The sequence below is a fragment of the Planococcus versutus genome (assembly GCF_001186155.3).
Taxonomy (GTDB): domain Bacteria; phylum Bacillota; class Bacilli; order Bacillales_A; family Planococcaceae; genus Planococcus; species Planococcus versutus.
Genome location: NZ_CP016540.2, coordinates 748,105 through 965,000 on the forward strand (window position 1 = coordinate 748,105; position 216,896 = coordinate 965,000).

General features: G+C 39.6%; 196 protein-coding genes, 1 tRNA gene, 3 rRNA genes, 3 pseudogenes and 5 riboswitches (1 of these 208 running past the window's edge). Of the genes and pseudogenes, 143 read left to right on the top strand and 60 right to left on the bottom strand.

The annotated features are described in order from the left end of the window. The 3 genes in view from efeO to I858_RS03820 are tightly spaced (at most 5 nt apart) and all read left to right on the top strand, a layout consistent with a single transcriptional unit that may run on beyond the window. On the top strand, positions 1-323 hold the 3' end of the coding sequence (gene efeO, locus I858_RS03810; RefSeq protein WP_083553652.1) for an iron uptake system protein EfeO. Its footprint begins 526 nt before the window's first position; 323 of the gene's 849 nt are visible here — the last part of the coding sequence; the start codon falls outside the window, past its left edge; the stop codon is at positions 321-323. A 5-nt stretch (positions 324-328) separates the two neighbouring features. Further along, complete coding sequence (gene efeB / locus I858_RS03815) at positions 329-1,603, top strand: iron uptake transporter deferrochelatase/peroxidase subunit (RefSeq protein ID WP_049694836.1); 1,275 nt, start codon at positions 329-331, stop codon at positions 1,601-1,603. Further along, entirely contained in the window at positions 1,578-3,332 is a 1,755-nt protein-coding gene (locus tag I858_RS03820; RefSeq protein WP_049694835.1) for an FTR1 family protein, read from the top strand. The genes efeB and I858_RS03820 overlap by 26 nt, the downstream gene beginning before the upstream one ends. Positions 3,333-3,439: 107 nt before the next feature. Here the strand turns inward: I858_RS03820 and I858_RS03825 are convergent. The 5 genes and pseudogenes from I858_RS03825 to I858_RS03845 form a co-directional block, all read right to left on the bottom strand. Next, positions 3,440-3,828 (bottom strand): annotated as a pseudogene (locus I858_RS03825) (hypothetical protein). Positions 3,829-3,887: 59 nt separating this feature from the next. Continuing rightward, positions 3,888-4,598, bottom strand: a complete 711-nt coding sequence (locus I858_RS03830) for a hypothetical protein (protein WP_049694833.1) — start codon at positions 4,596-4,598, stop codon at positions 3,888-3,890. Between the two features lies 1 nt (position 4,599). Further along, positions 4,600-5,472, bottom strand: coding sequence for an ATP-binding cassette domain-containing protein (locus I858_RS03835; protein WP_049694832.1), 873 nt, complete (start codon positions 5,470-5,472; stop codon positions 4,600-4,602). After that, positions 5,472-5,846, bottom strand: coding sequence for a GntR family transcriptional regulator (locus I858_RS03840; RefSeq protein ID WP_049694831.1), 375 nt, complete (start codon positions 5,844-5,846; stop codon positions 5,472-5,474). The genes I858_RS03835 and I858_RS03840 overlap by 1 nt, the downstream gene beginning before the upstream one ends. A gap of 178 nt (positions 5,847-6,024) precedes the next feature. Next, positions 6,025-7,518 carry an MDR family MFS transporter gene (locus tag I858_RS03845; RefSeq protein WP_049694830.1) on the bottom strand — a complete coding sequence of 498 codons (1,494 nt, stop codon included), beginning with the start codon at positions 7,516-7,518 and terminating at the stop codon, positions 6,025-6,027. A 181-nt stretch (positions 7,519-7,699) separates the two neighbouring features. Between I858_RS03845 and I858_RS03850 the strand changes: the two genes are divergently transcribed. From I858_RS03850 to I858_RS03915, 14 genes are all read left to right on the top strand, one after another. Next, positions 7,700-8,023, top strand: coding sequence for a DUF3870 domain-containing protein (locus I858_RS03850; RefSeq protein ID WP_049694829.1), 324 nt, complete (start codon positions 7,700-7,702; stop codon positions 8,021-8,023). Positions 8,024-8,135: 112 nt separating this feature from the next. Continuing rightward, on the top strand, positions 8,136-8,330 hold the full coding sequence (locus tag I858_RS03855) for a hypothetical protein (protein ID WP_049694828.1): 195 nt from the start codon (positions 8,136-8,138) through the stop codon (positions 8,328-8,330). Positions 8,331-8,616: 286 nt separating this feature from the next. Continuing rightward, complete coding sequence (locus tag I858_RS03860; RefSeq protein WP_049694827.1) at positions 8,617-9,783, top strand: CaiB/BaiF CoA transferase family protein; 1,167 nt, start codon at positions 8,617-8,619, stop codon at positions 9,781-9,783. Beyond that, positions 9,783-10,994, top strand: a complete 1,212-nt coding sequence (locus I858_RS03865; RefSeq protein ID WP_049694826.1) for an acyl-CoA dehydrogenase family protein — start codon at positions 9,783-9,785, stop codon at positions 10,992-10,994. The genes I858_RS03860 and I858_RS03865 overlap by 1 nt, the downstream gene beginning before the upstream one ends. A gap of 251 nt (positions 10,995-11,245) precedes the next feature. After that, entirely contained in the window at positions 11,246-11,962 is a 717-nt protein-coding gene (locus I858_RS03870) for a PspA/IM30 family protein (protein ID WP_049694825.1), read from the top strand. Positions 11,963-12,010: 48 nt separating this feature from the next. Continuing rightward, positions 12,011-13,039 (top strand): TFIIB-type zinc ribbon-containing protein, encoded by a 1,029-nt coding sequence (locus I858_RS03875; RefSeq protein ID WP_049694824.1) that lies wholly within the window; start codon positions 12,011-12,013, stop codon positions 13,037-13,039. Beyond that, positions 13,036-13,818 (top strand): TPM domain-containing protein, encoded by a 783-nt coding sequence (locus tag I858_RS03880; RefSeq protein WP_083553737.1) that lies wholly within the window; start codon positions 13,036-13,038, stop codon positions 13,816-13,818. Before I858_RS03875 ends, I858_RS03880 begins: the two co-directional genes overlap by 4 nt. A gap of 29 nt (positions 13,819-13,847) precedes the next feature. Then, positions 13,848-14,837: an SPFH domain-containing protein gene (locus tag I858_RS03885; RefSeq protein WP_049694823.1), complete on the top strand. Its 990-nt coding sequence runs from the start codon at positions 13,848-13,850 to the stop codon at positions 14,835-14,837. Between the two features lie 176 nt (positions 14,838-15,013). Beyond that, on the top strand, positions 15,014-16,618 hold the full coding sequence (gene dcuS, locus I858_RS03890) for a DcuS/MalK family sensor histidine kinase (protein ID WP_049694822.1): 1,605 nt from the start codon (positions 15,014-15,016) through the stop codon (positions 16,616-16,618). Next, entirely contained in the window at positions 16,615-17,322 is a 708-nt protein-coding gene (locus I858_RS03895) for a response regulator (RefSeq protein WP_049694821.1), read from the top strand. The genes dcuS and I858_RS03895 overlap by 4 nt, the downstream gene beginning before the upstream one ends. A 201-nt stretch (positions 17,323-17,523) precedes the next feature. Continuing rightward, positions 17,524-18,834 carry a 2-hydroxycarboxylate transporter family protein gene (locus I858_RS03900; RefSeq protein ID WP_049694820.1) on the top strand — a complete coding sequence of 437 codons (1,311 nt, stop codon included), beginning with the start codon at positions 17,524-17,526 and terminating at the stop codon, positions 18,832-18,834. A gap of 563 nt (positions 18,835-19,397) precedes the next feature. Further along, the gene (locus I858_RS03905) at positions 19,398-20,531 is read left to right on the top strand and encodes a betaine/proline/choline family ABC transporter ATP-binding protein (RefSeq protein ID WP_049694819.1); all 1,134 of its coding nucleotides are present in this window, start codon (positions 19,398-19,400) and stop codon (positions 20,529-20,531) included. Further along, on the top strand, positions 20,524-21,177 hold the full coding sequence (locus I858_RS03910) for an ABC transporter permease (protein WP_049694818.1): 654 nt from the start codon (positions 20,524-20,526) through the stop codon (positions 21,175-21,177). The genes I858_RS03905 and I858_RS03910 overlap by 8 nt, the downstream gene beginning before the upstream one ends. A gap of 8 nt (positions 21,178-21,185) precedes the next feature. Then, positions 21,186-22,073 (top strand): glycine betaine ABC transporter substrate-binding protein, encoded by an 888-nt coding sequence (locus I858_RS03915; RefSeq protein ID WP_049694817.1) that lies wholly within the window; start codon positions 21,186-21,188, stop codon positions 22,071-22,073. A gap of 305 nt (positions 22,074-22,378) precedes the next feature. Here the strand turns inward: I858_RS03915 and I858_RS03920 are convergent, their stop codons facing one another. Beyond that, positions 22,379-23,737, bottom strand: a complete 1,359-nt coding sequence (locus I858_RS03920) for a YjiH family protein (protein WP_049694816.1) — start codon at positions 23,735-23,737, stop codon at positions 22,379-22,381. 310 nt (positions 23,738-24,047) lie between these two features. Here I858_RS03920 and I858_RS03925 point away from each other — a divergent pair, with 310 nt between their 5' ends. Next, a complete protein-coding gene (locus I858_RS03925; protein WP_049694815.1) occupies positions 24,048-24,536 on the top strand; it encodes a pyridoxamine 5'-phosphate oxidase family protein in 489 nt (162 codons plus the stop codon). A 113-nt stretch (positions 24,537-24,649) separates the two neighbouring features. Here I858_RS03925 and I858_RS03930 read toward each other — a convergent pair whose 3' ends face one another. After that, positions 24,650-25,729 (bottom strand): S-layer homology domain-containing protein, encoded by a 1,080-nt coding sequence (locus tag I858_RS03930; protein WP_049694814.1) that lies wholly within the window; start codon positions 25,727-25,729, stop codon positions 24,650-24,652. 384 nt (positions 25,730-26,113) lie between these two features. On the opposite strand from I858_RS03930, the gene gdhA reads away from it, so the two are divergent. The 3 genes from gdhA (at position 26,114) to I858_RS16905 (ending at position 28,797) form a co-directional block, all read left to right on the top strand. After that, entirely contained in the window at positions 26,114-27,496 is a 1,383-nt protein-coding gene (gene gdhA, locus I858_RS03935; RefSeq protein WP_204249440.1) for an NADP-specific glutamate dehydrogenase, read from the top strand. A gap of 128 nt (positions 27,497-27,624) precedes the next feature. Then, positions 27,625-28,590, top strand: coding sequence for an Abi family protein (locus tag I858_RS03940; RefSeq protein ID WP_083553653.1), 966 nt, complete (start codon positions 27,625-27,627; stop codon positions 28,588-28,590). Positions 28,591-28,623: 33 nt separating this feature from the next. Then, positions 28,624-28,797, top strand: coding sequence for a hypothetical protein (locus I858_RS16905; protein WP_239457215.1), 174 nt, complete (start codon positions 28,624-28,626; stop codon positions 28,795-28,797). Positions 28,798-28,837: 40 nt separating this feature from the next. Here the strand turns inward: I858_RS16905 and mug are convergent, their stop codons facing one another. The 3 genes from mug to I858_RS03955 all read right to left on the bottom strand — a co-directional run bounded on the left by mug (position 28,838) and on the right by I858_RS03955 (position 30,701). Then, complete coding sequence (mug, locus tag I858_RS03945) at positions 28,838-29,344, bottom strand: G/U mismatch-specific DNA glycosylase (protein WP_083553654.1); 507 nt, start codon at positions 29,342-29,344, stop codon at positions 28,838-28,840. 15 nt (positions 29,345-29,359) lie between these two features. Further along, positions 29,360-29,566: a TM2 domain-containing protein gene (locus tag I858_RS03950; RefSeq protein ID WP_049694812.1), complete on the bottom strand. Its 207-nt coding sequence runs from the start codon at positions 29,564-29,566 to the stop codon at positions 29,360-29,362. Between the two features lie 67 nt (positions 29,567-29,633). Further along, on the bottom strand, positions 29,634-30,701 hold the full coding sequence (locus tag I858_RS03955; RefSeq protein WP_049694811.1) for a tellurite resistance/C4-dicarboxylate transporter family protein: 1,068 nt from the start codon (positions 30,699-30,701) through the stop codon (positions 29,634-29,636). A 219-nt stretch (positions 30,702-30,920) separates the two neighbouring features. Here I858_RS03955 and I858_RS03960 point away from each other — a divergent pair, with 219 nt between their 5' ends. Then, the gene (locus tag I858_RS03960) at positions 30,921-32,534 is read left to right on the top strand and encodes a glycoside hydrolase family 13 protein (RefSeq protein ID WP_049694810.1); all 1,614 of its coding nucleotides are present in this window, start codon (positions 30,921-30,923) and stop codon (positions 32,532-32,534) included. A gap of 2 nt (positions 32,535-32,536) precedes the next feature. Here the strand turns inward: I858_RS03960 and I858_RS17475 are convergent, their stop codons facing one another. Continuing rightward, a complete protein-coding gene (locus tag I858_RS17475) occupies positions 32,537-32,671 on the bottom strand; it encodes a hypothetical protein (RefSeq protein ID WP_275425617.1) in 135 nt (44 codons plus the stop codon). 403 nt (positions 32,672-33,074) lie between these two features. Between I858_RS17475 and I858_RS17480 the strand changes: the two genes are divergently transcribed. Both I858_RS17480 and I858_RS03965 read left to right on the top strand, forming a co-directional pair. Continuing rightward, entirely contained in the window at positions 33,075-33,197 is a 123-nt protein-coding gene (locus I858_RS17480; RefSeq protein ID WP_275425618.1) for a hypothetical protein, read from the top strand. Positions 33,198-33,569: 372 nt separating this feature from the next. Beyond that, positions 33,570-33,672: riboswitch (purine riboswitch) on the top strand. A gap of 169 nt (positions 33,673-33,841) precedes the next feature. Continuing rightward, entirely contained in the window at positions 33,842-34,735 is an 894-nt protein-coding gene (locus I858_RS03965) for a 5'-methylthioadenosine/S-adenosylhomocysteine nucleosidase (protein WP_083553655.1), read from the top strand. A gap of 66 nt (positions 34,736-34,801) precedes the next feature. On the opposite strand, the gene I858_RS03970 is transcribed toward I858_RS03965, so the two are convergent. Continuing rightward, a complete protein-coding gene (locus tag I858_RS03970) occupies positions 34,802-35,296 on the bottom strand; it encodes a BsuPI-related putative proteinase inhibitor (protein WP_049694809.1) in 495 nt (164 codons plus the stop codon). Between the two features lie 190 nt (positions 35,297-35,486). Here I858_RS03970 and I858_RS03975 point away from each other — a divergent pair, with 190 nt between their 5' ends. Continuing rightward, positions 35,487-36,698 (top strand): aminotransferase-like domain-containing protein, encoded by a 1,212-nt coding sequence (locus I858_RS03975; RefSeq protein WP_049694808.1) that lies wholly within the window; start codon positions 35,487-35,489, stop codon positions 36,696-36,698. 251 nt (positions 36,699-36,949) lie between these two features. After that, the gene (locus I858_RS03980) at positions 36,950-38,506 is read left to right on the top strand and encodes a class I adenylate-forming enzyme family protein (RefSeq protein ID WP_049694807.1); all 1,557 of its coding nucleotides are present in this window, start codon (positions 36,950-36,952) and stop codon (positions 38,504-38,506) included. 56 nt (positions 38,507-38,562) lie between these two features. Here I858_RS03980 and I858_RS03985 read toward each other — a convergent pair whose 3' ends face one another. Both I858_RS03985 and I858_RS03990 read right to left on the bottom strand, forming a co-directional pair. After that, positions 38,563-39,450 carry a fructose bisphosphate aldolase gene (locus I858_RS03985; RefSeq protein WP_049694806.1) on the bottom strand — a complete coding sequence of 296 codons (888 nt, stop codon included), beginning with the start codon at positions 39,448-39,450 and terminating at the stop codon, positions 38,563-38,565. 182 nt (positions 39,451-39,632) lie between these two features. Beyond that, the gene (locus tag I858_RS03990; protein ID WP_049694805.1) at positions 39,633-41,105 is read right to left on the bottom strand and encodes a protein adenylyltransferase SelO; all 1,473 of its coding nucleotides are present in this window, start codon (positions 41,103-41,105) and stop codon (positions 39,633-39,635) included. 677 nt (positions 41,106-41,782) lie between these two features. Here I858_RS03990 and I858_RS03995 point away from each other — a divergent pair. Next, positions 41,783-42,904 carry an NADH-dependent flavin oxidoreductase gene (locus I858_RS03995; RefSeq protein ID WP_049694804.1) on the top strand — a complete coding sequence of 374 codons (1,122 nt, stop codon included), beginning with the start codon at positions 41,783-41,785 and terminating at the stop codon, positions 42,902-42,904. Between the two features lie 96 nt (positions 42,905-43,000). On the opposite strand, the gene I858_RS04000 is transcribed toward I858_RS03995, so the two are convergent. Together I858_RS04000 and I858_RS04005 are read right to left on the bottom strand one after the other, a co-directional pair. Next, positions 43,001-44,014 carry an STAS domain-containing protein gene (locus I858_RS04000; protein WP_049694803.1) on the bottom strand — a complete coding sequence of 338 codons (1,014 nt, stop codon included), beginning with the start codon at positions 44,012-44,014 and terminating at the stop codon, positions 43,001-43,003. Positions 44,015-44,158: 144 nt separating this feature from the next. Further along, the gene (locus I858_RS04005; RefSeq protein WP_049694802.1) at positions 44,159-45,052 is read right to left on the bottom strand and encodes an oxidoreductase; all 894 of its coding nucleotides are present in this window, start codon (positions 45,050-45,052) and stop codon (positions 44,159-44,161) included. Between the two features lie 188 nt (positions 45,053-45,240). On the opposite strand from I858_RS04005, the gene I858_RS04010 reads away from it, so the two are divergent. Then, positions 45,241-45,723, top strand: a complete 483-nt coding sequence (locus tag I858_RS04010; RefSeq protein WP_049694801.1) for an NUDIX hydrolase — start codon at positions 45,241-45,243, stop codon at positions 45,721-45,723. 71 nt (positions 45,724-45,794) lie between these two features. Here I858_RS04010 and I858_RS04015 read toward each other — a convergent pair whose 3' ends face one another. After that, complete coding sequence (locus I858_RS04015; protein ID WP_049694800.1) at positions 45,795-46,691, bottom strand: oxidoreductase; 897 nt, start codon at positions 46,689-46,691, stop codon at positions 45,795-45,797. Between the two features lie 152 nt (positions 46,692-46,843). Here I858_RS04015 and I858_RS04020 point away from each other — a divergent pair, with 152 nt between their 5' ends. After that, positions 46,844-47,593 carry a phosphatase PAP2 family protein gene (locus I858_RS04020; protein WP_049694799.1) on the top strand — a complete coding sequence of 250 codons (750 nt, stop codon included), beginning with the start codon at positions 46,844-46,846 and terminating at the stop codon, positions 47,591-47,593. A gap of 128 nt (positions 47,594-47,721) precedes the next feature. Next, entirely contained in the window at positions 47,722-48,777 is a 1,056-nt protein-coding gene (cax, locus tag I858_RS04025) for a calcium/proton exchanger (RefSeq protein ID WP_049694798.1), read from the top strand. A gap of 97 nt (positions 48,778-48,874) precedes the next feature. Here the strand turns inward: cax and I858_RS04030 are convergent, their stop codons facing one another. Next, a complete protein-coding gene (locus tag I858_RS04030; protein ID WP_049694797.1) occupies positions 48,875-49,390 on the bottom strand; it encodes a redoxin family protein in 516 nt (171 codons plus the stop codon). 125 nt (positions 49,391-49,515) lie between these two features. Beyond that, positions 49,516-51,345, bottom strand: a complete 1,830-nt coding sequence (locus I858_RS04035; RefSeq protein WP_049694796.1) for an LTA synthase family protein — start codon at positions 51,343-51,345, stop codon at positions 49,516-49,518. Positions 51,346-51,597: 252 nt separating this feature from the next. On the opposite strand from I858_RS04035, the gene I858_RS04040 reads away from it, so the two are divergent. Both I858_RS04040 and nhaC read left to right on the top strand, forming a co-directional pair. After that, a complete protein-coding gene (locus tag I858_RS04040) occupies positions 51,598-51,867 on the top strand; it encodes a hypothetical protein (protein WP_049694795.1) in 270 nt (89 codons plus the stop codon). A gap of 148 nt (positions 51,868-52,015) precedes the next feature. Beyond that, positions 52,016-53,473, top strand: a complete 1,458-nt coding sequence (gene nhaC / locus I858_RS04045) for a Na+/H+ antiporter NhaC (RefSeq protein WP_049694794.1) — start codon at positions 52,016-52,018, stop codon at positions 53,471-53,473. A gap of 126 nt (positions 53,474-53,599) precedes the next feature. On the opposite strand, the gene I858_RS04050 is transcribed toward nhaC, so the two are convergent. Beyond that, positions 53,600-54,463 carry a GNAT family N-acetyltransferase gene (locus I858_RS04050; protein ID WP_049694793.1) on the bottom strand — a complete coding sequence of 288 codons (864 nt, stop codon included), beginning with the start codon at positions 54,461-54,463 and terminating at the stop codon, positions 53,600-53,602. Positions 54,464-54,669: 206 nt separating this feature from the next. Here I858_RS04050 and I858_RS04055 point away from each other — a divergent pair, with 206 nt between their 5' ends. From I858_RS04055 to I858_RS04070, 4 genes are all read left to right on the top strand, one after another. Next, positions 54,670-55,227: an MEDS domain-containing protein gene (locus I858_RS04055; protein WP_049694792.1), complete on the top strand. Its 558-nt coding sequence runs from the start codon at positions 54,670-54,672 to the stop codon at positions 55,225-55,227. A 276-nt stretch (positions 55,228-55,503) separates the two neighbouring features. Next, positions 55,504-56,628 (top strand): zinc-dependent alcohol dehydrogenase family protein, encoded by a 1,125-nt coding sequence (locus I858_RS04060; RefSeq protein ID WP_049694791.1) that lies wholly within the window; start codon positions 55,504-55,506, stop codon positions 56,626-56,628. 131 nt (positions 56,629-56,759) lie between these two features. Next, a complete protein-coding gene (locus tag I858_RS04065; RefSeq protein WP_049694790.1) occupies positions 56,760-57,620 on the top strand; it encodes a PPK2 family polyphosphate kinase in 861 nt (286 codons plus the stop codon). Positions 57,621-57,884: 264 nt separating this feature from the next. Further along, complete coding sequence (locus I858_RS04070; RefSeq protein WP_049694789.1) at positions 57,885-58,748, top strand: YitT family protein; 864 nt, start codon at positions 57,885-57,887, stop codon at positions 58,746-58,748. A 34-nt stretch (positions 58,749-58,782) separates the two neighbouring features. Here the strand turns inward: I858_RS04070 and I858_RS04075 are convergent, their stop codons facing one another. After that, positions 58,783-60,000, bottom strand: a complete 1,218-nt coding sequence (locus I858_RS04075) for an EAL domain-containing protein (protein WP_049694788.1) — start codon at positions 59,998-60,000, stop codon at positions 58,783-58,785. Between the two features lie 393 nt (positions 60,001-60,393). Between I858_RS04075 and I858_RS04080 the strand changes: the two genes are divergently transcribed. Next, positions 60,394-61,260, top strand: coding sequence for a glycerophosphodiester phosphodiesterase (locus I858_RS04080; protein WP_049694787.1), 867 nt, complete (start codon positions 60,394-60,396; stop codon positions 61,258-61,260). A gap of 37 nt (positions 61,261-61,297) precedes the next feature. On the opposite strand, the gene I858_RS04085 is transcribed toward I858_RS04080, so the two are convergent. Together I858_RS04085 and I858_RS04090 are read right to left on the bottom strand one after the other, a co-directional pair. Then, positions 61,298-62,437 (bottom strand): CapA family protein, encoded by a 1,140-nt coding sequence (locus I858_RS04085; protein ID WP_049694786.1) that lies wholly within the window; start codon positions 62,435-62,437, stop codon positions 61,298-61,300. Between the two features lie 90 nt (positions 62,438-62,527). Then, entirely contained in the window at positions 62,528-63,265 is a 738-nt protein-coding gene (locus I858_RS04090) for a hypothetical protein (protein WP_049694785.1), read from the bottom strand. Positions 63,266-63,441: 176 nt separating this feature from the next. Between I858_RS04090 and I858_RS04095 the strand changes: the two genes are divergently transcribed. Continuing rightward, positions 63,442-65,475, top strand: coding sequence for a Na+/H+ antiporter (locus I858_RS04095; protein WP_049694784.1), 2,034 nt, complete (start codon positions 63,442-63,444; stop codon positions 65,473-65,475). Positions 65,476-65,860: 385 nt separating this feature from the next. On the opposite strand, the gene I858_RS04100 is transcribed toward I858_RS04095, so the two are convergent. The 7 genes from I858_RS04100 to I858_RS16910 all read right to left on the bottom strand — a co-directional run bounded on the left by I858_RS04100 (position 65,861) and on the right by I858_RS16910 (position 71,931). Then, positions 65,861-66,463 (bottom strand): polysaccharide deacetylase family protein, encoded by a 603-nt coding sequence (locus I858_RS04100; RefSeq protein WP_239457216.1) that lies wholly within the window; start codon positions 66,461-66,463, stop codon positions 65,861-65,863. Between the two features lie 59 nt (positions 66,464-66,522). Further along, positions 66,523-67,293, bottom strand: coding sequence for a phosphonate ABC transporter ATP-binding protein (gene phnC, locus I858_RS04105; RefSeq protein ID WP_049694783.1), 771 nt, complete (start codon positions 67,291-67,293; stop codon positions 66,523-66,525). 12 nt (positions 67,294-67,305) lie between these two features. Continuing rightward, positions 67,306-68,061 (bottom strand): phosphonate ABC transporter, permease protein PhnE, encoded by a 756-nt coding sequence (gene phnE / locus I858_RS04110; protein WP_049694782.1) that lies wholly within the window; start codon positions 68,059-68,061, stop codon positions 67,306-67,308. 11 nt (positions 68,062-68,072) lie between these two features. After that, the gene (gene phnD / locus I858_RS04115; RefSeq protein WP_049694781.1) at positions 68,073-68,972 is read right to left on the bottom strand and encodes a phosphate/phosphite/phosphonate ABC transporter substrate-binding protein; all 900 of its coding nucleotides are present in this window, start codon (positions 68,970-68,972) and stop codon (positions 68,073-68,075) included. 90 nt (positions 68,973-69,062) lie between these two features. Next, the gene (selD, locus tag I858_RS04120) at positions 69,063-70,112 is read right to left on the bottom strand and encodes a selenide, water dikinase SelD (protein ID WP_204249441.1); all 1,050 of its coding nucleotides are present in this window, start codon (positions 70,110-70,112) and stop codon (positions 69,063-69,065) included. A gap of 51 nt (positions 70,113-70,163) precedes the next feature. Then, entirely contained in the window at positions 70,164-71,156 is a 993-nt protein-coding gene (locus tag I858_RS04125; protein ID WP_049694779.1) for a glycosyltransferase, read from the bottom strand. Between the two features lie 678 nt (positions 71,157-71,834). After that, positions 71,835-71,931 (bottom strand) — tRNA-Sec (locus I858_RS16910). 158 nt (positions 71,932-72,089) lie between these two features. Here I858_RS16910 and selB point away from each other — a divergent pair. Together selB and selA are read left to right on the top strand one after the other, a co-directional pair. Next, a complete protein-coding gene (gene selB / locus I858_RS04130; RefSeq protein WP_049694216.1) occupies positions 72,090-73,994 on the top strand; it encodes a selenocysteine-specific translation elongation factor in 1,905 nt (634 codons plus the stop codon). Next, a complete protein-coding gene (gene selA / locus I858_RS04135) occupies positions 73,991-75,394 on the top strand; it encodes an L-seryl-tRNA(Sec) selenium transferase (protein WP_049694215.1) in 1,404 nt (467 codons plus the stop codon). Before selB ends, selA begins: the two co-directional genes overlap by 4 nt. 30 nt (positions 75,395-75,424) lie before the next feature. Here selA and I858_RS17120 read toward each other — a convergent pair whose 3' ends face one another. Further along, positions 75,425-75,778 (bottom strand): hypothetical protein, encoded by a 354-nt coding sequence (locus I858_RS17120; protein WP_162273618.1) that lies wholly within the window; start codon positions 75,776-75,778, stop codon positions 75,425-75,427. 173 nt (positions 75,779-75,951) lie between these two features. On the opposite strand from I858_RS17120, the gene I858_RS04140 reads away from it, so the two are divergent. Further along, entirely contained in the window at positions 75,952-77,226 is a 1,275-nt protein-coding gene (locus I858_RS04140; RefSeq protein WP_049694214.1) for an MFS transporter, read from the top strand. Between the two features lie 76 nt (positions 77,227-77,302). Here the strand turns inward: I858_RS04140 and I858_RS04145 are convergent, their stop codons facing one another. Both I858_RS04145 and cysK read right to left on the bottom strand, forming a co-directional pair. Next, positions 77,303-78,019, bottom strand: coding sequence for a 3-ketoacyl-ACP reductase (locus tag I858_RS04145; protein ID WP_049694213.1), 717 nt, complete (start codon positions 78,017-78,019; stop codon positions 77,303-77,305). A gap of 138 nt (positions 78,020-78,157) precedes the next feature. Next, on the bottom strand, positions 78,158-79,078 hold the full coding sequence (gene cysK / locus I858_RS04150) for a cysteine synthase A (RefSeq protein WP_049694212.1): 921 nt from the start codon (positions 79,076-79,078) through the stop codon (positions 78,158-78,160). 182 nt (positions 79,079-79,260) lie between these two features. Between cysK and I858_RS04155 the strand changes: the two genes are divergently transcribed. The 10 genes from I858_RS04155 (at position 79,261) to I858_RS04190 (ending at position 86,655) form a co-directional block, all read left to right on the top strand. Continuing rightward, positions 79,261-80,154, top strand: a complete 894-nt coding sequence (locus I858_RS04155; RefSeq protein WP_049694211.1) for a sulfurtransferase — start codon at positions 79,261-79,263, stop codon at positions 80,152-80,154. An 80-nt stretch (positions 80,155-80,234) separates the two neighbouring features. After that, complete coding sequence (locus I858_RS04160) at positions 80,235-81,317, top strand: AbrB family transcriptional regulator (RefSeq protein ID WP_338046073.1); 1,083 nt, start codon at positions 80,235-80,237, stop codon at positions 81,315-81,317. A gap of 113 nt (positions 81,318-81,430) precedes the next feature. After that, positions 81,431-82,087, top strand: coding sequence for a potassium channel family protein (locus I858_RS04165; RefSeq protein ID WP_049694210.1), 657 nt, complete (start codon positions 81,431-81,433; stop codon positions 82,085-82,087). Between the two features lie 94 nt (positions 82,088-82,181). Then, complete coding sequence (locus I858_RS04170; RefSeq protein ID WP_049694209.1) at positions 82,182-82,841, top strand: reverse transcriptase-like protein; 660 nt, start codon at positions 82,182-82,184, stop codon at positions 82,839-82,841. 187 nt (positions 82,842-83,028) lie between these two features. Next, the gene (locus tag I858_RS04175; RefSeq protein WP_049694208.1) at positions 83,029-83,829 is read left to right on the top strand and encodes a DUF4397 domain-containing protein; all 801 of its coding nucleotides are present in this window, start codon (positions 83,029-83,031) and stop codon (positions 83,827-83,829) included. After that, the gene (locus tag I858_RS04180; RefSeq protein WP_239457217.1) at positions 83,786-84,439 is read left to right on the top strand and encodes a class F sortase; all 654 of its coding nucleotides are present in this window, start codon (positions 83,786-83,788) and stop codon (positions 84,437-84,439) included. Before I858_RS04175 ends, I858_RS04180 begins: the two co-directional genes overlap by 44 nt. A 184-nt stretch (positions 84,440-84,623) precedes the next feature. Continuing rightward, positions 84,624-85,451 carry an undecaprenyl-diphosphate phosphatase gene (locus I858_RS04185; protein WP_049694207.1) on the top strand — a complete coding sequence of 276 codons (828 nt, stop codon included), beginning with the start codon at positions 84,624-84,626 and terminating at the stop codon, positions 85,449-85,451. Positions 85,452-85,471: 20 nt separating this feature from the next. Continuing rightward, on the top strand, positions 85,472-85,633 hold the full coding sequence (locus tag I858_RS17175) for a hypothetical protein (RefSeq protein ID WP_204249442.1): 162 nt from the start codon (positions 85,472-85,474) through the stop codon (positions 85,631-85,633). A gap of 64 nt (positions 85,634-85,697) precedes the next feature. Beyond that, positions 85,698-85,859 (top strand): hypothetical protein, encoded by a 162-nt coding sequence (locus I858_RS17180; RefSeq protein WP_204249443.1) that lies wholly within the window; start codon positions 85,698-85,700, stop codon positions 85,857-85,859. A 19-nt stretch (positions 85,860-85,878) separates the two neighbouring features. After that, a complete protein-coding gene (locus I858_RS04190; protein ID WP_049694206.1) occupies positions 85,879-86,655 on the top strand; it encodes a 3-hydroxybutyrate dehydrogenase in 777 nt (258 codons plus the stop codon). Positions 86,656-86,726: 71 nt separating this feature from the next. On the opposite strand, the gene I858_RS04195 is transcribed toward I858_RS04190, so the two are convergent. Further along, complete coding sequence (locus I858_RS04195) at positions 86,727-87,500, bottom strand: alpha/beta fold hydrolase (RefSeq protein ID WP_049694205.1); 774 nt, start codon at positions 87,498-87,500, stop codon at positions 86,727-86,729. A gap of 145 nt (positions 87,501-87,645) precedes the next feature. Continuing rightward, positions 87,646-88,197 carry a TVP38/TMEM64 family protein gene (locus I858_RS04200; protein ID WP_049694204.1) on the bottom strand — a complete coding sequence of 184 codons (552 nt, stop codon included), beginning with the start codon at positions 88,195-88,197 and terminating at the stop codon, positions 87,646-87,648. Between the two features lie 206 nt (positions 88,198-88,403). Here I858_RS04200 and I858_RS04205 point away from each other — a divergent pair. The 4 genes and pseudogenes from I858_RS04205 (at position 88,404) to I858_RS04220 (ending at position 92,924) form a co-directional block, all read left to right on the top strand. Next, positions 88,404-89,463: pseudogene (locus I858_RS04205) on the top strand (YkvI family membrane protein). A gap of 99 nt (positions 89,464-89,562) precedes the next feature. After that, positions 89,563-90,444 carry a ketopantoate reductase family protein gene (locus I858_RS04210; RefSeq protein WP_239457218.1) on the top strand — a complete coding sequence of 294 codons (882 nt, stop codon included), beginning with the start codon at positions 89,563-89,565 and terminating at the stop codon, positions 90,442-90,444. A gap of 122 nt (positions 90,445-90,566) precedes the next feature. After that, a complete protein-coding gene (locus tag I858_RS04215) occupies positions 90,567-91,535 on the top strand; it encodes a TRM11 family SAM-dependent methyltransferase (RefSeq protein ID WP_049694202.1) in 969 nt (322 codons plus the stop codon). A 156-nt stretch (positions 91,536-91,691) separates the two neighbouring features. Then, positions 91,692-92,924 (top strand): cysteine desulfurase-like protein, encoded by a 1,233-nt coding sequence (locus I858_RS04220; RefSeq protein WP_049694201.1) that lies wholly within the window; start codon positions 91,692-91,694, stop codon positions 92,922-92,924. A 49-nt stretch (positions 92,925-92,973) separates the two neighbouring features. Here the strand turns inward: I858_RS04220 and I858_RS04225 are convergent, their stop codons facing one another. Both I858_RS04225 and I858_RS04230 read right to left on the bottom strand, forming a co-directional pair. Beyond that, entirely contained in the window at positions 92,974-93,648 is a 675-nt protein-coding gene (locus tag I858_RS04225) for a class D sortase (protein ID WP_083553656.1), read from the bottom strand. 51 nt (positions 93,649-93,699) lie between these two features. Next, on the bottom strand, positions 93,700-94,125 hold the full coding sequence (locus I858_RS04230; protein WP_049694199.1) for an excalibur calcium-binding domain-containing protein: 426 nt from the start codon (positions 94,123-94,125) through the stop codon (positions 93,700-93,702). A 311-nt stretch (positions 94,126-94,436) separates the two neighbouring features. Between I858_RS04230 and I858_RS04235 the strand changes: the two genes are divergently transcribed. After that, the gene (locus I858_RS04235; protein ID WP_049694198.1) at positions 94,437-94,910 is read left to right on the top strand and encodes a HEAT repeat domain-containing protein; all 474 of its coding nucleotides are present in this window, start codon (positions 94,437-94,439) and stop codon (positions 94,908-94,910) included. A gap of 40 nt (positions 94,911-94,950) precedes the next feature. On the opposite strand, the gene I858_RS04240 is transcribed toward I858_RS04235, so the two are convergent. Together I858_RS04240 and I858_RS04245 are read right to left on the bottom strand one after the other, a co-directional pair. After that, positions 94,951-95,535: a biotin transporter BioY gene (locus I858_RS04240; RefSeq protein ID WP_049694197.1), complete on the bottom strand. Its 585-nt coding sequence runs from the start codon at positions 95,533-95,535 to the stop codon at positions 94,951-94,953. A gap of 150 nt (positions 95,536-95,685) precedes the next feature. Then, a complete protein-coding gene (locus I858_RS04245; RefSeq protein WP_049694196.1) occupies positions 95,686-96,963 on the bottom strand; it encodes a glucose-6-phosphate isomerase in 1,278 nt (425 codons plus the stop codon). A 193-nt stretch (positions 96,964-97,156) separates the two neighbouring features. Here I858_RS04245 and I858_RS04250 point away from each other — a divergent pair, with 193 nt between their 5' ends. From I858_RS04250 to I858_RS04265, 4 genes are all read left to right on the top strand, one after another. Beyond that, complete coding sequence (locus I858_RS04250; RefSeq protein WP_049694195.1) at positions 97,157-99,178, top strand: penicillin-binding transpeptidase domain-containing protein; 2,022 nt, start codon at positions 97,157-97,159, stop codon at positions 99,176-99,178. A gap of 181 nt (positions 99,179-99,359) precedes the next feature. Continuing rightward, entirely contained in the window at positions 99,360-100,988 is a 1,629-nt protein-coding gene (locus tag I858_RS04255) for an alpha-glucosidase (RefSeq protein WP_049694194.1), read from the top strand. A gap of 256 nt (positions 100,989-101,244) precedes the next feature. Next, the gene (locus I858_RS04260; protein WP_049694193.1) at positions 101,245-102,504 is read left to right on the top strand and encodes a S8 family peptidase; all 1,260 of its coding nucleotides are present in this window, start codon (positions 101,245-101,247) and stop codon (positions 102,502-102,504) included. A 92-nt stretch (positions 102,505-102,596) separates the two neighbouring features. Further along, positions 102,597-103,835 carry a helix-turn-helix domain-containing protein gene (locus I858_RS04265; protein WP_083553657.1) on the top strand — a complete coding sequence of 413 codons (1,239 nt, stop codon included), beginning with the start codon at positions 102,597-102,599 and terminating at the stop codon, positions 103,833-103,835. 276 nt (positions 103,836-104,111) lie between these two features. On the opposite strand, the gene I858_RS16915 is transcribed toward I858_RS04265, so the two are convergent. Beyond that, complete coding sequence (locus I858_RS16915) at positions 104,112-104,324, bottom strand: GNAT family N-acetyltransferase (RefSeq protein WP_157886477.1); 213 nt, start codon at positions 104,322-104,324, stop codon at positions 104,112-104,114. Positions 104,325-104,802: 478 nt separating this feature from the next. Here I858_RS16915 and ilvD point away from each other — a divergent pair, with 478 nt between their 5' ends. From ilvD to I858_RS04500, 44 genes and pseudogenes are all read left to right on the top strand, one after another. After that, complete coding sequence (ilvD, locus tag I858_RS04280) at positions 104,803-106,485, top strand: dihydroxy-acid dehydratase (RefSeq protein WP_049694218.1); 1,683 nt, start codon at positions 104,803-104,805, stop codon at positions 106,483-106,485. Between the two features lie 122 nt (positions 106,486-106,607). Further along, on the top strand, positions 106,608-107,621 hold the full coding sequence (locus tag I858_RS04285) for a TRAP transporter substrate-binding protein (protein WP_049694191.1): 1,014 nt from the start codon (positions 106,608-106,610) through the stop codon (positions 107,619-107,621). 66 nt (positions 107,622-107,687) lie between these two features. After that, the gene (locus I858_RS04290; protein WP_049694190.1) at positions 107,688-108,158 is read left to right on the top strand and encodes a TRAP transporter small permease; all 471 of its coding nucleotides are present in this window, start codon (positions 107,688-107,690) and stop codon (positions 108,156-108,158) included. 2 nt (positions 108,159-108,160) lie between these two features. Continuing rightward, a complete protein-coding gene (locus I858_RS04295; RefSeq protein WP_049694189.1) occupies positions 108,161-109,429 on the top strand; it encodes a TRAP transporter large permease in 1,269 nt (422 codons plus the stop codon). Between the two features lie 17 nt (positions 109,430-109,446). After that, positions 109,447-110,514, top strand: coding sequence for a tartrate dehydrogenase (locus tag I858_RS04300; protein WP_049694188.1), 1,068 nt, complete (start codon positions 109,447-109,449; stop codon positions 110,512-110,514). Positions 110,515-110,532: 18 nt separating this feature from the next. Beyond that, the gene (locus I858_RS04305; protein WP_049694187.1) at positions 110,533-111,288 is read left to right on the top strand and encodes an SDR family NAD(P)-dependent oxidoreductase; all 756 of its coding nucleotides are present in this window, start codon (positions 110,533-110,535) and stop codon (positions 111,286-111,288) included. Positions 111,289-111,307: 19 nt separating this feature from the next. Further along, on the top strand, positions 111,308-112,750 hold the full coding sequence (locus tag I858_RS04310; RefSeq protein ID WP_049694186.1) for an aldehyde dehydrogenase family protein: 1,443 nt from the start codon (positions 111,308-111,310) through the stop codon (positions 112,748-112,750). A gap of 491 nt (positions 112,751-113,241) precedes the next feature. Next, positions 113,242-114,711, top strand: coding sequence for a nicotinate phosphoribosyltransferase (locus I858_RS04315; protein ID WP_049694185.1), 1,470 nt, complete (start codon positions 113,242-113,244; stop codon positions 114,709-114,711). Between the two features lie 10 nt (positions 114,712-114,721). Beyond that, positions 114,722-115,549, top strand: a complete 828-nt coding sequence (nadE, locus tag I858_RS04320; protein WP_049694184.1) for an ammonia-dependent NAD(+) synthetase — start codon at positions 114,722-114,724, stop codon at positions 115,547-115,549. Positions 115,550-115,697: 148 nt separating this feature from the next. After that, positions 115,698-116,648: an AAA family ATPase gene (locus tag I858_RS04325; RefSeq protein WP_049694183.1), complete on the top strand. Its 951-nt coding sequence runs from the start codon at positions 115,698-115,700 to the stop codon at positions 116,646-116,648. Next, positions 116,645-117,856, top strand: a complete 1,212-nt coding sequence (locus tag I858_RS04330; protein ID WP_049694182.1) for a DUF58 domain-containing protein — start codon at positions 116,645-116,647, stop codon at positions 117,854-117,856. The genes I858_RS04325 and I858_RS04330 overlap by 4 nt, the downstream gene beginning before the upstream one ends. Beyond that, positions 117,856-120,039 (top strand): DUF4129 domain-containing transglutaminase family protein, encoded by a 2,184-nt coding sequence (locus I858_RS04335; protein WP_049694181.1) that lies wholly within the window; start codon positions 117,856-117,858, stop codon positions 120,037-120,039. The genes I858_RS04330 and I858_RS04335 overlap by 1 nt, the downstream gene beginning before the upstream one ends. A 32-nt stretch (positions 120,040-120,071) precedes the next feature. Further along, positions 120,072-120,173: riboswitch (purine riboswitch) on the top strand. Between the two features lie 125 nt (positions 120,174-120,298). Continuing rightward, entirely contained in the window at positions 120,299-121,837 is a 1,539-nt protein-coding gene (guaA, locus tag I858_RS04340; RefSeq protein WP_049694217.1) for a glutamine-hydrolyzing GMP synthase, read from the top strand. A 117-nt stretch (positions 121,838-121,954) separates the two neighbouring features. After that, positions 121,955-122,056: riboswitch (purine riboswitch) on the top strand. Positions 122,057-122,171: 115 nt separating this feature from the next. Then, on the top strand, positions 122,172-123,509 hold the full coding sequence (locus I858_RS04345; RefSeq protein WP_049694180.1) for an NCS2 family permease: 1,338 nt from the start codon (positions 122,172-122,174) through the stop codon (positions 123,507-123,509). Positions 123,510-124,060: 551 nt separating this feature from the next. After that, positions 124,061-125,610: ribosomal RNA gene (locus tag I858_RS04350) — 16S ribosomal RNA — on the top strand. Positions 125,611-125,819: 209 nt separating this feature from the next. Further along, positions 125,820-128,750 (top strand): 23S ribosomal RNA (locus tag I858_RS04355). A gap of 81 nt (positions 128,751-128,831) precedes the next feature. Further along, positions 128,832-128,946, top strand: a 5S ribosomal RNA gene (rrf, locus tag I858_RS04360). Together the 16S, 23S and 5S rRNA genes form the textbook arrangement of a ribosomal RNA operon. 397 nt (positions 128,947-129,343) lie before the next feature. Continuing rightward, entirely contained in the window at positions 129,344-129,865 is a 522-nt protein-coding gene (locus I858_RS04370) for a DUF2179 domain-containing protein (RefSeq protein ID WP_049695167.1), read from the top strand. After that, positions 129,862-130,050, top strand: coding sequence for an NETI motif-containing protein (locus I858_RS04375; RefSeq protein WP_049695141.1), 189 nt, complete (start codon positions 129,862-129,864; stop codon positions 130,048-130,050). The genes I858_RS04370 and I858_RS04375 overlap by 4 nt, the downstream gene beginning before the upstream one ends. Before the next feature lie 85 nt (positions 130,051-130,135). Continuing rightward, positions 130,136-130,236: riboswitch (purine riboswitch) on the top strand. Positions 130,237-130,373: 137 nt separating this feature from the next. Next, positions 130,374-130,862, top strand: a complete 489-nt coding sequence (purE, locus tag I858_RS04380; protein ID WP_049695142.1) for a 5-(carboxyamino)imidazole ribonucleotide mutase — start codon at positions 130,374-130,376, stop codon at positions 130,860-130,862. Then, positions 130,859-131,983, top strand: coding sequence for a 5-(carboxyamino)imidazole ribonucleotide synthase (gene purK / locus I858_RS04385; RefSeq protein ID WP_049695143.1), 1,125 nt, complete (start codon positions 130,859-130,861; stop codon positions 131,981-131,983). Before purE ends, purK begins: the two co-directional genes overlap by 4 nt. A 16-nt stretch (positions 131,984-131,999) precedes the next feature. Continuing rightward, entirely contained in the window at positions 132,000-133,295 is a 1,296-nt protein-coding gene (gene purB / locus I858_RS04390) for an adenylosuccinate lyase (protein WP_049695144.1), read from the top strand. A gap of 16 nt (positions 133,296-133,311) precedes the next feature. Next, positions 133,312-134,028: a phosphoribosylaminoimidazolesuccinocarboxamide synthase gene (gene purC / locus I858_RS04395; protein WP_049695145.1), complete on the top strand. Its 717-nt coding sequence runs from the start codon at positions 133,312-133,314 to the stop codon at positions 134,026-134,028. Then, positions 134,025-134,279 carry a phosphoribosylformylglycinamidine synthase subunit PurS gene (gene purS / locus I858_RS04400; protein WP_049695146.1) on the top strand — a complete coding sequence of 85 codons (255 nt, stop codon included), beginning with the start codon at positions 134,025-134,027 and terminating at the stop codon, positions 134,277-134,279. Before purC ends, purS begins: the two co-directional genes overlap by 4 nt. Continuing rightward, positions 134,276-134,959, top strand: a complete 684-nt coding sequence (gene purQ / locus I858_RS04405; RefSeq protein ID WP_049695147.1) for a phosphoribosylformylglycinamidine synthase subunit PurQ — start codon at positions 134,276-134,278, stop codon at positions 134,957-134,959. The genes purS and purQ overlap by 4 nt, the downstream gene beginning before the upstream one ends. After that, on the top strand, positions 134,943-137,168 hold the full coding sequence (gene purL / locus I858_RS04410) for a phosphoribosylformylglycinamidine synthase subunit PurL (RefSeq protein ID WP_049695148.1): 2,226 nt from the start codon (positions 134,943-134,945) through the stop codon (positions 137,166-137,168). The genes purQ and purL overlap by 17 nt, the downstream gene beginning before the upstream one ends. Further along, complete coding sequence (purF, locus tag I858_RS04415) at positions 137,144-138,565, top strand: amidophosphoribosyltransferase (RefSeq protein WP_049695168.1); 1,422 nt, start codon at positions 137,144-137,146, stop codon at positions 138,563-138,565. The genes purL and purF overlap by 25 nt, the downstream gene beginning before the upstream one ends. A 12-nt stretch (positions 138,566-138,577) precedes the next feature. Beyond that, a complete protein-coding gene (gene purM, locus I858_RS04420; RefSeq protein WP_049695149.1) occupies positions 138,578-139,639 on the top strand; it encodes a phosphoribosylformylglycinamidine cyclo-ligase in 1,062 nt (353 codons plus the stop codon). Then, on the top strand, positions 139,629-140,201 hold the full coding sequence (gene purN / locus I858_RS04425; protein WP_049695150.1) for a phosphoribosylglycinamide formyltransferase: 573 nt from the start codon (positions 139,629-139,631) through the stop codon (positions 140,199-140,201). Before purM ends, purN begins: the two co-directional genes overlap by 11 nt. A 32-nt stretch (positions 140,202-140,233) precedes the next feature. Next, on the top strand, positions 140,234-141,769 hold the full coding sequence (purH, locus tag I858_RS04430; protein ID WP_049695151.1) for a bifunctional phosphoribosylaminoimidazolecarboxamide formyltransferase/IMP cyclohydrolase: 1,536 nt from the start codon (positions 140,234-140,236) through the stop codon (positions 141,767-141,769). Between the two features lie 14 nt (positions 141,770-141,783). Then, the gene (gene purD / locus I858_RS04435) at positions 141,784-143,034 is read left to right on the top strand and encodes a phosphoribosylamine--glycine ligase (protein WP_049695152.1); all 1,251 of its coding nucleotides are present in this window, start codon (positions 141,784-141,786) and stop codon (positions 143,032-143,034) included. A gap of 320 nt (positions 143,035-143,354) precedes the next feature. Then, complete coding sequence (locus tag I858_RS04440) at positions 143,355-143,948, top strand: N-acetyltransferase (RefSeq protein WP_049695153.1); 594 nt, start codon at positions 143,355-143,357, stop codon at positions 143,946-143,948. A 143-nt stretch (positions 143,949-144,091) separates the two neighbouring features. Then, a complete protein-coding gene (locus I858_RS04445; protein WP_049695154.1) occupies positions 144,092-145,822 on the top strand; it encodes an adenine deaminase C-terminal domain-containing protein in 1,731 nt (576 codons plus the stop codon). 4 nt (positions 145,823-145,826) lie between these two features. Beyond that, complete coding sequence (locus I858_RS04450; RefSeq protein WP_049695155.1) at positions 145,827-146,843, top strand: DUF3048 domain-containing protein; 1,017 nt, start codon at positions 145,827-145,829, stop codon at positions 146,841-146,843. Positions 146,844-146,875: 32 nt separating this feature from the next. Continuing rightward, positions 146,876-147,196: a YerC/YecD family TrpR-related protein gene (locus I858_RS04455; protein WP_049695156.1), complete on the top strand. Its 321-nt coding sequence runs from the start codon at positions 146,876-146,878 to the stop codon at positions 147,194-147,196. Positions 147,197-147,271: 75 nt separating this feature from the next. Next, positions 147,272-147,964: a heptaprenylglyceryl phosphate synthase gene (pcrB, locus tag I858_RS04460; RefSeq protein ID WP_049695157.1), complete on the top strand. Its 693-nt coding sequence runs from the start codon at positions 147,272-147,274 to the stop codon at positions 147,962-147,964. A gap of 40 nt (positions 147,965-148,004) precedes the next feature. Further along, a pseudogene (gene pcrA, locus I858_RS04465) lies at positions 148,005-150,217 on the top strand (DNA helicase PcrA). 15 nt (positions 150,218-150,232) lie between these two features. Beyond that, positions 150,233-152,239, top strand: coding sequence for an NAD-dependent DNA ligase LigA (gene ligA, locus I858_RS04470; protein ID WP_049695159.1), 2,007 nt, complete (start codon positions 150,233-150,235; stop codon positions 152,237-152,239). Between the two features lie 12 nt (positions 152,240-152,251). Next, positions 152,252-153,382: a CamS family sex pheromone protein gene (locus tag I858_RS04475; protein ID WP_049695160.1), complete on the top strand. Its 1,131-nt coding sequence runs from the start codon at positions 152,252-152,254 to the stop codon at positions 153,380-153,382. A gap of 102 nt (positions 153,383-153,484) precedes the next feature. Then, the gene (gene gatC / locus I858_RS04480) at positions 153,485-153,775 is read left to right on the top strand and encodes an Asp-tRNA(Asn)/Glu-tRNA(Gln) amidotransferase subunit GatC (protein ID WP_049695161.1); all 291 of its coding nucleotides are present in this window, start codon (positions 153,485-153,487) and stop codon (positions 153,773-153,775) included. Positions 153,776-153,794: 19 nt separating this feature from the next. Then, complete coding sequence (gatA, locus tag I858_RS04485) at positions 153,795-155,264, top strand: Asp-tRNA(Asn)/Glu-tRNA(Gln) amidotransferase subunit GatA (protein ID WP_049695162.1); 1,470 nt, start codon at positions 153,795-153,797, stop codon at positions 155,262-155,264. Further along, positions 155,261-156,691, top strand: coding sequence for an Asp-tRNA(Asn)/Glu-tRNA(Gln) amidotransferase subunit GatB (gatB, locus tag I858_RS04490; protein ID WP_049695163.1), 1,431 nt, complete (start codon positions 155,261-155,263; stop codon positions 156,689-156,691). The genes gatA and gatB overlap by 4 nt, the downstream gene beginning before the upstream one ends. A 427-nt stretch (positions 156,692-157,118) precedes the next feature. Further along, on the top strand, positions 157,119-157,679 hold the full coding sequence (locus I858_RS04495; RefSeq protein WP_049695164.1) for a thioredoxin family protein: 561 nt from the start codon (positions 157,119-157,121) through the stop codon (positions 157,677-157,679). Between the two features lie 86 nt (positions 157,680-157,765). Next, the gene (locus I858_RS04500; protein WP_049695165.1) at positions 157,766-158,680 is read left to right on the top strand and encodes a diacylglycerol kinase; all 915 of its coding nucleotides are present in this window, start codon (positions 157,766-157,768) and stop codon (positions 158,678-158,680) included. Positions 158,681-158,739: 59 nt separating this feature from the next. Here the strand turns inward: I858_RS04500 and I858_RS04505 are convergent, their stop codons facing one another. Then, positions 158,740-159,168, bottom strand: coding sequence for an NUDIX hydrolase (locus I858_RS04505; protein WP_049695166.1), 429 nt, complete (start codon positions 159,166-159,168; stop codon positions 158,740-158,742). A 248-nt stretch (positions 159,169-159,416) separates the two neighbouring features. Here I858_RS04505 and I858_RS04510 point away from each other — a divergent pair, with 248 nt between their 5' ends. The 7 genes from I858_RS04510 (at position 159,417) to fbpA (ending at position 166,802) form a co-directional block, all read left to right on the top strand. Beyond that, the gene (locus I858_RS04510) at positions 159,417-160,718 is read left to right on the top strand and encodes a cytochrome ubiquinol oxidase subunit I (protein WP_239457219.1); all 1,302 of its coding nucleotides are present in this window, start codon (positions 159,417-159,419) and stop codon (positions 160,716-160,718) included. Then, positions 160,715-161,743 carry a cytochrome d ubiquinol oxidase subunit II gene (locus I858_RS04515; protein ID WP_049695084.1) on the top strand — a complete coding sequence of 343 codons (1,029 nt, stop codon included), beginning with the start codon at positions 160,715-160,717 and terminating at the stop codon, positions 161,741-161,743. The genes I858_RS04510 and I858_RS04515 overlap by 4 nt, the downstream gene beginning before the upstream one ends. Before the next feature lie 14 nt (positions 161,744-161,757). Continuing rightward, on the top strand, positions 161,758-161,868 hold the full coding sequence (cydS, locus tag I858_RS17670) for a cytochrome bd oxidase small subunit CydS family protein (RefSeq protein WP_420812633.1): 111 nt from the start codon (positions 161,758-161,760) through the stop codon (positions 161,866-161,868). Between the two features lie 71 nt (positions 161,869-161,939). Further along, on the top strand, positions 161,940-163,301 hold the full coding sequence (gene rlmD / locus I858_RS04520) for a 23S rRNA (uracil(1939)-C(5))-methyltransferase RlmD (RefSeq protein WP_049695083.1): 1,362 nt from the start codon (positions 161,940-161,942) through the stop codon (positions 163,299-163,301). A 332-nt stretch (positions 163,302-163,633) separates the two neighbouring features. Next, positions 163,634-164,806, top strand: a complete 1,173-nt coding sequence (locus tag I858_RS04530) for an amino acid deaminase/aldolase (protein ID WP_049695081.1) — start codon at positions 163,634-163,636, stop codon at positions 164,804-164,806. After that, the gene (locus I858_RS04535) at positions 164,806-166,134 is read left to right on the top strand and encodes a D-arabinono-1,4-lactone oxidase (RefSeq protein WP_420812637.1); all 1,329 of its coding nucleotides are present in this window, start codon (positions 164,806-164,808) and stop codon (positions 166,132-166,134) included. The genes I858_RS04530 and I858_RS04535 overlap by 1 nt, the downstream gene beginning before the upstream one ends. Positions 166,135-166,643: 509 nt before the next feature. Next, positions 166,644-166,802, top strand: a complete 159-nt coding sequence (fbpA, locus tag I858_RS16920) for a Fur-regulated basic protein FbpA (protein WP_157886479.1) — start codon at positions 166,644-166,646, stop codon at positions 166,800-166,802. A 153-nt stretch (positions 166,803-166,955) separates the two neighbouring features. On the opposite strand, the gene I858_RS04545 is transcribed toward fbpA, so the two are convergent. Then, positions 166,956-167,816 (bottom strand): TetR/AcrR family transcriptional regulator, encoded by an 861-nt coding sequence (locus I858_RS04545; protein WP_049695080.1) that lies wholly within the window; start codon positions 167,814-167,816, stop codon positions 166,956-166,958. Positions 167,817-167,984: 168 nt separating this feature from the next. On the opposite strand from I858_RS04545, the gene I858_RS04550 reads away from it, so the two are divergent. From I858_RS04550 to I858_RS04565, 4 genes are all read left to right on the top strand, one after another. After that, entirely contained in the window at positions 167,985-169,454 is a 1,470-nt protein-coding gene (locus I858_RS04550; protein ID WP_049695079.1) for an MDR family MFS transporter, read from the top strand. A gap of 175 nt (positions 169,455-169,629) precedes the next feature. Beyond that, positions 169,630-170,790: a DEAD/DEAH box helicase gene (locus I858_RS04555; protein WP_049695078.1), complete on the top strand. Its 1,161-nt coding sequence runs from the start codon at positions 169,630-169,632 to the stop codon at positions 170,788-170,790. Further along, positions 170,787-172,016 carry an aminopeptidase gene (locus tag I858_RS04560; protein ID WP_049695077.1) on the top strand — a complete coding sequence of 410 codons (1,230 nt, stop codon included), beginning with the start codon at positions 170,787-170,789 and terminating at the stop codon, positions 172,014-172,016. Before I858_RS04555 ends, I858_RS04560 begins: the two co-directional genes overlap by 4 nt. 12 nt (positions 172,017-172,028) lie before the next feature. Further along, positions 172,029-172,943, top strand: a complete 915-nt coding sequence (locus I858_RS04565; RefSeq protein ID WP_049695076.1) for an SGNH/GDSL hydrolase family protein — start codon at positions 172,029-172,031, stop codon at positions 172,941-172,943. A gap of 58 nt (positions 172,944-173,001) precedes the next feature. On the opposite strand, the gene I858_RS17185 is transcribed toward I858_RS04565, so the two are convergent. Both I858_RS17185 and I858_RS04570 read right to left on the bottom strand, forming a co-directional pair. After that, entirely contained in the window at positions 173,002-173,148 is a 147-nt protein-coding gene (locus I858_RS17185) for a hypothetical protein (protein WP_204249444.1), read from the bottom strand. Between the two features lie 62 nt (positions 173,149-173,210). Continuing rightward, positions 173,211-174,287: a M20 family metallopeptidase gene (locus I858_RS04570; protein WP_049695075.1), complete on the bottom strand. Its 1,077-nt coding sequence runs from the start codon at positions 174,285-174,287 to the stop codon at positions 173,211-173,213. Positions 174,288-174,434: 147 nt separating this feature from the next. Continuing rightward, a riboswitch (TPP riboswitch) is annotated at positions 174,435-174,532 on the top strand. Between the two features lie 96 nt (positions 174,533-174,628). Here I858_RS04570 and thiT point away from each other — a divergent pair. Together thiT and map are read left to right on the top strand one after the other, a co-directional pair. Further along, the gene (thiT, locus tag I858_RS04575; protein WP_049695074.1) at positions 174,629-175,204 is read left to right on the top strand and encodes an energy-coupled thiamine transporter ThiT; all 576 of its coding nucleotides are present in this window, start codon (positions 174,629-174,631) and stop codon (positions 175,202-175,204) included. A gap of 144 nt (positions 175,205-175,348) precedes the next feature. After that, the gene (gene map / locus I858_RS04580; RefSeq protein ID WP_049695073.1) at positions 175,349-176,098 is read left to right on the top strand and encodes a type I methionyl aminopeptidase; all 750 of its coding nucleotides are present in this window, start codon (positions 175,349-175,351) and stop codon (positions 176,096-176,098) included. 111 nt (positions 176,099-176,209) lie between these two features. Here the strand turns inward: map and I858_RS04585 are convergent, their stop codons facing one another. Further along, complete coding sequence (locus tag I858_RS04585) at positions 176,210-176,938, bottom strand: hypothetical protein (protein ID WP_049695072.1); 729 nt, start codon at positions 176,936-176,938, stop codon at positions 176,210-176,212. A 193-nt stretch (positions 176,939-177,131) separates the two neighbouring features. Here I858_RS04585 and I858_RS04590 point away from each other — a divergent pair, with 193 nt between their 5' ends. The 3 genes from I858_RS04590 (at position 177,132) to I858_RS04600 (ending at position 180,050) form a co-directional block, all read left to right on the top strand. After that, entirely contained in the window at positions 177,132-178,931 is a 1,800-nt protein-coding gene (locus I858_RS04590) for a M3 family oligoendopeptidase (protein ID WP_083553658.1), read from the top strand. A 1-nt stretch (position 178,932) separates the two neighbouring features. Then, positions 178,933-179,481, top strand: a complete 549-nt coding sequence (locus I858_RS04595; protein ID WP_049695070.1) for a GNAT family N-acetyltransferase — start codon at positions 178,933-178,935, stop codon at positions 179,479-179,481. An 86-nt stretch (positions 179,482-179,567) separates the two neighbouring features. Continuing rightward, positions 179,568-180,050 carry a DinB family protein gene (locus I858_RS04600; protein ID WP_049695069.1) on the top strand — a complete coding sequence of 161 codons (483 nt, stop codon included), beginning with the start codon at positions 179,568-179,570 and terminating at the stop codon, positions 180,048-180,050. 7 nt (positions 180,051-180,057) lie between these two features. Here I858_RS04600 and I858_RS04605 read toward each other — a convergent pair whose 3' ends face one another. The 4 genes from I858_RS04605 to I858_RS04615 form a co-directional block, all read right to left on the bottom strand. Then, positions 180,058-180,624: a beta-class carbonic anhydrase gene (locus I858_RS04605; protein WP_049695068.1), complete on the bottom strand. Its 567-nt coding sequence runs from the start codon at positions 180,622-180,624 to the stop codon at positions 180,058-180,060. 206 nt (positions 180,625-180,830) lie between these two features. Then, the gene (mreBH, locus tag I858_RS04610; RefSeq protein WP_049695067.1) at positions 180,831-181,838 is read right to left on the bottom strand and encodes a rod-share determining protein MreBH; all 1,008 of its coding nucleotides are present in this window, start codon (positions 181,836-181,838) and stop codon (positions 180,831-180,833) included. Between the two features lie 175 nt (positions 181,839-182,013). Beyond that, positions 182,014-182,154 carry a hypothetical protein gene (locus I858_RS17190; protein ID WP_204249445.1) on the bottom strand — a complete coding sequence of 47 codons (141 nt, stop codon included), beginning with the start codon at positions 182,152-182,154 and terminating at the stop codon, positions 182,014-182,016. Positions 182,155-182,238: 84 nt separating this feature from the next. Beyond that, positions 182,239-183,471: an aminopeptidase gene (locus tag I858_RS04615; RefSeq protein WP_049695066.1), complete on the bottom strand. Its 1,233-nt coding sequence runs from the start codon at positions 183,469-183,471 to the stop codon at positions 182,239-182,241. A 149-nt stretch (positions 183,472-183,620) separates the two neighbouring features. Between I858_RS04615 and I858_RS04620 the strand changes: the two genes are divergently transcribed. From I858_RS04620 to I858_RS04635, 4 genes are all read left to right on the top strand, one after another. Continuing rightward, on the top strand, positions 183,621-184,715 hold the full coding sequence (locus tag I858_RS04620; RefSeq protein ID WP_049695065.1) for a carbohydrate kinase: 1,095 nt from the start codon (positions 183,621-183,623) through the stop codon (positions 184,713-184,715). Further along, a complete protein-coding gene (locus tag I858_RS04625) occupies positions 184,712-185,623 on the top strand; it encodes a pseudouridine-5'-phosphate glycosidase (RefSeq protein WP_049695064.1) in 912 nt (303 codons plus the stop codon). The genes I858_RS04620 and I858_RS04625 overlap by 4 nt, the downstream gene beginning before the upstream one ends. A gap of 111 nt (positions 185,624-185,734) precedes the next feature. Continuing rightward, positions 185,735-187,042, top strand: coding sequence for an FAD-dependent oxidoreductase (locus I858_RS04630; RefSeq protein ID WP_049695063.1), 1,308 nt, complete (start codon positions 185,735-185,737; stop codon positions 187,040-187,042). Then, positions 187,039-188,025 (top strand): class I SAM-dependent methyltransferase, encoded by a 987-nt coding sequence (locus I858_RS04635; RefSeq protein ID WP_049695062.1) that lies wholly within the window; start codon positions 187,039-187,041, stop codon positions 188,023-188,025. Before I858_RS04630 ends, I858_RS04635 begins: the two co-directional genes overlap by 4 nt. 569 nt (positions 188,026-188,594) lie before the next feature. Here I858_RS04635 and I858_RS04640 read toward each other — a convergent pair. Both I858_RS04640 and I858_RS04645 read right to left on the bottom strand, forming a co-directional pair. Beyond that, entirely contained in the window at positions 188,595-188,816 is a 222-nt protein-coding gene (locus I858_RS04640) for a DUF1128 domain-containing protein (RefSeq protein ID WP_049694508.1), read from the bottom strand. A gap of 58 nt (positions 188,817-188,874) precedes the next feature. Further along, positions 188,875-190,236 carry an alanine/glycine:cation symporter family protein gene (locus I858_RS04645; protein ID WP_049694507.1) on the bottom strand — a complete coding sequence of 454 codons (1,362 nt, stop codon included), beginning with the start codon at positions 190,234-190,236 and terminating at the stop codon, positions 188,875-188,877. A gap of 184 nt (positions 190,237-190,420) precedes the next feature. Here I858_RS04645 and I858_RS04650 point away from each other — a divergent pair, with 184 nt between their 5' ends. Together I858_RS04650 and I858_RS04655 are read left to right on the top strand one after the other, a co-directional pair. Beyond that, positions 190,421-190,927, top strand: coding sequence for a YtxH domain-containing protein (locus tag I858_RS04650; protein ID WP_049694506.1), 507 nt, complete (start codon positions 190,421-190,423; stop codon positions 190,925-190,927). Continuing rightward, positions 190,821-191,834, top strand: coding sequence for a YihY/virulence factor BrkB family protein (locus I858_RS04655; protein WP_338046074.1), 1,014 nt, complete (start codon positions 190,821-190,823; stop codon positions 191,832-191,834). The genes I858_RS04650 and I858_RS04655 overlap by 107 nt, the downstream gene beginning before the upstream one ends. Positions 191,835-191,853: 19 nt before the next feature. On the opposite strand, the gene I858_RS04660 is transcribed toward I858_RS04655, so the two are convergent. The 3 genes from I858_RS04660 to I858_RS04670 all read right to left on the bottom strand — a co-directional run bounded on the left by I858_RS04660 (position 191,854) and on the right by I858_RS04670 (position 194,807). Next, complete coding sequence (locus tag I858_RS04660; protein WP_049694505.1) at positions 191,854-193,722, bottom strand: heavy metal translocating P-type ATPase; 1,869 nt, start codon at positions 193,720-193,722, stop codon at positions 191,854-191,856. A gap of 175 nt (positions 193,723-193,897) precedes the next feature. Continuing rightward, on the bottom strand, positions 193,898-194,092 hold the full coding sequence (locus I858_RS04665) for an SE1561 family protein (RefSeq protein WP_049694504.1): 195 nt from the start codon (positions 194,090-194,092) through the stop codon (positions 193,898-193,900). Positions 194,093-194,426: 334 nt separating this feature from the next. Next, the gene (locus I858_RS04670) at positions 194,427-194,807 is read right to left on the bottom strand and encodes an OsmC family protein (RefSeq protein ID WP_049694503.1); all 381 of its coding nucleotides are present in this window, start codon (positions 194,805-194,807) and stop codon (positions 194,427-194,429) included. A gap of 77 nt (positions 194,808-194,884) precedes the next feature. Here I858_RS04670 and I858_RS04675 point away from each other — a divergent pair, with 77 nt between their 5' ends. Next, positions 194,885-196,060 carry an MFS transporter gene (locus I858_RS04675; RefSeq protein WP_049694502.1) on the top strand — a complete coding sequence of 392 codons (1,176 nt, stop codon included), beginning with the start codon at positions 194,885-194,887 and terminating at the stop codon, positions 196,058-196,060. A gap of 45 nt (positions 196,061-196,105) precedes the next feature. On the opposite strand, the gene rlmD (I858_RS04680) is transcribed toward I858_RS04675, so the two are convergent. Further along, complete coding sequence (gene rlmD / locus I858_RS04680; protein WP_049694501.1) at positions 196,106-197,470, bottom strand: 23S rRNA (uracil(1939)-C(5))-methyltransferase RlmD; 1,365 nt, start codon at positions 197,468-197,470, stop codon at positions 196,106-196,108. Between the two features lie 41 nt (positions 197,471-197,511). After that, complete coding sequence (locus I858_RS04685) at positions 197,512-198,411, bottom strand: TIGR01777 family oxidoreductase (RefSeq protein ID WP_049694500.1); 900 nt, start codon at positions 198,409-198,411, stop codon at positions 197,512-197,514. Between the two features lie 103 nt (positions 198,412-198,514). Between I858_RS04685 and recX the strand changes: the two genes are divergently transcribed. The 3 genes from recX to I858_RS04700 are packed head-to-tail and all read left to right on the top strand — an operon-like array spanning position 198,515 to position 199,902. Next, positions 198,515-199,321 (top strand): recombination regulator RecX, encoded by an 807-nt coding sequence (gene recX, locus I858_RS04690; protein WP_049694499.1) that lies wholly within the window; start codon positions 198,515-198,517, stop codon positions 199,319-199,321. Then, positions 199,314-199,646, top strand: a complete 333-nt coding sequence (locus I858_RS04695; RefSeq protein ID WP_049694498.1) for a YfhH family protein — start codon at positions 199,314-199,316, stop codon at positions 199,644-199,646. The genes recX and I858_RS04695 overlap by 8 nt, the downstream gene beginning before the upstream one ends. Positions 199,647-199,650: 4 nt before the next feature. Further along, the gene (locus I858_RS04700) at positions 199,651-199,902 is read left to right on the top strand and encodes a YfhJ family protein (protein WP_049694497.1); all 252 of its coding nucleotides are present in this window, start codon (positions 199,651-199,653) and stop codon (positions 199,900-199,902) included. A 110-nt stretch (positions 199,903-200,012) separates the two neighbouring features. Here the strand turns inward: I858_RS04700 and I858_RS04705 are convergent, their stop codons facing one another. After that, positions 200,013-200,993 carry a metal-dependent hydrolase gene (locus I858_RS04705; protein WP_049694496.1) on the bottom strand — a complete coding sequence of 327 codons (981 nt, stop codon included), beginning with the start codon at positions 200,991-200,993 and terminating at the stop codon, positions 200,013-200,015. A 169-nt stretch (positions 200,994-201,162) separates the two neighbouring features. On the opposite strand from I858_RS04705, the gene mutY reads away from it, so the two are divergent. The 9 genes from mutY (at position 201,163) to nikC (ending at position 211,159) form a co-directional block, all read left to right on the top strand. Further along, on the top strand, positions 201,163-202,191 hold the full coding sequence (gene mutY / locus I858_RS04710; RefSeq protein ID WP_071645348.1) for an A/G-specific adenine glycosylase: 1,029 nt from the start codon (positions 201,163-201,165) through the stop codon (positions 202,189-202,191). Positions 202,192-202,193: 2 nt separating this feature from the next. Continuing rightward, positions 202,194-202,940, top strand: a complete 747-nt coding sequence (fabL, locus tag I858_RS04715; protein ID WP_049694509.1) for an enoyl-[acyl-carrier-protein] reductase FabL — start codon at positions 202,194-202,196, stop codon at positions 202,938-202,940. Positions 202,941-203,042: 102 nt separating this feature from the next. Further along, the gene (gene ntdP / locus I858_RS04720; protein WP_049694494.1) at positions 203,043-203,588 is read left to right on the top strand and encodes a nucleoside tri-diphosphate phosphatase; all 546 of its coding nucleotides are present in this window, start codon (positions 203,043-203,045) and stop codon (positions 203,586-203,588) included. Between the two features lie 59 nt (positions 203,589-203,647). Beyond that, positions 203,648-205,393, top strand: a complete 1,746-nt coding sequence (locus I858_RS04725; RefSeq protein WP_049694493.1) for an ABC transporter ATP-binding protein — start codon at positions 203,648-203,650, stop codon at positions 205,391-205,393. Positions 205,394-205,545: 152 nt separating this feature from the next. Further along, positions 205,546-206,565, top strand: coding sequence for an ABC transporter ATP-binding protein (locus I858_RS04730; protein WP_049694492.1), 1,020 nt, complete (start codon positions 205,546-205,548; stop codon positions 206,563-206,565). After that, entirely contained in the window at positions 206,540-207,523 is a 984-nt protein-coding gene (locus I858_RS04735) for an ABC transporter ATP-binding protein (protein ID WP_049694491.1), read from the top strand. The genes I858_RS04730 and I858_RS04735 overlap by 26 nt, the downstream gene beginning before the upstream one ends. Positions 207,524-207,552: 29 nt before the next feature. Beyond that, a complete protein-coding gene (locus I858_RS04740; protein WP_065524406.1) occupies positions 207,553-209,166 on the top strand; it encodes an ABC transporter substrate-binding protein in 1,614 nt (537 codons plus the stop codon). A gap of 83 nt (positions 209,167-209,249) precedes the next feature. Further along, the gene (locus I858_RS04745; protein WP_049694223.1) at positions 209,250-210,254 is read left to right on the top strand and encodes an ABC transporter permease; all 1,005 of its coding nucleotides are present in this window, start codon (positions 209,250-209,252) and stop codon (positions 210,252-210,254) included. 17 nt (positions 210,255-210,271) lie between these two features. Further along, positions 210,272-211,159 carry a nickel transporter permease gene (nikC, locus tag I858_RS04750; protein ID WP_049694224.1) on the top strand — a complete coding sequence of 296 codons (888 nt, stop codon included), beginning with the start codon at positions 210,272-210,274 and terminating at the stop codon, positions 211,157-211,159. A 34-nt stretch (positions 211,160-211,193) separates the two neighbouring features. Here nikC and I858_RS04755 read toward each other — a convergent pair whose 3' ends face one another. Both I858_RS04755 and I858_RS04760 read right to left on the bottom strand, forming a co-directional pair. Next, positions 211,194-212,279: an FUSC family protein gene (locus I858_RS04755; protein ID WP_049694225.1), complete on the bottom strand. Its 1,086-nt coding sequence runs from the start codon at positions 212,277-212,279 to the stop codon at positions 211,194-211,196. Positions 212,280-212,320: 41 nt separating this feature from the next. Continuing rightward, positions 212,321-213,607 carry a glutamate-1-semialdehyde 2,1-aminomutase gene (locus tag I858_RS04760; RefSeq protein ID WP_049694226.1) on the bottom strand — a complete coding sequence of 429 codons (1,287 nt, stop codon included), beginning with the start codon at positions 213,605-213,607 and terminating at the stop codon, positions 212,321-212,323. Positions 213,608-213,731: 124 nt separating this feature from the next. Between I858_RS04760 and bcp the strand changes: the two genes are divergently transcribed. The 4 genes from bcp to perR all read left to right on the top strand — a co-directional run bounded on the left by bcp (position 213,732) and on the right by perR (position 216,283). Continuing rightward, entirely contained in the window at positions 213,732-214,208 is a 477-nt protein-coding gene (bcp, locus tag I858_RS04765) for a thioredoxin-dependent thiol peroxidase (protein WP_049694227.1), read from the top strand. Between the two features lie 14 nt (positions 214,209-214,222). Beyond that, positions 214,223-215,164 (top strand): D-2-hydroxyacid dehydrogenase, encoded by a 942-nt coding sequence (locus I858_RS04770; RefSeq protein WP_049694228.1) that lies wholly within the window; start codon positions 214,223-214,225, stop codon positions 215,162-215,164. Positions 215,165-215,166: 2 nt separating this feature from the next. Next, positions 215,167-215,718: a cob(I)yrinic acid a,c-diamide adenosyltransferase gene (locus I858_RS04775; protein ID WP_049694229.1), complete on the top strand. Its 552-nt coding sequence runs from the start codon at positions 215,167-215,169 to the stop codon at positions 215,716-215,718. A 121-nt stretch (positions 215,719-215,839) separates the two neighbouring features. Further along, positions 215,840-216,283, top strand: a complete 444-nt coding sequence (gene perR, locus I858_RS04780) for a peroxide-responsive transcriptional repressor PerR (RefSeq protein ID WP_049694230.1) — start codon at positions 215,840-215,842, stop codon at positions 216,281-216,283. Between the two features lie 30 nt (positions 216,284-216,313). On the opposite strand, the gene I858_RS04785 is transcribed toward perR, so the two are convergent. Then, entirely contained in the window at positions 216,314-216,667 is a 354-nt protein-coding gene (locus I858_RS04785) for a YgzB family protein (protein WP_049694231.1), read from the bottom strand. Positions 216,668-216,896: the final 229 nt, after the last annotated feature.

Sequence of the window (216,896 nt, forward strand, 5' to 3'; positions counted from 1 at the left end):
TGAACGAAGTATCAACTTCTAAAATTACGGGTGAAGAAGAAATTTATTCTCATACTGATTTGTATGACTTTCAAGCAAACATCGAAGGTGCTGAAAAAATTTTCCGGATTTTAGAACCAGAAATTACAGCAAAAGACCAAACGTTAACAGAAAATCTTGAAGCCAAATTTGAAGCTTTATATGCATTATTAGATGAACATCGAATAGGGGAAAATGGTTTTGTCTCTTACGAAGAATTGACTGCAGAAGATACGAAACAGTTATCCGAAGCTGTAAATCAATTAGGTGAGCCACTTAGTCAAATGGGCATCATAATGGAGTGAGCAAAATGACATCGACAGATGAAAAATGGTTGGAAAAGAAAATTTCCAGACGGTCTATGCTAAAAATTACAGGAGCTAGTGCAGCAGGGGCTGCTGTATTGGCTTCAGGTATGGGCGGTGTCGCGAAAGCTTTTGGTTTTGATATTTTAGAAGATGATGCAACTGCTCAAAACAAAGTGAAGTTTTACGGCAAACACCAATCCGGGATCACCACAGACACTACGACGCATGTTTACTTTGCATCGTTAAATGTTCTCGTTGGATCACAAAGTGAGTTGCAAGAGTTGTTTAAGACATGGACGCCATTAGCTGTTCGGCTAATGAATGGTGAACAGCTTGAAGAAGCTTCACCAGGCGTCTTTACGCCACCAGACGATACAGGTGAAGCTGCGGGTCTTGATGCTTCCAACTTAACCCTCACTTTTGGGGTGGGTCCTTCGTTATTTGCTAATAAAAAATTCGGTTTAAGTGCAAAAAGACCATCCGAGCTAAACGAGTTGCCTCATTTTCCAAAAGATCAAATTGCCGACCAGTTTTCTGGTGGAGATATTTGTATTCAAGCATGTGCAGATGATCCGCAAGTCGCTTTTCATGCTGTGCGCAATTTAGTGCGTGCGGCTTCTGGAAAAGTCACATTAAAATGGACGCAAACTGGATTTACCTCAACACCGAAAGAAAAAGATAAAAAAGCAACGCCGCGAAACTTATTTGCTTTTAAAGACGGTACAGTAAACCCAAGTCCTAAAAGTGATATCGATATGAATGAAGTTGTATGGGTACAACCCAATGAGTCGCAAAGCTGGATGGCAAGTGGCACTTATTTAGTGGTTCGTAAAATTCAAATGCATTTGGAGACGTGGGATCGAACTTCTTTGAAGGCTCAAGAAGATACGTTTGGCAGACACCGTGATAGCGGTGCACCGATTGGCAAGAAAAACGAGTTTGATGAAGTCGATTTGGATTCCAAAGATGCGACTGGCAATCCACATATATCAGCCGATTCACATATGGCATTAGCAAGAAAAGTAAAAGATCGGATTTTACGAAGAGGATTTTCTTATGCGAGTGGATTGATTGATGAAACGGGCGCATATGATGCAGGATTGTTGTTTATTTCATTCCAAAAAAACCCGCAGCAATTTATTAACATACAAAATGCACTAGGACGTGCCGATAAGTTGAATGAATATATTACCCACCGAGGTAGTGGTGTTTTCGCTTGCTTCCCTGGGGTACAAAAGGGGAGTTATATTGGTGAGAAACTTTTTAGTGCATTTTAAAACGCTTGTACTTGTTATTGGATTGTTAGTTGTTCCAGCTCACGCACTTGCTGCAGATGAACAGTCATTTGGTTCTTTCTATGTGTCGATTACAGAAGCCATTATGAGTACAGAAAATGGAAACGATGAAAAAGCTGGAAACGCGATTGAAGAGTTCGAAACCAATTGGCAACAAGTAACAGTAACCACAGGAAAAGAATCGGAAGAAATCACAAAAGCACTTGAAAAAGCTACTGACGCAACGACGAGTAAAGAACGCTTAGCTGCATTAACAGCCTTGTCAAAAGCGCTGACAGCTTATGAAAAAGCTGAAAACCCAGTGGATGAAAGAGCACAAAGACAAGAATTTTTGAAAGCGATGGAACCGTTTGTTGTAGAGTTGAAAGCAGCAGTCGCAACTGGAGATAAAGAAGAAATTCAAGAATCTTACGATGTATTTTTGAAAAGTTGGGGGAAAAACGAACGTGTCGTTCAAGCGCAAAATATTGCAGCTTACGGTCAAATCGAAACACAAATGTCCTTTATGCGCATTTCGTTAGCTGAAGAAGAGTTTGAAGTTTCTGCTTTTAGCGAACAAGTCGTAGCGTTAGAACAAACTATTCAAAACTTTGGTGCAGGAAATATAAAAGAAACAAAAGCGACAGATGAGTATTCTCTTGCTACATTGATCGGTTTACTAGACGACAGTCAAGAGTCAATCAAAAAAGAAGAGTACACAAAAGCTGCCGATACTTTAAAAGAATTCATTGTGATTTGGCCAACTGTTGAAGGGGAAGTCCGTACAAAAAATGCCAGTTTGTATAGTGAGATTGAATCAGAACTGCCTCTTCTTGTTGGTGAATTAACGCGTGATGATGTACAAGCATCTGCAGTCAGTGAAAAACTAGATTCGTTAAAACAACAAATTAGTTTTATTCAACAAGATACTGAATATAGCTTTTGGGACTCTGCGTTAATTTTGCTTCGTGAAGGATTGGAAGCGTTACTCATTATTTCCGCGCTTATTGCGTTTTTGAAAAAAGCGGGTCAACAGCATTTGCAGCATTATATTTACATGGGAGCAGCAGCTGGAATTGGACTAAGTATTATAGCGGCAATTTTAATGTCTACGCTGTTTCAATCGGGAACGATCGACGCAAGTCGCGAAGTGTTAGAAGGCTATATTGGTCTTTTGGCTGCAGCGATGATGCTGGGTGTAGGCGTATGGCTACATAGCAAATCCACCGTCACTGCATGGAATCAGTATATTTCTAAACAAATGAATCAAGCTTTATCTAGTCAAAGTGTCTGGTCAATGGCACTTCTCAGCTTTTTAACGGTATTCAGGGAAGGTGCAGAAACTGTCGTTTTTTATATGGGAATTGCACCCAAAATGTCTACATTTGATTTTATTTTAGGAATTGCTTTAGCTTTAGTCATCTTAGTTGCCGCTGCATTTTTCTTTGCAAAAGCGAGTAAAAAAATACCACTTCACTTATTTTTTGGTGTAGCAACTGTGTTTATTTACCTGCTGGCGTTTAAAATCATTGGCGTCAGTATCCACACTTTGCAGTTGACCAATGTATTGCCAACACATATTATTGCGGACTTGCCTGTGATCAACATTATCGGATTTTATCCATCTATTGAAACTTTGAGCGCACAACTCGTGTTATTGGTGCTAATTGTGGCAACGATCCTTTATAAAAAAAAGCAATCTAATTCAACTCATGTGGTGGTAGAAAACTAAACTAGAAGAAAAAGTTCAGAAAAAACTAGCCCGCGAATTTTTGAACTCGAAGCGAATACAAAACGAAAACCACTAAAGAAAAGCTTTTCTTTAGTGGTTTTTTTGTTTTATTCTTTTTCAGTTAAGAACGTAATGACTAAGAACATGAGAAACGCTAGTAACAACAAGCTGCCACCCACGATAAACAAAATCATCACCAATGTGTCGTTCCAATTGAAGGGGTTAATGTTGTATAGCCACATACCTCCAGTCAATGTAAAAGCTCCAACCATCGCGAGTACACTGTGAATCGCAACTAACTTTTTGAAACGGATGGTATAGACGCGGTAAAAGATCCCCAAGCAAAGACGGAAAGCCAGCCAACGAGCAGGATGTGTGCGTGAATTGGACGTAGGGCATAATCCATTTCGCCTGCCATTTGCGAACCAAGAAACGTACCAAACAATCCAAAAACTGCTGAAAAGCGTATTAAACGAAGACTCCATGTTTTTTCCAAGATATAACCTCCATAAGGTAGTTGAGTAAATCGAGATGCAGAAAAGTAAAACGTTTTTTTCACATTTTTATCGGAATGCGTTTTGTCAGCAATCTGATAGCTACTAGCAGTAGTGTGATTAGCATCAATGATCCCACTGCTGCTAGTGTAATACTAACTTCTATAGAAATAAAGGGAATCCATGGAATCATCGAACTGCCGGTCCAAAAAAAACTATTTAGACTGAGAGCTCCTATCGCAATTGCAATAAAGCCAAAACCAATAAGCCATCCGAAACGGTAATAACCAATGCCGATCAGCCAACCAATCAGGTAAAACGTAAAGATATCTAAGAAGAACATACCTGATGCTGAAAACCAACCTGTCGCTAGATCGAATATCATATAAGTGTTTGCATCAATAGGCAGTGTCACAAAAGTGGAAATTAAATGCTCAATGCCGTTAAGCGCAAGTGGAATAAGAGTAACAGCCAACGCCAAGAAAAATATGGAAATAACTGTTCCGGCATACAAGTCCTTACGAGTAATGCCTTGTTGAACATAATAGCCTAAAAAACTATATGCTGCGATAATTCCGCACACCAACATAAAAATAGCAACAGAATAGGTTGAAAAGGCGAAAAACCCTTGAATACTGGCATTATTTTTTGATGCAATAACCAATCCAATAACATGAGCAGCCGTAACAAAGAAGAAAAACCAAATACTCCATTTAACCTGTTCATAAAAAAGGTCGACTGCGACTTTTGAGTAGAGTTTGACTTGCGTCACGTCAACGCACCTCCTCTGTTAGATGAATAAATAGATCTTGCAATGACAAAGGACCAACTTCAATGCCTTGTTTTTGAGCGGTAAGTCGTTCTTGTTCTGAAATTGTTCCGTAGACCATGACAGATTTCGTAGTGCCTAGTTTTTGCTCGTTTAGTATTTTTCTGTCTGAGACAAAGGCGTCGACTTGATCGGTTGCTCCTGTAATAGAAACGCCTTGAGCAGAAATGCTTTCATAATCATCATTCAGTATTAGACGACCTTGATCGAGAATGACAATTTGATCAAAAAGATACTCCATTTCTGAAATCAAGTGAGTAGAAAGAATAAAGGTTCGAGGATGCGTCTCTTGGTCTGCTAAGATTTCCTGATAAAAAATTTCACGAGTAGGGGCGTCCATTCCGAGATATACTTCATCGAAAATGGTTAATGGCGAACGACTAGCCAAGCCGATGACCACAGTGAGAGCCGACTGCATTCCTTTTGATAATTTACTAATCGGTTTGTCTAGTGGTAGATGGAAGCGTTGCAATAAATAATTAGCATACTTTTCATCGTAATTCGGGCGATACCGTTTAGAAAACTCTAGTATAACCGGAATCTTATCATCTTCTTCGCTGTAATTTTTTTCGTAAAGAAAAGTAATTTGCTGCATCTTGTTAGGATTTTCAAAGACAGGTTCGCCATCAATTTCTACTTGACCTTGTGTTGGCTCACGGAAAGCCGCAACCAAAGAAAGAAGAGTGGTCTTTCCGGCACCATTGCGACCGATCAGTCCGTGGATTTTCCCGGGCTCAAGTGTCAATGAAATATTCTTTAACGCTTCAAACTTTCCGAATGTTACTGTGACATTACTTAGATTCACCTCAGCGGCCATCAGATTTCACTTCCTTTCGTGTTTTTGATCAATTCAATGACTTCTGTTTCTGTAATTCCTAGTTTTTGCGCTTCTTGAACAAGGCTTTTGACGTAATTATCAACAAATGCTTTTTTACGTTGTCTTATTAATGTTTGTTTTGCCCCTTCTGCTACAAACATGCCAATCCCTCTTTTCTTAAACAAGATTTTTTCATCTACTAACTGGTTAATCCCTTTCGAAATGGTCGCATGATTAATTTTGTAAAAATTAACAAGTTGATTGGTCGATGGTGCTTGATCACCTTCTTGAAGCTGATCATTGACAATCTGATCTTCAATTAATGTACGAATTTGCAAAAAAATCGGCTTGCTCGAATCAAACGCATTGTTCATTAAAAACACCTCCTATGATCGTGTTACGATATATGGTTATATACTTATGTATATAACCATATATCGTAATGAGTTAGTTGTCAATTAACAATGAAAATTTTTTCAATAAAAAACGTTTTAAGCAGCGCGTAAAGACTACTTAAAACGGGATTTGATATGCATGATGGGTGTGGAATAGTTATTCGATTTTATCTCCAAGTTTTTCTTTGCTCATTAGAAAGGCAGTTAATAGCGCTAAGAAAGCGGGAACAATCGCCCAGAAGAATGTGCTCGAAATTGAAGAAGATAATGCACTTATCAATTGATCTGTTATGTCAGTAGGGATATTTGCACGCGCTTCGGGAGATAGTAGAGCACGAGAATCTCCTGAAAAACGAGCAGCTTCAGTTCCAAACTGCTTTGTTAAGTTCCGACTGAATAAATGACTTTGAATAATTCCGAAAACAGTGATCCCGATGGTCATTCCGAATGTACGCAAAAAACTCACTGTAGATGTTGCAGCTCCTCGTTTACGAATAGAAAACGGATGAATCGCAGCTGAAGGGATGACGGAAAACGAAGCTCCAATGCCAAGTCCTACCAAAATCATAAACACGACAACCATAAATCGTGGTGTATCAACAGACAGTGTCGCTAACAAAATCATTCCAATTGTCAACAAAGCAAGAGTTGGAACTAAGAAAGAACGATATGTGAATCTCGTCATTAATGCACCGCCAATAGAGGCACTGACAACCGATCCAACCATCATCGGCAAGAGCACGAATCCGGCATTCGTCGCATCTCCACCTTGCACACCTTGAATATAAAAAGGAATATAAACAGAAGCTGTGATAAAAGCAGCACCACTAAAAATGGAAATTAGCCCACTCGTCGCAAACAATCGCTCTTTAAACATGCTAAAGTCGATAACGGGTTCTACAGCACGACGCTCAGCGATAACAAAAACAATCGTGAGTATGACAAAACTTGCAAACAAGGCAAAGCTTTGAAGGGACATCCAAGCGAATTCTTTACCACCTAGTTCAACTGCGAACATTAAAGAAACGACCGCGCCAACTAATGTAGCAGCACCTAGCCAGTCAATTTTCCCTTTAGAGCGCTCGAGTGACTCTTTATAGAAAAAGGCGACCATGATAAAGGCAATCAAGCCAAGTGGGATGTTAATATAAAATACCCACGTCCAGTTAATGTATTCTGTAATGTAAGCACCAAGAAGAGGACCAAATACACTGGAGATGCCGAAAACTGCACCGAACATGCCGCTCATTTTCCCGCGATCTTTTAACGGTACGATATCAAACATAATCGTAAACGCAATTGGCATTAACGCTCCGCCACCGATTCCTTGAATCGCACGGAAAATAATCAATTCGTTAATGGTATCGGCGGTGCCACATAACATTGAACCAATCATAAAAACAAGTAGCCCGAACATAAAAAATCGTTTGCGACCATACATATCGGATAATTTACCGAAAATAGGCATACCTGCCATTTGTGCAACTAGATATGCAGAAGTTACCCAGACAAATTTATCGACACCGCCAAGCTCCCCGACAATAGAAGGAAGGGCAGTGGTGACAATGGTATTGTCCATGGCTGCGACTAAAATCGCTAGCAATAATCCACCGATGACCACTTTAATATTACTCTGACCTATATTGTTCATGATTTCCACCCGCCATTCTTTTAAAGTATGTAAAAGATATTCATATCATAGTCCTCTGTACAAAAAAAACCAAATTCGAATGCACGATTTTAACAATAAAGAGATTTTTTTTGAGTTATTGCTCTTTTTCAATATCCTAGAGACAGTATGGTAAAGTTAAACTAAAAGGAGAAGATATCGAATGAATACTCTTTTTATCGCGGGTCATGCTAGACTTCCAGCAGGGATGGCCGCTCAAAATATATATGAAACGTTGACCATTACTGCAGAAATTGATAAGAATTACAGTGTGATTGTATCGGCAAGCTGCACATTGGCAACATCTCACGGCCAAGAGTTTGTCCAACAGTTACTGAGAGGCTATAGTTTGCAAGACGGTATTGAAAAACCATTAGCAGATATAAAGGCTCATTATCTTGGAAAAGCAGGAAATGCTTTGGCTTCTGCATTGAAAGACCTTTTTAAGCATTATGAAAGTTATAAAGGAAGCTCTCGGTCATCTTAAAAATAATAGTCAACTATCAAAAACTGAATCTTAGCAGAAGCAGCAATAAAGAGGTTAGCTTCAGTTTTGTTGGGTATACAACAAGTAAATCTTTGGAATCGGAGTGATTAGAATGGCGAGAAAAGGCACAGCAGGAAAAACACAAGATCAACAATCAGCCCCTACAGAATCAGCGATTGATAAAGTAGTTCAGAAAACAAAGCAAGCGTTAGACAGCGATAACGAAGCAACCAATTATGATGAAGCGACAGACGAAATGGAAAAAGCAAAAGATCATTCGAAAGATATACCTACCACTGAAAAATAACAGTTAACCTCTTTTGCTGATAAATGTTCAGAATAATCGTTCATTTCTGTTTACAACTGCTTCTTTCTGTATTACAGTGACAATAAGAATCGTGTCACAACGTTACGCGTTTATTCCACACGATCAATTTTGCACGACACGAAAAAATCATACTGCCTAGTCTGCTAAAACTTCTTTCCAGAAGCTTTATTCGTAGATAAAAGCCAGTTCATCCAGACAAGCAGTTTTGCTGTTGTCTTTTTGGGCTGGTTTTTTGTGTGGAAATTAAAAGAGAGGGGGCATGGCAATGCCAGGAGCCTTAACCGGTATGAAAATACTCGACTTGTCACGTGTACTCGCAGGTCCTTATTGCACTATGATTTTAGGAGATTTAGGTGCGGAAGTGATCAAAGTAGAAGCGCCTGGTGGCAGTGATGAAACACGTAATTGGGGTCCGCCTTTTCAAAACGGTGTCAGTGCTTATTTTTTAAGTGTTAATCGAAACAAAAAATCCGTCACTGTCGATTTGAAAACTCCAGAAGGAATAGCAGTTATTAAAAAGTTAGCAGCAGAAAGTGATGTTGTGGTCAGTAATTTCAAGACCGGAACAATGGAACGCCTTGGCATTGGATACGAAACTTTATCCGCTATTAACCCTCGAATTGTTTATTGCTCTATTACTGGCTTTGGCGAAACAGGACCCGATCGCGACATGCCTGGCTATGACTTTATAATTCAAGCGATGAGCGGGTTGATGAGTATTACTGGCGACAAGAAATCAGGACCACAAAAAATGGGCGTCGCTATTACAGATGTATTGACGGGATTATACGCTTGCATCGGTATTCAAGCAGCACTGCTTGAACGTGTCGGTTCTGGCAAAGGTCAAAAAATAGATCTTTCTTTGTATGACACGGCTATTAGTGCGCTCGTTAACATTGGTAGCAATTATTTAATGGATAAAAAAGTGCCAACTGCTCTAGGGAACGCTCATGCCAATATTGTTCCGTATCAACTATTTCAAACAAGTGATGGCGAAATAGTTATTGCCGTTGGGACAAATCAGCAATTTACAGCATTGTGTCAGATCTTAAAAGAGCCAGAATACGCAAAAGACAACCGGTACTTAACAAATTCCAGGCGGGTAAAAAATCGAGAAATTTTGATACCTCTACTACAACAAGCATTACTAAAAGAAAATACGGCGCACTGGCAACAACTATGCCGAGAACACGACATCCCAGCAGGGCCTATTCAGACAGTAGAAGAAATGGTTCATGACAAGCAACTACAAGCACGCAATATGTTTGTCGAACACAACCACCCAACCGCAGGAAAAATCACTCTAATTGGCAGTCCGTTAAAGCTATCGCGTACACCGGTTGAAATGAAACGTCATCCACCTGATGCCGGAGAACATAATGAAGAAGTTTTGGGTAATAGTCAACCATCAAAAATAAGGGGCGATTTCTAATGGAATTTTCATTCACAGAAGAACAAGACATGTTGCGCAACACGACACGAGGATTTGTGGACAAAGAAATTATGCCGTACATCGAAGCGTGGGATCGGGAGGGCAAATCAGATCCAGCTATTTACACAAAGTTGGCAGACCTTGGATTAATGGGTGTTTGCATACCTGAGAATTATGGCGGCAGTGGCATGGACTATAATTCGCTTGCCATTGTTTGTGAGGAACTAGAACGTGGAGACACAGCGTTTCGCACAGCTGTTTCTGTTCACATTGGATTGAACAGCTTGACCATTCTTCAATGGGGAACTGAAGAACAAAAACAAAAATATTTGATCCCACAAGCGACAGGAGAAAAAATTGGAGCATTTGGTTTAACAGAACCCGGTGCAGGATCCGATGTAGCTGCGATGAAATCGACTGCTGTTAAAGAGGGCGATTATTATATATTGAATGGACAAAAAACATGGATTTCTTTATGTGATATAGCTGATCATTTTTTAGTGTTTGCTTATACAGGTGAACAAACAGAAAAACATGGTGCAATTTCTGCCTTTATTGTAGAACGCACGTGGGAAGGGTTTTCTTCTAAAGCCATTAAAGGAAAGCATGGAATTCGTGCAGGAAATACAGGAGAATTGTTTTTCGAAGATGTTAAAGTGCCACAAGAAAATTTGCTAGGAAAAGAAGGCGAAGGATTTAAAATTGCAATGGCAGCACTTGATAATGGCCGTTTCACTGTTGCAGCAGGTGCCGTGGGTCAAATTATGGCGTGCCTAGAAGCAAGTGTGGATTATTGCCGAGAACGTCAAACATTCGGCAAGGAAATTGGTCGCCACCAGCTTGTTCAGCAAATGATTGCAAAAATGGAGGCGGGCTTTCAAATGAGTCGACTGCTTGTTTATCGGGCAGGTGAACTGAAAAATAAAGGAAAGCGCAACACACGTGAAACGTCGCTTGCAAAATGGCAAGCATGCGATTTTGCCAATCAAGCGGCTGATGACGCTTTCCAAATTCATGGAGCTTATGGCTATTCTGATGAATACCCAGTTAGTCGTTATTTACGCAACTCTAAAGCACCGGTTATTTACGAAGGAACGCGTGAAATTCACACTATTATGCAAGCAGAATATGTTCTTGGCTATAAAGAAGACAAAGCGCTATCCCACACATTGCCAGCTTGGGAACAAGCGAGTGATCCTGCTGTAAAATAAATAAGCGTCTTCCCGAACAGATTGTAGTTCGCGAAGACGCTTGTTTTTTATATACAAAAGAACGAAAAGACTAAACTAGATTTTCTCTTTCTACTTCTTACCTACAGACAGGGATGCGGTATACTAGAAGAAAGACATTTTTAATTTTATACATGCAGTTGCAAAGAGTAAGTTGTTTGAAAGCTTAATCTTTATCAGGAAAGGGTAATCTGTAAAGAAGCCAAAAAACCTACAAAAAAAGGAGAATGATGATGGAAATTTTAAAACGTTTTAAAGATATTATGACAAGCAACATTCATGCTTTACTAGACAAAGCAGAAGATCCAGAAAAAATGATTGATCAGTACTTACGTGATTTGAATAGTGATCTAGGTAAAGTGAAATCAGAAACAGCAGCAATCATGGCAGCTGAAAAACGAGAGCGCCGGGAATTAGAAGAAATTGAAAAAGAAATGGATGACATGCAACGTTATGCAGTAAAGGCATTAGAAGCGGATAACGAAGACGATGCGCGTAAATTTTTGCAACGCAAAGCTGAGTTGACTGAAAAAGTGGCAGACAAAGAAACTGCTGTAAAACTTGCTGCTGCCAACACGCAACAAATGCGTCAAATGCACGATAAGCTAGAAGCAGATATTGGTGAACTGGAGTCGCGTCGTTCAGAACTAAAAGGCAAAGCTTCTGTTGCAAAAACGCAAAAGCGCATGAATGACTTTACTTCATCTGTAGACGGAGCAGGCGAGCGAATTTCTGCTTTTGACAAAATGGAACAAAAAATCAACAAAGAGCTTGATGAGGCGAATGCGATGTCAGAGTTAAATAAAAGCTCCGGAACTAATATTAAAGACTTGACATCAAAATACGATAACGAGTCATCTGTTGATGATGAGCTAGAATCATTAAAAGCAGGTATTAATGTCGACGACGAATTAGCTGCATTGAAAAGCCAAGTTGGCAAAAATGAATGATAACCGAAATCTGGAGAGTTTCCTGTAAGTTGAAGGGAGGAGGACAGTATGGTTATTCAGTATAAATGCCCAAACTGTGGATCGGATATGTCCTTCGACAGCGAATCGGGCCATCTTTCCTGTCCAAATTGTGGCAGGCAAGATAAAATTGAGACATTTCCAGAAACCAATATTATTCGGAAGTTTGACCCAGATGAAGCAAAAGAATATCATTGTGAAAACTGCGGAGCTGTTATTTTAACAGAAGCACAAACCACCGCGACACATTGCAGTTTTTGTGGTGCACCCGTGTTACTTGCAGACAGGCTAACGGGAGATTTGGCTCCGGCCAAAGTGATTCCTTTTACGATTAGTAAAGAGGATGCTATTGCTGCATTTCGGAAATGGACAAATAATGGACGATTGACACCAAGCGGTTTTACTAGCGGTGATCGTATTAAAAAAATGACTGGTATGTATGTGCCATTTTGGCTGTACGACATCGAAGGTAAAGTAGATGTAGCAGCGCTTGCGACTAGAGTGCATAGCTATACGGCAGGCGATACAATTTACACAGAAACCAATTTTTATGATGTTCGTCGAGAAATAGATCTCAGCTACTTAAAAGTACCGGCAGACGCATCTGAAAAGATGGACGACGAACTGATGGATAAACTCGAGCCCTATCATTATGGAGAAATCAAGGATTTTAAAATGCCTTACCTCGCAGGATATCTTGCGGAGAAATACGATTACGGTGATGAGGAACTATTTTCACGAATTGAATCGAAAATCGTGCCTTATATCGATACGTATATAAGCAGTACCATTTCCGGATACTCAACCGTTAGTTATACGAATAAACAAATTCAAACAAATAAAAAGAATGTTTACTATACGCTGTTTCCAGTATGGATGGTCTACTACGATTTCGACAATAAAGAACACACTTTTGCGATGAACGGTCAAACTGGTAAAGTGGTAGGCAAGCCACCAATCAGTGCCTTTAAAGTCGCAGCTTGGTTTACTGGCATTGCAGCTTCAGCTTTTGCAGTGATGAAAGCGATCGCGTTTGCTGTAGGAGGTGTTCTTTGGTGAAGGCATTTCAAGTTAACTGGCTAAGAATTCTTTGTTTCATGCTTCTAATCATTAGTGTAAGTGGCGTCGCAGCGTTTGCTGCTGTAGATGAGCATGTTTACGACGAGGCTAACTTATTAAGCGAATCGGAAATCACTGACTTAGAAGCAGTTGCAGCCAAATACAGCCGAGAGCAAAATGTCGACTTTTTGTTTTTAACAACCGCAGATGAAACTATGCCTTCTATTATCGATTATATGGGTGATTTTTTTGATCAGTGGTCTAGTGAAAACAATCAAAAAAATGTAGTATTGCTAACAATGAATATTGCGACGCGTGATGTCTATTTAGCTGGTTTTGGAACAGCTGAAACCACACTTGATGATAAACGAGTCGATATGGTTTTAGATCGAATTGTTCCTGAAATGCAAAATGGTGACTATGCAGATGCTTTTCGTGAGACAGTGACTACGTCAAGTCGTTATATGGAGTATCGCCCCGGCGTCAACCCCGAAAACATTCTTCTTAAAAGCTGGTTCCAACTTCTTGTTGCATTATTGCTGGGGGTAGGTGTTGTTGGGTTCATGCTTTATCATTCAGGTGGGCGTGTGACAACGACTGCAAGTACTTATGTTGATGAGGACCATACAAGAGTAACCGGTACACGTGACCAGTTCCGTAACAAAACCGTTTCACGTCGTAAGGTTCCGAAGAACAATGGAGGCGGAGGCGGTGGTTTTGGCGGTGGAGGAACTACCGGAGGCGGCACTTCATTTAGCGGAGGCGGTCGCAAGTTTTAAAAAAATAAATCAAAGGAGGGAAAAATAGAATGGGATTTTTCGGCAATCAATTCTCAGACGTAGTCGAATGGGAAGAATTCAGAGAAGATATGATTTTCTGGAAATGGACAAACAATGAAGTGAAAAAAGGCAGTAAGCTCATTATTCGTCCAGGACAAGATGCTATCTTTATGAACAACGGCAAAGTCGAAGGGATTTTTGAAGACGAAGGCGAATACGATATTGAATCAGAAATCGTGCCATTCTTATCAACTTTAAAAGGTTTCCGCTTTGGCTTTAATAGTGGCATGCGTGTAGAAGTGTTGTTTGTGAACACAAAAGAATTTACGGTTCGTTGGGGCACACAAAACCCAATTAATATTCCGTCACCTCAATTACCTGGGGGCCTGCCTATTCGAGCGAATGGAACATTTCAATTTAAAGTCAGCGATTACATTGGCTTGATCGATAAAATCGCAGGAGTTCGCAATAGTTATGTAGTTGAAGACGTGAAAATTCGTATTACGGCCATTCTGGACCAACTTTTAATGAGATGGATCAGTAAAGAAGGCAGGGATATGTTCAACTTGCAAGCCAATGCGCATGAAATTGGTAAAGGTATTCAAGATGATTTGAACATGCAACTAATGGATGACGGCATGAAAGTGACCGGCTTCCAAGTCATGAGCTTTAATTATCCGAAAGAAATTCAAGACATGATCAACAAAAGTGCCTCGCACGGCATGGTGGGTGATGTGTCAAAATACCAGCAAATTTCTGTAGCGGATGCCATGGGCAAATCGTCGGGATCCAATACGGCATCTGACATGGCAGGCATGATGATGGGTATGAACATCGCTAAAGACATGATGAATGATCAAACAGAAGACAGCCATAAGCAACAAGCTGCTGTACATTCGACCGAATCAACTTCACAATCAGAGAGTGGTGGGAAAACCGTGCCGAAATTCTGTCCAAACTGTGGGCAGAAAAACGAAGGTGCAAAATTCTGTCCGAATTGCGGTCAGAAATTAAGTTGAAAACGATTGAACCACTGTAGGAGGTAGCTCCTACAGTGGTTTTTTTCTATACACACGCATTTTTTATTTTGTTTATGTAGTAGAATAGCAGAAAGACGTCACTGGAATTCATATATTCAAGAGGGGAATCAACAAAAAACAATAACTAATCTGTAATAAGAACGGAGTAACAAACAATGAATTCACCACGCTTTAAACTAAGTTCAATCATTATTTTCTTTATTTGTCTTGTGGTATTGATTTCGTTATCAGTCACCATCTTTTTGATCACGAACGTAACGAGTAGAAATATAGAAAATCAATTAGAGCAAAAAGCGATAAATACTTCGCGTACAGTTGCCGAATCGCAAATAGTTAAAAGTGGCTTAGTGTTTTCTGAAATGGAAGAAGGAATTCAAGAATATGCGCAAGCGGTTCAACAAGCGACCAATGTGCTATTTGTAGTCGTCATAGATATGGAAGGAGTACGAAAATCACATCCCGATCCCAAAAAAATCGGTAAGTCATTTATGGGTGGAGACGAAATACAAGCATTAAGAGGTAAAGACTATACGTCAAAATCAACAGGGACCTTAGGAGAATCGTTGCGTTCATTTACTCCTGTTATGGATACTGAGGGAACTCAGCTTGGGGTTGTGGTGGTGGGTATTTCACTTGAAGAAGTACAGTCGGCTATTCAGCAAAGCCAATTCAAAATTTTAACGGGTTCTGCTACTGGATTATTAGTCGGAATTATAGGTGCTTTTTGGTTGGCATGGTATATCAAGAAGAGCTTGTTTGGTTTGGAGCCCTATTCAATTGCACGCATTCACGAAGAGCGAAATCAAATGCTGCAGTCTGTTTACGAAGGAGTTATTGCAATTGATGTAGATTCAAAAGTTGTGTTAGTTAATAAATCGGCGAGACGAATTTTTCATCAAGCTGGTTTGATGACTAAAGAGCCGATTGGCATGGATATAGGTGATTTTCTGCCAGGAGCCATGTTAGAACAAATGCTAAAACAAACAGCACCTGAATTGGATGAAGAGCAAAATTTTAATGGCGTATCTGTAATTTCAAATCGCGTACCACTTATCGTTAACGGTCACGTAATTGGTGCAATTGCTACATTCCGAGACAAAACAGAAGTAAATTTACTAGCAGAACAGCTGACAGGCATTCGGTTGTATGCAGATACGTTGCGCGCACAATCTCATGAATTTATGAATCAACTTCATGTATTGCTTGGTATGATTAAGTTAGAAGAATATGAACAAGTTAAGCAATTTATCGCAAAGTTAACAGATCATCAAGTACATGAAGTAGGAGCAGTCACACAACACATAAAAGACCCTGTTCTTTCAGGTTTCATCATCGGGAAAATAAGTTATGCGAGAGAAACACAAGTCGAACTTGTGGTTCACTGTGAAACAGAAATTCCTCAACCCAAAGATGGTTCTGTAACACATGAACTCATCACGATTCTTGGAAATGTCATTGATAACGCAATAGACAGTGTGCAAGGTCAACAACAACGAAGTGTAGCTGTTCGTTTTTCTTACATAGACGAATTATTAGAACTGACTGTAACAGATTCAGGTCCTGGTATTGCTCTACATATGCAAGAAACCATCTTTTCAAAAGGAATTTCTTCTAAAGAAGGTAAAAATCATGGATTTGGACTTTACTTGTCTAAACGAAGTGTTGAAAAACTCGAAGGGTCTATCGATGTCCTCTCTGATGAAAACCAAACTATTTTTTCAATCGTTGTTCCATATGAAGCTGGAGGTGAGCTAGTGTGATTAATGTACTAATTGTAGAAGATGATCCAATGGTAGCAGAGCTAAACCGACAATATGTGGCAAAGGTAAATGGCTTTACCGTCATTGGTCACGCTAGTGATTCTAGCAAAGCAGTTGAATTACTGGCAACAGTGGAAGTAGATTTACTATTGCTAGATATTCATATGCCTGGAATGGATGGGCTCGACTTTTTAAGACAGCTTCGTGAAGAAAAAGAAGATGTAGATGTTATTCTTATCACTGCAGCATCCGATGTTGGTCAAATTCAACAAGCGCTTAGACTGGGAGCGATAGATTACTTGATCAAACCGTTTGAATTCAACCGTTTCCAGGAATCACTTTTGCAATACAAAGCTCATCATTTCAGCCTAGATAGAAAAAATAAAGTAGATCAACAAGAACTTGACCAAATGCTACAAAAAAAGAGCCATTCTGCACAACGTAGCGATGCAGTGCCAAAAGGATTGACGAAAACAACGTTGAAAAAAATTATTGAATTGACCTTGGCAATCGATAGAGATACGTTTTCAACAGAAGATATTGCGGAAATTAGCCGTATTTCACGTGTCTCAGTGAGAAAGTATTTAAAATTTTTGACGGAAATCGGTTACTTAGAAGAAAACCTAGATTACGGAATTGGTCGTCCGATTTATCGCTACTTCATAAAAAGAAAGAATCGACACGTGATTATCCCTTACTTATAAAGCAGCCATATAGGCTGCTTTTTTTAATTACAATAAGTTCAATACTTTCAAATGGTATCTGTTTTCTGACTATTTAACTAACATAAAAAAGTAGAAGGTTGAAAGCGCTTTCTGCTTGGAGCTATCCCTCAACAAAAAGTATAGGAATAGTCGTAACGGAAATACATTATCGATAAAAAATAGAAGACGGAGTTGACAGCAATGAAAGAAAAAAAACAAAACACACCGCCCGATCTGCCGGTGAGACATAATTTAGGAACGTTCTCGATTTTTAATATTCCCATCTTGTGGTTTGCTATTTTTACTGCAATTGCACTTTATGCGATGTATACAGATAACCTACCGGCAGGCATGATTGGTGCGTTGTTAATCATCATGGTTCTGGGGGAACTGCTTGGGTGGATTGGCGACCACACCCCCATTGTCCGTACGTTTTTAGGCGGTGGAGCGATTGTTGCCATATTTGGTTCAGCATATATGGTCTACAGTGGCTTAATGCCTGAATCCACAACGACGCTTATTACAGAATTCATGAAAGATGGAGACTTCTTAAACTTCTATATTGCCGCGCTAATTACCGGAAGTATTTTGGGGATGGAGTCAAAAGTGTTGGTAAAAGCGGGCGTTCGTTACGCATTGCCATTGCTGGCCGCTGTAGCCGGTGCTGTGTTGTTAGCAGCATTAGTAGGATTAGTTCTTGGGTTTAGTGTTCAAGATGCAGTACTGGTCATTGCCATGCCGATTATGGGTGGAGGCATGGGTGCAGGTGCCGTACCGATGTCACAAGTGTATTCGGAAATGCTAGGAAATGAACCTGGGTATTATTTGTCCATTTTAGTACCAGCGTTAGCACTAGGTAACGTCTTTGCTATTATTATTGCTAGTATTTTAAATATTGTTGGCAAAAAATATCCGAGTTTGACTGGAAATGGCCAATTAATCAAAGGCTTTCATTATGAGAAAAAAGAAGCACCCGAATACAGTTTAGCGAAAATGGGCATTGGCGTTTTAGCAGCCGTATCGTTTTACATGTTAGGAAATCTATTAGGTGATGTGATTCCGCTTCATCCTTACGCGATCATGATTATTTTGGTTGCTGGTTTGAAAGTAGCGAATATCATGCCAGAAGTTATTGTTGAAGGCGCAAGCCAGTGGTACGAATTTGTTGCGAGAAACTGGACCAATGCGTTATTGATCGGTATTGGTGTAGCGTATACAGATTTAGCTGCTGTGTTGGATGCATTAAGCATTGAGTATGTTCTTATCGTACTTGCTGTTGTTATTGGAGCCGTAATCGGTTCAGGCGTTGTTGGGAAGTTTATGGGCTTCTATCCAATCGAAGCTGCGATTACAGCAGGTCTTTGTATGGCGAACATGGGTGGGACAGGAGATGTAGCCGTATTATCTGCAGCACGGAGAATGGAATTGATGCCATTCGCACAAATCTCTTCTCGTTTAGGTGGCGCATTGATTTTGCTGCTAGCTAGCATATTCATCCCATTTTTCATCTAGCAAGCTCAAACATCCACTCGCAAGCAACGCGAGTGGATGTTTTTTGTTTTATGCGATTTCCTGTTTTGGAGATTTTTGAATATTTATTTGATGTGCCTTTTTCTATGTATCCACGCCTTGTATATAATATCGCGAAATGAAAGAACTCTTCTTTTTTAATGATTCGACTCGCGGTATTTTTAAAGCAAAGGTTGTTAGACTTCCGAAAGAGTGCTATGGTTAGATAGTTGAATCAATTTAATAATTGGTTTTATTTCAAAAATTCAACCATTTGAGCAGCTGGGTATAAACTAGTTTCGAATGGGTTTATCAAATGCTTCTTGCATGTGAACTTGTTGTAAACTGAAAAAATCAGAGCAAATTGCTAAAAAGTTTTTAGATGAATGAGGAGATTTTTAATAAAATCACTCTTTTTACATAAGCTGTATGTCTATACAGAGACATAGAGACGTCTTGCCTAACCAGTTAAATGGATGAGCGAGAAGTCCTTTTTTTTATGGAAGAAAAAAAGTTTTCAGCTGAAGAGATAAAGTTGAATTCAACTACTATAGAAGGAGGTACTCATGCTCAAATTTGAAAATGTAAGTAAAGTGTTTAACGGAGGATTTAAAGCAGTCGATTCGGTTAGCTTTGATATTCCAGAAGGCGAATTTCTCGTACTTATTGGTCCCAGTGGGTCAGGAAAATCAACAACGATGAAAATGATCAATCAGATGGTTCCTCATACAAGTGGAACGATTTCGATTAATGGGCAAGACATTATGAGTTTGAATGCTTCAGAGCTTCGCCGGAATATCGGTTATGTGATCCAGCAAATTGGTCTTTTTCCTCATTACACGATTGAAAAAAACATCGCGACGGTTCCTGAACTAAAAGGCTGGTCAAAAGAAGAAATCCGCGTACGTGTTAAAGAACTAATGGAATTAGTGGGTCTGGATCCTGAGGTTTTCGCTTCTCGCTACCCGAAAGAATTGTCTGGTGGACAGCAACAACGTGTAGGTGTTGCACGAGCACTGGCATCAAATCCAGAAATTATCTTAATGGATGAACCGTTTGGTGCATTAGATCCAATCACACGAGACCAACTGCAGTTTGAGTTGATTTCACTGCAACGGAAATTAAAGAAGACGATTGTTTTTGTTACGCATGATATGGACGAAGCGTTAAAACTAGGCGACCGTATTGCAATTATGAAAGATGGCAAATTACTTCAACTCGACACCCCGGAAAAATTACTACGAGAACCGTCCCACGGTTTTGTAGAAGAGTTTATCGGCAAACATCGGATTACCCAAAATCCTGAACTGATGCCTGTCTCTGCTGTTATGACAGAAAAAGTGATAACTGCACAAATCGGTATGTCTCCATCGAAAGCACTAGTAATGACACGACAGCATCAAATCACGAGTTTGATTATCGTGAACGAAGCAGGTGCCTTAGTAGGTCTTGTTTCTTCTTATAAACTCATCAAAAAAATAGACGAGATCCACTCGCTTGAAGAAATCATGGAAGCGCCAAAAACGGTGTTGCCACTGTCGGCAACAGCGAAAGAAGCTATTGTTTTGATGACCACGGCACAACTTGGCATTATTCCAATACTCGATGAAACGCTTCGCGTAAAAGGTCTCGTTACAAGTGGTACATTACTTTCTGCATTGTCCAGTCAGTGGACAGAAATGGAGGAAGTAAATGAATAATTTAAATATCATTGAACAGCTCGTAGAACAAGCGCAAATGCGCTGGCAAGATGTGATTCAAGCCACCTCTGTCCATATCCAACTTGTTTTCTTCTCGATGCTGATCGCTGTCGTGTTAGGTGTCACGCTTGGAATTTTAATCACGCGCGTTCCTTCGCTTGCGACAGTCGTATTAGGCGGAGCCGGTGTTATGCAAACGATACCAAGCTTAGCTTTACTAGGCTTTATGATTCCTATTTTTGGAATTGGTGTAAACACAGCGATTGCTGCGTTATTTTTGTATTCATTGCTTCCAATTATTCGAAATACCTATACAGGAATTAAAGACGTCAATAAAGCCACGGTCGAAGCAGCAAAAGGAATGGGGATGACCAGCTGGCAAATTCTAATTAAAGTGGAATTACCTTTGTCCATTCCCATGATTATGGCGGGTATTCGGACAGCTGCTGTGATTAACGTGGGTACCGCAACACTCGCTGCATTTATCGGAGCCGGCGGACTTGGCGATTTCATTTTCTTAGGTATTACACGTGGCATTGATGGTTTAATCCTACTTGGTGCCATTCCAGCTGCGTTATTAGCCATTCTATTGGAAATCTTCTTCGGCTCATTAGAGCGTTGGACGACTCCAAAAGGCTTGAAATGAGGGATTGTATGACAAAACGCATAGTGTTGAAATGTCTATTGCTGCTCTTCGTCACATCATCACTTGCAGGCTGTATTTTTATCGAAGAAGATTCCTTAATCGTGGGATCCCGAAACAATACAGAAAGCATTATTTTATCGAATATTATGGGACAGTTAATTGAAGCGGAAGCGGATATTGATGTCATTTATAAAGAAAATTTAGGAGGGTCCAACGTAGTGTGGACGGCCATGCTAAATAATAATATCGATGTGATACCAGATTATACCGGAACCATTGTCATCAACTATTACCAAGAAACAGCAGGAGATGCTGAAGAGACTTTGGCTTCTACCAAAAAACTTGTTTCGGCAGATGGCATTACGGCATTGGAATCATTTGGTTTTAATAATACGTATACGCTAGCGTTAGACGAAGATCAAGCAGAAAAATTGAATTTGGTCACGTTCAGTGATTTTGCAAAAGTTTCGTCTGACTATACGTTAGGCGCAGTGTTTGAATTTATCGATCGACCGGATGGATTGCCCGGCTTTAAAGAAGAATACGATTTAGAATTTAAAGATGTAAAAGGAATGGATCATGGTATGATGTATCGCTCTATTAACGCGGAAGAAGTAGACGTCATCAATTCGTATACAACAGATGGACAACTGCAAATGTATAATTTACGCGTCTTAGAAGATGATCAAAGCTATTTCCCGCCGTATCATGCGTTACCATTAGTACGAACTGAAATCATGGAACAATACCCAGAACTTGAAGAAGTCCTCCTTCAGTTAGCGGGGGAAATTGATGAACCTGCTATGCAAGCGATGAATGCAAAAGTAGACAACGAAGGCCAAATGGTTGAAGTTGTAGCTAAAGAGTTTTTGCAAGAAGCTGGTCTTATTGAGTAAAGAATAAGCGCGGTAGAAGGCTTTGCTAGTTTCCTTATATAGGAATGGCAAAGCCTTTTTAACAGACTCAATAAAAATTTGAATAATCAGTCTTTTTTATATCATTTTAATTGAAAAGGGCGTATGATAAAAACAAAGGAGGAGGAGTCTCAATGGAAGCTACCTTTGCTTTTGTGCCTATGATTGTTCTCTCCGCCATCATCGTTGTGCTCATTATGTCTTATTTCGTCTTTCATCGTTGGGCAAAATGAGTGCAAAAAAACGTCACACTTAGGGAATTCAATCCCAAGTGTGACGCTTTTTTGTTACACAAACAAATGACCGAACAACACAAGAATCGGCAGCGTGATGATGGTACGTAATACAAAAATGACGGCCAGCTCCCAAAACTTAACGGGAATGTTCGAACGTAAAATTAAAATACCAATCTCAGACATGTAAATGATTTGTGTTAAGGAAACTCCTGCAAGAACAAAGCGTGTCAGCTCACTATCAATACCGCTACCAAGTACAGCAGGTAAAAACATATCTGCAAAACCGACTAAAAATGTTGGTGCGGCTTCAGCTGCTTCCGGTAAGCCAAACAGCGTGAGTACTGGAATTAACGGATAAGAAATAATTTTGAAAAGAGGTGTGTATTCTGCTACGATCAACGCGATGGTACCAAGAGCAATAACAAGAGGAATTAACGCTAACCAAATATCTAGCACTGTTTCAATTCCAAGTTGTACAAGTTTTTTCGGGCTTGCTGCGTTTTTCGCTTTGCGACGAGCTTCGTCAAAACCCCATTGCAAAAGTGGTGCATCTTCCGGAATGGTATCATTGATTTGTTTCCCGACTGGTGCGTAATAAACATCTTTTTTAAGAGACAATGGTGGGATGCGTGGCATAATGATGGCGGCAATGAGACAAGCAACCGATACCGACAAGTAAAAAGGGAAAAATAGATCTTGAATTTCAGCAACGGTGGCGACGACTAAACTAAAAGCAACAGAAGCAATCGAAAACGTTGTTGCAATGACAGATGCTTCACGTTCTGTGTAGTTGCCTTCATCGTATTGCTTCATGGTCACCAAGACTCCAACTGGAGCTGCACCCATCCATGATGCCATCGCATCGATTGACGAACGGCCGGGTAAAGTAAAAACGGGGCGCATAAATTTATTAAGCAAAGTGCCCACAAATTCCATTAAACCAAATTCTACAAGTAGCGGTAGCAAAATTCCCGCAAACAAGAACCATGTTAATAACACAGGCGCCAAATCAAAAAGAACAACGCCTCCTGTAGCTCTTGAAGAAATCACTTCAGGTCCAATTTCATAAAAGGTCATGATGCCAAATGCAAAAGCGAGCACACGAACGATTAAACCAAATGGTCCGTTAATAAACGTGGTCCGTAAAAATGACGAATGTTGAACGAAAGTTGGTTTTGTAATAGTGGCAAGTACACTAGCAAGTGCAGAAAATCCAAGTAAAAAAACAATAAATGCAGGAATCACATCGCCGAATGCTGTTAAGAGAAAAGAGGCTAAAATACCGACACCGATCGTAATTTCATCGTTATAAGAGATAGGACATAAGAATAACAATGCGCCGAGAATAGAAGGAATTAAAAACTTCCAAGTGTCGATGGGTTCAATTTTCTTTTTTTCGTTTTCGAGCATAATTTATAATTCCTCCTTTACATAGTGAGTAGTCAAAAATAGCATTTTGTATTTAATCATGTATAGACTATACATGATTAAATAATCGAGTGACAAGAAAATAAAAAAATTTTTAGTTAAATCGAATTTTTTTACTTATTTTTATAGGCTAAGTATATTGTTGTGAACAAAATTACAATAATAGTAGTTTAAAAGTATTATGAAGAGAAATGCATATTCATAAAAATTTCCGAGTATAAAATACACGTTTAAATAACTTGATAGAGGGAAATATCGTCAGTACAGCTAGATTATTTAGGAGGAAAAAAACATGGTAGACAATCAGCAATCAATCAAAACAGTAAATGACTTAATAAAAGATATCAAAGTAGCGATGTTTACGACGATTTCTTCAGACAACAAAATTATTTCACGTCCAATGCAAACGCAAGAAGTAGAATTTGATGGAGAGCTGTGGTTTTTAACGAAAAAAGACACAGAGAAGTATCAAGAAATTGCCAGCAATCCTAACGTTAACTTAGCCTATGCAGGGAAATCCTATGTTTCTATCAGCGGAACTGCTGAATTTATTGAAGACATGAATAAGAAAAAGGAATACTGGAACCCGATTTTTGATAAAGTGTTAGATACTAGTTATGACGATCCCAATGTCGTATTGATCAAAGTAGATGCAGAATCAGCAGAGTATTGGGATTCGGGGAATACGTTAAAGTCAGTTAAAACGTTAGTAAAAAAACTGACAAACAATGAAACAAACAAAGATGAGAAAGAAATAAATGATACGGTAGATTTTAACTAAAGCTATACGCATATTAAAAAGCTCACAGACCAAAGTTGTCTGTGAGCTTTTTTCTGCTTTTGAGCGTGTATATAGCAGGCAATTTTTAGTGGAGTTTGTTTCTATTTCAGTTTTTACTCTACAGCAATCAATTCTTTTGTCACAGTACCATCTGAATCGACTGACTTTACTTCGCCAAAACCTTTAACCATATAGTAGGTATGACCGATTTCTGAAAACTCGGGATTTGCTACGACTGTCACTTCTACAGCATTCGTAAACGTTTTATACGGTGTTTTTACAGTGACGCCTGTATTGGTAATCTTACGAGGAGCTGTATCCATCATATCGGTATACCATGCTTGACCAACTTTTACAGGATACACTAGCTCAGTGTATGATTCTGAATAAGGCATACCAAATGTATACTGATCGTAAGTCTCCAATTCCAACGAATCTATCAACATGGACTCTTCTTTATTGGTGATGGTCCACACAAAACCTAAAGGCAATCCAGCGCGCTGAGGCACGTAATTATAGACATGACGTTCAATACCATATTCTGTATCGTACACATAGTCTTTTGTTTTATCTCTCAAATACGATTGTGCAATTGTTGCACTGTTTTTAAATTTCGGTTCAAGACCACGTGCTAAAAATGCGGAAAATTGACCACGAGTTACTTTGGTGTTGGGACGGAATGTTTTGTTTGGATAACCGTTGGTAATATTCGCTGCTACTATTTTCTGGACGGGTTCATAAACAGCCATGTTAGGTTTTAAATCTGTAAAGTTTGTTTCAGCACGAAACGGCACAATAAATAATCTGGATAAGAGAAACGCCATTTCTGCTCGTGTAATGGTGTTGTTTGGACGGTACGTACCATCCGGATAACCTGTAATTAATTTTGCTTTAGCTGCGGCTGCAATGGAACCGCTTGCTTTGTGAGAAGCGGGTACATCTGAAAATCCTGTTTTTTGTTGTTTGCTATCAAATCTTTTTAAACGCCCAATCATAATCACGGCTTCTGCACGAGTTACTTCTTTCTCAGGTCGCATCGTACCATCAGGATAGCCTCGTAAAATGTCTCGCTTTATCAAGTAATTGATTTCATCGTAAAAGGAATGTGATGCTGGAACATCTGAGGCTGCAGCAACAGGAAGAGCTAGAGACAAAACCAATAAGAAACTGAGTACGATTGATAATTTCTTCAAAACACTCACTCCTTCACAGTTCAATTCACAGACTGTGGCACCGGAAAACCTTTCAATTAAAATGGATGAGGTAACGTTACTTTCAATATACGCTACTTATTATAGAATTGACAGATAATTCATTTGATTTAACATAAATATAGAAAGTTAAAAAACTTTCTTTTTTAAAAATTTTTTTATGAAAAATACATAAGTACTGATTTGTTAGCAATGATAGCGTTTTCTTTTTTAAAATTACTCTATAAAAAGATTTAGAGCCTTAGGAGATAGACAATATCCATTTGCACTAGGCCAAGACAGTTTGTATAATAGAAGATAAATATTAAAAAAAGTGAATAATTATTCAAGGATAATGTGTTTTCGTAAAGAGAGGATTGAAAGCGATTGAAATCTGCACATCAAGAAAATCCAATAAAGCAACAATCATCTTATGAATATATACAAGCTGTCCATAAAAAAATTAAAGAGCGAAACTTAGGACAATCTGAGTTTTTGCAGGCAACTTGGGAAGTGTTTGATTCGTTAAAGCCAGTATTTGAACAGCATCCAGAATATGTAGAACAAGGTATTTTAGAACGCATCTCAGAACCAGAACGATTTATCGAATTCCGAGTAACGTGGGAAGACGATGAAGGAACTGTACATGTTAACCGTGGATATCGGGTTCAATTTAATAGCACGCTTGGTCCTTTTAAAGGTGGATTGCGGTTTCATCCCACGCTAACAGGCAGTGTTGTAAAGTTTCTTGGATTTGAACAGATTTTTAAAAATGCGTTGACGGGCTTGCCAATTGGTGGCGGTAAAGGGGGATCAGACTTTGATCCGAAAGGAAAGTCTGATCGTGAAATCATGCGCTTTTGCCAAAGTTTTATGACAGAGCTAAGTCGTCATATTGGTCCAGACATCGACGTTCCAGCAGGAGATATTGGAGTTGGTAAACGTGAAATTGGCTATATGTTTGGTCAGTATAAGCGATTAAAAAACGTCTCAGAAGCCGGTGTTTTTACAGGGAAAAATCCCGATAATGGCGGAAGTCTGATTCGGAAAGAAGCAACAGGCTACGGAACGGTTTACTTTGTTGAAGAAATGCTAAAAGATCAAGGACATTCATTTAAAGATAGCAGAGTTATTGTTTCAGGTTCTGGAAATGTATCGATTTATGCGATGGAAAAAGCCATTGAGTTTGGTGCAACAGTTGTTGCCTGCAGTGACTCTGAAGGGTTTGTTTACGACCCGGATGGCATCGATGTAGAAACCGTTAAGCAATTAAAAGAAGTCGAAAGAAAACGGATTTATCATTACCTAGAACATCATCCTAAAGCTCAGTACGGCAATGAAAAATCAGATATATGGAAAATTAAATGTGATATTGCCTTGCCTTGTGCCACACAAAACGAAATTGACAGAGAAAGTGCACAAGCTATGGTTGAGAACTTGGTAAAAGCGGTTGGAGAAGGCGCTAATATGCCTTGTACAGAAGAAGCAATACGTGTACTAACAAATAATGGTGTATTATTCGCGCCAGCTAAAGCAGCGAATGCGGGTGGAGTTGCTGTTTCAGCAATGGAAATGTCTCAAAACAGCATGCGTTACGCTTGGTCATCTGAAGAAGTAGATGAAAAGCTATTACAAGTTATGACAACTATTTATAAAACGTGTACAGATACAGCTGAGCAATATGGGTCACCAGGCAATTTGATTATCGGTGCCAATATCGCAGGCTTCAAAAAAATCGCAGACGCAATGGTCAGCCATGGCTTAAATTAAGCGTTTGAACAAAAGATGAGAAAAGTCGTTTCTAGTAAAGTGTTTACTAGAGCGACTTTTTTGATGTGTTAGAGGTTTATTAATCGAATCGTTTCGCTTAGAGTTAGGATAAGAAGAGTTTGCAAAGGATGAGTTCAGTGAAAGAGTTTGCCACACACGCCGAGCAGTTAGAAATGCTCGAACAACGAGGTTTGAATGTACTAAACAAAGCGGCTGCCGAGCGAATTTTATCGCAAGAAAATTATTATGCATTAATTGATAGCTATAAAGAGCCGTTTCTTGAACGGGACGAAAAGCTTAATCCCTACGGCCTTGAATGTTTTGAAAGTGGAACAGAATTTGGTCATATTTATGCACTTCATCGCTTTGACCGAAAGTTACGATTGTTGTTACTGAATGAATTGCTAAAGTTCGAAAAAAATATAAAATCGAAAGCTGCTTATCGTTTTTCTGAAAAGTTCAAGAATAGTGGGAGTTTTCTAGAGCCAGGCAATTACAGTTTAAATATTCATCATCACCACGAGCGTGATCGCATCATTTCAACGCTCGCTAATTTGATAAAAAGTCATAAAAAATGTGACAAAGTAAAATATCCTGCGATACGGGAATTTTATGATAAGCACAAGAGTGTACCACTCCAGGTACTTGTAAATTTTTTATCGCTTGGGCAGATTACACATTTCTACGCTGTGATTGATGAACCGTTACGCGATCAGATTGCCAATGATTTTGCTGAGGAATATAGTGAAGAGCATCAAAAGATATTTTTACGTGCGAGTGAAGTTGATGCTATTTTGAAGATTGTTTTTCCTTATCGCAATAAATCTGCACATGAAGAAGTTCTTTACCGTTTTCATCTTACGCATCCCGTAGAACTAGAAGATTTAGAAACTCGGTTAGCAATGGCAAAAGGAAGTCTAAGTGGGGCAACGGTTTATTCTGTTCAATGTTTATTGAAACTAGTATTGGGAAAAAGAGATTACGAAAACTTCTCGGTTGAATTAATCGAGCTAATTAAAGAACTTGAAAAAAAGATTCAAAAACGAGCATTTGTAAAAATCATACAAGATATCGGATTTAATGGATTTAACTGAACATAAATCTTGTTTTCCAAGGAGTGTGTTTCGATGAAGTATGTGACATTGCTAAGAGGAGTTAATGTAGATGCTATCTTATGGTCTGTAGATAAAAAGCAAATTACCAAAAGTGGAATGTCAAAAATTAGTAGAACGACTCTTTATAGACGTATCACCATTCGCAATGTCAACACTGTGCGAAAAGTTTGGTCGTTGTTACAATAACAAAAAGTACCGTCCTTTTATATTTAAAGAACGGTACTTTTTATGTGTATGCGTTTAAGCCACTATAAACTTCGATAATATCATCTAGCTTTATCCGAACGAGACCACTTGAAGACGGTGCGACGTACTCAACAATACCTGACACAACTGGCTCTTTTTGCACACCCCAAGAAACTGTTTTTCGTTTACTAAATTGTTGATATACTCCTTTGCCAACAAAACATACAGCTCTTGGACGAATTTGTTGGATTTTTTCTTTTAACAATTGCGCTCCTTCTGCATATTCTTCTTTAGAAAGATCCGCTGCTTTTTTCGTTGGTCGTGAAACGATATTCGTTAATCCAAATCCAAGAGCTAGCAATTCGATGTTTTCTTCAGGAAGGTATTTTCGAGGAGTTAATCCCGCTTGATAAAGAATTTTCCAAAACCGATTGGTCGGATTGGCGTAATGAAAACCAGTTTCAGAAGAGCGGATACTTGGATTAAAACCGACGAATAAAATTTTTAACTCTTTTTTCAAATGATCAGGAATCGGTTCTAAATGCAAAATAAAACAACTCCTTTAACCTCTGCCGTGTTTTTCCTGAAAGCTTTCTTCAGATTGTAGCAAGTATAAAATCCCTTCAATTACCCCAATAACTGCAGGGATTCCTGTCCAAAAGAAGAGCAAATACAAAATGCCCATTCCTGGTTTTCCTAAATAAAATTTATGTGCGCCAAAATCGCCAAGGAAAATGGCGAGTAAGCTGGCTGCTAATTTACTTTTCACTTGTCATCATCCTTTCATTGCTTTCTCTAATTTGTATTCCCTAATTTCACAAAGCTAATACGATTTTTTATAAACGACGAGTCTCGATTCGTTGCGCTCGATAAAAAGTGATAGTACGAATATACACATGATGAAGAAGTCCCCCAAAAACAGCCAGCCAAGTAAGCAAAGCAACATAAAACATAACGCGCGGAATGGCTTTGAGAAATGGAACATCTAACGCGACGGCAAGTTTCCACGTACTCGTTGTGTACATTGCTAACGGAAACACCATAGCCCACCATTGCGGCCCGTAATCGAGGGGGTAGCGATGATAGACATGACGCCAGAAAACCAAAATGAATAGCAACGGAATCCACCACGTACCAGCTGCCCAAAAAAACAACGTAAAACCTTTTAAAAATGGTCGGATTTCTACTAAAAATGACCAATAAGTAGCATTCAAAATCAATGTGGCACCGGCTAAGCTGGTAATTGCGACAGCACCCATATTAATCCAATAAGGAGGTGTCATTGCAGTAAAATCGAGTTTCAAAAATGTAAATCGATAAAAAATTAACGTAATGATGTTTAAATACAACATGCATCCAAGAAAGTACATACAGACAGTGAAAAATAATACCACGTCGCGTCCGCTAGAAAGATATGGAACGAGAAGTGTCCCTAAAATCGAAATCGACTGTGTTGCTACTGCCGCGATTAGCCAAGCTCCATTTATGCCTTCTTCTAATGTTGGCGTATTTTTTGCGACCGTCACCGCTGTAAAAAAAGTATACATAACGATAACCCAAAGGAATATACCGAGTCCCCACAAGTATAAAGCCGCTGTATACGACTGTGCGACAATGATCAACTGGCTTCCTAATACACAAGTTCCAGCGACTGTAGTAAAAAATCCGGAGCCAATTGTATGGCTAGTCAAATCAGCAAAAATCTGTTTTGAATTTCGAACTAGACGAATCAATGTCAAAATCCACAGGATAATAAAAGCTGCAATATTCAAGTAAAGAAACGCATCAGCAAGTACTCTCATGCCAAGTAAAAAGGCACTGATTGATAAAGCGCCAGTGGCCATAATAAAAGCAAAATAAGACGGAAACAAAGTTTCAGCCAGTTCTTTAATAAATTTGATCATTTTTTCACCTCTTTCGTAATTTATGAATTAGTATTCCAAGAGAATGGACGTTCTATTAATTATATCATTTATGTAAGTTCAAATAATGGACAAAAAAGTGAGTAAAATAGGTAGGTATTCTGAATTTATTCTGATACACTATCACCTTGTAATAAGTTTTTATTGAATGTTGCTGGAATTAGAGAGAAGTCTGTCTAAAGTCTTTGTGAGGGATTAGTTATGAAAAAAAAATGGTGGAAAGAAGCAGTTGCGTATCAAGTGTATCCAAGAAGTTTTCAAGATTCGAACGGAGATGGCATTGGAGATATCAATGGCGTAACAAGCAAATTGGATTATTTGAATGATCTTGGGATTGATGTCATTTGGATTTGTCCAATGTACAAATCACCTAATGACGACAATGGTTATGATATTAGCAACTATCAGGAAATTATGGCTGAGTTTGGAACGATGACGGATTTTGATCGCTTGCTTGAAGAAGTACATGCAAGAGGGATGAAACTAATCATCGATTTGGTGATCAATCATACAAGCGATGAACATCCGTGGTTTATGGAATCACGTTCTTCAAAAGATAACGGCAAACGTGATTGGTATATTTGGAGCGATGAGCCGACCAACTGGGAAAGCATTTTCGGTGGCAGTGCTTGGGAATACGATGAAAAAACAAAACAATACTTTTTGCATTTATTCTCTAAAAAGCAACCAGACTTGAACTGGGAAAATCCAGAAGTGCGACACGCTTTGTACGACATGGTCAATTGGTGGCTAGATAAAGGAATCGATGGTTTCCGTGTAGATGCAATCAGCCACATAAAAAAAGAATTGAGTGACGTCAAAGATCCAGAGCAAAATTTGTATGTACCGGCTTGGGAAAAGATGATGAACGTTAAAGGTATTCAACCGTTGCTTGCGGAATTGCGTGACGAAACGTTTGCAAAGCGTGACATTATGACAGTAGGTGAAGCAAACGGCGTCGAAGCAAGTGACATCAATGAATGGATTTCAGAAGACAACGGCAAATTCGATATGGTGTTCCAGTTTGAAAGTATGGGCCTATGGGATACCGACTCATCAACCGGCATCGATGTGCCAAAGCTAAAAGAAGTATTGACGAAATGGCAAAAAGCAGTAGATGGCCAAGGCTGGAATGCATTATTTGTTGAAAATCACGATAAACCTCGCATTGTTTCTTCGTGGGGAGATGATCAAAAGTATTGGCGAGAAAGTGCCACAGCGATCGCTTGTATGTATTTCTTCATGCAAGGCACACCGTTCATTTATCAAGGGCAAGAAATTGGCATGACCAACGCGCCGTTTGATGAACTCGATCATTATAATGATATTCAAACACATAACTTATATCATTTTAATCGTTCAGAAGGAATGGAACACAATGCTGCGATGACCATCATCAAAGCACAAAGCCGTGATCACTCACGTACGCCTATGCAATGGGATGCTAGTCCGAATGCCGGATTTTCTAATGTGGAACCGTGGTTACGGGTCAATCCGAACTATGAAAAAATCAATGTTGCCGCGCAACTACGCGATCCATATTCGATTCTTTGGTTTTACCGGAAAATGATTTGGTTGCGCAAGCAACAAGAAGTTCTCGTCTACGGGAACTACGAGTTACAAGACGTCGGACACGAATCCATTTATGCTTATACCCGTGCCAATGAAGAAAAAACCATCTTGGTTATCACCAATTTAACACAGTATGCTTGCTATTGGGACGAACCAGAAACAGCACATTGCTTGTTGCATAATTATCAGCAACGCGACCCGAAACAATTAGTACCTTTTGAAGCACGTGTTTATGAATTATAAAGTTAAAGCCATGGTCTCAAGTGATTTACTTGAGACCATGGCTTTTTAATTTGATCAAATCGATCATTTTGCAAATAAACAAGTGGATTGCGCAAACAAACTGTCGTATCTCGCAAATAAGGAGTCCACTTCCACAAATCAGCTTCATAAAAAATCGGAGTTTTGCGTAAAAAATTATTTAACTAAAATCTCTTCACGATCAAGAAGGCTTAGAAAAATCCTCCACTTAAAAAGAAAAAAACCATCTTACCCAAGGGCAAGATGGTTTTGATAGTTTGCGGCGTTCCAAACCACGTTCCACAACGTGTTCCTAAAAGGAGTGTTTGTCCGTCTTATGCAAACGAGCTCATCGCGTAGTTAACATTAGCCGAAAATTCACAAACTGTCAATGATTTAACGGGAAATAGTATATGTTTTCTTTGCATTTATACCTATTTGCAAAACAGTCGAGCAAAGTTGCTTGACGTTTCTGAGTATATAAAGATGAGCAATGATTTGAGATGAGAGCATTTGAAAAAAGCTCATGAAGAGTAGTACTCAATGATTGACCGCAGACCGATGCTGTTCTGGCTGCTGGATACGATTAGGAAATGGTATCATCACTGGAACTGCTACGCATCTTCTTTTGATGATGTATTGACGCAAATGAACTATTGGAAATAAGCGTATTTCTAAGTAGAGCGATTTATGTAAAGAATGAAAACAACTAAAATTTGCTCTTTAACAAAACATCTGGCAATCACTTTTCAAGTGTGTTGCGGAGAGTGTTTTTTGATTTCGAAGAACTTAAGCAAATTTTTTGTGGAAATGCTATCGCTAACTCAATTTATCTGTTGTAAGTTCTGTTAAGTTATCACATATTACTTTGACGGATGTTTAAAGAGATTTTAGTTGAATAAAAGAAAATCTCTCGAAACAAGAAATAGACTCATAATAAATATTGCTAATTCCCTATTTACACGAACGTTATATAGTTATTTGTAGTAAAATGTTCGTAATTTAGTTGACCCATCACGTTGTATTTGCTATGGTTGGCAAGTAAAAAAATATATGGCTCGTATATACTCGGTAATATGGTCCGAGTGTTTCTACCAAGTTCTCCGTAAAAAACTGGACTATGAGCTAAAGTATTGGGTTATTCGGTTTTCAACCGAAAACTTATTTATTGCTTGGTGTGTGCATCGGCTCTCTTCATTCAATTTATACTTTGGCTCCAAATGTCTAAATGGTAGAAACTTTATGTCGTTCTAGGATCTTTAACTTGCATCCAATTATTGAGTAGAGCATACATCAAGGAGGAAATTCAGATGAGAAAAATGAAAACAGCTATCAACAAGCAAATGGTGATTTCCATTATGGCGATGGTTTTATTAGTAATACTCACAGGATGCAGTTCAACAACTGAATCTAGTGAGACAGAAAAAGAAGAAACAAAACGACCAATCTTAATCCAAGGACCAATGCCGATTGAGGCGGAAAATTTTGCGGAGCGCTTAGAAGATGTTGAGATAGAAGAGTCAGGTACGACATTTGAGTTTTATATCGGTACTGTTGATGGCTATCCGGTGATTGTATCGAAAACGGGAAAAGGCATGGAAAACACAGCAGCTGCCACAGCGATTGCGATTGAAAAATACAATCCAGTAGCTATTATCAACCAAGGCACATCAGGAGGACATGATCCAGAACTGAATGTTTTCGATATTGTTTTGGGCAAACGCACCGTCAATATTGGCTCTATGAAAACTAGAGATCGTGCTGAAGGTGAGGGCATCGAAGCAACTGAGTGGAAGCCAATGGACGTCATGGCTTCTGAAGGGAGTGCTGGAGAAGATCCGGATGCTGAAAAGGCACGGTATTACGACGCAGATTCAGAACTTCTAACAGCCGCAAATAAAGTAAAAGAAAGCTACACAAAAGGCAAAGTAGTTGAAGGAACAATTGGCTCAGCTGATTTATGGAATAACGAAGTTGATCGCATCAGCTGGTTTCACGAAAATTATGGTACGTCCGTCGAAGAAATGGAATCGGCATCGTCTGCAATGATTTCAAAAGCATACGATGTACCTTTTCTCGCAATTCGTATCTTATCTAACAATAAAACAAACGATGGTGCTTATAATCCAGACACAGCAGCTGCCAATCAAGAATATGTTTATGAAGTTGTTCAGGAATATATTCGTTTTTTAGAAAGCAAGTAAACAAAAACAACAAAAGACATAGTTGTCATCCAAATAGGATTGGCAACTATGTCTTTTTAAGCTATGTTATTTTACTAGATGTTCCATACTTACTTCAAAATTACCGCTTTCTTTTGGTGTTAACCAAGCCGTCAATTTATAAGTGCCTGGTTCAAGGTCGAGTGAAGGAATTGCGAAATCATACGTGAGTTTATCGCCTTGGTCGACAGAGATATCACCTAACACTTGTAAGTAAGTACTCACAGATGAAAACAGAAAAACCTGTTCTCCTTTTTCGTTTGCTAAGGAAAAATCATAGCGTTGGCTACTTGTGAATTCGAAAGTATGAGGTTGTTCTGTTTGGTTTACTAATGTATAGCGGTATGTGTTGTCATCAACTTGTTCGATGGCTGGTTCCATTGCGCCTTTTGTGATTTCGTCAATCGGTTCTTTTTCAGGTTCAGATTGTTCTGTCGCTGGGTTTTCCGGAATAACACTGTCTTCTTTTTCTGTTCCACAGGCTGCTAAACTGAAAGTGGCTAGTAGAAGTAAAATAATGCTAAGCCAAAATTTGTTATTCATGAATAAACCTCCTTCTTTACTAAAGAATACGTAACTATCTTACTTATGAGAACGGGGAAGAGCCGATAAAGTTACAGTAATCACGTGATGTGTTGAAAGCTGACCTACACATTACTGACTACACACTGTAGAATAAGGAATAAGAAATTTTGTGTTATTCTATCAGCTAGATGAAAGGGGTATACCTTAAATGAAAACAACCTTTAATTTTTCAAAAGATATTGAACTAGCTTTTAAGAACGATCCACCTGGACAATGGCTTTCTTCTTTGCCACCAGGTTGCTTGCGTCTTAGCTCGGGCTATCCCGATCCTAAATTTGTGCCTTCTGAAGATATTAAATTAGCGGTAACTCGTTTATTGAATGAAGAAAAGGATTTGCCACTTCATTATATGGGCAGTCCGAGAATTCTACAGCTTAAAAAGTTTCTTCAAGACAGAATGGCTCAACGAGGAGTAACTGTCACTGATGAGGAAGTACTTGTTACTTCTGGAGCTTGTCAAGCAATCGACTTGATTGCGCGTATTCTTTTGGATGAAGAAGCAGTAGTTGCTATTGAGTCACCAACTTATATGGAAGCCTTAGAAATTTTTCAAAATTATACGGAACAGTACATAACCATTCCGATTGATGAAGAAGGCATGCAGACAGAATTATTAGCGGAGATGTTAGCAAATCGGAAAGAAAAAAGTTTGTCGATTCCGCGTTTGCTCTATACCATTCCAACTTATCAAAATCCAACAGGGACCACATTGTCCTTTTCGCGTCGCCAGCAGCTATTAAAACTTGCAGAGCAATATGACTTTCTCATTATAGAAGATGACGCTTATGGAGAACTCGGTTTTCACGACAGACCTCAATTGTTAAAGGCAATGGATACGAATAATCGCGTAGTTTACGTTGGGTCATTATCTAAAGTTGTAGCGCCAGGTATGAGAATTGGGTGGGTTGTGGCAGATCAGCAATTAGTTGATCCATTAAATTGGTTTAAAAAAGATTTGACACATCCATTCGATCAAGCAACAATGGCATCATTTCTTGAAGCTATCGATTTCGATGAGCATTTAACGTCTTTGATAGAGGTATATAAATCAAAATGCAATGTCATGTTGACCGCTTTAAAAGAATTTCTACCACCTACAGTTTCATGGTTTGTGCCTAAAGGTGGATATTTTGTGTGGGTTAACATCCCAGGAGTTGATACTTCGACTATGCTTTCACAAGCTTTTGAAGCAGGAGTTTCTTACGTACCTGGTAAATACTTTTTCTTGGATCAAGAAAAAGGACTCGAGTATCTTCGATTGTCGTTTAGTTACGCAACTGAAGAAGACATTGTCCACGGTGTAAAACTGCTTGCCGAAATAGTCGCAGTAACTATCAATGCACCTGAGTGCGAAGAGTAAAAAAATAATAAACCAAATGCTAAAACCGCGACTCTTCAATATAAATAGAGCGTGGTTTTTGTATAAATTTCAAAGGAAATAAAGAAAAGTTAATAAGTACAATTGACTATATTTTCTGAATACTGTAAAGTTAAATATACTATTTAAGGAAATACGGAAATAAGTAGCGAATATCAAATGATTCGTAATTTCTAAAAAAAGGAGAGTTGATTATAGAAAGAGCTAATGATCGATAGAAGGGAGAGCTTTAAATGAACATTACAACGACACTTACACAAAATGCAAAGCGATTTTCAGATAAAATGGCGATCACGTATGAGGAAAGAAGTTACACTTATCAACAGCTGAATGAAGAAGTAAATCAACTAGCTAATGGATTAGTCGAAGCAGGTTTGCAAAAAGGAGATAAAGTGTCACTATTTATGAAAAACTCGGATCATTATGTAGTGGCTTTTTTCGCTATTTTAAAAGCTGGTGGTGTGGCTGTCCCTGTTAATTACAGATTGAGTCCCGATGAAAGTGGTTACATTTTTGGTCAGTCTGAAAGCCGGTTTCTTTTTTGCGATGCAGAACTGGAAGCTATTGTGGCTGAAGCAAAAATGCAAGCTACTTTACTTCAGCATGTAATTGTTCATCCAGTACCTGCGAACGATGATTATTTTAGCTGGGGTGGCATACTGAGTGAAAATGCTTTGGAACCTTCTATTGAAATACAAAGCAGTGATAATGCGGAAATTCTTTATACTTCCGGAACAACTGGAAAGCCAAAAGGAGCATTGTTTGATCATCAGCGACTGACTACTGCGAGCATATCTTTTGTATTTGGCGTCGATTTGAGCGCAAATGATAACATTCTTCATGCAGCTCCATTGTTTCACCCGATCCAATTAAACTTATTTCTAGTTACAGGAATCATGATTGGAACATCCAACGTTATTTTGCGGGATTTTGAAATCGACAAAACAATTAAAGCGATTAAAGATTTTCAAATTACGGTTTTCTTCGGCTTACCCAATATGTATGACGAGTTGCTAGAGTTGCCGAATGTCCCTGAAGAAAAATTGGCTTCTGTTACTAAATGTATGTATGGTGTCGATTCAATTGACACTGATTTAGTAAAACAAGCAATGGAACTTTTTGGTCATCGACAGTTCTACAATTTATGTACACTAACAGAAGGTGGTCCAGGCGGAATCTTCTTGTTGCCAGATCAGCATGAAACGAAAGCTGGATCTGGAGGCAAACCAATGTACTTTACAGAAGTGCGTGTGGTAGACGAAGAATTCCTAGATGTAGAACCAGGCACTATTGGTGAATTTGTCATCAAAGGCGGAACGGTGATGAAAGAGTATTTCAACAAACCTAAAGAAACCGAAGAGGTTTTTAAAAATGGCTGGTTGCTGACAGGTGATTTAGCAACGATTGATGAAGATGGCTTTATCACACTTGTTGATCGGAAAGCAGATCGTATTATTTCGGCCGGAGAAAATATCTATTCAGTCGAAGTAGAACAAGTGATCAATAGCCACCCACAAGTAGCAGAAGCTGCGACTGTTGGCTTACCGGAAGAAGAATGGGGCGAGATTGTCGGTGTAATTATCGTACCGATCGAAGGCGAAACCATTGATGAAAATCAATTGATGGATTATTTTATGGAAAAACTACCTAGCTATAAAATTCCACGTAAATACTTGATCGCGGACTCGTTACCGCGAAATGCCACAGGGAAAATTATGAAATATCAATTACGCGAACTTCACATTAGTGAATTTGAATGGTTCCGCAACGTGCCAGAACGTCGTTATTGAACTTATAAAAATAGCTCCGTAGCCAAAAAGGCTGCGGAGCTATTTTAAGTTAAAGTTCAAGTAATAGAAGCTTCGTAAATGTTTTTAATTGATTTTTCTAGCATGGCGTTAAATTCTTCATCTGTTTGGCTAGCATTAACGCCTTCGGATAAAGCGCGCGAGAAGCTGGCGATTAAGCCTGTGTTCGCTGCTAGTTTTTTATTCGCGTCATCACGTTTATAGCCACCGGACAATGCGACTACACGAACTACGCGTGGGTGTTCAATCATTTCCTTGTAGTAGTTATCTTCTGTTGGAATCGTGATTTTGATCATTACGTTCTGATCTTCGTTCAATAAATCCAAATGCTTCAACATTTCTTCTTTTAGAATTTTTTCAGATTGTTCTTTGTCTTTGCTGTTAATGTCTACTTCGGGTTCAAGAATGGGCATTAAGCCAGCTGCCAAAATTTGTTTGCCGACATCAAATTGCTGTTCAACAACTTTTTTAATGCCTTCAGTATTGGCTTCTTTGATAACTGAACGCATTTTTGTGCCGAACACATTGCGTTCATTGGCACGTTGTAATACGTCATCCAAGTCAGAAATTAGCTTCATCACTTGAACGCCATTTTCTTCATCTGCCAGTCCTTTATCGACTTTTAAGAAAGGTACGACGCCTTTTTTTTGCCACAAGTAGTCAGGTGTATAGTGACCTTCTACTTTACGATTCATCGTCTGTTCAAAAAGAATAGCACCAATAATCGAATCTGAGTTAAATGACGGTGCTGTCATGACACGCGTACGCATTTCATGAATCAAGTCATACATTTCCTCTTCTGATGAGTACTGATCTTCTGATACGCCATAAAGTGCTAATGCTTTCGGCGTGCTTCCGCCACTTTGATCCAGTGCCGCAATAAAACCTTTTCCATTTTTTACGAAATCCATTTGTTCCTGATTCATCATCCCAGCCCCTTAACTAAATTTTTAAAACCCAATCTACTCATGTTAAAAAAATTACTTTAAAGAAACTCTTTCACTGAATAGTGTAACAATATAAAGAAGAAACTACAAAAAATTGATAATTGAGCCCTACTTACAGGTTTCCCTTTTGAACTTTCTGTAAACGTTCTTGTTTGTCACAGTTATGTCCCACAGAAGGTTTGATATGGACTATTCGTTGCCTTGGGAGGTTCTGTATAATCTTCTTGCTCTGCAGAGTGTGCATACGGATTAGCTAGAACTGCAAGGAGATTGTGCAACAAGCTATAGTCTTGTTGGAATTCAGCAGCAGCTAGTGCTTCTTCTACACGATGATTGCGCGGAATGACCGCAGGATTGTGATCGCGCATTAATTGCTGACTTTCTTGGAGCGACTCCTGTTGTCGTTCGAGACGCGCTTGCCAAGAGCGATGCCAGTTTTTAAACTCATTTGCGCTAAACAACTTGCTGTCATTTAGCTTATCGAATGTCAATGCTCGGAACGTATTGGTGTAGTCGGCTGCATGTGTGTGCATTAAGTTTAATAATGCTTCTGCTAACTCTGTATCCTCTGCTTCTTTAGTAAACAAGCCGAGCTTGTTACGCATGCCTGCAAGCCAATGGTTCTGGAACTGCTCGATATATGTGGTGAGTTCTGCTTGTGCCATGCGTACCGCTTCGTCAGGTGTATCGTGCAACAAAGGTAACAGACTTTCAGCAAAACGTGCTAAGTTCCAGCCGGCAATCATCGGTTGATTGCCATATGCATATCGGCCTTGAACATCAATCGAACTAAAGACGGTTTTCGGATCAAAGCTATCCATGAAAGCACAAGGGCCATAGTCAATTGTCTCACCGCTAATTGCCATATTGTCAGTGTTCATAACGCCGTGGATAAAACCAGCCAATTGCCATTTAGCGATTAATTCGGCTTGGCGTTTGATGACTTCTTGAAACAAGGCCAAGTACGGATTCGAAACAGCTGTTACATAAGGGAAATGTCGTTTTAGCGCATAATCAGCAAGTGCTTTCAACTCTTCTTTTGTACCAAATTTTGCTGCATATTGAAAAGTGCCAACACGCAAATGGCTGTCGGCGATGCGTGTCATAACAGCACCTGGAAGCGCTGTTTCACGTTGAATCATTTCGCCCGTTTCAACAACGGCTAAGCTACGTGTTGTCGGAATACCAAGTCCATGCATTGCTTCACTAATTAGATACTCACGAAGCATCGGTCTGAGTGCAGCACGCCCATCACCACTGCGTGAGTAAGGCGTTCTGCCAGAGCCTTTTAATTGAATGTCTAAACGATTACCAGTAGGCGTTAGTTGTTCGCCAATTAATAAAGCGCGACCATCGCCAAGCATCGTGAAATTACCAAATTGGTGTCCAGCATAGGCCTGTGCAAGGGGCATCGTGTCTTTTGGAACGGCATTTCCTGCAAGAATGGCAATGCCATCTTCACTTGTTAATTCCTCAGGGTTTAGTCCCAGTGTTGCCGCCAACTTTTCATTGAATATTACTAGCTTAGGTGCTGGCACCGGATTAACAGAAAACTTGCTAAAAAAAATTTCAGGCAAACGTGAATAGCTAGTGTCTAGTTGCCATCCGGTATGTGTAAGTTCTTTTTTACTCATTATCGATTCTCCTTCTTTAACTAGGGTTTACTTTCATTATACCCTCTTGAACAGACGAACATGTTTCAGCTGTTCGAGCAACCATTTAGAAGATCTGAAAGAGACAGCAGAGCTATGGTAATAAGGCAGGTTATCTCCACCAACACGCCATTTGGAGCGGACACATTAAACGGTTCGGCATTTCTGGAATTTGGAAAATAAGTGCTTGAGGTGCTGAATGCGGCACCGCAAGCTGAAATTGACGAAATGGTGCGGTTTTTTCAAACAAGGCTATTACGAATACATGAAAAAGAACCAGTGGATCGAGCTGAATAAACCAGCTGTCATGTAAGGACTTAATTATCTACTTCAAGTAAGTGTCTGAAAAACCCTAATAGTTATTGTCACAATCCATGTTAGTTTTGCATATCCAATCGTCCGAAAGCGTTTACTGATTTTCGGTGTGACAAACGAGATTACATGGTTGCTCTCATTTATTGGAGTAGTGTTTGCTTTTACAGCTAGTTATTGAATTATTTATCGCTTAACTTCTCGGGTTTATTACAGCATTGTTAAATAGATTAGAAAAAAATCAACCGGCTAGTGAACCTACAGTCTACTAGCCGATTTTTTGCAGATAAAACTAGGCTTGCAGGAGTCTTCAGATGGGTAAAGAACTAGAATAAGGAGGGATTTAGATGACGATTACAACTCAATTTCTATTCGAACCATTTACGTTTACATCTGGACTAACCGTTAAAAACCGAATTTTGATGGCACCGATGACCACTTCATCTTCGGATTCTAGTGGTGATGTCACAAAAGAAGAACTGATTTATTATAAACGCCGTGCTGAAAGTGGACTGGGTGCTGTTATTACTGCCTGTGCACATGTCGAACCACTTGGTGTAGGGTTTCCGAGTCCATTCGGAGCAGACAGCGATGACCGCATTGATAGCCTCACACGACTAGCTACAGCTATTCGTGAAGGCGGAGCTAAAGCCATTTTGCAGATTTATCACGCAGGACGTATGTCAAATGAAGACTTATTAAAAGGCAACAAACCAGTTTCAGCAAGTGCTGTAGCAGCACTACGTCCAAATGCCGCTACACCTCGAGAAATGAATTCTGAAGAAATTGAGGCAACAATTGAGGCATTTGGTGAAGCGACAAGACGTGCAATTGAAGCAGGATTTGATGGAGTGGAGATTCACGGTGCTAATACGTATTTGCTTCAGCAATTTTTCTCGCCGCATTCTAATAGACGCACCGATAAATGGGGAGGGGATATTGTTTCACGTATGAACTTTCCACTAGCAGTAATCGAATCGATCCAACAAGCCGTCAATAAGTATGCCGATCAACCATTTGTTGTAGGATATCGTGTTAGTCCAGAAGAAAGAGAAGAGCCTGGTATTACACTAGATGAGACATTAGCTTTCCTAACCGCTATTGTCGATCAAGGCGTTGACTATATTCACGTATCGGTCGGACGATTTTTTGGTGGCTCGATTCGCGAAGAGGATAGCCGCTCGCGTGTTGAAATTATTCAACAGCATATTGGCAGTCGTGTACCGGTTATTGGAGTAGGTGGCTTGCAAACACTAGATCATGTAAAAGAGGCATTAGAAGTTACTCCGTTAGTATCTCTTGGTCATGCGTTAATTATGGATCCTGACTGGCTCTCGAAAGTTCAAAAAAGTCGAGATGAGGAAATTTTTCAAGCAATCTATTTGAGTAAAAAACAACAGCTAGCTATTCCTGAAAACTTATGGAACATGGTGACGAATGCACCGGGTTGGTTCCGAGTCGAAGAGTAATGCAAATGTGAGCGAAGTAAGTAGAATGAACTTCTCAAAAATAGCGTGACCTGGAATTTATCCGGGTCGCGCTGTTCTAGTTGTAGATAAAACGTGTCAAACGATTTTCCGACCGCTGCGGCCTAACGCATAATAAATGCCGTGCTGAAGGCTTTGAAGGGATTCAAAGTTTTTTAAGCTGTTTTGTGACTGCGCAATCACTATTGCCAGTTCAGGTGAAATGCCGACCAAAATGACTTCCGTTCCTAAAAGTCTTGCAGAAGCTCCAAGTTTATCGATTAAGGAAGCTGTATGTTCTGTAATCTGCTGATTTAAACCAGTCAAATCAACTAATAAGTATTGAGCTTTGTGTTTTGGAAGCTCACTTAAAGTTTTAACGATTAAATCTTCTGTCCGTTGTTCATCATAACTACCAATCATCGGTACGACAATAATGCCTTCAAGCACAGGAATAATCGGAGAAGAAAGCTCTCGGACTAAATTTTGCAGTGATTTTGTATGCTCGTCTACGAGTGCTTCCAGTTTTTGAATTTGATCAGCTTCTTGTTTCCGAGACAGCTCGCGAATGTTTTGCTGAACGGTTACTTCGGAAGGGAAATATTCGACGACGCTATAAGAGGTACTATCGTTTTGATACTGAATGGTTTTATACCAGAAGTTGATACCAAACAGACCTGTCAATACACCCGCATAATGAGAAGGGACGAATATGCCTTCTGCGCCTTTGTTATTCAACAAGTTCATTTTATATTCCCAGTCGTTTTGGATATGTAATGTAAAGGTGTTGTGTTTAGTGTCCATTTTGACGATTGCAACTTTTCCCCAACCAGCAGGAGCATATGTATTGGAAATCCATTCGACAACGTTAGACGTGTCAATTTGTTTTAAGCTTTTAAATCCTTCGCCGACAATAACTCCTTGGCGGAATCCTGTTGTTTCTAGTACAAGTTGTGTTGCTTCCACACCTGAAATGTCTTTGATCGTATCAAAAAAAGTTTCCATGGCAGAAATCCAAAAGAAAACAACATCTCTACCTTCAAAAAGCGCTTCTCCTGTTTCTAAATTCCATTGTAATTCAATGCCACCAACAACTTTATTTATTTTGCTCATGTTATAAATTCCTCCATTATAGTAAAATTGGGGTAAAGAACAAAAATCACAAACTGCCTTTAACTATTCCCCAAACAACAAAAATTATGTCTCATTAAAAAACTATTTATAGCACGAATAATCGGAAATAAATGCCATCAGCTTTTAACTTAGTCGTTTAAAGGGATAAACAACAGTTGTGAGCTTTTCCGACACGTCCCAAAGCTTGCGAGAAATTTCAGAATCAGTTGCATTGTCGTGAGGTGTTCCTAACGTGGGATAGCCTCTTCGTTGAAACTGGGCAACTGGCCCGATGTATTCGCCTCCTATAAGGCTGGTTTCAGTCGCAGCATAAATTGCTGACAGTGCTCCCATACTAGGTGATTGAAGAAAAAGGTTAGCGACACGTTTAACAGTAGCTGGAATTTCCCAACTGCCAAGTTTTAAAATATTGGTGGCAGAAACACCAGGATGACAAGCCACGCTAATTGTCTGACAGCCATGTTCTTTAAAGCGCTTATCTAACTCTAGCGCAAAATATAAATTAGCTAACTTGCTTTGGTTATAGAATTTTTTTGCCTGATAACCCTTGGATCCATCAAGGTTATCAAAGTCGATTGTGCCGCGGCTATGTGCTCGACTGCTAACAGTCACGACACGTGAACCGGCAGTGTTTGTTAGTAAAGGCAAAAGCAAACCTGTCAAAGCAAAATGGGCAAGATGATTGCTGCCAAACTGCAGTTCAAAGCCGTCTGTCGTTTTTGAAAAAGGAGGTGCCATAATTCCTGCATTGTTAATTAACAAATCTAGTTTATCGAAGGCTTTGCTGAATTGTTCAGTAAACTTCCGAACCGTTTCAAGGTCAGCCAAATCCAGCTTCATGACATCAATTTGAGCAGAAGGATAAAGGGCCAGTAAAGTCGCGCGCGCTTGAGCTCCTTTTTTCGTATTGCGGACAGCTAGAATAACTTGTGCGTCCAGTGCTAGCAGACCTTTTGCCGTTTCAAAGCCGATACCGCTATTGCCACCTGTGATGATGGCTGTTTTTCCTATGAGCAAAGTAACACTTCCTTTGTTTCTAAGACTGGAGTTGCTGTTTATTATTTTAGCCGTTTTATGAACGATTTGGAATCTTTGCTAATAAAAAAGTGTATGGTTTTTATTATTTATTCGTTGAGCTGAGCGGTAGAATGGAGAGAGATCTATAGAGGTTTCGATTCGTATACTGAAGAAATGAGGTTAGGTAAATGGGGTATGTAGAAGAATTGCGAGCGGTGGTGGGGCATAGGCCATTGATTCTCGTTGGTTCTGTCGTCGTAATTGTTGATGAAGAAGGCCGTTTGCTGCTAGAAGAAAGGAAATTTCCAGAAGGTTTGTGGGGGCTTCCCGGTGGACTGATGGAACTCGGGGAATCTACAGAAGACACAGCCAAACGAGAAGTCATGGAAGAGACTGGTTTAGCGATTGACGAGTTGAAATTGATCAATGTCTACTCCGGGCCCAAGCATTTTGTAGTAGCCAAAAATGGCGATGAGTTTTATGTGGTCACGACGGCTTATTATTCAAATAAATTTCACGGTGAATTGATTGTTGATCAAAAAGAATCGTTGAGCTTTAAGTTTTTTGGTCCAGACAAATTGCCAGATAGACTGGTCGGTAGTCACCGCGTCGTAATCGAAGACTACCTTAACAACTCTAACCACTCTGTCAGAATAATAGTTACTAAATGATAAAGAAATAATCTTTAAAGCAAAGAAAAAAGCCACTTTCAGTTTATTAATGAAAGTGGCTTCTCTTATAATCAGGCTTTGCTGAAGTCAAATTGGACACCTGTCAGCTTTTCTGACACTTCCCAAAGTTTTTGAGAAACTGCATGGTCACTAGCCGATGCATGAGGCGTGTCTAACGTTGGATAGCCCTTACGTTGACCTTTGCCATCAGGACCAATATACTCGCCGCCTGTAAGTCGTAAATCGGTAGCTGCATAAATAGTCGGCAAAGCACCCATAGCTGGAGGTTGCAAGAAGTTATGCATGAGCGACTTCATCAGTTTGGGGGCATCTCGTTTACCGAATTTAAAAAGATTGGTCGCAGAAATTCCGGGATGGCAAGCAATACTCATGGGTTGCAGATTATGCTCTTTCAAGCGTTTATCCAATTCCTGCGCAAATAGTAGATTTGCTAGTTTACTTTGACCGTAAAACTTCATGGCTTTGTAGCCTTTTGTACCGTCGAGATTATCGAAGTCGATTTTAGCCCCTTTATGAGCAAGGCTACTGACAGTTACGACGCGTGAATGTGGTGTTTTTTTTAGTACAGGTAGCAACAGCCCTGTTAACGCAAAATGACCAAGATGATTACTACCGAATTGCAGTTCAAATCCGTCTTTGGTTTTTGAGTAAGGCGGTGTCATGACACCAGCATTATTAATAAGTAAATCGAGTGAATCATACTGGTTTGTAAAACTCTCTGCAAATGATCGAACGCTTGCAAGATCTGCCAAGTCGAGTTTTATTACGGTTACAAGTGCTGCGCTATTCGCATCAAGAATCGAATTGCGAGCAGCCTTTCCTTTTTCTAAATTGCGCACAGCCATAATGATTTGCGCGCCGCGGTCTGCAAAAACTGTAGCTGCTTCTAAGCCGATACCGCTATTGGCTCCTGTAATGATGGCTGTCTTTCCGGTTAACTGTTTCAAGCGATCAGCTCCTGAATAATGTCATTTGTCGTATGATAAAAATACCATGTTGTAGCTTATGTAACAAATGGTAGGATTCAAAGAACTTTTTTCACATATATTTTACTGAAAAAGGGTAGAGGTAAGTATTACAATGAAGTAGGAGCGATAAGATGAAAAAAAATGAAAAAATGGCCGGCTTAGCTTTTTTATTGCTGCTCGGTGGATTAGGTCTAGCTGCTTTATTTATTGCGTTGTTTACAGAATTAGCTGAAGAAGTAATAGATAAGGAAGTCGCTCAATTTGATAACTTTATTATTAACGGAATGGAAGCCAGAGCAAGTGAAACTTTAGATAAAGTCATGTTTGTCTTTACCGAAATGGGATCAGTTTGGTTTTTGACAGTGTTATCTCTCGTAGTATTAGGCGTACTAGGATTCAAGATGAAAGACAAATGGGGTGCGTTATTTTTTGTCATTGCAGTCGGAGGCGGTTCGCTTTTAACGGTGTTATTGAAAAATCTATACGTCCGTGAACGTCCAAGTATTAATCCCGACATAGACGCAATCGGCTACAGCTTTCCAAGTGGCCATTCGATGGGATCATTGATTTTTTATGGCTTTGTCATTTATTTGGTCATACGCACACAGCACCGGCCTTGGATCAAATGGATGACCGTTGCTCTTTTAAGCGCTCTCATTATTATGATTGGCAGTAGTCGAATCTATCTCGGTGCTCATTTCCCAAGTGATGTGTTGGGAGGCTATATGGCAGGGCTAATTTGGCTAATATTAAACTTAGTCGCATTAGAATGGATTCAGTGGCATGGTAGAAGTTCAGTGCCGCCAGTTCATGCGTTGCGTAAACTGTTAGGACCATTGTATAGAACCGTACGAACAAAAATACCTTTTTTCAATAAGTAAACTAAAAGAGAAATCTGAGGAAATAGTTTGCTAACCACACATTGCCTACAAAAGCAGTATGTGGTTTTTTGCGTTAACAATTTTAACTAGTGGGTATTGAATAATATTGAATGGAAAGAAGGGATAGGATGAATCGAATATTTGGAATTCTGGTGGCAGTAGGTGTACCTTTGACGATCATCGGGTCTTTTCTCGATTGGCCAAGCATTGCTATGTTTTTTATTTGCTCTATAAGTGTTGTGGCATTATCAAGTTTCATGGGAAGAGCAACAGAAAGTTTGGCAATTGTTAGTGGTCCTCGTATCGGAGGATTGTTAAATGCCACATTTGGAAATGCGGTCGAATTGATCATCTCCATTTTTGCGTTAAAGGCCGGTTTAATTGGTGTGGTTTTAGCTTCTTTGACGGGTTCTGTACTGGGGAACCTTTTGCTGGTTGTTGGTTTATCGTTTTTTTGTGGAGGCATTAAGTTTAAACGGCAGATGTTTAATGTTCATGACGCTTCGCATAACTCGGGTTTATTGATTTTTGCAGTTGTCGTAGCATTTGTCATTCCTGAAATTTTTTCAACCACAATGACTGAAACTGAGACCATTCAGTTGAGTGTTGGCATCTCAATTATTATGATTCTTTTGTATTTGGCTGGGCTCTTTTTCAAACTGGTCACTCACCGCGGCGTTTATAGTCATGCAGATGTAAAACAAGATTCGGAGCCTGAAGAGCCGGAATGGTCTAAAAAGAAGGCGATGGTTATTCTGCTTATTGCTACTATGATTGTGGCGTATGTTTCTGAAAATCTGGTTCATACTTTTGAAGAAGTAGGAGAGCAATTTGGCTGGTCGGAATTGTTTATTGGTGTTATTATTGTGGCGATTATTGGAAACGCAGCTGAACACGCTTCGGCACTTATCATGGCCATGAAGAACAAGATGGACGTAGCAGTAGAAATTGCTATTGGATCCACGCTGCAAATCGCCATGTTTGTAGCGCCAATACTTGTCATCATTTCTTTGTTCATGCCGCAGCAAATGCCACTAGTTTTTACGGTTTCAGAGCTAGTCGCAATGATTACCGCAGTATTTCTTGCCATTAATGTTATGAACGATGGAGAGTCGAATTGGTTTGAAGGCTTAACGCTACTTGCCGCTTATCTCATTATGGGCATTGGATTTTATTTGTTGTAAAGTTCTGGTCATTTAAAAAACAAGCTATGACCGAAAGACTTTTTCGGTCATAGCTTATTTTAATGGCAAAATGTAATTACTCAAATCTAGTCAAATTTCACTGGATTGTTTCAAAGCTCTTTTTGATTTCTTCATTACTAAAATGACCGGTCTGGCTTTTAACAAGTGTGCCATCCGAACTGATATAGACGGATGTTGGATAGCCGAGTACGCCATATTCATCGAAAAATGTACCGCCTTCATCTAATAATACCGTAATATTTTCTGCATTTGGAAACCCTTTAAACCATTTAGTAAAGGATTCGCTACTTTTTTCAGCGTTAGAGCCTGGCGATACAACGGTCAATACCTCGAAATCAGTTTCTTCACCAGCTAATGTATTTAGTTCTTCCATACCGCTCAAACAAATAGAACACCAAGAAGCCCAAAATTTTATATAAACTTTTTGTCCAGCATAGTCTGCAAGGTTTTGTTTGTTTCCTTCCAAATCGAGCAATTCAAAAGAAGGAGCTAGATTTTTAGTGTTTGCTTCACTTTCTGGTGAAGAACTCGAACATGCGCCTAATCCAAGAACTATGGTAAATAATAAAATTATTTTTAAAAATGTTTTCATCTTGACCATCCTCTACAATCGATTGCTTACTACTTTACTGTAGTGACATCATATAATGAAAATCTAATAAAATACATTCAGACAACTTGATAAACGCCCATCTTCATGTGAAAATGGGCGTTTTGTTAGTTGTTAGCATTTTTTATTTTTTGTAACGCATTTTTTTGAATGATCAAATCAGAAGCACGGAGTTGTTCTGCCGCGACGTTACTGAATTTGTTACAAGACTCATCAGGAACTGTTTCCCCTAACATGACATTGTAACAGCTTCCGTTTCCGGCAGGTTGTGTTAAGTCAGGTTTGAAATACAGGTCTTCAAAACGGAAAGACCCATCTCGAAAAATAGTTAAATTGCTGTCTTCGTCCATTAATGATTGACCAAGCATATAAGGCGGCGCAATCCCGATAAGATCAAGAATGGTTGGGGCAATATCAATTTGACCACCAACACTATCATTGATGCCTCCTTCTTTGGAATGAGGTGGTTTAATGAAAAGTGGCACTCGACGATCAAGTTCGAACAACTCTATCTCTGTTTTAGCATTCAACTCTTTCGCCATTTCACTGTCTTTTTGAGTGAGTCCACTATCATGGTCTCCATAAAAAACAATTAGTGAGTCGTCCCACATGTCTTTTTGTTTTAACTGTTCAATCATGGTGCCCACTGCACCGTCTACATAATGAACCGTTTCGTAATAACCTTTTAGTAAGGGATCCTCATAACCTGTGAAATCCAATTCTTTAAACTGTTTAGGAATGGTATAAGGTGTGTGACTAGAAAGTGCAACCATAAATGCAAAATACGGTTCTGTTAACTGCTCAGTAAGCTCAATGGAAGTAGTTAAAAAAGTTTCGTCATTTACAGCCATGCCAATGTCTTGTTCATCGGGGAAATCAGGACGGCTGAAAAATTGATTAAAGCCGATATTTTCGTAAACTGTATCTCGGTTCCAAAAGTCTTTTCGAAATGCATGCATTGCTGCAGTGTCATATCCGGCGTTCTTTAGTAGCTCTGGCAAAGCGCTAAACTCGTTTTCTTCTGCGTACTGTGTATAAACAGATCCTGATTTCAAAGGATATAATGAAGTTAAAGTAATAAACTCTGCATCAGAAGTCCGCCCTTCATGTGTTTGATGATAAAACGATGGAAAAAACTGCGCTTCTTTTTTTAATGCATTTAAATGAGGTGTTAATTCTTGACCATTTACTTGATGATCAATTACAGACGTTTGAAACGATTCTAATTGCACGACAATAATATTTGGTTTTTCTGAATCGGATACAGTAAAAGGGGTCTCGGGATTCACTTTCTGAATCAATGCTTCGTCTGCTGCTGACAAGTGATCATCTCTTAAAAAAGAGCCAACTCCACGAGCAAAGTCCAGTCCGTGATAACCCCAAAAGCCGAGTTGATAGTATTCACGCATATTTGAGATAGACTCATCAACAAGCCATTTTTCCTCATCGTTATAATTTATTGCAAGCGGCATTACAACAATAACCAGTCCTAAAACAAAGCCAGCTCCTGCGAAGATTCGTTTGCTTTTTTGTGTTACGACTTCTTGTTTTGTACGCATAATAAAAAGAATAAAAGAAAAAAAGAGCAAATCAGCAAAAAAGAAAAAGTCTTTCGTTTCGATTAATGTCAAAAAACCGCCACCAACGTCACTCATCTGTGTAATGTCAGAAAGCAAGGCAATCGAAAGAAAATCAGTAAAATAACGATAGTACCAAAGATCCGAGACTAATAAGGTGCTATGTAAAAACAACAAGATCAACAAAATCCAAGATCGTTTCTTTTTACTGACGAGTAAAGTCCAGCTAGACAATACAACAATGGAAGCAAGATTGAGAAAGAAGAAACTAAAAGAGAAAACCGTTTCTGCGTATATGCTGAATAACCACATTTTTGAAATAGATAATACTAAGTAAAGCCAGTATTCTGGGGATTTCATCAGGCACCTCCGGATAAGTTTTTCTGTTTTACGAATGAAAATAATGAGTGCAAAATGCTTGATCAACATTTTTATAAAAACAGAACTATTATTTTTAAGATACCACTAACAGAGAGAGTAGAAACCTAGAGATAGCCATGTTCAAATAAACAAGAAAGGCGTTTTTCAGTTTAACTACATAATGATAATGGGTATTTATAAAGGAAGAGGTATAATCATTTACGTAAATGAGGATAGTAAGGAGTGTTGGCAATGACATCACCAAAGAAGACGTCAGCTAATAACCAATCAGAAAAAATAGCTTGCAAGTATCCAGTCTATCCTATAGGTCAAAATTTTTTCGTAGATTTTGGAAGTCAGGAGTCGATTTATGGAAACTGGCAAGTCGCAGAAAACGACAATGCGCCATTTTATATGTGTCGCCGTGTTTTTGAAAGTGGAAACGTATCTAGAAGAAAATCAGCGGATCATTACCGACAGTTTTTTGAAGCCGAAATTCATTATGCTTTGAATAAGGTATAGTTCTGAAAAATTAATCTCTATAGAAAAAACGCCTCCTTTAAAGTAAGCGTTTTTTACGTCTTTGTTTAAGATATAAAAAAAGAGATAGATTAGTTGAATTTTTGATGTATTATAAAAGTATTACATCGGAGAGTAAGGTGATCTATCAATGAAAGCAAAACAACAAGAGATTGAAATACCTTTTCTATTAGCACTTGTTCCATTAGTTGTTATGATCACTGTAATGGCCATCACAATTATTGTCTTTGAAGGAAGTCCTCATGTGCCTTTAGCTGTAGGAGCAATTGTTGCAGCAATTATTGCATGGCGTTTTGGGTATAAATGGGAAACAATCGAAGAAGGGGCTTATAAAGGAATTCGTCTTGCTCTTCCTGCTATTTTGATTATTATTGTTGTAGGCATGATTATTGCTTCGTGGATTGGCGGAGGTATTATCGCAACCATGATTTATTATGGTTTACAAATTATTACCCCTTCCTTATTTTTAATGACAATCTGTATTATTTGTGGAATTGTTGCACTCGCTATTGGGAGCTCATGGTCTACTATGGGGACAATTGGCGTAGCGGGTATGGGTATCGGAATCAGTATGGGTATTCCAGCTGCTATGGTAGCAGGAGCTGTTATTTCAGGTTCTTATTTTGGCGATAAAATGTCGCCATTATCGGATACAACAAATCTAGCAGCAGGCATCACAAATACTAATTTGTTTGAACATATTAAACATATGCTCTATACAACAGTTCCTGGTCTGATTATCGCATTAATCGTTTATTTTTTCCTCGGTCGTCAATTTGCTGGATCAGCTATTGACCAAGGTAATATTGAAGCGATTTTAGCAGCTTTAGATAGTAACTTTTTAATTTCACCTTGGTTGTTATTAGTACCTGGAGCAATCATCGTGTTGGTTGCATTTAAAGTACCTGCTTTACCAGCATTGATTATCGGCGTCTTTCTTGGCTTTATGTGTCAAATCTTTGTACAAGGCGGAAACGTTGGAGATTCAGTTAATACACTGCATGACGGTTATGCTATTGTTTCTGGCAATGAAATGGTTGATGAGTTGTTTAATCGCGGAGGAATCGCATCTATGATGTTCACCGTCTCTTTAACTATTTTTGCGATGGTTTTAGGAGGCATACTCGAACAGACAGGTATGTTGAGAGCCATCGTTAAACAGATTTTAAAAGTCGCAAAAACAGCAGGTAGTTTGATTGCTGCTACGATCGTGTCTGCATTTTTTACAAATGCAACAGCTTCAGAGCAGTACATTTCCATTCTCATTCCAGGTAGAATGTATGCGAGAGCTTATCAAGACCAAGGCTTGCATTCAAAAAACCTTTCGCGTGCACTCGAAGACGGTGGAACATTGACGTCACCATTTGTACCTTGGAACACATGTGGTGTCTTTATTTTAGCCACTTTGGCTGTACATCCATTTGCATATGCACCTTACGCAGTACTCAATTACACCGTACCGATAATTGGCATTATTATGGGATTGGTTGGTTACAAAGTTCAATTTTTAACAAAAGAAGAAATGGATCAGCTGAAAACAAACCAGCGACGCGTCGATAATGAAAATGAATTGGTGGATGGCGTTTAATTTTTCATTCATAAATAAACAGATAAAAGCGAGCATCTTCTTTTTGGAATCAAAAGAAGATGCTCGCTTTTATTAATGACTCGATTAGGTAGAGAAAGTACATTTCTTACCAAAACAAGTAGTCAATTATTCTTTGCTGCGGTCGATGCCATATAACAGCCAAGGTGAAGGCAAATCAAAAGGATGATTGCTTGGTAATTGGCTTACTTGTGAAGGAGTTAAATCCATCCAAATAAATGGATTTGTTTTGACTTGTTCACTTAACTTACTCTGTGCCAGTGAAATGGTTTCCCACAATCCGGCTTGGTATGAAATGTCGTCCCATGGGTAAACAACATGTAAATAATATTGTCGTTTATAATCTTTTTTGGTGATTAGTACTCGGTCTTCCTGCGCATTTTCAAAAAATGACCATTCGGTTAATTTGGCGTCGGTAAATAAGTTTTCAGTAGATGGAAATGCGTAATAGCATTCATAAGGAAATACAGCACCTTTGTTCGTATAAAGCTGGTCGATCCATTCTCTTTTATGTGATAGCTCTGTAAGTTCTCTCCAATAAGAGCCATTCTTTTCAAGTAAAGAGACCTTTGTTGAAATAGCACTAGATAATGTAGATATTTCTTTGAGACCCAGTTTATCCAACACGCGACGAGCAGCTGTATTTTCTTCTTGCGTATTGGCACCAATCCATTGAATGGCAGGAAGGGCAAAGCTTTGTTCCAATACATGAGCCATCAATTGTGTGGATAAATTATTGCCACGGTAGCGCAAATCACTGCGCATTCGACCAAGCATTATGTAATGCTCAGCGAAAATCGTGTAGCCTCCAATACTCGCAAGCTGATTGTCGACGAACAAACCGTATAAACGGCTAGAGCCACCAGATATTCTTTTGTATACTCGGAGCAGGTAATCATCTGCAATTCCTGTCTCCATCTCCTCTAAAAAATGTAAATCATCCAGCTGAAGCTGTCGAATAGAAGTTTTCATAATAGACCACCTTTGACGTAAGTTAAAATCGCTATATGTATTATATACAACAATATTACTGCGTTACATGCAAGTAAGAATCTTATTTATAGAAAACAAAAGCTAGCGTTATCTTTTAGTTGTTCATTTGTGTATAGTAGATATAGCTAAATCGACAGTTTAAAAAAACCATTAAATTTCACTATTGTAATAAGGAGGCCAATCAAGTGGAAAAAGAAATTATAGCTATTCAAGATAAGCAACAGTTATCGAAAGGCGACCACATTTTTTATTATGTAGAAGACTTAACTAGTTATATTGATAATGCCATTTCGTATGTCGAAGAAGGTATTAAACAAGGAGACCAAGTGCTATTTGTTGAAAATGAACGTCTTTTCCCAAAAATAGTAGCTCGTCTCGAAGAGTTTCTTTCTGAAGAACAATTACAAAATATTCATTACGTTAATAATTTTACCTTTTATTGGCGAAACGGCAATTTTCATCCACCAACGATTTTAAAACATTTTTCTAGTTTGATTGATCCTCTTGTAGAGAAAGAATTGAGTTTTCGAACTTGGGGACATATCGAGTGGCGAGATAATGATGAACTTACTAAAGAGCTTAACGAATATGAACAAGCAATTAATGAGCTGATTCCGCAAATTCAAGCGATTTCGGTATGTGCTTACGATGCTTCCCGTCTTACCGTTTCACTGAAAGAATTATTGATTAATTGTCATGATTTCTTAATGACAGATGGTGAAATTTCTCCACTTGCAAAATAAGGATGTCGAAAAAAAGAATCTCTCCATTGGAGTAGATTCTTTTTTTGAAGAAGAAGATACCTCTTTCTTTACTTATCAGAATATTGACAATAGTATAAAAGAGAATAATATATGAAGTAACCAAGTTTCTATATAAACATGTTCTAAACATCAAAAGCCTACGAGTTGAAAAGGAGGATAACGTAAATAAATCGGTTAGAAAGAGTGACAGAAATAGCGTTGAACAGAAAATTTTTATTTTGATATTCAAAAATCATAAGAGAAAAGGGTGGAATTATGCAAATCAAATCTGCAGTATTAAGAGAAATTGGAGCTGAAGCTCCTTATGAAAAAAGTCAACCAATTCATATAGAAACAATAGAATTGGACCCTCCTGAAAAAGGTGAAGTACTCATTCAAATAAAAGCAGCCAGTTTATGCCATTCCGATTTATCAGTAATAAATGGCAGTAGGCCACGGCCAGTACCAATGGCTCTTGGCCACGAAGCAGCAGGTATAGTTGTAGAAATAGGAGATGATGTATTCGACTTAGAAGTTGGAGATCATGTTGCCTGTGTATTTGTCCCAAGTTGTGGGCATTGTGGTCCGTGTCGTGAAGGGCGTCCTGCTTTATGTGAACCAGGAGCAGTTTCTAATACAGCAGGTACTTTATTGAGCGGGGGAAACCGTCTTCATAGTGGAACGGAAACCATTAATCATCATTTAGGCGTATCGGCTTTTTCGGATCATGCAGTAGTATCGAGAAATTCGATTATCAAAGTGGATAAAGAAATTCCTTTTGAAAAAGCAGCGTTATTTGGCTGTGCCGTTATAACAGGCGTGGGTGCAGTAGTTAATACGGCAGCGATTAAGCTTGGAAGCACAGTAGCAGTAGTAGGTCTTGGCGGTGTTGGTCTTAGTGCTTTGTTAGGAGCGATTGCTGCGGGGGCTAGTCATATCGTGGCAGTCGATATTAATGAGACAAAACTCAAACAAGCAAAAGAACTAGGTGCTACCGAAGTTTATAACTCAAAAAACGAGAATGTTATCGAACAAATCCGCAAAGCAACAGGAGGAGGACTAGACTATACATTCGAAACGGCGGGTGCTGTTCAAGCGCTAGAAGTTGCTTATAGTATTACAAAACGAGGAGGGACAACTGTTACTACTGGTTTGCCTCACCCAGACAATAAATTTTCTTTTCCCTATGTTTCCTTGACGGCCGAAGAACGAACGCTTAAAGGCTCGTATGTGGGTAGTTGCGTACCAAGTCGAGATATTCCTCGCTATATGAGTTTGTTTCAACAAAATCGATTGCCTGTTGATAAACTGATTACTGATTTTATTACATTAGATGAGATCAACAAAGGGTTCGATCTTTTAGCAAAAGGCGATTCATCGCGAATTATTATGAAGTTTTAAGTAGCCCCAATAAATGAAACAAATCGCAATCCAAAATAGGATTGCGGTTTTTCTATGATCGGTTAGAATTGCGCTCGATGTGGGTATGTTAAAAAGAGACACGTGAAGATGCAGCATAGAGGAGGCAAAGCATGGATACTCAAAAATTCATTGTTAAACAAGATGAAAAAATAAAACTGTCACACTACTTAACGACAGATGACAATAGATATAGCGAAAAAGAGTTGACCGAAAAACTAATTCCGGAAAGCCTTGAAAAATTAAAAAAATTACATATGAAGTTGCATGCCCAAGAACAAAAAGGAATCGTTGTTGTGTTGCAGGCAATGGACGCGGCGGGAAAAGATGAAACAATCACCTATATCTTTTCTAACTTAACAGCACAAGGTCTAAAAACAACATCATTCAAAAAACCTTCTGATGCAGAACTTGCACATGATTACTTATGGCGTTTTCGAGAAGGCATGCCAGCAAGAGGACAGATTGGAATTTTAAATCGTTCTTATTACGAAGAAGTAATTGCACCGAGAGTTCATGATTTGCTTGGAGACACGCCGCTTCCTGATGAACTAATCGATGACGACATTTGGAATGTTCGTTATCGCCAAATCAATGATTTTGAACGATATATGTCTGAAAATGGATTCCCAGTTGTGAAGTTCTTTTTCAATATGTCATTCGATGAACAACGTCGTCGCTTGCTCGAACGCATGAAAAATCCAGAGAAAAACTGGGAATTCTCATTTAATGATGTAAAAGAACGTGAATATTGGAATGGTTATCAAGAGATTTTTGAAGATGTATTGAACAATACATCGACAGAACATGCACCTTGGTATGCGCTTCCTGCTGATGACGAATGGTTTTCGAGATATATTGTTGCAGAAGTAATGGTGGAAGTGTTAGAGAAAATCAATCCTTACTATCCTGAAATTAAAGGGGAAGAAAAAGAGCGATTGGAAAAAGCAATTCGTAAATTAGAAGAAGAGTAGAATGCGATGGAACTCTCCTAGAAAATTTCGAACAGTCTATGAACAAAAGCAGAAAGGCTTGCATTCTTAGCCCAAATGCTACTATAATATGAAACGTTGGTTCACCATAAAAAAGAAAATTTTATTCGCTTTCTCGTAGTTTTTAGTTGAACAAAAATTACATTCTGATAAATAATCTTAAGGTGACGTGCAAATGCACGCCCTTTTTTTGTGGCATGAACAAAATAGACTGACTGAGATTTTCTTTAGGATTGGAGTTTAATTATGAATAAATGGATGAGATTATTAATTGTTTTTATTTCTTCGATTGTTTTGGGAGTAGCATTTAATATGTTTTTACTGCCACATGCAATATTGGCAGGTGGAGTAACAGGCATCGCGATGATGCTGGGATTGGTAACACCTTTAAACGCAGGGATCTGGATGATTTTGTTGAATATCCCAATTTTGATTATAGGGTGGATGAAACTCGGTAAGAATTTTATTGCTAACAGCTTGTTTTCAGTTATCGTGACATCAATTTCGATGTTGTATATTCCAGTTGTCAAAATAACGGAAGATGCCTTGCTTTCGACTGTTTTTGGCGGAGTGATTGCCGGAGCTGCAATGGGAATTATTATTCGTTACTATAGTTCGACAGGTGGATTTGATGTTATTGGCTTATTGTTATCGATGAAACGAGATATCCCACTCGGTGCGCTTGTTTTTGTCCTTAACAGTGCAGTTGTTTTTGTTTCTGGTTTTGTTTTCTCATGGGAGTTGGCGATGTATACTATGGCTTCGATTTATATTTCAGGACTTGTCATTGACCGCGTCCATACCCGTCACATTAAACTCAGCTTGATGGTTGTAACGAGTCAAGGCGATGCTGTCAAAAAAGAGTTGCTTGATAATTTATATCGCGGTATCACAGTAGTAGATGGCGAAGGGGCTTATTCAGCAGCTAAAGTAAAAGTTCTTTATAGTGTCATTAGTCGTCATGAATTGGCTTTCGTACGTCCATTGATTAAAAGAATCGATCCAAACGCGTTTGTCAGCATTAGCGAAACGATGGAAGTCATGGGGAACTTCAGAAAAGATGATAACTTCATGAAAACACCAAATTTAAAAAACTCTTCAGTACAATAACTGAAGAGTTTTTTTGTGCGAAAGTATAGAGACATTATTGAAATAGTAGGTAATCCGCTTCTGAAACAAATTCGTTGCTAATATCGATAAATAAATAACAGTCACCAGATAATGGGAAACTAAATGTGCGTATCATTTTAGTTGTTTCAATATCTGAATACACGTCTGATAAAATGCCACGATTCCACGTTTTCATTTGCATCACGTTTTCAAGGAAATAAGGCCGGAATGCCCAATGCGAGCCGAAATGCTCAGATTCGAAAACCCAAAGCTTTTCTCGTTTTTGAAAATTAGAAGATACTTGTCGACCGTCGCTATTGCAGATATACAAACGGAAACTTTCTTTATCAAAAGACTGCGACACAGATTCAATAAATCGATCTGCTGTTTCAGGTCCCTGCCATTTTGACAGTACTTTTTTTAGTTTTTCTTCTAAACTATCAGTGAAGGCATAACGCTTTTCAATCGAAAGCTTTTCTCTCTGGACAAATACAGTAATTTTTTCTCCTACATCGTATGAAGTGAAATGAGTTGTTGGAATTTCAAAATTTGGTTTTGCTAAATGAAGTCCTTGGTAAAAATGACCTCCGTTTTTCCAAGCAAAATACAATTGGTAATTGTCTTCAATGTTTTCGTAAGAAAGTTTTGCACCTATTCTTCGGGCCAATACCGTTAAGGTTTGAATAACATCTTGAAATGCACCGGGATTGGCATTGCGAACAAGATTTGTATCAATTTTCAAAATATGAGGTCGAAGTTGACGAATTCGATCAATATTAGAGCTCTTTGCTCCTACATGATCTACGGCAATTTGAATGCCATAAGTTTTATAGTACATCAATAGATGGTGAAGTACATCGAAGTCCTCATCAAATTCATGTTCAGTGATTTCCAAAACAATTCGATTCATAGAAAATCCGTTTTTTTGATAAGTTTGAAGTGTCGCTAAAAAGTCTTCACCGCTATTGATGAGTAATTGTTTAACATTTCGATTGATAAATAATAATCCTTGACTGTTAGAATGGAGCATTTGATCAATAGCTAATTTGAGTAAATGATTATTGACTTCAACTTTGTATTCATCAGGTACATCGTTATCTTGAAAAAATCCCCGCAAGCTTAGCCAATTATCTTCAAAATTGAAACGACCCAAAACTTCGTAACCGATTACGATATGTGAGACGGCACTAATAATCGGTTGAAAAGCAGGCTTTACTTTAGTCAGATCTTCAATAATATCTAGTGGATCCATAGTAATTACTCCTTTGCTGAAAAATCTATCGAGTATGTGGACTTTTATATGAGTCTAAAAAAGAAAATGACTGCACAAATTCACGCTTGGTAAGTATGTTCCTTAGTGAAATGTTGTTGTGTATCAACCAACTGGTTCTTTTCTTGTCAATAGGACTGTCATGACATGCCATTCTCTTTTCTAAAAAGTAGAGTGCTATCGATTTTAAATTTGGAGATTGAAAAAGTATGTATCCCTTTAGTATAGATGAATAGGGAGTAAAAAGAAATGTAGAGTAAGCTAGGTAGTCACTAAATTAGAAACGGTTTTAGCACTCGCATTTTTACGATCATTTAGCCTGTATGATAAAACAGTGATAAGTTTAGTGCTATACAATAAAGAAAACATAAGGAGATGATTCACTTGAAAAAGTTTTCGGAATTACAAAATCGCTCTAAAGAAAATCAGGTTAATCTTAATCGATTTTTGAACATCGCTCATCGAGGAGCATCAGGACATGCACCTGAAAATACACTGGTTGCTTACAAGATGGGCAGAGAAATGCATGGAGACTCTATAGAAATCGATTTACAAATGACAAAAGACGGCATTTTAATCGCTATGCACGATGAAAGAGTGGATCGCACAACGAATGGTACTGGATATATTAAAGACATGACAATCACTGAAATTAAAGCTTTGGATGCCGGTTCTTGGTTTAATAAGGCTCATCCTAAAAAAGCAAAACCAAGTTATGAAGGATTATGCGTTCCAACTTTTGAAGAAGTGTTAGAAGTTTTTGGTGAAGATTCGCGTTATTATATCGAAACAAAAGCACCTGATGTTTATCCGGGAATGGAAAAAGAACTTGTGCGCATCTTAAAAAAGTATAACTTACCTATCAACCAGGAATATGCAAGTAACGTAATTATCCAATCATTCAGTGAGGATAGTTTACAGATAGTAAAAAAATTGAATCCGATTATCCCATTAATTCAATTAATTTCTTACCCGATTCAAGCGACTGTTTCAAAAGCAGAACTTGCGCATATTAAAAGTTATGCAGTTGGTGTTGGTATGAATTATAAAAGAATCGATCAAGCCTATATTCGAAAAGTACAAGAGCAAGAGTTATTGATTCATCCATACACAGTAAATAAACGTGAAGACATGAAACGAATGATTGACTGGGGAGTAACCGGACTGTTCACTAATTATCCGGACGTTTTAAATACTTTGCTAAAAGAAAAACAGGCAATAATGATAAATGACCAGCTATGAAATCGCACTAGATTTCACAGCTGGTCATTTACAAAAACTATTCGATAAATTCAAGGTCTTTAATCCATGTGGATAAATGTTCTTTTGTTAAAGCATTTAAATTACTATCTACATTCTTTAATAAATCCATTTCATAATCTTTAGAATCTGCGCTTTTAACAAAAGTGGTTGTGAAAGCTGGATTCTGCAAAGTGATGGTACTTGAATTGGTTGTTACGTTTTTCGTAATATCGAGATGCAAAATAGCGCCAATTTGTCGATCTATTCCATCTTGACCCGATAAAAAGTTACCAAGTGAATAAACGACAAAAACCTTACGTCCGTCTATGGCATCTATCCATGCAGGTGGCTGCAATACATGTGGATGGTGACCTAAGATGATATCGGCGCCATTGTCTGCAGAAAAGCGAGCCAAGGCGATTTGATCCGCGTTGGGCATTTTTTCATATTCTTGTCCAAAGTGAAGGCTTAGAACGACTACATCGGATATTTCTCGAGCCAGTTTTAAATCTTCTTGAATAATTAACGGATCGATTCGGTTGACTAAGTGATCTTTTCCAGCAGGAGTTGGAATTCCATTTGTACCATACGTATAGGATAAAAAAGAAAAGCGAATCTCGTTTTTGGTTATCAAAGAAATTTTTGAATGCTCATTACTCGATAAAGAAGAGCCAGTATGAACCATTCCGATTTTATCCCAATAGCTAATAGCGTTTTCAATCGCAGGTAAACCACGGTCTAACGTGTGATTGTTTGCTAGTGTCACGACATCCACACCAGAATTTTTTAGCGCGTCGCCCACTTCATAAGGACTATTAAAAGAAGGATAGGAAGACAGACCCACTTCACTGCCTCCGATCATGCTTTCTGAATTGGCAATCGTCAAATCGGCTCTTTCCAGAAAAGGTGTGACTTTCTCAATCATTGGATTAAAATCGAAGACACCATTGACTTCAGCAGCATGATACACACGATCATGAATTAATACATCACCCACAGCAGACAAAGAAGCGGTATGTTTTAAGGATAATTTTTCAGGCATTATAGCAATTGGGAATTGTCGTGCTTCCAAAGAAAGTGAACGATTTTCGTCGGAAGGAGCAGCCTTTGCGCATCCAGCAAGCAAAATCATTATGATTATTACTATTGAAAATACACGGTTTTTGTGGATATTCACTCGTTTCACCTCATAAATTTAGTAAGAACTTGAGTATTTCCTAACGGTAACTTATCGTGTGTGCTCTGTATAGCAAATAGACATTCATCTTTAAATAAAAAATTCGAGTAATAACGTGATTAAGATGAGTCCAACAATGAAAGAAGGATAGCTACTGTTTTTTTCAGCAGGCAGTTCGTCGTTTAATATATTCAACACAATTCCTCCCGTAAGAAAAGAAGAAAAGAAGGCAATCGTCAAATCGGTTATATCGGTGAAATAATAAAGTAACCAACCAATGAAGACAGAAATGGCCAATACCCAACGACCAATATGAGTGAATAAATCCTCGTGTGTCAAGTGGAGTATACGATTATTAGCGATAAAGTGAAAAGAAAAGACAACAAAGTAAATTAGATATTCAGAAATTTTATCTCCACTCAAATTAATGAGTAGATAGCCAATTAAGACATTATATAATGCAAATCCAAAAATTTCTAAAGCGAAAACAAAAGAGCTTGATTGAGAAACATTTTGTTCATCTTCGTTTTTTGCTTTAGATTTTTCGTTTAATTGATTGATTCCATAAAAAAAAGCAATTCCTACTAAAGCGGCTAAATAGGTAGGGTAATCGAGAGATTCAATCCCAAAAGGCAGTGTAGCTTTGTCTGCAACTTCTTGGTAGTGAGTGAGTTCAGGAACTAAGTGAAGAAAGACATAAGCAATAGAACCTCCGGAAACAAAAGACATCAGTCTGTCTTTTGGCTTGCGATCTAGAAATTTTATATAATTTGTTAAAATATGAACCAGCATAAACGCAATGATGACAGCTAAGCTAAAATAAAACAAAAACAACACCCCTCTCTAATCAAGTTAAAAATGTATACCCGAATGTAATCTCAAATTACACCAAGAAAAAAAGATGAATTAAAATTTTCCATCTAGTAGGTTCACAAAGAGCATAGTTTATGAGCTGTTTTGGGTATACATAGAGGACTTGTAAAAAAATAGAATGGAGGAGTGCTATGGATTTATTGCTTACTATTTTTCTGTTGTTAATTTGTCTACTCATTTCAAATGTTGTTAGCCATTATGTACCTTATATTCCAACTGCTTTAATCCAAGTAGCTCTTGGTGTTGTGTTGGTTCTTGTATACGAAGACATTTCGTTTGATATTGAAACAGAATGGTTTTTACTGCTGTTTATTGCACCGCTGTTATTTAATGACGGTAGTCGTTTTCCAAGAGAAGAACTGTGGCGAATGAAAGGGCCAATTTTAGGAAATGCGATCGTTCTGGTGTTGCTGACAACTGTCATCGGTGGTTATTTTATTCATTGGTTAATAGAAGAAATACCCCTGGCTGCTGCATTTGCTTTAGCGGCCATTTTATCACCAACAGATCCAGTCGCAGTTAATGGCATTGCGCAGCGGATTCGTATTCCTCAAAAAGTGTTGAGCTTGGTTAGAGGAGAATCCCTTATCAACGATGCCTCAGGACTTGTCGCATTTAACTACGCAGTGGCAGCTGTGGTAACGGGGTACTTTTCTTTGTCGGAAGCGGTATTAGATTTTTCATATAAATTTCTGGTTGGTGGTATTCTCGGGTTAACACTTGCTTTAGTAATTATTAGCATTCGTGTTATTTTGCGAAAACAAGGCATTAATGATGTCACATTTCATACGTTATTGCAGATTATGACGCCGTTCTTAATTTTTATTATAACAGAAGATATTCTGCATGCATCAGGCGTTATTGCCGTAGTGGTAGCAGGAATTGTACACTCTTTAGTGAGAGAACAAACAGAGACATTTATCGCAGAAGAGCAAGTGGCGACTGAAAATATTTGGACCATTATCTTGTTTATTCTTAATGGACTTGTCTTTCTTTTACTTGGATTGAACATCCCGACTTCCATGAGCGGTGTACTCGAAAATCCGAATATTGATTTGTCTCTACTACTACTTTACGTTGTCGCCGTTGGTTTTATGATTTTGGGTATCCGATTTGTTTGGGCTTATTTATTTTCTTTATATGAATACCATTTTGGGAAAATGAAGGAAGCAGCAAAACCAAGTTTGAAATTGACCTTATATGTCAGTTTAACAGGTGTTCGAGGAACTGTAACAATGGTCGGTGTATTATCATTGCCTTTTTTAATGGCGAACGGAGAAGCGTTTCCCAATCGAGCGCTCATCTTATTTTTAGCTGCAGGGACGATTTTGTTCACATTAATTGTAGCAACAATCTTTTTGCCATTGCTTAGTAAAGGACAATTCGCAGAAGGTAAAAAGACTGGCGAAATGGATTTTGATGAAGCGCAGCGTCGTATTTTAATAACATCAATTCAAAAAATAAAAAAAGAAATCACTGAAGAAAACGAAGCAGCGGCTTATGAGTTAATCGAAGAATACGAATTGCATTTTCGTCAAATTCAAACTGAAGAAGAAACAGAAATTCAAGCAAATAAAAAATACCAACGAAAAATACGTGAGTTGCGCTTAAAAGCGTTAAAAATCGAGCGTAAATATATTCAAAAGCAATATCAACAGAAAGAAATAAGCCAAGAAATTTATGATGCATTTGAAAAATCCCTAGATCGTCGAGAAGAAGTAGTAGCTGATAATGTTCGTTCGACAGTCCTATACTTACAGGGCAAACTTATTCGCGCATGGAGACGATTTAGAGGTCAAAATTCGCGTGAAGAAGAAACAAGATTGGTTGAGTTTCAAGAAGGACTTCAACTTCAACTGGAGACTTTACAAGCTGCTCTTGCATGGCTTGAAAAGCATTCTGAAAAATACGAGCCAAAAAAAATTATCAATGTCCTTATTTCAGATTACAGAAAAATGACCAGTCGTTTGAAAAAACCAGAAGCTTTGTATGATGAAAAATATGAATTACAAAAAGAAGAGTTACGCGTCGTAGTAATGGATATGGGACGATCAGAAATTTATAAGATGTATACAGCAGGAGACATTACCAGAGAACAAGCAAAAGAACTGCGACGGTATATTCACAACGTTGAAAGTGTTACATTGTACGAAATGGGTGAGTAAACAAGAAAGGAATACCGCATGATAAATCGTTATTTACAAAATGGAATTCAAGGCAAGTATGCGCAGTATCAAACAGATTTGTTAGTTGACGGATTGACGTTGAAAAAAAGTCTATGAAAACCGGAGGATGAGATACATTTTGTATGAGAATTATTGTTTTAAATGAACCATTGACAAGAGTTTATTTTAAAAACAGTGCAAGCAGCAGACTCAGATATTCCTGAAGACCAGTCAGAATCATAGTCCGAATCAGATGCACCTCAAGATCGAGATAGTTACTCAGTTAAAAGACTTAGAACGCGCAATGCAACAAGCCTCAAAAGATTCGCTAGAAGAAGATTAAATGGAACAAAAAGAACAGCGCCGAAGCCGGCGCTGTTCTTTTTTACTTTTTGTTTTGAAGCACTGAAAAATGATAGCCTTGTTTTTTAATCGCTTGGATGAGCTGAGGCAAAATCGTTACGGTTTGTTCCAACTCGTGTAATAAAATAATCGCGCCATCTTCCAGGTTATCAACTACATACTGAATGATTTGGTCGGGATTGTTTTTTAACTCCCAATCCATTGAAGCAATGCGCCACATGATGGTTGTTAACCCTAATGCATTGGCAGCTTTTACTGTGTCTGCATTAAAATTTCCAAACGGTGGACGAAAATAAATAATAGGTGTTCCCGTTGTGCTTTCAATGTGTGTTACGCTTTTTTGAATATCTTCATACTGTTCTTCATAAGAAAGCTGGAGCAAGTTTCGATGTTTAAACGAATGCGTACCAATAACATGTCCATCATCCAATACACGTCGCCACGGTCGTGCAGCATAAAGCAGTCGCGATTGCCAAAAAAACGTTGCTTGCACTTCGTGGTGTTTTAAAATATCTAACAATTGTGGCAGCACTTTACTTGGGCCGTCATCAAACGTCAAAGTTACTGATTTTTTGTTTGGTGAAAGGTTGTGAATAATAATTTCGGGGTGAGTAGAGTCGTACACGACTCTGGATTGATCAACTGCTCATGGGCTTTTAATCATCCGAATCATCTCCTTGTGATTTAAATTCCTGCATCAAAATAAGAGGGATGTGGTTGAGCTGTATAAGTTTCCTGATACATTTCATCTGTGAAGTTTCCAGGCGGTCCATCAAAAATAAGCTTTCCGTCTTTTAAAGCAAGAATGCGACTTGCGTAGCGTTTTGCTAATTCGATATCATGGACATTAATAATAGTTAGTAAGTCTAATCGTTCATGCATTTCTGTCAGTAACGTGAAAATGTGATTAGAAGTGCCTGGGTCTAAACTTGCTACGGGCTCATCTCCAAGTAACACTTTAGGTTGCTGCGCAAGAGCGCGTGCAATTCCCACCCGTTGTTTTTGTCCACCACTTAATTGTTCTACTTTACGGTAAGTCATTTCGGATAAGCCAACATCTGCAATCACTTTTTTAGCGAAGACGATTTCTTCTGTGGTAAACCACCCAATCAAGTTTTTGAAAGAAGAGCGGTAACCGAACATACCCGTCAGGACATTTTGCATCACACTCAGTCTAGGAACTAAGCTAAAGTGCTGAAAAATCATACCGGCTTCACGGCGCACTTTCCGTAATTTTTCTTCACTGTGAGCAGCTATATCATTGCCATCAAAATAGATTTCTCCACTTGTTGGTTTTTGTAGTCCATTCAAACAACGGATAAACGTTGATTTTCCAGCGCCACTTTTACCGAGGACACAAACAAAATCACCTTTTTCAAGAGAGAGGCTAATGTTAGTAAGTGCCTTCACTTTTGTGTCAGGATAATGCACAGATAAGTTTTTTACTTGAATCATGTCGCCCCTCCTTTAAATAACGCGATTTCGAACGGTGCTGGCAAAAAAGTCAATAATGATGACCATTACCATAATGATTAAAACGTCAAGAGAAACTGACGCGTATTGAAAGGTTTTAAAGTCATTAAATAGCCGTTGCCCAATTCCGCCGCCTCCAATAAAACCTAAAATCAGAGAAGTTCGAATCGCAACTTCAAACCGATAGAAAAATTGAGATAATACGTTTGGCCAAATTTGTGGGAGAATACTGAATAGATTAGCCAACCATTTTTTTGCTCCCACAGCGCGCATAGCTTCTTGCGGACCCGGGTCAGCCGCTTCAATTAATTCGGATACCAATTTACCAAACACGCCAATATTATGGAACATGATCGCAATAACGGCTGGGAACGGTCCAAGGCCAAGTGTCGTTAGCAAAATAAGGCCAAACACAATTTCGGGTATCGAGCGGACAAAACTTAATGCTACACGGGTAAAGTGAAAGAAAAATTTAGATGGTGCCGTGTTGCGTGCAGCAATAAAGCTGATCGGCAATGCGACTAATAATCCGAAAACACTGCCGAGAAAAGCCATAGCCAATGTTTCAAGTGTATCTTCTACCATGCCAGGAAGCTTCGAAAAATCCATCGGCCACCATTGTGCCAGAAAGTCAATCATGTTGCGGAAATCTTTAAATTTGGAAAGATCAAATTCAGTGATTCGCATGCTGAAATAAACCAGCACAAGAACACTTATTACAGTAAGTAAATTCCGTTTTTTAAACCACAACCTAATCAACTCTATTCTTTAATGATTCCTTGCTTTATTGCAGCTTGTTTAATGCTTTCATAATCTTCGTTGGTTGCTTCTGTAAAGCCAGTAGCGCCAAATGCATCAAGAATTTCAGGATCTTCGATTGCTAAAAAGGCTTCTTGTAGTTTTGTAACAGTTTCATCGTCCGTACTTTCGAGAACTGCCCAAGGGTATTGGAATAAAGGCTCGGATTCCCAAATGATTTTTAATTGCTCCGAATCGATTTTACCTGATTCAATCAACTGATTGTAAATCGCACTGTCAACAGCGCCTGCATCGACTTGTTTGTTTTGAACAGCTAATGCAGTGGCATCATGTGAACCCGTAAAGCGAACATTTTTGAATTTGTTTTCTTGTTCGGATTCATAGACTTCGCGGTCTTGCAATTCAATCGAAGGAATCAAAGATCCTGAAGTTGAATTGGGATCACCAAACGCAAATTGAATTTCTCCAACAGATTGAAGTAATTCGTCTAATGAAGTTACGGGATTGTCTTTATGTGTGATGATGTAAGAATGATAGAAAGGCTCGCCATCTACTAATTGTGTAATAATGGCTTTAGCATTGCTGTTTGCTTCAGCAATCACATAGGTTAACGGTCCCAGGTAAGCCATATCTATTTGGTCATAATTCATGGATTCTACTACACCGTTGTAATCGGGATAAACTTCAATTTTAACATCGCGATCTAAACTATCACTTAAAATTTCTTGTAGTTTGTCCATCGCAGTTTGCATTTCTCCTTCAGTTTGCGCAGGAATGACACCAATCGTAAACGGTTCTTGCGTATCAGATGTTGCTGAGTTGTCTTTTTCTGTGTCATTGCTACAAGCGACTAAAAATAATAGTAAAGAAAAGATCGAAAGAAGTAATAGCCATTTTTTCATTTTAAGCACCTCTATTTAAAATTTGAGTCGTTCTTAACAGTAAAACAAGGACTCAAGCAGAGTCCTTGTAGAATGGTAACGTAAAAAATCTTAAATAACACGAATGCGACCAGCATTTTCACTAGTTACATTGCCGATAATCGCTGATTGAACACCATTTTCTTGAAGTTGACGTTGCAAGTCATTTGCTTCTGCTTCAGGCACTGATATTAATAAACCACCAGAAGTAACAGCGTCGCATAAAATCAGTTGATCAATTTCAGAAATATCGTCTGCGTAATCGATGTCATCTGCTAGCCACTTACGATTTTTTCGAGTACCGCCTGGAATAACATCTTGTTTTGCAAGTTCTTTTGCTCGTGCTAAGACAGGGACGTCGTGATTGATAACAGTCACGCCGACATTACCACCTTTAGCAATTTCCATCGTGTGACCAAGCAAACCAAAGCCGGTAACGTCTGTGCAAGCATTTACATGGTAAGATGCCATGACTTCTGCTGCTGTTTTGTTTAAAGTAGCCATAACGTTCATCACTTCGTCTAAATCTTCTTTGCCCAAAGTTCCTTGTTTGATGGCAGTAGTTAAAATGCCAACTCCAATTGGTTTGGTTAAAATCAAACGGTCGCCGGGTTTCGCACCCGCATTTGATCGGATTTTATCGGGATGAATTGTTCCAGTAACAGAAAGACCAAATTTAGGTTCTTGGTCGTCGATGGAATGCCCGCCCACTAAAACAGCACCAGATTCTTTTACTTTATCAGAAGCACCTGCCAAAATATCCGCTAAAATGCTCTTGTCTAACGTATTGATAGGGAAAGCCACAATGTTCATAACCGTTAGCGGTTTGCCGCCCATTGCGTAAACATCACTCAATGCGTTCGCAGCACCGATTTGGCCAAACATATAAGCATCGTCCACAATTGGTGTAAAGAAATCTAAAGTTTGTACCAACGCAGTGTCGTCGTTAATCTTGTAAACACCCGCATCGTCAGCTGTTTCTAAGCCAACTAGCAAGTTTGGATCTTCTACATTTTTCGGTAAGTGACGCAGAACCTGCGCCAGGTCCTCAGGACCAATTTTGCAGCCTCAACCGCCTTTTGTAGATAAAGATGTAAGTCTTACAGTTTCTTTTTCAACCATATTAATCTCTCCTTTTTTATCTTTAAACACCTTGTCCATCGTAACTCCGATTTATTTTAAGATAGCTTGATAAACCTTCAGAAAAGTTTCAGCTTCGCGTTCGCTTGAATGATATTGGCTTACATAGGATTCAGCTGCGCGGCCTATACTTTCCCTTATTTTGTTATTATTCATGAGCTTTTCAGCATAATCAAGGAATTCGATTTGATTTTTGTATAATAACCCTGTTACTTTATTGGAAATTAGATTGTTTCCTGGGATGTCTGATGCTAGGACCGGTAAAGCGTAGCTCATGGCTTCTAAAATGCTAGCAGGCTGTCCTTCTGATAAAGACGTATTTAAGACAACGTCGACCTCTCGGTAAATAGAGCCCATAACTTCATGTGGCACTTGGCCAAGGTATTGAATCCATTCTTTGTGCTGATCGACGAGGTCCATCACAATTTGGTTCTCAGATTCTTCAAGAATAGGTCCCAAAAGCCACAAACGAAGTTGTGGATAGTGTTTGTGTAATTTTTCAAGCATCGTAATGGCAGCAGGGATGTTTTTCACTTTCCGAATGCCTGCGGGCAAGAAAAACAAAAAACTACCGGGTTCTTTAGTGAAAGAAGAACTTGCTGTGAAGGAAGAGAGTGTTCCTTGAGGCAAAACAAAAACTTTGTTCGTTAACCATGGAATTTCCTTCAACAATAGTTCTTCTGCTTTTTTATTAAATACATGAATGGCATCAGCTTCGTGCAAGCAAGCTAATACATCCAATCGTTTATCTGGATCAAACAAATCCAGATTCAAGTCGGTACCTGTCATAGTGATGATGTAATGTGCGGGTTTTGTATCTAGTTGCTGCAGAAAGTGATAGAAATTATAAGCGTGAAATCCATGAACAATGTCAGCAGTTGGAAGAGAGCGAACGCTAGCGTCAGTTGTTGTTGAAATAATTTCCGTTTCGACATCTAATTTTTCAAGGTTGTCTGATATGCGTTGAACTGTGATCGTATTTCCACGAAGTTGTGGATAATGTGGTGAAGCTAAAATAATTTTCATGTTCATCATCCTTTGGTCTGACAATTTGAAGTTTGCAACACTTCTAATATCTTGAATTATCCTAAAATCGACTACGCTTGTCACTTAACTTGAATTCATGCGGTGTAAAAAAAGATTGCCTTCATGGCAATCTTTTAAGACAAAGCGTTTAGTTTGTATTTGAACAGACGCTTCCGCTTTTGTTATTGCCTAGCTCCAGCGACTAGCTCCTCGGGTCTTAAGCCAACCCGACTGTGTGGCAAAGGACGCCACATTGTCAGTTTGTCTTAAGCCTGTCGGAGCTGAGCAGGCGCTTCCGCTTTTGTTATTGTCTAGCTCCAGCGCCTAGCTCCTCGGGTCTTAAGTCAACCCGACTGCGTGGCAAAGGACGCCACATTGTCAGTCTGTCTTAAGCCTGTCGGAGCTGAGCAGGCGCTTCCGCTTTTCTTATTGTCTAGCTCCAGCGCCTAGCTCCTCGGGTCTTAAGTCAACCCGACTGCGTGGCAAAGGACGCCACATTGTCAGTCTGTCTTAAGCCTGTCGGAGCTGAGCAGGCGCTTCCGCTTTTCTTATTGTCTAGCTCCAGCGCCTAGCTCCTCGGGTCTTAAGTCAACCCGACTGCGTGGCAAAGGACGCCACATTGTCAGTCTGTCTTAAGCCTGTCGGAGCTGATCAGGCGCTTCCGCTTTTCTATGTATTTGGCGGGATTGTGTGGGAATCGAACCCACCGAGCCTGACACGCAGGCCCCTCAGGGTTTTGAAGACCCAGGAAGACACCAGTCACCCATCCAACCCCATATTTATTAGTGAGCCTGTATCAGTTTATACTGAAAAAAACTTCTGTGCAAGAAAATCGCATACAGATAGTCGGAAATGATGGCGTTCAGGCTTGAAACAAGCTTTGAAGGAGATTAGAGTTAAGGGAAAGCAATTAGAGAAGGCGTGTGAGGATAAATGGAAAAACGTTATTTTACAATCGGCATGGCGGGTCATATTGATCATGGCAAAACTAGTTTGACAAAAGCGCTGACAAATGTAGAGACAGACCGTTTAAAAGAAGAAAAAGAAAGAGGCATTTCCATTGAACTGGGCTATGCGCCATTAATATTAAAAGAAGAGGTTTTTGTATCTATTGTCGATGTGCCAGGACATGAACGGTTTGTTCGCCAAATGATTGCAGGCGTTGCTGGAATTGATTTGGTCGTGTTAGTTGTAGCGGCAGATGAAGGCATTATGCCTCAAACGGAAGAACATGTAGAAATTTTGCAGCTTCTCGGAATTGAACGATGTATTGTAGCGATTTCAAAAATAGATCGTGTAGACGATGTAATGCTGGAATTAGTCATTGACGATATTAAAGAACGTTTGACAGAAACAGTTTTTCAATACGCGCCGTTTGTCTTACTAGACAGTCTTTCTGGTACAGGAATTGAAGAATTAAAGCAAACAATTTCGAGTGAATTAGCATCAACTCAGTTCCGTGATGCTTTTGGCTCGTTTCGATTACCAATTGATCAAGTTTTTTCGGTTCAAGGACAAGGCACGGTGGTGAGAGGAACGGTCTATGAAGGAATCGTACAAAAAGCAGAGCAATTAATCGTATTGCCTAAAGGCATTTCTGTTAAGGCGCGTCAAATTCAAGTACATCATGAAGAACAGCAAACTGCACGTGCAGGGCAACGAGCAGCTATTAATCTCAGTGGGGTCGAACGAAGCGATATAAAGCGTGGAGATGTACTAGTAGATTCCAAACACTTTCTAGTGACGGATACGATTGACGTTGCGTTACAAACAATTGGGCGATCCTTTGCAGCACTCAAACAACGAACAACGATCAAACTTCACATTGGCACTTCTGAAGTGATGGGAAAAATCATCTTTTTTGACCGGAACGAATTAACACAAACGACTGACGAAGTCGTTTGCCAAATTCGATTGGATGAAAAAATTGTTGTACGTCGTGGCGATCGGTTTATTTTAAGACGTCCGAGTCCAGTAGAAACTATCGGCGGAGGTTGGGTAATTCAACCAAATGGTGGAAAATATCGATTTGGTCAAGAAACAATGGAGATGCTTCGTTATCTTCAGCAAGGAACGCCGGAAGATTTGATAATAGATGCCTTATCAAAATTCGTGTTGCTCGATAATAAGAAATTGATGCAATATACGTCATTAGATGAAACCGTATTAAACGAAACGCTAGCAGAAGGGATGAAAACTGGAGTTTTTCAAACGATTCCTCGCCAAGGAGTTAGTTTGACCAAAACTTTAGCTAAAATAAAAACTGTGATTTTGACAAGATTACAGGAGTTTCATGAAGAATTTTCAATGCGCATCGGTATCGATAAAGCGGAACTTATTCAATCGATAAGCAGCACTTACCCAAAGCCGTTACTTGAATTTAGTTTAAAGTTGCTAGTCGACCAAAATGAGATTAAACCGGTTACTCAGTTTGTCTCTCTCGCTTTGTTTGACCCGCATCTACCTAAAAAATGGCGCAACCGAATGGAACAAATAATTGATCAACTAGAAAAAGACGCGTTTCAAGTAGAGAAATGGCAAGATTATTTTATCAACACTCCTTTGCCAAAGTTGGAAATTGCAGAACTCACAGCTTACTTGCTTGAAAGCAAAAGAGCTTATCAGTTGCGGGAAGATACGCTGATTCACCAAGTAACTTTTGAAAAAGCTATGCACCAATTACGTGATGAAACGGACGCGTTTTTTGATTTGAAAAAAGCAAAAGATGTTCTTAATTTGTCTAGAAAACACATGATTCCTTTTTTAGAGTTACTTGATCAATTGGGTTATACCAAACGCCAAGAAAATCAGCGTTATTGGATGGAGGACAAGACATGAAACGATACTTGAGACAGCTTCCTGCAGTCCATGAATTACAAAAAGATCTACGGTTTGAACAGCTGAAAACAGTAAATAATGTGACAACGGCACGACTAACTATGTTTTTAAAGCGAGAAGTCGAAAGCTTACGAGCTGAATTACTTATAGGACAGCAAGAATTAGAAGGAGTGGCGCTTGATTTTTCGACACGACTTTTTAAGTCTACAGAAGCGCACCTTAAACAATGGCAAAAAAATCGATTAGCACGTGTCATTAATGGAACAGGAACGGTCTTGCATACCAATTTAGGACGATCTCGTTTAAGTAAAGCTGCAGTTGCACACGTAGCAGAGGCAGCAGCAAGCTATTCGAATCTTGAATATCGGTTATCAGAAGGACAGCGCGGTTCACGGCATGACATCATGGAAGAGTTACTAATAGAAGCAACTGGAGCAGAAGCTGCGATGGTCGTAAATAATAATGCAGCGGCCGTGTTTTTAATTTTAAGTGCGTTAGCTAAAGAACGAGAAGTGATTGTGTCTAGAGGGCAACTGGTGGAAATTGGTGGATCTTTTCGGGTGTCTTCAATTATGGAAGAAAGTGGTGCACATCTTGTAGAAGTTGGAACGACCAATAAGACACATTTAGCAGATTACGAAAAAGCAATCCGCGAAGAAACCGCCATAATTATGAAAGTGCACACCAGCAATTTTAAAGTAATTGGCTTTACGGAAACAGTCGCAACACCTCAGTTAGTTGAATTGACAAATCAGAATCAGCCTCTTATTTTTTATGAAGATTTGGGAAGTGGAGCTCTTTACGACTATAAAAAACATGGCATCGGAGATGAACCACTTGTCCAACAAGTGATTGAAAGTGGTGTAGATCTTGTGTCGTTTAGTGGAGACAAATTGCTGGGTGGCCCACAAGCTGGATTGATTGCCGGCAAAAAAAAATGGATTGACTACTTGAAAAAACATCAATTAGCACGAGTGCTGAGAGTCGACAAAATGACCTTGGCAGCGCTAGAAGAAACGTTGAAGAGCTATTTGGCAGGACCTGATAATATAAATGAACTGCCAACTGTACGTGATATTATCCGCAAGGCTGAAGATATCAGCCTTCAAGCACAAGCATTTATCAGTGAGTTGCAGTCAAGTTCTACAAAGTACATCAGTGAACTTCAAGAAAGCACGTCTCAAATCGGAGGTGGTACGATGCCTGGAGTAGAAATTCCTACTTATATTGCGGCTGTTAGACATTCCGATTTGAGTGCAGAGCAATTATCGCACCGCCTGAGACAAGCAACACCAGCCATTGTGACTCGAATTCAAGAACAGCAAGTATGCGTTGATTTCAGGACAATTGACTCGTCTGAAATGGTCGACTTGCTGGCTGGGTTTGTTGACTGTGAATAATGCACTGCGTTAGCGACAACTCAGTAGGTATTAGAAAAAGTCACTAACGTATACTGCGAACAGCAAGTAGTGCGAAAGTGACTTTTTCTTAACACTATTAATAAACGGAGTTCTATTTGATAACATGTATTTTTGCGGAGTGTGGTAATTCACAAAACCTGAATTACTGAGATCTTCTTTCTTTATTCCTCCTGTCACTAATTGGCTAATCATTTCGTGTCGTTCATCTTGCAGTAGGTAGTAGTTGAGTTCAACTTCAAAGACAGTCGATACTAGAATTACGACTCCAGTTTCCGCGACCGTAATGATTAACGGAATGACTTTTTTTAAAAAAGCAACGATGATCGATACAACGAATATGGTGAAAACAAGTAAAAAAAGCAATTGTGGAAGTTGAATGTGTGATTGACAGCTTTTTCATGTCTTCACTCCATTCTAGTTTTTCTTGTTATTGGTAGAAATGAAACAGCAGAAGGATAAATAGTGATCGAATAGGTTAAGATGGCTATAAGTTTGAACTCAATTGAAAGAGCAGCTTGAAACGAGGAGAAAGTCTTATGAAGCAAGACGGAAAAAAGCAAGCAATGTTACAACGTATTGTTGATTCACCAGAAAAATTGAAAAAGCTATACCGACGTACGCTTTGGATTGTTGTACTAGCGCAAATTTTTGGTGGTGCGGGACTAGCGGCTGGTGTAACGGTCGGTGCACTTCTCGCACAAGACATGTTAGGTACAGATCAATATGCAGGTCTTCCTGTTGCAATTTTTACATTAGGTTCTGCAGCAGCAGCATTGATGATTGGACGAATGTCGCAGCGCTTTAGCAGAAGAACAGGCTTAGCTTCAGGATTCTTTGCGGGCAGTGTTGGAGCGGTGGGCGTTGTGGTAGCGGCAGTAACAAGTAATGTGATTTTATTGTTTGTGTCTTTATTAGTTTATGGAGCTGGAACTGCTACGAATTTGCAAGCGCGCTACGCAGGAACAGACTTAGCGACTGTTAAACAACGAGGAACTGCTATTAGCATCGCATTAGTATCTACAACATTTGGGGCATTTGCGGGTCCTAACTTAGTAGGTGTGATGGGGCGGTTTGCAGAATCGATTGGTATTCCGGCTTTAGCAGGTCCGTTCATTTTAGCGGCAGCGGCTTATTTGATGGCAGGACTTGTACTGTTGATCTTTCTGCGACCTGACCCACTACTCGTATCAAAAGCGATTACTGAACACCAGCAAGTTTTAGAAGTAAGTTTGACAAAAACAGAACCGGTAGATGCCCACATCAACAAAAGAGGTGTCGTTTTAGGAGCAACGGTTATGGTGCTGACTCAAATGATTATGTTTGCAATTATGACTATGACACCGGTTCATATGGGACGTCACGGACATGACCTTGGAGCGATTGGCATGGTTATTGGGTTTCACATAGCTGCGATGTATTTGCCTTCTCTTGTTACGGGCATATTGGTTGATAAATTGGGACGAATTTTTATGACGATTGCATCGGGAGTTACATTTATGGCAGCAGGAATTGTTGCTGCTGTTGCGCCGAGCGATTCTTTACTGGTCTTGATTGTAGCGCTAGCTTTACTCGGACTCGGCTGGAACTTCGGATTGATTAGCGGAACGACTTTAATTGTTGACTCGACTGATCCTACAACGCGTGCTAAAACGCAGGGAAGTGTGGATGTTCTTGTTGCATTAGCTGGTGCAACAGGTGGTGGAATCTCAGGCATCATCATGGCGCAAACAAGTTATGCGGTGATGGCTTTGAGCGGTGGATTTCTTGCGCTGGCATTAATTCCGGTTGTTCTTTGGTCGACAAAAAAGTAGAAGTGAGTAAATGAATGGAAATTAACTAAGAGCTCCGTTCACAAAGGTGAATGGAGCTCTTAGTAGTGTTAGTAGTTTATGGATTGTTTGACCAAAGGCCAGCTGATTTTAGTAAAACGCGGGGATGAAGTTTTAATTGCGCCACCATCATTTCAGCCATATCTTCTGGTTGCATGACTTTTTCGGGATTGCCGTCTGTTAAGTTTTCACCCATTGCTAAGTCAGTAGCCACAGTACTTGGTGTTAAAGCACTAACGCGGATATTGTATTTTCTCACTTCGAGCATTAACGATTCTGTTAACCCCATAACTCCAAATTTAGATGCGCTATATGCACTGGTGACGGGAGCACCTTTTTGTCCAGCTGTTGATGAGATGTTAATGATGTCACCTGATTGACGCTCGATCATTTGTGGCAACGCGGCATGCGTTACATAATACACACCCATTAAATTGGTATCAATGATTGCTTTAAATTCTTCAGGTGATAACTCAAGAAATTTGCCAAATTTACCAATACCCGCATTATTAATTAAAATATCAATCGAACCTAGTTCAGCGATAACGTGTTCGACTGCAGCATTGACTGCATCTGGGTTGGTTACATCAGCCACAGCAAAAACAGTTTTCACATCATATTGTGCAAGTTCAGCAGCAACTTTTTCTAAATTTTCAGCTGTACGACCTACTAATCCAACATTGATGCCTTCTGCTGCAAAAGCGATGGCGGTAGCTCTGCCTATTCCTCTTCCAGCTCCTGTAATCAACGCATTTTTCCCTGTTAATTTTTGCATATGGACAGCTCCTTTTCGTAAATCAATTTCCTTTATCAGTGTAGCAAAGAGCCGACTAAAAACCTCGATGTAGAACTTATAAATAAAAAGAGAGGAAAAAAGCAAGTAGAATGGGTCTTGTTAGTTTTTAACCAATTATTAGTCATTAAACAAGTTCATGCTTAAATAACGTTCGCCAGTATCAGGAGCGATGCACAATACTTTTTTACCGCTACCGAGACGTTTCGCGATTTCAATCGCAGCGTAAATGGTAGCACCGGCTGATGGGCCAACGAATATCCCTTCTTCACGTGCAACTCTCTTGAAAACATCAATGGCGTCTTCGTCATTAATCGCCATGATTTCATCATAAATTCCAGTATTTAAAATGCTTGGAATAAACCCAGGACTTGTGCCGACTAATTTATGCTTACCGGGTTTACCACCAGACAAAACGGGAGATCCTTTTGGTTCGACAACGACAATATACAGTTCTGGTAAATGTTCTTTTAAGGTTTCTCCTGTACCTGTAATTGTGCCGCCAGTTCCTGCTGACGCTACAAATGCATCTAACTCACCACTCATCTGCTCTAAAATTTCTAAAGCCGTGGTGGTGCGATGAATATCTGGATTGGCTTTGTTTTCGAATTGCTGTGGAATAAAGCTGTTGGGAATCTCTCTTTGCAACTCGAGTGCTTTGTCGATTGCACCTGGCATCTTGTCGTCGCTCGGTGTCAGTACAACTTCAGAACCATAAGCCTTCAATAAATTAATACGTTCTTTTGTAGCGTTGTCTGGTAGTACTAAGATAGAGCGGTAGCCTCGGGCAGCAGCGACCATTGCAAGACCGATACCTGTATTGCCACTGGTAGGCTCGATAATAGTGGCTCCTTCTGCTAAAGAGCCGTCTTCTTCGGCCATCTTGATCATGTTATAAGCGGCACGGTCTTTTACACTTTTAGATGGATTGAACATTTCCAATTTAACGTATACATCTGCTGCACCGTCTGGAACCATTCGATTTAATTTTACAACCGGCGTATCACCGATTAATTCAATAATATTATTAAAGGGTTTCATGGAGTAAACCACCTTTCAAAAGTAACGAGATTTATTGTCGGTATATTTTTATAAGTTTTTTATCTTCATGCAAGACGTACTTTAGTAGTTGACGAAGCAGAACTCAAACTTTATTGTACTAGTATAACGTGAAATTGTTAATCATATTGGATTTGTCGGTTTAAAAATAAGGAGAGTGGATCATGAAACAGATTCCGTTAATGGTTACGACAGAGTGGCTTGAAAAACGACTAAATGATTCTGATTTATGTGTCATCGATGCAACAATGTTTATGGAAACTCCTGAAAGTGGCGGACCAACTACAATTTGTTCAGGAAAAGAATCTTATCAAAAAGGACATATTCCGGGATCAATTTACATCAATTTATTAAATGACTTGTCTGACCCAGAAGCGTCACTTCCGTTTACTGTGCCACCACGTTCTTATTTTATTCGAGAAATGGCTAAAAGAGGTATAGGGGACGGGAAACTGACGGTTATTTATGATCAAGGAACTGTGCTAGGGGAGTCGATTGGTGCTTCTTACTGGGCTTCACGTTTAGCTTGGCAAATGAAGTATGAGGGCTTTGACAATATCGCGATTTTAGATGGTGGTATATTGAAATGGAAAAAAGAAAATCGTCCATTAACAACAATTCCCGGAGTTTATAAACCAGTTCACTATACTGGACAGCGACGTACGAAATTATTAGCTACTAAAGAAGACGTTAAGCAAGCAATACATGACGACCAAACGATTTTAATTAATAGTTTGTCTCCAGAAGACTACAAGGGCGAGAGCGATACCTATGCAAGAAAAGGACACATTCCGACTAGCGTCAATATGTATTTTGCTGAGCATGCCGATAACCAAACAAAAGAAATCTATGTTGATGCTATTTTACGAGAACAATTCGAAAAAACGGGTGCGTTAAACCCAGACAAAAAAGTGATTACTTATTGCGGTGGAGGAATTGCGGCGACGTGGACCGCGTTAATGCTCAATAAACTCGGTCAAAAAAATGTAGCTATTTACGATGGGTCATTAAACGAATGGGCAAGCGATCCAAATTGTTCACTAATAAAAGAAAGTTAAAAAACTATACAGTCTTAAAAGACATCCCTTTTAAGTGGAGGGTTTTTCAAAGACCAGAGTAGTTAAAGTGAATAAATCAATTGTTAGCACATAAGAAAGAAGATGACATTATGACGCTTCATCCGATGATAAAAGCTTTTGTAATTGGTTTGATAGGAGCAGGACTGTTTATCGTAGCAGGAGCACCGATGCCATGGTTACTAGGTCCGTTATTTGCAGTACTATTGCTTCAGTTATTTACGCCAATAACTTTAAAATGGCACCCTCGTTTTCGCAATGTTGGATTGATTATTGCAGGTTATGTAATCGGTTTTGCTTTTACATTGCAAGCATTGCAAGGAATGAAGGAATATTTTCTATCGATGCTAGTTATTAACTGCGTATTTTTTATCTTATTTCTGTTAATTAGTAAATTGATGACTGTGTGGACAAAGGTGGACCAAGCAACAGCCATGACATGTTGTGTCCCTGGAGGTCTTTCACAAATTGTAACGTTTACCGAAGAACAAAAAAACATTGATTTGACTGCTGTAACTTTTTATCATGTTCTTCGCGTCTTGATGATTGTTGCAATTGTCCCGTTTATTGTTGCGGGCGGAGAACCTTCTCATGTAGAAAAGGTAGGGCAAGGAGATTATTCTGCGCCATTACTTGGGTTACTAATTCTGTGTTATGGAGCAGGAATAGTTGCACAAAAAATACGTATCCCAACCGCTTTTTTATTAGGACCGGTCTTTTTAATCATGCTTTTTAATTTGATGGGTATTAGCGTTCCTATTATGCCAAAGCTTTTCTTGCACATGGCACAACTGTTTATAGGAATTTACATCGGTTTATTATTGAAAAAAGAAGATTTAAAACTAACAAAACGTATGATAGCTTATTCGTTTTTTTCAGGAGCAGTCTTGATTGCATGTGCCTACGGAATTAGCTTTGCTTTGCAACAACTTTACGGCTTGAGCTTTTCGACTAGTTTTTTAAGTGTTGTGCCAGGAGGTCTTGATCAAATGGGAATTATTGCAGCATCAGTCCATGCAGATGTAACGGTAGTGACTGCTTTTCAATTGTTCAGGATTTTATTTGTGTCAGTTTTGATCGTCCCGTTTGTGAAAATTGTTGCAAAGCGCGCTGAACGAAAGCTTGAAAAATCGATAAATGTGTAAAAATCTGCGATGTCAAATAGAGTGAAGTCTTCACTGATTATGACTTTTATTGCATTCAATTTGATTTGCGAATAAAGTATGGATATGAAGCAAAATAGAAAAGAGGAAACCGCGTGAAAAAACAGATTGTTGTCATCGGACTGGGACGCTTTGGGAGTAGTGTTTGTAAAGAGCTGTATAGTCTCGGTCATGAAATTATGGCAATCGATACAAAGCCTGAAAAAGTTGATGCTTTGCGTGATTATGCCTCATTTACGGTCATTGCAGACGCCACTGATGAAAGCCAGTTAAAGTCTTTAGGTGTTCGTAATTTCGAACACGCAATTGTTGCTATTGGAGACAACCTCCAAGCAAGCGTTTTGTGCACACTTATGTTAAAAGAACTCGGCTTACCAAAAGTATGGGTAAAAGCGCGAGATCTTCAGCATGAAAAAATTCTTCATAAAGTTGGGGCAGACCGTGTCATTCAACCTGAAAAAGAAATGGGTATTCGCGTTGCGCACCATGTAGATTCAGAAAAAATTGTTGACTACATTGACCTTTCTCACGATTACAGTATCATTGAGCTGGTTGCATCGGGGAAAATGGCCAATCGAACGTTAGTCGACTTGAACATTCGCAAAGAATTTAATTGTATTGTTTTGGCTATTAAAAAAGAAGAAGAAGTCAATATTGCACCAGCAATTGATGACATGGTCGATCAAAGTGACGTACTAATCGTTATGGGTCATAAAGATGACTTGAAGCGTCTAGAAGAAAAGGCATTATAATATATAAAGTAGCTGGTTCATAAAATGGAACTGGCTTTTTTTTTATTTTAGTTGATAACTGACTACCTTAAAATTCCAAAGGAGTGCTGTAATTTTGAAAATTCGTATTGAATGGAGCTACAAGATTCCAAAAGGTTGTGAAACCATATTTGTTTCAGAAGAAATGCCAGCAGAAACTGCTCTACTAATAGTGGAAGATTTAGAGAAGACCGGTCGATCGAAAGCACTGCATTTTGTTGACCAATTTGACAGCAAGTGGTCAATAAAAGAAATGAAAGCGTATATAAAAGAAATCGAAACAGAACCTCATAATGTAATTGCTTATTTTGATGGTGGTTATGATCGAGATACAAAAGAAGCGGGTCTTGGCTGTTCAATTTATTATGACCAAAATGGAAAAACCTATCGACGTCGTGTAAATCAAAAGCTAGATAAACTATCTTCTAATAATGAATCTGAATATGCAGCTCTTTACTTTACTTTACAAGAGTTAGAGCAGCTAGAGGTACATCATTTGGCTGTTCGCTTTATTGGGGATTCACGCATTGTAATTAATGGTATGAAACAGGAATGGGCCATCTCGGAAGATTCACTCACTTCATGGATTGCTCGGATTGAAGAAAAACAAACAGTTCTCGGGATACAAGCTGAGTATGAATTAGTGCCGCGTAAAGCAAACTCTGAAGCCGACAAATTAGCCACACAAGCTTTAAAAGGTATTTCAATAGGTGCAGTTAGTGAAATCAATCATTGATTATCTCTGAATAAGTATTCGAAATTATTCAGTTTAATAGCGGTTTTTTGGTTTTGTAAATAGCACTGCGACTATATAACTAAAAATCTGAATAGTAAGTTTATTACTTGCGAATCTATTAGATATAGGTTATAAATAAGTTGTACAATACTTGTGCAAAAACTACACACATGAAGGAGATGGAAAAATGAAGAAAATTTTAGTTTCATTCTCAGTCGCAATGGTTCTTGTGTTCTCTCTGCTCGCAGCTGGCGTTATGGCAGCAGGAGATTCTGCTAAAGTCAGAGTGGTTCATGCTTCGCCTGACGCACCAGCAGTTGATGTTTATGTCAATGGAGATTTAACGCTTGAAGAAGTACCGTTTAAAGCAGATTCTGGCTATTTAGAAGTACCAGCTGGAACACATGATGTAGAAGTTTTTGCAAGCGGTACAGAATATGCTGCAGGTGAAGGTGTACTACAAGCAGATCTTACTGTAGAAGCTGGCAAAGCTTATACAGTTGTTGCAGCAAATCTGTTAGAGTCAATTGAATTTGTAGTAGCAGAAGATTCAATGGAAGTAACGGAAGGGAAAACAAAAGTAAGAGTTGGACATTTATCACCCGACGCACCCGCAGTTGATGTTGGTGTAATTGGTGGAGATGCATTGTTTAGCGGAGCGGAATTCCCAGGAATTACAGATTATGCAGAATTGGATGCAGGTACGTATGACTTGGAAATTCGTTTACCAGATGGCACACAAGTCTTGCCACTAGAAGGCACTCAGTTAGCTGCAAATACTGTGTATAGCGTTTTCGCAGTAAATACAGTGGATTCTTTAGAAGTAATCGCATTGGTTGACTACGAGGCGGCCGCTTCACCAGATGGAATGCCGACTACTGGTCTTGGAACACCCGATCAGTCTCAGTCTATGTGGTTATTGGTTGGTGGAGCACTAGTTCTCATTGCAGCTAGCACGCTGGTTTGGAGAAGACGTTTTCAACAATAAGCTTTTAGCGCTATCGATTGTGTTTGTATTGGCAGGGTGTCAACAGCCTGTTGATGAAGTAAGCGTACGCTCAGAAAACGTTGGATTTGCACAGGATGAGCCTATACTAGTTAATGTTCAACCTTCAGCTCCTAAAGAAAATCCAATTAACGGAATAAAACGTACAGGTATTCAGCCGAACTCGTTAAAAATCCCAGCAATTGATGTGGAAGCACAAATCCAACAGTTGGGTGTTACAAAGAGCGGTGAAATGGCTGTACCGAATAATATCGAAGACGTCAGCTGGTTTGCTCCAGGATACAAGCCAGGTCAAAATGGTCGTGCTGTTATTGCTGGACATGTTGATGGGGTAGACGGACCGGCAGTTTTCTGGGATCTTTCTAAACTTGAATTGGGTGATGAATTGGTAGTGGAGAATAAGGAAAAAATATTAACATTCAGAGTTCACACTATGGAGTCTGTGCCACTAGATCTGGCAGATGTTTCAGCTGTTTTTGGCTATACTGCTACTCCAGAATTGGTGTTGATCACTTGTTCAGGAACTTATGATTTTGATCGAGGGACAAGAGAAGAACGTTTGATTGTTTATGCAAGTCTTGTAGAAAAATAATATAAAAAATTCGCTTATTCCTTTTTTAGGAGCAAGCGAATTTTTTTATGATCATATGCAGATCAACCAAACAAAATGGTTTCAAAAATGCTAAAGTAGATGAGAGTCGAGCAACCTTTTAATCTTTCAATACGTTCTAAGAGGTTGAGTATTTATTATATAACAGAAAGCAGGAATAATATTCATGGAATGGTTTGATTTATTTAAAGCAGTAATTTTAGGGTTTGTGGAAGGAATGACGGAATTTGCTCCGGTTTCTTCTACTGGCCACTTGATCATCGTGGATGACATGTGGTTGAAATCGCAGGAGTTTTTGGGAAAATATCCGGCAAACACATTTAAAATTGTTATTCAGTTAGGATCAATATTAGCGGTTGTCGTGGTATTTTGGAAACGCCTGTTCAGTTTAATAGGGCTTTATAAAATCGAAGGTCAACAAGCAAGCTCAAGTTTTAATTTATTGCATGTTATTATTGGCATGATGCCAGCAGTTGTTTTAGGATTTGCTTTTAAAGATCTAATTGATGATTATTTGTTTGGAGTAGAAACGGTAATCTATGCGTTAGTTGCGGGAGCTATTCTAATGATTGTAGCAGATAAATTTGGCCCCAAAAAGCCGACTGTCAATTCTCTAGATGACATTTCGTATTTTCAAGCATTGAAAATCGGATTCGTGCAATGTCTATCGCTATGGCCAGGGTTCTCACGTTCTGGTGCCACAATTTCAGGTGGCGTACTGTTCGGTTTAAATCACCGAGTTGCGGCAGACTTTACGTTCATCATGGCCGTTCCGATTATGTTCGGGGCGAGCCTTGTATCAGTAATGAAAAACTGGGAGACGTTATCGATGGATTATTTATCCTTTTACATCGTCGGCTTCGTATCGGCTTTCGTCTTTGCGTTAATTTCCATTCGTTTCTTCTTGAAACTAATTTCACGCATTAAGTTAATGCCGTTTGCGATTTATAGACTGGTCCTCGCAGCTATTTTAGCAATCATTGTCTTCCTATAATTATCAAAAAATTTTTCTCAGTGCGACCATGGGAAATCATGGGGACAACAGACAGTATTTCAGGCTGGCTAGTCGGTAAATTTGGCTTATTCAAGCTAGCCGATTTTTCTGTCGCTTTGGCTTTAAAATTGGTGACGTTCACAATGACGTCTGCCAGTTCCAGTGAAATTCAAAACTATTGACTACTTAAAGACAAGCTCGTATGCAGTAGTTATAGCTGTATTTGGTTACTAGTGGTAAAAACGCATGATTGATAAAGCTGTTAAGAAAAACGAACGTTTTGAAGTCCATTCAACAAATCCGGTTATAAAGAATAGAGAATGGCCAAATCCAATCATGGGCTTGGTTCCATTGCTCGGTCTTGCAATCGCCATTATCTTGTTTTTATTAGAGCTTAGTATTTATTGAATTTTGGAGGGAATAAAGAATGGTAGACAATAAAGTAGTATTAATAACAGGAGCGGCCAGTGGAATTGGGTATGAAATCAGTAATGATTTTGCGAAAGCAGGAGCTAAAATTGTGCTGTCCGACATTGACGAAGAAGCTGTTATAAAAGCGGTAGCGTCTTTAAAGTCACAAGGATTGGATTGTATCGGGATTAAATGTGATGTCACAAATGAAGAAGATATTAAAAATGTAATTGAACAAACTGTTGCGCATTATGGAGCACTTGATGTGCTAATCAACAATGCAGGCATGCAGTATATTTCACCACTTGAAGAGTTTCCTACTGAAAAATATGAATTGTTAATTCGCATTATGTTAATTGCTCCATTTATTGCAACTAAATATGCTTTTCCTATCATGAAAAAGCAAGGTTCAGGACGTATTATTAATATGGCTTCCATTAATGGCTTAGTCGGTTTTGCTGGTAAAGCAGCTTACAATAGTGCCAAGCATGGAGTAATTGGTTTAACTAAAGTGGCTGCACTTGAAGGCGCAGAGCATGGCATTACTGTTAACGCAATGTGCCCAGGGTATGTGGACACACCACTTGTACAAAACCAAATGAGCGATTTAGCAAAAACGCGTAATGTGTCGATCGAAAAAGTTTTTGAAGAAGTACTGTATCCACTAATCCCTCAAAAACGTTTGCTTGCTGTAAAAGAAGTCTCGGATTATACGATGTTCTTAGCTAGTGACAAAGCATCTGGAATTACGGGCCAAGCCGTTGTATTAGACGGTGGCTATACCGCTCAATAAAAAAACCCGTTCAGCATAGTAGGTGCCGAACGGGTTTTTTTGGTTGTTTTATAAACATAGCTAGAAGAAGATTAGTCGAGAAAGTTTTCAATAATGCCCAGAAAAAGTTTGGGTTGTTCCACATTTGGTGCATGTCCAGAACGGTTAAATTCCATAAAAGTAGCATTTGGAATCGCAATTGCCGTTTCTCGTCCTTTTTCTGAAGGATTTAATCTGTCGTATTTTCCACTAATTACTAATGTTTCAGCGGTAATAGTAGAAAGCTGTGAGCGGAAATCGAATTGCTTAATAGCTTCTCCAGCAATACTTTGTTCTTTTATCGTTAATAGTCGACTATTTTGTGCAGTTTGTTTGTTCCATTTTTGAATCTTGCTTTGATTGTGATAAATATAGCTAGTGGAGGCAGCGAGTTTTTCAGAAATGCTCAAGCCGTCAAATTTTTCAGGATAATGATCAAAAAGTTCAGCTAAAGACGACTGCTCGCTATAAGATTTGGTAGCTACTAATATAAGCTTTCTAACTTTTTTAGGTTCCGTAAGTGCCATTCCTTGTGCAATATAACTTCCCATTGATACACCGAGAATATCTACTGTCGCTAATGCTAAATGGGAAACGAGCGCGAGTGCATCTTCTATATGATCTTGCAAAGTGTATTGCTCTAAACGACTAGAATGCCCATGACCACGTGAATCTAAAGCAATCACTCGACGTTCTTGTTTTAAAAAATCAATTTCGTTATAAAACATAGCAGAATTGCTTGTTAATCCATGGAGCAAGAAGATAGGTTGGCCTTCCCCAACGTCTTCGTAAAATAGTTCAATTCCATTGTGAGTAAAAATAGGCATAGTCATTCTCCTTTGTTCATAATGCTTAAAACAGTCTTTTAAGTGTCTACCCTAAGTGTATACGAATATAGTTTTTACGCGAAATTAAAAAGCACAACATTTGTTGTGCTTTTTAATTTTCATTAAATTACTAGCTATGTCTTGATCAATCAGATTCCGTTCGCGAATTTTGCCATCTTTCGATAAAGCTAAACATAGCTGCAAGCAATATAAACATGCTGGCGGTTACGTACCAAGGAAACTCTGAAATAGACTGACCGAATGCAGTATAAAGAATAGCAGGTGCAATCAAACCAAGAGCAGAAATAGCCATGTATTCTTTAAGGGATTTAGTTATTTCCATCAAATACAACGATAGCAAATGAAAATGAACAAAAGGCATAATGCGCAAAATCATAACTTGTGCAACTGACAAAGTACGATTCGGAAAAATTTTATCTTTCAAACGCGACATTTTTTCTCGAAACTTCGGAAATTTATTGACCAATACATAGGAAATCCAACTCATCAACGTCAAGCCGATAAACGACAACAAAGCACCTTCAAAAAAGCCAAAGAGATACCCACCCGCAATACATACTGCAATAACCGGTATAAATAGTAAAGGACGCAATAAATGTAACAAGATGAAAAGAAAAGGGGCCAACCAACCGACATTATTCATAAATGTTTCGAGGGATTGATCGAATTGCTCCATACGATTCCAACCTCTCTAAATTATGTTTTCTACTAAGGAAGGATAGTCTAATAAGAGAGGAAAAGCAAGAACTATAAAAGTTTTTGAAAATATATGTTTATGTCAGCTAGCAATGGAAAATGGGATAGTTAATTCTAAAGAGTGTTTTGAAAATTTCATTGATTCGAAAATCGTTGAAAAAGAGGGGAATTAAGGGAGATGAGAATATGAAAAAGAGCTTGAAACTGGCAAGTGCATTTATTGGAATTGTCGTATGAGCAGGATTTGCTTCAGGACAGGAGATTTTGCAGTATTTTACAAGCTTTGGTTATTGGGGATTCGCTGCTGTTGTTGTAGCAACAGCATTGTTCGGATATTTGGGAATGGTTTTGATGCGTCTAGGGAGCCGAATGCAGACAACTTCTCATGAAGACGCAGTATACACCATTAGTGGAAAAGTACTTGGTAAAGCAATTGATTATACGCTAATTCTTACTTTATTCGGAATTCTAGTTGTTATGATCGCAGGCGCTGGCTCAATTTTCTCTCAACAGTTTAATTTGGCACCAGCTTTTGGGCGCAGTATTATGATTGTCCTTGTGGTATTCACCATCATGTTAAATGTTAAAAAAGTTATTACTATTCATCAGTAGTATAACTCCGTTTTTAATCTTATTAGCCGTCGCGATTACAATTTTTAGCTTGTTCACAATGAATTCAAGCTTTGCTGTACTAGAGCCAATTGCGAGAGAACAATTGTCTACAACGCCTCATTGGCTATTGTCTGCTATCAATTATGTATCGTTAGCAATTGCTCTAGGTACATCGATGGCGCTCGTAATGGGTGGCGCAGAAAAAGATGCGAAAATTGCAGCACGTGGTGGGTTGATAGGAGGAATAGGATTTGGCGTGTTAATTCTATTGAGTTATTTAGCAATCTTCGCAAAAGTCGATATTATGGGCTCTTCTGACTTACCGATGCTTGCTTTAGCTGATAACATTTCTCCAATAGTAGGAATTGTTATGGCAATTGTCATTTTTGCAATGATTTATAATACTGCGGTTAGTTTATTGTTATCCTTTTCTGCACGTTTTATGAAAATGGGAACAAAAGGTTTTCGTATTTTTGTCATTATTTCTGGAGTTGCTGCATTCTTATTAAGTTTCTTAGGACTTACAGCATTAGTAAACTGGTTTTATCCTATTGTTGGATATCTCGGCTTATTATTACTTGGTGTCTTGGTAGTGGCTGATATTCGAAACACCAGAAAAAAAGTGAAAGAATAGCCTAAGAAAATCAGTTTTTCCTACTCTAAGGATTACTGGTTTTTTTGTGGTATATTCAGGCTAACAAATCGTAAAAAACTGTTTGAAAAGAGGAATTTGATGAATATCCTAATTATCGGAGCAGGGGCAATGGGGAGTTTGTTTGCTGGACGTTTGAAAACGCAGACGGCTAATATCTTTTTATATAATAGAAAAAATGTGCATGTAGAGAAAATCAATCAAAATGGATTAACGATTGTTGAACGTGATAATCAAGAAACCAATGTTCCTCTAACAGTTGTACACGAAGTTTCAAGTGCTGTGTATGATGTTGTGTTAATCATGTTAAAAACGCATGCCACGAAAAAGGTACTAACTCATATGAATGATTCGTTTTCTACGCAAACTTTGTTTGTGACAATGCAAAATGGTCTTGGCAACCTTGAAATAATTACAGAAGTTTTCCCGAATAATCCCGCTGTTTCCGGTACAATGGGCTGCGGTGCTAGTATCGAAAGCGCTGGACGGATTCTTCACAGAGGCTGGGGAACAAATTATATTGGTCAGTCTAACAATGCTGCTGCCCAAGAAAAATTAGTGGAGTTTGTTAATTTACTGAATTGCTCAGGTCTGGAAACGGAGTTGGCAGAAGATATACAAACTGTTATCTGGAATAAACTATTCGTCAATGTCGCCTTTAATTCATTGACAGCGCTAACGAGGCTGAGAAATGGCGATATTTTAAATACTGAAGAAGGACGGAGGTTGCTCGAAAGTGTCGTCACAGAAGCGGTACAGGTAGCTAAAGCAGAAGGAGTTTCTGTAAACACGCAACAGATGATCGCCAAGTGTATAAAAATAGGTCAAGAAGATGTGGCTGCTAATAAATCTTCAATGTTAATGGATATTTTACATAAGCGGAAGACAGAAATTGAAGCAATCAATGGAGCTGTAGTGAACCTCGGTAAACACCACGGTATACAAACCCCCATAATGAATTGATTACAAGAATCATTCGAATTATTGAAGCAAATTATGACCTTCAAGTCGACTAACTTCCGAAGAAATCTGCTATACTTTAGAGATGTTGTCTTGATTGATGGGACAGATAAGGACGGGATGAAGTGAAACGATTAACTGCAACGGGCGATTACATCTATACTTACGCCTATACGGATGATGAGAAAGATTTATGTCAATTAGAAATGCGGTCTTTTTTTGGAAAAGACACCAGTAATAAAATTATCAAAAGCGGAGTAGCAGTCGAGCCAAGTCGGAGCCCGTTTATTAAAGAACGAGTAGAAGTATTATTTGAAGGCGATACTTTGCAAGAAATTCTAAAACAATCGGAAGCAGTCGATATGAATCAGTTAACGTTTAAAGTCATTTTTTTGAAAATCAACGGTTTGTCTAGACAAGACCAAATCGACTTTTTAGGGAAACGTGAGATTGAACGAGCAATCGGTCTAGCTATTACTGGGGAAGCTGACGTTCACCAGCCAAATGTGACATTTGGATTAATTCCATTTGAAGGACGCTGGTATTTAGGACGCTATGTTCAAAGTGAGCCGATTTGGCACCATCATATGAAAAAGCCGCGTGTTTATTCGACGGCTCTAAGTACTCGTGTGGCAAGAGCGATTACCAATATTGCCCTACCAAATCCAATCGGGATGAAGGCAATCGATCCATGCTGTGGCATCGGAACGGTGTTAGTTGAAGCGCTGTCGATGGACATTGATATTGTTGGCCGCGATATTAATCCACTGGTTGTCGAAGGTTCACGTGAAAACATTGCACATTTTGGATTGGCTGGAAAAGTAGAATTGGGGCCGATTGCAGAAGTCGATTCGCACTACGACGTCGCAATTATTGACATGCCATATAATTTGTACACGCATGCCACACCAGAAGATCAACTGGGGATTTTGAAAGCTGCTTATCCGTTTACTGAAAAATTGCTAGTCGTAACAATCGAAACTATGGATCATATGATCAGAGCTGCAGGATTTGTCGTGACTGACCGGTGCATTGCGAAAAAAGGATTGTTCAAGCGTGAGATTTTAATGTGTCAAAAAAAAGTAATGGAATAAAATAATGCTGCGAATATAGCATTTTGAGTTGAAATGAAGTTTGGCACGTATTTACTTTTTAATGGATAGATTTTTCAAAACTACTAAAAAATAAAGGAGATTCTATCGGAAAATTGAATACGGTAACAGTACCCTATTTTAAAGGAGCTGCATATAATGAAAACAGCAAAAAGCAATTATCCAATTACTAAAGTTCGTGAACAATTTCCGGCTTTAAAAAGAACATACAAAGACAAAACAGTCGCGTATTTTGATGGTCCAGGAGGATCGCAAGTCGTAGGTACAGCCATTCAAGCGATTACGAACTACATGGAAAAAGGTGGTGCAAACCTTCACGGCGCATTCCCGTCTAGTTGGGAAACCGAAAAAGTCATTTCAGAAGCTAGACTAGCGGTCGCTGATTTTTTAAATGTCCAAGCAAATGAAGTAGCATTTGGTGCTAATATGACAACATTAACAATTGCTATCGCTAATGCACTCGGTAAAAACTTTAAAGCAGGAGACGAAGTGGTGGTCACAGAAATGGATCACCGCGCTAATATCGATCCATGGATTATGATGGCAGAAGACCGTGGACTAACAGTTCGCTGGATTAAAGTCGATGCGGAAACGAAAACACTAGATCTGACACAGTTAGACGAGTTAATCAATGAAAAAACAAAAATTGTAGCCATCGGTATGGCTTCTAACGCGATCGGCACAGTAGTCGATCTTAAACCGTTCGCTGAGAGAGCAAAAAAAGTAGGCGCTTTGCTCGTAGCTGATGCAGTTCACGCTGCGCCGCACTTGCCAATTGACCGAGATGAGATGCAGGTTGATATTTTATTATGCTCGGCTTACAAATTTTTTGGTCCGCATATCGGTATTGTTGCAATTAAAGAAGAGTTGTTCAAACATCTCCAACCTTACAAACTAACGACATCTCCGGACTATTATCCAGATAAGTTGGAAACGGGCACACAAAATCATGAAGGTATTGCAGGTATTCCATCAGCTATTGAGTTTTTTGCTCAATTCGGTGAAGGTGAAACGAGAAGAGAACGTATTTTGAACGGCATTGAAGAAGTTGAAAAACATGAAAATGCTTTAGCAAATCGCCTTCGCGAAGGCTTATCAGCAATTGAAGGTGTAACCGTTACACAAGCTGGAGCAAATGTTCCGAAAACGCCAACCGTCGCTTTTCAAGTGAGTAACATCAAACCAGGGGACATTTGCAAAACTCTTGCAGAAGAACACAGTATTTTCGTTGCAGCTGGTCATTTTTACGCTTCTACGTTAGGCGATGTACTAAGCGTTAACGATAGTGGTGGATGGGTAAGGGCGGGGCTTGCTCCTTATAACACTGAAGAAGAAGTAGAGCGGTTGATTGCTGCCATTAAAAACCTATAAATTACAAAAAACAATGCAACGGCTGATCGTTTAACAGCTGTTGCATTGTTTATTTTAATGTAGTTTCATGAGTCGAAATCAATTTTGCTTGAACGATATAACGGTCTGGCGCATAGCCGATAAAGTTAAACGGATAACAAGTGGTCAATGTTAGTATGGATTGATCTTTTTCGACAATGACGGTTCTATCGTCTTCGTGTGTAATCCAAATCTGTGTGATTTCGTAGACAAAAGTCTCTCCGTTATACTCAATCAACAAGTTATCTTGTTCTTTAAGATCACTCAGTCCAGTAAAAACGGTATCACGGTGACCACTTAATACGGTATGTCCATTTTCTCCAGGAACGGTCGTTAAGTCACTGACAAAAAGACCAACACCTTTTTCTAAAGTTTTTTCGTCTGCTCCCCAGTAAACCGAATATTTTTGACCAATTTCAGGAATTAGCAAATCGGCTGTTTTTTCTCCAGGTTCTTGCTTAAGAGAAGTAGTTAGAACAGGCTCCGATTTTTTAACAGGTAAAGAGATTATTGGTGCTTTATCCGCTATTGGAATGGGTTCATCTTGAACTTTAAAGGCGGCAACTTCTTTTAATTCCTGAATTGTGCTTAGTTCTTCTTTAGTTAGATCTTGTGCAGAGCTTGTGGCGGTGTGCCATTCGGATAAATTGTAAATGCCGATTATTAGCCCTGAAACAAGTAAAAAAACACCCAACCATTTTTTCATCAACTTCACCTCAAAAAAACTGGCAGGAAACTTCCTGCCAGTGAGTTTTATTTATGCACTTTGTTTTCTGCGTCGGAACAATAAAAGTGAACCAGCACCAGCAAGACCAGCGCCGAACAGCATCATTAAGGGACCGTTTGAAGCAGTTTTCGGCAATGCAGCGCCTTCTTCTGTTTTATCCTCAACAGCCGTTTCTTGTTCAGTTACTGTCTCACCAGATGAATCATTGGCTTCCTGACTTGCTACGTAACTATCATATTCACTTTGAGTGACTTCACAAGCAAGTCCATCATTATCACGATCCAAATCATGAGGATCGTTGTCAGCACTATAACCATTCTCATACCAAAATGCTAGCACATCATTATGTGATGCAAAATCGTCACAATTTTTATCGTTTTCTACGGCCCCCACGTTTAATGCAGACCCTAGTACAAGAAATGATCCTAATAAAACTCCAACTAACTTTTTCTTCATATATCTTCCTCCTTTTTAGTAAAATATGTAACATAGATTTATCTTAACTACAGTTTACTTAATTTTCAATCAATTTTTGATGATATTGTAAAAAAATAACTAAAAAGGGTGGAAAGACTTATGGAAAATACAGGTACGATTACCTTTAGTCCTCTTAAATAGTCGCTTTTCAACTGTGACATTGACTTGCAGAATAATCGACTTTTTTCTTTTTGTTCTAGTTGGTGTTATACTGAAATGAACTTGTTCCGCCAACTGAAAGCATCAAATTATTTCCCGTAAAAGGAACATAAATAAAGGAGAATGAAATTTTGACACAAACGAACAATACTAATGACAACAAAACGACAAACTTGCCACCGAATTACGATGAATTGAAAAAAGCGGCGAATCGACAGGCAAACTGGAAAGAGCGTTTAGCTGCAGTTGAAGAGCTTGGCAATTGGAAAAGTGAACCAACAATCGATCTTTTGACGCATCGCATGAATCATGACTCTGTCTATCAAGTACAAGAAGCTGCCTATGAGAAATTAAAAGACTTTGGCGAAGACGTTCATATGCCAGAACGTAAGAAATTTGATTTGATCAAAGATACTTCTAAAGTACTTGTGCGTATCAAGAAAAGTTTACCAGTAGGACATAGCTACGAAGAATTTAAAGAAAAATTACAGAAAATGCGTAGCGATATTTACGATACGTATAAAGGCGACAAAGGCGAAGAATTCGAAGAATGGTTAGAAGAACAATGGAAAGCCGCTCCATTTAAACAACCACGCCGCAGATAAGCAAGTAAAACCCGGATGCCTTGGTGGCAACCGGGTTTTTTTAAAGATACTTTTGAATGATAGGTTTTAAACGGTAACCGAACAAGCCGGCAAGTACAGCAAGGATTAAATCTTTTGGAAGTGGAACAGCCATCCATGCCCACGCTAGTTTGTAAGTAAAGCCTTCGGGTGCTGCAAACCACAACTTGTAAGCGGCGTACATCCAGTTGGTGCCAAACAAGTAATTGACGGCTACTCCGATTAATGCCGCAACAACAAATCCTTTTTTAGTAGGCCATTTTTCAATAATAAGTCCAACTAAAAAAGCAACAAAAACGTATGAAACAATAAATCCAAATGTTGGACTGATTAAAGTATCCATACCACCGGAAAATTTTGCGAAAACGGGAACACCAGCAAGGCCAATAAGTGCGTAAACAATCATGGAAAAAGCGCCTTTGCGACTACCAAGAAGAATGCCTGCTAAAATAGCAAAAAAAGTTTGAAGCGTAATTGGTACACCACCAACAATTAGAAAAGAAGCGATATTTGCGCCAATTGCCATTAATGCAGCAAATAAAGCGATATGCACCAATTGCAAGGTGCGAGAATGATTTGCCGATCTGGCAGTGGTCGTTGTTGTCATACGATGTCCTCCTACTTTTCTAGATAAACTAAGTATAAAGAGTAGGAATATTTAAGTCAACTTATTTTTATTTTAAGTTAACACAAAAACGAATCCGTAAAAAAATATAGAAAAAGCTGACCTTTTAGAAGGTCAGCTTTTTTATGTTACTTAATATCCTGGTTTGTTCAATAACTTAAAGATATTATTCTTGTAATCTTCTACGCCAGGCTGATCAAATGGATTGATATCAAGCATATAAGCGCTGTAAGCACATGTAAGCATATAAAAATACAATAGATGACCTAGTTGGAATTCATCAATTTTAGGAATTGTTAAACTAAGTTGAGGCACACCACCATCTAAGTGTGCACTTGATGTTCCTTTATACGCTACGTGATTAAACTCGTGCAAAGAAAGTCCCGCCATATAGTTTAATTCATCGTCGTCGTTTTCGGCTTCGAAAATCGACAAGTCTTCATTTGCTTCTTGAACAAGTAGAAACGTTTCAAATAAATTGCGTTTACCGTCTTGAATATACTGACCCATCGAGTGCAAGTCTGTTGTAAAAGAAACAGAGGCTGGGAAAATTCCTTTGCCTTCTTTGCCTTCACTTTCACCAAACAGTTGTTTCCACCATTCTTGAACGAAAGACAGCTTTGGTTCGAATGTCGCCATTACTTCTGTTGTATAACCTTCTGCATATAGTTGGTGACGAACAGCTGCATATTGAGCAGCTACGTTTTCATCAAAATTCGTATTGTTGTAAAGTTCTTCAGCGTTGGCGGCACCTGCGAGTAAGTCGCTAATCGAATAACCAGCCGCTGCAATTGGTACCAAGCCAACCGCTGTGAACACAGAATAACGTCCACCAACATCTGCAGGAACAACAAAACGCTCGTAACCGTTTTCTTCAGCTAATGTGAGTAAAGCTCCTTTTTCAGCGTCTGTTGTAACGATAATTCGTTCAGCTGCTCTCTCACCATACCGTTTTTCCATAAATTCTTTTAAGAAACGAAAGGCGATAGCAGGTTCTGTTGTTTTACCCGATTTAGAAATGACATTGACCATGACTCGTTTGTCTTCAAGGTGTGCAAGCAATTGTTTTAAGTATTCTCCGCTAACTTGATGACCTGCAAAAACGACTTCTAAAGCAGATTCATTTTTGAAATAAGGATCGAGTGCAGATAATACAGCTTTCGCACCTAAATAAGATCCACCAATACCAATAACCACTAAGACATCTGCTTTTTCTCGAATTTGAGCAGCAGTTTTCTCGACTTTTTCCATAAACGATTGATCGAGCGTACTCGGCCAATCTAACCAACCTAGAAAGTCTGAGCCTTTCCCTTTTTTACTATAAAGATTTTCGTGAATCTGTTTTAATTGCGCTCTTTTTTCTAGCGTTAATATAGAACCGATAGATTCTGAAAATGTGATGTTAACCATATTCACCCTCCTGTCTTTTAGTATTCAGTTTACCATATTAAATCTAGCAAAGACTCATGTTTCATGGAACAGTTGCGGAGTACTTAATAGAATACTATAAAATCGCAAAAAACTATTTTTGAGAATACATGATTATACTTTCAACTGATAGCTATTTATTGGTAAAATAAAGAAAACAATTGGGGGTTATGGTATGGCTAAAAAAATAACGATCATTTTGACGTTGGCTTTCTTGATTTTGTTAGCAGGTTGTCAGCCAAAAACGACGCCTGAAGAACGACTAAACGCATACATAGACCATTGGAACAGTAGTGAGTTTACAAAAATGTATAGTGATTATTTAAACAAAGGAACAAAAGAAGCATTTGCATCAGAAGATTTTGTCGAGCGCCAGCAAAAAATTTATGAAGATTTATCTATCAATAATGTCGAAGTGACCTTTACAAAATTAGAAGATGAAAAAAATTGGGATACTGAAAAACCAGCAGATTTTCCCGTACAAGTAAAAATGGATACAGTTGCAGGACCGGTAGCATTTGAAAAAAACATGACCTTGCTATTTGAAACGCATGGTGAAACAGAAGACTGGTTTGTTGAATGGGACCCTTCGTTTATATTTGAACAATTAGAAAAAGGCGACGAAGTGCGTGTGTCAACAACCACTGCACAGCGTGGTGAAATTCTAGATCGCAACAAAAAGCCAATCGCTGTAAACGGAACAGGTTACACTATTGGTGTCGTTCCGGAAAGCTTTACAAAATCGGAGGATAAGAAAACATTAGCAGAAGTTCTTGAAATGTCAGTTGCAGCAATCGATGAAAAAATAAACCAAAGTTGGGTTCAAGAAAATCAATTTGTACCGATTTCTAAAGCAGCTAAAAACAATACCAAACTATTAGAAAAAGTAAAATCGATTCCAGGAGTAAGTTTTCAAGAAACAGAGATGCGTGAATATCCGTATGAAGAAGCTCTTGGACATTTGAGTGGTTATATCGGACCTATCACAGCTGAAAAATTAGAAGAGCTAAAAGATCAAGGCTATACATCAACAGACTCTATTGGTAGACGAGGACTCGAGCAAATACTAGAAGAGCAGCTTCATGGTGAAAATGGACGAAAGCTTCTTATTAAAAAGCAAGGTGAAACTGGCGAGGAATTACTGATTACGGAAACGCCTGCTAAAGATGGTGAAACCGTCATTCTGACCATTGACGCCGAATTACAAAAATCCACTTACAATGCAATGGAAGGTGAAGCAGGAACGAGTGCTGCAGTAGATCCAAAAACAGGTGAAACGTTAGTACTGGTGAGTTCACCTGCTTACAATCCAAATGAATACATGCTAGGTATTAGTAAAAGTCGCTTTAAAGCATTAAATGAAGATCCGCTAAATCCATTGTTTAATCGTTTTGGAGCAGCGTATGCACCAGGGTCAACAATCAAGCCAGTAACGGCAGCAATTGGATTAGAAGCAGGAACATTAGATCCTTCTGTCGGCTTGCAGATTGATGGGACCACATGGCAAAAAGACAGTTCTTGGGGAGATTACCGAGTTACTCGTCTGCATCCAGAAGCACCGAATCCAGTTGATTTAAATACAGCGTTCGTTTATTCTGACAACATTTATTTTGCACGACAAGCACTCGAAATGGGAAACAATGCATTTGTTTCTGGATTAAAGAATTTCGGCTTTGAAGAAGAAATACCTTTTGCTTTAGAATTACAAACTTCACAAATTTCCAATGAAGGAACAATTGGATCTGAAGGACAACTCGCAGATACGTCATTTGGCCAAGGTCAAATGCTAACCAATATTCTTCACCTAGCTTCTATGTATGAGCCGTTCTTAACAGATGGGACTATGCACAAACCGTTATTGTTCATGGATGAAGAAAAAAGCCAAGTGTGGAAAGAAGATTTACTTAGTGCAGAAAATGCTGAAGTTCTTCGAGAAGGGTTGCGAAATGTCGTTGTCGAAGGCTACGCACAATCAGCAAATAGCAAAACGGTTAAGATCGCTGGGAAAACAGGGACAGCTGAATTGAAAGGGAAAATTGGAGAAGATGGCAAAGAAAATGGCTTTTTCGTTGCCTACGACTCGGAAAGTCCTGACTTTATTTTAGCTATGATGATCGAATCGATTGAAGACAACGGTGGCAGTGATTACGTTGCCGGATTTGCAGCAAAAGTATTTGAAGAATACAAAGCACGATAAAAAAGCAGAGCAATCCTCCACTATAAAAAGAGAGTGGAGGATTTTCTTGCTAAAAGAATTAACGAGTAACTAACAAAAACGTGCAGGATTTCTGAAGTGAATCTTGAATAAATTAAGTTAAGAAATGATTCCGCTATTTTGGGCTAAAGTTAATTCCAGTACAAGGAAGAAGGCGAGGGCTTTGAAAGAAACTTGGTGGAAAGAAGCAGTAGTTTACCAAATTTACCCTAGAAGTTTTAACGATTCAAATGGTGATGGAATTGGTGATTTAGCAGGAATAACAGAAAAACTAGATTATTTAGATGAACTAGGCGTAAACATAATTTGGATTTGTCCAGTTTACAAATCGCCCAATATAGACAATGGCTATGACGTAAGTGATTATCAAGCAATTATGGAAGAAATGGGAACTATGGATGATTTCAATGGTTTGCTTGAAGAAATTCATAAACGTGGAATGAGGTTGATTCTCGATTTGGTGCTCAATCACACTAGTGATCAGCATCCTTGGTTTTTAGAATCCAAAGCTTCGCGACACAACGCAAAACGAAACTGGTATGTATGGCGTGATCAACCAACCAATTGGGAAAGTATTTTTGGAGGTCCAGCTTGGACATTTGATCCGAAAACTGGGCAATATTATTTACACATTTACTCGAAAAACCAAGTTGATTTGAATTGGGAAAACCAAGACATGCGTGAAGCTATTTATGACATGATTCATTGGTGGTTAGCTAAAGGCGTGGATGGATTTCGTGTAGATGCCATTAATCATTTAAAAAAGGATTATCGTAATATGCCGAATCCACAAAACTTGCCCTATATTCCGGCTTGGGAAAAGTTCACGGAAGTAGAAGGGCTGCAAACGATATTGGCGGAGCTTCGCGATCGGGCGTTTGCTAAGCATGACATTGTGACCATAGGTGAAGCGAATAGCGTTAAATCACAAGGATTGAAAAAATGGATTGGAGAAAAATACGGAAAGTTTAATATGATTTTTCAATTGGAAGCCATTGAAGCAGCAAGTAGCAATTTGAAGAGTGGCTTAGACGTGATTGATTTAAAAGAAGTATTAAACCGGTGGCAAAAAGCTGCATATGGCATTGCGTGGAATACGCTTTATATTGAAAATCACGATCGTCCACGAACCGTTTCCATTTGGGGCAATGACCAAAATTATTGGTTTGAAAGCGCCACAGCGTTAGGGTGTATGTACTTTTTCATGCAAGGCACTCCGTTCATATACCAAGGCCAAGAAATTGGCATGACTAACGCGCCGTTTGACGACATCGACATGTACCGAGATATTGAAACAAAAAACATTTACCGGTATAAGCGAAAAGAAGGAGCATCTCATCAAGAAATTATGAAGATGATTAAAAAAATTAGTCGAGACCATGCGCGTACGCCTATGCAATGGAATGATCAGGATTTCGCGGGGTTTTCAACGGTCAAGCCATGGCTAGCTGTAAATCCAAACTACAAGTGGCTAAATGTCGAGGCTCAAAAAGACAATCCAAAATCCATTTGGTCATTCTACAAAAAAATGATTCATTTGAGACAAAACTGGAAAGTGCTCATTTATGGAACGACTGACTTAGCTGATTCAGGATGTTCGGATGTGTATGCGTATGTTCGAGAAGACCATTACACCAAAATGCTGATTGCATCAAATTTAAGTGAAAGAACCTGTACATGGAACAGTCCGTACGATGCTGAACTTTTGCTAAGCAATTACAGCAAACGTGAAAAAGGTGTATTGCAGCCTTACGAAGCGTGTGTTTACTTTTTGAAAAAACCAATTTACTAAGTTGAAAAGCTACTGCCTACTCTTAAGAAGAGGCAGTAGCTTTTCTTTTTTTAAAAATAGGTAAATAAGACCGAGTTTATAGACCTATAAAGACTTTAACGCCTCTTTTTGTGAATAAATTTCCCAATTACAAAAAACTGATACTTCTGCTAACTTTAGATGTGTGGCACAGCGATTTACCAAACAATGCAACAGTACGGGACGCCGTGGCTGGAGTTAGCTTGCCATAAACCATATTGGAAAAGGGGATTGAACGATGAAAAAATCGGCAAAATTCATTACGACGGCAATGTTAACGGCTACTTTGCTTATACCAGCAATGGGCGTTAGCGCAAACGGAAACGCTGTTGAAAAAGAAAACGGCAATGAGAAGTTCCGTGTATTGATCGACTCGGCAAATGGCAAAGAAATGAAAAACGCAAAGAGTCAATACGGGGTACAATGGGATTTTGAAAATGAAGGATTCACAACCAATATGAACGAAAAGCAGTTTAACGCATTACAGAAAAACAAAAACCTTTCTATCGAAAAAGTTCCTGAATACAGCATAGAAGAAACATCGTCAGAGCCGTTAGCAACTTACTCTACAATGGCCGCTTCTCAGTCAACTCCGTGGGGAATTAAAGCCATTTACAATAATAATTACTTAACACAATCTTCAGGAGGCACAGGAATTAATATCGCTGTACTTGATACAGGTGTGAATGTAAATCATGCAGATTTAGCAACTAATGTGGAACAATGCAAGGATTTTACGTTAAATTCTAGTATCACCAATGGAACATGTACAGATCGTCAAGGACATGGCACGCACGTAGCAGGGTCAGCGCTTGCTAATGGAAATGGCGGTTTATATGGTGTAGCTCCACAAGCTGACCTTTGGGCGTATAAAGTATTAGGAGATGACGGCACAGGGTCATCGGATGACATTGCAGCAGCCATTCGTCACGTAGCTGACCAAGCCACGGCATTAAAAACAAAAGTTGTCATTAACATGTCATTAGGATCTTCTGCTGAAAGCAGCTTGATTACAAATGCTGTGAACTATGCTTACAACAAAGGCGTGTTGGTAATTGCAGCAGCAGGAAACTCGGGTCCTTCCCAAGGATCTATCGGTTTCCCAGGAGCTTTACCTAATGCGGTTGCTGTTGCAGCACTTGAAAATGTGATTCAAAATGGTACGCACCGTGTAGCAGACTTTTCTTCACGTGGTTACAGTTATTATGATGGTGATTACTCAATCGGTAAATACGATGTAGAAATTTCAGCTCCAGGTGCAGCAATTTATTCAGCGTGGCACACAGGTGGCTATGCTACGATTAGTGGGACTTCTATGGCTTCTCCACACGCTGCCGGATTGGCGGCGAAAGTTTGGGCCACAAATCCAAGCGCAAGCAATGTCCAAGTTCGCGCGAATTTACAAAGTCGAGCGAAAGCGTATGACATTCTATCAGGATCGGGAGCAGGGTATGGGGATGACTATGCATCCGGCTTTGGATTTGCCCGTGTTCAATAACTAAACGTGCAATTTCAAAAACAACCTTGACAGGTAGGTCAAGGTTGTTTTTTGTGTTATATTTTAATTATTCTGTTAAAAAGGGTGAAACTATGAACGTTGGGTCTATTATTAAATACTACCGAACTAAAAACAACATGACGCAATCGCAATTAGCAGATGGCATTTGTTCGATTTCCCATTTGAGCAAAACGGAATCGAATACCTACAGTCCTCACCCATCTACAATCGAGGCATTGTTATTAAAAATGGGGGTTCAGCTCAACAAAGAAGTAGAAAAGCATAAGCAATTAACTCGTCTAATTGAGAAGTTTATTGATTGTTCATTGTACTATGATCTCGATACGATGCGCCAAGTGTACAAGCAATTAGAAGGACAAAACGAATACATTCAGTCGACAGACTTGGTCAATCAATACGAACTATATAAATTCCGCTTTTATATTTATGACAACAATTTAAGCAAAGCCGAGCAACAAAAAAAGTTATTAGAGCGAATGAAAGCTTCCTTTTTATCACCTGAATATTGGATTTATCAATTTTTTCAATCCCTTTATTTTACCATGACTGGGGAAAAGACAAAGTCATTTGAACTTCTTGATACACTCGATAGTGGCATTCAAAGCATTCCGCAAAAATTCGAAGGTGAATTCTATTATCAAAAAGCACGCATGCTGGTTCTAGCCGATCGCTATGAACTGTCTGCACATTTTGCCGAATTGGCCGTTCGCTCGTTCCAACTTCATCATAATTACATACGGCTTCTTCACGCTCAAATGCTGTTGGCTATAAACTACACTCGTAGAAACTTAATAGTGCAAGCAGAAAGTTTATATGAAATCTTAATCCGAAACACACACTTAACAAATCAAACCGACTTACACAATCAAACGCTTTATAATTACACAGAGCTATTACGAATGAAACACGCCCATTATGAATCGTTGGAAATTCTGCAATCTTTAAAAGAGAAAGTCGAACCGTCAACGTATTTTCATAAAGCTGTTTTAACGAGTTTGGTTGAATCGATGCTTGAAACAGAACAAGATGCAACAACACAAATTCAAGAATTAAAAGCACTCAGTACAAAAAGTGAAGACAAATTTTTTCGTATCTATGTCACGTATTTCGAGAAACGGAATTTTTCCCAACCAGACCTTAAGACCTATTGTGAAGATATAATGTTCCAATTCTTCAGAAAAAATGGTTATATTAAAGAAACAAAAAATGTTGCTGCAGAACTTGCCACGCATTATAGCGCACAGCAACAATGGGAAAAAGCGTATTACTATCAATCCTTTTGGGATGAGAATGGTGGTGAATGGAATTGATGAAGAAAAAGTTGTTGATTTTATCGGTTACGTATATGGGATTATTGTCGATGGTGATACTAAATGGTCCAAATGTATTACCGCCGTTATAAGAAATTACGAATTTCGGAGACAAGGTTCAACTAAAAAGACCAGGGAATCGGTTGATTCTCTGGCTTTTTTGTGTTTATAAATCAAAACGAAAAGCTTCAATTGCAACGCTGCTCGTAATGGGAGGCAAGTCGAGTGAATGGCCACGTTCAAAGCCCATTTTTTCATAAAGAGCAATGGCATGCTTCATAAAACTACCTGTATATAATCCAACATACTGTTGTTTGGAGATTTAGAAATATCTAAGCAATGTTCAACGAGTGCAGTGCCTACTCCGCGTGATTGAAGCTCGGGAATAACTGCTAATAAACGAATTTCTGGATAAGGGGTGGCCACACCATTCCAGACGTAAGATTTTGTCTTGGCCGGAAACAACCCAACACTGCCGACAATTTCCAATCCAACTTCGCCACAAATACTTTGACCCGGGTTGTTGATCAGTATGACATACTAGATTTGATTTGAGCAAATGCCATTGTTTGTGTGAAAGCTTATCTTTATAAGATTCATAGGATGACAAACGCTGCTGTTTTACCAAATGACATTCATCTTTTTTAGCCTCACGGATCAGCAAATCCCCATCTCCTCCATATCTAAATGATAGCTATCAATTGTGATAAAAGTTCAATACAACTCAATGGGGCATTTCAAGATCTCCACTAAAATTTTCATTCCAATAGATAAAGTTATTCTGAAAAAGGTAATTATATAGGAATATATTGTATATATCAAGAAGAATATTAATTAATAACTATTGTAAGCGTATACAAACACAAGTGATATACCAATTAAAAAAATAAAAAACTATTATTCATTTATTCATTGAATTCTGACAAATCTGCTCTATAATGAATAGAAAAGAAAGGGTAGGATAATGATGAAAAAAGATTTGCGTATCAATAGTAAAGTTTTTGAAGGTGCCATGAAAGCACCGAATCGAGCGATGCTTCGCTCAGTTGGTGTAACCGATGAAGATTTTAAAAAACCAATGATTGGTGTTGCTAGCACATGGAGTGAGGTAACTCCATGTAATATACATATTGGCGACTTAGCGATCAGTGCCAAAAAAGGCGCACGAGAAGCTGGAGGCGTCCCGTTTATATTTAATACCATTACTGTATCTGACGGCATTTCAATGGGAACAGAAGGAATGAAATATTCTCTTTCTAGTCGAGATGTAATTGCAGATTCGATTGAAACAGTAGTAGGTGCAGAAAGTTTAGATGGTCTAGTGGCGATTGGTGGTTGCGATAAAAATATTCCAGGTTGTTTGATCGCAATTGCAAACTCTGAAGTACCTGCTGTGTTTGTTTACGGGGGAACAATCGCTCCAGGACGCCATAACGGTCAAGATATTGACATTGTCTCGGTATTTGAAGGTGTTGGCCAACACAATAATGGAGACATTAGCGATGATACACTCCGCAGTATCGAATGTAGTGCCTGTCCAGGAGCGGGGTCATGCGGTGGGATGTATACTGCTAACACAATGGCATCTGCAGCTGAAGCAATGGGCATGAGTTTGCCTGGAAGTTCTTCAAATCCTGCGGTATCAGCAGAAAAACGAGCAGATTGTGAAAAAGCAGGAGCCGCTGTGCATAATTTACTGGAACTTGGTATTTATCCAAAAAACATTATGACAAAAGAAGCGTTTGAAAATGCCATTACAGTTGTGATGGTTCTTGGCGGGTCAACAAATGCTATTCTTCATTTATTAGCAATTGCTCATGCAGCAGAAGTTGATTTAACAATTGATGACTTTAATATTATGCAAAAAAAGGTGCCGCATTTGGCAGATTTAAAACCGAGTGGCCAATACGTCATGCAAGATTTACATGAAGTGGGTGGCGTTCAAGCCGTGATGAAAATGTTACTAGAAGCAGGCTTTTTACACGGAGATTGTATGACGGTCACCGGTAAAACAGTAGCAGAAAATCTACGAGAAGTTCCTGGACTGTCAGAAGGTCAAAAAGTCATCATGCCATTCGATAATCCAAAACGACAAGATGGGCCATTAATTGTATTAAAAGGAAACCTATCACCAAGTGGTGCGGTAGCAAAAGTTTCTGGCGTGAAAGTAAAACGCCACACTGGACCAGCTCGCGTTTTCAATAATGAAAAAGATGCAACAGCAGCTGTCATGGCAAATGAAATTAACAAAGGCGACGTCTTGGTTATTCGTTATGTTGGACCAAAAGGAGGGCCGGGTATGCCAGAAATGTTGTCGGTATCTGCAATTCTTGTTGGTAAAGGAATGGATGCCTCTGTTGCGTTGTTAACAGACGGTCGTTTTTCAGGTGGAACCCATGGCTTAGTAGTTGGTCATCTCGCACCAGAAGCTCAAGTTGGTGGGCCCATTGCTTTGCTTGAAGAAGGAGATATCGTAACCATTGATTCTGAACTACAAGAAATTTCAATGGACGTCTCAGAAGTGGAAATAGAAGAACGGCGCAAGCACTGGGTCGCGCCACCACTTCATAGAAAAGGTGTTCTTGGAAAGTATGCACATAACGTTTCTTGTTCTTCTAAAGGAGCAGTCACCGACTACTTGAATCGTTAATGAGACATGGTTTGCTAAGGAATCTTCTATAGATGCAAAATGTTTAAGACAACATTCGTTATGCAAGATGAACTTCTAGTTAAGACATCTTGCCTGTTGAATAAGAAAAAGGGGGAAATACAATGACGAAAAAGAAGGTTGGATTTGTTTCACTTATGTTGGCGAGTGTCTTGGCTTTAACAGCGTGTGGAGATTCGGATAATGATTCATCATCAGGAGGCGAAGGATCAGACGAGAAATTTGTTTTACAGGCAGGGCATTCTTTGCCTGATGATCATCCCTATCACCTAGGTCTAATAGAAATGGCAGATGCGGTTGAAGAACGAACAGATGGACAAGTAACAATCGAAGTTTTTGCGAATAGTGAAATTGGTGCAGAACGTGAACTAACAGAAGGTATGGGGCTGGGAACAGTAGATTTAGTTGTTTCTTCAACAGCACCTGTTACTAACTTTGTACCAGAACTAGGTGTTCTGGATGTCCCGTTCTTATTTAAAGATCGAGATTCAGCAGTAGAAGTACTCGAAGGAGATATTGGAGATGAGTTGTTTGCAAAAATGAAAGACAATGGCATCATCGGCCTATCGTGGGGAGAAAATGGCTATCGTCACATTACCAATGCTGTTCGCCCAATCGAAACACCTAAAGACTTGGAGGGCTTAAAAATCAGAACGCAAGAAAATGAAATTCATTTAGCTGCATTTGAAGCACTTGGTGCACAGCCAACTCCGATGGCTTGGACTGAAGCGATTACAGCATTGCAACAAGGAGTAGTAGATGCACAAGAAAATCCTGCGATTGTTGCAGATCAATTTAGTTTATATGATGCCAACCAAAAGTATATGAGTTTAACTGGTCACGTTTATTCGGTTGCAATTTATATGATGAGTCAAAAAACATATGACAAATTACCAGAAGAACTACGTGACATTGTTGTCGAAGAAGGACAAAAAGCAGGAGCAAGAGAGCGTGATCTGATTGTAGAAATGGAAAAAGAATCAATTCAAACGTTAAAAGATCAAGGAATGGAAATTATTGAGGATATCGATGTAGCTCCTTTCCAAAAAGCAGTCCAACCTGTATATGAAACAATTGAATATCAAGATCTATTAAATGAAATTCTAGATGCTCAGTAACAGGATAATAAGTGGACTCAAAAAAGAGAGAAACCTTTCTCTCTTTTTTATATCGGAGGCAAGAAAATGAGTAAATGGATCAATTATATGAACTTTGGTATTAAGCATGTATTAAATCTTATTATGGCTTTACTTGTTACAGTCGTTTTTCTACAAGTCATTTTTCGATTTATTTTGAACTCACCTTTAGCTTGGACCGAAGAGTTAGCTCGATATAGCTTGATTTGGCTAACATTTTTAGGCGCGTCGTATGCCATGTCTTCAAAAGCACATATCGGAATGGAGTTTTTCGTCAAATTATTTGCGGTTCCAGTTCGCAAGATTCTCTACAGTGTCGCCACATGTGCAAGTCTTCTTTTTTTCCTGCTTATGGTGATTGAAGGTTATGATCTCGCAATGCAAGGCATGGCTCAAACATCACCCGTTCTAAGGATTCCAATGGGACTCATTTATATGGTGATCCCATTGAGCGGAATTGTTTTGATTATTAATATGACCTCGCAGTTTTCTAAAGACTTTAAAAGCGGGGGTGTCTAAAAATGGCGTTAGTCTTATTTCTTTTGTTAATGGCTTTGTTTTTAATTAATGTTCCAATTGCAGTTGCACTTGGACTAGCTTCAACGTTCGTTTTCTTTATTGATGGTGATGTTTCATTAATCGTCATTATTCAGCGAATGTTCAACTCGGTTGACTCATTTCCTCTTATGGCAATTCCATTTTTTATTCTTGCGGGTAAACTGATGGAAAGTGGTGGGATTTCTCGGAGGCTCATTCATCTAGCGAATGTTATTTTTGGTCGCGTAAAAGGCGGACTTGGAATTGTGTCGATCGTTGCATGTGCTTTTTTTGCAGCTATTTCAGGGTCTGCAGCTGCAACAACAGCAGCAGTCGGGGCATTGATGATTCCAGCGATGGTTAATAAAGGGTATGATAAAAGTTTTGCAACAGCGATTCAAGCAGCGGGCGGCACTATCGGAATTATGATTCCGCCAAGTGTTCCGTTAGTCCTATATGGAGTAGCTGCCGGAGTTTCGGTCAGTGAGTTATTTATCGCAGGAATTGTTCCTGGATTGTTTGTGATGGTTTCACTGATTTTGCTGGTTTATTTAATTTCGTTAAAAGAAGGATATGGCGGGGGAGAGAAATTTGGTTTCAAGGATTTTTTCAAAGCATTTTTCGATGCATTCCTTGCTTTAATGATGCCAGTAATTATACTTGGCGGAATTTACGGTGGAATTTTCACGCCAACAGAAGCGGCTGTTGTCGCAGTAGTTTACGGCTTGTTTGTTGGGATTTTTGTTTATCGTGAAATTAAACTAACGGATTTAACAAGAATTTTTGCATCTTCCGTTACGGTAACCGCGGTCATCATGTTTATTATTGCAGGAGCTTCTGTATTTGGTTATTATTTGACACGTCAGCGAATCCCAGCAGAATTAACAGAATTAATGCTCAGCGTAACAGATAATTGGATCATTGCTTTATTGATTATCAACTTATTATTGTTGGTCTGTGGAGTTTTCTTAGAAACGTCAGCAGCTATTATCATTTTAACGCCAATTCTTGTGCCGATCGCGAACGCGCTTGGAATTGATTTGGTGCATTTCGGAATTATTATGATTGTCAACTTGGGTATCGGCTTTATCACGCCACCAGTAGGCATCAATTTATTTGTTGCCGCGAATATCGCTGGTACGAAATTTGAAAGCTTATTAAAGGCAATTGTTCCATTTATTTTGGTGATGATTGTTGATGTTTTGATTATTTCATTTATTCCTGGAATTACGTTATTCCTTATTGGAGATTAAAGATTTGGAGGAAAACTATGAAAGCATTTAAAATAGCGGTCTTACCAGGAGATGGCATTGGTCCAGAGGTTACAAAAGAAGCCGTAAAAGTATTAGAAGCGATCAATCAACAAAATTCTACATTCGCGATTGAATTTAAAGAATTTGAATGGGGTAGCGAATATTATTTGGCTAACGGTCAAATGATGCCTGATGATGGACTCGATCAACTAAAGAATTTTGATGCTATTTTGTTTGGTGCAGTTGGAGACAAGCGCGTACCAGATAGAGTGACCATATGGGAATTGATTATGCCGATTCGCAAAAACTTTCAGCAGTATGTTAATATGCGACCAATAAAACGACTAGCCGGCATTGAGTCTTTATTGAAAAACGAACAAGCGATTGATTTTATGGTGTTTCGCGAAAATGCGGAAGGCGAATATTCGAATATCGGAGGTCGTTTATACGAACAACAATCGCAAGAAATGGCCATTCAAAATACGGTTATTACAAAACAAGGTGTCGAACGTATCGCAAAATATGCATTTGAATATGCCGAAAAACATAACAAATCTAAAGTGACAAGTGCAACAAAATCCAACGCGATTATTCATTCAATGAAACTCTGGGATGAAGTTGTGGAAAGTGTCGCCAAAGATTATGGAAACATTGAACTTGAAAGCAATTTTATTGATGCGTTGGCAGCTTATTTTGTCATGCGACCCGAATCGTTTGAAGTAGTAGTTGCATCAAATTTGTTTGGTGATATTTTAACAGACCTTGGTGCTGCTTTAGTAGGAGGAATGGGGATGTCACCATCTGGAAATATCAATCCCGAAAAGGAATTCCCTTCTATGTTTGAAGCGATTCATGGCTCAGCACCTGATATTGCAGGTAAAGGAATTGCCAACCCAATCGCACAAATATGGTCAGCTGCCTTGATGCTTGAACATTTAGGGCGACCTGATCTGTCAGTAGCGATTGTTAAAGCGATTGAACAAGTTATTCAAGAAAGAAACGTACTAACACCCGACTTAGGAGGCACTTCAACAACTCAAGAAGTTGGCTCGGCAATTGCAGAAAAAGTGAAGCACTTAGTATAAAACTAGGAGGAATGAAGAATGGAACTAGCAAAAAAAGTAGCAATTGTTACCGGTGCCGGTGGAGGTATGGGCAAAGTAGTGGTTGAACAATTTCTTGAGCGAGGTGCAAGTGTAGGTGCGATTGATTTACATATTGATGGACTCGAGGACTTAGCAGGGAAATATCCACAGCAGTTAGTCGTTATTCAATGCAATTTGACTGACGAGAAAAGTGTAGAACATGCCATTAAAAAAACTGCTGAGAATTTGGGACGAATTGATATTTTAGCGAATGTTGCAGGAATAGCGCAAGCTGCTACGGATATTGAACATGTTTCGTTAGCCGATTGGGAGCGCATCATGGCGATTAATTCCACGGCAGTATTTTTAACTTCTCGAGCGGTCGTTCCGTATATGAAACAACAAAAGAGCGGCTCTATTATTAATATTGCTTCAGTTTCTGTAGACCGACCACGCCCAGGTCTGAATGCTTATGTAGCTTCTAAAGGTGCAACGATTTCTTTGACAAAAGCGTTAGCAATCGAACTAGCTCCCTATAACATAAGAGTAAATGCCATCAACCCAGGTCCAGCTGATACGAAAATGCTTGGTGAATTTACAGCATCTGGCAGCGATGAAGGAGATACAAAAGAAAATATATTCCGTAAGTCTGTACCATTAGGGGAATTGATTACACCTGAAGCAATTGCGAACTGTGTGTTATACCTCAGTTCTGATTTAGCGAAAATGATGACGGGCAGCGTAGTAAATGTTGACGGAGGCCGCGGAATCTGACAAAGGGGAGAACGCAAAAGTGGAAAAACAGCAAATGTATGTGAATGGAAAATGGATAGGTAGTGTAGGGAAACAATGGATCAAAACAAAAAACCCTGCGACAGGCGAAGTTTTGGCAGAAGTACCAAGAGGGACAAAAGAAGATGTGGATGCTGCTGTAAAAGTAGCTCGCGAAACCTTTGAGTCTGAAGAATGGCAATCCTTTTTGCCAATTGAAAGAGGACGGATTCTACACAAAGTAGCGGATGCCTTGCGAGCAGATGCAGAAAAAATTGCATTGCTTGAAACATTAGATACAGGTAAGCCATTAACACAGGCGCGAAAAGATGTTGAAGCGGCTGCTTTGTATTTTGAATACTATGCTGGAATGGCGGATAAAATCTTCGGAGAAACGATTCCAGTTCAACCTGGCATTCTTGACTACACATTGCGTGAACCGATTGGTGTCACTGCTCACATTGTGCCATGGAATTACCCATTGCAAATTCTTTCTCGTTCAACAGCAGCAGCAATTGCAACAGGCAATACAATTGTAGCAAAACCAGCAGAAGACACACCACTAACCGCAATTAAATTAGCAGAAATTTTAGATGGAACGCATTTACCAAAAGGTGTCTTCAATTTAGTGACAGGTTATGGCGCTGAAGCAGGAGCCGCAATTTCTGAACATCCGGGTGTTGACCACATTACATTTACAGGCTCTGTACAAACAGGTTCAGCCGTCATGATGGGAGCAGCAAAAAACGTTAAACCTGTAACCTTAGAACTTGGCGGAAAATCACCAAACATTATTTTTGAAGATTGTGACCAAGAAGAAGCGGCAGATTGGGCAGTTCGTTCAATTATTCAAAATGCTGGGCAAACCTGTTCGGCAGGCTCTCGTCTTTTGGTGCAACAATCAATTAAAGACGAGTTTTTAAAAAAAGTTACAGTCAAAATGGCCGCAATCCAAATTGGTAAAGGGATAGATGATTTAGATTTAGGTCCGATATTAAATGAAAAACAATTTGAACGCATTCTTGAATTTATGACCGTTGCACGTGAAGAAGGAGCTACATTTTTAACCGGTGGCGAGCGTGAAAAAAAAGCTGGGCTTGAACACGGCTACTTTTTCCAACCAACAGTAATCGATGGATTAGCACCCGGAAGTTATGTAGCGCAAGAAGAAATTTTTGCACCAGTTGTAGTAGCGTTTTCATTTGAAACTGAGCAGCAAGCAGTTGAGTTAGCCAATGGAACAGATTACGGATTAGTAGCAGGCATTTGGACGAAAGACGGAGCACGAGCACATCGAGTCGCAAGTAAAATTCGTGCAGGTCAAATTTTTATTAATAACTACGGTGCGGGTGGTGGTGTGCAAATGCCATTCGGAGGATACAAAAAAAGTGGATTTGGACGTGAAAAAGGTCTCGAAGCTTTACGCAACTATACAATTTTGAAAAATGTTGCGTTGAAATACTAAGCGTAAAAGAATTGGAAAAGGGATGCCCTCAAGTAGAGGACATCCCTTCGTTTGTTTAAGGTAACTATAATTTGTTTTGACTCAATTTTTCAACCCATTTAACTGGGGAATCATTTCCATTGAAAGTGTTACTTTCAGTACCGCGGTCATTGTTCCACTGGTGCCTTCTAACTTAAGCAACGTAAACCCTACCTTCTTTTACGTCCTTGCGATCCTCAAATCGCGCCAGTGTGAATAAGTATTCTCAAAAACATTATCGTAGAATGCCAGATTATCAAAATTTACCAGTTACCTTTATGTTAACCAATAAATTATCTCATGTTTTAAAAAGAAAGTCAATAGCTAAGATTGTTATATTAAGACTTGTAAAAAATTTTTCTTATAGAAGGATAACTGTGGTTCTTTACGATAAAAGAGACTTTTATTTTTGTCTTTTCCATATTGGTGTATAATTGGACCTATTACGGATAGTGGAAGAAGGAGATTTTTTTATGAATAAGCATTATGCAGATGATAGTTTAGCGCTACATACAGATTTATATCAAATCAACATGTCGGAGTCTTATTGGGCAGATGGAATGCATGAGCGGAAAGCTGTCTTTGAACTATTTTTCCGGAAACTGCCTTTTGGTAATGGCTACGCAATATTTGCTGGATTAGAACGCGTATTAGACTACTTAAAAAATTTTAAATTTACAGATAGTGACTTGGCCTATCTTCAAGAAGAACTTGAGTATAAGGAAGATTTCATCGATTATTTGCGAACTGTCCGATTTACAGGAGATGTCTATTCGGTGGCAGAAGGGGAACTTGTTTTTCAAAATGAAGCATTGATTCGTGTTGAAGCTCCTCTAGTAGAAGCGCAATTGATTGAAACGGCACTTTTGAACATTGTTAATTACCAAACGTTAATTGCGACAAAAGCAAGTCGGATTAAACAAATTGTAAAAAATGAACGCGTAATGGAATTTGGAACACGACGTGCACAAGAAATGGATGCTGCTATTTGGGGATCGCGTGCTGCTTTTATTGGCGGACTTGAAGCGACCAGCAATGCACGTGCTGGGAAAAAATTTGGTATTCCAGTAGCCGGTACGCATGCACATTCATTAGTTCAAGCTTATAAAGACGAGTATGAGGCATTCCATTCCTATGCGAAACGGCATAAAAACTGTGTCTTTTTAGTAGACACATACGATACTTTAAAATCAGGATTGCCAATTGCGATTAAAGTGGCAAAAGAATTAGGTGACAAAATTAATTTCCAAGGAATTCGATTAGATAGTGGTGATATTGCGTTTTTATCAAAAGAAGCACGCAAAATGCTTGATGCCGCTGGTTTTCCAGATACAGAAATCGTTGTCTCGAACGATTTGGATGAATACACAATTTTAAACTTAAAAGCCCAAGGTGCCCGTGTCGACGCATGGGGAATTGGTACGAAATTAATAACGGCTTATGATCAACCTGCATTAGGAGCGGTTTATAAATTGGTAGCTATAGAAAATGACAATGGCGAACTAGAAGACACAATTAAAATTTCTGGAAATGCTGAAAAAGTTACGACGCCAGGACTGAAAAACGTTTACCGGATTATCGACAAAGAAAATGGCAAATCAGAGGGTGATTATATTGCGATGCATGATGAAAACCCAGCTTCACAAGAGCGACTGAAAATGTTCCATCCGGTTCATACATTTGTTTCGAAGTTTGTGACGAATTTTGAAGCGATTAATATTCATCACCAAGTTATTGAAAAAGGTCAAGTTATTTATAAAAATCCAAGTATTCAAGAAATGCAAAACTATGCAGTTCAAAATATGGATTTGCTATGGGACGAATACAAACGGTCATTAAATCCTGAAGAATACCCAGTTGATCTGAGTCAGAAATGTTGGGACAATAAAATGAAAAATATTCAGGAAGTAAGAGATGCCGTGCACGATTTTACTGGAGAATAGGAGGATACCAATGTCTACTCTGCAACAACGAATTATTGAAGAATTAAAAGTTCAAGCTTCTATTCAGCCAAAAGAGGAAATTGAACGCACAATCCAATTTTTAAAAGAATACGTAACACGCCACTCATTTTTAAAAGGCTATGTACTTGGAATTTCAGGTGGTCAAGATTCGACATTACTTGGTAAATTAGCACAAATCGCAATTGATCAGCTAAACGAAGAAGCTGGCGAAAGCAACTATGGGTTTTATGCTTTGCGGTTACCTTATGGAGAACAGTTTGATGAACCAGATGCAAAAGATGCATTGGAATTTATTCAGCCAACTAAACTGTATACGATCAATATAAAAGAAGCGGTGGATGCTAGTAATCGCGCGTTAAAAGAAGTGGGAATACACTTAACTGATTTTGCAAAAGGCAATGAAAAAGCACGTGAACGAATGAAAGCGCAATATTCGATTGCGGCGATGCATAACGCGGCTGTACTCGGAACTGATCATGCAGCAGAAGCCATCACTGGATTTTATACAAAATTTGGTGACGGAGCAGCTGACTTGATGCCCTTGTACCGGTTAAATAAACGTCAAGGTCAGGCTATGTTAAAAGAACTTGATTGCCCTGAGCATCTTTATTTAAAAATTCCTACTGCGGATTTAGAAGAAGACAAACCAGCATTGCCAGATGAAGTTGCTTTAGGTGTGACTTACGAAACAATCGACGATTATTTAGAAGGTAAGAAAATTCCAGCAGATGCACAAGAAATAATTGAAGGCCATTATTTAAGAACACAGCACAAGCGTCATTTGCCTATAACCGTTTTTGATGATTTTTGGAAATAACGTATGACAAAACAGGAAGCCTTTGGGATTCCTGTTTTTTGATATGAAAGAAAATGTATTGTTGAGTTATTAGTTGAATTTCGTTATGATTACGATAAGATTGCGATAATTCAAAACATTGTCTGATTTATATTGGAGGAGCTCATAGATGAATGCAAAAGAGCGGTTGGAAAAAGTGATTGAAAATATTGAAAAGGTCATTATCGGCAAACGTGATGTTGCGGAGTTGAGTATTGTTGCGATGCTTTCTCATGGTCATGTCTTATTAGAAGATGTACCAGGTGTCGGCAAGACTATGCTAGTCCGTGCTTTAGCGAAATCAGTGGGAGCCGATTTTAAGCGCATTCAATTTACACCTGACTTGCTACCGTCAGATGTTATTGGTGTATCGATTTATAACCCAAAAGACATGGAATTTCATTTTCGACCGGGTCCTATTATGGGGAATATCATTTTGGCGGATGAAATTAACCGTACTTCTCCGAAAACACAATCTTCATTGCTAGAGGCAATGGAAGAAGCATCTGTCACGATAGATGGAGTGACAATGCAAATCTCAAAACCGTTTTTTGTTATGGCGACTCAAAATCCGATTGAATACGAAGGAACCTACCCATTGCCTGAAGCGCAACTTGACCGTTTCTTATTAAAAGTGAAAATGGGGTATCCTACACCGAAAGAAGAAATGGAAGTCTTAAATCGCGCGCGTGTGGCTGCACCCATCGAGGAATTGACGGCTGTTATTTCTTTAGAAGAATTGTTAGCGCTTCAAGACCAAGTAAAAACCATTAAAGTAGATGAAACCATTCAGAGTTACATCGTTGATTTATCTAGACAAACTCGTCAAGATGCGTATGTATATCTGGGCGTAAGTCCGCGTGGTTCCATTGCGCTGATGAAAGCGTCACAGGCCTATGCTTTGTTGAAAGGACGCGATTTTGTAACGCCTGATGATGTGCAGTATTTAGCGAAGTTTGTTTTTGGTCACCGTATTATGTTACGTTCAGAAGCTCGTTACGATGGAATTACACCAGAAGAAATAACAGAACGTATAATCGCAAAAACACATGTCCCAGTTAAAAGGCTTGTTGGTAAATGAGCGAGTCGAAAAAAAGTATAGCTTCATGGGGACGCTTGATTTTAGTCTTGTTTATTCTTTTTTTGACATTTTCTTTTGCAATGTTCCAAGGCGGATTTGTTAGTTGGTTTATTTTTTACATGTCTTTGCCATTTATTGTCTATTCGATCTTGCTGTCGTTTTATCCAATGCAAGATATCAGAGCCCACAGGGAAATCCATACAACTCAAATCCGAAAAGGTGGGAGCTTTTCTGCAACTGCCATCATCCACAGAAAAATTCCGTTTCCATTGCTTTATACTGTATTAAGTGAACAAACCCATTCCTCATCTTTGAATAAAAAAATAGAAAGTCAAGGCTCTAAAATGATCGTGCCAGGATTTCGTAAAAGCTATTCGTGGACTTATGTGATAGATGAAATGCCAAGAGGAGAGCATGTGTTAGAAGGAATACATTTAGAAACTGCAGATTTTTTCGGTTGGGTAAAGAAAATTCAATTATTACCTGTTCAACAAACCGTTTTAGTTTATCCCAATACAGTAGAAATTACTTACCGTCCAATGGAATCACGTTATGACCATGGATCAATGGCTGCTCCTTTTACGTTAGTAAAAGACACAACGATGACAAGTGGTCTTCGCGATTATCAACCAGGTGATCGTGTATCATGGATTCACTGGAAATCCTATGCACGTACGCAAACATTGCGAACAAAAGAGTTTGAAGACCGTCAGTCGCAAGATCTTTTTTTGCTAGATGACCGAAATGATACTGAGAAATTTGAATTGCAAGTAGAGTTAGTAGCTTCTATATTAAAAGCGGTTGTACAGGCTAATTCAAGTTTGGCTTATTTGTCTGTTGGTCGAAATCGTAATTATTTTCCATTAGTTCAAACAGAAGCGCATTTACAACGAGTAATGTATCATTTGGCAAAAGTACAAAGTGACTTAGATAAACCAGTTGTCCAAGCAATTGGACGAGAGCTTCAACAAATGAACACATCGAGTTTGTTATATGTGACAAGTCAACTTTCGATGGAAATGATCGAATCGATTCGAAAAAATGCTAAAAACTTAAGCAATTGCATGTGCTTAGTTGTAGCGAATAAAGGCGAAATCATACTGGAAAAAGATGAAAATGTACATCAATATGCCCGGTCTAAAGGTTTTGTTGTCAAGCGTGTTAGCCCTGAGAATTTTGCGACAGTGTTTACGGAGGTGAGCCGCTAATGACTTCCATTCGAAAAAATAAGTTTTTCATGGCGATTTTATATATTTTGGTATTTTTTATGTTAGTGGAGTGGTTGACACCAGTCATTGTCTTAACTGAAACAGGGCATCAATCGTTGTTTTTGACTTTTATAGCGGTAGGGTTACTTATGGCGTTTTTAAGAGTTCCTTGGTGGATATCAGGACCTTTAAAAATTATTTACATAGTGTGGTTTGTTGTTTTTGTTTATACAGGTAATTTATTGTTTACAGGAGAAGCAATCGCTTTCCTTAGTGCCGATTTCGGTATTAATTTTTCAGCATTAGCTACACAAAGTTGGGAACAAACAACAGATGTGTTCCGAACCGTTTTGTTCTTTGTTTTGCTGTGGATGGCTATCTATTTGATTCATTACTGGGTTAGCTATCGATTGAGCATTTTTTTGTTTTATTTATTAACGGTAATATTTATCGCCGTACTGGATACATTCAGTCCGTATTCTGGCGATTCTGCCATTATTCGAATTATGGTTATTGGTCTTCTTCTTGCAGGGTTGTTGTATTTGGTGCGTTGGATGGAGAAACACCGAATTTCAGAGCAAGAAAATAAAATCGCATTTTTTGCAATTCCACTCGTGATTCTTGTGGCAACTTCGACGGCACTGGCTTTGTATTTACCAAAAGCTGCACCTATTTGGCCAGATCCTGTACCGTTCATCACTTCTTTTTCTGGACAAGGTGGAGTTGGGAGCGGAGGGAATATTGGTCGAATCGGATACGGAGTAGACGATTCTCGTTTAGGTGGCTCGTTTATTGGTGACGATACACCCGTTTTAAATGCAGAAGTATCAGAAGGACAATATTGGAAAGTCGAATCAAAAGATATTTACACAACAAAAGGTTGGGAACTGACAGAAAATGTCGGGCAAACTATTGTTTATGGCAATAACGAAACAGTAGATACCGAATTTGTTTCAAACGGGGAAGATTTTGAATTAGCAAATGTATCAATGGAACAAAACTTCCCGTTTGTGTTATACCCATATGGCACTGATTCTTTTTCGATGGAAGATTCACCAGACTTTCAATATAGTTCAGCAGACCAACGTTTTGAAACCTATCAAAATGGTGAAGCATTTGAACCTAAAACGTACGATGTCTCATTTAATGAGCCGATCTACAGTTTAAAAGCTTTACGGGAAACAAATAGAGAAGATTTAGCAGAGTTGCCTGCAGAATTTGACCGCTATCTACAATTACCTGACGAACTTCCTCAGCGTGTGAGGGATTTGGCTGTTGAAATTACTGGCAGTACTGAAACGGTCTATGAGAAGGCCTTGGCAATCGAAAATTATTTTAATACGTCTGGATTTACATACAGTCAGACAGATATTCCCGTGCCACAAGGTGATGAAGACTACGTAGATCAATTTTTATTTGATACTAAAAGAGGCTACTGCGATAACTTCTCAACTTCCATGGTCGTTTTACTGCGATCCATTGATATTCCTGCTCGTTGGGTCAAGGGGTTTACTGAAGGAGAATTAATCACTTCGCAAGAAGATACAGACTTGTACCAAGTGACAAATAACAATGCCCATTCGTGGGTAGAGGCATACATGCCAGGAATCGGTTGGATGTTATTCGAACCAACGATTGGGTTTAATGGTTCCGCGTCTATTGATTTCGATTTAGATATAGATGCAACAAATCCTGAACTGCCAAAACCTGAAGCGACTCCAGTAGAACAAGAATCCAAAACGATAGATGAAGAAGAAGCTACTACTTCTTCAACAGCAAGTGTTTTTAAGCGATTTACTAATTTCGTTTCCGAGAATCGCGGGAAACTTATTTGGTTTGTTGTTGGATTTACGTTCATTGCGCTCATTCTTTTCAAATCTCGTTTCAAGTGGATGCCAAAATGGCTCACAGTTTATTACCGAATGAGTAAAGTTCGTTCAAATCGTTTTGAAAAAGCATATCTTCATTTATTGAAACAATTGGAACTATACGGTATCACTAGAAAGCCAGGTCAAACATTAAAATCATACGCCGCGTACATCGATTCGTTTTTTGGAACACATGAAATGTCGGAGTTAACCCAGGCTTATGAACGTATGATTTATGGTGATGATGCTGAATCCATTGACTGGCAAGAGTTAAAGGAAAGTTGGGAAAACTTAATCAATAGGACAAGCGGTTGATTTTACGGCTTGTAAAATGTACAATTGATTAAATTATAAATTACAGTTGCCCTCATATATGTCCGGTAATATGGATCGGATGTCTCTACCAAGTCCCCGGAAATGACTTGACTATGAAGGTGGATGAGGCATGTCTTTTTTGATGTGTGTATTCGCCTTTTGATGTAGAGCAGAAGAACGCGAGGTCTAGTTTTCGCGTTCTTTTATTATTTGTGGCCTGAATCGAATAGAAGAGGTGAAGGTTTTGCCAGTTAGTCCAATGTTAAAAGAACAGAAAAAAATCGTCGTTTTGGATTTTGGAAGTCAATACAATCAGTTGATCACGCGCCGCATTCGTGAAATTGGTGTCTACAGTGAGCTTCATCCGCACACGATTACTGCTGAAGAAATCAAAGAAATGAACGCGACAGGGATTATTTTCTCGGGCGGTCCAAACTCTGTTTACGATGAAAACGCATTTTCAATCGATGATGCTATTTTTGAAATGGGCTTACCGATTTTAGGAATTTGCTATGGCATGCAATTAATGGCATTGCATTTAAAAGGAAAAGTAGAAAAAGCTCAAAATCGTGAGTATGGCAAAGCGGAATTAAAGCTAACAAAAGACAGCAAAATCTTTAAAGATCTTCCGGAAGAACAAATTGTTTGGATGAGCCATGGTGACTTAGTAACAGCTGCACCTCCAGGATTTGATGTAATCGGAACAAGCGCAAGCTGTCCGATTGCTTCAATGGCAGATGAAAGTCGAGGATTTTACGGCGTTCAATTCCATCCGGAAGTACGTCACTCAATTTATGGCAATGATGTATTGCGCAAATTTGTTTACGATGTTTGCGGAATGGAAGATGATTGGTCAATGGAAAACTACATTGAATTGGAAATCGAAAAAATCCGTGAAGAAGTTGGCGACAAAAAAGTACTTTGCGCACTTAGTGGCGGAGTAGATTCTTCAGTTGTTGCGGTATTGATTCATAAAGCGATTGGCGATCAATTAACGTGTATGTTTGTGGATCACGGCCTTCTTCGTAAAGGAGAAGCAGAAAGTGTAATGAAAACTTTTGCTGATGAATTCAACATGAATGTTATTAAAATTGATGCACGTGACCGTTTCATGAAGAAACTTGAAGGTGTCACAGATCCTGAGAAAAAACGCAAAATTATCGGCAACGAATTTATTTACGTATTCGATGATGAAGCTTCGAAATTAGAAGGTATGGACTTTCTTGCACAAGGAACGCTTTACACAGACATTATCGAAAGCGGCACAACAACTGCACAAACGATTAAATCTCACCATAACGTAGGTGGATTACCCGATGACATGCAGTTTAAACTGATCGAACCGTTAAATACATTATTCAAAGACGAAGTACGCGTTCTTGGAACTGAACTTGGCATGCCTGAAGAAATTGTATGGCGTCAGCCGTTCCCAGGTCCGGGTCTTGGTATCCGCATTATGGGAGCCGTAACAGAAGAAAAATTAGAAATTGTCCGTGAATCTGATTGGATTTTACGTGATGAAATCAAAAAAGCAGGCCTTGATCGTGATATTTGGCAATACTTTACGGTACTGCCGGATCTTCGCAGCGTAGGAGTTATGGGCGATGCTCGTACTTACGATTACGCGATTGGGATTCGTGCTGTAACGTCGATTGACGGTATGACCTCTGACTGGGCTCGTATTCCGTGGGACGTCCTGGAAAAGATAAGCGTTCGCCTAGTCAACGAAGTCGATCATATTAACCGAGTGTTGTATGACATTACGAGCAAGCCACCAGCAACGATTGAGTGGGAATAATTGTGAAGTGCCGACTAATTTAGTTGGCACTTTCCTTTTTTACGAACTTTTTTTAGTTTTTCATCATAAATGTTCGTGTTTGGTATTGTTAAATCACTTTATCCATGATATATTACGAATGAAATTAAATAAGCTTGTCGTATAAAATCGGGAATAGGGCCCGAAAGTTTCTACCGAGTTACCGTAAATAACTCGACTACGATTTTAATCCACTCACTTTTGAGTAGAGTACCTTTCAGTTGAAGTGAAGGGATAAATCGAACGCATACGGCGAAATTGCTGTATGCGTTTTTCTTTTGTAGAAATTATACGCAGGCAAGTCGGAGGAATCAGCATGAAAAAATATTTTCAATTTGAAGAATTAGGAACGAATTACCGTAGAGAAATCATTGGCGGTTTAACAACGTTTTTAGCAATGGCATATATTCTTGTCGTTAACCCGTTAACTTTAACTTTAGAGTCAGTACCAGACCTACCCGATTCGATGCGTATGGATTATGGCGCTGTCTTTATGGCAACAGCATTAGCTGCAGCGATCGGATGTTTAGTGATGGGGATATTGGCGAAGTATCCAATCGCTTTAGCTCCAGGTATGGGCTTGAATGCATTCTTCGCGTACACAGTAATTTTAACTTACGGAATTCCTTGGCAAACAGCATTAACAGGTGTTTTATTTTCAGGTCTTATATTTATTTTGCTGACTTTAACGGGTCTTCGTGAAACAATCATTAATGCCATTCCGGCAGAATTAAAATACGCTGTTGGAGCGGGGATTGGTCTTTACATTACGTTTATCGGATTGCAAAACGCTGAAATTATTGTTGATAATCCAGCAACTTTGGTTGGATTAGGCGACCTTTCAAACAGTTCAGCATTACTTGCCATTTTTGGGTTAGTTGTTACGGTAATCTTTATGGTTCGAGGGATTCAAGGCGGAATCTTTTTCGGGATTTTAATCGCTGCGGTAGTTGGCATGATATTTGGTGTCGTCAACTTGCCGAGTGCAGTAATTGATTTGAGCCTTCCGAGCATGGCTCCGACTTTTGGCGTAGCGCTTGAACCCATTTTCAATGATTTTGGTTCATTAATGAATATTCAATTTCTAGTTGTTGTATTAACATTCTTGTTCGTTGATTTCTTTGATACTGCTGGGACATTGGTGGCTGTAGCAAACCAAGCCGGCTTGATGAAAGACAATAAACTACCGAGAGCAAGCAAAGCCTTATTAGCAGATTCAATTGCGACAGTTAGTGGAGCAATTTTCGGAACGTCAACGACGACTTCTTATATTGAATCTACTTCAGGAGTTGCAGCAGGAGCGCGTTCTGGTTTTGCGGCAGTTGTTACAGGAATATTGTTCCTTCTGTCAATATTCTTTTATCCAGTTCTTGAAGTAATAACAAGTGCAGTAACTGCGCCTGCTTTAATTATTGTAGGAGTCTTAATGGTTTCAGCATTAGGAAAAATTGATTGGTCTAGATTTGAAATTGCAGTACCGGCTTTCTTAACAATGATTACGATGCCACTTGGCTACAGCATTGCAACGGGAATTGCGATTGGTTTTATCTTCTATCCAATTACGATGCTTGTAGCAGGAAAAGGCAAACAGATTCATCCGATTATGTATGGGTTGTTTGTTATCTTTATACTGTACTTTATTTTCTTAGTTTGAGCTTGAAAGTCCGCCAAGTTAGTTTGGCGGACTTTTTCTTTGTTACATCTTAAAAATTTACATATTCTTATGTAATTTATAGAAGAAATTTAATTAACTTATAAAAGAGTGGGGAACTTAAATCCTTTGGTGAGTTGTAAGGAGAGAAGGAAAATAGGAGCATGACTTTGTTATTGAAAAATTTCAAGAGCTGACCAAGAAAGGGAAGCTTATTAATTTAAGGAGAACTATTCAATGTAAAGAGTAAAGTTCCTTTCAAATTTGTAACACGTTTGTAATTAGAATTATCAGTTTTTATGTTATAATAACAATGTTAAAGAAAATGTATTTAAGTGTTGACTCTTTAATTTAAGCGTGTTATATTAATTGAGTCGCCAATGAGTGCGGCAAACAAACACAATTACTTGAACCTTGAAAACTGAACAGCAAAACGTCAACAAATCGCAACGGTCGCGCAAAACGGCCCGCGCAAAAACTTACTGATCAGCGTTATGCAGATCAAGCCATCTTCGGATGGTGCCAGCAACAACTAGAGCAGTCAAATGTTCTCTATAATGGAGAGTTTGATCCTGGCTCAGGACGAACGCTGGCGGCGTGCCTAATACATGCAAGTCGAGCGGAACCATTGGAGCTTGCTCCTTTGGTTTAGCGGCGGACGGGTGAGTAACACGTGGGCAACCTGCCCTGCAGATCGGGATAACTCCGGGAAACCGGTGCTAATACCGAATAGTTTGCGGCCTCTCCTGAGGCTGCACGGAAAGACGGTCTCGGCTGTCACTGCAGGATGGGCCCGCGGCGCATTAGCTAGTTGGTGGGGTAATGGCCTACCAAGGCAACGATGCGTAGCCGACCTGAGAGGGTGATCGGCCACACTGGGACTGAGACACGGCCCAGACTCCTACGGGAGGCAGCAGTAGGGAATCTTCCGCAATGGACGAAAGTCTGACGGAGCAACGCCGCGTGAGTGACGAAGGTTTTCGGATCGTAAAACTCTGTTGTGAGGGAAGAACAAGTGCCAAGTAACTACTGGCACCTTGACGGTACCTCACCAGAAAGCCACGGCTAACTACGTGCCAGCAGCCGCGGTAATACGTAGGTGGCAAGCGTTGTCCGGAATTATTGGGCGTAAAGCGCGCGCAGGCGGTTCTTTAAGTCTGATGTGAAAGCCCACGGCTCAACCGTGGAGGGTCATTGGAAACTGGAGAACTTGAGTACAGAAGAGGAAAGTGGAATTCCATGTGTAGCGGTGAAATGCGTAGAGATGTGGAGGAACACCAGTGGCGAAGGCGACTTTCTGGTCTGTAACTGACGCTGAGGCGCGAAAGCGTGGGGAGCAAACAGGATTAGATACCCTGGTAGTCCACGCCGTAAACGATGAGTGCTAAGTGTTAGGGGGTTTCCGCCCCTTAGTGCTGCAGCTAACGCATTAAGCACTCCGCCTGGGGAGTACGGCCGCAAGGCTGAAACTCAAAGGAATTGACGGGGGCCCGCACAAGCGGTGGAGCATGTGGTTTAATTCGAAGCAACGCGAAGAACCTTACCAGGTCTTGACATCCCACTGCCCGGTGTAGAGATACACTTTTCCCTTCGGGGACAGTGGTGACAGGTGGTGCATGGTTGTCGTCAGCTCGTGTCGTGAGATGTTGGGTTAAGTCCCGCAACGAGCGCAACCCTTGATCTTAGTTGCCAGCATTCAGTTGGGCACTCTAAGGTGACTGCCGGTGACAAACCGGAGGAAGGTGGGGATGACGTCAAATCATCATGCCCCTTATGACCTGGGCTACACACGTGCTACAATGGACGGTACAAAGGGTTGCCAACCCGCGAGGGGGAGCTAATCCCAGAAAACCGTTCTCAGTTCGGATTGTAGGCTGCAACTCGCCTGCATGAAGCCGGAATCGCTAGTAATCGTGGATCAGCATGCCACGGTGAATACGTTCCCGGGCCTTGTACACACCGCCCGTCACACCACGAGAGTTTGTAACACCCGAAGTCGGTGAGGTAACCCTTGTGGAGCCAGCCGCCGAAGGTGGGACGGATGATTGGGGTGAAGTCGTAACAAGGTAGCCGTATCGGAAGGTGCGGCTGGATCACCTCCTTTCTAAGGATAAATTCGGAACCGGACGCCCTAGGCGCTCCGGGGTTGACGTTTTGCGTTCAGTTTTGAAGGTTCATCTTCAGGCGGCAACGCCTTTTTTTGTGACTTTCAGACTTGTTCTTTGAAAACTGGATAAAACGACATTGAAACAAATGAAACATGGATTCAAAGTACGCGTGGCACTTGATGCCACAACTTTTTAATTAACCAGTGGTTAAGTTAGAAAGGGCGCACGGTGGATGCCTTGGCACTAGGAGCCGAAGAAGGACGGCACTAACACCGATATGCTTCGGGGAGCTGTAAGTGAGCGATGATCCGGAGATTTCCGAATGGGGGAACCCCCTGTCTTTAATGGGACAGGATCCATGTGTGAATCTATAGCACATGAGAAGGCAGACCCAGGGAACTGAAACATCTAAGTACCTGGAGGAAGAGAAAGCAAATGCGATTCCCTGAGTAGCGGCGAGCGAAACGGGATCAGCCCAAACCAAGAGGCTTGCCTCTTGGGGTTGTAGGACACTCTATACGGAGTTACAAAAGGAAGGATTAGGCGAAGCGACCTGGAACGGTCCGCCACAGCGGGTAACAGCCCCGTAGCCGAAAACCCTTCCCCTCCAGAGTGGATCCTGAGTACGGCGGAACACGTGAAATTCCGTCGGAATCTGGGAGGACCATCTCCCAAGGCTAAATACTTCCTAGTGACCGATAGTGAACCAGTACCGTGAGGGAAAGGTGAAAAGCACCCCGGAAGGGGAGTGAAATAGATCCTGAAACCGTGTGCCTACAAGTAGTCAAAGCCCGTTAATGGGTGATGGCGTGCCTTTTGTAGAATGAACCGGCGAGTTACGATTACATGCAAGGTTAAGCTGAGAAGGCGGAGCCGCAGCGAAAGCGAGTCTGAATAGGGCGACAGAGTATGTAGTTGTAGACCCGAAACCAGGTGATCTACCCATGTCCAGGGTGAAGGTAAGGTAACACTTACTGGAGGCCCGAACCCACGCACGTTGAAAAGTGCGGGGATGAGGTGTGGGTAGCGGAGAAATTCCAATCGAACCTGGAGATAGCTGGTTCTCTCCGAAATAGCTTTAGGGCTAGCCTCAAGATAGAGAATCCTGGAGGTAGAGCACTGTTTGGACTAGGGGCCCATCCCGGGTTACCGAATTCAGACAAACTCCGAATGCCAGTGATTTATGCTTGGGAGTCAGACTGCGAGTGATAAGATCCGTAGTCAAGAGGGAAACAGCCCAGACCACCAGCTAAGGTCCCCAAATATCCGTTAAGTGGAAAAGGATGTGGCGTTGCTTAGACAACCAGGATGTTGGCTTAGAAGCAGCCATCATTTAAAGAGTGCGTAATAGCTCACTGGTCGAGTGACACTGCGCCGAAAATGTACCGGGGCTAAACGGATTACCGAAGCTGTGGATGGATCTCTTCGGAGATCCGTGGTAGGAGAGCGTTCTAAGGGCGTTGAAGTCAGACCGGAAGGACTGGTGGAGCGCTTAGAAGTGAGAATGCCGGTATGAGTAACGAAAGACGGGTGAGAATCCCGTCCACCGAATGCCTAAGGTTTCCTGAGGAAGGCTCGTCCGCTCAGGGTTAGTCGGGACCTAAGTCGAGGCCGATAGGCGTAGACGATGGACAACAGGTTGATATTCCTGTACCACCTCCCCGCCGTTTGAGCAATGGGGGGACGCAGAAGGATAAGGAGAGCGTGCCGTTGGTTGTGCACGTCCAAGCAGTGAGGCGTGGAATGAGGCAAATCCCATTCCTGATACGTTGAGCTGTGATGGCAAGAGGTTTACCTCAGAGTCCCTGATTTCACACTGCCAAGAAAAGCCTCTAGCGAGGCGGGAGGTGCCCGTACCGCAAACCGACACAGGTAGGCGAGAAGAGAATTCTAAGGTGAGCGAGTGAACTCTCGTTAAGGAACTCGGCAAAATGACCCCGTAACTTCGGGAGAAGGGGTGCTCTGGTAGGGTGAATAGCCCGAGAGAGCCGCAGTGAATAGGCCCAGGCGACTGTTTAGCAAAAACACAGGTCTCTGCAAAACCGTAAGGTGACGTATAGGGGCTGACGCCTGCCCGGTGCTGGAAGGTTAAGAGGAGTGCTTAGCGCAAGCGAAGGTGCGAATTGAAGCCCCAGTAAACGGCGGCCGTAACTATAACGGTCCTAAGGTAGCGAAATTCCTTGTCGGGTAAGTTCCGACCCGCACGAAAGGCGTAACGATCTGGGCACTGTCTCAACGAGAGACTCGGTGAAATTATAGTACCTGTGAAGATGCAGGTTACCCGCGACAGGACGGAAAGACCCCGTGGAGCTTTACTGTAGCCTGATATTGAATTTTGGTGCAACTTGTACAGAATAGGTAGGAGCCTTAGATTCCGGAGCGCCAGCTTCGGCGGAGGCGTCAGTGGGATACTACCCTGGTTGTATTGAAATTCTAACCCACAAGCCTGATCGGCTTGGGAGACAGTGTCAGGCGGGCAGTTTGACTGGGGCGGTCGCCTCCTAAAGAGTAACGGAGGCGCCCAAAGGTTCCCTCAGAATGGTTGGAAATCATTCGCAGAGTGTAAAGGCAGAAGGGAGCTTGACTGCGAGACGTACATGTCGAGCAGGGTCGAAAGACGGGCTTAGTGATCCGGTGGTTCCGCATGGAAGGGCCATCGCTCAACGGATAAAAGCTACCCCGGGGATAACAGGCTTATCTCCCCAAGAGTCCACATCGACGGGGAGGTTTGGCACCTCGATGTCGGCTCATCGCATCCTGGGGCTGTAGTCGGTCCCAAGGGTTGGGCTGTTCGCCCATTAAAGCGGTACGCGAGCTGGGTTCAGAACGTCGTGAGACAGTTCGGTCCCTATCCGTCGCGGGCGCAGGAAATTTGAGAGGAGCTGTCCTTAGTACGAGAGGACCGGGATGGACACACCGCTGGTGTACCAGTTGTTCTGCCAAGGGCATCGCTGGGTAGCTATGTGTGGCCGGGATAAGTGCTGAAAGCATCTAAGCACGAAGCCCCCCTCAAGATGAGATTTCCCATTGCGCAAGCAAGTAAGATCCCTCAAAGACGATGAGGTAGATAGGTTCGAGGTGGAAGCGTGGCGACACGTGCAGCTGACGAATACTAATCGATCGAGGACTTAACCAACAAACTGTACGCGAATCATGCACGATTTGTTTCATCTGTCGTTTATCCAGTTTTGAGTGAACAAGCACTCAATTAAAATAGTCCAGTGATGATGGCAAAGAGGCCACACCCGTTCCCATCTCGAACACGGCAGTTAAGCTCTTTTGCGCTGATGGTAGTTGGGGTTTCCCCCTGTGAGAGTAAGACGTCGCTGGTCTAGTGTAGTACGAAAAGTCGTTACCGATTCCGGTAACGGCTTTTTTTATTTGCACCTAACGAAATTGTGGAAGTGCCGTTTATGTTTGAGTGAATTTCAAGAAATCTTCAGAGACTTCTCGTATCATGAACCGACAAATAACAAGGTGAAGAAACCAAGATGCATTTTGGATCGCCATCTCTATTATGGCGTCTTATTGATTTTAAAGTGGACACTGGCTTTACGATTTGGGCTTTACTAAAGCTACAAATAAACTTGGGAAAAGAATTCCTTATGTATCAAGGACTATCAGTCTTTTCTCTCTTGCTTTCTATCCCTATTTCCCCTAGTATAAAAATTAATTCCCATTAGTCATTAAAAGATAGAGGTGTAGAGATTGGATGTAAACCCATGGATTATGGTGCTAATCATTTTTTCAATCAATATTGTATATGTAACGTTTTTTACAATACGAATGATTATGACCTTAAAAGGCTATCGTTATTTAGCTGCCGGTGTCAGCATGATCGAAGTCGTTATTTATATAGTAGGACTTGGCTTGGTACTGGATAATCTTGATCAGCTTCAAAATCTGATTGCGTATGCGTTAGGTTACGGTTCGGGTGTTATTATCGGCTCCAAAATTGAAGAGAAAATGGCGCTAGGCTATATTACAGTCAATGTCATTACAAGTGAGGCTGGGGAATACCTTCCAAAGATGCTCCGTGAAAAAGGGTATGGTGTCACGGATTGGAATGCGAATGGACGAGATGGTGGACGACAATCCATGCAAATTTTAACGCCGCGTAAAATGGAGTTAAAATTGTATAAAGCTATTCAAGAAATCGATCCTAAAGCATTTATTATTGCCTATGAAGCAAAAACAATTCATGGGGGATTCTGGGTGAAAACAGTAAAGAAAGGAAATTTATATAAATGAGTAAAAGTACAATCTGGTTTGAAGTGGAAGAACATGAATCTATTTCAGAATGTCTTGAAAGAATGAAGGCAGAAGGCTATGCTGCAGTCGGTCGAAAAGAAGAGCCTTTGTTTCAAGAGATTGGTGGTCAACCTGTTCCTATTAGGCAAATCGTTAAATTCAAAGGAGTTAAACTCAAAGAATAACAGTATATTTCTTTTAAATCCGAACGATTGAAAAAATGGATAATACATCGTTCGACTTTATCATTGACGTAGTTTCTTCAACTTGTTATGATAAGTGAGGATACCCCATATATGCAGAAGAATTGGCTTCTGCGTCTCTACCAAGACACCGTAAATGTCTGGACTATGCGGGAAAGCAACTTATTGGGTCGTAAAGCGAAGGATGTGCGTACATGCCATCATTTAAAATTCGTATCATTTACAGTCCTTAAGTAAACTGCTTTTCACGTAATGTGAGCAGTTTATTTAAGGGCTTTTTATTTTTTAAAAGGAGAGTGCAATCGATGAATCCGCGAATTGGCGTCATTATGGGAAGTACGAGTGATTGGGAAACAATGAAGCATGCGTGTGACATATTGGATGAACTGGGGTTGAGTTACGAGAAGAAAGTGGTTTCAGCACACCGGACACCGGATTTAATGTTCCGCTACGCTGAACAAGCGCGTGAACGCGGGTTGCACGTGATTATTGCAGGAGCTGGTGGTGCTGCTCATTTGCCAGGCATGGTAGCAGCCAAAACAACTTTACCGGTCATTGGTGTACCTGTTCAATCAAAAGCGTTAAACGGTTTAGATTCCTTGTTATCAATCGTTCAAATGCCTGGGGGAGTACCGGTTGCGACTGTAGCTATCGGCAAAGCAGGTGCAGTCAATGCGGGCTTGTTGGCAGCTCAAATACTCGGAACGGTTGATGAGCGTGCGGCACAGGCTTTACAAGATAGAAGAAATCGTACAGCTGATGCGGTGCTAGAGAGTTCGGAGGATTTGGTATGACAAAAACCATTTTACCTGGACAAACGATTGGCATTATCGGCGGAGGTCAATTGGGACGCATGATGGCACTTGCGGCAAAAGAAGCGGGTTTCAAAATCGCAGTTCTCGATCCGGCTATGGACTCACCTACCGGTCAAGTGGCAGACATCCAAATCGTTGGACCGTTTAATGATCAACATGCGTTAGAAGAATTGGCTGAAGCAAGCGACGTCATCACTTATGAATTTGAAAATATAGATGTTGAAGGATTATCGAACCTAGCAAAAATCGCTTATGTGCCGCAAGGTTCTGAATTGATTCGTGTGACACAAAATCGAATTTTTGAAAAACAAGCGATTTCTGAAGCTAGTGTCGTCGTGACAGATTATATTACCGCTTCTTCTTTTGAAGAGTTAAAAGAAAAAAGTCATCAATTGTCATTTCCTTTCGTTGTGAAAACAGCGCGCGGGGGATACGACGGCAAAGGGCAACAAACTGTTTCTTCTATGGAAGAACTTTCTTTAGTAGAAGAATTGTTCGCGAACGGCGACTGTGTGGCGGAAGCTTTTGTAGAATTTACGAAAGAGATTTCAGTCATTATCCAACGCAACGTACATGGCGAAACAGCTATTTTACCGATTGGTGAAAATATTCACAAAGATCATATTTTGCATGAAACCATAGTTCCGGCAAGAATCGATAAAAAGACAAGCGATGAAGCGAAAAGAGCTGCTGAGAAAATTGCCGCTCATCTTGAAATGGTTGGTACATTAGCGGTTGAAATGTTTGTGTTAGAAAATGGCAGCATCCTCGTCAATGAATTGGCGCCACGTCCCCATAATTCGGGTCATTATTCGATTGAAGCGACAAACATATCTCAATTTCATCAACACATCCGAGCGATTTGTGGATGGCCATTGAGACAGCCAATCCTTTGGTCTCAAGCCGTAATGGTCAACGTGCTAGGCGAGCATATCGCGCCACTGGCTTCAAAAATAGCACAATTTCCAAATTGGTCGATTCATTTGTACGGAAAAGACGAAGCAAAGCAGAAACGGAAGATGGGACATGTTACGATATTAACGGAAGACTTAGAGGCAACTTTAAGTGAAATTGATGCATCTGGCATTTGGTCAGAATAATTGGAGGAACTAATTTATGATCGCACGTTACACAAGACCCGAAATGGGCGCAATTTGGACAGAAGAAAACAAATACAATGCATGGCTAGAAGTTGAAATTTTAGCATGTGAAGCTTGGGCAGAAATCGGAGATATTCCGAAAGAAGATGTAGCCGAAATTCGTAAAAACGCTTCTTTTTCAGTAGACCGTATTTTAGAAATTGAAGAAGAAACGCGTCATGATGTAGTGGCATTTACACGAGCAGTATCTGAAACGCTGGGCGAAGAACGCAAATGGGTTCATTACGGCTTAACTTCAACAGACGTTGTTGATACCGCATTGTCTTACTTGTTAAAACAAGCAAACGTCATTATCCGTAAAGACTTAACAAACTTTATCGATATTCTTGCGAATAAAGCAAAAGAACATAAAATGACGGTCATGATGGGCCGTACACATGGTGTGCATGCAGAACCAACAACTTTCGGTTTGAAACTTGCATTATGGCACGAAGAAATGAAACGTAATTTAGAACGTTTCGAAGCGGCAGCAGCTTCAATTGAAACAGGCAAAATGTCTGGTGCAGTTGGAACTTATGCTAATATTGATCCATTTGTTGAATCATATGTTTGCAAAGAGTTAGGTCTTGCAGCATCACCTATTTCTACACAAACATTGCAACGCGATCGTCACGCACAGTATTTAAGTGTACTCGCATTGATTGGTTCATCTGTTGAGAAATTTGCGACAGAAATTCGCGGATTGCAAAAATCGGAAACACGCGAAGTAGAAGAGTTTTTCGCAAAAGGTCAAAAAGGTTCTTCTGCAATGCCACATAAACGTAACCCAATTGGTTCTGAAAACATGACAGGCCTTGCGCGTTTAATCCGTGGCTACATGTTAACAGCTTACGAAAACGTTTCTTTATGGCACGAACGCGACATTTCGCATTCATCAGCAGAACGTGTGATTTTACCAGATGCAACGATTGCGCTTAACTACATGTTAAATCGTTTCGGTAATATCGTGAAAAACTTAACAGTGTTCCCAGAGAACATGAAACGCAATATGGATTCAACACTGGGCTTGATTTATTCACAGCGTGTGTTGTTGGCATTGATCGATAAAGGGATGGCTCGCGAGGCAGCTTACGATACCGTTCAGCCGTGTGCGATGGAAGCTTGGGAAAACCAAACGCATTTCCGCAAAATTGTGGAAGCAAATGACACGATTACAGCTAAGCTATCTAAAGAAGAATTGGATGATTGCTTTGATTACAATCACCACTTGCAACAAGTAGACATGATTTTCAACCGACTTGGATTAAACTAAACGGGGGCTTCTGAAAATGGAAAAAGGTCAGCTATTGTACGAAGGAAAAGCAAAACGCTTGTATGCAACAGACGAAAAAGAATTATTGTGGGTGGAATATAAAGATTCAGCTACGGCTTTCAACGGTGAGAAAAAAGAAGAAATTACCGGGAAAGGCATTTTGAACAATAAAATCACGTCACTGATTTTCACAAAATTGCAGGAAGCAGGCATTGCGTCTCATTTCGTTAAGCAATTGTCTGATCACGAACAATTGGTGCAAAGTGTAAGCATCATTCCATTGGAAGTAGTGGTCCGGAACATCACAGCGGGCAGCATGGCCAAACGCCTTGGCATTGAAGAAGGCGTGGCCATTAGCCGTCCGGTTGTGGAGTTCTATTTAAAAGATGATGAATTAGGCGACCCCTTAATAACAGATGAACATGTTGATATGCTAAAGCTGGCAACTGCAGAGGAAGTGGCAGTGCTCAAGCAAAAGGCACGCGAAATTAATGGAGTATTAATTGGCTTTTTTACAGAAATTGGCGTAGATCTTGTTGATTTTAAAATTGAATTTGGCCGTGATAAAAATGGTCGAATTTTATTGGCTGATGAAATTTCGCCGGACACTTGCCGGCTTTGGGATATGGAGACAAAACAAAAGCTTGATAAAGACGTATTCCGCCGTAATCTTGGGAATTTGACAGAAGCGTACGAACTCATTTTAACTCGTCTAGGAGGACAACACTCATGAAAAAAGTAAAAGTATACGTAACATTACGTGAAAGTGTATTGGACCCACAAGGTTCTGCAGTTATGGGCTCTCTTCATAAAATGGGCTATGGTGAAGTGGCAGACGTACGAATTGGCAAATACCTAGAATTGGTTATTGGAGACAGTGAACGCGATGTAGATTCTTTAGTAAACGAATTGTGTCATCGACTTTTAGCTAACACGGTAATTGAAGATTACCGTTATGAAATTGAGGAGGTTGTCTCACAATGAAATTCGCAGTAATTGTTTTCCCAGGTTCAAATTGTGATTTGGATATGTACCACGCGGTCAAAGATGAACTAGGTGAAGAAGCAGAATACGTTTGGCATGACTCAAAAGATTTGAGTAGCTATGACGGAATTTTACTACCAGGCGGATTTTCATACGGCGATTACTTGCGTTGCGGCGCAATCGCTCAATTTTCTGGAGTTATGGACGAAGTAAGAAAAGCAGCTGAAGCAGGCAAGCCGGTTCTTGGAATCTGTAACGGCTTCCAAATTTTAACCGAAGCGGGTCTTTTGCCAGGCGTTCTTTTGCGGAATAAGAACTTGAAGTTCATGTGCCGTACTGTTGGATTAAAAGTAGAAAACAACAATACCTTGTTCACAAATGAATACGAACAAGGCGAAGAAATCCAGATTCCAATTGCTCACGGAGAAGGTAATTATTATTGCGATGATGCGACATACAATCACCTTAAAGAAAACAATCAAATCGTCTTTACGTATGCAGATGATTTTAACGGCAGTCGAAACAACATTGCAGGAATTATTAACGAACGCGGAAACGTGCTCGGCATGATGCCGCATCCTGAACGTGCAGTGTCCGAGTTAATCGGCGGCAAAGATGGATTAGCTTTATTTAGATCAATCGTTAAACAGTGGAGGGAATCACATGTCAGTCATGCTTGAACCAAATGCTGCTCAAATAAAAGAACAAAAAGTATATCAACAAATGGGCTTATCGGACGCGGAATTTGAAATGGTTGAAAAGATTTTAGGAAGATTGCCAAACTATACGGAAACAGGTTTGTTTTCAGTCATGTGGTCTGAGCATTGTTCATATAAAAACTCGAAACCCGTTCTTGCGAAATTCCCGACTAAAGGCGAACGTGTTCTTCAAGGACCTGGTGAAGGTGCCGGGATTGTCGACATCGGTGACGGTCAAGCAGTCGTCTTCAAAATGGAATCGCATAACCACCCGTCAGCAATTGAACCTTATCAAGGAGCGGCTACTGGAGTTGGCGGCATTATTCGTGACGTCTTTTCAATGGGCGCACGTCCAATTGCTTTACTAAACTCATTACGTTTTGGTGAATTAACAACACCTCGCGTGAAATACTTGTTTGAAGAAGTTGTTGCGGGAATTGCAGGATACGGAAACTGTATCGGAATTCCAACAGTGGGCGGAGAAATTCAATTTGATGAATGTTACGATGGCAATCCATTAGTTAACGCGATGTGTGTCGGATTGATCAATCACGAAGACATTCAAAAAGGAATTGCAAAAGGTACAGGTAATCCGGTAATGTACGTCGGCGCTAAAACAGGACGCGACGGCATTCACGGAGCCACTTTTGCTTCTGAAGAATTAACGGATGGCTCTGATAAAAACCGTCCTGCAGTACAAGTGGGTGACCCGTTTATGGAGAAACTGTTACTTGAAGCTTGTTTAGAACTAATCAAGTCAGATGCGTTAATCGGGATTCAAGATATGGGTGCTGCTGGACTAGCTTCTTCTTCAGCGGAAATGGCCTCTAAAGCAGGTTCAGGAATCGAAATGGACTTGGATCACATTCCACAACGTGAAACAGGGATGACAGCATACGAAATGATGCTTTCTGAATCACAAGAACGGATGTTAATCGTCGTTAAAGCTGGTCGTGAGCCTGAAATCGTTGAGTTGTTCGAGAAATACGGGTTAGATGCCGTGACAGTTGGTACAGTAACAGACGATTCGACATTACGTTTAAAACATAAAGGTGAAATTGTTGCAGAAGTTCCAGTTGACGCACTTGCAGAAGACGCACCGGTTTATCATAAGCCTTCAGCTGTTCCAACATACTTTACAGAGTTCCAACAAATGAACAATGTAGAGCCGAAAGTAACGGATTTCAATGAAACTTTAACGGCTTTATTAAAACAACCAACAATCGCATCTAAAGAATGGGTTTATGATCAATACGATCACCAAGTGCGTACAAGCACAGTAGTAAGTCCAGGATCAGACGCTGCAGTTGTCCGTGTTCGCGGAACAAACAAAGGCTTAGCCATGACGACAGACTGTAACTCACGCTATATTTACTTAGATCCAGAAGTGGGCGGTAAAATTGCGGTAGCGGAAGCAGCACGTAATGTTGTCGTATCAGGTGCGAAACCACTTGCTATCACGGATTGCTTAAACTTCGGTAACCCTGAAAAACCAGAAATCTTCTGGCAGTTAGAAAAAGCAGCAGACGGCATGTCTGAAGCATGTACGATTTTAGATTCTCCAGTTATCGGCGGAAACGTCTCGTTATACAATGAAACAAACGGTACGGCTATTTATCCAACACCAACAATCGGTATGGTCGGACTTATTGAAGACCTTGCACATGTAACAACGCAAGACGTTAAAACACAAGGTGACTTTGTTTATTTGATTGGGGAAAGCTTTACAGAATTTGGCGGCAGTGAATTGCAGAAGATGGTCGAAGGACGTATTTTTGGTAAAGCACCAGTGATCGATTTAACAGTTGAAGCACAGCGCCAACAAGAAATTTTATCAGCGATTCAGCAAGGGCTGGTTGCATCCGCGCATGACGTTGCTGAAGGTGGTGTGGCTGTTGCATTAGCTGAAAAAACCTTTGGTAACGGATTAGGCATGGAAATTACCTTGTCTGGTACACCAACAACCGCTTTGTTCAGCGAATCACAATCACGTTTTGTTTTGACGGTTAGCCCAGAAAATGCAGCACAATTCGAGAAAGTCGTAACAGATGCTAAGAAAGTCGGCCAAGTCACGGGAGACAAATTTGTAATCAACGGTGAAGACGGTACGACTTGGATCGACGAATCCGTCGCAACGCTTCGCTCAGCTTGGAAAGGAGCTATCCCATGCTTGCTGAAATCAGAAGTTTAAATGAAGAATGTGGTGTCTTTGGAATATGGGGACATCCGAATGCGACGCAATTGACGTATTACGGATTGCACGCTTTGCAACATCGTGGTCAAGAAGGTGCTGGAATTGTTTCAACTGATGGAGAAGCTCTTCTCCCATTAAAAGGTGAAGGCATGGTCAGTGAAGTGTTCACGCCCGAAAAAATAGAGAAGATAGCAGGACATGCTGCAATTGGTCATGTTCGCTATGCAACAGCAGGAGGCAGCGGCATTGAAAACGTCCAGCCTCTGCTCTTTAACTCAACTACCGGTAGTTTGGCGATTTCACATAACGGTAATTTAGTCAATGCCACGCAGTTAAAAGGACACCTAGAACGTCAAGGCAGTATTTTCCAAACAACTTCAGATACAGAAGTGTTGGCACATTTAATTAAACGAAGCGGCTATGCGACGTTTGAAGAAAAAGCGAAAAACGCTTTGTCTTTACTAAAAGGCGCTTTTGCTTGTGTGATTTTGACAGAAGAAGCGATGTATATTGCCTTAGATCCAAATGGCTTGCGCCCGTTGTCTCTTGGTAAATTGGGGGATGCGTGGGTAACGGCTTCTGAAACGTGTGCGTTTGATATTGTGGGAGCAGAATTTGTTCGCTCGGTTGAACCAGGTGAATTTTTAATCATTACAAAAGATGGCATGCGTGCAGAACGTTTTGCTTATCCAGCAGAACGATCGATTTGTACGATGGAATATGTGTACTTTTCTCGTCCAGACTCGGACATCGATGGCATTAACGTTCACGCAGCAAGAAAACGTCTAGGCGTGCAATTAGCAAAAGAAGTACAAATTGAAGCAGACGTGGTTACAGGTGTTCCGGATTCGAGTATTTCAGCGGCCATTGGCTATTCAGAACAAAGCGGGATTCCGTATGAGCTCGGCATGATCAAAAACCGTTATGTCGGACGTACCTTTATCCAACCTTCACAAGATTTGCGTGAACAAGGCGTGAAGATGAAACTTTCGCCAGTGCGTCAAGTTGTGAAAGGCAAACGTGTGATTATGGTCGATGATTCGATTGTTCGTGGCACAACGTCACGACGCATTGTCAACTTGCTAAAAGAAGCAGGTGCGACAGAAGTTCATGTGGTGATTAGTTCACCGCCAATCAAAAATCCATGCTTTTATGGAATTGACATTAGCACAGCAGGCGAATTGATCGCTGCTAACAATACAATAGAAGAAATGCGTGAAATTATTGGTGCAGATTCACTAACATTCTTGTCGGTTGACGGCATGGTTCAAAATATTGGACGTACAGATCCTGGATCAAAATGTGGACATTGTTTAGCTTGCTTTACAGGTGAGTATCCGACCAATATTTATCCCGATACCGTATTACCGCACGAAAAAGAAAAAGTGAAATAAGGGGGAACCGGTGTGTCAAAAGCATATGAAAAAGCAGGCGTTAATATCGAAGCTGGCTATGAAGCAGTAAACCGCATGAAATCGCATGTAGAACGGACAGCGCGTAAAGGAATGCTCGGTGCGTTTGGTGGATTTGGTGGCATGTTCGATTTGTCTGAGTTGAATTTGAAAGAACCGGTTCTTGTATCTGGAACAGATGGCGTTGGGACAAAGCTAAAGCTTGCGTTCATGGCAGACCGTCACGATACCATCGGCATTGATTGTGTAGCGATGTGTGTCAATGACATTGTTGCCCAAGGTGCAGAACCTTTGTTCTTCTTAGATTATATTGCAGTAGGTAAAGCAATTCCTGAAAAAATTGAACAAATCGTTAAAGGCGTGGCAGATGGTTGTGTGCAATCAGGTGCTGCACTTATTGGCGGAGAAACAGCTGAAATGCCCGGACTTTATGAAGAAGATGAATACGATATCGCTGGGTTTGCGGTCGGAGCTGCGGAGAAATCCAAAATCGTCACAGGCGAAAAAATTGCAGCTGGAAACGTGTTAATCGGACTTACTTCTAGCGGTATTCATTCAAACGGTTATTCACTTGTGCGTCAAATCGTCTTTGAACAAAATCAATTTACACTTGATCAACAAGTTGATGGGTATGAAACGCTTGGACCAATTGGTGAAGCGTTGTTAACTCCAACAAAAATTTACGCAAAAGCAGTAGCTGCGATCGGCAATAAAATTGAAATTCACGGTATGGCACATGTCACAGGTGGCGGATTTATCGAGAATATTCCACGGATGATGCCAGAAGGATTAGGCGCGGAAATTTCGATCGGTAGCTGGCCGGTACTGAATATTTTCAAAATGCTAAAAGAAAAAGGCGAATTGGCGGACCGTGACTTGTATTCTGTTTTCAACATGGGGATTGGTTTTGTTGTAGCAGTAGCCCCTGAAGATGTTGAAAAAGTGTTGGAAATCGCTTTAGCGAATGGCGAAAAAGCTTATCAAATTGGCCGCGTTTCAAGCACTGAAGGCGTTCAATTCCAAGGTCAACAGGACGGCACATTGGATGAAAACTAAAACAAAAATCGCTGTTTTTGCATCTGGCAATGGCTCTAATTTTCAAGCCATTGCTGATGCGATTATGACTGATAAACTAGAAGCAGAAATTATGCTTGTTGTAACCGACAAGCCACATGCATATGTAGTAGAACGGGCAAAAAAAGCAGGTATGGCATCTTTTTCTTTCATTCCGTCTGAGTATGACTCCAAGCAACATTACGAAGAAATGGTAAAAGAAAAACTGCAAGCACTTGAAGTAGAATGGGTGGTTCTTGCAGGCTATATGCGCTTGATTGGCCCAGTTTTGCTTGAAGCATATGAAAACCGCATTGTGAATATCCATCCTTCTGTTCTACCAGCGTTTCCAGGTAAAGACGCGATTGGTCAAACACTCGCCGCAGGAGCAGAACAAGCAGGCGTAACAGTGCATTACGTTGACGCTGGCATGGATACAGGTAGCATTATTGCACAACAATCGTTTCCAGTACTAGGTCGTGGTCGTGAAGAAGTTGAGCAACAGATCCATCAGATTGAACATGAATTATATCCTGCAACATTGCAGCAATTATTCGGCCGCTAAACTGTCGGTCTTAATCTTTAGGAGGACTATTTGTGAAAAAAAGAGCATTACTCAGCGTATCGGATAAATCAGGGATTTTGGAATTTGCACAGGAATTGGAAAAAATAGGTTATGAACTGTTATCGACAGGCGGCACTAAAAAATTTCTTGAAGAAAACGGCGTTGCGATTACAGCCGTAGACGAAGTTACGAAATTTCCAGAAATTTTAGGTGGACGTGTAAAAACATTGCATCCGCTTGTACACGGTGGACTATTAGCTAAACATGATGATGCAGAACATCAAAGTCAAATGGCTGAAAACGGTATTTCGCCAATTGATATTGTCTGCGTAAACTTATATCCGTTCCGTGAAACTATTGCAAAACCAGGCGTAACAGTCGATGATGCGATTGAAAACATCGATATTGGCGGTCCAACCATGTTGCGTTCTGCAGCAAAAAATCATGCATACGTTACGGTCATTGTAGATGCGGCTGATTACGCTGGAGTATTGAATGAATTACAAAACAAACAGTCGACAACCTCTGAAACGAGACGACGTTTAGCAGCGAAAGTTTTCCGTCATACTGCGGCTTACGATTCATACATCTCTAATTATTTGACTGACTTGACTGGTGAAGAGTATCCGGATCAATTGACGCTGACTTATGAATTATCTCAAACACTTCGTTACGGTGAAAATCCTCATCAAAAAGCTGCCTTTTATCGTAGTCCACTTGGATCAAGTTTCTCAATTGCTAATGCACATCAAGTGCATGGGAAAGAATTGTCTTACAATAATATTCAAGATGCCAATGCTGCTCTTCAAATGATTAAAGAATTTAAAATGTCTGCAGCCGTTGCCGTCAAACACATGAATCCATGTGGTGTTGGAACAGGAGAAACAATTGCAGATGCATTTAGTAAAGCGTATGAAGCAGATTCAACTTCGATTTTCGGTGGAATTGTTGCTTTGAACCGAGAAGTTGACGCTGATACAGCCAAACAATTAGCGACGATTTTCTTGGAAATTATTATTGCACCATCATTTTCTGATGAAGCAATTGAAATGCTGACACAAAAGAAAAATATACGTCTATTAACAATTCCATTCGATAGTAAAATTAACGACAAATGGAACACGGTGACAGTTGAAGGTGGATTGTTAATCCAACAGCCTGATGTATTCGGTTATGACGATGCAGACATTCAAGTAGCAACTGAACGCCAGCCAACAGCTGAAGAGCTTGAAGCATTAAAACTTGGTTGGAACGTTGTCAAACATGTTAAATCCAATGCCATTGTTGTGTGTAACTCGGAAATGACATTAGGAATTGGTGCAGGTCAAATGAACCGTGTTGGATCTGCTAAAATTGCGTTAGAACAAGCAGGTGATGCGGCACAAGGCGCTATTATGGCTTCAGATGCATTTTTCCCAATGAACGATACGGTAGAAGCTGCTGCAAAAGCAGGCATAAAAGCAATCATTCAGCCAGGTGGTTCAAAGAAAGACCAAGAGTCAATCGATAAAGCAAACGAATACGGCATTGCGATGGTCTTTACTGGCATTCGTCATTTTAAACATTAATCGAGGTGAGCAACATGAAGGTACTGGTCATTGGAAGAGGCGGACGAGAACATGCCATTGTTCGTCAATTCGCGAAATCTTCGTCTGTTACACAAGTTTTTGCAGCACCTGGTAATGATGGAATGCGTGAAGGTGCTGAACTAGCGTCAATTGATGAAATGGATTTTGAAGGTCTTACAGAGTTTGCAAAAGAGCAGCAAGTCGATTTTAGCTTTGTGGGGCCTGAACAACCTTTATCAGCAGGAATTGTCGACTTTTTTGAAGCCAAAGGACTACGCATCTTTGGTCCGTCCAAAGCGGCAGCACAAATCGAAGGCAGCAAAGCTTTTGCAAAAGAATTGATGAAAAAATACACGATCCCGACAGCAAGTTATGAAACCTTTACTGACACTGCTCCAGCGATTGCTTTTATTAAGCAACACGGAGCACCTATCGTCATTAAAGCAGACGGTTTAGCGGCTGGTAAAGGTGTTGTAGTGGCAGTGACCGAAGGGGAAGCGATTGCTGCTGTCAACGATATGCTAGAAGGACAGAAGTTCGGAGAGTCGGGTTCTAAAGTCGTCATTGAAGAATTTTTGGATGGAGAAGAATTTTCTTTCATGTCCTTTGTTCACAGTGGTCAGATTTATCCAATGGTTATTTCACAAGATCATAAACGTGCTTACGACGGGGATCGTGGACCGAATACGGGCGGTATGGGCGCTTATTCACCAGTACCACAAATATCGCAAGCGATTATTGATCAAACGTTTGTTGAAATTGTCGAACCCGCAGTTAGAGCAATGGCATTAGAAGACACACCATTTAATGGCATTCTTTATACCGGTGTCATTTTAACGAAAAAAGGTCCAAAAGTAATTGAGTTTAATGCGCGTTTTGGCGACCCTGAAACACAAGTTGTTTTGCCACGCATGAAATCAGATTTCGGACTTTTCATGAATTCTATTTTAAAGGGACAACAGGCTGAACTCAAGTGGGACGAGCAAGCTGTATTGGGTGTCATTATTGCAGCAAATCATTATCCAGAGACCGTTGAAAAAGGTGCGTTGTTGCCTGATTTAACTAAACTTGTAGGTGTTGAAGTAACGCATGCAGGTACAAAAAAAGTAGCTGACAACTATGTCGGAAATGGTGGACGTGTGCTACTCGTTTCAGCAAGCGGTTCTTCTATCAAAGCCGCTCAGGAAAGAGTTTATGACCAGTTAAACAGCTTAGAATGGACTGGTTTCTTTTACCGCACCGACATTGGATGGCGTGCAAAATAACTTTATCTTACTTTAACGGCCAGTCTAATTTCTGTTTTTATAAAAAGGATTCACTGGCCGTAAACGTTCGATTATATCGTCTACTAGTCAAAAGAAAAAATGCCAAATTGAAGTTTTTTTCTAAATATGTTATACTATTTGATGACACAAATTCGATAAGGAAATGTGTTATTTTTGTTTTTGTCTATCCTATGGACAAAAGAGCAAAAAATGAGGATGTTAAACAGCCCACCGTTACCTCTATTGTAAACTCCAGAATGTAAACCCATAACGACCTCAGAAACAAAAAACGAGCAACATAAATCGAAAGGGGATTAATTATGAATTGGTATGAAAAGCTAAATCAGTATTTTCCAATTGAAGAAATGAAGTCGAAAGAACACATGGATACCTTATTAAAAGAAAAAGGAAGCGTTTATTACAAAGATGAGGGTCCTTATCACGTATTAATGTATGCGGAGTTCCCGCACTTCACCTTTGTTGATTATTTGTTTGTATCGAAAGAGTCACGTGGCATGGGTCTTGGCAGAAAGACTTTGCAAATGTTAAAAGATAAAAACAAGCCGATTATTCTTGAAGTGGAACCGGTGGACTACGAAGATACAGATACAGAAAAACGCTTACGCTTTTATGCACGCGAAGGATTTGAACATGCATCTTCAATTGGTTACAGTCGTCGTTCACTTGCAACAGGCGAAGAAAATTCAATGGAAATTCTTTACTGGACACCAAGCGGTGAAACAGAAGAACAAATTTTTGAAGGCATGAAGAAAATGTATGAAGATATTCACACGTATAAAGATGAACACTTTTATGGAGAATCGTATGATTCGGTAACGGACGTACTAACTTTCCAAGAAGAAGAAAAGAAAGACGTGTTAAAACCATTTAGCGACCCGGTCAATAACGACTGATAGTTCGAACCCACGCGGAAGGCGTGGGTTTTTTGTGTCTAAACGGATTGGAATGTTCTTATTTTGCAGTGAACTCCTATGTTCAGATGCATAATTATGCTACGATATTAAGTATCGAACCAGTAGAAAGTAGGTGCCGGCAAATGGTCAAACCGTTATGGAAAAATAAAGAGATTCGAAATCAATTAAAAATCGTAACAAAAGAAATTGCGCCGGATCTCGTTTTAACAAATACAACATATCTTCATGGGATTTTTAAAAAATGGGTCACAGGGAATATATGGATAGCAAATGATCGAATTGTATATGCAGGAAAAGACATGCCAAAAATTGAGGCTGCTACCGAAATAGCAGATATGACAGGGAAATTTGTAGTTCCGGGATATATTGAGCCCCATGTTCATCCCACTCAATTATACAATCCGCAAAGCTTTGCGGATTATGCAGCTCAAGGTGGGACGACAATGTTTTTATCTGACAACTTAACGTTTTTTTTATCACTCGAAAATAAGAAAGCGTTTTCATTGTTGGACGAATTAGCAAAACTACCGTTTAGCTTTTATTGGTGGACTCGTTTTGATTCGCAGACAGAATTGAATAATGAAGATCAATTGTTTACTTCAACTTCAGTTGGTGAATGGCTAGACCGTCAAGATGTCTTGCTTGGAGGCGAACTCACAGGCTGGCCGAAGTTGATGGCGGGTGATGATCAAATGCTTTATTGGATTCAAAAAGCCAAAATGGGTTTGAAAAAAATTGAAGGTCATTTTCCAGGAGCATCGGAAAAAACGCTGGCTCGTATGAGATTACTTGGAGCGGATGGTGACCATGAAGCAATGACAGTGGATGAAGTGGAAATGCGCTTGCTTCACGGTTATGGTGTGACACTTCGTCACTCATCAATTCGCCCAGATCTTCCAATGTTATTAAAAGGCATAGTTGAACGTGAGTTGAATGTCTTTGATAAGCTGATGATGACAACAGATGGTTCAACACCCGCGTTTCATTCTGATGGTGTGATGGATTGGTGTATTCAAATGGCGATTGATGCGGGTGTACCGGCGATTGATGCATACATGATGGCTTCTTATAATGTTGCTCGCTATTATAATGTAACGAGTTTGCACGGCTTAATCGCGACAGGACGCTATGCAAATTTAAATATTTTGGACGCTGTTGAAAATCCAGTACCTTCTGGTGTTATTTCAAAAGGGACTTGGCTGAAAAAAGACGGCAAGAAAGTCCGTTCGTTGCCGAATGTGGATTGGTCTGTTATGCCGGGACTGGATATCGACTATGAACTGACAGAAGATGATTTTCAATTTTCGATGCCTTTTGGAATTGAAATGATTAATGATGTTATTACCAAACCATATACAGTCAGTGTTGATACCCATGATGCTAATTTGTCGAAATCACATGATGAAAGCTTTTTAATACTGATTGACAAAAAAGGTGAATGGCGTGTAAATACGATAATTAAAGGGTTTGCATCTGGACTTGATGGATTTGCGTCTTCTTATACGAGTACTGGCGACATTATTTTGATCGGGAAAAATCGTGGAGATATGAAACGCGCATTCAATGAGATAAAGCGATTGAAAGGTGGAATCGTTGTTGTTCAGAACGATGAAATTTTGCATTCACTGCCACTTCCTTATGGCGGCGTAATGTCAGATTTGCCGATGGAGCAGTTGATTGAACAAGAACAAGTATTAAAAACAGCATTAGCAGAGCGTGGTTATAAACATGGAGATGCTGTGTACACATTATTGTTTTTACAAGCAACTCACTTGCCATATGTTCGTGTTACACAAAAAGGTATATACGATGTAATGAATAAAAAAATACTGTTTCCCGCGTTTATGAGGTAGCGATATGAAAAAAATATGGATAACTTTACTTGTACTCTTAGTACTGGCGATATTTACTGTTGGATTTTGGGCGATCATGCAAGATGATTCTATCAATTTATCAACAAAAGAACCGCTGACGGTAGCACCGTTTACAGGGGAACAAAACAATTCAACAGCAAGTCGTAGACCAATCATGGCGGTTATTAATAATCATCCCGATGCGCGTCCTCAAACAGGACTAGTTGAAGCAGACATTGTTTTTGAAATGATTGCAGAATATGACATTACACGTTTTGTCGCACTTTATCAAAGTGAATATCCAGAAAAAATTGGACCGATTCGTAGTGCAAGAGAATATTTTGTAGAAATTGCTGAAGCTTATGATGCTTTCTTTATCGCACATGGCTATAGCCCAGACGCACGTAAAATGCTGGATGCTGGAATAATTGATCACGTTAATGGCATTCAGCACGATGGCACTTTATTTCAGCGGTCTTCAGACAGAGTTGCGCCGCATAATTCCTACATCACGATGGAGAATATCAAGAAAGCCATGGACACCACGCAAACTTTCACAGGATACCGAGGACAATCACCTTATTATTTCTATGACTCATCAGAAAGTGCTAAACTTGATGAACAGGCTCTTTCGATAAAAGTAACATACGGGACAAACGAGCTATTTGTTAATGACTATACATATGATAGCGAAACACAGCTATACAGTCGTTCGTCTGGTGGTGTACCAACCATCGATAAAGAAACCCTGGAACCAATAAATGTCTCAAATGTATTAGTTTTTGAAGCCCAACACGAGACAATCGATTCTAAAGGGCGACAGTCTATTGATTTATCGAGTGGCGGAGCGGCGTTGTTGTTCCAAGCGGGCGGTGTTCGGGAAATAGAATGGAATCAGGTTGATGGAATATTGGTACCGATTGCAGACGGAGAAATAGTGAAGTTAAATCCCGGTAAAACCTGGATTCATATTGTTCCAACTGTTCCGGGAATCGAACAAGCTGTTAGCTATACGCCGTGACAATAGTAGTAATGAAAGGATGATGAAGCTTGATGCAAGTTGATAAAATTAGAGGCCATCAAACAGATCAGTTGATTAAAGCTGTTTTAGCCTTAAAAGATAAAGAAGAAGCTTATCGTTTCTTCGACGATTTATGTACGATTAGTGAAATTCAATCGATGTCTCAGCGATTAGAAGTTGCGCATATGCTTCGTATGAAAAAAACATATGAAAAAATAAAGAATGAAACAGGAGCAAGCACAGCTACCATTTCTCGTGTTCGCCGTTGTTTGAACTACGGCAATGAAGGCTATGATGAAATGTTAGAACGTCTGTATCCTGAAGAAAAACCTTTCGAACTTCCAAAAGACTGAACAGAGAGCCGACTCTGTTCGGTTTTTTTGTTATACTATCTAAATGATAACTGAGATAAAGTTGGGTGAAATGAAATGGATTTTAAAACGTGGCAACATGTCTTTAAGTTAGATCCGGCAAAACAGATAACAGATGAACATTTGGACCGAATTTGTAAATCCAGGACGGATGCCATCTTGATTGGTGGCAGTGATCATGTCACACTCGAGAATATCCTTCACTTGACTGAACGTCTGCACCAATATACGCTACCAGTCGTTTTAGAAGTGTCGATAATCGATTCCGTAATACCTGGATTTGATTATTACTTTATCCCGACGGTATTAAATAGTGACAATCCGCAGTGGATTAAAGGGCTTCATCATGAAGCCATTCGTGAATACGGAGAAATTTTGGATTGGGACGAATTGGTACCAGAAGGCTACTGCATTTTAAACGCCGAGTGTAAAGCTGCAAAATTAACCCAGGCACAAACAAATTTAACGACAGAAGATGTAATAGCTTATGCACGTTTAGCGGAACATTTCTTTCGTCTGCCTATTTTTTATTTAGAATACAGTGGTATGTTTGGGGATATGGAGCTTGTTAAAAAAGTGAAAAATGTACTCACAGAAACTCGATTGTTTTATGGAGGCGGTATTGATTCAGCCACAACAGCAAAAAAGGCAGCGGCTATCGCTGATACTGTAGTTGTTGGCAATGTTATTTATGAAAATATTGAAAAAGCGATTGAAACCGTACAGGCAGTTGCGGAAACGGCTGATTAATCGTTATACTAATAAGAACGAATGTTCGAGGTGGTGCACAATGGAATTAATAACGAAAAATCTATTAAACGGAATGAACCCGGAACAAACAGAAGCGGTCAAAACAACTGAAGGCCCTCTATTAATTATGGCGGGTGCAGGATCTGGTAAAACGCGTGTGTTAACACACCGTATTGCTTATTTGGTGTTGGAAAAACAAGTTTACCCATCGAATATTTTAGCTATTACTTTTACCAATAAAGCTGCGCGTGAAATGCGTAACCGGATTGACGGATTACTAGGACACGGAACAGGTCAGCGGATGTGGGCGTCGACGTTTCACTCAATGTGTGTGCGTATTTTAAGACGTGATATTGACAAACTGGGCATGTCGAAAAGTTTCTCGATTTTAGATACCACTGACCAATTAACCGTCATTAAAAATGTGTTGAAACAACAAAATCTAGATCCGAAAAAATACGAACCACGAACGATGTTAAATGCCATTTCATCAGCGAAAAACGAATGCATTGATGCATCCCAATTTGCCGCAGATATGAATCCATTTAATCCGTACGAAAAAACCGTATCGGATGTTTACACAGCATACGAAAAACGTCTAAAGAAAAACCAGTCACTTGATTTTGATGATTTAATTATGACGACGTTGAATTTATTTAATACTGTTCCTGAAGTATTAGAGTATTACCAAAATAAATTCCATTATATTCATGTCGACGAATACCAAGATACAAACAATGCACAATATCAATTAGTACAGAAATTGGCGAGTAAATACAAAAATATTTGTGTCGTAGGGGATTCAGATCAGTCGATTTATCGTTGGCGTGGAGCAGATATTACCAATATTCTATCATTTGAAAAGGATTACCCGAATGCAAAAGTTATTATGCTTGAGCAAAATTATCGTTCGACAAAGCGCATTTTGCAAGCAGCCAATGACGTTATTCAAAAAAACACTAGTCGTTATCCGAAAGAATTGCGTACTGAAAACGACGAAGGTACAGCAATTACCTTGCATAAAGCAGGAGATGAGCGCCAAGAAGCACAATTTGTCGTTCAAACCATTCAAAAGCTAATGGATGAAGAAAACTACAAAACTTCTGATTTTGCGATTCTTTACCGGACAAATGCACAGTCACGAATTATGGAAGAAATGTTCGTCAAATCGAATATGTCTTACACCATCGTCGGTGGTACGAAGTTCTATGACCGCAAAGAAATCAAAGATTTGTTAGCGTACTTGCGTTTGATCGCAAATAACGATGATGATTTGTCTCTTGCGCGTGTTATTAACGAACCAAAACGTGGCATTGGCGCTACTTCTTTTGAGAAAATGGCGCGTTTTGCGATAGAACAAGACCGCACCATCATGGACGCGTTACAAGAAGCAGACTTTATGGGCTGACTCCTAAAACAGCTCAGACGGCTTTAGAGTTCCGCAATATGATGGCTAGCTTTACACAAATGCAAGAGTATTTATCCGTAACGGAACTAGTAGAAGAAGTACTGAAAAAATCGGGTTATCGCCAAATGCTGCAAAACGATAAAACCATTGAAGGAGAAAGTCGTCTTGAAAACTTGGATGAATTTTTATCGGTAACAAAAGCTTTTGAAAAGCAAAGTGATGACAAATCATTAGTCGCTTTCTTGACAGACTTGGCACTGATTTCAGATATCGACTCGTTAGACGATGAAGAAGATGCAGATGGTCCGATTATTTTAATGACCATGCATGCAGCAAAAGGTTTGGAATTTCCTGTCGTCTTTATTATTGGACTAGAAGAAAATGTTTTTCCTCATTCGCGTTCAAATAATGATGACGAAGAATTAGAAGAAGAGCGAAGACTTGCCTATGTCGGAATTACGCGTGCTGAACAGCGTTTGTATTTGACACATGCCTCTTCTCGTACATTGTACGGAAAAAGTAATTTCAATATGCCTTCTCGCTTTATTTCTGAGATTTCTGAGGATTTGATTGAACAAACAAGAGCCCATCACCGGGCAGGTGCGGCAACAAGTTATAAACAAATCCCGAAACGCGCAGCGGTTACTCGTCCTGGGTATAGTCAGTCGGGTGGAGAAAAGCTAGGATGGCAAACGGGTGATAAAGCAACACATAAAAAATGGGGTACTGGCACAGTTGTTAGCGTCAAAGGCGAAGGGGAGCAAATCGAACTTGATATTGCATTTCCAAGCCCTATCGGCATTAAACGGCTATTGGCTAAATTTGCGCCGATTGAAAAAGTATAATCGGGAGGAAACTAGATGGATCGCTTGAAAGCAGAAGAACGTGTAAATGAATTAAATGAAATACTTCGAAACTATGGTCACGCATACTACGTGCTAGATAAGCCGACTGTGCCAGATGCTGTATATGATCAACTGTTAAATGAATTGATTGAGTTGGAAGTGCTTTTCCCAGATTTAGTATTTCCAGATTCACCAACACAACGTGTCGGAGGAACACCAATTTCGAATGTGGAAAAAGTTACTCATGATCGCCCCATGCTCAGCTTGTCAAACGTATTTGGAGAAGAAGATTTACGTGAATTTGATAAGCGTGTACGAAGTGGAGCAGGGGATAAAGTCGAATACGTTTGTGAGTTGAAAATTGATGGTCTTGCAGTGTCGCTTTTATACGAAGATGGCAAATTTATTAAAGGCGCGACACGTGGAGACGGCCGCATCGGAGAAGACATCACAGCAAACTTACGAACCATTCGCGCAATCCCATTAAAACTAAAAGGTGCTGTGACGCTTGAAGTGCGCGGCGAAGTTTTTATGCCGAAAAAATCGTTCGATACGTTAAATGAACAACGAGGTGAACAAGGTGAAGAATTGTTTGCGAATCCACGCAATGCGGCAGCAGGATCGCTACGGCAATTAGATCCGAAAATTGCGGCGAGTCGTAATTTAGACGTCTTTATATATGGAATTGGTGGAGACGGGGAAACGTATAATTTATCAGACCATGATGAGTCGCTCGATTACCTCGCAAAGCAAGGTTTCAAGACAAATACAGAACGCCAAGTTTGTACGACTGTCGAAGAAGTAGTAGCTTATATCGAAAAATGGACAGAAAAACGAACTCAGCTGCCATATGAAATCGATGGCATCGTAATTAAAGTCAATCAGTTTTTATATCAACAAGAACTTGGATTTACAGCTAAAAGCCCGAAATGGGCAACAGCTTATAAATTTCCTGCAGAAGAAGTGTTGACTACCGTACGCGACATCGAATTGAGCGTGGGCCGAACGGGTGTTGTGACGCCCACAGCTATACTAGATCCAGTTTCAGTTGCAGGTACCACTGTGCAGCGAGCTTCTTTACACAATGAAGACTTGATAAAGGAAAAAGATATTCGTATTGGTGACAAAGTGATTATTAGAAAAGCGGGAGACATTATCCCCGAAGTAGTATCAGTTGTTGTTGATCAACGTTCTGGAGAAGAGCTACCTTTTAATATGCCGACCGAATGTCCTGCATGTGACAGCGAACTTGTTCGCATCGAAGGGGAAGTCGCTCTACGTTGTGTAAATCCGCAATGTCCTGCTCAAATTATAGAAGGATTGATTCATTTTGCGTCACGCAATGCCATGAATATTGATGGTCTGGGTGAAAAAGTGGTTGAGCAATTGTATCGAGAAAGGTTGATTCAAGACATTTCAGATATATATAAGCTCGAAAAAGAGCAATTATTGGAGTTAGAACGAATGGGCGATAAATCAGCTTCGAATTTAGTAGCCGCTATTGATGCTTCTAGAAGCAATTCAATGGAAAAGTTATTGTTTGGTCTAGGAATTCGTCATGTAGGTGAAAGAGGTGCACGCATTTTGTCCGAGCATTTTGGAACGCTTGAGCGAATGCTAAATGCATCGAAAGAAGAGTTAGTAGCAATACATGAAATTGGCGACAAAATGGCGGACTCTATCGTTACGTATTTTGATAACGAAGAAGTTCGTGCATTAGTGGAACGTTTGCGTAAAGCGGACGTCAATTTAACGTACACAGGTGCACGCGTCCGGATTGAAGAAGGCGCAAATGCATTTGCAGGTAAGAAAATTGTTTTGACTGGTAAGCTTGAACAAATGACACGCCAAGAAGCCAGTGCTCAAATTGAAGCACTGGGGGGTAAACTGTCAGGTAGTGTTAGCAAGAAAACGGATTTATTAATCGCTGGCGAAGAAGCAGGCTCAAAGCTCGATAAAGCGCGTGAGCTAAAAGTGGAAATTTGGGATGAGAATCGTCTCGTTGAGGAATTGAACAAATAAGGAGATTTTAACATGAAACGCATATGGTGGATTCCAATCAGCTTGCTGCTGTTGTCGGGGTGTGTTCCTTCCAATACAGATGAAGAAACAGAAGTGATTAACGATAAAGAAGAAGTAGAAACGGCGATCATTCCAAGTATGCAATTGGATGATCAGTTTTACCGTACACTTTTGCCATATAAAGAAAGCGCCACTAGAGGAAAAATCGTGAATCGCTTAAACTCTCGCTACGATATTACTGAAACAGAAAATGGGTTGTTGCGTTTGTCGCAAAAACAATTTTCTCCTGACGATTATTATTTTCAAGAAGGGCAAAAAATTACGGATGAAGATGTCACAGCCTGGTTGCAGCGTGTTAGTAAAGACAATCCATTAGGCTTAAATCTTGCAGATAACCGATCAAAAAAACAGAAAAAGGCAGGAGACCGGCCACCTGCAGAATTATTAGCACATGTGGTGGAGCAAAACTATTTAGTGAAAACAGCTGAAGATAAAATTCGTCTTGGTGGTATTTCAGTAGGTCTTGCGTTAAATTCTTCGTACTACGGTTCGGAAAACGGAAGTTCTTATGAAGAAGAAATTCCACAAGCGCAAATTGAAAAAGAAGGCAAGCGGATGGCCAATGAAATAGTAAAGCGGTTGCGCGAAAAAGAAGGCTTAGCGGATGTACCTATTGTTATCGGACTTTTTAAACAAAATGCGGGAAATGCAATGGTACCTGGAACTTATTTTTCATCTGGTGCAGCTCCAGCTGGTGAAGAAAAAATTGCTGGTTGGAATCCTGTCAACGAAACTTTTGTCTTGTTTCCGACTTCTGGTGGAGATGATAACTACCGAGATATCGATACAGCTTTCCGCAATTTTAAGCAAGATGTCGAAGTATATTTTTCTAATTTTACCAGCGTGATCGGGACTGGATTTTATAAAGAAAATCAATTAAAAGAATTAAAAATCGAAGTCCCGATTCAATTTTATGGAGCAGCTGAACTGATTGGCTTTACGCAATATGTAACGGGTCTGGTAATGGAACATTTCCCAGAAGATATTGTAATCGAAGTTAGTGTTACGTCAACAAATGGTCCTGAAGCATTGATTTTGAAAAAAGTAGACGAAACAGAACCGTTTGTTCACATTTATGAATAAACAGTAGTGAAATTAGGGATAGCCCTGCGGCTGTTCCTATTCATTTTTTCAGAAAAATGGTATGATATAGCGTATGTTTACCGAATTCGGAGGTGTAGAAAAATGGCGAAAATGACTAAAGAAGAAGTAATTGAAGTTGCTCATTTGGCGAGACTCGCAATTACTGATGAAGAAGCAGAACATTTTGCAGATCAATTAGAAGCAATCACCAACGCAATGGACTTGCTAAGCGAATTAGATACAGAAAATGTAGAGCCAACAACGCATGTTTTGCAAATGGTCAACGTATTGCGTGAAGATAAATCCATTCCTGGATTAGATCGTGACTTGGTTATGAAAAATGTAAAAGAACATGAAGGCGGACAAGTAAAAGTCCCAACAATTTTAGAATAGTTGAAAGGAGGAACTAAAGATGTCATTGGTAGAAAAAACAGCTGCACAATTGCAAGAAATGATACATACAAAAGAAATAACGATTGCTGAAATGACTGAAAAAGCATTTGACCGAATCGAAGCGCTTGAACCAAAAGTGGATGCGTTTCTTGCGTTAAACAAAGAACGCGCAACACAGCTTGCAAAAGAAATGGACAGCGTACCTTTTGCTGAACGTGGACCTTTATTTGGTTTGCCGATCGGAGTAAAAGACAATATTGTTACAGAAGGTCTTGTGACAACGGCTTCTAGCCGTATTTTAGAAGGGTTTAATCCAATCTACGATGCAACAGTGGTAGACAAATTGAGAGCTGCTGGAATGGTAACCGTCGGTAAATTGAACATGGATGAATTTGCAATGGGTTCTTCTAACGAAAACTCGTATTACAAAAAAACGAAAAATCCATGGAATCTAGAAACCGTTCCAGGCGGATCTTCAGGTGGGTCTGCTGCTGCAGTTGCATCAGGACAAGTGCCTTTCTCTTTAGGTTCAGATACGGGTGGGTCGATTCGTCAACCAGCTGCTTTTTGTGGTGTGGTCGGAATGAAACCTACATACGGACGTGTTTCTCGTTTTGGATTGATCGCTTATGCTTCATCGTTAGATCAAATTGGTCCAATTACAAGAACTGTAAAAGACAATGCCTTGCTGTTAAATGCGATTTCAGGATATGACGACAAAGATTCAACTTCTGCTAAGGTTGAAGTGCCGGATTTCACTGCTGCATTGACAGGTGACATTGCAGGATTACGCATTGGTGTTCCAAAAGAGTATTTTGCTGAAGGTGTGAGCGAAGCAGCAAAACAAGCGGTTCTTGCTGCATTGAAAGTATTGGAAGAACGAGGCGCAATTTGTGAAGAAATTTCACTCTCTCATTCAAAATATGCGTTGGCAACGTATTATATTTTAGCTTCATCTGAAGCATCGTCTAACCTTTCGCGTTTTGACGGTATTCGTTACGGTTATCGTACTGAAAAAGCAGGAAGTCTTCTTGAATTTTACATGAATACACGTTCTGAAGGATTTGGCGATGAAGTAAAACGCCGCATTATGCTTGGAACGTACGCACTGAGCTCAGGCTATTACGATGCTTACTACAAAAAAGCACAAAAAGTTCGCACCTTGATTAAAAAAGATTTTGACGATGCCTTTGAAAAATACGATGTCATCATTGGCCCAACAACACCGACACCGGCATTTAAAATTGGTGAAATCATTGATGATCCACTAACCATGTATGCAAATGATATTTTAACAATTCCAGTAAACTTAGCAGGCGTACCAGCTATTTCAATTCCTTGTGGATTTGACAATGGACTACCACTAGGTTTGCAAATTATCGGGAAACATTTTGACGAAGAAACGGTTTATCGTGTTGCGGATGTATATGAACAAGCAACCGATTTTCATAAAAAAACTCCTAAAACTTGGGAGGGAGCAGCACAATGAATTTTGAAACAATTATCGGACTTGAAGTCCACGTAGAACTTAAAACAGAATCTAAAATGTTTTCTCCAGCACCGGCTCACTTTGGTGCAGAACCAAATACCAATACAAACGTCATTGACCTTGGATATCCGGGTGTTTTACCAGTAGTGAATAAAACAGCAGTGGACTGGGCAATGAGAGCGGCACTTGCGTTAAATTGTGAAATTACGCGCCACACAAAATTCGACCGTAAAAACTATTTCTATCCAGACAATCCGAAAGCTTACCAAATTTCACAATTTGATCAGCCGATCGGTGAGCACGGCTGGATTGAAATCGAAGTCAAAGGCGAGAAAAAACGCATTGGCATTACGCGTCTTCATATGGAAGAAGATGCAGGAAAACTAACGCATACCGACAAAGGTTATTCATTAGTCGATTATAACCGTCAAGGAACGCCGTTAATTGAAATCGTTTCAGAGCCTGATATTCGTACGGCGGATGAAGCATACGCCTACCTTGAAAAAATCAAAGCAATTATTCAATATACAGGCGTCTCCGATGTGCGTATGGAAGAAGGATCATTGCGTTGCGACGCGAACATTTCACTTCGTCCGTTTGGTCAAGAACAATTTGGTACAAAAACCGAATTGAAAAACTTGAACTCGTTCAACTTTGTTCGCAAAGGAATTGAACACGAGCAAGTTCGTCAAGAACAAGTGTTATTGTCCGGTGGGATCATCGAGCAAGAAACACGTCGTTACGACGAATCCACAGGGAAAACCTTGTTGATGCGCGTAAAAGAAGGATCGGACGATTATCGTTACTTCCCAGAACCTGATCTTGTTGATATCGTCATTGATGATGCTTGGTTAGAACGCGTGCGTTCAGAAATTCCAGAATTGCCAGATGCTAGAAAAGCACGCTACGTTTCAGAACTTGGTATGTCTTCTTACGATGCTATGGTTCTGACACTAGCAAAACCTATTTCGGATTTCTTTGAAGCGACAGTAACTGCTGGTGCCGATGCGAAACTTTCATCTAACTGGTTGATGGGTGAAGTATCAGCTTACTTGAACGCTGAGCAAAAAGAACTTGAAGGTACGGAATTAACACCAGAAGGTTTGGCTGGTATGATCAAATTGATTTCAGATGGTACGATTTCGTCTAAAATCGCCAAGAAAGTTTTTAAAGAATTGATTGAAAAAGGCGGCGACGCGAACGATATCGTCAAAGCGAAAGGACTTGTTCAGATCTCTGACCAAAACACATTGCGTGAATTTGTTACAGCAGCTCTTGACAACAATCCGCAATCGATTGAAGACTTTAAAAACGGTAAAGACCGTGCAATCGGTTTTCTTGTCGGGCAAATTATGAAACAAACAAAAGGGCAAGCAAACCCACCATTGCTTAATAAAATTCTTCTTGAAGAAATTGCAAAAAGATAAATATAGTTTTAGCGGAAGAAAAGGATGGTCTGTCATAGGCTATTCTTTTTTTTGAGTCGTTTTAAAAAAGAGTAGTGGGTAAGTTTACAATCCGCGTAGAGCATAGCTTGTAGTAAGCTAATCAAAGAACACATGTCTACTACTTCATGTAAGCTGAGCACACAATGGTAAACCTTAAATTTTAGATATGCTTTCTAAGTAGGAACCCAGTTTGGAGTCGAGTCGTCATTAAAGCTATGCAATTCATTATATATAGACGTTTGTTCATCTAAACCTTGAAGACTTTGCTACATAACAGTAAACTGTTAGTAAAGACAAGTTAGTCTTAATGAGATGTGTTGTTAGTTTAACTGAGGTTAAGTAAACCTCCTGTTCGAAAATAGGAGATAGACTTAATAGCAAAGTAGGAAAAGGGAGACGTGATGGTATGATGACAGAGCAGCAGTATTTCGAGACGGGTATTACTTTGGAGAGCTATATGGCTCAAATGGAGTCCAACCAGCAAAAGTCTTACAGCATCTACGAAAAATTTGCCCTTCCAGAAGATCCAGAATTTATGACTTTACTTAAAACTAAAAAGCCGCATATCTTAGCAATCACTGAAGATTGGTGTGGAGATGCCATGATGAACAATGCGATTTTGCGAAAAATTACGGATGCAGCTCACTTAGAAGTTCATTGCGTATACCGTGATGAAAATTTGGAGTTGATGGATCAATACTTAACAGATGGTGGGCGATCAATTCCTAAATACATTTTTCTTTCTGAAGAGGGAGTCGTTTTAGGCAGCTGGGGCCCTAGAGCATTTAAGGTACAAGAGTTTGTTGATGAAAAAAAATCAGTGCTTCCTGAAAAAGATGATTCGCACTATGAGCATCATTTGAAAACCGTAATCGGTGAAATTTCAGATGGCTTTGTCTATAATGATGAATTTTGGGGAATTGTCTATATGGATTTGCGCAAGGCTTTGAAAGAGGCGTTAAAATAAAAGTATAATCAGTAATTGATTTTGTATAATTTAGTTTAACCTATTTTTTGTTCGTCTTTATAGAAAGTCCGGAAAGGCTGAATCTCATGAAACGTGCACGTATTATTTATAACCCTACTTCCGGTCGCGAATTGTTTCGCAAACATTTACCGGAAGTTTTAGAAAGAATGGAAAAAGCAGGCTATGAGACATCTTGCCATGCAACTACATGTGAAGGTGATGCCATTCAAGCCGCAAGAACAGCTGTAGAACGTGATTTTGATTTGGTTATTGCTGTTGGTGGCGATGGCACATTAAATGAAGTTGTTTCAGGAATTGCCAAGTTTCAAAAGCGTCCGAAAGTTGGACTTATTCCCATGGGAACCACGAATGATTTTGCTCGAGCTGTTCAAATTCCACGCGATGTTACGAAAGCTGTAGACATTATTCTTAAAGGAGAATCGATTCCTGTAGATATTGGTTTGATGAATGATGATCGTTATTTTATCAATATTGCAGGTGGAGGTAGGCTTACAGAACTGACTTATGAAGTTCCGAGCAAATTGAAAACAGTTCTTGGGCAAATGGCTTATTATCTAAAAGGCATTGAAATGTTGCCATCGATTCGATCTTCGCGTGTCCGGATTGAATACGATGGTCACGTTTTTGATGACAGCGCAATGATGTTTCTAATCGGTTTGACCAACTCTGTTGGTGGATTTGAAAAATTAGCACCAGATGCTAGTATTAATGACGGGAAATTTACGTTACTGATTTTAAAAGAGCTTAATATGGCGGAGTTTATTCGCGTAGCTTCTTTAGCTTTACGCGGAGACCATTTATCAGATCCACACGTGATTTATGCAAAAGCAAGTAAAATTAAAGTCACAACAGAAGAGCGTGTGTTACTGAATTTAGATGGTGAATATGGGGGCTTATTGCCAGCTACTTTTGAAAACTTAGCACGTCATATTGAAATATTTGTGCCAATTGATGTATTGTATGAACAAGATCACAAATAAAAAGCTGGAACAACAGAAGAAATTCTGTTGTTCCAGCTTTTTATTATCCTGCTATTTGCTTAAAGCAACTCAATTGCTTTATCTTGTTCTGCAGCAAGTTCAGGTAAGTGTTTGATAGGTTCCCATCGAAACAACAACGTCATACCATTGTCGCGGCCGTGACTTTTGATGGTATGTTCAAACTGTTCAATGGACTCACCGGTATACTCAAATTGAAAAATATTGCGTTCATATGCTTTGTTCTTGTTTTCAGGGTAGTATGTGTACTTATGAATTTTTCCAACAAATTCAAGAACTTCACGTGGTATTCCAGTTTCTTCTTTAACTTCTCTGTACAAGGCATCAATTAACAATTCGCCGTCTTCGATCGTACCTCCAGGCACTTGTAGACCAGCTTCAGGCTCTCCTTGATACTCAAATACGAGCAATTCCCGATTTTCGTCATTGCCTCTAGTGATATATGCAAACACTTTCCGTTTTGTTCTCATGGTGTCTCACCCTTTTTATGTTAGTCTTTATAGAATACTAGAAATTGAGAGAAATTTCAATTTTTTTAGCTCTTTTTTTGTCACATCTTATTCAAAGATGGCTTTAAAAGCAAGGCGAAATGGGGCTCTTGAGAAGCGGGTTTGTTGTACAATGAGACTAAGAGAACAGTTTGTTTAATGTTTGAAAAAAGGAGACGAGTAGATTGGACTTCCAAGATCCGGCTTTTCTAAGTCGTATTCTCACGCTTATGACTTTATCATTCCACATTCTTTACGCCACAATAGGTGTAGGTGTCCCACTCATGATTATGATCGCTCAGTGGGTAGGTATCAGAAAAAAAGACGAGCATTATATTTTGATGGCTCGCCGTTGGGCAAGAGGATTTGTAATAACCGTAGCAGTAGGTGTAGTAACCGGGACAGCCATTGGTTTACAGTTGTCGTTATTATGGCCTAATTTTATGCAATTAGCAGGAAACGTTATTGCATTGCCATTGTTTATGGAAGTATTTGCTTTTTTCTTTGAAGCAATCTTTTTAGGGATTTATCTCTACACGTGGGATCGTTTTGAAGATCAGCGCAAGCATTTTCTCATACTTATTCCCGTTGCATTAGGCGCAGCTGCTTCATCTGTTTTTATTACCATCGTCAATGCCTTCATGAATCAACCGCAAGGCTTTGAAATATTGAATGGTGAAATGGTCAACGTCAGTCCGTTGTTAGCCATGTTTAGTCCAGCAGTACCCACAAAAGTAGCGCATGTTATGGCCACCGCATTTATGACTAGTGCATTTGTGTTGGCTTCTATTGCAGCACTCCGCATACTTCGTGGCTCTACTCATATTTACCATAAAAAAGCGCTGTTTTTGACTATGAAATTAGGATTGGTTTTTGCTATTGCCACTGCTTTAATCGGTGACTTTTCCGGTAAATACTTAGCAGAGTATCAGCCTGAAAAACTAGCGGCTGCAGAATGGCATTTTGAAACAGAAGAAAATGCAGGTCTGATCTTGTTCGGCGTATTGGATGGAGAAGAAGCAAAATACGCTATTAAGATTCCGTATGCGCTGAGTATCTTAGCGCACAGCAATCCGTTTACGGAAGTGATTGGACTTAACGAATTTCCAGAAGACGAAATTCCACCGCTATGGATTCATTATCTTTTTGATACGATGGTGATGATCGGTATGTGGCTAGCATTTTTCTCTTTTGTTTATGTTGTGGCAACGTGGCGCAATTGGAAGTTTATTCGCACAAAATGGTTCCAATGGTTAATAGTAGCCGGTGGACCTTTGGCGTTAGTCGCTATTGAAGCAGGATGGTGGTTTACAGAAGTAGGACGTCAGCCTTGGGTTCTTAGAGGGTACATGAAAATTGATGAAGCCGCGACTACGAGTGGTCATGTTGATTTAATGATTATTTTGTTTGCAGGCTTGTATATTATTCTAGGAATTGGTACGGCAGTTGTTTTAACTAGAATGTACAAACGCAATCCCGTTGAAAAAGAATTAGCAGAACGGGAAACTGGCAAAGGCGGTGAAAAGGAATGACTTTAGAAATTATTGGGATTTCTGTTTTATGGTTGTTTCTGTTTCTGTATGTTATTGTGGCATCGATTGATTTCGGTGCAGGTTTCTTCAATGCTTATAGTTCTTTTGTCGGTAAGCAACACATCTTAACAGGTATTATCCAACGTTACTTATCTCCCGTTTGGGAAGTAACGAACGTATTTTTTGTATTCTTCTTTGTCGGGATTATTGGGTTTTTCCCGCAAACTGCTTTTTATTACGGCACAACTTTATTAGTACCAGCGAGCATCGCCTTGATTTTGTTAGCGATTCGCGGTTCTTATTATGCATTTGCAACGTACGGAGCTAAAATCAATCACCGAGGTTATATATATATGTATGGCTTGTCGGGGTTGTTATTACCAGCTGCATTGTCGCCAGTATTAGCAATGTCTGAAGGTGGTTTTATCCAACTGGACAACGGGCAACCTTACCTTGATTACTGGGCATTATTTACGAGTCCGTTAATGTGGAGTATTGTCGTTTTGAGTTTGACAGCTGTGCTTTATATTTCAGCTGTATTCTTGACTTGGTATTCTTCAAAAGCTGGTGATGCTAAGGCTACTGATTTGATGCGCAAATACGCACTCATCTGGGCAGCCCCTGCTATGATTACAGCAACAGGTATTATTTACGAACTTCGCAGTCACAATCCTGAGCATTATGCTCGTATTCTTGACTTGTGGTGGGTATTTGCTGTTTCGTTCTTATTGTTTGCTGGAACCGTTTACCTTATCTATAAAAAGCGTCATTACGGATGGGCTTTTATTTTGTTGATCGGTCAGTTTTTCACAGCGTTTTTCGCGTACGGGGCTTCTCATTATCCATATTTACTGTATCCGTATTTGACGATTTACGATAGTTTTACCAATGAAGCTATGGCGATTGCATTAATTATTGCCTTTATCGCAGGTCTTTTCTTGCTATTGCCATCGCTTTACTTATTGTTCCGTTTGTTCTTATTTGATAAAGATTATGTCGAAGGTAAATCGGATTACCACGCATAAAGGAGGCACTAATCATGCAGGATTTCATGATATTTTATGCACCTTTTCTGGTGTTGATTGGATCTATTGTTTTCGGTTTCTGGTTTTCATTGAAAGATGGTCCGGTTACAAAAGATCGAGATTAATGCGCGCGCAGGCTTTTGCCTGCCGCGTTTTTTTGTTGTATGATAGGTAAATGTGAAATGGAGTGAGCGTTTTGAAACCAGTAAATAAAAATGATCAAATTACGGTTTATGTAGAAGATTTAACGCACGACGGAGCAGGCGTAGCAAAAGTAGATGGCTACCCGTTATTTGTGCCAGGTGCGTTGCCTGGAGAAGATGTCGTGATTCACGTAGTAAAAACCTTGAAGTCGTATGGCTTTGCAAAGCTTATTGAAATAAAGCAAGCTTCACCTTTTCGCGTTACAGCTCCGTGTCCCGTGTTTGATACATGTGGAGGTTGCCAGATTCAGCATCTATCTTACGAAGGACAACTGACCTTTAAACAAAAACTGGTGCGCGATGCAATTACACGTATTGGTAAATTGCCAGATGTGCCGGTACACCCTGTTAAAGGTATGAAAGATCCATGGGGTTACCGCAATAAATCCCAAATTCCTTTTGGTACACAAAACGGCAAAGTAGTTGCTGGGTTTTATCAACCGCGGTCGCACGATATTGCGGATACGGATACATGTTTAATTCAAACGCCAGAAGCAGATGCTATTATGGTCGCATTAAAAAAGAATTTGATAGAATTGGGCATTGAACCTTATGAAGAAGAAACACATCGTGGCATGCTACGTCACGTAGTTGTTCGAAAAGCTCGAGCTACTGGAGAAATCATGGTCGTTTTGGTTACGAAAAAAAGGAAATTTACTCAAGCCAAACAAGCAAGTGAGTTGATTCAAAAAACGGTGCCAGAAGTCACTTCAATTGTGCAGAACATTAATAGTGAAAAAACCAATGTTATTTTTGGTGAAGAAACCTTGACGCTTTGGGGCAAAGATGTAATAGAAGATCGAATTGGAGATGTTCGTTTTGAAATTTCTGCTCGTTCTTTTTACCAAATCAATCCCGAACAAACAGAGGTGCTTTATGGGCAAGCGCTGGAATATGCACAATTAACAAGAGAAGAAACCGTAATCGATGCTTATTGTGGTATTGGAACGATTTCGTTGTTTCTTGCACAACAAGCCAAATTTGTTATGGGTGTTGAAATTGTGCCACAAGCAATTCAAGATGCTAAACGCAACGCTGAACTAAACAACTTAACAAATACTTTGTTTGAAGCAGGACCTGCCGAACAAGTGATTCCGCGGTGGTATAAAGAAGGAAAGATTGCGGATGTTTTAGTGGTAGACCCTCCGCGTAAAGGCTGCGATGAGCAATTGTTGCACACCATACTAAAGCAACGTCCGACACGCATTGTTTATGTATCGTGCAATCCAGCCACACTTGCGCGTGATTTACGTATATTAGAAGATGGTGGTTACCGCACAAAAGAAGTGCAACCTGTTGATATGTTCCCGCAAACAACACACGTGGAGTGCGTGGCGTGGCTAGAGTTAAAATAGTTTAGTTGCCATAATTTTTAGAGATTTAGTTAAATAAGAAATGTGTTTTATATGCCCTCGACTGAAAGGTTCGGGGGATTTTTTTGTCTCTTTTTCAAAAAAAAAACCTTAAAACGTCTACTAAAAGATTTTTCCATTACCGCTCTTCAAGTCTATTTTGCTCTGAAAACTGCGCAAGTAATGGTGGTGCTTGCCGGGGCTTCAAGTTTTACTAAAGGAAAATTGGATCAGTTGTCGAAGTAACATTATATAGACTGTTATTCGCATAGCAATAGAATGAAAATAATTTCCAAAAGTGTAGAATGATAAGTAATGAAAGGGAGGTGAAGACGATGCATTCCAACAAAATACCAGAAGGAATTTCATTGCCAGCATTGCTGTTGGATCTGCCTGCTTTTGAAGAGAACTGTAGACAAATTGCACGTGATGGGAATGGGAAAAAGATAAGGATAGCGACAAAATCTATTCGTTCTGTAGAGGTTATTAAAAGAATTTTAGCTTCCAACTCTGTGTTCCAAGGGGTCATGTGCTACTGTCCGGAGGAAGCTATTTTTCTTGCGGAAAAAGGATTGGATGATATTTTAATCGCATATCCTTGTTGGGACAAAAAGGCATTAACTACTATTTCTATGCTGAATTCTAAGGGGAAACATATTATTTGCATGGTAGATGCAGCAGAGCATGTTGACCTTCTCCACCATATTGCTGAGGAAACAAAAGGGAAATTCTACCTTTGTATTGATGTTGACATGAGCACAACTTTTTTGAAATTGCATTTTGGTGTAAGAAGATCTCCTCTTAAAGATTCCGCAGCAGTGGTCAAGCTTGCTAGGAAAATTAAGCCATCACAGTACATAGAGCTAATTGGCATAATGGGCTATGAGGCCCAAATAGCAGGAGTTGGAGATAAGGTCCCAGCTCAAAAGATGAAAAACAGAGTCATAGATATTTTGAAAAAGAAATCGATTAAGAAAATAGAAGAGCGACGAAATCAAGTTGTTCATGCACTCCGACAAGAGGGGGTTGCGTTGTCGCTAGTGAATGGAGGGGGTACAGGAAGTCTTCAATCAACGACTAGAGAAGATGCAGTTACAGAGGTTACAGTAGGATCTGGGTTTTATTCACCAAAGCTATTTGATTATTACAAGGGCTTTTTATATAAACCGGCATTATTTTATGCGTTACCTGTTGTTCGAAAGCCTGCTCCTCATATATACACGTGTCTCGGTGGGGGATATGTCTCATCGGGTCCACCGGGAAAGGATAAAATACCGCAGCCAGTGTTTCCAGTAGGTGGGAAGTTGCTTGATTCAGAAGGAGCAGGTGAGGTTCAAACGCCAGTTCATTATGAAAATGAAACATTGGAAATTGGAGACGCCATTATTTTTCGTGCTGCAAAAGCAGCAGAAGTTTGCGAGCGCTTTCAAGAAATTGTCTGTATATCAGACCAGCAAATAGTCGGCCGGTATCAAACATATCGAGGAGAAGGAGTATGTTTTGTATGATGAAGGTGGACAAAGGAAAGACATGGAAAAATTGGGCGCATACAAGTGAAAGTACTCCCGAAAACACATTCTATCCAACCTCAATTGAAGACGTTTGCAAGCTTGTAAAAGAAGCTTCAAAACAACAGAAAAAAATAAAAGTAGTTGGTGCAGGACATTCATTTACAAGCTTAGTCCAGACAAGTGAGTGGCTTGTTTCTCTAGATCAATTCAGCGGAATCGAAACCATCAATGAAGAAGCGTGTTACGCTACTGTGCTTGGCGGGACCCGGTTGTTTCAAATTGGTGAAGCATTAGGTAAGCGTGGGTATGCACAAGAGAATTTAGGGGATGTGAATGTACAAAGCATTGCCGGTGCTATTTCCACAGGTACCCATGGCACCGGGATAGCATTTGGAAACATTTCAACTCAAGTATTAGAAGTTGTTCTTGTAACTGGAACGGGTGAAATCTTAACAATTTCAGAAAATAATAACCCTGCCTATTTTAAGGCATGTCTTGTTTCACTCGGGAGTCTTGGAATTATCGTAAAAGTTACCATAAAAATTATTCCCTCCCCGGTCTATGAATACAAAAGTCAAAAAATCGCATATTCCCAATTATCACAGCAACTCGAACAACTCATAAAGTCAAATCGCCATTTTGAATTTTATTTATTCCCTTACTCAGACGTCGTACAAGTGAAGACTATGAATGCCGTTGAACAAAAAGCACAGAGAATGGAGTTGCATCATTTTAAAAATCTGGTAATGGAAAATTATCTGTTTTTTGTCATCTCAGAAACGTGTAGAATACTTCCAAAGAGTAGTCGTTTTTTTAGCAAAATTTCTGCAAAAGGTGTGAGCACCACGATTAAAAGGGCGAACAGTTATCAATTATTTGCAACACCGAGATTAGTTCGATTTAGAGAGATGGAATACTGCATACCACTAGAAAACTTAAAACCTGCTTTGGAGAAAATACGAGAGTGTATTGTGACGAAAAAACATAAGGTTCATTTTCCTATCGAGTGTAGGACTGTGAAGGCAGATGATATTTGGATTAGCCCTTCCTATCAGAGAGATTCTGCCTATATTGCTTTCCATATGTACAAAGGGATGCCTTATGAGGAATACTTTCATGATATGGAATCAATTATGCAGCAATTTGACGGCAGACCCCATTGGGCGAAAATGCATACTCGAACTACGGAAGATCTGTTAACTCTTTATCCCAAGCTATCGGATTTCCTTGCGGTTAGAGAAGAGCTCGATCCTGAAGGAATCTTTATGAATGATTATTTGAATACATTATTTAATGGGGAAAGAGCTAGTCGCCCGCCACGTTAAGTTGTTAGCACGGGGAGTGTTTGAATCGCTCAAACGATTATGAAGATCATGTTGAAAGAGATGATCTAAACATGTATAACCGCTAGTGTTAAGATGAGTAATTTAGGAAAACGTGGTACTTGAAAATGTTTCAAAGAGAGAATAACAAAATGATTAAGAGAAAAGATGAAATAATTTTGACAGGAGTTCGAGGAAATAACATAACCTGTAACGATCTAGCGATAGGCAAAGAACCAATTTCCATTTTTACAGAGTGTCAGGATCAAGAAAAGCACGGTGGTCTTTGCCACGTTAGCAACAGAAGGTAGAAAACAAACGACGTTAACTATCCTCTTTATATTCGTTACTTAATGCCACGATTAGAGCGAGTGAATGGGTAATTGAAATAGGTACAGCTGGAAGCAAAAAAAATGGATAGAGTGGATAAGCCCCTTTTTAGTTTTAGGTTTTAAAAGAATAGAACCTAGGGTAAAGACAATGGAATACTTCTGAAGGAGCGAACGAAGAACATGGAACAAATACCAGAGTCGAAATTTACAAATAAACGTGAAGGCATCATTCAAGGTTTAGTGGAAAAAAATATTTTTAAGATTAATGGTAGACAATTATATGAAACTTCCCTTTATGAATTGATGAAAACGTATACCGAAACAAATCAAGTCGGATGATTCCGGCTTTTTTTATGAATAATTTTAAATATAGGAGAACAGGCATGTATGACGAAAAACCGATCACTCGGAATAGACTTCAGCCATTTCTCATAAATGCAAAAAAGGACAGCCCCTAAAGTCATGAAAAATGACTTTTAGGGCTGCCCTTTTTTATTTCATAATAGCTACATGCTTCCATAATTGTTCAACTAGTACGGATAATTCAGATTCAATAATTTTATCATTTGCTAACGTAGTCAGGACACTTTCAATCAATGGTTTTCTTGGACGATCTGCGACGATTTCTGTTGATAAAAAATAAACCAGTTGCTGTGTGCTTGGATAACGCTTTAGCTTTTCGGTATAAGCTTCAAACAAAGAAGAGAGCTTTTCGATACTGACAGCTTCAGCTGATGTTGGAGAAGGCAATTTTACATTCTTGAGAAAGCTATCTTTTGATGCGATTTGAAGAGTAACACTTGCTTGTAGACGACGAATGACAAAAGCAGACAGCTTTTCAGCAGGCAATTCTTCTGAAGAAGAAAGACGCCACAAATGAATCAATTGCTGCACATACCCATGAATAAAAGCGGCATTTTCTAACGCGTAAGGTGCAGCTTCTTTGCCGAAAACATCAATAATTCGTGAAGAAATCCATTCCATTTCCAATGTGTATTGTTTAACAGAAAAGGCTTTAAGGTCAGGATCTTGTGAATAAAAAATGCTTTCGTAAAGAGCAAAAAGATTTTTTTCGAGATTGAGTTTAATACGTATATACAATTGTTCAGCCAAAACCTCCGGATCATTCGTCAGCATGCCAAGTGCTGCTGCCAATCGCTGTTGACGAATTTCACTGCCGATCGATTCCATAATGGCCATAAGACACTCTGACTTAGAGCCGAAATAATTGTAAAAAGTTCCTTTTGATACTCCAGCTTCATCGAGTATATCTTGAATAGAAGAAGGGTTATAGCCTTTATTAATAAAAAGCATATAAGCCGCATTTAATATTTGTTGTTTTTTAGGATTCATATACCTCACCTTTATACTGTTAGTCTATTTCTATAATAAGCTTAAAATGCTTACAAATCAATGTTTTGATATTTTTTAAACGTAAGGCTTGAAAAAAGTATACAACCGGTATAGAATAGCTAAATGAAGAAATAGAAAAAGTGTAGCGTATATGGAGGAAACAAGAATATGACAGAACAGAAAAAAACGCCTTATGGCATTATAGCCATTTTATTCACCGGAGCATTCGTAGCCATTTTTAACCAGACCTTATTAAACATTGCATTGCCTGAAATAATGATTGATTTAAATATTGAAGCGTCAACAGCACAATGGCTCGTAACCGGCTATATGTTGATAAATGGAATTTTGATTCCTGCGAGTGCGTATTTTATCCAACGCTATTCCAACCGCTCGATATTTATTGTAGCGATGTCTTTGTTTGCACTCGGAACCCTATTGGCGGCTATAGCGCCGGCATTTAGTGTTTTGTTAATTGGAAGAATGGTTCAAGCTTCTGGTGCAGCTTTGATGATGCCATTATTAATGAACGTCATGCTCGCTGCATTTCCTGTTGAAAAACGAGGATCTGCAATGGGTGTATTTGGTTTAGTAATGGTCGTTGCGCCGGCAATTGGTCCAACACTTTCGGGGTTTATCGTTGAGCATTATTCATGGCGTGTCCTTTTTTGGATCGTGTTACCTGTAGCATTGGTCCCATTATTGCTAGGTATTTTTAAATTGAAAAACTTAACATTCCAAGATCGAAAAATTTCACTTGATAAAGCTTCACTTGCACTTTCAAGTTTAGGGTTCGGAGGAGTGCTATACGGGTTTAGTTCGGCTGGGACATTAGGCTGGAATAGTCTTACAGTGATAGTAACAATCACTGTCGGAATTGTATCATTAATTATTTTTGGTTTGCGTCAATTGAAATTGGATGAACCCCTATTGGAAATTCGGATTTATAAATACCCAATGTTCGCTTTGTCTTCTGCTATTTCAATCGCGTTATCAATGTCTATGTTCTCGGCAATGATTTTAATGCCGATTTACATTCAGACCATTAAAGGGATTTCGCCAATTGATTCGGGATTGCTTATGTTACCAGGAGCTTTAATCATGGGCTTCATGTCGCCTGTGACAGGTCGTTTATTTGATCGATTTGGTGCAAAAGTATTAGCAATACCTGGACTTTCACTTGTTGTTATCACGACTTATATGTTCAGCCAATTAAGCTTGGATTCCAGTTACGTCAACATCATGTTGATTTACACGGTGCGGATGCTCGGAATTTCAATGGTTATGATGCCTGTCATGACAAATGGGTTAAACACTTTGCCTATTAAAGCTTATCCACACGGAACCGCAATCAATAATACGTTGCAACAAGTAGCAGGTGCTGTAGGATCCGCGTTCTTGATAACTATCATGAACACGCGAACTTCTTCTGCTGCAAAAACATTAGCAGCAAACGGAACCACACCAGAAGATATTCAACACTTGGCGATGCTTGACGGCATTAACTTTGCATTTTTCGTTTCTACGTTTATTGCGCTCGTGTCGTTAATTTTGGCGTTCTTTATTAAGAAACCAGTAAGACCGGTGACGGAAGCTGAAAAAGAAATTGTTTATAGACGAACAGAAGTCACCGAATAATAGAATGGCCAGTCTGAATTTCAGGCTGGTTTTTTTATGCGAAAAACGACTCTATTCGGTAGTGTTTTTTTCTGTTTCAAGCCTACGGAATACTGATAAATTTCGAGTTTTAAAAAAGACGGTGAAACCGCAAATATGGTACACTAAAAACATTGAAAAGAAGGTGGAATCGCAAATGACTTTTATAAATGAACTAAGTCCGGTATGGAAAGAAAAATGGGAAAAGGCAGGATTTGAAACGGCTATGCCGATCCAAGATCAAATGATTCCTGAAATGTTGGCAGGTAATGATATCGTTGCCGAATCTCCTACAGGTTCTGGTAAGACTTTGGCATATGTTTTACCGATACTTGAGCGAGTGAACCCAGAAAAACCGGCAATTCAAGCCATGATTGTTGCTCCTTCGCAAGAACTATCGATGCAAATCGTTAATGTTCTGCGTGATTGGACAGAAGGAACAGACGTAACCGTTACACAATTGATTGGTGGAGCAAACATGCAGCGTCAATTAGAAAAGCTTAAGAAAAAACCTACAATCGTAGTAGGTACACCAGGACGCTTAAATGAATTAGTCAAAACGAAAAAGCTGAAAATGCATGAAGTCCGTATATTAGTATTGGATGAAGGAGATCAGCTCATGGCACGTGAGCACCGCAACATTATGAAAGACTTGATTGAAAAAACACAGCATGATCGTCAATTGGTTCTTGTATCCGCAACCATTACAGAAGAAATCGAACTCGTTGCAGAACGTTTAATGCAACATCCGACACGTCTTCAAGTAACTGCAAAAGATTTGCCGATGTTTGGCAAAGTGACGCATTCGTTCATTAAAGTGGATGAGCGCGATAAAACGGAACTTTTGCGTAGCATTTCGCATATTCCAGGCATGAAAGCTTTAGCGTTTGTTAATAACTTAGATCAATTGCTTATGAAAGAAAATAAGTTAAAGTTCCGTGATGCTAAAATTGTGACATTGCACTCTGAAATGAAAAAAGATGAGCGTAAAAAAGCACTTGATGCTTTTCGTAAAGGCGAAGTAGCTGTTTTGATCGCGACAGAAGTGGCAGCACGTGGATTAGACATTGATTTAGTGACGCATGTTGTTCATGTAGATGTTCCGCAAACGATTGAGCAATATTTGCATCGTTCAGGAAGAACAGGAAGAGCTGGAGCAGATGGTGAAGTATTAACCTTACTAGCGTATGCAGACGAACGGCATTACAAAAAATTCACAAAAGAATTGCCTTCTAAGCCTGTTCAAAAAATCGTCCACGGTGGAAAGCTGATTGAAGGATCTAGCAAAACCATTGCGGCAAAGGGGAATAAACGATGAACTTTCAAGAAAAGCTGGAGCAATATGCTGAACTAACGGTTTATGTGGGATTAAATGTTCAAAAAGGACAGGTTGTTGTTATTAATACAACAACCGATACACTAGAATTTACACGACTTGTTGTAAAAAAAGCGTACGAGGCTGGAGCCAAACGTGTTCAAGTTAATTACGAAGATCCGGTACTAACACGGACTCATTTTGAGTTAGCACCAGAAGATGCTTTTGAAGAGTTTCCTGAATGGTCTGTGGTTCAGCGTGATGAAGTGATCAACACAGGCGGGAGTTTCCTTTGGATTGATGCAGAAGATCCAGACTTGTTAACAGGCATTCCAGCAAAGCGGTTAGCTAATTGGCAAAAAACGGCTGGGAAAGCATTAGTGCGTTATCGTCAGGCAGTTGGATCTGATAAAGTAGCTTGGTCGATTGTAGCGATTCCTTCACCAAAGTGGGCACAAAAAGTATTTCCAGATTTACCAGCTGAGCAACAAATGGCATCTTTATGGCAAGCTATTTTCAAAACGGTACGTATTGGTGAAGGAAATGCTGTAGAAGCATGGAACAACCACATTGCGTTATTAGAACGACGTGCGACTCAATTAAACGACAAACGTTATGTGAAATTGCAATACAGCTCACCTGGAACAGAGCTAACGATTGAACTTCCAAACAAGCATATTTGGATGACAGGTGCGTCAAAAACACCTCAAGGCAATGCGTTTATCGCGAACATGCCAACGGAAGAAGTTTATACAGTTCCTTTAAAGCATGGAGTAGATGGCACAGTTCGGAATACTAAGCCTCTAGTTTATCAAGGCAATGTCATTGATGGCTTTACGCTGACTTTTGCAAAAGGCAAAATTGTTGACGCGATAGCGGAAACGGGACAAGAACTTCTTAATGAACTGATTACAGCAGATGAAGGAGCAACTTTTCTAGGTGAAGTGGCATTAGTGCCTCATCACTCTCCGATTTCTGATTCCAATATTTTATTTTACAATACGCTGTTTGACGAAAATGCGTCAAATCATTTAGCTATAGGTGATTCGTATCCAACTTGTTACGAAGGAGCACGCGATTTGGAACACAATCAATTAACGGCGCTTGGCTTGAATACATCTCTAGTTCATGAAGATTTTATGATTGGCAGTGAACACATGGATATTGACGGCATTACAGCTGATGGTTCAAAAGAGCCCATCTTCCGCAAAGGGAATTGGGCATTCTAAGAGGTGATAAAAATGAAGAAGATTTGGATTGCGGCACTGACTGGGTTTTTGCTGTTTAGTGGTTCAATGGCTGCTCAAGCTTCAGTGAGGATTCCGGCAGCTTACGTAGCCATTGGTGATTCACTAGCAGCGGGTCAAACACCTAAACGCCAAATAGATACAGGATATGCTGATTTAATTGCTCAAGAACTGATGCGTAATCAACCTGTTGCGTTTTACTCAAAAAACTTGGCGTTTCCAGGTTTCACTACCGAAGACGTTTTAGAGAGTATTCAAAGTGATGAAGCCAAAGAAGTATTGGCGTCAGCCAATATAATCACTATCTCGGCAGGGGCGAATGACTTACTGCGTCTCGTTCAAAATGATCCGAAACAAGGCTCGCTGACGTTTCAACAACGTCAAGTAGACTTTGCTCTCAATAAAGCACGAGAAAATATGGATTTGATTTTGGCTAAACTTAAAGAAAACTCACCAGATGCTACCGTTTATGTAATCGGTTATTATTTTGCTTATCCACACGTTCGTGATAACCAAAAAACAGGGACTGCTAAACAGTTAGATCTTTTGAATAAAATTCTTAAACAGTCAGCTGAAAAAGTAGGCGCTGTTTTTGTATCGGTAGATCAATCGTTTGGCACGGATGCTGTAGACAAAGTTCCCAATCCAGCAGATGTCCATCCCAACTTAAATGGGTATCAAGCAATGGCAAATGCATTTTTTAGTGAATATCAAGATGCGTGGACGATACAGGATAATGAATTGCCATCGCTAAATCCATTGTCTTTTGAAGAAATTATAGCAGCACAAGATCAAGAAGACCCAAAAAAACCAGAAGATGACAAGAAAGCTGAAGAAACAGCAGCTCGATCTTCTGATCAAAGCTTAAACGGTTATTTAGCATTGAGACAAGCCATCCCTATTAGCTGATGGAAATTTTCACAACAAAGAAACGTTCGAGCATCATTGATGCTCGAACGTTTTTATTTTAGCGCTTTTTTCCACGTGTCGTGGATTGTTGAGAAGGTGTTTGTTGATTCTTATCTTGTTTTCTATTTTTTAATACTTTGCGAATAATTGGGTACGCGATAGGTCCATATTTTATAGCAGATTTTAATATTCTTCCAATTTTCATTCAAATCTCTCCATTCTTATGTTTGTTGCTCTTTAGTTTCCCAAGTATACCAGAATCCAAACTTATTCTGTAGATTGTGCGTGAGCAAGCAAGATGTTTTTGTATGCGTGAACACTTGAAATCAATACATACTCAGCGTTACCATGCCAATCTTCTCCGCTTGGTCCAAATTCGATTGCACCTTCGCCACCTGTTACGGCTGCGTAATAACGTGTATCGGCAGCACCATGTTGGCCAAACAAAATCGCTTTTTCATCAGTTATTGTTAAAATCGCTTTTTGTAAGCTTTGAATATATGGGTTTTCTTTTGTTGTGGTCAGTGCAGGTGTAGATCCTGACGCTTTGTATTCCATATCGATGTCTAAATTTTTCGCTAGATCAACCAGCTGACGAACAATTTCTTCTTTGTCTTGTCCTGGCATAAAACGGATATCATACGACATTTCGCAAATTTCTGGAACGACGTTATAGCGATCTCCTGCTTTAATAATCGGTAAGTTTACAGAAGGTTGGTCGTAGTATTCCGTAGATTCTTTTCGGAAAGGCAAGTTGGTGATTGCTTGATGAAATGTCATCGCAGACTCTATCGCATTGATGCCTTCCCAAGGTCGACTGCCGTGAGCGGGTTGTCCTTTAAATGTCATATCCATTCGTAAAATACCTTTAGATTGCAAGCCAACTTTTAATCCCGTAGGCTCTCCGCAAATAACGAAATCACCGTGGAATCCTTGTTCGACTAGCCATTTTGAAGTGTTGCGTCCACCAATTTCTTCATCCGTTACAATATGTAATTGTACGTTACGAGTTAGTTTAGCACTGTTGAGCTTAACAAATGCTTGCATCATTGCTGCGACGCCTGCTTTCATATCAGCAGATCCTCGACCGTAAAGGCGTCCTTGTTGTTCAAAAGGAACAAACTGCTCTTCATGTCCTGGAACGACATCGACATGACCATTCCAAATAATCGTCTCGGTTCCTTGCCCTTTAACTGCTGTCAGCATTAAATACCCTTTGTTGTCGTGAACAGTGACATTTTCTCCTTTTTCTGTTAACCAATTGGCGCAATAGCGAAGCGCTTTATTGGCTCCTTCTTTTGTGTCACTTTGTATTTTGATTAGTTCTTTTAACAATTCAATCATGTCCGTGGCAAGCCTTGAGTTCTGCTTGCCTTCACCACCTTTCGACTGTCGTAGCTATTCTTTTCTTTACCCTATGAGTGTATCTTAAAACAGTCTTGCAATAAAGAAGAGGCTTGTGTACAATACAAGAGAAAGTCAAATAATTGTATACACCACAAGGGGAGCTTTAGCTGAGAGTGAACATTCGTTCTTACCCTTTGAACCTGTAAGTTAGTACTTGCGCAGGGATGTGGATAGAAACCGGCCCCTACAACGATGCCAGGCTCTGTCCTGATGTCGTTTTTTATATGGTTTTATTCACGGCCCTTCTGGTGATGTGCACTACACATAAGGAGGAAGTCATGAGAAACAAGAAAGTATTACTAATGACAGAAATTGCGATTTTTGCGGCTCTTGGATTTGTTTTGGATTTTATCTCATTCCGCATGCCTCAAGGTGGATCGGTTAGTTTTGTCATGATCCCAATTGTGTTAATTGCTTTTAGAAGAGGAGTTGGAGCAGGAGTTTTGACTGGGTTATTGGTTGGCTTGCTGCAAATTGTCTCTGGCTTTATCTCAGTGACACCTTTATCTTTCGGTTTTGTCATTTTACAGGTGCTCTTAGATTACTTATTGGCATACGGAGTGGTGGGATTAGCTGGTATTATGCGTGCAAAATATATAGAACATGCACAAGCTAAGCATACTGGAAAGATGCTTCTGACGATTGTGGCAGGTGTGCTGATTGCATCTGTCTTGCGCTATTTTGTCCATGTAGTAACGGGGATTTTGTTTTTTGGTATGTTTGCTGATGGAAATGTAGTCATTTATTCAATTATTTACAATGCTACTTACATGATACCGGTATTTCTGCTAGCTGCTTTTGTGTGCTCTGCGCTTTTTGCGGCAGCACCTAAACTAGTAGATGCCAAAGCTTAAAGTTGATGGAAAAACTGTAGACAACTCGAATTGCTCGAGTTTGTCCACAGTTTTTTTAAGTTGGTTAAAGAAACAACTCAGAAGCCTCTAATTTAATTTTATGGTATAATTCTTGAATAGAAAAGCTTGAAAGAAGGGTATTTAATGATAGCAACTACTGAAAAAGAAATTGAAATGTTAAAAAAAGCTGGACAAATGGTAGCTGAAATTCGTGAAGCGATGAAAGCTGCCACAAAAGTTGGCGTGACGACGAAAGAAATCGACGAGTTGGGCGGCAAATTATTTGAAGAGCTTGGTGGCGTTTCTGGACCAAAAGCAGAATATGATTTTCCAGGATATACATGCATCAGCGTTAATGAAGAAGTTGCTCATGGCATTCCAGGGAGTCGCTTAATAAAAGACGGAGATATTGTGAACATCGATGTTTCAGGGTCTTATAAAGGCTATTTTTCTGATACGGGCATTTCGTTTGTAGTAGGAGAAGGTCACACAGAAAAAGAAAAAATTTGTGAAGCTGCCGCTTCTGCATTTGATCGTGCGATGACAAAGGTCAAAGCCGGTGCAAAACTCAATCAAATTGGTAAAGCAGTAGAACGCGAAGCAAAAGAACAAGGGCTGTTTGTTATCAAAAATTTGACGGGGCACGGCATTGGGAAATCGCTTCATGAAGCGCCGCAGCACATCTTAAATTATTACGATGCATGGGAAACAACTATTCTTAAAGAAGGTATGGTGTTAGCCGTAGAACCCTTTATCTCTCAAAAATCTGAACACATTATCGAATCTGGTGATGGCTGGACATTTATCACACCAGATCAATCAGTAGTCGCGCAAATCGAACACACTGTGCTTGTAACAAAAGGAGAACCAATTCTTTTGACAAAACTAAATTAATAACAACTATGATGACGTCATTAAATAGGTTCGGGTAAAATTCTTGAACTTTTATAGTCAAATTTTAAAAAACTGCGAACACACTCGATTTTACGAGAGTGTTCGCAGTTTTTAAATAGCTGTTATTCTTTTTTTAATTAATAATATCCCCGTCAAGATCACACCACTTAAAAACAAAGAAGCTGTTGTGACTAGCATTTCGCTTGTTCCGTATTTAACAGCAATTCCGATAAATGCCCAAATAAAGACAAATGCAAATGGAATATCCATGTGATGAAACCGAATATGCAAAGCAAGTGCAGTCGCAACAGTCAACATAATTACGGTCCACAACTGATCGCTCAGTCCCCAGCCGCTCCAATTGTGATAGGTTAACACAAATGAAATATTAGCAATTGTCGCTACGCTAATCCATCCCATATTAAGTGAAATGGGTAAGCGTTCGGTAAAGGATCTTTCAGAATTTTGATATTGCAAATAAAGAGCAATCAATGCGGCTAAATAGCCAAGCATCGCGAGTATTGACCATGCAAAAAATTCATAATGCCATAGTAGTAGCCAAGTAATATTAAAAATACTACTTAACACAAAGTACCAAGCAATTTTAAATGAAGGAGTTTGCCCTTTTCTCAAGCGCACCCAAAAAGCAATAATCCAAACAGCCAATGCAAGATAGATGATAGACCAAATTGAAAATGTATAACCGGCTGGTGTAAATAAGACAGATAACCGATTGGACACTTCACCTGTGGTTTGACCATTTATTGGCAAAGTCGTTGCCAAAGTATTTATGACAATCACCGCGATAAAGGCGATTGTCATAAGTAAAATACGAATCATGCGTAATCCCCTCCCTTTCATTAGTATACCTGTACCAGTTTCAATCAACAAATACCGGTTTCTAAATACCACTCAAAAATGTCGATAAGGTGAATTGGTTTAGCATAAAAAGGAATTTTATTTCGAAGTCTGAATAAAAATGATATACTAAAGAAGTGTTTTTAGAAAATTTAGTTTACCAGGAGGAGAAATCATGACAGTTCACTATCCAGAAGTGTGGGACTTAGATTCGCTATTTCCAGGAGGCAGCGACTCTAGGAAATTACGTGTACATATGAATGAGTCTGTAACAAAGCTAGAAACGTTTGAAGAGCATGTCCAAAAATTTGAAGTACCAACTTCAAAAGAAGATGCGTCTAAAGTCTTTGAATTACTTGAAGAAATGAATCACATGATGCGTCACTTGAGTCAGTCGGGTGCATTTATCGGCTGTTTAATGGCACAAAATACACAAGATAAAAAGGCGGGTATTTTGGAAAGTGAAGCGGCTTCGTTATCAGCTCGTTTTCAAAACTCTTTTCAAAAAATCCAACAAGATTTATCAAAGACTGACGATACAGTTTGGGAAGAGCTACTAACCAAAGACCTTTTGCATAAATTCACATTTATTTTAAATGAATGGCGAGAGGAAGCAAAAATGCTGCTTTCTGAAAAAGAGGAAAGTTTGATTACAGCGTTAAGCATTGATGGTTATCATGGCTGGAGTCAACTATACGATATGCTAGTTGGAGAAATTAGCGTGACTGTGACCGTAGAAGGTGAGAAGAAAACTTTATCCGTTGGACAAGCAAACAATTTAAGTTCGCATAAAGATGCTACAGTTCGCAAAGAATCCTATGAGAAGTTAGAAGAGGCTTGGACAGAAAAAGAAGAATTTTTTGCAAAAACCTTGAATTCCATTGGTGGATTCCGTCTGGAAACGTACAAAAAACGTGGGTGGGGAAATCCGCTCCAAGAGCCTTTGCACATAAATCGCATGAAACAAGAAACGCTAGATGCGATGTGGGGAGCTATCAGTAAAAACAAACAACCGTTTGTTGATTATTTAAATCAAAAAGCGCAATTACTTGGCAAAGATGGACTCGATTGGTATGACGTCGATGCACCGGTAACAGAAAGTACGCAACAGTTTACGTATCAAGAAGGAGCCGAATTTATTTTGGAACAATTCGGTAAATTTGGTCCGGAACTAGCGCAATTTTCTAAACATGCATTTGAAAATGGATGGATTGAAGCAGAAGATCGCCCGAACAAAAGACCGGGTGGATTTTGCACAGGGCTGCCATTAAGTGAAGAATCTCGTATTTTCATGACGTATAGCGGATCTATGTCCAATGTTGCGACATTAGCACATGAACTAGGTCATGCCTTTCACTCATACGCCTTGCGTCCAGTCCATTCGTTAAACCGATCATATGCAATGAACGTTGCAGAAACGGCTTCAACATTTGCCGAAATGATTGTTGCAGATGCTGCAGTAAAAAATGCACAGTCTAAAGATGAGAAAATCGCTTTACTAGAAGATAAAGTGCAGCGCAGCGTAGCGTTCTTTATGAATATTCACTCACGTTTTCTTTTTGAAACACGATTTTATGAAGAACGAAAAAACGGTGTTGTTCCGGTAGCAAGATTAAATGAATTGATGGAAGAAGCACAAAATGAAGGATTTGCAGGTGGATTAGCTTCCACGCATCCTCATTTCTGGGCATCTAAGCTTCATTTTTATATTACGTACGTGCCTTTCTATAATTTCCCGTACACATTTGGATACTTATTCTCGTTGAGTGTTTATGCAAAAGCGTTAGAAGAAGGCAGTAGCTTTGAAGAAAAATACATGGCGTTGCTTCGTGATACAGCCATTATGTCTGCAGAAGACTTGGCAATGAAGCATTTGGGTGAAGATATTACACAGCAAGCATTCTGGGAAAAAGGAATTGCCTTGTGTGTCCAAGACGCCGAAGAATTTATATCACTGACATCTGAAGAGGCTTAACATGAATTTGCTTTTTGAAGGACAGACTTGTTACTTACGTAGTTTAGCGATTGAGGATGCAGAAGAAATGGTTCAATTGCTGGTACGAAACCGTGAGTATTGGTCTGTTTATGAACCAACTCATCGAGATAGCTATTTCACAGCAGCCGTTCAGCGAGAGAAAATCCGTGAATCTATTTATCAAGCACGAGAAAATCGAGAGTACAGCGTGGGTATTTTTGAACACGAAACTAATAAGCTAGTTGGCCATATTTCTGTATATGGCATAAAACGAATTCCTTTTTTAAGTGCTTTAATAGGCTATTCGATTGATGAAGCCTATATTGGTAAAGGAATTGCGACCGAAGCCGTGCAGCTGATGACGGTTTGCGTTTTTGAACAGCTCCGACTTCACCGTGTAGAAGCCTATGTGTCTCCTGAGAACGTTGGGTCTATCCGAGTGTTAGAGAAGACAGGATTTCGTCAAGAAGGCTTGCTGAAAGAGTTTCTTTATATTAATGGCGAATGGAAAGATCATTATTATTACGCTATGATTGAAGGAGAGTTTTGAAAAGGTAAGGCCACCTATAAAAAATGGTGGAAAGAGCTGCATCGCTGGTTTGAATCGTGAATAACAGGGAGGATGGTGCATCAAGGATGAATAGAGCTAACTTATTTTCTTATCATAAATGGGCGACATTGGCCTGCTTGGAACACGTCCAAGCCTTGGGAGAGAAATTATACAAGAAAAAAGGAGCCAATTCTTTTGCTTCGATTCAAGAAACGATAGAACATGTCTTAGGCGTGGAAAAACTATGGTTGCTCCGAATGTCTAGCGTGAAAAATCCGACATTTGAACATTTTGACTTGGAAACAACAGAAAAAGCAATAGAAGCTTTTAGGTTGCTGCATGCTGAAATGGAATTGTTTTTTGCTTCGTTATCTAACGTACAGTGGTCAGAAGCACTCAACTATCAAAACATGCGCGGAGATGAATTTTCTACGACAAGAGAAGAAATGTTGTTTACCTTTGTTAATCATGCAAGCTATCATAGAGGGCAAGTGACTTCTTTGCTTCGGCAATTTGGTAAGCAAGGAATTGCACTCGATTATATTTACTTTCAAAAACAAAACCGCTGAGAAGTTCTCAGCGGTTTTCGTTGCCATTAATGACAACGTCTAGTTTACCGGTAGTGGGATCAATCACTAATCCATGAACAGGAACAGAACTGTCGAGCAATGGATGGTGACGAACCATATTGACACTATGCGTAACGCTTTGTCTCACATCATCAAAACCACGAAGCCATCCTTCAAGGTCAACTCCAGAGTACTCCATCATTTCAATTGTCTTCTCATCTATTCCGCGCGCTACCATTTTTTTCAACATGTCACGGGGTTTAATCGCAGACATTCCGCAATCATGGTGTCCGATAATATAGATTTCATCAGCATTTAATTCGTATACAGCGACAATCAAGCTACGCATAATTCCACCAAACGGATGGTTTATAACAGCTCCAGCACTTTTGACAATTTTAACATCACCATTTTTAAAGTTCATTGCTTTTGGCAACATCTCAAAAAGCCGAGTATCCATACATGTTAAAATAACTACTTTCTTATCTGGGAACTTCGTGGTCATGTACTGTTCGTATCGCTTTTCTTTTACAAACTCTTCGTTGTACTCTAAAATTTGATCTATTAAAGCCATTATTGTTTCCTCCTCATCGATTGGTGACTTTTTAAGTTTAATCCAAATATCTGAAAAATACGAACGGATTTTTTCAGATATTAAAAAATTAGTAAAAAAGTCTTCTTTTCTTCTTCACTTTTAACAATAGCATGTTCCTTACAAAAAAAGACGATAACAAAAGGCTGAAAGTAAACCTATAGACGGTCTATCTTCAGCCTTCACTATTAACGTGACATTTTTTCTAGTTGTTTAATCATCGTTAATGATAATCCCGTCCCAATAGCGACAGATTCTAACGGTTGCGGAGCTATATGGATGGGTACGGAAATTTCCTTAGACAGCCATTCTTGCATTCCTTTTAACAACGCGCCGCCTCCTGAAATAACCAAGCCTTGGTCAACCATGTCACCTGACAGTTCAGCTGGACAATTTTCTAAAGTTGCACGAATGCATTCCAAAATAGCATACAGTGATTCTTTTAACGCTTCTTGAACTTCAAGTGAACTCAAATTGATGGTTTTAGGTAGACCCGTCATTATGTCACGACCCCGAATTTCCATATGCTCAGCTTCATGAGGAACTGGTGCATATCCAATTTCCTTTTTGATGTTCTCCGCAGTACGATCGCCAATCAAAACATTATACTGCTTTCTAACAAAGTGAATGATTGCTTCATCCATACGATCTCCTGCCACTTTAACCGTATTTGAGGAAACAACACCACCAAAAGAAATAATACCAACTTCTGTAGTCCCGCCACCAATATCGACAATGACGCTCGCTACGGGTTCACTAATGGGCAAGCCCGCACCGATCGCGGCTGCAACAGTTTCTTCAATCAAATGAACCGTTTTTGCGCCACCATATTTTACGGCATCATGTATTTCACGGCGCTCTACGGCAGTCGCACCAGAAGGAGTACAAACCATGACGCTTGGTTTACGAAAAGCGCTTCCCAGTTCCTTTGCAGCGCGTTCCATAATGAGTTTAAGCAAACTTCTAGTTACATCAAAATCTGCGATAACACCGTCTCGTAAAGGTCGAATAACCAGAATAGAATCTGGCGCTTTACCAAGCATGGCTTTTGCTTCTGTGCCGATAGCTAAAACAGTCCGTGTTTTTGCATCTACAGCAACGACAGAAGGTTCATTTATAATAATCCCTTTTTCTTTTGTATAAACTAGTATATTTGCAGTACCTAAATCAATTCCAATAGCTGTTGCAGAAAACATGCCCAAATTCCTCCTATAAATAAAACAATAATTAGTAGAGATTTTACCATTGTTAAAGAATATGCGAAAGAGTCGAAGGAACTTAATGTAATGAAAAAATAAAGAGCTGATTTTGAAAATAGATAGCCATAAAAAGATAAAAACCGACTCTACTAAAAGAGTCGGTTTTTATCGCTTAGTATTTTTTTTCGGGAATGGGATCTACATGCTCTGCGTCGTGTGAGTCAAGTCCTTTTCCAAGAAAGTGAAGAAGCACGAAGAAAAACAAGAAAATTACGACTACGAAACCAAGAACTACGGTAATGCCATAAACCATAATGATAACTCCTCTCTACCTGTAATTATCAATATTAAGTATACATGATTTGGGAGGAAAAAATAAGTGTCGAATTATCGAGACTTAAAATGCCCAGTTGCCACCACGGAAAATGGGTTCACGAGTGCCATCTGCTAATATGCCATCAATATCCATTTCAGGTGAGCCTACCATAAAGTCCACGTGTGTAATACTTTGATTTAAGCCATGATCAAGTAAATCTTCCGAAGACATTGATTTTCCGCCTTCGATACAAAACGCGTAAGCACTTCCAATAGCAAAATGGTTTGACGCATTTTCATCAAACAATGTATTGTAAAATAAAATATTTGAATCAGAAATTGGTGATTGATGAGGGACCAATGCAACTTCGCCTAAGAAATGTGAGCCTTCATCTGTTGCAACAAGCTGTTTTAAAACATCTTCACCTTGAGCAGCTGTTACGTCAACAATTTTTCCATTCTCAAATGTTACTTTGAAATCATCGATAATATTTCCACCATAGCTTAACGGTTTAGTACTTGATACATAACCGTTTACACCTGTTTTATGTGGCACAGTAAAAACTTCTTCTGTTGGCATGTTCGCCATAAAAGCATCGCCTTTTTCGTTAAGTGATCCGGCTCCACACCAAAGATGACCTTTTGGTAGTGCTACTTCTAAGTCTGTTTTAGGCGATGTATAGTGAAGTTTTGCGTATTTTTTGTCATTCAAGTAATCTACTTTCGTATGAAGCAAACGATCATGCTCTGCCCATGCTTGAATCGGCTGATCTAAATCTGCGCGAACCGCTTTGAAAATCGCATCCCAAAGTGTATCGACTTGTTGTTCTTTTGCTACGTCTGGAAAGACTTTAGCAGCCCACTTTTCAGAAGGTGCTGCGACAACAGTCCAACTGATTTTATCAGATTGAACATATTGACGGTATTTACTTAACGCTTGCCCTGTTGCTTTTTGTGAAGCAGCAATGCGTTTCGAATCAATTCCTGCGAGTAAATCAGGACTTTGTGACACGACACTAATAAATGCAGCACCTTGCTCTGCAAGTTGTTCACGTTCTTGAACTTTCCACGCGGGATACTGCGAGAACGAATCTTCAGGAGCAAGTTCAAAACGTAGACGTGAAATCGTGTCATCTGCCCAATCTACATGGACTTGTTGAGCCCCTGTTTCGTAAGCTTTTTTTGTAAGTAAACGAACAAAAGGTGCAGAATCAATAGCAGCAGCAATATAAAGTTGCTGACCTGGTTGAATATTTACGCCCACTCTTATAGTCAGTTCAGCATAGCGAGCTAATTTTTCGTCAAAAGATGTCAAATAAATCTCTCCTCTCATCTTATTCTATAGTAGCAATTTTCATTCACTACCTGCAATCATTTATATCGAAATACGAAATAATCTTTTTCTTGCATTTTTCATTATAAAAGTTTATAATTTAAACAAGTGTTTGAAATGGAGGTGTTACGATGAATCCGAAAGAAGTCGAAGTGCTGGAACTGATTCGCCAGAATCCTTATTTGTCTCAGCAGGAAATGGCTGAACGCTTAGACATGTCCAGACCTTCGCTTGCAAACTTTATCTCTAATTTAATGAAGCAAGGAAAAATTTTAGGTCGTGCTTATGTATTGCCAGAAGAAAAAACAATTATATGTATCGGTGGAGCAAACGTTGACCGAAAGTTTCTTATGGAGCATACAGCACAAATGGGGACTTCGAATCCTGCCTCAGTTTCAGGGAGTGTAGGTGGAGTAGCTAGAAATGTTGCGGAGAACTTAGGTCGGTTAGGTCATTCAGTCAAACTGTTATCCATTGTTGGAAATGATTCTGAATGGGGATTGATTAAATCAGCTTCTAGCTCATATATGTCTACTGAACTGACAAAAGTAGTTGAAGGTAGTTCAACAGGAACATATACAGCGATTCTAGAGCCAAATGGTGAAATGCTATTAGCGATGGCTGATATGAAAATCTACGATGCGTTGACAGCGACGTATGTTGCTAAAAACGATAGTGCCTTGTTGTCTGCAGCTTTTCTTGTCATCGATTTAAATTGTCCAGCTGAAACGGTAGAATATGTGCGACAGTTGGCGCTTGCTAATGAAATTCCATTAGCGGTTATCCCTGTTTCTGCTCCAAAAATGAATCGTTTGAGAGAAGACTTAACAGGGATTAGTTGGCTAATTTTAAATCAAGATGAAGCAAGCAAGTACTTGCAGCTGGATATTGCATCAACTGAAGATTGCTATCAGGCAGTTGAACAGTTCTTGAATCGTGGAGCACGAACAGTAGTTATAACAGGTGGAAAAACTGGTGCTGTGGCTGGGGATTCTACTGGAATTTATCATTATAAATCGATTCAAGTTGACCATGTGATAGATGTCACAGGAGCAGGAGATGCTTTTTCCAGTGCAATTGTTCATAGTGTATTGGACAATCGAGAGCTCAAAGCCACTATTCGATCAGGGATGGTCAATGCCGCAAAAACTTTAGAAAGCAATTTGACCGTTCGTCATGAACTGACAGCGGTACAACTACAAAAAGAACTGGAGGAATTACAATGAACGCAATGATTTCTTATTCAACTGAAGTACAACAAGCAATAGAGGGCAAAAAACCCATCGTCGCACTTGAGTCTACAATCATCTCACACGGAATGCCTTATCCGCAGAACGTAGAAACAGCGCGTATTGTCGAACAAATTATTCGCGATAACGGTGCGGTTCCTGCAACAATCGCCATTATGGACGGCAAAATAAAAATTGGTTTGTCTGAAGAAGAACTGGAGTTACTCGGAAACACACCAGGTGTTTCTAAAGTATCTAGAAGAGATATTGGCCAAGTGATTGCAACGAAAAAAATTGGAGCAACTACTGTAGCGGCAACAATGATTTGTGCTGAACTTGCAGGTATTCGTGTTTTCGCTACTGGTGGAATTGGCGGAGTGCATAGAGGTGCAGAAACAACTATGGATATTTCAGCAGACTTAGAAGAACTATCAAATACAGGAGTTGCAGTCGTGTGTGCCGGTGCGAAATCGATTTTGGATATTGGATTAACATTGGAGTATCTTGAGACAAAAGGTGTGCCGGTTATTGGATATCAAACAGATGTAATGCCAGCATTTTATACACGTTCAAGTAGCTTCGATTTAACTTTCCGCACAGATAGTGCAGAAGAATTAGCTAAAGTTCTTAAAGCAAAATGGGATTTAGGCATTGATGGCGGAGCAGTGATTGCTAACCCAATTCCTGCACAACACGCCTTAGAAGAATCGTTCATCAATGACATTATTGCTCAAGCGATGACTGAAGCAAAAGAAAATAACATTTCAGGTAAAGAAGTAACACCTTTTCTTTTAGGAAAAGTAAAAGAATTGACTAAAGGATCGAGTTTAGTTGCTAACATCGAGTTAGTTAAACACAACGCAAAAGTCGGAGCAGAACTTGCTGTTGCATACAACAAGCTTTAAGCATTACCTTTTGAAAAGAAGTCCGTTTGTGGGCTTCTTTTTTTGTTGAAAAAAATTAAGAGTTTTCAGTTGCTTTCATTTTGGGTAAAGAGAAAAGAGGGGATGAGATATATGAAGGCTGATGTATTTATTGGTGGCGGCGGAATTGGCGGATTGACGCTTGCCTTAAAATTGGTACGGCGCGGAATCGTCGTTGTTCTCGCCGAACGAATGGCTATGAAAGCTCCTACATATAAAGGAGAGCTCTTACAACCAAAAAGTATGCAAATTTTTGATAAACTTGGACTATATGAAAAAATACGTAGTCATTCAAATGAAATTAACGTATTAGACATGCTTGAGCTTTCAAGTTCCCTTCAAGTAAAAGACCGGGCGTTCATGGATTATAGCGTACTGCCAGGAAAGTACAACGCTGCTTATATGATGCATCATGAAGAGTTAAAGTCAGTTATTTTAAATACAGCATGCGAGTTTGAGAATTTTCATTACTTGATAGGTACCGTTTGTAAAGGATATGGAGAAAATACAGCATTACTTCAAAAAGGCACAGAGAAATTTGAAGTAGAAGCTAAGTTTTTCTTTGGAGCGGAAGGTCGTTCTTCTGTAACGCGTAAAGCAATAGAAATTGAAGTAAAACAAACTACGTATAATCACCACTTTTTAACGGTTACTTTTCCACGAGCTGAAGATTTTACAGATGGCAAAATTATTTCTACATATAACCGCTTTCTAGGACTTTTCCCATTACCAGATAACCAAGTCCGTAGTGTATATTTAATACCACCAGGAGATTACAAGCAATTAAAAGAAAAGCCAATTAGTCACTTTCACAAACTTTATACAGATTTGGCTCCTGCTGTAGATGGATACGTTCAGCAACTTACGGATTGGAAAAAAATTCAACTGATGATTCCAGTTATGTATCACGCAAATTCATACGTTAAAAGCAATAAAGCAATCATCGGTGACGCCTGCCACGCAGTTCACCCCATGGCAGGAGAAGGCATGAACATGGCTATTCAAGATGCAGATATTTTGGGGGAATTGACAGCGGATATGTTTGAGCAAGACAAAAAGGATTCCACTAATTTAACTTGGTATGAGCGTGTTCGTTACAAACGAGCAGACCATGTCATACAGTTGAGTCACCTAGCAGCTTTAGCCTATTCGTTTCCATTTAAACCGGTGAGCTATTTACGTCAACGAACATTCGATCGCTTGGAAGAAGATCGCATTCTTCATTTTAAACAAATGTTGAATGTTTCAGGACTAGGCATGTGGAAAGAAAATGTGCACGATCGATTTATTCAAGGCGGGATTATGCCAGTACGTATGAAGGATTTAACAAAAGACACAAAAAAATTAAAGTATTATACATCGGATGAAGATTATCCATGGAAAACGGAGGGACTCAAATGATAGATGTGATGAAGATGTTTAAAGCAAGAATGTACATGAAACGAAACGAGCCTTTTTTATATAGCTGGCACGCATATGTCGGATATGAATTAGACTTGTTTAAAGCTTTCGATCGGCCGATGACAAAATTTGACGTGTCAGACGCATTGCAACTTGATGAAGATCTTTTAAAACAGTGGGTAAGCATTGGTGTGTCGATTGGTCATTTGAAAGAAATGGGAAGAGAGCGTTACAAAACATGGAATGCCTGGAAGTTACCAAAACCAAAAGGCAACAATTCCTCAGGTGTGTTACTGAAAGAAATGATGGAGTTGCATATTCCGACACTTTTAAGCTATCCAGACATGATGCGCAATCAAGAACGTCTTCATTACGATGAAGAAAAACATGCACCGACAGTAGCAGAAACAAGTCGTTTGTTAGAAGTATTAGCCTTGCCTAAAATAACTAGACGTCTAAAAGAAACCCACGCGAATACGGTAGTGGATATTGGTTGCGGTGAAGGTGGATATATTAAGAAACTAGCAGAACGTTTTCCAAATACACATTTCACTGGGATTGAAATTAGTCCTTCTGTAACAAAAATCGCAAAAGTCTTAACAAAAGACAATAAAAACATTTTAATTGAAAATGCAGATCTTTGGCAGTACAAACCTGATGAGCCACTAGACATGGTCATGATGAACAACGTCATTCACTACATCGACCTTGAAAAACGCCAAGAGCTTTTTAATGAATTGGCTAGCTGGATTAAAGAAGAAGGAATGATGTCCATCATTACACCGATAGCAGGAGATAGTGACAGTCCGCCTTTCGCAAATGTCTTTAATAGCTTCTTCTCGTCATTCGATAACTTATACCGATTACCTGAACGTGAAGAATTAGCCAAGTGGGGAGAACAAGCAGGACTCGAATTGCTTAATATCCAAACTGTCATAAAAGAAGGCGGCTGGTACGTCGTGCATTATAAAAAGAAAAGCTGAGGAAGCCGTTAAGGTTCGACAGGCATAAGTCAGACTGGCGAAGCGGTATGTTTTCAGCCGCACAGCCGGGATGACTTATGATCCGAGAACCTGGCTTCTAAAGCTAGACAAAGAAAAGCTGAGGAAGCCGTTAAGGTTCGACAGGCATAAGACAGACTGGCGAAGCGGTATGTTTTCAGCCGCACAGCCGGGATGACTTATGATCCGAGAACCTGGCTTCTAAAGCTAGACAAAGAAAAGCTGAGGAAGCCGTTAAGGTTCGACAGGCATAAGATAGACTGGCGAAGCGGTATGTTTTCAGCCGCACAGCCGGGATGACTTATGATCCGAGAACCTGGCTTCTAAAGCTAGACAAAGAAAAGCGGAAGAAGCCGTTAAGGTTCGACAGGCATAAGACAGACTGGCGAAGCGGTATGTTTTCAGCCGCACAGCCGGGATGACTTATGATCCGAGAACCTGGCTTCTGAAGCTAGACAAAGAAAAGCTGAGGAAGCCGTTAAGGTTCGACAGGCATCAAGTAAATAACACCAAAAACCCCCTGAAGAGATAATCTTCAGGGGTTTTTGGTGTTATTTACGTAGCGAACCAAGTTCAGTTGCAATAGCCTGCATTTCACTTGTACTAAATTTGTCGCGAGTTGCAACCACTTCGTACAGTTCATGCAAATCCTCATATTGAGAAGCATTAAAGTGTTCAGCTTTCATCGCATCCACATTGACCATGCGCAATTTTGCTTTTATTTCTTCAATCATAAAGCTAACATTTTCTGGAGATGGTATTGATAAGTCCATGATAAGTTCCTACCTTTCAAGTGAATATGCTTTATCATTTCACTATTCAAATGCAATGTCAATTGCCAGAGCGTTCTGCGTCTTTTTCTTCTTTGATTTTGGCAATAATGCGCTTGGTCTCGAACACTATGACACCCGATAAACCAAGAAGACCGATTAAGTTCGGGAACGCCATTAAACCATTCATCACATCTGAGAATGTCCACACTACATCAAGAGAAACCGTTGCCCCAACAAAGACCATTGCAACAAAAGCAATGCGGTACACAACTAACAATGCTGGGTTTTTGAATAAATACTGGAAACATTTTTCGCCGTAATAAGACCAGCCGATAATGGTAGAAGAAGCAAAGAAAATCAAGCCGACAGCGACAATTATTGGGCCTGCGCCACCTAAAAATTGTTCAAATGCAGCAGTTGTTAAGGCAGCTCCTTCAAGAGACTTGTCTGTGTAGAGACCGGACATAACAATCGTCACACCTGTAATCGAACAAATAATAATGGTGTCGAATAGTACTTGTGTCATAGAAACCAAAGCTTGACGTCCAGGTAAATCGGTAATTGCTGCAGCAGCTGCAATGGGAGCCGATCCAAGTCCCGCTTCGTTAGAAAAGACGCCTCGCGCGACACCGTATCGAATAGCAGCACCAATAGCACCGCCGACAGCTGCTTCACCTGTAAACGCAGCACTAAAGATTGTGCCAAACGCCGCTGGGATCAATTCCATATTGAGAATCATAATAATAATGCCTGCAATGATATAGAATAATGCCATGAATGGAACAAAGAATGAAGTAACGCGGCCAATGCTCTTGATTCCACCGAGCAACACAAGCGCAGTGAAAATGGTTAAAATGATTCCAGTAATCCAAGTGGGTACACTAAATGTATCGCGAACAACAGAAGCGACTGAATTTGATTGCGTCCCGTTTCCGATACCAAAAGCTGCTACCGCACCAAAGACAGCAAATAATACAGCTAACCATTTTTGTTTTAACCCGTGTTCCAAGTAATACATTGGTCCGCCAGCCATTTGACCTCTAGCGTCAACGACACGGTATTTAACTGCTAGAATAGCTTCACCGTATTTCGTAGCCATACCGAAAAATGCTGAAAACCACATCCAAAAGACAGCCCCTGGACCGCCGAGTATGACCGCTGTTGCAACACCAACTATGTTACCGGTACCCACTGTTGCAGCCATTGCAGTAGAAAGTGCTTGGAAATGACTGATATCACCTTGAGATGTTGTGTCTTTGTTTTTAGTGAAAACTAACTTTAGGGCGTAAGGCAATAACCGAACTTGAAGAACACCGATACGAACTGTTAAGAAAATCCCTGTACCTACTAATAAAATTAATAAAGGCGGTCCCCATATGTAATCGCTTATCGTTCCTAATAATTTTTCAAACTGTGCCATCAGTTTTCCCCCTTTTTATTATTTTTCTGATAAATCTCTTACAAACATAATATTCCGAAATTTCTATCGGATAGTCAAGTTATTTTTTAAAAATAAATTTTGTATAAGAGTTTAGATTGTTGGGAATTAGGGAAAATTCCTAATAGATATGAAAACTACATGATATTCTTAGGAGGAATTCAGGATGAGTCAAAACAAATTAATGACAGGTTTATTAGTAGGAGCAGCAGTGGGGATTGTTATCTCACTACTCGATAGCAATACTAGAAATGACGTTATTCAAAAATCGAAAAAAGCAACTAGTAGTGCAAAATACTATGCTTCAAATAGAGATGAATTAATGAATGCTTTCCAGCAACAGACGGAAAGAGCGCAAAACCTCTATTCACGTATTTCTGAAGATGCATCTTATGTCGGTAGCAAAGTAAACGAACTGAAAGAAATGTCTCCACAAGTAAAAGAAATGGCGCTCGAAACAAAAGAAGCGTTTATGGATACAAAAGACGCAGTACTAGAAACTAAAGATGATGTGATCTCAGCTGTTAAAGAAGACAATCCATCTCCAACTTCTTCTTTGACTAACAATGACGATTCTTCGTCAAGTTCATCTGATAAATCAGCAGCTTCAAAAAGCACTAACGGGACGGGCAGACAGTCTGACACGAATTCAAATTCTGGGAACCGGTTATAAGCCGATTACTCCTATTAAACCTTCAGGTCAGCATACAGATCAAGTTCGCGTTCACTCAGTCACTTTTGACGTGACCACATCTAAAGGTTTTCTAAAAGAATTGTTACAGCGTATTAAAGACGTCGACGTGCCAGGACTTGGAGCACAGTTGGCGTTTTTTTTCCTCTTATCAATTTTTCCGCTGCTAATATTTTTGGTCACGTTGCTTCCATATTTGACTCTATCTCAAGATGAAATTTTTAGTTTTTTAGAAGATGTGGTACCAGATACGGTGTACTCTTTAATTGAAAGTACATTAATAGAAGTATTAACCACTCAAAACACTGGCTTGTTGTCTTTTGGTATTTTAGCAACCATTTGGTCAGCGAGTCTCGGTATGAATGCTTTAATCAAGTCCTTAAATCTTTCGTACAAAGTTATAGAAGATCGTCCAATTCTCTTAGCACGAGGAATGTCTATCGTTATGACTATTTTGCTCATCTTTATTTTAGTTATAGCTTTAGCATTACCGGTTTTTGGTGAGCAAATTGGTCGATTAATTTTCTCGTATTTGGGATTAGAAGAAGGTTTTCTAGCAATTTGGAACTCTATTCGATTTACCATTCCTGTAATTATTATTTTTGTGGCGTGTACCATTATTTATTGGTTAGCTCCAAACGTAAGAATCAATATTTTGAGTGTTTTGGCAGGCTCTGCTTTTGCTGCAACGGGTTGGTTGTTAACTTCTTATCTGTTTTCGATTTACATCAGCAACTTTGGGAATTTTTCAGCCACGTACGGCAGTATCGGAGGAATTATTGTTTTAATGCTATGGTTATATATATCGGCGATGGTATTAGTAATAGGTGGACAAATTAACGCGGTGATGAAAGAACGTCGTCATTTACTTAAAAAAAGAACTGCCTAAATTTCAGGCAGTTCTTTTTTTATAGATTGCGATTAAGCATACGTAACCCATTCAAAATAACTAAAATTGTACTACCTTCGTGACCAATCACACCAAGAGGAAGCGTAATAACTTGAAAAAAGTTCGAAATGATTAAAAGAATGATAATGGTAACGGAAAAGAAAATATTCTGCTTAACGATACGTTGCATTTTACGTGAAAGTCGAATGGCATAGGCAATGCGTGATAAATCGTTTTTCATCAAGATAACATCTGCAGTCTCCAATGCAATATCAGTTCCAGCGCCCATCGCTATTCCGGTTGTTGCTGTTGCTAAAGCAGGTGCGTCATTAATGCCATCACCTGTCATCGCTACGTATTCATACTTTATTAGCAATTTTTTTATTTCTTCTACTTTATCAGCAGGCATGCACTCTGATATATAGTCATCGACTCCAGTTTCTTTAGCAATAACTGCAGCTGTTGTCCGGTTATCACCTGTCAGCATAGTGCAATAAATACCCATTTGTTCCAACTCTTCAATTGTAGATTTTGTGATATCACGAACTGTATCTTTTAATGCCATAGCAGCAAGAATGCCTTTTTGGTCGCGAACAAAAGTTACTGTTTTTCCTTGGTTAGCTAGTTTTTCCAGTAGGCCGTTTTCAAACGCTGCAGCTAATGGTTCATCAACAAATTTTGGCTTTCCGACTAGAAATTCTTCATCTCCTATGATTGCTTTCAAGCCGTTGCCTGGAATATCTTCAATCAATAGGTTTGGCAATGGAACAATTCCTTGAGCGATAACAAAATCACTAATCGCTTTTGCTAAAGGATGATTAGACTGGGATTCAATCCCTGCAATTAACGCCATTGCAAGTTGAGGATCGGCTCCTTTACGGATGACGAAATCGGTAACTTCGGGCTGACCGCGAGTTAATGTCCCTGTTTTATCAAAAGCAATGGCACGGACCATACTTAAATTTTCCAAGTGCATTCCGCCTTTAAATATGATGCCGGTTTTTGCGCCGTTAGAAATGGCGGCAAGCGTGGCTGGCATAATAGAAGCAACAAGTGCACAAGGAGAAGCCACTACCAGCAAAACCATAGCGCGATAAAACGTGGTGTTCCAATCCCAACCAAAAACATAATGAGGCAAAAATAACATAAGCGAAAAACCAACAAGGACGATTTTTACATAACGGCCTTCAAATCGTTCGATAAATTGCTGGGAAGGAGATTTTTCACTTTGCGCCGATTGAACCAAGTCAATGATTTTTTGAAACAAAGTTTCAGAACTAGGCTTTGTCATCTCCATTGTGACGGTACCTGACAGATTGACTGTTCCAGCAAACAATTCATCTTCTTCATATTTGGAGATGGGGATAGCTTCACCACTGATGGCTGATTCATCGACAGCGCTTTGTCCATTGTGTAAAACTCCATCTACTGGAATTCGCTCGCCAGGCTTCACTACAATAAAATCACCAATCTCCAAGTCGCCAAGAGGGACACGGATCGTTTGTCCATCTCGAGCTAACCAAGCAGCTTCGGGCTGCATTTCCATTAAAGACGTAATTTCTTTCCGGCTTTTATTCATAGTATATGTTTCTAGCGCGCCGCTTAAAGAAAAGATGAAAATCAGTATGGCACCTTCTGCCCAATAGCCGATGATAGAAGAACCAACTGCTGCTAAAATCATTAAGATTTCAACATTTAGTTGCCTGTCCTCTAAAGTTTTCATTATGCCATATTTGGCTTTGGCATAGCCGCCAATTCCAAAAGCCAGCAAAAAAAAGATTACTGAGTAGATAGCGTAATGCTGTAGGTCCAGTACAAAAGCGATAACAATTAAAAATCCCGAAAATAACGATGCGATCAATTCGATATGTGTTTTAAAAAACAGCATACCTGTCACCTTCTTTCCTTTAATGCATCAATCAATAAAAAATATAAAAGATAGGATATAAAAAAAGATTTGCTTGTTTTGTAGCTTATCATATTAGCTCTAGACAAAAGAGCCGATAAATCTGTATCGAGAGCTAAAAGAAAAATCCGCTACCAAGAGGAAACGGATCAATTGATTATAGTTCTTCAGAAGGGCGAGACTGAAATTGTTTCATTTTATCATCCAAATCATCAACCATCGCAATCAAACGATCAATGTCTTCTAATTCTGTGTTTTCAGGTTCGATCGTATCTAAAACTTCTAAAAACATACTTAGTCGTTGCTTCATGTAAGAAACTTGCTGTTCTTTACTCGTAATGGATTTCCCCACTTGATACACCTCATTTCGTTTGTTAATCGTAACGGAAAAACGAATATTTTTCAATAAAGTATAGGCATAATTAATTATTTTACTCAATTAATTATTTTGAATATTTACTTAATGGTAAATTTGTGCTAAGTTAAAGTTAATCAAAAGAGAGGGGAGGCTGAAAGAAATTAGCGAAACCACATCACAGCAGCAAGATATTCGAAGGAGGCGGTTCGCACATTTCATCGGTACTGTAACCGAGAATGCTATTATGAAAGATAATTTAACTGTCTATAAACCATAAAAGGCTCATCCACGATCTGACATCAGATACGGAATGAGTCTTTTATAATGGTTATCGAATCTCGAAAGTTTCAACAATTTCGATTGAATCTTTAACAGATTGAACCATTGAGCAGTTTTTACGCATTAACTCCATAATACGTGGCATCTTTTCTTCTTTAATCGCACCTGTAATAATAAAATGTAAATGTACTTTTTCAACTCGACCTGCTTCTTCATCGTTGCGTACAACTTCTTTCACTTCGATTTGAATATCTTCAAAAGACATCCTCATCTTATCCAACACTTTCCTCATAACGCCACCACTACAAACAGCTAGTGAAGATATTAATAACTGATAAGGTCTAAAACCATATTCCTCATTACTTGAAATTTGGAGATCCCCAAAAGGTAGATGTCCGGTAAACCCATTTTCACTCATTGAAAAATTCATTGCATAACGCCTCCCTATGATAGAATTGTATCTGAAATCTTATTAAACACAAAAGAACAAGCTTATGAGGAGGCATCATGAAATCATATTTTAAAAGTGCCCGTGGACGTTTCTGGACTTTAGTAGCCATTGTTTCTATTTCGGGTTTTTCACAAGGCATGTTATTGCCGTTGATTGCTGTTATTTTTGAACAAGATGGTGTTTCTTCTGCATTAAACGGATTGAGTGCGACAGGATTGTATGTAGGAACGCTTTTAATCGCGCCTTTTATGGAACCGTATTTGCGGAAATTTGGCTATAAGCCATTAATTTTAATAGGTGGTGGACTAGTAATTTTATCGCTTTTTCTTTTTACATTATGGAAGTCTGTCTTGTTTTGGTTTTTATTGCGTATATTGATAGGGATTGGTGACCAGGCTTTGCATTTTTCAACTCAAACTTGGATTACTAGTACATCGCCGCAACATCGCCTCGGTCGCAATATTGCAATTTATGGTATGTCTTTTAGTATCGGTTTTGGAGCGGGTCCTTTGTTTGTACCGATGGTAGAAGTGTTTGAAGCTTTACCCTTTATCGTCTCTGGATTGCTTTGCTTATTAGCATGGTCTTTAGTTTTTTTACTCAAAAATGATTTTCCAGAAGTTACTGGCAGCGCTATGACAGCAAAAGGGACCGTTAGTCGCTTTAAAGCAGCACTACTTATTGCGTGGGTCGCATTTTTGCCACCGCTAGGTTATGGTTTTTTAGAAGCATCACTCAATGCCATTTATCCTGTGTACGCATTGCGTCAATCCATCGAAGTCGGTATGGTGTCGATTATGTTGGCTGCTTTTTCAGCAGGAGCAATTCTCACACAACTGCCACTCGGAAATTTGAGTGATCACATTGGCCGAAAAAAAGTGTTGTTGTTAGCGTTAACTGGGGGAGCAGTTGTCTTTGTAACTTCCAGCTTTTATGAATCGAATGCGTGGTTAACTGTCGGACTTTTTGCGTTAGCTGGCATGTTTGTTGGTTCTACATTTTCACTTGGTATTTCATATATGGCAGATTTAATGCCAAAAGAGTTATTGCCAACAGGTAATTTGTTATGTGGAATTGCATTTAGCATTGGAAGTTTAGCAGGACCCACGATGGGTGGATTGTTTATTCAACACTCTGGAGGGTTAAGTTTCTTGCTACTCATTGCCGGTATTTTACTCGTGATTACACTACCAATTGCATTGAAAAATCCGGTCAAAACAAGTTCTGCCTAGTAAAAAAGCTGAAGCAGAGAGTGAAAACTCTTTGCTTCAGCTTTTTTATTTTAGAACTAACTTTGTTACGGACTCTACTTGAGCAGTTTGCGGGAACATATCTACAGGTTGAATGTATTCAATGTGGTAGATTTTAGTTAGCTGCTGTAGGTCTTTAGCTAAAGTAGAAGGGTTACAAGACGTATAAACAAAACGTTTTGGTTTTACTTTCAAGATAGTTTGCAAGAGTGAATCTGCAAGACCTGTACGTGGTGGGTCCACTGTCAGTACATCTGGAACAAATCCTTCGTTGCTCCAAAGCTCCAGCCATTTTTCAGCAGTCCCGGTAACGTATTTAGCTTTAAAACCTTGTGCTTTCGCATTCGCTTTTGCATCGACCACACTTTCGTGAAGAACGTCCATGCCGCGAATTTCTTTAGCGCTGTCTGCTAACCAAAGTCCAATCGTTCCAACGCCACAATAAGCATCGACCACGGTTTCTATTCCAGTCAGTTCAGCCGCACGTTTAATTTCATCGTATAACTTGACTGTTTGTGTTGGGTTTAACTGAAAAAAAGCGCGTGCCGATAAATCAAATGCCAGTTCACCTAGTTCTTCGTGAATAGTGTCTTTGCCAAACAATGTAATCGTCTCATCTCCAAAGACTAGAGACGTTTTTTCTTTGTTAATATTTTGGACAATGGACACTAAGTTAGTATCAATTTGTTTCAGACGTTCCATTAGTAATTCTTTTTGCGGAATTTTCGAGCGTGTTGTCACTAAAACCAACTGAATTTCGCCCGTTTTAATACCCGTACGTACAACGATCGTGCGCATAATGCCTTTCATTGTTTTGCCATCATATATGGGCATTTTCAATTCTTCCAAAATTCGTTTGACGGCATTTGTTATCACTGTTGTATCTGGGTGTTGAACGATGCATTCATCAATATCCAATAATTGATGAGAGCCTTCAGCAAATAATCCAGCGATTACTTTGGTGCCTTTTAAGCGGGTTTGGAATTGACTTTTGTTGCGATAACGCCAAGGATTTTCCATTCCAATTGTTTTCTCGACGTGAACACTTGTCCCTTTTAAGTAACGTTCTAATGCTTGAAGCACAAGATCCCGTTTTTCAACAAGCTGCTGGTCATAGGTCATGTGCTGCAATTGACAGCCACCACATGCTTCATATATTGGGCAAGGAGGTGCTTGTCGGTGAGGAGATGTCTTCTGAACTTTAATGATGCGTGCTTGTGCAAAATTGCGTTTGACCGTCGTTACTTGCGCCATAACTTCTTCACCTGGTAAAGCCCCAGGCACAAAAACGACGTTGCGCTTAAAATAGCCAATACCTTCACCGTTGATGCCGAGTCGTTTAATCGTCATCGGAATTTTTTGGCCTTCTTCTATACTTGGTTTGTCGTTCATGAATCTCACATCCTTCAGTTAATCATCTCTCCATTATAGTCTTATTTATAAATATCAGCTAGTGCTGATCGTAAATTAGGAAATTTGAATTGGAAACCATGTTGTTCAAGAACTGTGGGTAGCACTTTTTGTCCTTCAAGTACAAGTTGGCTTTTATCACCTAAAATTGCTTTCATCGCAATTGACGGAACCGGGATCCAATGCGGTCTTCCAAGTGCATGTGCAATTTCTTTGCCAAATTCTTTCATTTGTTTCGGATGTGGTGCTGTCACATTAAAAGCACCACTTAACTGATCGTTATCAAGCGCAAAGATCAATGCGCGTGCAACATCTTTAATATGAATCCACGAAAGCCATTGCTTACCAGAACCTACTGTACCCCCTGCAAACATTTTGTAAGGTAAAGCCATTAACGGCAGAGCTCCTGCATTTTTTCCTAGAATAATACCAAAACGACCACAGGCTACACGCAATCCATCTTTTTCAGCGCGTTGAGCTAATATTTCCCAGTCACGAACTGTTTGTGCTAGAAAATCAGAACCAAGGTCTGCCGAAGCTTCTGTGTAAGTTACAGTTTGAGATGGTGGATAAATTCCAACTGCACTAGCATTTACTAGCACTTTTGGTTTGTTTTCTAGTTTATGAATAATCCGCAGCAATTCAGTTGTTGCGTCCATACGACTCGAGTAAATTAGTTTTTTCTGTTCGTCACTCCAGCGACCGTCGTTTATAGAAGCCCCAGCTAAATTAATAAAAGCATCAATATTTTCGAGTTGTTTTTCTGGAACCGCATCATCAGACAACCACTTTACGTATGTAATAGAATCAGTAGCATTTTTTTCTTTCCGAGACAAAATAACCACTTTATCACCTCTAGCAGTTAATTGTCGAATCAATTCTTGACCAACAAATCCAGTACCACCTGTAATTGCTATTTTCATATCAAACGCCTCCTATTTCTTTTAGCATACCCTTTAATGCACCAAGCTATGTCACTGTATGCTTGAAAGGTGTATAATATAAAAAGAAGAGAGGTGCCAGTAAATGCCGATTATTTCAAAAATCACACAGGGGAAAAAAAACCCTGAAAGGTATAATGTCTTTTTCGAAGATAAATATGCTTTTAGCGTGGATGAAGCGGTGCTTATCAGGTATCAGCTGACAAAAGGCAAAGAGCTTGATCAATGGACCATCGAAGAAGTTAACTTCGAAGACGAAGTCCGAAAAGCCTATAATAAAGCGCTTTACTACCTTGGTTTCCGTATGCGAAGCGAAGGAGAAGTACGTCAAAAGTTAAAAGAAAAAGAATACGGGGATGCCGTCATAGATGAAGCTGTTAAAAAATTATATGTCCATAGTTTTCTGGACGATCAGCAATTTTCAGAAGCGCTAATGAAGACTCAAATCAAGTCAGGCAAAAAAGGACCACGTGCGATTCAGCAAGATATGCAAAAGAGAGGAATTGATAAACAAATGCAAAAAGATGTTTTAGATTCCTATTCAGAAGAAGAACAATTAGAAGTGGCAAAAGGTCTTGCAGAAAAAATTGCGTTAAAAGAAAAAATGAAAACACCTAGTCAAATCAATCAAAAAATTAGTGATACGTTGATGAGGAAGGGCTATAACTATGCCTTAATTAAATTAGCAATAGAAGACTTAAATTTTGAAAAAGACGATAACCAATGGTCAGAAATGATTGCAGTACAAGGAGACAAATTATGGCGCAAGCACAGTTCAAAACTGACAGGCTATGATTTGAAATCGAAAGTAAAGCAAGGACTCTATCAAAAAGGTTTCCCAAGTGAAGTAATCAATGATTATTTAGACAAAAAGGAGCTTGAAGATGACTGAACAAAAGCCGTATAGTGATATGACAGAGCATGAACTTCGTGGAGAAATTGCTCGTTTGAAAGAAAAAGCCAGAAAAGCTGAACAACTAGGTATTGTAAATGAGTTTGCAGTACTTGAGCGAAAAGCAGTAATGGCAGCAGCTTATTTACTAGATCCTGCTGATTTTAAAAAAGGTGAAGTATACCGCATCGAAGGAGATCCCAATGTCTATTTCCAAATCGATTATTTAAAAGGTCGATTTGCTTGGGGGTACCGCATGAGTGGAGAAAAACATACGGAAGCGTTGCCAATTTCCATGCTACGCCCGTTGAAAGAAGGGAAATAAGTATATGAAAGAAATTATCGAGCAACTGACAATCGAATTATTAGAAAAAAATCCAAACCTTGCTGAAGAAAAAGCACGCACTTGGATTGAGCTGCTAGCATCTGATTTTGAATCATCATACGCTAAAGCTGGATATGACTATCAAGGTACAGCAGTAGTTGAAAAAGTAATGCGTCAATGGATTGATAGCTACGGTGATAAAATTCATGAATTTGCCGGAACCAACCCGAAGTACGCACATCTGCTAAATGACTAATAGAATCTAGGCGCTGAAGCCTGGACAGAAAAGCGCAAGCGGCTGTGTAGATTTGAACTCTCTGCTTTTAAGCAAAAAGAAGAAAACGCGCACCCGAGGGTGTGCGTTTTCTAGTTGTGACTGTAATCCAATTTTTTTCTTAATTTGTCTTCACTGAATATCCAACCAGTATAAGAATTGAGAATTTTGCAATCCTTATCCATATGCACTACCGCAACAAATGGATAATAGTCGTTGCTCCGATAACGTAAATCAATCAATCGTACTTCATAAATGTTGCCATACTCATTAATTTCCCAGCGATACAGAGGCGAGAAGGAAATGAACGCAGCCATATTTTTATCTTTCAATGCAGCTTGAATCATATTATTATCAGGCAATTCTTTTTTCATAAACTTGTCGTAAATATTAATCGCTCGTCCATAAGCACGACCCACGTAATGATGGCGATCAGTATCAGCTGCGATACGCCAGTGGAAAAAGCGCATAGTTGGTGCAACAAAGACTTTATCAGTGCCGGGAATGGTATTCCGAACAGCTTGTTTAATAGCAGCTTGTACTGCAAAGCGAACCAAGTAATAAATAAACATGGAGATATACAAAACACTCATTGTCCAAACAGGGTTAGCGCCGAATGCCCATATTGTCAAAGCGAGTACGTGTGCCCCGAAAATAATCGGGTCAAATGTATTAACCACCCCGAGAGCAATCCACCGATTAGAGATTGGTCTTAATGCCTGCGTGCCGTAGGAGTTAAAAATATCAACGAAAACATGCATAAAGACGGCTAAGAAAGACCAAAGCCACAAATGTAGAAGATTAGCTTCTGGGAAAAATAAGGAAAGTCCACCTGTAATCAATATTGGCCACAAAATGACAGCAGGAATTGAATGTGTTGCACCTCTGTGGTGACGAATATAAACAGCGTTATCGCGCAATTTTAAAACAGTATCTACATCCGGCGCTAAAGAACCGATAATCACACCGGAAATGACAGCGGTCATGGTAACGGGGTTGCTAGCGACAACTGGGTCAGCCAGTGCAAAGCCACCAAGGGCAATGCCCATGACAATGTGTGTACCTGTATCCATTGTCTAATCCCCCCTTTCAAAAGAAGTTATATTTATGGAAAACCTAAAATTTTTGTTAAAATAAAAGCATTCCTCAGTTTCATATATACCCGAAGTGGAACTGGAATAATCAAGCTGAACGGAGGATCTGGTCATTATACTTAAAAAAACAGAATTTCAAAATGACTTAATTAGCTGGTTTTTAGCAGAAAAGAGAGACTTACCTTGGAGACGGACTGCAGATCCTTATCAAATTTGGATTTCAGAAATCATGCTTCAGCAGACACGAGTAGATACCGTCATCCCTTATTATAAACGCTTTGTCGAAAAATTTCCTACTTTGAACGAGTTAGCAGAAGCAGATGAACAAATTTTACTAAAGCAATGGGAAGGACTAGGCTATTATTCCCGTGCACGAAACTTACAGGCTGGTGTAAAAGAAGTTGCTGAAAAGTATGGCGGAATTGTGCCGAACACTCGAAAAGAAATTTCATCGTTAAAAGGCGTGGGTCCATATACTGCAGGAGCTGTGCTGAGTATCGCATACGGTATTCCAGAACATGCAGTCGACGGCAACGTGATGCGTGTATTGTCACGAATTTTATTAATTGAAGAAGATATCGCTAAACCAAAAACACGCAAAATCTTCGAAGAGGCGGTTACTGAAATCATTAGTCACGAAGACCCTTCTTCGTTCAACCAAGGATTGATGGAATTGGGCGCGTTGATTTGTACACCTACTTCTCCAAAATGTTTGTTATGCCCTGTACGTGAACATTGTTCAGCGTTTTACGAGGGAAAACAAAACGAATTGCCAATTAAATCTAAAGCCAAAAAAACTAAATCATTACAATACGCAATGATAGCAATACGCCACAACAATCGTTTCTTAATGGAACAACGTCCGACTACAGGATTGTTAGCAAGTATGTGGCAATTTCCATTACTTGAAACAGCTATAGATGTCTTGCCTTTAGAAATCGAAGAGCAATTATCAGAAAATTTGAAAGGCGTTGTAAACAAAGCTGAAAAAATTACTTCTTTTAAACATGTCTTTTCTCATTTAGTATGGAATGTGGATGGCTTTATTGCCGAAAGTGAAAATATTATTGCGCCTGCTGACATGAGATGGGTGACTGCAGAAGAATTAGACTTACTACCGATTGCAGGACCTGTTCAAAAAATGAAGGCAGCTTTACAGCAAAGAGGAGATGTTTGATGATGACAGAACAAAAAGTAGCATTAGTAACAGGTAGTAGCAAGGGGCTTGGTAAAGCGCTCGCAATCGCACTTGCAGACCAAGGATATGATATTGTTGTCAATTACGCACGCAGCAAAACTGCTGCACTTGAAACTGTAAAAGAAATCGAAGCACGAGGACAAAAAGCTTTGCTAGTGCGTGCTAATGTAGGAGATGTCGAGAAACTGCGTGGCATGTTCCAAACCATTAAAGAAGAATTTGGCCGTTTAGATGTTTTTGTGTCTAATGCAGCCTCTGGTGTTTTACGGCCGATTATGGAACTAGAAGAGTCTCACTGGGACTGGACGATGAACATTAACGCAAGAGCTATGTTGTTTGGTGCTCAAGAAGCTGCGAAATTAATGGACAAAGGCGGAAAAATAATCGGTATCAGTTCATTAGGTTCGATTCGTTATTTAGAAAATTATACGACAATTGGTGTTTCGAAAGCTGCTGTAGAATCACTTACGCGTTATTTAGCTGTAGAAATGGCGCCACTTGGAATCGCGGTCAATACGGTATCTGGTGGAGCGCTTGATACAGATGCTTTAAAGCATTTTCCGAACCGTGACGATTTATTGAATGATGCACGCTTGAACACACCGGCAGGTCGGATGGTTGAAGTTGACGATATGGTCAAAGCAGCGTTATTTTTGATTTCCTCTGACTCGGACATGATCCGCGGTCAGACACTAATTGTCGATGGCGGACGTTCAGTCGTTATGTAATCTTTGGTCCTTATGCCTTATTGCTGTATGTTTTCAGAATTGATTGATATAATACTGAAATAGCAGATAAACAAAGGCTTAGACAAGAAGGTGGGATAGTACATGGCGATTCCTGCGGAGGGTGAAACAATCCAAATCCACAGTTACAAGCACAACGGTCGCATCCACCGTGTCTGGCAGGAAACAACTGTACTGAAAGGTACGAATAACATTATAATTGGTGCAAATGAACGGACGCTAGTGACAGAATCTGATGGACGAACTTGGTTGACGCGTGAACCTTCAATTTGTTATTTTCACGCAGAGCATTGGTTCAACATCATCTGCATGCTCCGAGAAGACGGTGTTTATTATTATTGCAATGTCAGTTCTCCATTTGTTTATAATAATGGCTCGTTAAAATACATCGATTATGACTTGGATGTAAAAGTGTTTCCAGACATGTCTTACACGTTATTGGATGAAGACGAATATGAAGACCATAAGCGACAAATGGGGTATCCTGAAGTAATTGATCAAATTCTTTACCGAAACGTAGACAAATTGATCGGTTGGATCAAACAACGTAAAGGACCGTTTGCTCAGGACTTTATCGATGTATGGACGAACCGCTATGAATTTCATAGGTTAAATCGGATTCGTGATTAACATAAAAACCTGTTGCTAGCCGACAGGTTTTTCGTTTTGAATAGAAAGGAGTGAAAAATTTGAGTAGTATGAAACGCTATATGCAATTTGTCAAACCGTATTATTGGCAAATTGCACTGACAATCGTCATCGGCATATTCAAGTTTGCCATTCCGCTGTTTATTCCGTTGCTGATTAAAATCGTTATTGATGATATCATCGGAGCGGATGCTCTATCAAATGCAGAAAAGTTAGAGCAATTGTACTTATGGCTAGGTGGAACGGCAATTGTCTTTTTCTTGTTACGACCGCCAATTGAATATTTCCGCCAGTATTATGCACAATATGTTAGTAATAAAATTCTCTACGATGTTCGAGGCTATTTATACGGACATTTGCAACGTCTGAGCTTGCGTTACTATTCAAATACACGAGCGGGCGAAATTATTTCACGTGTTATTAACGACGTTGAGCAAACGAAAAATTTTGTCATGATTGGTTTAATGAACGTCTGGCTAGACCTTGCGACGATTATAATTGCCATCATTATTATGTTGACGATGGATGTTTCATTAACCATTGTTGCTTTACTAGCGTTTCCGTTTTATGCATTCAGCGTCAAGTATTTCTTTGGGAGACTACGGGATTTAACACGCGAACGCTCTCAAGCATTAGCAAACGTTCAAAGTTATTTACACGAGCGAGTTCAAGGCATGAGCATTATTAAAAGTTTTGCTTTAGAAAAGCAAGAACAGAAAATTTTCAATGAGACCAATGATCAGTTTTTAGAAAAAGCAATTGATCATACGAAATGGAATGCAAAAGCATTCGCAGTTGTAAATACGATTACGGATGTTGCTCCTTTATTGGTTATTGGGTATGCGGGATACCAAGTGATTCAAGAAAATTTAACATTAGGTACGATGGTCGCATTTATCGCTTATATTGAAAGGCTATATAATCCATTACGCCGATTGGTCAATTCATCAACAACTTTGGTTCAATCGTTGGCTTCTATGGATCGGGTTTTTGAATTAATAGATGAAGACTATGATGTAACTGATAAAGAAAATGCACAAGATTTAAAAGTAGTTGATGGTAAGTTGGAGTTTCGAAATGTCTTTTTCCACTATAATGATGGTGGAACTGAGGTGCTGACTGACTTAAACTTTACTGTGAAACCTGGTGACACTGTTGCACTTGTAGGAATGAGTGGTGGTGGGAAATCAACAATCGTCTCATTGATTCCGCGATTTTACGATGTAACAAGTGGTGGAATTTACATGGATGATCATGATTTGCGTGACGTGACGACTCATACATTACGAGATCAAATTGGATTAGTTTTGCAGGATTCTATTCTTTTTAGCGACTCTGTAAAAACGAATATTCTTATGGGAAAACCAGAAGCGACAGATGAAGAAGTAATTGCTGCAGCAAAAGCAGCAAATGCAGATGCATTTATTTCTCAGTTGCCTGAAGGCTATGATACAAAAGTTGGTGAACGTGGTGTGAAACTTTCAGGAGGACAAAAACAACGTGTAGCAATTGCGCGAGTATTCCTAAAAAATCCGCCAATTCTTATTTTAGATGAAGCAACATCTGCACTGGATCTTGAAAGTGAGGCGTTAATTCAAGAATCATTAGAGCGCTTAGCACATGATAGAACGACATTGATTGTTGCACACAGGCTATCAACAATTACTCACGCAGACCAAATTCTTGTAATTGACAACGGTAAGTTGGCTGAAAATGGCACACATGATGAATTAATGAAGCAACAAGGTGTTTATTATAACTTGTTCCAAGTTCAACATTTTAATTGATTAAGAGAAGAGCGCCTGATATTTGGGTGCTCTTTTTCTATACTTATAACTAGAGGTATAATCAAAAAAGATATTGCATTAATAATAATATTACGTATAATTGAACTAAGAAGAATTTTCTGAAAATCATTGTGTGCAAAAGGGGGAGCCTCATGAATGAACGTAAAATCATCTTAGACGTTAAAGGTTTACAAACATCCTTTTTCACAGATGATGGAGAGATACCAGCAGTAGATAATGTTGATTTCTATATAAGAGAAGGTGAAGTTCTAGGAATTGTGGGTGAATCAGGATGCGGTAAAAGTGTCACATCACTTTCCATAATGGGCTTAGTTCCAAGTCCACCAGGTGAAATTACAAATGGTGAGATTTTATTTCAAGATAAAGATTTAACGAAATTATCCGAAAAAGAAATGAGGGGAATCAGAGGGAACGACATCGCGATGATTTTCCAAGAACCTATGACTTCTTTAAACCCACTTTTCACAATTGGTAATCAGCTTCGCGAAGCGATTAAAATTCATAAAAAAGACTGGTCAAAAAAACAAGTTCAAGAACGAGCAATTGAAATGATGAATTTAGTTGGCTTGCCTCGACCAGAAGGTTTGATGAAAGACTATCCACATCAACTATCAGGCGGAATGCGTCAGCGTGTTATGATTGCCATGGCTTTGCTGTGTGATCCTAAAGTATTGATTGCGGATGAGCCAACAACAGCACTCGATGTAACAATTCAATCTCAAATTTTGAAATTAATCAAAAATTTAAATGAACGTTTAAATACAGCTGTGTTGTTAATTACACATGACTTGGGCGTAGTCGCTGAATCGTGTGAGCGCGTAGTTGTTATGTACGCAGGAAAAGTGGTTGAAGAAGGACCAGTTCATACGATTTTTAAAGATCCACAACATCCATATACAAAAGGATTACTTGAGTCGGTTCCAGATATGCGCTTTAAAAAAGAGCGGCTTTACTCAATTCCTGGTAACGTTCCAAAACCAGGCACGATAAAAACAGGATGTAAATTTGCTGCACGTTGTGAATATGCATTTGATCGTTGTTTTGTAGAAACACCCGAACTGTACCAGACAGCAGATGATCATCAAACTCGCTGTTTCCTATTTGATCCGAAGGAGGTACAGGCCCATGACAGAACCGTTGTTAAAAGTTGAAGGTTTAAAAAAGTACTTTCCAATTAAATCGGGACTTTTAGGGAAAGTTAACAATCATGTAAAAGCAGTTGATGATGTGTCTTTCACTGTTCAAGAAGGTGAAACATTGGGGATTGTTGGAGAATCAGGTTGTGGGAAATCAACAACGGGACGCATGTTAATGCGTCTACTTGAGCCAACCGAAGGTAATGTTACATTTGACGGTCAAGAATTGACTAGTTTGACAAATAGCGAAATGCGCAAAGTGCGTCGTGATATTCAAATGGTCTTTCAAGATCCATATGCTTCATTAAATCCACGCCATACCATTGAGAAAATTTTAATGGAACCGCTTAATGTTCATGATATAGGCGATCCGAAAGAACGAAAACGAAAAGTGCATGAGTTTTTGGAAATCGTTGGCTTGAGTAGTTACCACGCAAAACGATACCCACACCAATTTAGTGGAGGGCAAAGGCAACGTATTGGAATTGCACGTGCTTTGATGACAAATCCGAAACTGATTATCGCAGATGAACCCGTTTCAGCACTTGACGTATCAATTCAAGCACAAGTATTAAACTTGATGCAGGATTTACAAAGAGATTTAAAACTCACTTATATTTTTATCGCTCATGATTTAGGTGTGGTTCGTCACATTAGCGATCGTGTAGGTGTAATGTATCTTGGGAAAATGGCAGAACTTGCTAGTACTGAAGACTTATACGAAAAACCGTTGCATCCCTATACGCAAGCATTACTAGCTGCTGTACCAGTTCCGGATCCAGAGTTTGTCCGAGAAGAAGTTGTTATTTCGGGAGATGTACCAAGTCCTGCAAATCCACCGAGTGGCTGTAGATTCCATACACGCTGTCCTTTTAAAATGGATATTTGCTCCGAAGTTGTACCGATTTTTGCAGAAGTTGAAAAAGGTCATTCTGTTGCCTGTCATCTTTACGAAGAGTCCAGGCCACAATGATAATAAATAGAAAAAACGGAGGGGTTAATTTGGGGAAGAAAAAGTTCTTAACATGGTCATTATTATTACTTCTACTTGTTTCCACAGCTCTTTTTGGCTGTAGTTCTGACAAAGAGTCAGAAGAAAGTGGCGGTAGTGAAGGCGGATCTACTGAAGAGAAAACGTTGATTTTTGGACGAGGTGGAGATTCAGTTTCACTTGATCCCATTACCGTTACAGACGGCGAATCATTTAAAGTAACGAAAAACATTTTTGATACCTTAGTCAATTTTGGTGAACAAGATACAGAAATCGAAGCGGGATTGGCTTCGAAATGGGAACCTTCTGAAGATGGATTAACGTATACATTTACTTTGCAAGAAGGCGTGAAATTCCATGACGACACTGATTTTAATGCAGAAGCTGTTGTCAAAAACTTTGAACGTTGGGCTGCTGGAGACGGTGAGCAATTCCCGTATTACGGTTCAATGTTCGGTGGATACGGTGATGATGAAGGACATGTAATTGATTCTGTTAAAGCAACAGGTGATTACGAAGTTGTGTTCACATTAAAACGTCCACAAGCACCATTCCTTAAAAACTTGGCTATGAGCCCATTCGCAATTGCTTCACCAACTGCAATTGAAAAAGCTGGCGACTCATTTGGAGATAACCCGGTTGGAACAGGACCATTTAAATTTGTTGAATGGAAACGTAACGACACAATTACCATTGAAAAATTTGACGATTACTGGGTAGATGGTGAGCCGAAATTAGACCAAGTCGTATTCCGTGCGATCCCTGATAACTCAGCTCGTTTAAACGCATTATTGTCAGGCGAAATCGACTTGGCAGACGGCATTACGCCTTCTGATGGTAAGACAATCGAAGGAGACGACAATCTTCAATTGTTTGAACGTCCATCTATGAACGTAGGCTACCTTGGAATGACAGTAACACGTGAACCATTTGACGATCCAAAAGTTCGTCAAGCGGTAAACCATGCCATTGACAAGCAAGCAATTGTAGACGCATTTTTCGAAGGGCGCGCAGAAGTTGCGAAAAACCCAATTCCGCCAGTAATTAGCGGATATAACGATGATATTGAAGAATATGAATATAGCCCTGAAAAAGCAAAAGAGTTATTAGCAGAAGCAGGTCTTCCAGATGGTTTTGAAATGGAACTTTATGCAATGCCAGTTCCACGTCCTTATATGCCTGATGGTCAAAAAGTAGCGGAAGCAATTCAAAAGAACTTAGCTGATGTAGGCATAACAGCTAAAATCGTATCATTTGAATGGGCTACGTATCTTGAAAAAGCTGCAAACGGAGAAGCTGATGCATTCTTACTCGGATGGACTGGTGATAACGGAGATGCAGATAACTTCTTATACGCATTACTTGATCAAGACAACGTTGGTACAAACAACTATACGTACTATGAAAACCAAGAACTGCATGATCTTTTAATTAAAGCACAATCAGAAGTTGATGAAGACGTACGAAATGACTTGTACAAGCAAGCTCAAGAAATCATTCATGATGATGCTCCTTGGGTACCGCTTGCGCACTCTACACCATTATTAGCTGGCGGAAAAAATGTGATTAATTTCAAAGCACATCCAACAGGTTCTGATAAATTGGCTGGAGTGGATTTGGAGTAGGCAATTTATGGGGGAAGTCTGGATGATTTCCTCCCCTTTTTTTTACTGTTATACATATTGTAAGAGATGGAGAGGTGAAGAAGATGCTTCACTATATTGGCAGAAGACTTTTACAGCTAATTCCCGTATTACTAGGTATGACGTTTATCGTATTTATGATCATTCGGGCGATTCCGGGTGACCCTGCACAAGTTATTCTGGGTCAGCAAGCATCAGAAGAAGCAATAAAGGCATTGAGAACAAATCTTGGCTTGGACAATCCATGGTATATTCAATACTTTGATTACCTCAAAGGACTGGTTACTGGAGATTTGGGAGAATCACTACGCACAAGAACGCCAGTAGTGGATGAAGTTTGGCCCTACTTAGCTGCAACCATTGAGTTATCATTATTCGCTATCATAATCGCTGTTATTATTGGAATCAATGCAGGAATTATTTCAGCGTGGTTCCAAAACTCATGGTTTGACTATTTAGCGATGATTATTGCGTTAGTTGGTGTATCAATGCCGATTTTCTGGCTTGGATTGATGAACCAGTGGATCTTCTCGATTGAGCTTGGGATTTTACCAACGACAGGTCGTGAGAATGTTCGTGATCCGGTCGACGTCATGACCGGTTTCTATGTAATTGATACATTGATTGCAGGGAATTTTGATCAGCTTTCTACAGTATTAAAACACCTTGTTCTACCAGGTACAGCTTTGGCAACAATACCAATGGCGATCATTGCCAGAATGACACGTTCTAGTATGCTAGAAGTAATGCGTTCAGATTACGTAAGAACAGCTCGTTCAAAAGGATTGTCAATGTTTTGGGTAGTTTATAAACATGCACTTAAGAATGCGATTATTCCGGTATTGACGATTATTGGTCTGCAAATGGGGCTATTACTTGGGGGTGCCATTCTGACAGAAACTATTTTCGGATGGCCAGGAATCGGTCGTTATATTTATGAAGCAATTGGCTTCCGTGATTACCCAGTTATACAGTCCGGAATATTAATTGTTGCATTTATTTTTGTTATGATTAATCTATTTGTCGATTTGCTTTATGGCTTGGTTGATCCACGCATCAAATATGACTAGGAAGGGGGAGACGTATTATGGCTGAAACAGTAGTCAAACAAGATCAACAAGAGATGCAAAAAGTCGCTGGTCCTTGGAAAGAGGCGTGGCGAGGTTTCCGTAAAAGTAAAGTAGCAGTTGTTGGAATGGGAATTGTTATCTTCTTTGTTTTGTTAGCAATTTTCGGACCGCTATTTACACCACAGGGCATCAATGCACAAAATTTGTCTCAACGGCTCATGCCTCCTTCTTCTACGCATTGGATGGGGACTGACGATTTTGGTCGTGATATTTTATCGCGTGTAGTATACGGTGCACGGATCTCATTATGGGTTGGCTTTTTAGCAGTTATTGGATCTGTTATTGTTGGAAGTATTTTAGGGATTTTGGCAGGCTATTACGGACGTTGGGTAGATACGATTATTTCGCGCATCTTTGATATCATGTTAGCGTTCCCAAGTATCTTACTCGCAATCGCCGTTGTATCAGTTCTTGGACCTTCTTTACGAAATGCGCTAATTGCAATTGCCATTATCAACGTTCCAAACTTTGGACGTTTGATTCGTTCGAAAGTATTGAGTATTAAAGAAGATGAATATATCATGTCAGCAAAAGCGATTGGTATGAAAGATAATCGGATTCTGGTTTCGCATATTCTTCCCAACTCAATGGCTCCTGTTATTGTTCAAGGAACATTAGCCATTGCAACTGCAATTATTGAAGCTGCAGCACTTGGATTCCTAGGATTGGGCGCACAAGCACCTTCTCCGGAATGGGGGAAAATGCTGGCAGACTCGCGTTCGTATTTAACAAATGCGCCGTGGACGATGATTTTCCCAGGTGTCGCAATCATGTTGACTGTTCTTGGGTTTAACTTGATGGGTGACGGATTACGTGACGCGTTAGATCCGCGAATGAAGTCATAAAAAAACGTGTGAGGCAAAGGCCTCACACGTTTTTTTATATAAAGTTTTCAAGATCACTATCTACTTCATCGGAATGATAATTCAAATACGCGATAATGAGTAAATCCAAATGTTCGAGCTGTTCTTCGTAATCCAAAATTGCTGATAACACATGCATTAAATGATAAACCGAAAATTCATCTTCATGTTCTTCATGTGCTAAGTTTATTTCTTTTATAAAAATGGCCATTACTTCGTTACGTTTCAGAATGGCATCCTTGCCAGAACCTTCACTATGTTCAGGTCGTAATTTACCTACATACTTCATGTACAGCTGTTCGTGGTAACTAGCTAAACTTTCTAAACGTTCTTGTATCATCATATGAAAATGTTGAGGTAGCTCCATCAATTCGTTTTCGAACCGATTAAGTCTTCTCAATACTTCTAAGCTTTTTTTTGATGTGGCGATCATTTGACGATACAGAACCAGTTTTCGTGCCTTTATATATTGTTGCTTTTTGGTATAACTTCGTTCTTCTTTGTAAAACGAATACCATTGATCTACTTGTACTAACTTATCTGCCAGTTTCTCAATATCTTCTTTAACAGAGATGTGATCAGATGCGTGACGAATGGAAACACGAATCCAACGAATGACTTCTTCACTTACGGAATGGATAGAAGAAAGTAATCGATTTTCATATTTGGGTGGTAAGAATATCATGTTCACAATAAATGCCGATATGATACCGAGAAGCACCGTGCCAAACCGTAAAGATGCAAAGGTTAGAAAGTCAATGGAATGAGAATCCATAATGATAATGATCGTTACCAAAGTAAGGGGAACGGGTTTATCCAGCTTCAATTTCAGCATGACAACAATTGCTAAGATAGCTGCTGCACCAATAGTAAAGTAATTACTACCAAGAGTTAATACAAAAATAATAGCTATTGCTGCACCAATCAAATTTCCATAAATTTGGTCGAGTAAAGTTAGATAAGACCGATAGATAGATGGTTGGATAGCAAAAATTGCTGCTACCCCTGCAAAAACAGGGGAAGGCAATCCTAATAAGTCGGCCAAGAACAAAGCCATAGAAATAGCCACGCCAGTTTTAAAAATACGTGCACCTAATTTCATCTACTTAAGGACTCCTTCCTTAAAAAATTTACTTTCTCTAATTATAACTGTTTAAATGCTTCACGTACCGCTTGAACAGAAAAATCTATATCTTCTTCTGTATGTTCAGTCGTTAAAAACCAGGCTTCATATTTTGATGGGGCTAAATTGATTCCTTGTTCGAGCATTAATTTAAAGAAGCGCCCAAAAATTTCACCATCAGATTTTTCAGCTTGTTCGTAATTTTCAACTGTTAGATCAGTAAAGTAAATCGTTAATGCTCCTTTCAAGCGATTAACAGTAATGGTTACATGATATTCTTCGGCAGCTGCCAAAATGCCTTTTTCTAGCTTTGCTCCGAGGTAATCCATTTTTTCGTAAATTCCCTCTTCGCGAAGTACTTCTAAACATGCGATTCCTGCTTGAATTGAAGCCGGATTTCCAGCCATTGTACCAGCTTGGTAAGCAGGACCTAGAGGTGCAACGGTTTCCATGATTTCTTTTTTGCCGCCGTACGCACCAATTGGTAAACCGCCACCAATAATTTTTCCAAGAGCTGTGAGATCAGGTATTAGTCCAAGCATATCTTGAGCACCACCATAATGGAAACGGAAAGCAGTAATGACTTCATCATAAACAATTAAAGCACCTTTTTCATGGGCAATGCGATGAACTTCTTTTAGATAGCCTTCTTTTGGTTCAACGATACCAAAATTACCGACAATTGGTTCAACGAGAAGACAGGCAATTTCTTCTCCCCATTGATCCATAGCTTTTGAAAATGCATCGATGTCGTTAAATGGAATTGTTACAACTTCTTCTGCGATAGATTTTGGAACACCTGCTGAATCTGGAATTCCCAGAGTTGCAGGCCCTGATCCAGCAGCTACAAGCACTAAATCAGAGTGACCGTGGTAACAACCCGCAAATTTCATGATTTTTGTTCTTCCGGTGTAAGCACGGGAAACACGAATTGTTGTCATTACAGCTTCTGTGCCACTATTTACAAAACGCACCTTTTCCATGTTAGGCATAGCTTTTTTCAACATCTTAGCGAAAGTAATTTCGTGGCGTGTTGGAGTTCCGTAAAGTAGACCTGTTTCTGCAGCGTGTGTAATAGCCTTTGTGATGTGAGGGTGTGCATGTCCTGTGATAATCGGCCCATAAGCTGCAAGATAGTCTATGTATTTATTGCCATCAACGTCCCAAAAATAAGCGCCTTTGCCACGTTCCATAGCAATAGGGGAACCGCCGCCCACTGCTTTAAACGATCTTGATGGACTGTTAACACCACCTACAATATGTTCTAATGCTTCTTTATGCAGTTCTTCTGATGTGAAATGATTCATTAAGTAAATGCCTCCTATTGATTGGACTCTTCTTTATTGTAGACAACCTTATTCCGAAACGCCAAAGAAATTGAAACTGGGCTCAGTGTTCGGTACGATAAGAGTAAGAAAAGGAGTGGTGGAAATGACTGTAGTAGAAGGTATGCAAGCACCAGGATTTTCATTAAAAAACGAAGTAGGAGAGATTATTTCACTAAAAGATTTTGCTGGTAATAAATACGTAGTTCTTTATTTTTATCCAAAAGACATGACTCCAGGTTGTACAACACAAGCTTGTGATTTCCGTGATGCCGAAGCTAATTTTTCCGAACTTAATGCAGTGATTTTGGGCGTGAGTGGAGATTCAGAAGATCAACATACGCAATTTATTGAAAAGCACGGTTTGCCTTTTTCATTATTAGTAGATGAAGATCATCAAGTGTCTGAAGACTATGGTGTTTGGGTAGAGAAGAATATGTACGGCAAAAAATTAATGGGTATTGAACGTTCGACTTACTTGATTGATCCGACAGGAATAATTGTCAAAGCTTGGCACAAAGTGAAAGTATCCAATCATATTCAGGATGTTTTGAAAACCTTAAAGTTAGTTAGTAAGCAATAAGGAGGAAGACGTTGATGGAAATTTTATTTACATTTGTCCCGAGAGAAGATCAGCAAGAAAGAGTGAAAAAAGCATTTCCGGAAGTTGAGTTTTATTTCCTCGATCGAGATAAAACAAGGCTTTCATCTGCTAATATTATTGTGACATATGGAGAAGACTTAACAGCAGAGGATATCAAATCTGCTGAAAAGGTAGAGTGGATTATGGTTGCTAGTGCGGGTATTGAAAAGCTTCCGCATAAAGCCATTGAAAAACGTGGAATTACGGTTTCAAATGTAAAAGGGATTCACAAAACACCAATGGCTGAATCTGTTTTGGCTCATTTGTTAGCGTTAAAACGTACGTTACCAGAAATTTATCAAAATCAACAAAAACATCTATGGAATAAAAAAATGAGCTCTTCAGAGTTAAATGGCACGACAGCATTAATTCTTGGTCCGGGAGCGATTGGATCAGAAATTGGTCGTTTGCTCCAAGCTTTTGGGGTCAATACGATTGGCTGTAACCGCTCAGGAAATCAGGCTCCAAATATGGACGAGATGATTTCGTTAGATAAGATTCTAGACAAGTTGCCTCTAGCCGATTATGTCATTTCAGTGTTGCCAAGCACGCAAGAAACTCAGCAACTTTTAGGCAAAGAGCATTTCAATGCGATGAAGCAAACGGCAATCTTTATGAACTTTGGTCGCGGGGACTTATTTGCAGAAACGGTTCTTCTAAAGGCATTACAGCAAAAAGAAATTGCTTTTGCTGTGTTGGATGTATTCGAACAAGAGCCACTTCCGGAAGATCATGTGTTTTGGTCAATGAATAGAGTTGTCGTGTCACCGCATATCTCTAGCAAATCTGGTAAGTATGTAGATCGCACACTCGATATTTTTATTCCGAATCTTAAAAAATGGCTTGCCGATCGATCTGTTCCAACCAATTTAGTCGACATGGAAAAGGGGTATTAATCATGAAGATTTATACGAAAACTGGCGACAAAGGCACTACTTCACTTGTGTATGGAACAAGAGTAGCGAAAAATGATGCAGTAGTTGAAGCATACGGTACATGCGACGAAGCCAATACATTGATTGGGCTAGCAGTTGGATACTTGGATTCCGAATTTTTTAATGAAAAAAGAGATTTCCTTGAAATTTTTCATGAAATTCAAACATCTTTATTCCATGTAGGAGCGGAACTTGCTACACCTGCGAAAAAAGAAGTCAAGTGGAAACTAGCAGAACAAGATATTGCTAAACTAGAACAATGGATCGATCATTACGACGCTAAAGTGCCTGGCCTTACTAATTTCATCTTACCTGGAGGGCATCCATCTGGAGCAACACTTCATGTGGTAAGAACTGTTGTTAGAAGAGCAGAGCGCACAGTGCTATCAATTGAAACCGAAGTTTCACCAAATGTATTAGCGTATTTAAATCGCTTATCTGACTTTTTGTTTGTCGCTGCACGTTTAGTAAATCAACGACTCGGACGAATTGAAAAAGGATTACACGAAAAGTAAGCAAAGAATCGCATGACAAACGGCGATAATATAGTGATTTCTTGACACCTGACACTTTGATTAGGTACACTGTTTATAACGATTACAATGTAAGAGTATCTATGAAGTGAGGTGCACGGCGATGTCTGAAGTACAATTAAAAGACGCGCTTGATGCTTTGAAGTTAACGGGTGTAAGAATCACGCCCCAACGTCATGCGATTTTGGAGTATATGATTCACTCAACAAATCACCCAACAGCAGATGACATTTATCGCGCGCTTGAAAAAACGTTTCCTAATATGAGTGTTGCAACTGTTTATAATAATTTACGTGTGTTCAGAAAAGCAGGTCTGGTAAAAGAATTAACTTATGGAGATTCCTCGAGCCGTTTCGACTTTGTTACAAATGACCATTATCATATTATCTGCAATGATTGCGGAAAAATAGTTGATTTTCATTACCCTGGACTTGATGAAGTAGAACATTTAGCTTCACATGTCACTGGATTTGAAGTAGATTACCATCGTCTTGAAATTTATGGAACATGCCAAGACTGTGTAGGGAAAACGGCGAAAGCACAATAAAAACATCCAGCGAAAATTCGCTGGATGTTTTTATTGTTGTGAACTTTTTTTATTGTAGTCTTGATCAAACTCTCTGCCTTCAAGCGAACGATCCATCGTTAACGGTTCATTGCAGTGCATGCAAATATCTACGCGGCCAAGCATTTTTGTGTGTTTTCCACAATTTGGACATTCCACAGGTATGGTTTTCATAGACAGTAAACCGATCCATGCATAAACACCGGTACTTCCGATAATCGCGACAACACCTAGTAGCATGAAAATCACCATCACAATTGGGTGATTTCTAAAGTAAATCCCTACATACATAATGACAATGCCGATAAAGATTAATGCTAACGCAAACGTACGAATACGATTGATTTTATTTTTATAAGGTTTCATGGTTTATTTCCTCCTTGCATTCATCATACTATATCATAAACACGCTTAAAAAGTGATATCGGTTTTCAAATGAAGGAATCCGCAATAAATATGTCGAAATAGAGAAAAGCAGAAGCTGATACATATAGTTCTGATGTCCGGTAAAAGGAAATGGTAGAGACCTGCAATGAAAATGAGCTGAAATTTATAACTAACCAGTCTGTGAAGCTCAAGTGCAGAATGCGATAGA

What these genes read in the sequence shown, in the direction of transcription:
- efeB (WP_049694836.1), top strand. Translation starts at nt 329, where the DNA reads ATGACATCGACAGATGAAAAATGGTTGGAAAAGAAAATTTCCAGACGG.
- I858_RS03835 (WP_049694832.1), bottom strand. Translation starts at nt 5,472, where the DNA reads ATGGCCGCTGAGGTGAATCTAAGTAATGTCACAGTAACATTCGGAAAG.
- I858_RS03840 (WP_049694831.1), bottom strand. Translation starts at nt 5,846, where the DNA reads ATGAACAATGCGTTTGATTCGAGCAAGCCGATTTTTTTGCAAATTCGT.
- I858_RS03845 (WP_049694830.1), bottom strand. Translation starts at nt 7,518, where the DNA reads ATGAACAATATAGGTCAGAGTAATATTAAAGTGGTCATCGGTGGATTA.
- I858_RS03850 (WP_049694829.1), top strand. Translation starts at nt 7,700, where the DNA reads ATGAATACTCTTTTTATCGCGGGTCATGCTAGACTTCCAGCAGGGATG.
- I858_RS03855 (WP_049694828.1), top strand. Translation starts at nt 8,136, where the DNA reads ATGGCGAGAAAAGGCACAGCAGGAAAAACACAAGATCAACAATCAGCC.
- I858_RS03860 (WP_049694827.1), top strand. Translation starts at nt 8,617, where the DNA reads ATGCCAGGAGCCTTAACCGGTATGAAAATACTCGACTTGTCACGTGTA.
- I858_RS03865 (WP_049694826.1), top strand. Translation starts at nt 9,783, where the DNA reads ATGGAATTTTCATTCACAGAAGAACAAGACATGTTGCGCAACACGACA.
- I858_RS03870 (WP_049694825.1), top strand. Translation starts at nt 11,246, where the DNA reads ATGGAAATTTTAAAACGTTTTAAAGATATTATGACAAGCAACATTCAT.
- I858_RS03875 (WP_049694824.1), top strand. Translation starts at nt 12,011, where the DNA reads ATGGTTATTCAGTATAAATGCCCAAACTGTGGATCGGATATGTCCTTC.
- I858_RS03885 (WP_049694823.1), top strand. Translation starts at nt 13,848, where the DNA reads ATGGGATTTTTCGGCAATCAATTCTCAGACGTAGTCGAATGGGAAGAA.
- dcuS (WP_049694822.1), top strand. Translation starts at nt 15,014, where the DNA reads ATGAATTCACCACGCTTTAAACTAAGTTCAATCATTATTTTCTTTATT.
- I858_RS03900 (WP_049694820.1), top strand. Translation starts at nt 17,524, where the DNA reads ATGAAAGAAAAAAAACAAAACACACCGCCCGATCTGCCGGTGAGACAT.
- I858_RS03905 (WP_049694819.1), top strand. Translation starts at nt 19,398, where the DNA reads ATGCTCAAATTTGAAAATGTAAGTAAAGTGTTTAACGGAGGATTTAAA.
- I858_RS03910 (WP_049694818.1), top strand. Translation starts at nt 20,524, where the DNA reads ATGAATAATTTAAATATCATTGAACAGCTCGTAGAACAAGCGCAAATG.
- I858_RS03915 (WP_049694817.1), top strand. Translation starts at nt 21,186, where the DNA reads ATGACAAAACGCATAGTGTTGAAATGTCTATTGCTGCTCTTCGTCACA.
- I858_RS03920 (WP_049694816.1), bottom strand. Translation starts at nt 23,737, where the DNA reads ATGCTCGAAAACGAAAAAAAGAAAATTGAACCCATCGACACTTGGAAG.
- I858_RS03925 (WP_049694815.1), top strand. Translation starts at nt 24,048, where the DNA reads ATGGTAGACAATCAGCAATCAATCAAAACAGTAAATGACTTAATAAAA.
- I858_RS03940 (WP_083553653.1), top strand. Translation starts at nt 27,625, where the DNA reads ATGAGTTCAGTGAAAGAGTTTGCCACACACGCCGAGCAGTTAGAAATG.
- I858_RS16905 (WP_239457215.1), top strand. Translation starts at nt 28,624, where the DNA reads ATGAAGTATGTGACATTGCTAAGAGGAGTTAATGTAGATGCTATCTTA.
- I858_RS03955 (WP_049694811.1), bottom strand. Translation starts at nt 30,701, where the DNA reads ATGATCAAATTTATTAAAGAACTGGCTGAAACTTTGTTTCCGTCTTAT.
- I858_RS03960 (WP_049694810.1), top strand. Translation starts at nt 30,921, where the DNA reads ATGAAAAAAAAATGGTGGAAAGAAGCAGTTGCGTATCAAGTGTATCCA.
- I858_RS17480 (WP_275425618.1), top strand. Translation starts at nt 33,075, where the DNA reads ATGATTGACCGCAGACCGATGCTGTTCTGGCTGCTGGATACGATTAGG.
- I858_RS03965 (WP_083553655.1), top strand. Translation starts at nt 33,842, where the DNA reads ATGAGAAAAATGAAAACAGCTATCAACAAGCAAATGGTGATTTCCATT.
- I858_RS03970 (WP_049694809.1), bottom strand. Translation starts at nt 35,296, where the DNA reads ATGAATAACAAATTTTGGCTTAGCATTATTTTACTTCTACTAGCCACT.
- I858_RS03975 (WP_049694808.1), top strand. Translation starts at nt 35,487, where the DNA reads ATGAAAACAACCTTTAATTTTTCAAAAGATATTGAACTAGCTTTTAAG.
- I858_RS03980 (WP_049694807.1), top strand. Translation starts at nt 36,950, where the DNA reads ATGAACATTACAACGACACTTACACAAAATGCAAAGCGATTTTCAGAT.
- I858_RS03985 (WP_049694806.1), bottom strand. Translation starts at nt 39,450, where the DNA reads ATGAATCAGGAACAAATGGATTTCGTAAAAAATGGAAAAGGTTTTATT.
- I858_RS03990 (WP_049694805.1), bottom strand. Translation starts at nt 41,105, where the DNA reads ATGAGTAAAAAAGAACTTACACATACCGGATGGCAACTAGACACTAGC.
- I858_RS03995 (WP_049694804.1), top strand. Translation starts at nt 41,783, where the DNA reads ATGACGATTACAACTCAATTTCTATTCGAACCATTTACGTTTACATCT.
- I858_RS04000 (WP_049694803.1), bottom strand. Translation starts at nt 44,014, where the DNA reads ATGAGCAAAATAAATAAAGTTGTTGGTGGCATTGAATTACAATGGAAT.
- I858_RS04010 (WP_049694801.1), top strand. Translation starts at nt 45,241, where the DNA reads ATGGGGTATGTAGAAGAATTGCGAGCGGTGGTGGGGCATAGGCCATTG.
- I858_RS04020 (WP_049694799.1), top strand. Translation starts at nt 46,844, where the DNA reads ATGAAAAAAAATGAAAAAATGGCCGGCTTAGCTTTTTTATTGCTGCTC.
- cax (WP_049694798.1), top strand. Translation starts at nt 47,722, where the DNA reads ATGAATCGAATATTTGGAATTCTGGTGGCAGTAGGTGTACCTTTGACG.
- I858_RS04030 (WP_049694797.1), bottom strand. Translation starts at nt 49,390, where the DNA reads ATGAAAACATTTTTAAAAATAATTTTATTATTTACCATAGTTCTTGGA.
- I858_RS04035 (WP_049694796.1), bottom strand. Translation starts at nt 51,345, where the DNA reads ATGAAATCCCCAGAATACTGGCTTTACTTAGTATTATCTATTTCAAAA.
- I858_RS04040 (WP_049694795.1), top strand. Translation starts at nt 51,598, where the DNA reads ATGACATCACCAAAGAAGACGTCAGCTAATAACCAATCAGAAAAAATA.
- nhaC (WP_049694794.1), top strand. Translation starts at nt 52,016, where the DNA reads ATGAAAGCAAAACAACAAGAGATTGAAATACCTTTTCTATTAGCACTT.
- I858_RS04050 (WP_049694793.1), bottom strand. Translation starts at nt 54,463, where the DNA reads ATGAAAACTTCTATTCGACAGCTTCAGCTGGATGATTTACATTTTTTA.
- I858_RS04060 (WP_049694791.1), top strand. Translation starts at nt 55,504, where the DNA reads ATGCAAATCAAATCTGCAGTATTAAGAGAAATTGGAGCTGAAGCTCCT.
- I858_RS04065 (WP_049694790.1), top strand. Translation starts at nt 56,760, where the DNA reads ATGGATACTCAAAAATTCATTGTTAAACAAGATGAAAAAATAAAACTG.
- I858_RS04070 (WP_049694789.1), top strand. Translation starts at nt 57,885, where the DNA reads ATGAATAAATGGATGAGATTATTAATTGTTTTTATTTCTTCGATTGTT.
- I858_RS04075 (WP_049694788.1), bottom strand. Translation starts at nt 60,000, where the DNA reads ATGGATCCACTAGATATTATTGAAGATCTGACTAAAGTAAAGCCTGCT.
- I858_RS04080 (WP_049694787.1), top strand. Translation starts at nt 60,394, where the DNA reads ATGATTCACTTGAAAAAGTTTTCGGAATTACAAAATCGCTCTAAAGAA.
- I858_RS04095 (WP_049694784.1), top strand. Translation starts at nt 63,442, where the DNA reads ATGGATTTATTGCTTACTATTTTTCTGTTGTTAATTTGTCTACTCATT.
- phnC (WP_049694783.1), bottom strand. Translation starts at nt 67,293, where the DNA reads ATGATTCAAGTAAAAAACTTATCTGTGCATTATCCTGACACAAAAGTG.
- phnD (WP_049694781.1), bottom strand. Translation starts at nt 68,972, where the DNA reads ATGAAAAAATGGCTATTACTTCTTTCGATCTTTTCTTTACTATTATTT.
- I858_RS04125 (WP_049694779.1), bottom strand. Translation starts at nt 71,156, where the DNA reads ATGAAAATTATTTTAGCTTCACCACATTATCCACAACTTCGTGGAAAT.
- selB (WP_049694216.1), top strand. Translation starts at nt 72,090, where the DNA reads ATGGAAAAACGTTATTTTACAATCGGCATGGCGGGTCATATTGATCAT.
- selA (WP_049694215.1), top strand. Translation starts at nt 73,991, where the DNA reads ATGAAACGATACTTGAGACAGCTTCCTGCAGTCCATGAATTACAAAAA.
- I858_RS04140 (WP_049694214.1), top strand. Translation starts at nt 75,952, where the DNA reads ATGAAGCAAGACGGAAAAAAGCAAGCAATGTTACAACGTATTGTTGAT.
- I858_RS04145 (WP_049694213.1), bottom strand. Translation starts at nt 78,019, where the DNA reads ATGCAAAAATTAACAGGGAAAAATGCGTTGATTACAGGAGCTGGAAGA.
- cysK (WP_049694212.1), bottom strand. Translation starts at nt 79,078, where the DNA reads ATGAAACCCTTTAATAATATTATTGAATTAATCGGTGATACGCCGGTT.
- I858_RS04155 (WP_049694211.1), top strand. Translation starts at nt 79,261, where the DNA reads ATGAAACAGATTCCGTTAATGGTTACGACAGAGTGGCTTGAAAAACGA.
- I858_RS04175 (WP_049694208.1), top strand. Translation starts at nt 83,029, where the DNA reads ATGAAGAAAATTTTAGTTTCATTCTCAGTCGCAATGGTTCTTGTGTTC.
- I858_RS04185 (WP_049694207.1), top strand. Translation starts at nt 84,624, where the DNA reads ATGGAATGGTTTGATTTATTTAAAGCAGTAATTTTAGGGTTTGTGGAA.
- I858_RS17180 (WP_204249443.1), top strand. Translation starts at nt 85,698, where the DNA reads ATGATTGATAAAGCTGTTAAGAAAAACGAACGTTTTGAAGTCCATTCA.
- I858_RS04190 (WP_049694206.1), top strand. Translation starts at nt 85,879, where the DNA reads ATGGTAGACAATAAAGTAGTATTAATAACAGGAGCGGCCAGTGGAATT.
- I858_RS04195 (WP_049694205.1), bottom strand. Translation starts at nt 87,500, where the DNA reads ATGCCTATTTTTACTCACAATGGAATTGAACTATTTTACGAAGACGTT.
- I858_RS04200 (WP_049694204.1), bottom strand. Translation starts at nt 88,197, where the DNA reads ATGGAGCAATTCGATCAATCCCTCGAAACATTTATGAATAATGTCGGT.
- I858_RS04210 (WP_239457218.1), top strand. Translation starts at nt 89,563, where the DNA reads ATGAATATCCTAATTATCGGAGCAGGGGCAATGGGGAGTTTGTTTGCT.
- I858_RS04220 (WP_049694201.1), top strand. Translation starts at nt 91,692, where the DNA reads ATGAAAACAGCAAAAAGCAATTATCCAATTACTAAAGTTCGTGAACAA.
- I858_RS04225 (WP_083553656.1), bottom strand. Translation starts at nt 93,648, where the DNA reads ATGAAAAAATGGTTGGGTGTTTTTTTACTTGTTTCAGGGCTAATAATC.
- I858_RS04230 (WP_049694199.1), bottom strand. Translation starts at nt 94,125, where the DNA reads ATGAAGAAAAAGTTAGTTGGAGTTTTATTAGGATCATTTCTTGTACTA.
- I858_RS04240 (WP_049694197.1), bottom strand. Translation starts at nt 95,535, where the DNA reads ATGACAACAACGACCACTGCCAGATCGGCAAATCATTCTCGCACCTTG.
- I858_RS04245 (WP_049694196.1), bottom strand. Translation starts at nt 96,963, where the DNA reads ATGGTTAACATCACATTTTCAGAATCTATCGGTTCTATATTAACGCTA.
- I858_RS04250 (WP_049694195.1), top strand. Translation starts at nt 97,157, where the DNA reads ATGGCTAAAAAAATAACGATCATTTTGACGTTGGCTTTCTTGATTTTG.
- I858_RS04260 (WP_049694193.1), top strand. Translation starts at nt 101,245, where the DNA reads ATGAAAAAATCGGCAAAATTCATTACGACGGCAATGTTAACGGCTACT.
- I858_RS04265 (WP_083553657.1), top strand. Translation starts at nt 102,597, where the DNA reads ATGAACGTTGGGTCTATTATTAAATACTACCGAACTAAAAACAACATG.
- ilvD (WP_049694218.1), top strand. Translation starts at nt 104,803, where the DNA reads ATGAAAAAAGATTTGCGTATCAATAGTAAAGTTTTTGAAGGTGCCATG.
- I858_RS04285 (WP_049694191.1), top strand. Translation starts at nt 106,608, where the DNA reads ATGACGAAAAAGAAGGTTGGATTTGTTTCACTTATGTTGGCGAGTGTC.
- I858_RS04290 (WP_049694190.1), top strand. Translation starts at nt 107,688, where the DNA reads ATGAGTAAATGGATCAATTATATGAACTTTGGTATTAAGCATGTATTA.
- I858_RS04295 (WP_049694189.1), top strand. Translation starts at nt 108,161, where the DNA reads ATGGCGTTAGTCTTATTTCTTTTGTTAATGGCTTTGTTTTTAATTAAT.
- I858_RS04300 (WP_049694188.1), top strand. Translation starts at nt 109,447, where the DNA reads ATGAAAGCATTTAAAATAGCGGTCTTACCAGGAGATGGCATTGGTCCA.
- I858_RS04305 (WP_049694187.1), top strand. Translation starts at nt 110,533, where the DNA reads ATGGAACTAGCAAAAAAAGTAGCAATTGTTACCGGTGCCGGTGGAGGT.
- I858_RS04315 (WP_049694185.1), top strand. Translation starts at nt 113,242, where the DNA reads ATGAATAAGCATTATGCAGATGATAGTTTAGCGCTACATACAGATTTA.
- nadE (WP_049694184.1), top strand. Translation starts at nt 114,722, where the DNA reads ATGTCTACTCTGCAACAACGAATTATTGAAGAATTAAAAGTTCAAGCT.
- I858_RS04325 (WP_049694183.1), top strand. Translation starts at nt 115,698, where the DNA reads ATGAATGCAAAAGAGCGGTTGGAAAAAGTGATTGAAAATATTGAAAAG.
- I858_RS04330 (WP_049694182.1), top strand. Translation starts at nt 116,645, where the DNA reads ATGAGCGAGTCGAAAAAAAGTATAGCTTCATGGGGACGCTTGATTTTA.
- I858_RS04335 (WP_049694181.1), top strand. Translation starts at nt 117,856, where the DNA reads ATGACTTCCATTCGAAAAAATAAGTTTTTCATGGCGATTTTATATATT.
- guaA (WP_049694217.1), top strand. Translation starts at nt 120,299, where the DNA reads ATGTTAAAAGAACAGAAAAAAATCGTCGTTTTGGATTTTGGAAGTCAA.
- I858_RS04345 (WP_049694180.1), top strand. Translation starts at nt 122,172, where the DNA reads ATGAAAAAATATTTTCAATTTGAAGAATTAGGAACGAATTACCGTAGA.
- I858_RS04370 (WP_049695167.1), top strand. Translation starts at nt 129,344, where the DNA reads ATGGTGCTAATCATTTTTTCAATCAATATTGTATATGTAACGTTTTTT.
- I858_RS04375 (WP_049695141.1), top strand. Translation starts at nt 129,862, where the DNA reads ATGAGTAAAAGTACAATCTGGTTTGAAGTGGAAGAACATGAATCTATT.
- purE (WP_049695142.1), top strand. Translation starts at nt 130,374, where the DNA reads ATGAATCCGCGAATTGGCGTCATTATGGGAAGTACGAGTGATTGGGAA.
- purK (WP_049695143.1), top strand. Translation starts at nt 130,859, where the DNA reads ATGACAAAAACCATTTTACCTGGACAAACGATTGGCATTATCGGCGGA.
- purB (WP_049695144.1), top strand. Translation starts at nt 132,000, where the DNA reads ATGATCGCACGTTACACAAGACCCGAAATGGGCGCAATTTGGACAGAA.
- purC (WP_049695145.1), top strand. Translation starts at nt 133,312, where the DNA reads ATGGAAAAAGGTCAGCTATTGTACGAAGGAAAAGCAAAACGCTTGTAT.
- purS (WP_049695146.1), top strand. Translation starts at nt 134,025, where the DNA reads ATGAAAAAAGTAAAAGTATACGTAACATTACGTGAAAGTGTATTGGAC.
- purQ (WP_049695147.1), top strand. Translation starts at nt 134,276, where the DNA reads ATGAAATTCGCAGTAATTGTTTTCCCAGGTTCAAATTGTGATTTGGAT.
- purL (WP_049695148.1), top strand. Translation starts at nt 134,943, where the DNA reads ATGTCAGTCATGCTTGAACCAAATGCTGCTCAAATAAAAGAACAAAAA.
- purF (WP_049695168.1), top strand. Translation starts at nt 137,144, where the DNA reads ATGCTTGCTGAAATCAGAAGTTTAAATGAAGAATGTGGTGTCTTTGGA.
- purN (WP_049695150.1), top strand. Translation starts at nt 139,629, where the DNA reads ATGAAAACTAAAACAAAAATCGCTGTTTTTGCATCTGGCAATGGCTCT.
- purD (WP_049695152.1), top strand. Translation starts at nt 141,784, where the DNA reads ATGAAGGTACTGGTCATTGGAAGAGGCGGACGAGAACATGCCATTGTT.
- I858_RS04440 (WP_049695153.1), top strand. Translation starts at nt 143,355, where the DNA reads ATGAATTGGTATGAAAAGCTAAATCAGTATTTTCCAATTGAAGAAATG.
- I858_RS04445 (WP_049695154.1), top strand. Translation starts at nt 144,092, where the DNA reads ATGGTCAAACCGTTATGGAAAAATAAAGAGATTCGAAATCAATTAAAA.
- I858_RS04450 (WP_049695155.1), top strand. Translation starts at nt 145,827, where the DNA reads ATGAAAAAAATATGGATAACTTTACTTGTACTCTTAGTACTGGCGATA.
- I858_RS04455 (WP_049695156.1), top strand. Translation starts at nt 146,876, where the DNA reads ATGCAAGTTGATAAAATTAGAGGCCATCAAACAGATCAGTTGATTAAA.
- pcrB (WP_049695157.1), top strand. Translation starts at nt 147,272, where the DNA reads ATGGATTTTAAAACGTGGCAACATGTCTTTAAGTTAGATCCGGCAAAA.
- ligA (WP_049695159.1), top strand. Translation starts at nt 150,233, where the DNA reads ATGGATCGCTTGAAAGCAGAAGAACGTGTAAATGAATTAAATGAAATA.
- I858_RS04475 (WP_049695160.1), top strand. Translation starts at nt 152,252, where the DNA reads ATGAAACGCATATGGTGGATTCCAATCAGCTTGCTGCTGTTGTCGGGG.
- gatC (WP_049695161.1), top strand. Translation starts at nt 153,485, where the DNA reads ATGGCGAAAATGACTAAAGAAGAAGTAATTGAAGTTGCTCATTTGGCG.
- gatA (WP_049695162.1), top strand. Translation starts at nt 153,795, where the DNA reads ATGTCATTGGTAGAAAAAACAGCTGCACAATTGCAAGAAATGATACAT.
- gatB (WP_049695163.1), top strand. Translation starts at nt 155,261, where the DNA reads ATGAATTTTGAAACAATTATCGGACTTGAAGTCCACGTAGAACTTAAA.
- I858_RS04495 (WP_049695164.1), top strand. Translation starts at nt 157,119, where the DNA reads ATGATGACAGAGCAGCAGTATTTCGAGACGGGTATTACTTTGGAGAGC.
- I858_RS04500 (WP_049695165.1), top strand. Translation starts at nt 157,766, where the DNA reads ATGAAACGTGCACGTATTATTTATAACCCTACTTCCGGTCGCGAATTG.
- I858_RS04505 (WP_049695166.1), bottom strand. Translation starts at nt 159,168, where the DNA reads ATGAGAACAAAACGGAAAGTGTTTGCATATATCACTAGAGGCAATGAC.
- I858_RS04510 (WP_239457219.1), top strand. Translation starts at nt 159,417, where the DNA reads ATGACTTTATCATTCCACATTCTTTACGCCACAATAGGTGTAGGTGTC.
- I858_RS04515 (WP_049695084.1), top strand. Translation starts at nt 160,715, where the DNA reads ATGACTTTAGAAATTATTGGGATTTCTGTTTTATGGTTGTTTCTGTTT.
- cydS (WP_420812633.1), top strand. Translation starts at nt 161,758, where the DNA reads ATGCAGGATTTCATGATATTTTATGCACCTTTTCTGGTGTTGATTGGA.
- I858_RS04530 (WP_049695081.1), top strand. Translation starts at nt 163,634, where the DNA reads ATGCATTCCAACAAAATACCAGAAGGAATTTCATTGCCAGCATTGCTG.
- I858_RS04535 (WP_420812637.1), top strand. Translation starts at nt 164,806, where the DNA reads ATGAAGGTGGACAAAGGAAAGACATGGAAAAATTGGGCGCATACAAGT.
- fbpA (WP_157886479.1), top strand. Translation starts at nt 166,644, where the DNA reads ATGGAACAAATACCAGAGTCGAAATTTACAAATAAACGTGAAGGCATC.
- I858_RS04545 (WP_049695080.1), bottom strand. Translation starts at nt 167,816, where the DNA reads ATGAATCCTAAAAAACAACAAATATTAAATGCGGCTTATATGCTTTTT.
- I858_RS04550 (WP_049695079.1), top strand. Translation starts at nt 167,985, where the DNA reads ATGACAGAACAGAAAAAAACGCCTTATGGCATTATAGCCATTTTATTC.
- I858_RS04555 (WP_049695078.1), top strand. Translation starts at nt 169,630, where the DNA reads ATGACTTTTATAAATGAACTAAGTCCGGTATGGAAAGAAAAATGGGAA.
- I858_RS04560 (WP_049695077.1), top strand. Translation starts at nt 170,787, where the DNA reads ATGAACTTTCAAGAAAAGCTGGAGCAATATGCTGAACTAACGGTTTAT.
- I858_RS04565 (WP_049695076.1), top strand. Translation starts at nt 172,029, where the DNA reads ATGAAGAAGATTTGGATTGCGGCACTGACTGGGTTTTTGCTGTTTAGT.
- I858_RS17185 (WP_204249444.1), bottom strand. Translation starts at nt 173,148, where the DNA reads ATGAAAATTGGAAGAATATTAAAATCTGCTATAAAATATGGACCTATC.
- I858_RS04570 (WP_049695075.1), bottom strand. Translation starts at nt 174,287, where the DNA reads ATGATTGAATTGTTAAAAGAACTAATCAAAATACAAAGTGACACAAAA.
- thiT (WP_049695074.1), top strand. Translation starts at nt 174,629, where the DNA reads ATGAGAAACAAGAAAGTATTACTAATGACAGAAATTGCGATTTTTGCG.
- map (WP_049695073.1), top strand. Translation starts at nt 175,349, where the DNA reads ATGATAGCAACTACTGAAAAAGAAATTGAAATGTTAAAAAAAGCTGGA.
- I858_RS04585 (WP_049695072.1), bottom strand. Translation starts at nt 176,938, where the DNA reads ATGATTCGTATTTTACTTATGACAATCGCCTTTATCGCGGTGATTGTC.
- I858_RS04590 (WP_083553658.1), top strand. Translation starts at nt 177,132, where the DNA reads ATGACAGTTCACTATCCAGAAGTGTGGGACTTAGATTCGCTATTTCCA.
- I858_RS04595 (WP_049695070.1), top strand. Translation starts at nt 178,933, where the DNA reads ATGAATTTGCTTTTTGAAGGACAGACTTGTTACTTACGTAGTTTAGCG.
- I858_RS04600 (WP_049695069.1), top strand. Translation starts at nt 179,568, where the DNA reads ATGAATAGAGCTAACTTATTTTCTTATCATAAATGGGCGACATTGGCC.
- I858_RS04605 (WP_049695068.1), bottom strand. Translation starts at nt 180,624, where the DNA reads ATGGCTTTAATAGATCAAATTTTAGAGTACAACGAAGAGTTTGTAAAA.
- mreBH (WP_049695067.1), bottom strand. Translation starts at nt 181,838, where the DNA reads ATGTTTTCTGCAACAGCTATTGGAATTGATTTAGGTACTGCAAATATA.
- I858_RS17190 (WP_204249445.1), bottom strand. Translation starts at nt 182,154, where the DNA reads ATGGTTTATGGCATTACCGTAGTTCTTGGTTTCGTAGTCGTAATTTTC.
- I858_RS04620 (WP_049695065.1), top strand. Translation starts at nt 183,621, where the DNA reads ATGAATCCGAAAGAAGTCGAAGTGCTGGAACTGATTCGCCAGAATCCT.
- I858_RS04625 (WP_049695064.1), top strand. Translation starts at nt 184,712, where the DNA reads ATGAACGCAATGATTTCTTATTCAACTGAAGTACAACAAGCAATAGAG.
- I858_RS04630 (WP_049695063.1), top strand. Translation starts at nt 185,735, where the DNA reads ATGAAGGCTGATGTATTTATTGGTGGCGGCGGAATTGGCGGATTGACG.
- I858_RS04635 (WP_049695062.1), top strand. Translation starts at nt 187,039, where the DNA reads ATGATAGATGTGATGAAGATGTTTAAAGCAAGAATGTACATGAAACGA.
- I858_RS04640 (WP_049694508.1), bottom strand. Translation starts at nt 188,816, where the DNA reads ATGGACTTATCAATACCATCTCCAGAAAATGTTAGCTTTATGATTGAA.
- I858_RS04645 (WP_049694507.1), bottom strand. Translation starts at nt 190,236, where the DNA reads ATGGCACAGTTTGAAAAATTATTAGGAACGATAAGCGATTACATATGG.
- I858_RS04650 (WP_049694506.1), top strand. Translation starts at nt 190,421, where the DNA reads ATGAGTCAAAACAAATTAATGACAGGTTTATTAGTAGGAGCAGCAGTG.
- I858_RS04655 (WP_338046074.1), top strand. Translation starts at nt 190,821, where the DNA reads ATGACGATTCTTCGTCAAGTTCATCTGATAAATCAGCAGCTTCAAAAA.
- I858_RS04660 (WP_049694505.1), bottom strand. Translation starts at nt 193,722, where the DNA reads ATGCTGTTTTTTAAAACACATATCGAATTGATCGCATCGTTATTTTCG.
- I858_RS04670 (WP_049694503.1), bottom strand. Translation starts at nt 194,807, where the DNA reads ATGAATTTTTCAATGAGTGAAAATGGGTTTACCGGACATCTACCTTTT.
- I858_RS04675 (WP_049694502.1), top strand. Translation starts at nt 194,885, where the DNA reads ATGAAATCATATTTTAAAAGTGCCCGTGGACGTTTCTGGACTTTAGTA.
- rlmD (WP_049694501.1), bottom strand. Translation starts at nt 197,470, where the DNA reads ATGAACGACAAACCAAGTATAGAAGAAGGCCAAAAAATTCCGATGACG.
- I858_RS04685 (WP_049694500.1), bottom strand. Translation starts at nt 198,411, where the DNA reads ATGAAAATAGCAATTACAGGTGGTACTGGATTTGTTGGTCAAGAATTG.
- recX (WP_049694499.1), top strand. Translation starts at nt 198,515, where the DNA reads ATGCCGATTATTTCAAAAATCACACAGGGGAAAAAAAACCCTGAAAGG.
- I858_RS04695 (WP_049694498.1), top strand. Translation starts at nt 199,314, where the DNA reads ATGACTGAACAAAAGCCGTATAGTGATATGACAGAGCATGAACTTCGT.
- I858_RS04700 (WP_049694497.1), top strand. Translation starts at nt 199,651, where the DNA reads ATGAAAGAAATTATCGAGCAACTGACAATCGAATTATTAGAAAAAAAT.
- I858_RS04705 (WP_049694496.1), bottom strand. Translation starts at nt 200,993, where the DNA reads ATGGATACAGGTACACACATTGTCATGGGCATTGCCCTTGGTGGCTTT.
- fabL (WP_049694509.1), top strand. Translation starts at nt 202,194, where the DNA reads ATGACAGAACAAAAAGTAGCATTAGTAACAGGTAGTAGCAAGGGGCTT.
- ntdP (WP_049694494.1), top strand. Translation starts at nt 203,043, where the DNA reads ATGGCGATTCCTGCGGAGGGTGAAACAATCCAAATCCACAGTTACAAG.
- I858_RS04730 (WP_049694492.1), top strand. Translation starts at nt 205,546, where the DNA reads ATGAATGAACGTAAAATCATCTTAGACGTTAAAGGTTTACAAACATCC.
- I858_RS04735 (WP_049694491.1), top strand. Translation starts at nt 206,540, where the DNA reads ATGACAGAACCGTTGTTAAAAGTTGAAGGTTTAAAAAAGTACTTTCCA.
- I858_RS04745 (WP_049694223.1), top strand. Translation starts at nt 209,250, where the DNA reads ATGCTTCACTATATTGGCAGAAGACTTTTACAGCTAATTCCCGTATTA.
- nikC (WP_049694224.1), top strand. Translation starts at nt 210,272, where the DNA reads ATGGCTGAAACAGTAGTCAAACAAGATCAACAAGAGATGCAAAAAGTC.
- I858_RS04755 (WP_049694225.1), bottom strand. Translation starts at nt 212,279, where the DNA reads ATGAAATTAGGTGCACGTATTTTTAAAACTGGCGTGGCTATTTCTATG.
- I858_RS04760 (WP_049694226.1), bottom strand. Translation starts at nt 213,607, where the DNA reads ATGAATCATTTCACATCAGAAGAACTGCATAAAGAAGCATTAGAACAT.
- bcp (WP_049694227.1), top strand. Translation starts at nt 213,732, where the DNA reads ATGACTGTAGTAGAAGGTATGCAAGCACCAGGATTTTCATTAAAAAAC.
- I858_RS04770 (WP_049694228.1), top strand. Translation starts at nt 214,223, where the DNA reads ATGGAAATTTTATTTACATTTGTCCCGAGAGAAGATCAGCAAGAAAGA.
- I858_RS04775 (WP_049694229.1), top strand. Translation starts at nt 215,167, where the DNA reads ATGAAGATTTATACGAAAACTGGCGACAAAGGCACTACTTCACTTGTG.
- perR (WP_049694230.1), top strand. Translation starts at nt 215,840, where the DNA reads ATGTCTGAAGTACAATTAAAAGACGCGCTTGATGCTTTGAAGTTAACG.
- I858_RS04785 (WP_049694231.1), bottom strand. Translation starts at nt 216,667, where the DNA reads ATGAAACCTTATAAAAATAAAATCAATCGTATTCGTACGTTTGCGTTA.